The sequence below is a fragment of the Pseudomonas monteilii genome, from assembly GCA_001534745.1.
GTDB lineage: Bacteria > Pseudomonadota > Gammaproteobacteria > Pseudomonadales > Pseudomonadaceae > Aquipseudomonas > Aquipseudomonas alabamensis.
The window spans coordinates 4,088,814-4,319,499 of record CP013997.1; the positions used below are offsets into that span (position 1 = coordinate 4,088,814).

Sequence of the window (230,686 nt, forward strand, 5' to 3'; positions counted from 1 at the left end):
CTGGCGGAAAACGCCGACTTCGCCGAGCAGGTCGAGAAATCCGGCTTCGCCTTCATCGGCCCGAAAGCGGACACCATCCGCCTGATGGGCGACAAGGTGTCGGCCAAGGACGCCATGATCAAGTCGGGCGTCCCGACCGTGCCAGGTTCCGACGGCCCGCTGCCGGAAGACGAAGACGCTGCGCTGGCCATCGCCCGCGAAGTCGGCTATCCGGTGATCATCAAGGCCGCCGGTGGCGGTGGTGGTCGCGGCATGCGTGTGGTGCACAAGGAAGAGGACCTGATTTCCTCGGCCAAGCTGACCCGCAACGAAGCCGGCGCCGCCTTCGGCAACCCGATGGTCTACCTGGAGAAGTTCCTGACCAACCCACGTCACGTGGAAGTGCAGGTCCTGTCCGATGGCCAGGGCAACGCCATTCACCTGGGCGACCGTGACTGCTCGTTGCAGCGTCGCCACCAGAAGGTCCTCGAAGAAGCGCCGGCCCCCGGCATCGACGAGAAGGCCCGCCAGGAAGTCTTCGCCCGCTGCGTGCAGGCCTGCGTCGAGATCGGCTACCGCGGTGCGGGGACCTTCGAGTTCCTGTACGAAGACGGCAACTTCTACTTCATCGAGATGAACACCCGCGTACAGGTGGAGCATCCGGTGTCGGAGATGGTCACCGGGATCGACATCGTCAAGGAGATGCTGAGCATCGCCGCTGGCAACAAGCTGTCGTTCACCCAGGACGACGTGGTCATCCGCGGTCACTCGCTGGAGTGCCGGATCAACGCCGAAGACCCGCGCAAGTTCGTCCCGAGCCCTGGCACCGTCAAGCACTTCCACGCGCCAGGCGGCAACGGCGTGCGGGTCGATTCGCACCTGTACAGCGGCTACACGGTTCCGCCGAACTACGACTCGCTGATCGGCAAGCTGATCACCTACGGCAAGGACCGCGACGAAGCCATGGCGCGCATGCGCAATGCCCTGGACGAGATCATCGTCGACGGCATCAAGACCAACGTCCCGCTGCACCGGGACCTGGTGCGCGACGAAGCCTTCTGCAAGGGCGGCGTCAACATCCACTACCTCGAACACAAACTGGCTGACCAGGCGTGATCGACGGGTAGGCGTCAGGGCACCTCGCCCCTGGGCCGTGAGGCTGTTCACCTGAGCAGCGCGCGTCCAGGCGAGGCGTTTCGAAAAAATCCGGTACCAGGCTCTGGTGCCGGATTTTTTTATGGCTGTCCAGACGTGACGACTGGCAATGCCAAGGTTACCGCTATCGCCACAGATTGAGGTGATCACCTGCAGGAGCGATTGCACGCTCCCGTCCCGAGCCATGCCTGAACGTGCTGACGATGTGCACCTGGTATCGGAGACTGCGAGAGATTCTACGGTTTCTGCCAAGTGCTGATGTATGGGCTTACCCGCGACGCAGGCGGCGCCTGACAGGGCCCTATCGCTGGCAAGCCAGCTCCCACCCAGATCTCTGCAGCGTGTCGGTGTAGGCATGGCTGCGCAAACAGCTTGTGGGAGCGGGCTTGCCCGCGATAGCGTCCGGCCCGTCGCCGCCTGCATCGCGGGCAAGCCCGCTCCCACAAAGGGGCATCAGGCCTGGGTATCTGCTGAAAAAAGACCAAGACCGCGACAGCCTGCGCTGCCTTACCCTTCTGCACAAACCCCCTGCACTCAAGTAGACTGCACGCCTCTGGCAGCCTGGCGCTGCCCTTCTCGAATCTGTCACAGGTACCCGCCATGCCCTGGCTGCAAGTACGCCTGGCCATCAGCCCGGAACAAGCCGAAACCTACGAAGATGCGCTGCTGGAAGTCGGCGCCGTCTCGGTCACCTTCATGGACGCCGAGGACCAGCCGATCTTCGAGCCAGACCTCAACACCACGCCGCTGTGGAGCAACACCCACCTGCTGGCGCTGTTCGAAGCCGATACCCCGCCCGACAGTGTGTTCGCGCACCTGCGCCTGCTGACCGATGCCGAGCTGCCCGAGCACCAGGCCGAGGTGATCGAAGACCAGGACTGGGAACGCAGCTGGATGGACAACTTCCAGCCCATGCGTTTTGGTCAGCGTCTGTGGATCGTGCCGAGCTGGCACGAGGCGCCGGATGCCCAGGCGGTGAACCTGCTGCTCGACCCCGGCCTGGCCTTCGGCACCGGCACGCACCCGACCACGGCGCTGTGCCTGGAGTGGCTCGACGCCCAGGCGCTGGACGGCGTCCAGGTCCTGGATTTCGGCTGTGGCTCGGGGATCCTGGCGATTGCCGCCCTGCTGCTCGGCGCCCGTGAAGCGATCGGCACCGACATCGACGTGCAGGCACTGGAGGCCTCGCGCGACAACGCCGGGCGCAACGGCATCGCCGACGCGCGCCTGAGCCTGTTCCTGCCCGAGCAACTGCCGGCGCTGCAAGCCGACGTGCTGGTGGCTAACATCCTGGCCGGCCCGCTGGTGTCGCTCGCGCCTCAGCTGTCCGGCCTGATCCGTCCGGGTGGCCTGCTGGCCCTCTCCGGCATCCTGGCCGAACAGGGCCAGGAAGTCGCCGACGCCTACGCCGAGGCCTTCGACCTGGACCCGATCGTCGTGCGCGACGGCTGGGTCCGGATCAGCGGCCGTCGTCGCTGACCGCCTCGCCTTGCACTCCCGCAGACTCAGGACCGGCGTATGAGCGACAGCTTCGTCACCCAGTGCCCGCATTGCCAGACACGCTTTCGCGTCACGCATCACCAGCTCGGCGTCGCCCGAGGGGTGGTGCGCTGTGGCGCCTGCATGCAGATGTTCAATGCGGCCAAGCAGCTGCTCGAAGCGCATCGTGCGCAGAGCGAGGCCGCCGAGCAGCCCGTTCAGGCACCTGCCCTGGATGCGCCTGTCTCGGTAACGCCCGCTCCTGCCCAGGCGGTGGCGCCGGCCCATGACTGGACCCACAGCACGCTGGACGAGGTCGACCTCGACGAGGAACTGGCACGTCTGGAACAGCGTGATCAGCCCGCCGAGACCCGTGCGCCACGGCAGGCGGCAAGCCTGCATGCACGACGCGATGACCCTCGCGCCGAGCCCCAGGACGAGCGCCCGTTCGGCACGGCATCGGACGACGACCACGAGCCGGTCCCTGCCACGCTCGAGCACGACGACACCTTGCCCCACGAGGTGCCGGCCCTGCTCGAGCGTGACGAGCCGACCCTGAGCCTCGACGCCACCGTGGACACGCCGGTCGAGGCCGACCAGCCCCGGCTCGGCGACCTGCGCGACACCGCGGAGCCCTCCGTGCCCCTGGGGTCGCTGTCAGCGGCGGACACCCCGGAGGCCGACGACCGGCTCAGCGCCCACACCCTGACCCCGGACGATGCGGACCGTATCGAGCCAGGCCTGGGCCAGCCCCTGCTGGAGACGCGACGCAAGGAACCGTTGATCCACGTGATCGACGACCCCTTGCGCCTGGATTGGCAGAAACCCAAGCCCAACTGGCGCAAGCGCATCCTCTGGGGCGTGCTGATCCTGCTGGCCCTGGCCGGGCTGGCGCTGCAATACGTCATCTATCACTTCGACGCGCTCGCCCGCCAGGACCAGTACCGCCCCCTGTTCCAGAGCCTCTGCCCGGCCTTTGGCTGCCAGGTGCCGACCCGGGTCGACATCGATCGGATCAAGAGCAGCAACCTGGTGGTGCGCAGCCACCCGGACTTCAAGGGCGCGCTCATCGTCGACGCGATCATCTACAACCGTGCGCCCTTCGCCCAGCCGTTTCCCCTGCTCGAGCTGCGCTTCGCCGACCTCAATGGCCAACTGATCGCCAGCCGCCGCTTCAAGCCCACCGAGTACCTCAGCGGCGAACTGGCCGGACGCGGCGACATGCCCAGCCAGACCCCCATCCACATCGCCCTCGACATCCTCGACCCCGGGCCCAATGCGGTGAACTACAGCCTCAGCTTCCGTTCGCCCCAGTGAGCCGGGAGCGGCCATCTCTGAGCAACAAGCTCCAAGCGGCAAGCTGCAAGTAAAAGCAGATCGCGGCGTTTCGCAGATCTGCTCTTGCTTGCAGCTTGCCGCTTACCGCTCGCCACTCAAACCCCGAAGCTCGTCGCCTGCCCCTCCAATTGCTCAGATTTTATCCAATTCCATCTTTATCCAGTCACCGAGAGCGGGTATCATGCGATCCCTTTTTCGAACTCCCATGATCCGGCCCCACAACAGGGAACACCTATGTCGGCGGTACGCATCGGCCCTTACACATTACGGAACAACCTGATCCTTGCGCCCATGGCCGGGGTCACGGACCAGCCTTTCCGTACGCTCTGCCAACGGCTGGGCGCTGGCATGGTGGTGTCGGAGATGGTCACCAGCGACCTGCGTCTCTGGAACAGCCGCAAGTCGCGCCTGCGTCGCATCCACGAGGGCGATCCCGAGCCTCGCTCGGTCCAGATCGCCGGTGGCGATGCCCAGATGCTGGCGGCTGCCGCGCGGGCCAATGTGGAGTCGGGGGCGCAGATCATCGACATCAACATGGGCTGCCCGGCGAAAAAAGTCTGCAACAAGGCGGCAGGCTCTGCTTTATTGAGAGATGAAGCGCTGGTCACCGAGATCCTGCACGCCGTGGTCGGCGCCGTGGACGTCCCGGTGACCCTGAAGATCCGCACCGGTTGGGACCGGGACAACAAGAACGGCCTGAACGTGGCGAAAATCGCCGAGCAGGCCGGTATCCAGGCCCTGGCGGTGCACGGCCGTACCCGTGCCGACCTGTACACCGGCGAAGCCGAGTACGACACCATCGCGCAGATCAAGCAGGCGGTGTCGATCCCGGTCTTCGCCAATGGCGACATCACCTCGCCGGTCAAGGCTCGCGCCGTGCTCGAGGCGACCGGGGTCGACGGTCTGCTGATCGGCCGTGCGGCGCAAGGTCGGCCGTGGATCTTCCGCGAGATCGAGCATTACCTGCGCACCGGCGAGACGCTGCCGGCGCCGGGGCTGGACGAGGTGGAATACATCCTGCTGGGGCACCTGGCCGCATTGCATGCTTTCTATGGGGATGTGATGGGTGTGCGCATCGCGCGCAAGCACGTGAGCTGGTACCTGGCGACACAACCGGGCGGAAAGGAGTTTCGCCAGCGATTCAATGCCTTGGAAGAGACACAAGCGCAGTGCGCCAACGTTCGCGAATTCTTCGAGGAACGTCGACAGAGCCTTGAGACAACGGAAGGACCAGGGGTGGCCGCATGACGATGATGACCGAGACTTTAGTGAGTGGAACAACGCCCGTGAGCGACAACGTCAACCTCAAACAGCACCTGAACACGCCGAGCGAAGAGGGCCGGACCCTGCGCGGCAGCGTGGAAAAGGCGCTGCACAACTACTTCGCCCACCTCGAAGGCGCGACCGTCACGGACGTGTACAACCTGGTGCTCTCCGAAGTGGAGGCGCCGCTGCTCGAAAGCGTGATGAACTACGTCAAGGGCAATCAGACCAAGGCCAGCGAGATGCTCGGACTCAACCGGGGCACCTTGCGCAAGAAGCTCAAGCAGTACGATCTGCTGTAACCCAATCCCAACCAGAAAAGGCGACTCCCATTCGATGAGGTCGCCTTTTTTGCTGACTCCACCGCGTTATGGAATCCGAAATGACCGACCAGACTACCCGCCTGCCGATCCGCCGCGCCTTGATCAGCGTCTCCGACAAGACCGGTATCCTCGAATTCGCTCGTGAACTGCAACAGCTGGGCGTCGAGATCCTGTCGACCGGCGGCACCTACAAGCTGCTCAAGGACAATGGCGTCGACGCGGTGGAAGTGGCCGATTACACCGGCTTCGCCGAAATGATGGACGGCCGGGTCAAGACCCTGCACCCGAAGATCCACGGTGGCATCCTCGGCCGCCGCGGCACCGACGATGCCATCATGGCCGAGCACGGCATCCAGCCGATCGACCTGGTGGCCGTCAACCTCTACCCTTTCGAAGCGACCATCGCCAAGCCAGGCTGTGACCTGCCGACGGCGGTCGAGAACATCGACATCGGCGGCCCGACCATGGTCCGCTCGGCGGCCAAGAACCACAAGGACGTGGCCATCGTGGTCAACGCCAGCGACTACGCCAGCGTGATCGACGGCCTCAAGGCCGGTGGCCTGACCTACGCCCAGCGCTTCGACCTGATGCTCAAGGCATTCGAGCACACCGCCGCCTACGACGGCATGATCGCCAACTACATGGGCACCATCGACCAGTCCCGCGAGACCCTGGCCACCGACGCGCGCAGCGAGTTCCCGCGCACCTTCAACAGCCAGTTCGTCAAGGCGCAGGAAATGCGCTACGGCGAGAACCCGCACCAGAGCGCGGCGTTCTACGTCGAGGCCAAGAAGGGCGAAGCCAGCATCTCCACCGCCGTGCAGCTGCAAGGCAAGGAACTGTCGTTCAACAACGTGGCCGACACCGACGCCGCGCTGGAATGCGTGAAGAGCTTCACCAAGCCGGCCTGCGTGATCGTCAAGCACGCCAACCCCTGCGGCGTGGCCGTTGCCCTGGACGCCGAAGGCGGCATTCGCCAGGCCTACGAGCTGGCCTACGCCACCGACAGCGAGTCGGCGTTCGGCGGTATCATCGCCTTCAACCGCGAGTTGGACGGCGCCACCGCCCAGGCCATCGTCGAGCGTCAGTTCGTCGAAGTGATCATCGCCCCGAGCATCTCCCAGGCCGCCCGCGACGTGGTCGCCACCAAGCAGAACGTGCGCCTGCTCGAGTGCGGCCAGTGGCCGGCCGAGCGTGCCGCCGGCTGGGACTTCAAGCGGGTCAACGGTGGCCTGCTGGTGCAGAGCCGCGACAACGGCATGATCACCGCCGACGACCTGAAGATCGTCACCCGTCGTGCCCCGACCGAGCAGGAGATCCACGACCTGGTGTTCGCCTGGAAAGTGGCCAAGTTCGTCAAGTCCAATGCCATCGTCTACGCCAAGAACCGCCAGACCATCGGTGTCGGCGCCGGTCAGATGAGCCGCGTCAACTCCGCCCGTATCGCCGCCATCAAGGCCGAGCACGCCGGGCTGCAGGTGCAGGGTGCGGTCATGGCCTCGGACGCGTTCTTCCCGTTCCGCGACGGCATCGACAATGCGGCCAAGGTCGGCATCAGCGCCGTGATCCAGCCAGGCGGCTCGATGCGTGACGCCGAAGTGATCGCCGCGGCCGACGAAGCGGGTATCGCCATGGTATTTACCGGCATGCGCCACTTCCGCCACTGACTCAACGCAATCGGCCGCACTGAAGCAGGCATCTGCTGCGTTGGGGCCGGTTCCGCCGATGCTCATTGCCATCAGGCAACTGCGCTCAGCGAAACCGGCCCCGCCTGGCATCTACCTACTTCATTGCGACCTCGTACCGCGCGAAGCAACGCTTCCCGTTCGACAGATTTCGAGGTTTTGACATGAAAGTTTTGATCATCGGCAATGGCGGTCGCGAACACGCGCTGGCGTGGAAAGTCGCTCAGGACCCCCGCGTCGAAAAAGTCTTCGTCGCGCCAGGCAACGCCGGCACCGCCACCGAAGCCAAGTGCGAGAACGTCGACATTGCCGTCACGGCCCTCGAGCAGCTCGCCGACTTCGCCGAGCAGAACGTCGACCTGACCATCGTCGGCCCTGAAGCCCCGCTGGTCATCGGCGTGGTCGACCTGTTCCGCAGCCGTGGCCTGGACTGCTTCGGCCCGACCAAGGGCGCGGCGCAGCTGGAAGGCTCCAAGGCCTTCACCAAGGACTTCCTGGCCCGTCACAAGATCCCGACCGCCGACTACCAGAACTTCACCGAGATCGAGCCGGCGCTGGCCTACCTGCGCGAGAAAGGCGCGCCGATCGTGATCAAGGCCGATGGCCTGGCCGCAGGCAAGGGCGTCATCGTCGCCATGACCCTGGAAGAAGCCGAAGCCGCCGTGCGCGACATGCTGGCCGGCAACGCCTTCGGTGACGCCGGTTCGCGGGTGGTGATCGAGGAGTTCCTCGACGGCGAGGAAGCCAGCTTCATCGTCATGGTCGACGGCCACAACGTGCTGCCGATGGCCACCAGCCAGGACCACAAGCGCGTCGGCGACGGCGACAGCGGCCCGAACACCGGCGGCATGGGCGCCTACTCCCCCGCCCCCGTGGTGACGGCCGAGGTGCACCAGCGCGTCATGGACCAGGTGATCTGGCCGACGGTGCGCGGCATGGCCGAGGAAGGCAACGTCTACACCGGCTTCCTCTACGCAGGCCTGATGATCGACAAGGCCGGCAACCCCAAGGTCATCGAGTTCAACTGCCGCTTCGGCGACCCGGAAACCCAACCGGTCATGCTGCGCCTGGAGTCGAGCCTGGTGCTGCTGATCGAAGCGGCGTTCGCCAAGGCACTGGACAAGGTCGAAGCCCAGTGGGACCCACGGCCGAGCCTGGGCGTGGTCCTGGCTGCCGGCGGTTACCCCGGCGATTATGCCAAGGGCACCCCGATCAGCGGCCTGGACGCTGCTGCGGCGCTCGAAGGCAAGGTCTTCCATGCCGGTACGGCACTGAAAGACGGCCAGGTCGTCACCAGTGGCGGGCGCGTACTGTGTGCCACGGCCATGGGCGAGACGGTCGAGGCGGCCCAGCAACAGGCCTACCGCCTGGCCAAGCAGATCCGTTGGGACGGCGGTTTCTACCGCAGTGACATCGGTTACCGTGCCATTGCCCGTGAGCGTGGCGAGCAGCACTGATCGCCTGCGGACCGGACAACGCAAGACCCGTCACGCGCTGTCCCCGGTTCGTCGCAAGGCCCTCCCCGGGCCTTGCCTTCGCCTTGGTATGCCACGCATAGTGGCGACCCCGGCACCTAGCAAAGAAGGGAACTCGTCGTGCGTCGGCTTCGGATTGCCATTGTCCTGATCTTCAGTGCGCTGACCTTGCTCTGCCTGCCGCCGGCCACCGCCAACCAAGGCGACGGCTGGGCCGTGCTGCTCGACGAGCAGGCCAACCTGCAATTGAGCGACGTGCGTTCCGATCGCTACCGCCACCAGTTCAGCCCCCTGCGCCTGAACGAGCTGGATGCCGCCCTGCCGGACCAAGCCCTGTGGCTGCATTACCGACTCGAACCCGGCCAGCAGGAACGCCTGCTGCGGATCTTCGCCCCCGATCTCTCGCGCCTGGACCTGTACGCCCTGGACGGCCAGGCCGTGGTGCGCCAGCTGCACCATGGGCGCGACACGACCGGCAGCAGCCCGACCTTGCGCAGCAGCGACCATGTGCTGGCGCTGCCCAACGCCGACCGTCCCCTGGACATCTACCTGCGGCTGGTCTCCGAACACCAGCTGCGCCCGGCGATCACCCTGGAGACCGCTGCGGTCGCTGCGGCCCATCAATTCCAGCCGCTGTTGTTCGGGATGCTGTTCGGCGGGCTGGTGATGCTGATCCTGCACAACCTGATCCGCTTCTTCCATTCGCGCTCCAGCACCTGCCTGGTGCTGGCGCTGTACCACGGGCTGATGCTGCTCAGCGCCCTGATCCTGCTGAACCTCAGCGGCCCCTGGTGGCACCTCTGGCACACCGCGCAGACGCCGGCGGCCTACCTGACGCTGGTGCTGGCAGGCATGTCCGGGCTGTATTTCACCCAGCACTTCTTCGCTCCCTGCCAATCGGCACGCTTGAATCGGCTGCTGCAGGTCGAGATTCTGGTCGCCGGTATCAGCGGCCTGGTCCTGCTGTTCGTCGACACCTTGCCGCTGAACCTGATGACCTATGGCCTGCTGGCCCTCGGCAGCCTGAGCATGCTGGCGGTGGCGATCTACCATGGCCACCGCGGCTATGCCCCTGCCCGCCTGTTCATCGCCGCCATGCTGGTGTTTACCCTGGGCGGCCTGGTGCTGCTGCCGGCCCTGCTGGCGTTCACCCGTACGCCCATGCCCTGGTTGCTGTGCACACTGATGGGCATGACGGTGATCAGCGGCGTGCTGTTCAACATGGCCGTGGGCGAGCGCCTGCGCAAGATCAGCCTGGCGCGCATCAGCGCCAGCCGGGCCCTGGCCGCCAGCGATGCCGAAACCAATGCCAAGGCCGAGTTCCTGTCCAAGATCAGCCATGAGATCCGCACGCCGATGAACGGGGTGCTGGGCATGACCGAACTGCTGCTGGGCACACCGCTGTCGGTCAAGCAGCGCGACTACGTGCAGACCATCCACAGCGCCGGTAACGAGCTGCTGACGCTGATCAACGAGATCCTCGACATCTCCAAGCTCGAATCGCGGCAGATCGAACTCGACGACGTGCAGTTCGACCTCAACGCGCTGCTCGAGGACTGCCTGGACATCTTCCGCGCCAAGGCCGAACAGCAGGACATCGAGCTGATCAGCTTCACCCATCCCTTGGTGCCCAAGGTGATCAGCGGCGACCCGACGCGCCTGCGCCAGGCGCTGTCGAGCCTGTTGGACAACGCCCTCAAGAACACCGAGCAAGGCGAGATCCTGCTGGCGGTGGCACTCGAGCAGCGCGGCGAGTCACCACGGCTGCGTATCGCGGTGCAGGACAACGGCGCGCCGATGCCCGAGGTCGAGCGCGAGGCGCTGTTGCAGTCCGAACTGCACAGCCGGCACTTCCTGTCCGACCACGAACTGGGCGGGCATCTGGGGCTGGTCATCGCCAAGCAGCTGGTGGGGCTGATGCAGGGTGAGTTCAACATCAAGAGCACCCGTGGACTGGGCAATACCCTCTGGCTGACCCTGCCGCTCGACCCGAAGCGCCTGCAACAATCGCCGACCGACCTGGACGAGTCGCTGCGCGATGCACGGGTGCTGGTGGTGGACGACAACGAGACCTGTCGCAAGGTGCTGGTCCAGCAGTGCAGCGCCTGGGGCATGAACGTCAGTGCGGTGGCCTCGGGCAAGGAGGCCCTGGCGATGCTGCGCACCAAGGCGCACCTGCGCGACTACTTCGACGTGGTGCTGCTCGACCAGAACATGCCGGGCATGACCGGCATGCACCTGGCGGCCCGGATAAAGGAAGACCCGAGCCTGAACCATGACATCCTGGTGATCATGCTCACCGGCATCAGCAATGCCCCAAGCCGGGTGGTCGCGCGCAACGCCGGCATCAAGCGCATCCTGGCCAAGCCGGTGGCCGGCTACACACTCAAGACCACCCTGGCCGAGGAGCTGGCGCAGCGTGGCCGGGAAGCCGCCCTGCCCCTCGGCGTCGAGGGCGCCTCGGCACCGGAGCTGCCCCGCGACTTCCACATCCTGGTGGCCGAAGACAACAGCATCTCCACCAAGGTGATCCGCGGCATGCTCGGCAAGCTCAACCTGGAGCCCGACACCGCCAGCAACGGCGAGGAAGCCTTGCAGGCCATGCAGCGCAAACGTTACGACCTGGTGTTGATGGACTGCGAGATGCCCGTGCTCGACGGCTTTTCGGCCACCGAACGGCTGCGCGCCTGGGAAGCCGAGCAGCAGCGCCCCCGCACCCCGATCGTGGCCCTGACCGCGCACATCCTGTCCGAACACAAGGACCGCGCCTTGCAGGCCGGCATGGACGGGCACATGGCCAAACCGGTGGAGCTGTCGCAACTGCGCGAACTGGTGCAGCACTGGGTCAGCCAGCGGGCGTATCAGGCGGGAAAGCGCACGTCGTGAGGCACCTGCCAAACGCTCAAGCGCCCTGGGGGCTCATCGCGGGCAAGCCCGCTCCCACAGGACCGGTTCACGAGCAAATAACCGCTGGGATGCAGGCTTGAAATGCAGCCCCCTCTGGGAGCAACTGTCTTTTTCTACTCGGTACATGCCCGACCGCATTGGCTGATGTGTGGGCTTACCTGCGAAGCAGGCGGCGCCTGGCAGGGCCCTATCGCTGGCAAGCCAGCTCCCACCCAGACCTCTGCAGCCGTCATGTAAGCATGGCTGCGCAAGCAGCTCGTGGGAGCAACTGTCTTTTTCTACTGGGTACATGCCCGACCGCATTGGCCGATGTGTGGGCTTACCTGCGACGCATGCGGCGCCTGGCAGGGCCCTATCGCTGGCAAGCCAGTTCCCACCCAGACTTCTGTAGCCGTCGGTGTAGGCATGGCTGCGCAAGCAGCTTGTGGGAGCGGGCTTGCCCGCGATAGGGCCAGGCCAGTCACTGCCAGCCCTCACAAGCCAGCCCCTCTCCCACAGTCCCCATCACCAACCGATGTCAGACCGCCCGACACTCACGGCTTGCTGCCATACCAGCGTGGCGTATACACCCACACCCCACCCTCGGCGCGTGCGAAGGTGCAGGTCGTCGATGACCCCACCAGCACCATGGTGCGCATGTCCACCATGTCCGGCACCAGCTCGCCCAGGGTCACCACCCGCAATGCCTGGGCCGGGCGGCCGACGTCGCGGCCGAGCACGACCGGCGTCGCCGGGTCGCGGTGACGGCGCACCACGTCCAGGGCCTTGCCCAACTGCCAGGGGCGGGCGCGGGAAATGGGGTTGTAGAACGCCAGGGCCAGGTCGGCCTGGGCCGCCAGGTCCAGCCGGGTCTCGATGATCGACCAGGGCTTGAGGTTGTCGGACAGCGACATCACGCAGAAGTCATGCCCCAAGGGCGCGCCCGACAGGGCCGCGGTGGCCAGCGAGGCAGACACGCCCGGCAGCACCTCCAGCTCGACCCTGGCCCAGGCCGGATCGCTCGACGCGTGCAGGGCCTCCATCACCGCCGCCGCCATGGCGAACACCCCCGGATCGCCCGACGACACCACCACCACCGAACGGCCTTGGGCGGCCAGTTCGAAAGCGTGCCGCGCGCGCTGCATCTCTTCACGGTTGTCGGTGCAGTGCAGCACCTGGTCCGGACGGAACGGGCCGGCCATGCGCACGTAGGTCTCATAGCCCAGCACATCGTTGGCGCGGGCCAGCTCGGCCTTGACCGCGGGCACCATCAGGTCGGCGGCGCCCGGCCCGAGGCCGATGACCGCCAGACGTCCGCGGGCACGCCCTACCGTCTCGGGCGCCACCGGCTGCGCGGCCACGGCCAGCGCGACACCGGCGACGTCGGTGGTGATGCGGCGTGCCTCCGGCAAAGCCTGGGCTAGCAAGACCTCGGCCGGGACATCACCGGACACGAAGCGCAGCGGCACACCCAAGGCGCGTGCAGCCTCGTGCAGGCTCGGCTCGGCCATGTGCTGCGCGCCAGCCACCAGGCAGGCCACGGCCGGCTCGGCCAAGGCGGCCTGGGACAGCGCCTGGCGAACCTCCGCGACCAGCGTCGGCCCAGGGCCTTCGAGGGCCACCACCACCTGACGCGCATGGATCAGCAATTCGTCGCGGTTCGCCGGGCGCGCCTCGCAGCCGACATACAGGGTGCGGCGTGCCTGCGCGTCGGTCGGCAGCCGTGCAGGCGCCAGCCAGGGAGCCTGCCCTTCGATGCGCAGTGATTCACCCCCGAGCAGGTCGGACACGAACCGCTTGCCCTGCTCGAGGTCCGCCAGCACATAGCCGCTCGGCGGATTGAGCAGGCAGGTGCCGAACCGCAGTTCGCCACTGGTGGTGATCGCCGCGGGCACCGCCAGCGCCGCGCCGATCTCGCGCGCCATGACGTTCACCCCGCCCAACCCGCCGAGCAGCGGCACCACTGCACTGCCGTCTTCGGCCACCGCCAGTACCGGCGGCTCGTGGTCCTTTTCACTCAACAGGCTGGCCAGCGCCCGGATGACGATCCCCGCCGCGCACAAGGCGATGATCGGCGTGTCCTGTCGATACAGGGCGCGCAGCGTGTCGCCGAAGGCCGTGTAACCGACATCGGCCTGCTCCACGCGCCCGACCAGGCCATGCACCTGGGACTGCGGGTACAGCGCCTGGATCTGCCGGGCGGCGGCCAGGCCACCTTGGCCGAGCACGACGATGGCCGGTGCCTTGCGCGTGGTTAGCCCTGCCATTTTTCCCCCGGCACGATGATCAGCGAGAAGTAAGGCGAAGACTGCGGATCGACCGCTTCGAGCGGCACGATCTTCTGGTTGCCCATGGTCGCGCGCTCGACGTACAGCGCACGCCCGTCCAGGCCCAGCTCCACCAGCACCTGGCGGACCTTGATGAAGTTGCGGCCCAGTTTCATGATCACCGCCGCATCGGCATCGGCCAAGCGGCGCTTGAGTTCGTCATGGGGCAGCACGCCCGAGAGCACCGACAGGCTCTGGTTGCGGTAGACCAGGGGCGCCCCGAGCACCGAGGCACCGCCGAGCATGGAGCACACGCCCGGGACCACCTCGGTCTCGTACTGCTGCGCCAGCCGATCGTGCACGTACATGTACGAGCCGTAGAAGAAGGGGTCGCCCTCGCAGATCACCGCGACGTCGCGCCCGGCGTCCAGGTGCGCCGCGACCTGTCGACTGGCCTCGTCGTAGAAGTCGCTGATCACCTGCTCGTAGGACAGGGGCGCCGGCAGCGCCTCGGTGGTCACCGGGTACACCAGCGGCAGCAAGGTCTGCTCGGCCGTCAGGTGCGCCTCGATGATGCCGAAGGCATTGCCCCGCTTGCCCTTGGCGACGAAGTACGCCACCACCGCGACCTCGCGCAGCAGACGGTGCGCCTTGACCGTGATCAGTTCCGGATCGCCGGGCCCTACCCCCAGCCCGAACAGTCGTCCGCGTGCGCCCATCACTCCACCTCCGTGGCCAGGGCGTTGACCGCGGCGGCGGCCATGGCGCTGCCGCCCAGGCGCCCTTGCATGATCACGAACGGCACGCCGCGACTGTCGGCCGCCAGCATGGCCTTGGACTCGGCCGCGCCGACGAAGCCGACCGGGAAGCCCAGGATCAGGGCCGGTTTCGGGGCGCCTGCATCGAGCATTTCCAGCAGGTAGAACAAGGCCGTCGGGGCATTGCCGATCACCACCACGCTGCCTTCCAGATGAGGACGCCACAATTCCAGGGCCACCGCTGAGCGAGTGTTGCCGACATCCTTGGCCAGGCCGGGCACGCTGGGGTCGCGCAGGGTGCAGATCACCGGGTTGTTGGCCGGCAGGCGGGCGCGGGTGACCCCTTCGGCCACCATGTGCGCGTCGCAGAGGATCGGCGCGCCCTTGGCCAGGGCGTCACGCCCAGCCTGGCCCGCGCCTGGCGAGAATTGCAGCCCGTCGATGGCGTCGACCATGCCGCAGGCGTGGATCACCCGGACCGCAAGTTTTTCCAGGTCGGCCGGAATACGGTCCAGGCGCGCCTCCTCGCGGATGATGCGGAAGGAATTGCGATAGATCTCCTGACCGTCGCGAATGTAGTCAATCATCGGGGTGCTCCGTCGGCAGGTCGAGCATGGCGCCTGCTTCGTTCAAGGTGAGGTCGCGTGCGCGCAGGGCACCGAAGCCCGGCAGGCGCGCATCGCGCAGATACAGGTCATAGCGGCCCGGGGCGCGGGCCAGCAAGGTGGCGGGGGCGACATGGGCCGCGGCGCACGAGCGGGCGCAGCCGCTGAGGTGCACGCGGCCCGGCGCGCCCGGGGGCAACAGGTCGGCTAGAATCGTGGCATCGCCCTTGGTGTCGGCCAGCCCTTTGGCGCAGCCCACCGAGCCGGTGCAGGCGATCAGTTGCGCCAGAGGCTGGTCCGGCCCGGTCAACAGACCGAGCTGGCGCGCCTGCGCCTGCGCATCGATCAGCGACGCGGCCTTGGCATTGGCATTGGGCACGACCAGGCTTTGCCAAGGGGTCACCCGCAGACTGCCATCGCCATGGACGCGCGCCAGCTGCGCCGCGCCGCGCAGCATGGCCGGGGTCAACCGCCCCAGCGGCGGCGCAAGGCCCAGGGCCTGACCATGGCGCTGGGGCAGTACCCCGAGCCAGCACGCGGCCTGGGCCGGCCGGCGCCACGCACGGACGGGTTCGTCGCAGCGTATGGGCAACCCGAGCCCTGCAAGAAAGTGCGCGGCAGGACACGTCTCGAGCAACTGGCGCATGCGCGTCTGCTCCAGGCTGGCCAGGTCAAGGAACCGCGCCAGTACCGCCCTCACCAGGTTCAGGCCTTCGTTCAACGGCACCGCGCCCAGTGGCGCATCGGTCGCCGGGCAGCCCGCCAGGCCGAAGGCCAGCCAGGGCTGCCCGTCGAGTTCGAGGCCCGACAGCCAAAGGTCATGGGGGTGGGCGAGCATCGCCAGGGTTTCACCCGCGTCCAGCTGCACGGCGAACTTGGCCGACAGCTGGTGGAAACGCGGCGTGCCTTCCAGCAAGGCAAGAATCTGTTCAGCCAGGGGTCGCGCATCGAACAGCGCGGCCGGGTCCAGCCCTGCCAGCGGGCTGAGCATGAGGTTGCGCACATCGTCGCTGCCCGCCTCGCGCGGGCCCAGGCCGGCGGCCAGCAAGGGCTCGATCAAGCCCTGGTGGTCGGTACCGACCCCGCGAATCTGCAGGTTGCCGCGGTTGGTCGCCTCGATCACGCCCCCGGCGAACCGCTGGGCCGCCTCGGCCACGGCATCGGCCTGCGCGGCCGACAGCACGCCGCCGGGCAACTTGATGCGGCAGATGCCGCCGTCACGCGCGCCGACGATACGCCACAACCCCGGACAGGCCGAGGGGCGGGGTGAGACGACGGGAGGCAGGACCGGCTTCAAGAGGGCATCCGACAATCGTGAAAGTGCGCTGGTGGGTAGAAAGGCGCGGTATTATGCCTGCTTTGTCCATCGGCATGAAAAGCCAGTGGTCGAAGAGGCGAATGAATCGGGGCACGCGCCCTTCTGATGGACGAGGTAATGCAATGACGCCCTGGCTGACGGTGGTGGGGATCGGAGAAGACGGCTTCAGTGGCCTGGGCAAACAGGCACGGCGTGCGCTGCTGGCGGCCTCGCGCATCGTGGGTGGCGCGCGCCAGCTGGCCTTGCTGCCGCGCTGCGTGATCGGCGAACGACTGGAATGGCCGCGTCCGTTTTCCCTGGCCCCGGTCCTGGCCTGCCGCGGTGAACCGGTCTGCGTGCTGGCCAGCGGCGACCCGATGTTCTACGGCGTCGGCGCCAGCCTGGCGCGCGAGGTCCAGGCCAGCGAGATGCAGGTCATCGCCATGCCGTCCTCATGCAGCCTGGCGGCAGCGCGATTGGGCTGGCCCTTGCAGGAGGTGCAGGTGCTGTCACTGGTCGCCCGGCCTCTGGCGGCGCTCAACGCCCAGTTGTACAGCGGCGTACGCCTGCTGGTGCTGAGCAACGATGGTCAGACGCCCGCGCAGGTTGCGGCTCTGCTGCGCGAACGCGGTTTCGGCCCGAGCCGCGTGCAAGTGTTCGAGCACCTGGGCGGCGCCGAGGAGCGGCACCTGAGCGACACTGCCGCGGCGTGGCCTCATGCACAGGTTGCGGCGCTCAACGTGATGGCCATCGAATGCCTGGCCGATCCCTCGGCGCTCCCGTTGTCACCCGTGGTGGGCCTGCCGGACAGCGCCTTTCGTCATGACGGCCAGTTGACCAAGCGCGACGTGCGGGCCGTTACCCTGGCCCGTCTGGCACCGCGCCCTGGCGAACTGCTCTGGGACGTAGGCGCCGGCTGCGGCTCGATCGGTATCGAGTGGATGCGTGCCCACCCCAGCTGCCGGGCCATCGCCGTCGAAGCCGACGAGGGTCGTCAAGCGCACATCGAGCACAACCGCGATGCCTTGGGCGTCCCCGGGCTGCGTCTGGTCAGGGGCCAGGCACCCGGTGCTCTGGAGGGCCTGCCACGTCCGGACGCCGTGTTCATCGGCGGCGGCGTGACGGTCGACGGCCTGCTGGCGCAGTGCTGGGCACAGTTGAAGCCCGGTGGGCGCCTGATCGCCAATGCCGTCACCCTGCAGAGCGAGCTGACCCTGGCGCAATGGCGCGCCATTCATGGCGGCGAACTGACCCGCCTGCACGTGGCCCATGCCCAGCCGCTGGGCAGCTTCGACACCTGGCGCCAGGCGTTGCCGATCACCCTGCTCGACCTGGTCAAGCCTCTCGATGCGTGAAGAGACCCGCGAACAGGCCGCGCCGCTGCGCAGCGGCCTGACCACCGGCAGTTGCGCCACGGCCACTGCCCTGGCGGCGGCGCGCCTGCTGCTGACGGGTGAATGTGACGACGCGGTGCGCATCACCTTGCCCAAGGGTCGCGAGGTGCAGATGCGCCTGGAATTCTGCCGTCTCACGCCATTGGGCGCCGAAGCCGGTACCCTCAAGGATGCCGGGGACGACCCGGACGTCACCCATGGCGCGCTGCTGTACAGCGAGGTGCGGCTGAGCGCCGAGCCGGGGGTGCGCTTCTTCGCAGGGGTCGGGGTCGGCACGGTCACTCGCCCCGGCCTGGTGCTGGCGGTGGGCGAACCGGCGATCAACCCGGTACCGCGGCGCATGATCGGCGAGCACCTGCAGCGCCTGGCCGAGGCCTGCGGCCATGCCGGCGGCTTCGAGGTCATCGTCAACGTGCGAGACGGCGACGTCCTGGCGCTCAAGACCATGAACCCGCGCCTGGGGATCCTGGGCGGGCTGTCGATCCTCGGCACCAGCGGCGTCGTCCGGCCGTTCTCCTGCGCGGCCTACATCGCCTCGATCCACCAGGGCATCGACGTCGCCCACACCAATGGCTACACCCACCTGGCCGCCTGCACCGGCAACGCCAGCGAAGACACCATGCGCCGGGTCTACGGCCTGCCCGAGATCGCCCTGATCGAAATGGGCGACTTCGTCGGCGCGGTGCTCAAGCACGTGCGCAAGGTCCCCGTGGCACGCCTGAGCCTGTGCGGCGGCTTCGGCAAGATCAGCAAGCTCGCCGCCGGCCACATGGACCTGCACAGCCGTCATTCGAGCATCGACCTGCCGCAACTGGCCGGGTGGGCGGCGCAGCTGGGCGCCGATGCCACACTGCAGGCCGAGATCGTCGGCGCCAACACCAGCCAGCAGGCCTTGGCGCTGGCGCGGGCGGCAGGCATCGAACTGGGCGATGCGGTCTGCGCTCACGCGCTGGCCTTCGCGCGTAGCGTGGTGCCGCCCAGTGTGCAGGTGGAGGTGTTCGCCATCGACCGTCAAGGTGGCCTGGTCGGCCAGGCGGGGGTGGCATGACGCCGCGCCTGCTGCTGCTCGGTGGCGTCACCGAGGCCCTGGCCCTGGCCCGCCGCCTGGGACCCGAGCACATTTACAGCCTGGCCGGGGTCGGCCGGGTGCCGGAGGACCTGCCGTGCCAGGTACGTGTGGGCGGCTATGGCGGCGCCGAGGGGCTGGCCGCCTACCTGCGCGAGGCGCGTATCGACCTGCTGATCGACGCCACGCACCCCTACGCCGCGCAGATCAGTGGCAACGCGGCACGCGCGGCGGCGGCCGTCGGTATCCCGTGCTGGGCGCTGCGTCGCCCGGCCTGGCAGGCAGGGCCCGAGGACGATTGGCGCGAGGTGGCCGACTGGCCGGCGCTGATCGACGCGCTGACGCCGTTCCGGCGACCGCTGTTCACCTTGGGGCGGGAGCCGTTGCGCCACCTGGACGAGATTCCGACGCACCAGTTCTGGACCCTGCGCGCGCTGGAGGCCTGCCCCGGCAATGCACGCTGCGAAGTGATCGGTGCCCGTGGGCCGTTTTACCTGGAAGACGAGCGCGCCTTGTTCGCGCGGGGGCAGTTCGACGTGCTGGTCAGCAAGAACAGCGGCAGCGGTGCCACCGAGCCCAAGCTCGAGGTGGCACGCGAGCGCGGGGTGCCGGTGCTGGTACTGGCCCGGCCCTGCCTGCCGGCGGTGGACCGGGCGTTCTTCGACGTCGAGACGTTGGCCGAGGCGCTGGGCATCGCCTAGGGCGGCGCCTGGGCGGACGTCATCGCGGGCAAGCCCGCTCCCACAGGCGGCTTTGCCAGCGTGCGATTGCTTGCTTGAAATGGGCACCTGTGGGAGCTGGCTTGCCAGCGATAGGGCCTGTTCACCCACCTCAGAGCTGCCAGGCCAGCGCTCGACCTCTCACAGGCGGCTTTGCCATCGTGCGATTGCCTGCTTGAAATGGGCACCTGTGGGAGTCCGCCCGCCGCCTTGGCGCCGCGCTGTCGCGCAGAGAACATGACGATAGCTCAGGATCCGAAGCTTCATTGCTAATCGATTTTAGGGCCGCTTTGCGGCCCATCGCGGCCGGTCCGGCGCCCCAGCAGGGGCCGCTCCTACACCCGTAGCCCCACCGCAGGGTTGCAGGCTATCGCGGTCACCTGTGGGAGCGGCCCCAGTGCCGCGATTGGGCCCGCAGGGCCCATACACCAGCCCATGTGGTCGGACATGTATCGAGCATTAAAGAGGCAGTTGCTCCCATATCTATAGGCTCATCGGTATGCTCGCAGACGGCCCCCAGACTGTCCGCCTGCTGGCGCCTGCGTCGACGACCGGGCTCAAAGCAGGGAAATCTCCTACCCGGTTTTCGTCCCCTTCTCGTGGCCGGCTTTCCACCCTGTGCCGTACACTTCGCCCCCTCTCTTCAAGGAACCCACCCCATGGACATGCACTGGTGGATCTGGCTGGTCTTCGGCATCGCGCTGATCCTGCTGGAGCTGGCCCTCCCGACCTTCTTCATCCTCTGGTTCGGCATCGGCGCCGTGCTGGTCGCCCTGATCGCGCTGGCCATGCCGACGCTGCAGCTGCCGGTGCAGATCCTGCTGTGGGTGCTGTTCTCGAGCCTTACCACCGCGCTGTGGTTCTGGCTGTTCCGCAAGGCCCCGGACACGCGCTGGACCGCCGACAGCGTGCTGGGCGAGGTGGGGTTGCTGACCGCTCCCGTCTCCCAGTTCCAGAAGGGCCGGGTCCGTTTCCAGAAGCCGATCCTTGGCAACGAGGAATGGGTCTGCGTGGCCGACACCGACCTGTCCGCGGGCGAGCGCGTGCGCCTGACCGCCATCGAAGGCAACACCGCCCGCATCACGCGGGCCTGACCCTCGCTACAAGGAGTTCGCCCCCATGACCAGTCTCATCGTCGTCTGCACCGTCGCCCTCTTCGTGCTCGTGTCCGTGTTCAAGGGGGTGCGCATCGTGCCCCAGGGCGAGGAATGGATCGTCGAGCGCCTCGGCCGTTACCACAGCACCCTCAAGCCCGGCCTGAACATCGTCATCCCGTACATGGACGTGGTCGCCTATCGGCTGCCGACCAAGGACATCATCCTCGACGTCGAGCAGCAGGAAATCATCACCCGCGACAACGCGGTCATCGTCGCCAACGCCCTGTGCTTCGCCAAGGTGGTCGATCCGCAGAAAGCCTCCTACGGCGTGCAGGACTTCGCCTTCGCCGTGACCAGCCTGACCATGACCTCGCTGCGTGCCATCGTCGGCGCCATGGACCTCGACGAAGCACTGTCGAGCCGCGAGCAGATCAAGGCACGCCTGCGCGACGCCATGTCCGAGCAGACCGAGGACTGGGGCGTCACGGTCCGTTCGGTGGAGATCCAGGACATCAAGCCTTCGCCGAACATGCAGATCGCCATGGAGCGCCAGGCCGCTGCCGAGCGTGAGCGAAAGGCCGACGTCACCCGCGCCGAAGGCGCCAAGCAGGCGGCCATCCTCGAGGCCGAGGCGCGGTTGCAGGCGGCGCGGCTGGACGCCGAAGCGCAGATCAACCTCGCCGAGGCCTCGGCGCGGGCCATCACACTGGTGCGCGAAGCGGTCGGCAGCGAGACCACGCCGGCCATGTACCTGCTGGGCGAGCGCTACATCGGCGCCATGGAGCACCTGGCCGGCAGCGACAATGCCAAGGTCGTGGTGCTGCCGGCGGACCTGCAGGAAACCGTTCGCGGCCTGCTGGGCCGTGGCAAGACGGCGTAAGGCACACGTCCCTTTCATACGACCGGGGTGCGGCACGTCACCGCACCCCGGACTCTTTTGCGTATACTCGGCGTTACAATCCCACCCTGATTCCTGACCGGATCTCTCCATGCCCCCACGTCGGCACATCGCCTGGATAGCCTGCTTCGCGGTGCTGTTCAACCTGCTGGCCATGCCGCTGTCCTCCGCCGCGTCCCGACACGCGGCGCAGCAGCTGGTGTGGGGGGCGTTCTGTTCGAGCCTGTCGGGCGCGGCCAAGGCCAACCGCCAGACCCTGGCCATGCTCGACAAGGCCGTGCTCGACCTGACACCGCACGACCTGGGCAAGGTCGAGCTGCACCACAGTTGCTGCCTGGGCGGGGCGCCGCTGCTGAGCCTGCCCAGTCATGCCCCGCAACTGCGCCATCCACCGCTGCGCTGGCTGGCCTATGCCACACCGTCGCTCGGCGAGCGCCCCACGCCTCGCCAGCTATGGCCGGCGCTCAACCCACGTGCCTCTCCCATGGCGTGAGCCTGCTGTGACACCCGTCCTGCACCTCACTCACTGGAGAACCTTTCATGCTCAAGCACGCCCTGTTCCTGGCCGCCCTGCTGCTGCCCGGTGCCTTCGCCAACGCCCACGAATACACCCAGGGCGACCTGCACATCGCCCACCCCTGGTCGATGCAACTGCCGCCCAATGCGCCCAGCGTGGCGGCCTACTTCGTCGTGCACAACAACGCCACGACGGACGACCGCCTGCTGGGCGTGGACAGCCCGATCACCGACGACGCGCAGCTGCATGCGCATGTCCAGACCGACGATGGCCTGATGCGCATGCAACCGGTGCCGAGCGTCGTGGTGCCAGCCGGCAAGGACCTGACCTTCGCGCCGGGTGCCTACCACGTCATGCTCATGCAGCCGAAGGATCGTGCCCTGCTGAGCGACGGCCAGCGCTTCCCGCTGACCCTGCACTTCGAAAAGGCCGGTGACGTCACCGTCCAGGTGCTGGTGCAACGCGAGCCGCCCAAGGCCGCCACTGGACAGCCGCACGCCCACTGACCGCGCCTGACCCTTCGTGATGCGCCTGCCCCTCGGCCGACCTGCTCGCCGCCGCTCCGATCACCCCCGCGTGAACGGCAGCTGGCTGAGCCTGTTCGCCATGTGGATGATCTTCATCGGCCCTCTGATCGCTCAGTCGATGCCGATGAATCACCACGCCGGCATGAGTCTGGGCGCGGGCATAGAGGGGCACGCACACGCGGCCCCAGCATCTGATCCGCAGGCCCACGGTGCGATGCACCATGGGCGCCAGCACGATCCTCAGGTGCATGTACTTTGGGAACAGTGCGGCTACTGCAGCCTGCTGTTCAACTGCCCCGCCCTGCCCGGCACCCTGAGCCCACTGGGCAGCCACAGCCTGCCGCCTGCCATCGCCTCGGCGCTGCCGCCGTTGCCCGGCCATGCCTCCCGCACCGTCTTCCCTGGCGCCAGAAGCCGCGCGCCACCGTCTCCGATCGACGTCTGAACCTTCGACCTGCGTGTGCGCCTGCGGCGCACGCCCGTTTCCGACTGATCGACTGGAATCCCCATGACCGGTTGCACGTACCTTTCTGCGCGCCCGTTGCGCGCACCCCTGACGCTGCTCTGCGGCTCGCTGCTCACCCCCTTCGCCCTGGCGGCAGGCCCGGAGCCCGTTGCCACCCTGCGTGGCAGTGACGAACTCAGCCCCACGGTCATCACCGCCGTCGCGCCCAGCTCGCCCCTGACCGTGGTCACCGACCCCAGGGCGCCACGCCAGCCCGTGCCGGCCAGCGACGGTGCCGACTACCTCAAGACCATCCCGGGGTTCTCGGCCATCCGCTCGGGTGGCACCAATGGCGATCCGGTGCTGCGCGGCCTGTTCGGCTCGCGCCTGAACATCCTCACCAATGGCGGCCTGATGCTCGGCGCCTGCCCCAATCGCATGGATGCGCCCACCTCATACATTTCGCCGCAGACCTACGACCGGCTGACGGTCATCAAAGGCCCGCAAAGCGTCATCTGGGGCCCAGGCGGCTCGGCGGGCACCGTGCTGTTCGAGCGCGACCCGGAGCGCTTCGGCGAACTGGGCAGCCGGGTCGACGCAAGTCTTCTGGTCGGCTCCAACGGCCGCCTCGACAGACGTCTCGATGCCGCCGCGGGCAACCAGCAGGCCTACGCGCGCTTCGTCGGCAACCGGTCGCGGGCCGGCGACTACGAGGACGGCCATGGCGACGACGTACCGTCGCGCTGGGACAAATGGAACGGCGATGCGACCCTGGGCTGGACCCCGGACGCCGACACCCTGCTGGAGCTGACCGCAGGCCGGGGCGACGGCGAAGCCCGCTACGCCGGGCGCGGCATGGACGGCTCACAGTTCAAGCGCGAAAGCCTGGGCCTGCGCTTCGAACGTTCCAACCTGGGCGAGGTGCTCGACTCGGTCGAGGCGCAGGTCTGGTACAACTACGCCGACCACGTCATGGACAACTACAGCCTGCGGCGCCCGTCGGGCAGCGGCATGATGGGCCGGCCGATGGTCAGCAACGTCGACCGCCGTTCCCTGGGCGCACGGCTCAAGGCCACCTGGCACTGGGACGACCTGCAATTGATCGGCGGACTCGATGCCCAGCGCAACGAACACCGCAAACGGGGCGGGATGGGCGTGGATGCCCACCGTGGCCAGGCCTGGACCCAGGACGCCGACTTCCACAACTATGGCGCTTTCGCCGAGTTGACCTGGCACGCCACCGACACCGATCGCCTGGTCAGCGGCGCCCGCCTGGATCGGGCCAGCGCCCGCGACTTCCGCCAGGCGGACGCCAGCAGCACCCGCGAACGCGCCGAGACCTTGCCCAGCGGGTTCGTGCGCCTGGAACACGACCTCGCCGCGCTGCCCGCTACCGCCTATATCGGCCTGGGCCATGCCCAGCGCTTCCCCGATTACTGGGAGCTGTTCTCGCCAGGCGTCGGCCCGGTAGGTTCGCGGGACGCCTTCGAGGGTATCGCCCCGGAGAAGACCACCCAGCTCGACCTGGGCCTGAGCTACAAGGACGAGCGCCTGGAAGCCTGGGCGTCGGCCTATGCCGGGCAGATCCGCGACTACATCCTGTTCGACTACCGGGCCGGCATGACCGGTGCGGCCCGCTCGCGCGCCAGCAACGTCGATGCGCGGGTGATGGGCGGTGAGCTGGGCGTGGCCTACACGCTGCTCGAGCACTGGAAGGCCGACGCCACGCTGGCCTATGCCTGGGGCAAGAACAGCAGCGACGGTCGCGCCCTGCCGCAGATGCCGCCGCTGGACAGCCGGTTCGGCCTGACCTATGCCCGCGATGACTGGAGTGCCGGTGCCCTGCTGCGCCTAGTGGCGCCTCAGCGTCGCATCGCCGAGGGCCAGGGCAACGTGGTGGGCAAGGACTACCGCGACAGCGCCGGATTTGGCGTGTTTTCGCTCAATGGTGCTTATCGGGTGAGCAAGCAGGTCAAGCTCAGCGCAGGGGTCGACAACCTGTTCGACAAGGCCTACGCCGAGCATCTGAACTTGGCGGGCAACGCCGGGTTCGGATATCCGGCCAGTGACCCGACACCCGTCAACGAGCCGGGCCGCACGTTGTGGACCCAGGTCGACCTGAGTTTCTGAACCCGTGGGCGCGGTCCTGTCACCGCGCCCCGTTTGATCCAGATGGGAGCGCTCCATGAGCGAGTCACGCATTTCATTCTACAACCTGGCCTGGCGCTGGCATTTCTATGCCGGTCTGTTCGTCGCGCCGTTCATGATCCTGCTGGCGATCACCGGCCTGATCTACCTGTTCAAGCCACAGCTGGACCCGCTGCTCTACCGGGACCTGATGGTGGTCGAGACCGGGCATCATCGGCAGAGCGCCGATGCCCTGCTGGCATCGGTGCAGCACACCTACCCCCAGGGCCACGTGGCGCAGTACCTGCCACCGCTGAACCCGCAACGCAGCGCGCAGTTCGTGGTGCACGATGCCGGCCGTGAGCTGAACGTCTTCGTCGACCCCTACCAGGGCACGGTGCTGGGCGCGCAGGACAGCAAGTACAACCTGCAGGCCATCGCCCGCGGCCTGCATGCCGAGCTGATGATCGGCACGACGGGCGATCGCCTGATCGAGCTGGCGGCCGGCTGGGGTATCGTGCTGGTGGTGTCCGGCCTCTACCTGTGGTGGCCACGCGGTCGGCGCACCGGTGGCGTGCTGTGGCCTCGTGCTGCCGCGCGTGGGCGGGTGCTGTGGCGCGACCTGCACGCCGTCAGCGGCTTCTGGGGTGCGGGTTTCCTGTTGCTCCTGCTGCTGAGCGGGATGACCTGGACCGGCTTCTGGGGCAAGCAGTACGCGGACCTGTGGAACCGCTTTCCGGCGGCCATGTGGAACGCCATGCCCACCTCGGACCAGCAGGCCCGCGACCTGAACAGCGCCCATCGTCAGACCGTGCCCTGGGCCATGGAAAACACCCCGATGCCGCAGTCCGGCGCGCACGCCGAGCATGCCGGCCATCACGGCATGTCCAGCGGCCCTGCCGCACCGCAGGTCAGCCTGCAACAGATCCAGGACATCGCCACGGCGCGCGAGGTCGAGCCGGGCTACAGCATCACACTGCCCACCACTGCCGAAGGCGTCTTCACCATTGCGGTGTTCGCCGACGACCCGCGCCACGACGCCACGCTCCACGTCGACCAGTACACTGGCAAGGTGCTGGCCGACGTGCGCTGGCGCGACTATGGGCTGGCGGCCCGCGCCACGGAAATGGGGGTGATGCTGCACCAGGGCAAGCTGTACGGCCCGCTGCACCAGGCGGTGGTGTGCCTGATCTGCCTGATGGTGCTGCTGGGGTCGGTCAGCGGTCTGGTGATGTGGTGGAAACGGCGGCCGGCCGGTGGCCTGGGGGTCCCGCCCCTGCGCCACGACCTGCCGCGCTGGAAGGTGGCCACCGGGGTGATGCTGGTGCTGGGCGTGGCCTTCCCGCTGGTGGGGGTGTCGATGCTGGCGATGTGGTTGGTGGACAAGCTGCTGGTACGCCGTCGGGTGCTGGCCAGCGCCTGAGTCGTCGTCGCGGGCCTGCCAGGCCTCGACCCCGGTCGAGGCAATCCGTCGCGCACACTTGTCGGGGAGCCGTGGTAGCCTGTGCGGCTTTCCCTGACAAAAAGACTGAGCCTCGATGGAATGCAGCCAATGAACCGGACCCCTTCCCGTCCTGCTGACGACCAGCACCTGCAACGCAACCTGACCAACCGCCACATCCAGTTGATCGCCATCGGCGGTGCCATCGGCACCGGCCTGTTCATGGGCTCGGGCAAGACCATCAGCCTGGCCGGTCCGTCGATCATCTTCGTCTACATGATCATCGGCTTCATGCTGTTCTTCGTCATGCGTGCCATGGGCGAACTGCTGCTGTCGAACCTGAACTACAAGTCGTTCATCGACTTCTCCGCCGATCTGCTCGGTCCCTGGGCCGGCTTCTTCACGGGCTGGACCTACTGGTTCTGCTGGGTGATCACCGGCATCGCCGACGTCATCGCCATCGCTGCCTACTCGCAGTTCTGGTTCCCCGACCTGCCTCAGTGGATACCGGCGCTGACCTGCGTCGCGGTGCTGCTGTCGCTGAACCTAGTCACCGTGAAGCTGTTCGGCGAAATGGAGTTCTGGTTCGCCCTGATCAAGATCGTCGCCATCCTCGGGCTGGTCGCCACCGGCCTGTACATGGTGGTCACCGGGTTCGAATCGCCGAGCGGCAGCACTGCGCAGCTGGCCAACCTGTGGAACGACGAAGGCATGTTCCCTCATGGGCTGATGGGCTTCTTCGCCGGTTTCCAGATCGCCGTGTTCGCCTTCGTCGGCATCGAGCTGGTCGGCACTACCGCCGCCGAGGCGAAGAACCCCGAGCGCACGTTGCCGCGGGCGATCAACTCGATCCCGATCCGCATCATCGTGTTCTACGTGCTGGCGCTGATCGCGATCATGGCCGTGACGCCCTGGCGCGACGTGGTGCCGGGCAAGAGCCCGTTCGTCGAGCTGTTCGTGCTGGCGGGCCTGCCGGCGGCGGCGAGCATCATCAATTTCGTGGTGCTGACCTCGGCCGCCTCGTCGGCCAACAGCGGTGTGTTCTCCACCAGCCGCATGCTGTTCGGCCTGGCTCAGGAAGGCGCCGCCCCTGGCGCGTTCGGGCGCCTGTCGCGGCGCGCGGTGCCTGCCAACGGCTTGTATTTCTCTTGCCTGTGCCTGCTGTTCGGCGCGGTGCTGATCTACCTGATCCCGGACGTGGTCGAGGCCTTCACCTTGGTCACCACCGTGTCGGCGGTGCTGTTCATGTTCGTCTGGACGCTGATCCTGCTGTCCTACCTGAGCTACCGCAAGCACCGCGCCGCGCTGCACCAGGCCTCGACCTACAAGATGCCCGGCGGGCGCGTGATGTGCTACGTGTGCCTGGCGTTCTTCGCCTTCATCCTGGTGCTGTTGAGCCTGGAAAGCGACACCCGCGCCGCGCTGGTGGTCACACCGATCTGGTTCCTGGTGCTCGCGGTGAGCTATCAGGTCGTGCGGCGCAAGCGGCCACTCAACCGCTGATCGAGACGCGCTGATCGGTGCGCCCCCTCACCCGGGGGGCGCACGCCTGGCTAGTTGGCTTCGATGCCGTGCAACACGGCTTCGGTCAACGCCAGGCCTTTCTCCAACGAATTCTCCGTCGCCATCAACAGGCTACGCAGCGGTTCGTCCGCTTTCTCCAGAGCCGTAGCATTGGTCTCGTACGCGGCCTTCAAGGCGGCGACGGCACACACCAGCGCATCTTCGCTGTCGATACCCGCACGTACCATGAAGGTGGGTTCGTGGGCGTGGTTGCAGGTGCCGAAGGTCGCACACGCCGTGACGGGGCGCGGGGTACCAGGGTCGGGACGCATAAAGGATGGTGGGTTCATGAACGCACCTCTCGGCAGCAAGAGAGGGGCTTGAACGACAGGCAGGGTGGGTCTGGGAGGGCTTTCTCGAGCATGGTGCGACTCCTTGCAACTCTTCCGAAATGTCACTCCGTGCCCATACGCCAATATGGGTGGACGGAGCCGTGCGGGTTGGCGTTGCCGGTCGGAAGCCCGGTGAGCCCGGAGGCTCCCACACACGGCTCCGCCCATAAAGGGTGCAACCATGCGAGACACGACGCACGTATGCGCTGTGTCCGATTTCCGATAACGGGACGCCAATCCCGTGCCGCAGAATCTACTGCGGTGGCGCACGGTACTCAAGTCACAAGGGTGTGTCAAAATGTTCGGCGAGCGGTCAAGACGTGATCAGCCGAGTGTCCAGACCAAACCGTTCTTGGCTCACCAGTCGATATTGACCCTCGGCGAGCTCGCAGTTGATCAGCAGATTCCATGAGTGTCGGGTTACTGCCGAGGGAATCAGGACGAACGGATGCTCAGCGAGCAACGTATCGGCGAACTTCTGTTGGTTGGGCGAAGCCGCAGCGCTCGTCAGCCATACAGGATTGGGAACGTCCTCGGGTTGCACGACCTTGATCAGGCGGTGATCCAGTACTTCGAAGCACGTGAGCACATGGGCAACGGTATCAAGCGTGTCGAAACCGGCATGCACGGCGACCTCAAGGATGGCAGTGGCCGGGTCGGCTGAGGCGTACACGACAGTACGACCTGGTGGATTCCACCGTCCGCCGAACGTTCGGGCTCCGATGCCACTGTCCCAGGACGCTTTGTAGATCTCACGATCAAGGCGCCAGGCACGCCAGGATGACGCCCAGGGCAATCCATTCATTGATAGACGCCCAGGGCAATTCGCTCCAGATAATCCTCGACTGCCTGAAAGCCGACCGGGTTGTCGATGACATCTAGCGGCACATCGCCATCCAGGTACTTGCATGGACGTCCCAGCCACTCCTCGGCAAGCGCCTGGGTTCCAAAGACAGTGATGGCGTGCTCGAGCACCTTGGCGTACTGGAATGCGATAGCGCTCTGCTGAGCGTTGAGCTGCGCGGGTTGCTCGGTGCTGCCCCGTCGCTGGAGCGTCCTCACGGACCTGCCAACGATACGGCTCAGGACTTTCTGAGTCGAATACAGAAGCGAAATGGAAAGCATGTCTTGTACGTCTTTGAGCGCGAACCCCTTGAGGGTCTGCTTGTAGATCATGACGTTGCTCAACTGGTCGGAATTGCCGCTGAGCAGGTATTCCGTGGGCCTGCGTGCAGCACCGGCCTTGGCGGTTTCGATGGACATCATGGCGCATCCTCCTCGCACGACATTTGGCGCAATTATAGCGCCAAATGTCGTATACCGTACGCTTACGTTGCCAGCAGTATGTTGCAAGGATGTTCAGATTTGCCCCTCTGCCCTTACGTGCCCTGATCCAGGTACGCCAAGGCGTGTAGCACGGGATGTGTTTCTGCAAAACGACGTTCTTGCGCGTAGGCCCTGATTATCCCATCAGAGTAAAGGGTCTGGTGGCTAAACCTTCTGCTGGTCAGGTGGGGTGAGTCGAGCTAGTGTGCAAACCTGCCACATGCCCATCCCTGGCAGCACCACCCCAGGCTGCTTGGCCTACTGTTCCCAGATCCTTCGTGAAGCATACCCATGACCTACCATCTGCGTGACGCCCTGCCAGACGATCTCCCCGACCTCCTCGCCATCTACAACGATGCGGTACTCAACACCACGGCGATCTGGAACGAGACGCCCGTGGATCTGGCCAACCGCCAGGCATGGTTCGAGCTGCGTGCCGCACAAAGGTATCCGATCCTGGTGGCCGTCGATAACAGTGGCGTGCTGGGGTACGCTTCGTTCGGTGACTGGCGGCCGTTCGAGGGGTTCAGGTACACGGTCGAGCATTCGGTCTATGTGCGCGGTGATCAGCGGGGCAAGGGCCTGGGGCCGGTGCTGATGGAGGCGTTGATCGAGCGGGCGCGTGCTGGCGGCAAGCATGTGATGGTGGCCGCCATCGAAAGTGGCAATGCGGCGTCCATCCGGTTGCATGAGCGGTTGGGTTTCGTGGTGACCGGGCAGATGGCGCAGGTGGGGGTGAAGTTTGGGCGGTGGTTGGATCTGACGTTTATGCAGAGGGTTGTGGGAGGGGATTGAAGCCCAAGGGCGGTGATGGGGACACGTCGTGGACCTTTGTATTGGTCATGCAAAGGTGTTGGCTGACTGGTGGGCCCTTCGGGCCCAATCGCGGCACTGGGGCCGCTCCTACAGGGGAACGCGGCGGTCTGATAGATCAGCAGCGCGGTTCAAACTGTAAGAGCGGCCCCTGCCGGAGCGCCGGACCGACCGCGATCGGGCCCGCAGGGGCCGTAGAGTCAGCCACACCGGACATGCGGCTCACTCAACAGGCTTAGCCAAGCTCGCCCCTCACAGCCCTTCGAGAATGTCCGACATGTCGTCGGCGTGCTCTTCTTCCTGGGCCAGGATGTCTTCGTAGATGCGGCGGGTGGTTGGGTCCTTGTCGCCGATGTACTTGATGATCTCGCGGTAGCTGTCGATGGCGATCCGCTCGGCCACCAGGTCTTCCAGGACCATTTCGCGCAGGGTGGTGCCTGCGACGTACTGGGCGTGGGAGTTGCGGCTCAGGTTGTCGGGGTTGAAGTCCGGCTCGCCGCCCAGTTGCACGATACGCTCGGCCAGACGGTCGGCGTGCTCGGATTCCTGGTTGGCGTGCTCGAGGAATTCCTCGGCCGCGATGCTGGCCTTGATGCCGCTGGCCATGAAGTAGTGGCGCTTGTAGCGCAGGGTGCAGACCAGTTCGGTGGCCAGCGACTCGTTCAGCAGACGCAGGATCTCTTCACGGTCCGCCGAGTAACCCTCGGTGACGGCGCCGTTTTCCACGTGCTGGCGGGCACGGTCACGCAGGACTTGGATGTCGGTCAGTTCAGCGTTGCTCATCGTTATCTCCAGGAAATCAGGTCAGGGTGCTCGCGGCGACTTGCAGGCTCAGGCGCCTGGGGTCGCTCTGCGGTCTTGCTCGCGTTCCTTGCAGGTCTTGAAGCCCTTGGCATCCACGTGGCCGGTGGCGTCGAAGCGCACGTAGTACGGCTGCTGCTGGCCTTCATGGTTCAGGATGTAGTCGTTGCAGGTGCCGCCATTGGGCAGGTCGCTGACGAAGGACGGGCTGCCACCGATGGCGATGACGCGCTGCATGGTCATGCCGTTTTCCACCTGCTTGACCAAGGGCTGGTCGCGGTAAGTGACGTAGTCCACCGGGTTTTCAGGGCGGCTGCTGCAGGCGGCCAGGGTCATGCCGGCCAGAAGGATTGCCAGGGTCTGCTTGTACATGGTCCGGTCCTTGTTCAGGTCTGTTTGGTTTGGAACCGCAGCGCGTCTCAAGAGTTCGATCGCGATGGCCAGCATTGGGCCTGCAGTTTGAAAAACCCTGAAACACCTTGAGGCAGACGCTATGCCTGGTGGGTGAAGGCTGGCAGACTGCTGCCTTTGCGCCGCACAGCGAGGCTGTATGACCTTTACCCCACGCCAGATCACCCAGGCCAGTTGGCTCATCGTGGGGGCCGGCCTGTTGCTGGCGCTGCCGTTGAAGCTGCTGCCGAGCCTGTTGGCGGGCCTGCTGGTCTTCGAACTGGTCAACATGCTCACGCCCCGGCTCCAGCCCTTGATCGCCGGTCAACGGGCGCGCTGGCTGGCAGTGGCGCTGCTGGGCACGCTGGTGGTCACCAGCCTGGCGTTGCTGTTCGCCGGGGCGATCAGCTTCGTGCTGCACGAGGCCGAGAACCCGGGCGCTTCGCTGGACCGTTTCATGGTGGTAGTCGACCGCGCACGCGCGCAGTTGCCGCCGTTCATCGACAGCTACCTGCCCGCCAGCGCGGCGGAGTTCCGGGTAGCCATCGGCGAATGGTTCAAGAGCCACATGGGCGAGTTGCAACTGCTGGGCAAGGGCGCGGCGCACATGTTCGTCACCTTGCTGATCGGCATGATCCTGGGCGCCATCGTCGCCCTGCAGCGTCTGCCGGACGTGTCACGGCGCAAGCCCCTGGCGGCGGCGCTGTTCGAACGGCTCAACCTGCTGGTCCAGGCGTTTCGCAACATCGTCTTCGCGCAGATCAAGATTTCCCTGCTCAACACCGCGTTCACCGGGATCTTCCTGGCGCTGGTGCTGCCGTTGTTCGGCGTGCACCTGCCCCTGACCAAGACCCTGATCGTGCTGACCTTCCTGCTCGGCCTGCTGCCGGTGATCGGCAACCTGATGTCGAACACCCTGATCACCATCGTCGGCCTGTCGTTGTCGATCTGGGTAGCGGTCGCCGCGCTCGGCTACCTGATCGTTATCCACAAGGTCGAATACTTCCTCAACGCCCGCATCGTCGGCGGCCAGATCCGCGCCAAGTCCTGGGAGCTGTTGCTGGCGATGCTGGTCTTCGAGGCCGCTTTCGGTCTGCCCGGCGTGGTGGCCGGGCCCATCTACTACGCCTACCTCAAGAGCGAGTTGCGGCGGATCGAGCTGGTCTGAGGGGGGTTAAGCCGCCGCCCTCAGCCGTACCGCTTGCGCGCCTCGATGGCCAGGCCGCTGCCGATGCTGCCGAAGCGGTTGCCTTCTACATGACGGGCGTTGGGCAGCATGGCGGCAACGCTCTGGCGCAGGGCCGGGATGCCGCTGGAGCCGCCGGTGAAGAACACGGTGTCGACCTGACCGACGCTCACGCCTGCCTTGCTCAGCAGATCGGTCACGCTGCCACGCACCCGCTCGAGCAAGCCGTCGATGGCCTGCTCGAACAGCGGACGGGTCAGGTCGGCGACCAGACCCGGCTCGACGCGACCGAGGTCGATGCGGCGGCTCGGCTCATCGGTCAGGGCGATCTTGCTGGCTTCCACTTCCATGGCCAGCCAGTGACCGGCGCGCTGCTCGATCAACTTGAACAGCCGGTCGATGCCCAGGGCATCCTCGATGTCGTAACGCATGCTGCCCAGCGCCAGCTGGGACTTCTGCGCGTACAAGGCGTTGATGGTGTGCCAGGTGGCCAGGTTCAGGTGGTAGCTGGTGGGCATCAGGGCCTGGCTCTTCATGCGACTGCCGTAGCCGAACAGCGGCATCACCCCTTGCAGGCTGAGCTGCTTGTCGAAGTCGGTGCCGCCGATGTGCACGCCGCCGGTGGCCAGGATGTCGCCCTGGCGGTCGTCGAGCTGATGGCGCTCGGGCGCGAGGCGCACCAGGGAGAAGTCCGAGGTACCGCCGCCGATGTCGACGATCAGCACCAGCTCCTCGCGGTCGATGCCCGACTCGTAGTCGAACGCCGCGGCGATCGGCTCGAACTGGAACGACACGTCCTTGAAGCCGAGCGTGCGGGCGACTTCGGCCAGGGTATCTTCGGCTTCCTGGTCGGCCGCCGGGTCGTCGTCGACGAAGAATACCGGGCGGCCCAGCACCACCTGGTCGAAGCTGCGTTCGGCTGAGGCTTCGGCGCGGCGCTTGAGTTCACCGATGAACAGGCCCAGCAGGTCCTTGAACGGCAGGGCCGTGCCCAGCACGCTGGTGTCGTGCTTGATCAGCTTGGAGCCGAGCAGGCTCTTGAGCGAACGCATCAGCCGGCCTTCGTAGCCTTCCAGGTATTCGTGCAGGGCCATGCGGCCATAGGCCGGGCGCCGCTCCTCGAGGTTGAAGAACACCACCGATGGCAGCGTGATCTTGCCGTCCTCCAGCGCGAGCAGGGTGTCGCCGCCCGGTCGATGCCAGCCGACCGTGGAGTTCGAGGTGCCGAAGTCGATGCCGCAGGCGCGGGCCGGGGTGTGATCTGACATGCTTGCTGGTGTCCGGAGGCAAAACGGCCGCGCAGTGTATGCGAGTGAACGCGAGAATCAAGACCGATCGTCTGCGCCAGATCCACCCACGAGGCACCTTGAAAGGCTATGCTTGGCCCTTATCTTCAGCAGCAACGCCTATTTTCTCGAGGGTGAGCCCTTAGATGGACTTCAAAGACTATTACAAGATACTCGGTGTGGAGCCGACGGCGGACGACAAGGCGATCAAGGCCGCCTATCGCAAGCTGGCGCGCAAGTACCACCCCGATGTCAGCAAGGAACGGGACGCCGAGGACAAGTTCAAGGAGGCCAACGAGGCCTACGAAGTGCTTGGCAGCCCGGAAAAACGTGCCGAATTCGACGAGATCCGCAAATACGGTGGCCAGCATGGTCGGCCGTTCCAGGCGCCTCCCGGCTGGCAAGGCCGCGGTGGAGCCGACAGCGGGTTCGAGCAGGGTGATTTCTCGGACTTCTTCAGTTCGATCTTCGGCGCGCGCGGTGGTAACCCCTTCGGTCGTGGCCCACAACAGAGCGCGGGCAGACGAGGGCAGGACGTGGAACTGGAACTGGCGGTGTTTCTCGAGGAGACTCTGAGCAAGGAGTCCAAGCAGGTCAGCTTCCAGGTGCCTCAGGTCAATGGCCAGGGCCAGCGGACCGGCTTCACCACCAAGACCCTGAACATCAAGATCCCGGCCGGGGTGACCGATGGCGAGCGCATCCGCCTCAAGGGCCAGGGCGCGCCGGGCATCGGTGGCGGGGCCAATGGCGACCTGTACCTGACGCTGCGCATGGCGCCGCACCCGCTGTTCGATGTCGAGGGCCATGACCTGATCATCACCGTGCCCCTGGCGCCGTGGGAAGCGGCCTTGGGCACCAAGGTGGCGGTCCCGACCCTGACCGGCAAGATCAACCTGACCATTCGCCCTGACAGCCAGACCGGGCAACGCCTGCGCGTCAAGGGCATGGGCCTGACCACCAAGCAGGGCGAGCGTGGCGATCTGTACGCTCAGCTCAAGGTGGTGATGCCCAGCCAGTCCAACGCCGACACCCGCGAACTGTGGAGCAAGCTGGCCGACAAGGCCGCGTTCAACCCGAGGACTCAATGGAGTAGCTGATCATGAGCAGCACCCTGATCGTTCAACTGGACATGCGTACCCTTTGCCAGGAAGCCGACCTGACGGCGGACTGTGTGATCGAAATCATCGAACACGGCATCGTTGAACCGTCGGGGCGCACGCCCGACGACTGGCGCTTCGATGACCAGGCGCCGCACCTGGCCCGGCGGGCCGCTCGATTGCGTGATGAGCTGCAGCTGGAATGGGAAGGTGTGGCGCTGGCGTTGGAGCTGTTGCAGGAGGTGCGCGTGTTGCGCAGTGAGAACGATCGGCTGCGACAGCGATTGGGGCGGTTCACGCAGGTGTGAGGCCTATACGGGGCCTTGATCAGATGTCGGCTCCATCAAGGCTTGTTTGGCGTGAGGCGCTGGGGCTGTACCGACGCTATCGCTGGCAAGCCAGCTCCCACAGTACTGTGATCGCCTGTAACACTGCGGTGTAGCTACGGGTGTAGCGGCCCCAGCCGAGGTGCCGGCTCGGCCGCGGTTGGGCCCGCAGGGCCCACGCATCAGCCCATGCGGTCGGGCATCTACCGGGTAGGAAAGGACAGTTGCCCCCACGCTGTCATCCGTAGCTAGCGATCGAAGACAGCCCAGTGCGTGAGTGGATCATGGACTCTTCAATTCTTCGGGCTTTCGCGCAGCCTGTGTGGGGCATGGGCCCCTCAGATCCTTCAGATGTTCACACGACCCGTGTGGGAGCTGGCTTGCCAGCGATGAGGCCGGGGCAGGCGCAAGCGCCCTCCCCTTTTCTCCAGCACGCTCATGCCCCCTCTGTCTCATTTCTTGCCCGCTTTCACCTTCTCCAGCAGCGGTCGGCACTGATCCGGCACGTCGTCCCCTGGGGCGATCAGGGCCAGCAGCCCGGCGGCCGGGCCGACGGTGGCACCCAGGGCCAGCATGCCGGCGCCGCGCAGTGCCAGCGGTACGGCCTTCACGCCTGCATTGGGCTTGGCGAAGGTCCCGCGTACGTACAGCGGTGAACGCAGGGAGAACAGCCGGAAGCCTTTCGATTCGGGCGAGACCTCCAGGTCCATCCGCTCGCTGGCCAGGTTGACGTTGCCATCGACGTAGATGATCGCGTTCTCGGTGTCGAAGACGAACACACGCGTGCTCGCCAGACCGTCCTTGATCCCGACGTCGGCCGCCGCGCAGTTGATCTTTACCTCTTCGTCGCCGAACAGCTTGTCGACCAGGTAGTTGCCGACGTTCAGGCCCGCGATTTCCATCAGGCTACGGCTGATCGCCCCATCGTTGATCAGCAACCGCAGATCGCCATTGGAGCTGCCCAGCAAGGCCGCCACCGAGTTGCCACGGCCGCGCAGGTCGGCGTCGCCGTTGAGCTCGCCGAAGCTGGTCTGCATCGGCGCGAAGCTCGGGAACAGCTGCTTGAGCTTGAAACCACGGGCGCTGAGCTTGGCATGGCCCTGAAGCGGCACGTTGCGCCCGTCCAGGCGGATGCGCGATTCCAGATTGCCGCCGGCGACACCAAAGCGCAGCGGGTTCAGGCGCAGCAGGCCATCTTCGAGCAGCACATGGGCCGACAGGTCATTGAACGGCAGCTCCTTGCTGTGCACGATGCGCTTGCCGGTGAACTTCACGTCGGCGTCCATGGCGCGCCAGCGTTCGGTGCGGAACTCCTCCACGGGCAAGACCTTGTCCGCTGGTTGCTTGCTGGCGCCACCCCGGGCCTTCTGTTCGGTGTTGGAGTCGGCACCGATCAACGGCGCCAAGTCCTCGAACAGCAACTGGTTAGACACCAGCTCGCCGCTGAGCTTGGGCCGGGGCTTGCTGGCGGCGAAGGCCAGGGTGCCGTGGATGTCGCTGTTGCCGATCTTGCCGTTGAACCCTTCGTAGCGGAAACGCATGCCCTGCTTGTCCTGCAGGTTGGCCGTCAGGTGGCCGTCGGTGGAATACGGCGGGGTATCGGGCAAGGTCACGCCGGTCAACGGGTACAGGTTGCCCAGGCTCTTGCCCGACAGCCGCAGACGCAGATCGAGCGCCCCCAGGTTGAGCGGGTCGGTCACGGTACCGGCCAGGACCACCCGCGTGTCGGCGGCACGGACGTCGGCCTGGACAGGGAACGGCTGGTCGCTGTCGCGCAGGGCCAGCAATCCACCGATCTTGCCGGTGCCGGAGACCGGCTCACCTTTGTAACGCCCCTCGGCCTTCAGGCCGAACGCGTAGTCCTGGGCATTGCCGGTCTTTTCCGCACGTTCCTTGCCAACGATCTCGCTGAACGGGATCGGTTTGCCCAGCGGATCGATCTGCACCTTCACGTTCGCCTTGAGCATCTGGTCGTCGTAGCGCACGTTGCCCTGGTCGAAGCGGATCGAACCGATGTCCAGCTCCCAGCTCGACGGTTCGGCCTTCTCGTCCTTGGGCCCCAGGTCGAAGGTCCAGTTGGCCCGGCCATCGGCCAGGCGGGTCAGCTGCGCATCGGGCTTGGTCAGATCGATGCGCGGGATGGTGATGCGCTGCGCCAGCAGGGGCAGCGGCGACAGCCGAAATTCCACGCGCTCCAGGCCGACCATGCGCGGCTCCTTGGCCCAGTCCGGGTTGCCCAGGGTCAGGTCTTCGGCGATGAACCGCGGCCACGGCACCCAGGCGCGCCAGCCGCCTTCTTCAGGCTCGCGCTGCCAGCGCACGGCCAGGTTGCCATTGATGGCGAACGGCCGATGAAGCGCTTCGGACACCTTCTCGTTGAGCATCGGCTTGACCCGATTCCAGTCGAAGGTGGCGATGATCACCACCAGCACCGCCAGCAACGCGACGAGGCTGGCGAGGGTCCAGGCGATGATTCGGGCAGGGCGCGTCATTGCGAAGTTCTCCTGATGGCGGGCCGAAGCCGAAGATGACGAAAGCGGTGGTATTACGTCGGACTGACGAAATCCCGTCAGGTTTTATTCGAGGCGCGATATCACGGTTTTTTTGCGCTTGCCCCCTACAGCCTAGACCACCGTACCCGTCCCTTGACCACGCGCTTGCTCCCGGAGCGCTGCAAACCCCCATGCCAGAGCGCCTCTGCCGACCATCATCAGCGTCGATGATCACCATCACCCGGATGCACTTCTCGTTACGCACGTGCGGCGTAGCATGGGCATCGTCCCCCTTTCACTTGCCCATTACAGGAGCATATCCCATGAAATCTCTCTTGCTGCTCAGCCTGAGCCTGTCCCTGCTGTCGACCCAGGCCCTCGCCCTGCCCGCACCGGATCAGCCCACCCTCGGCGAGGTGCGCGCGACGCACAGTGCCCAGGTCTTTCTCACCGAAGGCGGTGCCGACCGTCTGCTCGAACGCGCCGGACAGCTTGCCGAAGGCGGGGCCGACCGCCTGCTGGAACGCGATACGGCCGTGGCCGAAGGCGGCGCCGATCGCCTGCTCGAACGGGCCGAAGCGGTCGCCGAAGGCGGCGCCGAGCGTGTGCGCAAGGCCGGTCATCTGGGTTGAGCGCAGCGCATCGCAGGACCAGGACACTCGATTCAGCCTGCATTGACCCGGCTCGGTGCTTTTCTCTAGAGTGCGGTTCCACACCAGCCACAGATTGCCCGCCATGCTGCCGCGCGCCGAACAGAAGCTTCAGACTCGACAGGCCCTGCTCGATGCCGCCTGCCAGTTGATGGAGAGCGGGCGTGGTTTCGGCAGCCTGAGCCTGCGCGAGGTCGCACGTCTGGCCGGCATCGTCCCCACGGGCTTCTACCGCCACTTCCCGGACATGGACGCCCTGGGCCTGGCCCTGGTCGGCGCCATAGACGCCACGTTCCGCCAGACCATTCGCCTGGTGCGACAGAACGAACTGGAAATGGGCGGCATTACCGATGCGTCGGTACGGATCTTCCTCGACGTGGTCGCGGCCCACCGGGCACAGTTCCTGTTCCTGGCCCGCGAGCAATACGGCGGGTCCCAGGTGGTGCGTCAGGCCATTGCCCGTCTGCGTCATGGCATCAGCTCGGACCTGGCCACCGACCTGGCGCTCATGCCGCGCTGGCAGCATCTGGATGCGCCTGCGCTGGCGGTGATGGCCGACCTGGTGGTCAAGACCGTGTTCGCCACCCTGCCGGAGCTGATCGACACCCCGGACGTCGAATGGCCGGAGTCCTTGAGCGCTCAGGAAAAAATCATCCAGCAGCTGCGCTTCATCTTCGTCGGCGCCCGTCACTGGCAGGGGCTGGGCAACCCAGGCTGAGGCCGCGCGGCGGCCGATTCTGCTACCATGGCGCACCGCCCGACCGTCCTGAGCGCCTTCATGTCCACGCCCTCACCTGCCCCGTCCGACTTCGATGCCCGCCTGCACCGCTTCAGGCAGCACCTTGCCGATACCCTCGTGCCGTTGTGGCAAGGCCCGGGGTGGAATGCGGACATGGCCTTGCCCTATGAAGCCCTGGACGCCGAGCATCGTCCCTTGCCCGTGGTACGCTACCGCGCCATGGCATGCGCGCGCCAGCTGTACCTGTTCAGCAGCCGCCTGGAGCAGCCCGGTGCCGCTGAACGGGCGGCCACGCTGTTCCGCTCGTTGCGCACGCATTTTCACGATGCCGAGCACGGTGGCTGGTTCTACAGCATCGATGCGCACGGTCAGCCGCTGGATCGGCGCAAGGACCTCTACACCCACGCGTTCATCGTGTTCGCCTGCGCCCATTATTGGGGCCAGGTAGGCGAGCGTCTGGTCGCGTCCACCCTCGAGGGTGCGCTGAGCGTTGTCGCCGAGCGTTTCGCCCGTGACGACGGCTTGTATGAAGCCAGCCTGGGCGAGGACTGGTCGGACCTGGGCAGCGGCCCGCTGCAGAACCCGCAGATGCACCTGGCCGAGGCCTTTCTGCAAACCCTGGCGGTCAGGGCGGACGAGGCCGTGCAGGAGGCGCTGATCGGGCTGTGCGAGGCCTTGCAGCGTGACTTCGTCGACCCCGATACCGGCGTGATGCTGGAGCGTCCCAGGGGGGCAGCGGACAACTGGTTCGAGCCGGGGCATCAGTTCGAGTGGTTCTTCCTGCTCGACACCTCCCCCTTGCTGCGCGAGACCGCGCTGCATGCCTCGATCACGCGCGGTTTCGCCCATGCCGAGCGCGTCGGCGTGCAGGACGGTGCGGTGCTGGCGATGCTTGGTGTCGACGGGCAGGTGATCGACGCGACCCAGCGCATCTGGGCCCAGGCCGAGTACGTGCGCGCCCTGGCCCTGCGGCCCGCCTGGCGCGAGACGTTGGCGCGGCAGCTGCAGGTGCTGGAGACACGCTTTCTCACCGCCGAGGGGTGGCATGAGTGCCGCGATGGCGCAGGGCGGGTCAGTCGGCATGACATGCCTTCGACCACGCCTTATCACCTGGCGACCTGTCTGGCGGGGTTGCAGGGGCAGCCGTAAGCGGCAAGCGGCAAGCGGCAAGCGGATCTGGCGGGGCGTGAAGAAGATGCAAGCCTTTAGACGCCGTCGGCCTGCTACTCCGAGGTGCCGGGCTCTGCGGCTCCTGCGGAGCCGATCGCGGCACTGGGGCCGCTCCCACAGGTGACCGCGATAGCCTGCAATCCCGCGGTGGGACTACGGGTGTAGGAGCGGCCCCTGCCGGGGCGCCGGACCGGCCGCGATGGGCCGCAAAGCGGCCCTAAAATCGATTAGCAATGAAGCTTCGGATCCTGCCAGCTATCCCCATGTTCTCTACGCGACAGGACGACGGAGATGGCAGCGATCGCTACTCCCCGCAGCCCCCTCACCCTACCTCACTTCTCCCCGCGCGACCGGTCGATCGCGAACCCGGCCCAATCCTGGCTCACCGGCATCAGTTCCAGGCTGTTGATGTTGACGTGGGCAGGCTGGTTCAGCACCCAGAAGATGGTCTCGGCGATGTCTTGCGGCTGGATCGGCTCTGCGCCAGCGTAAGTGGCATCGTAGCGCGCCTGATCACCCCCGAAGCGCACCAGCGAGAACTCGCTTTCGCACAAGCCCGGCTCGAGGTTGGTGACGCGCACCCCCGTTCCGCGCAGGTCGCAGCGCAGGCTCAGGGAAAACTGGCCGACGAAGGCCTTGGTGCCGCCGTACACGTTGCTGCCCGGATAGGGATAGTTGCCGGCAACCGAGCCGACGTTGAGGATGCTAGCGCCGCGCCCGTGGGCGATCAGGCGAGGCAGCAACAGGCGGGTGGTATAGATCAGGCCCTTGATGTTGGTGTCGACCATGGTCTCCCACTCGTCCAGGCTGCACGCCTGGGCAGGTTCGACCCCCAAGGCCAGGCCGGCGTTGTTGACCAGGGCGCGCAGGGTCGCGAACGCCGGCGGCAGATTGGCAATCGCCTCTTCCATCGCCTGGCGGTCGCGGACATCGACGACCAGCCCGTGTACCTGGGTCTTGGCCGACAGTTCGGCGCACAACGCGTCCAGTCGCTCCTTGCGGCGTCCCGTCAGGACCAGCGACCAGCCGGCCTCGGCGAATCGCCGGGCAGTGGCTTCGCCGAAGCCAGAAGTGGCACCGGTAATGAATACGGTGGACGTCATGCTGTTCTCCTTGATCGATAGGACGTGGGGACAAGGATCGAAGCATGCCTGCGCCACGGTGATCTCGGCAAGGCACGCATGCCTGATCAAAAAATGATCAAATCTCTACAGGCCACGGCCCATAAGGCCGGCAGCGTATTATGCGCACCTTATCCACAAGCCTTTCCCCACAGGCTGGGGGCAAAACCGCCGCTTGTGATCAACCCTATGTCATGCAGTGGAAAACTCGGAAAACCTGAGGAGTCAGTGGCGCCAGACAGCTGGCGATACCGGTTTTCCTGCCTTTTCCACAGACTTATGCACAGATTGTCCACCCCATGACGTTCATACTGTTCATCCCTGCTGCACGAACGTGCCCTCCACTCGCCGTTTTTGATCAAAATGTGAACAATCCGCTGCAGCCCTTGCCAGACAAGGCCTGCAGCGGATTACGCCCATCTTATCCACAGCCGGTTCCACACGAACCGTGCACAACGCAGCTCAGCCGGTGACGCCTGCACAGCGTCCTGTGGCGCCTGTCAACGCTACCCGGGTGCGACACGTTGTCCACACAGCGGCAACCTCGTCCGGCGCACCTGATGGGGTACCTTTTCCCCAATGCGGTCAGTGCCCGCCCAGGTAAGCGTTGCGCACCTCGTCATTGGCCAGCAGCTCCTGCCCCGTGCCGGTCATGCGGATCTGCCCGTTGACCATCACATAAGCACGGTCCGAGAGCTTGAGCGCGTGGTTGGCGTTCTGCTCCACCAGGAAAATGGTCATGCCTTCCTGGGCCAGCTCGCGCAGCGTCGCGAAGATCTGCTTGACCACGATCGGTGCCAATCCCAGGGACGGTTCGTCGAGCAGCAACAGGCGCGGCCGGCTCATCAGCGCGCGGGCGATGGCGAGCATCTGCTGTTCACCACCGGACATGGTCATCGCCCGTTGGGTACGCCGCTCCTTGAGCCGTGGAAACAGCGTGTACATGCGCTGCATGTCCGCGTCCGCATGCTTGTCGCCGATGGGGATGGTACCCATCATCAGGTTCTCTTCGACCGTCATGTCCGGGAACACCCGCCGCCCCTCCGGGGATTGGGCGATCCCGTTGGAGGCGATGTAGTGCGGTGTCTTGCGCGTGATGTCGGTGCCCTCGTAGAGGATCTGCCCCGAGGCGGCACGCGGCTGGCCGAAGATCGACATGAGCAGCGTCGACTTGCCTGCGCCGTTGGCGCCGATCAGGCTGACGGTCTCGCCCTTGTCGATGTGCATCGACACCTTGCGCAGGGCCTGGATCGGCCCGTAGAACACGTCCAGGTCGCGCAGTTCGAGAATCGCTCCACTCATGCCAGTTCCTCTTCGTCGGCGCCCAGGTAGGCGGCAATCACCGTGGGGTTGTTGCGAATGTCCTGGGGCGCACCCTCGGCGATGACGTTGCCGTGATCGAGCACCACGATGTGGTCGGAAATGCTCATGACCATGCCCATGTCATGCTCGATCAGCACCACGGTGATGTCGTGCTCGTCACGCAGCACCCGGATCATCCGACTGAGGGCTTCGGTTTCCTGGGGGTTGAGGCCGGCGGCGGGCTCGTCCAGGCAGATGATCCCAGGCCGCGTGCACATGGCCCGTGCGATCTCCAGCCGGCGTTGCTGGCCGTAGGACAGCTCGCCGGCCAGGCGGTTGGCGCAGTCGACCAGGTCGACCACCTCCAGCCAGTAGAAGGCATGGTCGAGCGCCTCGCTCTCGGACTGCCGATAGCCCGGCGTATTGAGCACGCCCGCCAGCAGGTTGCGGTTGACCCACATGTGCTGGGCGACCAGCAGGTTCTCCACCACCGACATTTCCCGGAACAGGCGAATGTTCTGGAAGGTGCGCGCCAGGCCGGCGCGGTTGACCAGGTGGGTGCCGCCGAACATCTTGTAGTACACCCGGTTGGCGAAACGCGACGGCGAGAAGAAGTCCGTCGCCTCGAAACGCTCGCCCAGCAGCTGGATGATGTCGGTGCGTGCGCCGCGCAGGTTCAGCTCGATCCGCCCGCCACTGGCCTTGTAGAAGCCCGTCAGGCAGTTGAACACGGTGGTCTTGCCTGCCCCGTTGGGGCCGATCAGGGCGAAGATCTGGTTGCGCTTGACCTTCAGGCTGACGTCGCTGAGCGCCTTGATACCGCCGAACTGCATCATCAGGTTGTCGACCGACAACACGACTTCATCGCTCATGGCGCCACTCCTTTACGCGGGACTACGCCGGCACGGCTGATACGAATCAACCCGCGCGGACGCCAGATCATCATCAACACCATCAGCACGCCGAACAGCAGCACCCGGTATTCCGAGAAGCTGCGCAGCAGCTCGGGCGCCACGGTCAGCACGAAGGCGGCGATCACCACGCCGACCGTCGAGCCCATGCCGCCCAGCACCACGATGGCCAGGATCAGTGCCGACTCGAAGAAGGTGAAAGACGACGGGTTGACGAACCCCTGGTAGGTGGCGAAGAACACCCCGGCCAGGCCGGCCGTGGAAGCGCCCAGGGTGAACGCCGAGAGCTTCACCAGCACATGGTTGAGCCCCATCGAACGGCAGGCGATCTCGTCCTCGCGCAGCGCTTCCCAGGCTCGGCCGATGGGCATGCGCGTCAGCCGGTGCTTGATGTAGAGCACCGCCAGCACGACGATGAACAGCACGGCATAGATGAACAGGAATTTCAGGTTGGGGTTGTAGTCGATGCCGAAGAACTCGTGGAACGGCACGCCCCCGTCCTTGGCCCGCCGTCCGAACTCCAGGCCGAAGAAGGTCGGCGACGGGGCCGGCATGCCGTTCGGCCCGCCGGTGAACGACAGCCAGTTGTTCAGCACCAGGCGGATGATCTCGCCGAACCCGAGCGTGACGATGGCCAGGTAGTCGCCGTGCATGCGCAACACCGGGAATCCCAGTACGCAACCGGCCAGGGCCGCCGCGATGGCCGCCAGCGGCAGCACGCTCCAGAAGCCCAGCCCCAGATACTGGTAACCCAGCGCCAGGCCGTAGGCGCCGATGGCGTAGAAGGCGACGTAGCCCAGGTCGAGCAGACCGGCCAGGCCCACCACGATGTTCAGGCCCAGGCCCAGCAGCACGTAGATCAGCCCGAGGATGACCACGGTCAGCAGGTACTTGTTGGCGAAGACCGGGAAGACGATGGCGATCACGATCAGCGCCGGAATGATCCAGCGCAGCCGCGACTTGTAGTCCGGCGCCAGTACGTGCACGCCCGAACCACCGCGCTCGAACCCGTGCAGCACGCGCTGCCCGGCGGCGGTCTGGAAGTACAGGCTGAGCACGAAGCGCCCGAGCATCACCGCGCCGACCAGCCAGGCGACCCGTGCCGGATGGGCATTGAAGCTGTAGCCATCGAGCACCACGCCGACCACCGGGCCGAACACGATCAGCGCCAGCAGGCCCGCCACCACGGTTTCCAGCAGGCTACGCTTGAGGCTGAAGGCCGGGGCGGCGGGGGCGGAAGCGACAGAAGGAGTAGAAGAGGTCATGTTCATACCTTGGCCACCAGGGGACGACCCAACAGGCCCTGGGGCCGGAAGATGAGGATCAGCACCAGCAACGAGAAGCTGAACACGTCCTTGTAGTCGGAGTTGATCAGGCCCGAGAACAGCGATTCGGAGATCCCCAGGATGATCCCGCCGAGCATGGCGCCGGGCAGCGAACCGATACCTCCGAGCACGGCGGCGGTGAACGCCTTGATGCCGATGATGAAGCCGGCGTAGAAGTCGAAGGTGCCGTAGTTGAGGGTGATCAGCACGCCTGCGAGCGCGGCCATCACGGCGCCGATGACGAACACGTAGGAGATCACCCGGTCGGTGTTGATCCCCAGGATCGAGGCCATCTTGCGGTCCTGCTGGGTGGCGCGGCACATGCGCCCGAGCTTGGTGTACTTGATCACGTAGGTGAGCACGCCCATGCCGACGAAGGCAGCGATCAGGATGAAGATCTTGGTGTAGGTCAGTTGCACGAACCCGCTGCCCACGTCGATGCGCAGGGCCCCTTCGAGCAGCGTCGGCACGCCTTGCTGGCGGGCGCCCTGGCTGATCTGGGCGTAGTTCTGCAGGATCAGGGAAATGCCGATGGCGCTGATCAGCGGCGCCAGGCGCGTGGAGTTGCGCAGGGGTTTGTAGGCGATGCGCTCGATGGTGAAGCCGTAGACGCCGGTCACCACGACGGTGAACAGCAACGTGCCGAGCATCAGCAACGGGAAGGACTCGATACCGAACCAGGCCAGCAATGCCAGGCTGATCGCCGCGAGGTACGCGGAGATCATGTACACCTCGCCGTGCGCGAAGTTGATCATGCCGATGATGCCATAGACCATTGTGTAGCCGATGGCGATCAGGCCATAGACCGACCCGAGGGTCAGGCCGTTGACCAGTTGCTGCAGGAAAATACCATCCATAACGCAATCTCACCTGATCGAGACCGCACCCAGAGGCGCACGCGCGGCTGCATGAAACACGACCTTGCGCTGCACGACCGGATGGGTTCACGAATGTGGAGGGGTACCGCGAAACCGTCCAGGCACCCGCCCGGACGGCTCATCGTTCTTATTGTTGTTGTTCGAGCTGGTGATACTTGCCGTTGGCGTCCCACTGGTAGACCACGTAGTCGGAGACGGTCAGGTCGCCCTTCTTGTCCCAGCGCTTCTCGCCCATCACGGTCTTGACCGGGTTGGCCTTGAGCCATTCGGCGGCGTCCTCGCCCTTGTTCGAACCGGCGCCGTTGAACGCGGCCGCCAGGGCCTGGATCGAGGCGTAGGCGTACAGGGTGTAGCCCTCAGGCTCGGTGCCGCCCTTGCGGAATTGCTCGACCACCGCCTTGCTGTCGGGCAGCAGACGCGGGTCGGCGCCGAAGGTCATGTAGACGCCATTGGTGTACTGCGCACCGCCTGCGGTAGCGACCAGCTCGTCGGTGACGATGCCGTCGTCGGACATGAACGCCACGTCCTTGAGCCCTTGCTCACGCAGTTGGCGCACCAGAGGGCCGGCTTCCGGGTGCAGGCCGCCGAAGTAGACCACGTCGGCACCGGCGGCGCGGATCTTGGTCACCACGGCGCTGAAGTCCTTCTCGCCCCGGGTCAGGCCCTCGTAGAGCACCGGCTTGACCCCGCGCTTCTCCAGCTGCGCCTTGGTGGCGTCGGCCAGGCCCTGGCCATAAGTGTCCTTGTCGTGCAGCACCACGACCTTCTTGCCCTTGAGCACGTCGATGATGTAGTTGCCGGCGACCACCCCTTGCTGATCGTCACGCCCGCACATGCGGAACATGCCCACCATGCCGCGCTCGGTGACCTGGGGGTTGGTGGAGCCTGGCGTGATGGCGATGACGCCGGCCTCGTCGTACACCTCCGAGGCCGGAATGGTCGAGGACGAGCAGAAGTGACCGACCACGCCAGCGACCTTGTCCTGATCAACCAGGCGGTTGGCGATCGACACCGCCTGTTTGGGCTCGCAGGCATCGTCCCCCTTGACCAGCACGATCTTCTCGCCGTTGACCCCACCGGCGGCGTTGATCTGGTCGGCCGCGGCCTGCGCGCCCTTCATGTACTGCTCGCCGAACGCCGCGTTCGCACCGGTCATGGGCCCGGCGACACCGATCTTGAGGTCGGCCTGCGCATAGGATGAAAGGCCCAGCACCGACGCCACGGCAATGGCCAATACGCCTTTTCTGTAGAACGACTGCGACATGAGGTAGTGCTCCTGGAATTGTTATGGTCTAGGCACTGCAACTTCAGCATCGAGCTATGAGCAAGCGGCGTGCCATGCGTCTCCTTTCGCCGGGAGGTGCGGGACGAAGACGCAAGACAGAGGGCCGCGCGAGGTGGTGTTACGGCACGTGCAACCGTCAAGCACGTGCCTGTCGCCACCTTCCGTGCACGGACGGCGCAACCGTGAGGCGCCATCATTGCAACCCTGAGCGCGCTCAGCATCGGCATGGCCGTGTAACAGCCAGCGTCACCGAAGTGCACAACGTCGGTGCGTGACTGCTACTGGGGGCACTGTTGCGAGGCTGGCGGTGCCTGGAGGGAGGGCAGCCTTCACACCGGCTGGACGCTTCATGGATCGCTAAAGCCGACGGCATTGGGCACAATGACCCCTACCCCGCGCGCCTGTTGGTTTCGGCAGGCGCCGCCGACTTGGAGTCCCTACATGAGCGAGAGCGCATTCGCCGAGCGCATCGTGCACAACCTGCTCGACACCGATTTCTACAAGCTGACCATGATGCAGGGCGTCCTGCACAACTACCCGGATGCCGATGTCGAGTGGGAGTTTCGCTGCCGCAACGGCGAGGACCTGCGCCCTTATCTGGACGACATTCGTCAGCAGCTCGAGCGACTGGCCGACCTCACCCTCGATGAAGGCCAGTTGACCTTCCTAGAGCGCATCAGCTTCCTCAAGCCGGATTTCCTGCGTTTTCTGGGCCTGTTCCGCTTCAACCTGCGCTACGTGCGCATCGGCATCGAGCATGACCAGCTGTTCCTGCGCCTGCGCGGCCCCTGGCTGCACGTGATCCTGTTCGAAGTGCCGCTGCTGGCGATCATCAGCGAAGTACGCAACCGGCACCTGCACCCGCAGATGCGCCTGAGCGAGGCCCGCGACCAGCTGTACCGCAAGTTCGACTGGCTGCAGGCGCATGCCAGCGCCGAGGAGCTCGACGCCTTGCAGGTGGCCGACTTCGGCACGCGACGGCGTTTTTCCAGCCAGGTCCAGGCCGAAGTGGTGCGGGTGCTGCGTGATGACTTCCCGGCGCGCTTCGTCGGTACCAGCAACGTCAACCTGGCCTGGAAACTCGGAATCAAGCCTCTCGGGACCATGGCCCACGAGTGGATCATGGCCCATCAGCAGCTCGGTCCGCGCCTGATCGACAGCCAGATCGCCGCGCTGGACTGCTGGGTGCGCGAGTACCGCGGCCTGCTGGGCATCGCCCTGACCGACTGCGTCACCATGGACGCCTTCCTGCGCGACTTCGACCTGTACTTCGCCAAGCTCTTCGATGGTCTGCGCCACGACTCGGGCGATCCGATCGCCTGGGCGGAGAAAGCCATCGCGCACTATCGCCAGCTGGGCATCGACCCGATGACCAAGACCCTGGTGTTCTCCGACGGGCTCGACCTGCCTCGTTCGCTGGCAATCTTCCGGGCCCTGCGCGGTCGGATCAACGTGAGCTTCGGCATCGGCACCAACCTGACCTGTGACATCCCAGGCGTGACGCCCATGAGCATCGTGGTCAAGATGACCGACTGCAATGGCTCGCCGGTGGCCAAGATCTCCGACGAGTCCGCCAAGACGCAGTGCCGCGACGAGAACTTCGTCACCTACCTGCGCCATGTGTTCAAAGTCCCCAACAAGGAGTAACCCATGCAAGCCAGCCAGCAGGAGATCATCCAGCAGCTCAAGGTCCAGCCGCCGTTCGCCGATGACGCGGCGCTGAAGAAAGAGATTGCCCGACGCGTGGCGTTCATCAAGCAGTGCCTGGGCAATGCCGGGCTGAAGTCACTGGTCCTGGGGATCAGTGGCGGCGTCGACTCGCTGACCGGTGCGCTGCTGGCACAGCGGGCGGTGCGTGAGCTGCGCGAGGCGACCGGCGATTCGGCGTACCGGTTCGTCGCCGTGCGGCTGCCGTACCACGTGCAGCAGGACGAGCACGATGCCCAGGCCTGCCTGGACGTGATCAAGCCCGATGAGATACAGACGGTGGACATCGCACCCGCCGTGCGCGCGCTGGTCGGTAACGTGAAGGCCCTGGACGACAGTTCGGCAGCCACCAAGGACTTCGTGGTCGGCAACACCAAGGCGCGCATGCGCATGGTCGCCCAGTACACCATCGCCGGTGCCTGCCAGGGGCTGGTGATCGGTACCGACCACGCCGCCGAGGCGGTCATGGGGTTCTTCACCAAGTTCGGGGACGGTGCATGTGACCTGGCACCGCTCAGCGGCCTGGTGAAGCAGCAGGTGCGGGCCATCGCACGGGCCATGGGTGCGCCGGAGAACCTGGTCGAGAAGGTGCCGACCGCCGACCTCGAGGACCTGGCGCCTGGCAAGCCGGACGAAGCGGCCCACGGGGTGACCTACGTCGAGATCGACGACTTCCTCCACGACAAGCCGGTGGCCGACCGCGTCGCCGAGATCATCGTCTCGGCCTACCGCAAGACGCAGCACAAGCGCGAACTGCCGTTCGCGCCATGATGGCGCCGCGGTGAGCGGGACGATCGTCTCCCGCTTCCCGCTCACCGCGGGCCTGTCTTACTGAACGACGACCTTGCCTTTCATCAGCGCCATGTGGCCTGGGAAGGTGCAGAAGAAGGTGTAGTCACCGCCGACCTCCAGCTTGGACAGGTCGAGGGTGATGGTGTCCTCCTTCTCGGGCGCACCGATCATCTTGGTATAGGCGATGATGCGGGGGTCGTCCGTCTTCAGGTATTCCTTGTCCAGGCCCTGGCTCATGCCTTCGTTGGCGATGGACTGGGCATCGGCCGTCTTGCTGATCACCAGGTTGTGGCCCATCACGTTCTTCGGCAGGTTGCCCGAATGGGTGAGCGTGACCGTGAAGGCCTTGCAGCTCTTGTCGACGGTGAACGATTGGGTGGTGTAGGACATCTGGTCGGTCGATTCGACCGTGACCGCACATTCGGCGGCGAAGGCGCTGGCGCTGGCCAGCGTGAACAGGGATACCGCAACCGCTTTGAGGAACATCGTGAATCTCCTTGGCAGGGGTGGCCGACTCAGCTGATCGACCGATTCGGCTCCGGTGGACACAGAGACGATGGTCGATCGGTTGAAACCTTGTATGAGCGGCATGCAAAAAATCTTGGAGCGCATCTTGCCCCTTTGATAGACGATTGAACAATCGTTCATTTAGGAGTTGTAACAATGTCGCTCACGCATTTCATGAAAGGTTTCCTGGCCGCCTACGCCTGCGGCGCCACCGGTGCGCCGGTCTGCGAATTCGCCCGCCCCGAATGACCGGTCTGGCCGTGAACGGCTGAGGGCCTTACCCTAGGCCCGGTCTTTCACTGGAGATGATCGATGTCCCTACGTTCCGTGTGTGTCTTCTGCGGCGCCAGCGCTGGCGCCAACCCCCTCTACCGTGAAGCGGCGATCGCCCTGGGTCGCACCCTGGCCGAGCGCGGGCTGACCCTGGTCTACGGCGGCGGTGCCGTGGGCTTGATGGGCATCGTCGCCGATGCGGCGCTGGCAGCCGGTGGCGAAGTGATCGGGATCATCCCGCAAAGCCTCAAGGATGCCGAGATCGGTCATGCCGGGCTGACCCGTCTTGAAGTGGTCGATGGCATGCACGCGCGCAAGGCCCGCATGGCCGAGCTGAGCGACGCCTTCATCGCCCTGCCGGGTGGGCTGGGCACGTTGGAGGAACTGTTCGAGGTCTGGACCTGGGGGCAGCTGGGCTATCACGCCAAGCCCCTGGGGTTGCTGGACGTGAACGGGTTCTACGAGAAGCTGGGCAGCTTCCTCGATCACATCGTCGACGAGGGGTTCGTGCGGCCTCAGCATCGGGCGATGTTGCGGCTGGGCAGCGAGGCGGGGGCGTTGCTGGAAGGCATGGCGCAGATGAAGACGCCGGTGGTGCCGAAGTGGGTGGAGAGCAACCCAGGATGAGCCTGGGAACAGGGGCGCTCGAGGTGTAGCGCCACTGGCATTGCAGTCTCTACGGGCCCATCGCTGGCAAGCCAGCTCTCACCCAGACCTCTTCAGCCGTCGGTGTAGACATTACTACGCAAGCAGCTTGTGGGAGTCCGCCCGCCGCCTTGGCGCGGCACTGTCGCGCAGAGAACATGGCGATAGGTGGCAGGATTCGAAGCTTCATTGCTAATCGATTTTAGGGCCGCCCTGCGGCCCATCGCGGCACTGGGGCCGCTCCTACACCCGTAGCCCCACCGCGGGGTTGCAGGCTATCGCGGTCACCTGTGGGAGCGGCCCCAGTGCCGCGATTGGGCCCGCAGAGCCCACAGAGTTCTTAAATTATTTCCTTTGAAATCAACAAGCTATTTTTTGTTCTATAGGAGCGGGCTTGCCCGCGATCGGCCCTGGAAGGGCCGTACGCGTCATGCCCTCAGCGCGGCAACGCCGGCTGACGCGGCTTGCGCCCGGCCTTGCCGCCCTTGGCCGCGTCCTTGCGCTCCTTCGCCGCCTTCTGGTTACGCGCAAAGGCTTCGGCCTTGGCCTGCTCGCGCTTGTCCCAGGGCTTGCTGCCGTCGCTGGCGCGCGGTGGCAAGCCGGTGTGCTGGCTGAGGATCTTCTGTTCCTTGGCCACCTTGTGGCTGCCGGCCGGCGTGGAGTTCTTGCGGCGCGCACTCTGGTAGCTGTCGGACTGCGGCTGGTGCAACGGGATCAGCTGGTGCTTGCCAGGACCGATCAGGTCGGCGCGGCCCATGCGCTCCAAGGCTTCGCGCAGCATCGGCCAGCCCTTCGGGTCGTGGTAGCGCAGGAAGGCCTTGTGCAGACGGCGCTGCTCGTCGCTCTTGACGATCTCCACCCCTTCGCTCTTGTAGGTGACCTTGCGCAACGGGTTCTTGCCCGAGTGGTACATGGCCGTGGCCGACGCCATGGGCGACGGGTAGAAGGCCTGCACCTGGTCGGCCCGGAAGCCGTTGCCCTTGAGCCACAGCGCCAGGTTCATCATGTCTTCGTCGGTGGTGCCGGGGTGGGCCGCGATGAAGTACGGGATCAGGTACTGCTCCTTCCCCGCTTCCTTCGAGAACTTCTCGAACATGCGCTTGAAGCGGTCGTAGGTGCCGATCCCCGGCTTCATCATCTTGTCCAGCGGACCACGCTCGGTATGCTCCGGCGCGATCTTCAGGTAGCCACCGACGTGGTGGGTCACCAGTTCCTTGACGTACTCCGGCGACTCGACCGCCAGGTCGTAGCGCAGGCCCGAAGCGATCAGGATCTTCTTCACCCCCGGCAGCGCGCGGGCCTTGCGGTACAGCGAGATCAGCGAGCTGTGGTCGGTGTTGAGGTTCTCGCAGATGCCCGGGAAGACGCACGACGGCTTGCGGCAGTGCTTCTCGATGTCCGGGCTCTTGCAGGCGATGCGGTACATGTTGGCGGTCGGGCCGCCGAGGTCGGAGACCACGCCGGTGAAGCCCGGCACCTTGTCGCGCATCTCCTCGATCTCGTGCAGGATCGATTCGTGGGAGCGGTTCTGGATGATCCGCCCTTCGTGCTCGGTGATCGAGCAGAACGTGCAGCCACCGAAGCAGCCACGCATGATGTTCACCGAGAAACGGATCATCTCGTAGGCCGGGATGCGCTCCTTGCCGTAGGCAGGGTGCGGCACCCGCGCATACGGCATGCCGAACACGTAGTCCATTTCCTCGGTGGTCATCGGGATGGGCGGCGGGTTGAACCACACGTCCGCCTCGCCATGCTTCTGCACCAACGCCCGCGCGTTGCCGGGGTTGGTTTCCAGGTGCAGCACACGGTTGGCGTGGGCGTACAGGACCGGGTCGTTGCGCACCTTCTCGAACGACGGCAGGCGGATCACCGACTTGTCGCGGGTCATGCCCGGGCTGTCGAGGATCTGCACCACCTTGGCTTCGTTCGGGTCCTCGACCTCGCCCTTGGCTTGCTCGATGGCGCACGCCTGGGTGTCCTGCGTGTTGACGTAGGGGTTGATGATCTTGTCGACCCGGCCAGGCCGGTCGATGCGGGTCGAATCGATCTCGAACCAGCCCTGGGGCGTGTCGCGGCGCACGAAGGCGGTACCGCGCACGTCGGTGATGCTCTCGATGCTTTCCCCGAACGCCAGGCGCTGGGCCACTTCGACCACCGCGCGCTCGGCGTTGCCGAACAGCAGGATGTCGGCGCAGGCGTCGATCAGGATCGAGTGGCGGACCTTGTCCTGCCAGTAGTCGTAGTGCGCGATGCGGCGCAGCGACGCCTCGATGCCGCCGAGCACGATCGGCACGTGCTTGTACGCTTCCTTGCAGCGCTGGCTGTACACCAGGCTGGCACGGTCCGGCCGACTGCCGGCCAGGCCGCCGGGGGTGTAGGCGTCGTCGGAGCGAACCTTCTTGTCGGCGGTGTAGCGGTTGATCATCGAGTCCATGTTGCCGGCCGCGACCCCGAAGAACAGGTTCGGCTCGCCGAGCTTCATGAAGTCGTCCTTCGACTGCCAGTTCGGCTGGGCGATGATGCCCACGCGGAAGCCCTGGGCTTCCAGCAGTCGGCCGATGATCGCCATGCCGAACGACGGATGGTCGACGTAGGCATCGCCGGTCACGATGATGATGTCGCACGAATCCCAGCCGAGCTGATCCATCTCCTCCCTGCTCATGGGCAGGAATGGCGCCGGTCCGAAGCATTCGGCCCAGTATTTGGGATAGTCGTAGAGAGGCTTGGCTGCGTGCATGTCAGTCACCAGTGTCGGTGTGCAGGGAAATCGCGGGCGCGGAATATAGCACAAGAATTGATCACATCCGACGACAGTAGTCGGATTTATCGGAGCGGCTTGCCTCGCTGAGGCAGCCGCTGCCACGGGAGCAAGGAGTCGCTACACCGGCATCAGGGCAGGCGGGACTAGGTCGTTGTCACTCATCGTCATCGAAGTTGTAACTGCCCGGCGCCAGGTTCTCGAACCGGGTGTACTTGCCGATGAACGCCAGCCGCACGAAGCCGATGGGACCGTTACGCTGCTTGCCGATGATGATTTCGGCGATGCCCTTGTGCTCGGTCTCCGGGTGATACACCTCGTCGCGGTAGACGAACATGATCACGTCGGCGTCCTGCTCGATCGCACCGGATTCACGCAGGTCGGAGTTGACCGGGCGCTTGTTCGGGCGCTGCTCGAGGGAGCGGTTGAGCTGCGACAGGGCGATGACCGGGCAGTTGAACTCCTTGGCCAGGGCCTTGAGGGAGCGGGAGATCTCAGAGATCTCGTTGGTCCGGTTGTCGCCGGCCGAGCCGGGGATCTGCATCAGCTGCAGGTAGTCGACCATGATCATGGCGATCTCGCCATGTTCGCGGGCCAGGCGCCGGGTGCGGGCGCGCATTTCCGACGGGCTGATGCCGGCCGTATCGTCGATGAACAGCTTGCGGTCGTTGAGCAGGTTCACCGCCGAGGTCAGGCGCGGCCAATCGTCGTCGTCCAGCTGACCGGAACGCACCTTGGTCTGGTCGATGCGGCCCAGCGACGAGAGCATACGCATGATCAGCGATTCGCCTGGCATCTCCAGCGAGAACACCAGCACGGCCTTGTCGCTGCGCAACACGGCGTTCTCCACCAGGTTCATGGCGAAGGTGGTCTTGCCCATCGACGGTCGGCCGGCGACGATGATCAGGTCGGCCGGCTGCAGGCCGCTGGTCTTTTCGTCCAGGTCGGTGTAGCCGGTGGAAATACCGGTGATGTCGCTGTCGGAGTTGAACAGCGTGTCGATGCGGTCGATGGCCTTGGTCAGCAGTTCGTTGACCCCGACCGGGCCGCCGGTCTTCGGCCGCGCCTCGGCGATCTGGAAGATCTGTCGCTCGGCGTCGTCGAGGATTTCCTCGGCGTTGCGCCCCTGGGGGTTGAAGGCGTTGTCGGCGATGTCGGTGCTGATGCTGATCAACTGGCGCAGCGTGGCACGCTCGCGAATGATCTGCGCGTAGGCCTTGATGTTGGCCACCGACGGGGTGTTCTTGGCCAGCTCGCCCAGGTAGCCCAGGCCACCGATCTGCGAGGACACCCCTTCCTTCTCGAGCTGCTCGTGCAGCGTGACCACGTCGAACGGCTGGTTGAGGTCGACCAGCTTGTGGATCGCGCGGAAGATCAGGCGATGGTCATGTCGATAGAAATCGCCGTCCGAGACCTGGTCCAGCACCCGCTCCCAGGCATTGTTGTCCAGCATCAGGCCGCCGAGCACGGCCTGTTCGGCCTCGACGGAATGCGGAGGTACCTTGAGCGCTGCGGTCTGCAGGTCCAGTTGTTCGGCGTTTGCGATCTCGTTCATGTCCACCGGGAAATCTGGGTGATGAAAAACACAAAGGGCACGACCTGCTGTGCAGGACCGTGCCCGATGTTAACCGGCCAGTCCACGAGGGGCCAGCCGATCGGTACCGCTTAGGCTGCGACGACGACCACGCGAACGGTGGCTTCAACGTCGCTGTGCAGGTGCACGGCAACGTCGTATTCGCCGACGTTACGGATGGTGCCGTTCGGCAGACGCACTTCAGCCTTGGCCACTTCGACGCCGGAGGCGGTCAGGGCGTCAGCGATGTCGTGGGTGCCGATCGAACCGAACAGCTTGCCTTCATCGCCCGCGGTAGCGGTGATGGTGACTTCCAGCTCGGCCAGTTGGGCAGCGCGCGTTTCAGCGGACGTCTTACGGTCAGCAGCGGCTTTTTCCAGCTCGGCGCGACGCTCTTCGAACGCAGCCAGGTTGGCAGCGTTGGCAGCGACGGCTTTGCCGAACGGCAGCAGGAAGTTACGGCCGTAGCCAGCCTTTACTTTCACTTTGTCGCCCAGGTTGCCCAGGTTGGCGACTTTTTCCAGCAGGATCAGTTCCATTTGGTAAAACCTCTTAACTTTTAACCTTCACCGTTCGCGGAATCGTCACCCTTGGGTGACAGGCGACCGCGAAAATCAATCAGGCTATCGACAATGGCTAGAACCACGAGCAACGGATAGGTCAGTTGCATGAACAGCACGAGCGTTACGTACATCCCGGTCAGCCAGAACCTGGCCAGCCGCTTCTGCGCCACCAGCCCGTGCAACAGGGCTGCCCCTGCCAGCATGAGCGGCACGCTGCACAGCGGGGTCAGCATCGCCAGCCCCAGATTGGGACCGAACAGCATGCCGACCACCAGCAGCGAGGCGGGCGCCACGGTGAATCGGACCGCATGGAACTCGCGGCCGAAACCACCCGGGTTGTACAGTGCCGCCTGCCAGTACCGGCCCAACATCAGGGACAGCACGGTCACCAGCTGCAAGGCTGCGGCCACCAGGCCGACGAGCACCGGCACGAGGATCGCCCCGAGGCGTCCCTGCTCTTCTACCGAAAGCTTCTGGTAGAAACCGCCGAGCATCTGCGGCAAGCCCTTTGCCAGGGCCTGCGCCAACGCTTCGATCGGTTCGCGGAACACCGAACCCAGGATGACCCCGTACAACAGGCCCAGCCCGACGCTGTACAACAGCACCCGGTTCCAGGATTGGCCAGCGCGCAAGCACGCCGCCAGCCCCAACGCTCCCAGCAGCACCATCAAGGTGCGGGGTTCGCCGAAGAACCACCAGACCAGGCCCGGCAAGACTGCCCAGGCGATGACCGAGGTGGCATCCTTGAAACCGCGCCGCAACAGCACCAGGCTCGCCGCGGCGGCACTCAACCAGAACAACAGCGGCAACGCCGCACAACCGACCACCACCAGGGTGGCCTGCACACGACCGCGCATGATGAAATCAGCCAACGCTCGCATGCTCTATCCTTGCTACCTGTCGATCACCCGGTCTCAGCGGCCGTGGCTGTCGGTGTAGGCCAGCAGGGCCAGGAAGCGGGCGCGCTTGATAGCGGTAGCCAGCTGACGCTGATAACGAGCCTTGGTACCGGTGATACGGCTTGGAACGATCTTGCCGGTTTCGGATACGTAAGCTTTCAGGGTGTTGAGATCTTTGTAGTCGATCTCTTTCACGTCTTCAGCAGTGAAGCGGCAGAATTTACGACGACGGAAGAAACGTGCCATGTAATGGGCTCCTCAAGAAGGTCCGTGGATTACTCGTCAGCGTTGTCGCTGTTGTCGCTGTCATTGCTGTCGTCGCCATCGGCGGACTCAGAATGCTCAGGACGTTCACGACGCTCACGGCGCTCGCTGCGGTTCTCTTCGGCCTTCAGCATCTCGGACTGACCGGTAACGGCTTCGTCGCGACGGATGATCAGGTTACGGATCACGGCATCGTTGTAGCGGAAGTTGTCTTCCAGCTCGGCCAGGGCCTTGCCGGTGCACTCGACGTTCAGCATCACGTAGTGAGCCTTGTGAACGTTGTTGATCGCGTAGGCCAGTTGACGACGGCCCCAATCTTCCAGACGGTGGATCTTGCCGCCGTCTTCTTCGATCAGCTTGGTGTAGCGCTCAACCATGCCGCCGACTTGCTCGCTCTGGTCCGGGTGGACCAGGAAGATGATTTCGTAATGACGCATGAATGCTCCTTACGGGTTGTAGTCTGCCAGCGAACTGGTCAGACAAGGAGTGAATGACACTGTGTGTCTCGCCAAGAGAAAGGCGCATGCGCACCTGCCTGCGGGCAAGGGGCGCAATTGTAGAGAAGGGTGAACGGGCACGCAAGCGCAGTGGTGATTATTTGAACAGCCGCCGGGCGGCTGCTCACACCGGAGGTATCAGCGCTTGGCCTGGCGCTGGCGCACGGCTTCGAACAGGCAGACGCCGGTGGCCACCGAGACGTTGAGACTGCTGACGCTGCCGGCCATCGGCAGCTTGACCAGAAAGTCGCAGTGTTCGCGGGTCAGTCGGCGCATGCCTCTGCCCTCGGCGCCCATGATCATCACCAGCGGACCGGTGAGGTCCTGCTGGTAGATCTCCTGCTCGGCCTCGCCGGCCGTGCCGACCACCCACAGGCCGCGCTGCTGGAGTTTCTCCAGGGTGCGCGCCAGGTTGGTGACCGCCACCAGCGGGATGACTTCGGCCGCGCCACAGGCGACCTTGCGCACCACGGCGGTCAGGGTCGCGGACTTGTCCTTGGGGATCACCACGGCCGTGGCCCCGGCGGCATCGGCGGTGCGCAGGCAGGCGCCGAGGTTGTGCGGGTCGGTGACGCCGTCGAGCACCAGGATCAGCGGCGGCTGCTCGCTGCGCTCGAGCAGCTCCTCGAGCATGGCCTCGCCCCAGACCTGGCTGGGGCTCACATCGGCGACCACGCCCTGGTGCACGCCTTCGACCCAGGCATCGAGCTCACGGCGCTCGGCCTGACCGACCGGCACACGGTTCTGCGCGGCCAGTTCCAGCAGGCGCTGCAGGCGTGGCTCGCTGCGCCCTTCGGACAGCCAGATCTGCTTGACCCGCTTGGGGTGATGATCGAGCAGCGCCTGGACGGCATGCACCCCGTAGATTTTTTCCAGCTGACTCATGAGGTGCTCTTGCCCTTGCGTGACGAACCCGACGACTTCGATGGCCCTTTGCGATGCTTGGTCGGCTTGCCGCTCGGCTTGTCCGATTTGTCCGACTTGCTCGACTTGCCGCCGGCACTGCCGCTGCGCGCTTCGCTCATCAGGGCCTGCTTCATTTCGCGGCTCTTGCGCACCTCGGCGTTGCGTTGCACGGCCTGCGCCGGGAAGTAAGCCTCGGCAGCCTCCCCCTTGCGGGCACGTGTGGCCTTGGGCTTGGGTTCGGCCGCCTTCTCGGCCTTGGCAGGTGCCTCGGCCTCGCTGCGGGCACGGCCACCGGACTTGCCGGTCGCGGCCTTGTCGCCCTTGCCCTTGCCTTCGCCGGTCGTCGACGCACTGCGCGACTTGCGGCCAATCGGGGCATCGAGCGTCGACTGAGCCACTTCGAAGTCGATCTTGCGCTCGTCGAGATCGACGCGCATGACCTTGACCTCGACGGTGTCGCCCAGGCGGAAGTGGCGGCCCGTGCGCTCGCCGGACAGGCGATGGTGCACGGCATCGAAGTGGTAGTAGTCGCCCGGCAGCGCGCTGACGTGGACTAGGCCTTCGACGTAGATGTCGGTCAGCTCGACGAAGATGCCGAAGCCGGTGACCGCGGTGATCACGCCCGGGAAGGTCTCGCCGACGCGGTCCTTCATGTACTCGCACTTGAGCCAGTTGACCACGTCGCGCGTGGCCTCGTCGGCGCGGCGCTCGGTCAGCGAGCACTGCTCGCCCAGCTGCTCCAGCGCAGGCTCGTCGTACGGGTAGATACGCGCCTTGGGGATGCTTGCCGCGCCGGCACGCTTGACGTGCGGCGTATCGACCTTGGAGCGGATCACGCTGCGGATGGCACGGTGCACCAGCAGGTCCGGGTAGCGGCGGATCGGCGAGGTGAAGTGGGTGTAGGCCTCGTAGTTCAGGCCGAAGTGGCCGTTGTTCTCGACGCTGTACACCGCCTGGCTCAGCGAGCGCAGCATCACGGTCTGGATCAGATGGAAGTCCGGACGCCCGGCGATGCTCGCCAGCAGGGCCTTGTAGTCCTTCGGCGACGGCTCCTTGCCCTTGTGCAGGGACAGGCCCAGCTCACCCAGGAAGGCACGCAGCTTCTCGAGACGCTCCGGCGGCGGGCCGTCGTGCACCCGGTACAGGGCCGGCACGCCATGCTTCTGCAGGAACTCGGCGGTGGCCACGTTGGCCGCCAGCATGCACTCCTCGATCAGCTTGTGGGCATCGTTGCGCACGGTCGGACGGATTTCCGCGATCTTGCGCTCGGACCCGAAGATGATGCGGGTTTCCTGGGTTTCGAAGTCGATCGCACCCCGGGTCTGGCGCGCGGCCAGCAGGACCTTGTACAGCGCGTAGAGCTGCTTGAGGTCCGGCAGCACCTCGCTGTATTCCTCGCGCAGGGCCTTGCCTTCGCGGGTCCGGGCGTGCTCGAGCATGCTGCTGACCTTGTTGTAGGTCAGGCGTGCATGGGAGTGGATGACGGCTTCGTAGAACTGGTAGTCGACCATCTGGCCCGACTTGTTCATGGTCATCTCGCAGACCATCGCCAACCGGTCAACGTGCGGGTTCAGCGAGCACAGGCCGTTGGAGAGTTCTTCGGGCAGCATCGGCACGACGCGCTCGGGGAAGTACACCGAGTTGCCGCGCTGCTGCGCCTCGTCATCCAGGGCCGAACCCAGGCGGACATAGCTGGATACGTCGGCGATGGCGACGTACAGGCGCCAGCCACCGGAGAACAGCCGCAGCTTGCCCAGGGGCTCGCAGTAGACGGCATCGTCGAAGTCGCGGGCGTCTTCGCCGTCGATGGTGACGAACGGCAGGTGACGCAGGTCAATGCGTCGCTCCTTGTCCTTCTCCTCGACTTCGGAGCGGAACTTGCGCGCTTCCTTGACCACGGCCTCGGGCCAGACATGGGGGATGTCGTAGCTGCGCAGCGCGATGTCGATCTCCATGCCCGGCGCCATGTAGTTGCCGATCACTTCGACCACGTCGCCCTGGGGCTGGAAGCGTGGGGTGGGCCAGTGGGTGATCTTGATCTGCACGAACTGCCCGATGCGGGCGCCGCCGTTACGACCCGCCGTGACCAGCACTTCCTGCTGGATCTTGGGGTTGTCCGGCGTGACGTAGCCGATGCCGCCTTCTTCGAAGTAGCGACCGACCACGCTTTCGTGGGCACGGGAGACGACTTCCACCAGCGTGCCTTCGCGGCGACCACGACGGTCGACGCCGGAGACGCGCGCCAACGCGCGGTCGCCATCGAACACCAGGCGCATCTGCGTCGGGCTGAGGAACAGGTCCTCGCTGCCGTCGTCGGGAATGAGGAAGCCGAAGCCGTCACGGTGGCCCGACACGCGGCCGCAGATCAGGTCGAGCTTGTCTACCGGGGCATAGGTGCCACGCCGGGTATAGATCAGCTGACCGTCGCGCTCCATGGCGCGCAGGCGGCGGCGCAGGGCCTCGATGTCGTCTTCTTCGTGCAGGCCGAACTCGGCGGCCAGTTGTTCGCGCGCAGCCGGCTCGCCACGATCGTCGAGGTGCTGCAGGATCAGCTCACGGCTGGGGATGGGATTCTCGTATTTTTCCGCTTCTCGGGCGGCCTCGGGATCGAGGGATTGCCAATCGGCCATCAGGAGGGGTTCACCTTGGTGTATATAGGGAGAGAGTTTGGCATAGACGTATTGAAACCGGAAATGTCGGCGTTGGACAGCCCCGTGGGCAGGCATCGGGCGCTGATACCGGCGAATGAAATCAAGACGTTGAAAAATTTCGCTATTTTTTTCGATCGGGGGCTTTACAGCCTCAGGACCCGCCCGTATAGTGCGCACCACAACGACGGACACCCGACGTTGTAGTCGAGAATGGCAACGATGTAAAGCAGTAAAGCATCCTGTGATTTCGATGATGTGCCCAGGTGGCGGAATTGGTAGACGCGCTGGTTTCAGGTATCAGTGACTTAACGGTCGTGGAAGTTCGAGTCTTCTCCTGGGCACCAAGATTTTCAAGTGATAGACGCTTCGGGTCTGTCACCGCAGCATCAGCTGGAACGCTCGAACGTTGCAGTCTGAAGAAGTAAAGCTTTGCCCAGGTGGCGGAATTGGTAGACGCGCTGGTTTCAGGTATCAGTGACTTAACGGTCGTGGAAGTTCGAGTCTTCTCCTGGGCACCATATAAAAACCCACTAGCTTGCTAGTGGGTTTTTTCTTGCCTGTCGTTTGGCGATTCCGCCACGACGCCCGCCAGCCCTCGCCTCCCCCGCCCGCAGCACTCGATGAATTTTCCTCCATCCGGCCACTTGAGAAACGATTTCGTTTACCATTGTTTCCTAATATGTAGCCGTAAGCGAGGAACCACCCGCATGACGATCCGTCCGCACACGCTGATGCGTACCCTGGCCGCCGCCGCGCTGAGCCTGGTCATCGGCACGCCTGCCGCCCTGGCCGATGCGCCTGTCACGCTGACCATGTACAACGGCCAGCACAAGGAGATCGGCGAGGCCATCGCCAAGGCCTACGAGGCCAAGACCGGCATCCACATCGATATCCGCAAGGGTAGCAGCAATCAGCTGGCCAGCCAGATCATCGAAGAGGGCGACCGCTCTCCGGCCGACATCATCTACACCGAAGAATCGCCGCCGCTGAACAACCTGGGCGAGCTGGGGCTGCTGGCGAAGATCGACGACGCCACGCTGAACATGCTGCCCAAGGAATACGTCGCGGCCAACGGCACCTGGATGGGCGTGACGGCACGTACCCGGGTCGTGGTGTTCAACCCGAAGAAGATCGACGAAAGCGAGCTGCCCAAATCGGTCATGGACTTCGCCAACCCGGAATGGGACGGCCGTGTCGGCTTCGTGCCGACCAGCGGTGCCTTCCAGGAGCAGGCCGTGGCCATCCTGAAGATGCACGGGCGTGAAGCGGCCGAGGAATGGCTGACCGGGCTCAAGGCCTTCGGCAAGACCTACACCAACAACATGGTGGCGCTCAAGGCGGTGGAGAAAGGCGAAGTCGCTGCGGTGCTGGTCAACAACTACTACTGGTATGCCCTGGAGCGCGAGCGCGGCAAGCTGGACTCCAAGCTCTACTACCTGGCCGATGGCGACGCCGGTGGCCTGGTGACCATCTCGGGCGCTGCTGCCGTCAAGGCCAGCAAGCATCCCAAGGAAGCCCAGGCGCTGCTGAACTGGATGGCCAGCGAAGAAGGCCAGCGCGTGATCACCCAGACCACCGCCGAATACCCGCTGCACAAAGGCATGGTGTCCGACCGCGGCCTGAAGCCGTTCGACGAGCTGCGTCCGCCGAAGATCACCCCGGCCGACCTCGGCAATGCCGAAGAAGCCCTGGAACTCGAGCGTGAGGTCGGTCTGCTCTGATGACTGCCGCCCTGCCCGAGCCGGCCCTGGTTCGTTACGTCCCCCGCCGCAAGCGCCCCTCGATCTGGGTGGTGCTGCCGGTGCTGTTCCTGGTAGCGATGAGCCTGCTGCCACTGCTGTACGTCGCCATCAAGGCGTGGGAGGCCGGCTGGCAGGAAGCGTTGCACCTGCTCTGGCGACCCTTCGTCTGGGGCCTGCTGCGCAACACCTTGCTGCTCATGATCGGCGTCACCGCCACCTGCCTGGTGGTAGGCCTGGCATTGGCCTGGCTGCTGGAGCGTAGCGACTTGAAAGGACGTCGCCTGTGGGGCGTGGTGCTGTGCCTGCCGTTCGCGGTGCCGTCGTTCGTCTCCAGCTTCACCTGGGTGTCGCTGAGTTCGAGCTTCGAAGGGCTGGGCGGGGCGATCCTGATCATGGCACTGTCCAAGTACCCGCTGATCTTCCTGCCGGTGGCCGCCACCCTGCGCAACGTCGACACCTCCCTGGAGGAGTCGGCACGCACCCTGGGATGCAGCCGCTGGGGCGTGTTCTTCAAGGTCACCCTGCCCTTGCTGTGGCCGGCCATGATCGGTGGCGCCCTGCTGATCGCCCTGCACATGCTGGTGGAGTTCGGTGCGCTGTCGATTCTCGGCCTGCAGACCTTCACCACCGCAATCTATCAGCAGTTCGAACTGGAGTTCAGCAACGCCAACGCAGCCATGCTCTCGGCGGTGCTGCTGGCGCTGTGCCTGGTCATGCTCTGGCTCGAACTGCGGGTACGTGGCAAGGCCCGCCATGTGCGCATCGGCCAGGGCGTCGCACGCCGCGCCGCGCCGGTCAAGCTGCGCGGCTGGGCCATGCTCGGGCAGCTGTTCTGCCTGGGGCTGGCCATCCTGGGGAGCGGCATCCCGCTGGCGATGCTCGGCTACTGGCTGAGCGTCGGCTCGTCGGCGGCCTTCCCGGTGGCCGCCATCGGCAAGGCCCTGCTGACGTCGCTGTCGGTCTCCCTGGGCGGCGCAGGCTTCTGCGTGCTGCTGGCGTTGCCGATCAGCTTCCTGGTGGTGCGCTACAAGGGCCGTCTGGCCATCTGGGCCGAGCGGCTGCCCTACCTGCTGCATGCCCTGCCCGGCCTGGTCATTGCGCTGACTCTGGTGTTCTTCGCGCTGCACCATGTGCCGGCGCTCTACCAGACCACGGCCCTGCTGATCCTGGCCTACGCCATGCTCTTCCTGCCCCTGGCGCAGGCGCCGGTGCGCACCGCCCTGAACAAGGCCTCGCCCACCCTCGAAGAGGCCGCCCGCACCCTGGGCGCCAGCAGCTTCGCAGCGTTCTGCCGGGTCACCCTGCCGATTATCTTCCCGGCCCTGGCGGCGGCGTTCGCGCTGGTGTTCCTGGACGCGATGAAAGAGCTGACCGCGACCCTGCTGCTCAGCCCGACCGGCATGACCACCCTGGCGACCGAAGTGTGGGCCCACACCGCCAACGTGGAGTTCGCGGCGGCGGCGCCCTATGCGGCACTGTTGATCGTGGTGTCGGGGTTGCCGGTGTACCTGCTGACGACGCGGATGTACCTGAACAAGGCGTGAAGAAAGGTCCAGGCGCGGGTTGGCCTGGACCGCTCACGTACAAGGTGGCTCCCTGCGCGTGGGGCTGGCGTAGTTCCAGGGATAGGCGCCGCGAAAGCCTGAGATCGATCCTCAGTTGTCTACGTTTTCCGTCAGTATCCACACACTGGATCCGCCCCGAAAGGACGGCCAACGCTCTCGCCCGCTCACGCCTTGAACTGCCCCAGACTCGCCCGCAGCTGCCCTGCCAGGTTGTCCAGTACCTTGCTGCTGGCCGTGGTCTGCATGACCACCGCAGCGGAGCGCTCGGCCTGGGCATGGATGGTCTCCACCCGCCCACGCACGGCCTGGGCGCCGCTGGCCTGTTGCTCGGCGGCGCGGGTAGCCAGGCCGATGGCGGCGTGGACCTGCTCCACGGCCAGTTGCACCGACTGCTGGCGCCGTTCGTTGTCGCGCAGCACCAACAAGCCTTCACTGGCCTTGAGGCCGGCCTGACCGATGCTGGCCACTGCTTCCTTGGCGCCTTTCTGCAACGCGGCGATGTGCGCCTGGATGTCCCCCGTGGAACGCTGCGTCTTGCTGGCCAGTGCACGCACTTCGTCGGCCACCACGGCGAAACCGCGTCCGGTCTCCCCTGCGCGGGCCGCTTCGATGGCGGCATTCAGGGCCAGCAGGTTGGTCTGCTCGGCGATGCCGTGGATGACTGTCAGCACCACTTCGATCTGCTGGCTCTGTTGGGCCAGCCGTTCGATCACCTGGGCGCCGGTATCCACCTGGCCGGCCAGGTTCTCGATCAGCCCGGCCAGGTGCGTGGAGCTGCGACTGTTCTCGTCGGTGGCCTGACGGATGTCCACCACCTGCTGCAAGGCCGCCTGCATGGCATGGCTTTCGGCCTGGGCTTCGTCGGCCATGCTCGACAGGTCGCGCAGGCTGGCGGCCACCTCGTCGCGCTGCAGGGCAGCCGCGGTGTCGGCACCGGCATTGCGCTGGGCCATGGCGTCGATCTCGACCCCGGTGCGCTGCGCCACGGCGCCGGCTTCGCGCACGATCGGTTGCAGCTTGTCGATGAAGCGATTGACCGCCGAGGCCATGTCGCCGAGTTCGTCGCGGCTGTCGAGGGGCACCCGCCGGGTCAGGTCACCTTCGCCGGCGGCCAGGTCATCGAGCGCCCTGATCAGCAAACGCACCTTGCTCAATACCCGACGGCCCAGCACCACCGCCACCAGCAACAAGACGGCCAAGCCGATCACCGCCAGCATCAGGCCGATGCGCCAGCGCAGTTCGCTGGCTGCCTCGCGCACGGCCTGCGCGGTATTGGCCTGCATGGCCGCAGCGCTGGCCTGGGCCTTTTCCAGACGTTGGCGCAGCACGTTGCCGCTGTCGGCAGCGGCCCCCACCAGGCTGTCCTGGACCAACTGCCCCGCACTGCCGATCAGCGCGGTGAACCGCTGGTCGAGGGCCTTGAGCTGCTGGTCGATGTCAGCGGTGGATACCCCCATCAGCACCTTGCCGATCTCGGCGCCATTCGGGCTGATCGAGGCCTCGACGACGTACACGGCCGGGTCGCGGCGGGCGGCATCGATCACCTTGTCCAGCGCCCGCTCGCCCTGGCCCTTGGCCAACAAGGCCTGATTGATCGGGTTCTGGCGATTGAGGTAACGGGTCAGGTGCTGGCCCTGGGCGTCATCGTAGATCACGAACAGCACGTTGGGATTGCGCTGGGCGCGCCGGGCGAAATCCGACAGCACGGGTACATCGTTGTCCCAGATGGCGCGTGGCGCCACGGAGGCCAGCAACTGCGCCATGTCGTTGGCCGAGTCCTTGAGGTTGTTCTCCAAGGTGGTGCGCAGTTGCTGCTGCTCGCCCTGCAAACGGGCAGACAGGCCTGCACTCAAGCGCTGCCGGGTGCTGTCGGACAGGCTGTCCAGACCCGAGCGCACTTCCTGACCCGCCTGTTGCAGTTCATGGCTCAGCTCACGGCTGTCGTCACCGAAGCGCTGCTCCAGATCAGACTGCAACTGGGTGACGGTGCCACGGGTCAGCAGGACCGCGACCAGCACCTGAATCAGCAAAGCGATACCCAAGGCCACGAACACCGGCCGCAGGAGTCGGCTTCGTAACAATGAAAGGATGGCAGACACGGCGTAACCCTCGTGTTTCTGGAGCCACTATTTTGATGGCACTGACAGAAACGCCTTGCAGCAAGGGTTATGCCGATAACGGCTGCGTGACACGACGGCCTTGAGCTTGTCTGAAAAGCCCTCGGCTCTTACCCCTGGGCAACAGCCCCCGGATACGAAAACGCCGCGCCCCTTTCGGAAGCGCGGCGCTTGATCGATCAGCCGAAGCGGATCAGGCGAACGGATGACGCAGCACGATGGTCTCGTTGCGGTCCGGGCCGGTCGAGATGATATCGATCGGCGCGCCGACCAGCTCCTCGATGCGCTTGATGTAGTCGCGCGCCGCCGCTGGCAGGCCGTCGAGGGTCTTCACGCCCAAGGTCGACTCTGTCCAGCCTGGCAGGGTTTCGTACACGGGCTGCAGGCCGATGTAGCTGTCGGCGTCGGTCGGCGCTTCGATCACATCGCCATCGGCGTTCTTGTAGCCGACGCAGATGTTGATGGTTTCCAGGCCGTCCAGCACGTCCAGCTTGGTCAGGCAGATGCCCGAGATGCTGTTGACGTCGATGGCGCGACGCAGGATCACGGCATCGAACCAGCCGCAGCGACGGGCACGACCGGTGGTGGAACCGAACTCGTGACCGCGCTTGGCCAGGGTGGCACCGGTGTCATCGAACAGCTCGGTCGGGAACGGACCGGAGCCGACACGGGTGGTGTAGGCCTTGGTGATGCCGAGGATGTAATCCAGGTACATCGGGCCTACGCCGGAACCGGTGGAAATACCGCCCGCGGTGGTGTTGGAGCTGGTCACGAACGGGTAGGTGCCGTGGTCGATGTCCAGCAGCGAGCCTTGGGCGCCTTCGAACATGATGTCCTTGCCGGCGCGGCGCAGGTTATGCAGTTCGGCGGTGACGTCGAGCATCATCGGCTTGAGCTGCTCGGCGTACTCCATGCACTCGTCCAGGGTCTGCTGGAAGTCGATGGCCGGCTCTTTGTAGTAATTGACCAGCTGGAAGTTGTGGTAGTCCAGCAGCTCGCCCAGCTTGGCGGCGAAACGCTCGCGGTGGAACAGGTCGCCCACGCGCAGGCCGCGACGCGCGACCTTGTCTTCGTAGGCCGGGCCGATGCCACGACCGGTGGTGCCGATCTTGGCCTCGCCACGGGCCTTCTCGCGGGCCTGGTCCAAGGCCACGTGGTAGGACAGGATCAGCGGCGCGGCCGGACTGATGCGCAGGCGCTCGCGAACCGGTACGCCCTTCTCCTCGAGCTTGGTGATTTCACGCATCAAGGCATCCGGCGCGACCACCACGCCGTTGCCGATCAGGCACTGCACGCCTTCGCGCAGGATGCCCGAGGGGATCAGGTGCAGGACGGTCTTCTCGCCATTGATCACCAGCGTGTGGCCTGCGTTGTGGCCACCCTGGTAGCGCACCACGGCGGCGGCGTGCTCGGTCAGCAGGTCGACGATCTTGCCTTTGCCCTCATCACCCCACTGGGTGCCCAGGACGACGACGTTCTTACCCATGATTACTTGTCCTCATTCGCGCAACTTGGTTGCCGGCCGGCGGCCGGCGAAGAAATTCAGCGGGTCAGCGGCAGAACCTGCCAGCGCCCATCCTGCAGGATCAACTGGCGGTCGCAGTCCGCCTCAAACGCCGCGCTCAGCGGCTGCCCTGGCAGGGCCTGGACCACGCGCTGGCCGTCCTGGCGCAGCTGGCAGACCGTCTGCCACAGTGCGGAGTCGCCATGGTCGGGCGTCCAGATGCCACCGCTGGGCAGCACCACCTCGGCACGGCCCAGGGTGACCAGGGTCTTCAGATCGGTGGAAAAGCCCGTGGCCGGACGCGCACGGCCGAAGTCGGCGCCGATGTCGTCGTAACGACCGCCCTGGGCGATGGACTGCCCCACGCCAGGGACGAAGACCGCGAAGACCACGCCGGTGTGGTAGTGGTAGCCGCGCAACTCGCCCAGGTCGAAGTACAGTGGCAGGTCGGGGAACCGGGCCGCCAGGCGATCGGCGATCGACAGCAGATCGTCCAGGGCCGCCAGGACGGTAGCGGGCGCACGGCCCAGGCGGCTGCGCGCCTCGGTCAGCACTTCACGGCCTCCGCACAGCTCGGTCAGGGCGCGCAGCATGTTCGCCAGGTCCTGGGGCAGGTCGGCGGTCAGTGCATGCACCTCGTCGCTAGCCTTGCGCTGCAGGGCATCGAACAACTGCTGTTCGGCCGCGCCCGACAGACCGGCGGCGCGCGCCAGGCCCCGGTAGATCCCGACATGGCCCAGGTCCATGTGCACGTCCGGCACATCGGCCAGCTGCAACATGGCCAGCATCAGGCTGATGACTTCGACGTCACTGGTCGGGCTGGCGTCGCCGTACAGTTCGGCGCCCAGTTGAATCGGGCTGCGCGAGTTGGACAGCGCACGCGGCTGAGCATGCAGGACACTGCCGGCGTAGCACAGGCGGCTCGGGCCTTCACGACGCAGGGTATGGGCATCGATGCGCGCGACCTGCGGCGTGAAGTCGGCCCGGAAGCCCATCAGGCGGCCGGACTGCGGATCGACGACCTTGAAGGTACGCAGGTCCAGGTCCTGGCCCGCGCCGGTCAGCAGCGACTCGAGGTACTCGATGTGCGGCGTGACGACCAGCTCGTAGCCCCAACTCTGGAACAGGTCCAACACCTGCCGACGCGCGATCTCGATACGCGCGGCCTCAGGCGGCAGTACTTCCTCGATGCCATCTGGCAGCAGCCAGCGGTCTACCGTTGCCATTACGCCATTTCCCCTTTGGTTCGGGCGGCCTGCCTGCCGGCGAGCCATGAGTGAAACGAAGGTCCGCGCCCAACGGCGGGCAGCACTGATCCCAGCGCAACCGCCGTGCGGACATCCTTGAATACGTTGCATCCGGGTCGATCCTCAGACCAACGAACCTTGCAGACGCAAAAAAGCCGGGAATTTCCCGGCTGACTGATCATACACCCGTTTTCCGTCGGTATGCACCCCGCCTGGCATTTTAGCTGCCAGGCGGGGCACATCGCCCGCCCCAGTGTCAGGGTTTGCTTTTTTCCAGGAAGCGGAAGAACTCGTTCTTCGGATCCAGGACCAGCACATCGCTCTTGCTGGAGAAGCTTTCGCGGTACGCCTGCAGGCTCCGGTAGAACGCGTAGAAATCGGCGTCCTGGTTGAAGGCACCGGCGTAGATCGACGCCGCCTGCGCATCGCCGTCACCGCGGGTTTCCTCGGCTTCGCGATAGGCTTCGGCCAGTAGGACGCGGCGTTGACGATCGGCGTCGGCACGGATGCCTTCGGCCAGCTCGTTACCCTTGGCACGGTGTTCGCGCGCCTCGCGCTCACGCTCGGTGCTCATGCGGTCGAACACGCTGCGGTTGACTTCCTTCGGCAGGTCGATGGCCTTGACCCGCACGTCGATCACCTCGATGCCCAGCTCCTTGCTGGCCATGCGGTTGAGCGACGCGGTGATGTCCGCCATCAGCGCATCACGCTCACCGGAAACCACCTCGTGCAAGGTACGCTTGCCGAACTGGTCACGCAGGCCGCTCTCCAGACGACGCGACAGACGTTCGTCGGCGATCTGCTTGAGACCGGACGTGGCGGTGTAGAAACGCTCGGCGTCCTTGACCTTCCACTTGGCGTAGGCATCGACCATCACGGCCTTCTTCTCCAGCGTCAGGAAACGCTGGGTCGGGGCGTCGAGGGTCATCAGCCGCGCATCGAACTTGCGCACCTGGTTCACGTACGGCACCTTCACGTGCAGACCCGGCTGCACGTCAGGTTGCACCACGCGACCGAACTGCAGCAGGACCGCGCGTTCGGTCTGCGCCACGATGTAGAAACTGTTCCACGCCACGATGGCCAGCACCACGGCGGCAATCAGGGCGATCAGCGATTTATTGCTCATCAGCGACTCTCCCTGGTACGGACCGACTGCTGTTGCTGCTGCTGGGCGTCGGTGTTCGCCCGGTTGGCCGCCTCACTGTTCGACAGCGAAGTCGAGGCGCTCTGCGCAGGCGCGTTGCGGCTCCCTTCGACCATCTTGTCCAGCGGCAGGTAGAGGAGGTTGTTCTGCCCTTCCTTGGTGGTGACCAGGACCTTGCTCGAGTTGCTGTACACCTCTTGCATGGTTTCCAGGTACAGACGCTGACGGGTCACGTCGGGCGCCTTGCGGTACTCGGTGACCAGCTTGGTGAAGCGGTCGGCCTCACCCTTGGCACGTGCGATCACCTCGTCACGGTAACCATTGGCGTCTTCGAGAATCCGCTGCGCCTGACCGCGCGCTTCGGGGATCACGCCGTTGGCATAGGATTCGGCCTGGTTGCGTGCGCGTTGCTCGTCTTCGCGGGCACGGATCACGTCGTCGAAGGCTTCCTGCACTTCACGCGGGGCTGCCGCGCTCTGCACGTTCACCTGGGTGACGGTGATACCGGTCCGGTAGGTGTCGAGGAAGCGCTGCAGACGCTCGCGGATGTCCACGGCCATCTGCTCACGGCCTTCGGTCAGCACCTGGTCCATCGAGGTGGAGCCCACCACGTGGCGCAGAGCGCTGTCGGTCGCATGCTGGAGGCTGATCTCCGGTTGGTCGACGTTGAGCACGAAGTCCTTGAGGCTGCTGATCTTGTACTGCACGGTCAGCGGCACCTCGACGATGTTCTCGTCTTCGGTGAGCATCTGCCCCTGCTTGGTGTAGGCCCGTTCGCGCGTCACGTTTTCCATGTACTTGCGATCGATCGGCGGGAAGTAGATGTTCAGGCCTGGGCCGACGGTTTCATGGTACTTGCCCAGGCGCAGCACGACGGCCTGCTCCTGTTCGTCCACGACGTACACGGCACTGTACAGCCAGATGGCCGCCAGCACCGCCAGGCCGATGCCCAGCAGGCCGAAGCCGCCGCCCTTGCCGACACGCCGGTCTCCACCACCGCGTTTCTTGTTACCGCCGAACATGCCGTTCAGGCTGTCCTGCAGCTTGCGGAAGGCCTCGTCGAGATCCGGTGGCCCCTTCTTGTCGCCACCGCCGCCGCCACGGCGACCGCCCCAGGGATCCTGATTGTTCGAGTTGCCACCCGGCTCGTTCCAAGCCATAGCGCTCTCCATCTGATAAAGCAAAGACGCGCCCACGGCGCGCCGTCCAATGCTACAGAATGCCTGTCACGGCTGCCCGGCGACGTGGTCGGGCATTTATTGCAAAGTGTGTTGCTCGAGAAACGCTTCCGGCTCCAAGCCGGCACGGCTGACCAGACGGTTGAGCTCGACCCGCGGCAAACGCACCGCCAACAGGCTGCTGCCTTCTTCATCATGCTCTTCGCTCTGCACGGCGCCCAGTTCGAAGAACTGCGCACGCAGGCGCGACAACTGCTGCTCCAGACGCAGGGTGCCGACGAACAGATCGTCCCCCAGCAACTCCGCGATCGCCTGGCCCACCAGCTCCAGGCCACGACCATCGCGTGCCGAGACCCACACCCGCTCCGGCTTGCCATCCGGGTCGCGCTGGATCTGCGGCTCGACGTCTTCGAGCAGGTCGAGTTTGTTATACACCTCGAGGATCGGCAAGCCTTCGGCGCCAATCTCGCCCAGCACCGCGAGCACCTGTTCGATCTGCTCCATGCGCTCGGGCTCATGGGCATCGATCACGTGCAGCAGCAGGTCGGAGTTGCTCGACTCTTCGAGCGTAGCCCGAAACGCCTCGACCAGCTTGTGCGGCAGGTGGCGAATGAAGCCCACGGTGTCGGCGAGCACGATCGGACCCAGGTCGTCCAGCTGCAGACGGCGCAGGGTCGGGTCGAGCGTGGCGAACAGCTGGTCGGCGGCGTAGACCTCGGACTGGGTCAGGGCATTGAACAGGGTCGACTTGCCGGCGTTGGTGTAGCCGACCAGCGACACCGAAGGGATGTCGGCACGGCGACGCCCGCGGCGAGCCTGCTCGCGCTGGCTGCGGACCTTTTCCAGACGCGCCTTGATCTGCCTCAGGCGAACCCGCAGCAGGCGACGGTCGGTTTCCAGCTGGGTCTCGCCCGGACCGCGCAGGCCGATACCGCCCTTTTGCCGCTCCAGGTGGGTCCAGCCGCGCACCAGACGCGTGCTCATGTGCTCGAGCTGGGCCAGTTCGACCTGCAGCTTGCCTTCATGGGTACGCGCCCGCTGGGCGAAGATATCGAGAATCAGGCCCGTACGGTCGAGTACGCGGCACTCGAACACACGTTCGAGGTTGCGTTCCTGACTGGGCGTGAGGGTGTGATTGAAGATGACCAGGTCGGCTTCCTGGGTCTTGACCAGGTCGCGCAGTTCCTCGACCTTGCCGCTGCCGATCAGGTACTTGGCCGTGGGCTGATGGCGCGCCACGTTGGCGAGCGCGACGATGTCGGCGCCTGCCGACAGCGCCAGCTCCTGGAACTCCTGCGGGTCTTCGCGCGCCTCAGGGTTCTGACCTTCCAAGTGAACGAGCAGCGCCCGTTCACCACCACCGTGGCGCTCAAAGAACAAGGGAGACTCCTATCAAACGTTACCTGGCTCGGCGTCGCCGCCCTCGGAATCGGTAGGGCTAGGCAGGCGGACAGGGCGGGCGGGCACGACCGTGGAGATGGCGTGCTTGTAGACCATCTGGCTGACGGTGTTCTTCAGCAGAACGACGAACTGGTCGAACGACTCGATCGAGCCTTGCAGCTTGATGCCGTTGACCAGGTAGATCGAGACCGGGACTTTTTCTTTTCTCAAGGTGTTCAAGTAAGGGTCTTGTAGCGAATGCCCTTTTGACATATGCCGCACTCCTGTAAGGATCAATAGTGAAAAACGGTGAAAAACAATGGATTCATGCCGGTCACCGTAAGGATAGCCGGTATGTGCAAGGACTCAGCCCAATATGGAGATGGTCCTGAGGTATTTCAAGGTGCGCGACAGGTTGTCATCGGCCAGGCTGTCCAGCCAATGCAGGTCAGGCCAGCTCCGCAGCCAGGTGAATTGCCGCTTGGCCAGCTGCCGGGTCGCGATCACGCCACGCTCCTGCATCTGCGCCGCGGTCAGCGCGCCATCGAGATGGTCCCAGACCTGCCGATAGCCCACTGCTCGTATAGACGGCAATCCGGCGTGCAAGTCACGTCTGTTTCGAAGTGCTTGCACTTCCTCGACGAAGCCCTGCTCCAGCATTTGGGCAAATCGTAACGCAATTCGTTCATGCAGGACGTGACGATTCGCCGGCGCGATCGCCAGACTGGCGACGGTGTAGGGCAACGCCGCGTCATCGCCGGCCTGCGCCGCCTGCTGCTGACGGGTCCGGTGGACGGTCATGCTCTGCCCGCTGACGCGGTAGACCTCCAGGGCACGCACCAGTCGCTGCGGGTCGTTGGGGTGGATGCGCGCGGCCGACTCAGGGTCGACCTCGGCCAGTTGCCGGTGCAGCTCGGCCAGGCCGAGGGCAGCCATTTCGGCCTCGAGGTCGGCGCGGACCTGGGCGTCGGCCGGCGGCATGTCCGCCAGGCCTTCGACCAGGGCCTTGTAATAGAGCATGGTGCCGCCCACCAGCAGCGGGATGCGCCCACGGGCGCTGATCTCGGCCATCGCCGCCAGGGCGTCGTGGCGGAATTCGGCAGCCGAATAGCTTTGCGCCGGGTCGCGGATGTCGATCAGGCGGTGCGGATGGGCCGCGAGCACGTCCTTGGACGGCTTGGCGGTACCGATGTCCATGTCACGGTAGATCAGCGCCGAGTCGACGCTGATCAGCTCGCAGGGCAGGACCTGGGTCAGCGCGATGGCAAGGTCGGTCTTGCCGGCCGCCGTCGGGCCCATGAGAAAGATTGCAGGGGGCTTGCCGCTCATGTCACCGACCGCGCAGGAAAAGTTTGTCGAGATCGTCCAGACCCATCTGGGTCCAGGTCGGGCGGCCATGGTTGCACTGGCCGCTGCGTTCGGTGGTTTCCATGTCCCGCAGCAGGGCGTTCATTTCCGGAATCGCCAGCCGACGGTTGGCCCGCACCGCGCCATGGCAGGCCATGGTGCCGAGCAGTTCGTTGAGGTGCGCCTGGATCCGGTCGCTGGTGCCGTACTCCATGAGATCGGCCAGCACGTCCTGCACCAGGCGGTTGGCCTCGGCCTGCTTGAGCAGTGCCGGGATCTGCCGGATCGCCAGGCTTTCCGGGCCGAGCCGCTGCAGCTCGAAGCCCAGGCGGCGGAACCAGTCGGCGTGCTCCTCAGCGCAGTCGGCCTCGCGCTGGCTCAGCGCCAGGGACTCGGGCACCAGCAGGGGCTGGCCACTCAGGCCTTCGCTGGCCATGGCGACCTTCAGCCGTTCGTACATGATGCGCTCGTGGGCCGCGTGCATGTCCACCAGCACCAGGCCGGTGGCATTCTCGGCCAGGATGTAGATGCCCTTGAGCTGGGCCAGGGCATACCCCAGAGGCGGAATGTCCCCCTGCGCTTCGGGCAGGGCGGCCGGTGCCGCACCGGGCAGTGGCGAGAAGAACTCGCGGTAGACGGCCTGAGCTTCGGCCGCTGGCACCGGGGGCGCCGGACGCGGTGTGTAGGCATAGCCTTGGCCGGCGCCGCCTCCACCGCTGTAGCTGCTGCCGGTCGATGCCGGCAGGGTCGACGTTGCACCCGCCGGTTCCAGGGTCGAGGCGGCCAGGCGCATTTCGCCTTGCGGGCCGAATACCCCCGCCTGCAATCCCATGGGCTGCGCGGTCTCTTCGACCGGTGCGACGGCGGGCGCGTGGTCCTGCGGACGCACATCGGCCAGGGCACGGTGCAACGTGCCGTACAGGAAATCGTGGACCGTGCGCCCCTCGCGGAAACGCACCTCGTGCTTGGTCGGGTGCACGTTGACGTCGACCCCGGTCGGATCGAGTTCCAGGAACAGCACGAAGGTCGGATGCCGCCCATTGAACAGCACGTCGCGATAGGCCTGGCGCACGGCGTGGGCGACCAGCTTGTCGCGCACCGCGCGGCCATTGACGAAGAAATACTGCAGATCGGCCTGGCTACGCGAGAACGTCGGCAGCCCGACCCAGCCCCACAGGCGCAGGCCGTTGCGCTCGATCTCGATCGGCAGGGCCTGCTCGAGGAAGCCCGGGCCACAGATGGCCCCGACTCGCCGGGCGCGCGCGACCTCGTCAGGGGCTTCGTGCAGGCCGAGTACCACCTTGCCGTTGTGACGCAGGTGGAAGCCCACGTCGAAGCGCGCCAGCGCCAGGCGCCGGATGACCTCCTGAAGGTGGTCGAACTCGGTCTTCTCGCTCTTGAGGAACTTGCGCCGCGCCGGTGTATTGAAGAACAGGTCGCGCACCTCGACCGAGGTGCCGACGGGGTGGGCGGCCGGCTGGACGCGAGGCGTCATGTCACGGCCTTCGGTCTCCACCTGCCAGGCTTCGCCGGCATCGGCGGTGCGCGAGGTGAGGGTCAGGCGCGCCACCGAACTGATCGAAGCCAGCGCCTCACCGCGAAAGCCCAGGCTCAACACGCCTTCGAGGTCTTCCAGTTCACGGATCTTGCTGGTGGCATGGCGCGCCAGGGCCATGGGCAGGTCTTCTGCCGCGATACCTTGGCCATCGTCGTGCACGCGCAACAGCTTGACCCCGCCCTGCTCCACCTCGACGTCGATACGCCGGGCGCCGGAGTCCAGGCTGTTCTCCAGCAATTCCTTGATCACCGAGGCGGGCCGTTCCACCACCTCGCCGGCCGCGATCTGGTTCGCCAGTCGCGGGCTCAGCAACTGGATGCGTGCATCACCCGTCATCATTGCGACGCCAGCGTGGTGTTGGGGATGTTCAGTTGTTGGCCGACCTTGAGCGCGTCGGTCTTCAGGCCATTGGCGCTGCGCAGCCCGGCCTCGCTGACCTGGTAGCGCACGGCGAGCATCGCCAGCGTCTCGCCAGGTCGCACGGTGTGCTCGCGCGGCCCTTGGGCGATCTTGCCGCTGTCACGCAGCCAGGCGATGTAGGTGCCCGGTGGCGGGTTCTGCTGGAAGAACTGCTTCACGCCACTGGTGATCGAGCGCGCCAGGGCCTGCTGATGGCTCTGAGTGGCCAGCTTGGCGGCTTCGTTGGCATTGGAGATGAACCCGGTTTCGACCAGGATCGACGGGATGTCCGGCGACTTGAGCACCATGAACCCGGCCTGCTCGACACGGCGCTTGTGCAGCGACGTGATGCGGCCCATGTTGCCGAGCACCTTCTGCCCCACGTTCAGGCTGGAGCTGAGGGTAGCGGTCATCGACAGGTCGAGCAGCACCCCGGCGAGCATGCGGTCCTTGTCGTCGAGGCTGACGTTGCCGGCACCGCCGATCAGGTCGGAACGGTTTTCGCTGTCGGCCAGCCAGCGCGCCGTCTCGGACGTGGCGCCGCGGTCGGACAGGGCGAACACCGAAGCCCCGAAGGCCGCCGTGGACGGCGCCGCGTCGGCGTGGATGGAGATGAACAGGTCGGCGCCTTTCTTGCGTGCGATCTCGGTGCGCTTGCGCAGCGGGATGAAGTAGTCGCCGGTCCGGGTCAGCTCGGCCCGGTAGCCTTTTTCGGCACCGATCTGGCGCTGCAGCTCCTTGGCGATCTGCAGCACGATGTCTTTCTCATGCTGGCCGCGCGAGCCGGAAGCCCCCGGGTCTTCGCCGCCGTGACCGGCGTCGATGGCGACCACGATGTCGCGCTTGCCGCTCGGCGCGGGCGGCAACTTGAGCGTGGACTGCGTCGGCGCGGACGGCACGGGCACCGGTGCACGGGTGACAGTCGGCACCGGCACCGTGGCTGGGGCGATGGCAGGCGCGGGCGCAGGCGTACTGGCCGCGATCGCGTCGGCTTCGCTGTCGTACAGATCGACCACCAGGCGGTTGCCGTACTGGGCGTTCGGCGCCAGGGTGAAGCTCTTGGGCGTCACGGCCTGCTTGAGGTCGATCACCACGCGCAGGTCGGTGGGCGTGCGCTGGGCCGAACGCAGGCTGGTGATCGGCGTATTGGATGTCGCGACGTTGAGCGGCCCGCCCAGGGTCGCGCCGTTGATGTCGATGACCAGACGGTTCGGTGCGCTCAAGGTGAAGACGTTGTGCTGTACCGGGCCGGTCAGGTCGAACACCAGGCGTGTGTTGTCCGGCGCGCGCCACAGGCGCACGCTCTTGACCTGTGTAGCGGCCAGCGCATCGATGGTCACTGCCGTCAACAGCAGCCCAACCAGAGTGACCAGTGCGCGTAGGCGCATACCTTTCCCCATTTACTGTGTGAATTCGGCCGCCAGCGCCGTGCACCAGCCATCGGCGCGTGCGCTGTGTGGCGTCAGGTGCAGCGATCGGCCGCTGTCTTGCGGGCGTATGGTAATGGTCAGGTCAGGCTTTGGCAAAATGCCCTCACCCTTGCCCGGCCACTCGAACAGGCACAGCGGGTCACCCTCGAAATAGTCGCGAATGCCCATGAATTCCAGCTCCTCCGGATCGGCCAGCCGATACAGATCGAAATGATAAGCACGGACCTCACCGATCTCATAAGGTTCGACCACGGTGAAGGTCGGGCTCTTGACCGCACCTGCGTGACCCAGGCCACGGATCAGGCCGCGGGAGAGCGTGGTCTTGCCCGCACCGAGGTCGCCCTCGAGAAACAGGATGCCATGCCCGGCGGTCAACCCGGCCAGGCGCGCGCCGAAGGCGACGGTTGCCGCTTCATCGGCCAGATACACGGTTATGCCAGACACGCTGAATGCTCCTCCAACAAAGTTCTGATGACCGGAATCAGGTCGCTGGCCGCCAGCCCGCGCCCCTGTTGACCCAGTCGTTCGCCGGCGCGGGCGTGCAGCCAGACGCCGAGACACGCTGCCGCCCAGGCCTCCAGCCCCTGCGCCATCAAGGCCGCAAGCACGCCGGTCAGCACATCGCCGAGCCCGGCACCGGCCATGGCCGGATGCCCATGATCGCAGCGCGCCAGCCGTCCGGCCGGATCGGCCACCAGTGTCCCGGCGCCCTTGAGCACGCAGACCACCCCGTACCGCTGTGCCAGAGCACGCGCCGCACCCGGTCGATCGGCCTGCACGTCCTGGATGGACAGGCCCAGCAGACGCGCGGCTTCGCCGGGATGGGGCGTGATCAGGCTGCCGTCGGGCAAGGTCATGGGGGTGCTGGCCAGCAGGTTGAGCGCATCGGCGTCCCAGACCTGCGGGACACGTGCGGTGACCACCGCCGACAGCAGGCCGCGCCCCCAGGCCGCCTGCCCGAGCCCCGGGCCGACCACCACCACCGAGGCGCGCTCGAGCACCGGCATGAGCTGGTTGGCCGAGGCGACGCCCAGGCACATGGTTTCGGGCAGCCGGGTCAGGCCGGCACCGACGTGCTCGGGCCGCGTGGCGACGCTGACCAGGCCGGCGCCGCAGCGCAGCGCCGCTTCGCCACTGAGCAGGACCGAACCGCCGGTGCCCAGGTCGCCACCGACGATCAGGACATGCCCGAAGTCGCCCTTGTGTGCGTCGGGCGAGCGAGGCGCCAGGCCCGCGAGGTCCTCGCCGTGGATCGGTCGAGGTGTGCTTTGGCTGTGTTTGGTCTGAGGCATAAGGTCAACGGCTCCGATGTCTGGCAGAATTATACGCACCTGAGCCTGTAATGCCTTGCCCATCCATGTCTGTCCACTCTCTCGATCTTGCCGCGCTGGCCCTGTCCGTCAAGGATTGGGGGCAGGCGCTAGGCTTTTCTCACGTTGGCATCGCCGGTATCGACCTGGGCGAGCATGAACATCACTTGCGTCGCTGGCTGGACGCCGGCCACCACGGCGACATGGAGTACATGGGTGCGCATGGCAACAAGCGGTCGTACCCGGCCGAGCTGGTGCCCGGCACGGTGCGGGTGATTTCCCTGCGCATGGACTATTTGCCCGGCGATACCGCCATGGCCCAGCGCCTGGCGCAGCCCGAGAAAGCCTACATCTCACGTTATGCCCTGGGGCGCGACTACCACAAGCTGGTGCGCAAGCGCGTGCAGCACCTGGCCGAGCGCATCCAGGCCGAGATCGGCCCCTTCGGCTTTCGTGCCTTCGTCGACAGTGCACCGGTGCTGGAAAAAGCCCTGGCCCAGCAGGCCGGCCTGGGCTGGATCGGCAAGAACACCCTGCTGCTCAACCGCAAGGCCGGCAGCTACTTCTTCCTCGCCGAGCTGTTCGTCGACCTGCCCCTGCCGGTAGACGAGGCCCAGGCCACCGAGCACTGCGGCCGCTGCCAGGCCTGCCTGGACATCTGCCCGACCCAGGCCTTCGTCGGCCCTTACCAGCTCGACGCACGGCGCTGCATTTCCTACCTGACCATCGAATTGAAGACCGCCATTCCGGTCGAGCTGCGCCCGCTCATCGGCAACCGCGTCTTCGGCTGCGACGACTGCCAGATCACCTGCCCGTGGAACCGCTTCGCCCGACCGACCGCCGAAAGCGACTTCATGCCCCGTCATGGCCTGGAGAATGCCGACCTGGCGGCGCTGTTCCTGTGGGACGAAGCGACCTTCCTGAGCAGGACCGAAGGCTCGCCCCTGCGCCGCGCCGGGTATGAGCGCTGGCTGCGCAACCTGGCGGTGGGCCTGGGCAACGCGCCGTCCACGATCCCGGTGCTGGAGGCCCTGCAGGCGCGACGCGATCACCCGTCCGAGCTGGTGCGCGAGCATGTCGCCTGGGCCCTCGAACGGCATGGGGTGTAGCCGCACAGGGCAAGCGACGAACGTCCAGCGCCTCGCTCAGGGCTGATCGTTGTAATGGAACTTGGGCATTTCCCAATGAAAGCGGATGGCCAGCAGACGGATCAGCAGCCCGCCGAACAACGTCAACAGCATGGACTGCTCCGGTGACACCTCGAAATGCACACAGCCCAGGTAGAACCAGGCCGCCGCGAAGGACACGCTGGCGTACAGCTCGCGGCGGAACACCAGGGGAATATCGTTGCAGAAGATGTCGCGCAGAATGCCACCGAACACCCCGGTGATGACGCCGCTGATCGAGGCGACCAGCAGGCCCTGCCCCATTTCCAGGGCGGTCATGCAGCCGATCAGGGTGAAGGCCACCAGGCCCAGGGCGTCGAGCACCAGGAACAGCGAGCGCAAGTGGCGCATCAGCGGCGCGATGAAGACGGTCAGCAGCGCCGCGAAACTGGTCAGCACCAGGTACTCGGGGTGTTTCACCCAGGTCAGGGGATAATGCCCGAGCAGCACATCGCGCACCGAGCCACCGCCTAGCGCGGTGATGCAGGCGATCAGCACCACCCCGAACCAATCCATGCCCCGTCGTCCTGCGGACAGTGCGCCGGTCATGGCCTCGGCGGTGATCGCGATCAGGTACAGCATCAGCAACATGGCAGGCCTCCGACAAAAAGGCGCGCAGTCTACCTGATGGGCAGCGACAAGCGGCACAGCATTACCTGCACGCCGCGTGCACTCGGGGGCAGGCGCCTCCGTGCCAACGTGGTTTGACGTCTGCGGGCGGCGTCAGACCTTGATGAAGTGCTCACGGTAGTGACGTAATTCGGCGATCGATTCGCGGATGTCGTCCAGGGCCAGGTGGGTATTGCCCTTGCGGAAACCATCACGCACCGTCGGCGCCCAGCGCGCGGCCAGCTCCTTGAGGGTGGAGACGTCCAGGTTGCGGTAATGGAAGTAGTTTTCCAGCCCGCGCATGTGCCGGTACAGGAAGCGGCGGTCCTGGCAGATGCTGTTGCCGCAGATCGGCGATTTGCCCTTGGGCACCCATTGCTCCAGGAAGGCCAGGGTCTGCGCTTCGGCCTCGGCCATGTCGATGCGGCTGTCGCGCACCCGCTGGGTCAGGCCCGAGGCGCCGTGGGTCCGGGTGTTCCACTCGTCCATCCGTGCCAGCACGTCGTCGCTGTGGTGGATGGCGATCACCGGGCCTTCGGCCAGGGTGTTGAGGTCGCTGTCGGTGACGATGGTGGCCATCTCGATGATGACGTCGCTGTCCGGGTCCAGCCCGGTCATCTCCAGGTCGATCCAGATCAGGTTCTGTGGGTTCTGCATGCTTGAGGCTCCTCGACTAGGTCGTCATGGTAGCCCAGTTGCGTGGTGCATGCGCCGCCGACGCGTGCGCAATCGCAGGGGGTGGGCATGCTAGACTGCCAGCCGTTCATTTCTGCTCGCCAACACGGAACATTCATGGCCAAACGCCAGCTCAACCGCCGCCAGAATTGGCGCATCGAAAAAATCCAGGGCGAGCGCGCTGCACGTGCCGCCAAACGCGAACAGCAGGTGCTGCAAGAACTCGAAGGCGGCGACCTGGGCCCGGAGCGACTGGGGCTGGTGATCGCGCATTTCGGCGTGCAAGTCGATGTCGAAGCCCAGGACGGCGAAGCGGTCGGCGAGATCTTCCGGTGCCACCTGCGTGCCAATCTGCCTGCCCTGGTAACGGGCGATCGGGTGGTCTGGCGTGCCGGCAACCAGGGGATCGGCGTGATCGTCGCGCAGATGCCGCGCAGCACCGAGCTGTGCCGCCCCAACAACCATGGCCAGCTCAAGCCGGTGGCGGCGAACGTCGACCGGATCGTCATCGTCTTCGCCCCGGCGCCCGAGCCCCAGGCCAACCTGATCGACCGCTACCTGGTGGCGGCCGAGCATGCGGGGATCCAACCGTTGCTGCTGCTCAACAAGGCCGATCTGATCGACGATCACAACCGGGCGTCGCTGGAAGCCCTGCTGGCCGTGTATCGCAGCCTGGACTACCCGCTGCTGGAAGTCTCCGCGCACGGCGGCGATGGCATGCAACGCCTGCAAGAAGCGCTGGACGGTTTCACCAGTGTGTTCGTCGGGCAGTCCGGCGTCGGCAAGTCCTCGCTGGTCAACAGCCTGCTGCCGGCGGCGCGTACCCGAGTGGGCGACTTGTCCGACTGGTCCGGGCAAGGGACGCATACCACGACCACGGCACGGCTTTACCACTTCCCCAATGGCGGCGACCTGATCGACTCGCCCGGCATCCGTGAATTCGGCCTGATGCACGTGAGCCGCGACGATGTCGAGGCGGGCTTCATCGAATTCCGCGATTTGCTGGGGCGGTGCCGCTTCCGCGATTGCAAGCATGACCGTGAGCCGGGGTGCGCGTTGCTGGGCGCCTTGGAAGAAGGGCGGATCCAGCCGCAGCGGATGCACAGCTACCGGTCGATCATTGCCAGTTTGCCGGAAGATGAGTACTGAAGGTTGAAGATGCTTTGGAAAGCGCCAGAAGGCGGATGTGGGCGATTCTAGGGTTTCTGCCAAGCGCTGATGTGGGCCAATCGCTGCCGCGCTGTCGCGCAAAGAACATGACGGTAGCCGACAGGATCCGAAGCTTCATTGCTAATCGATTTTAGGGCCGCTTTGCGGCCCATCGCGGCACAGGGGCCGCTCCCACACCCGTAGTCCCACCGCGGGGTTGCAGGCTATCGCGGTCACCTGTGGGAGATTCTATGGTAATTGCCAAGCGCTTAAGCGGCTTTGGGACGATATTCCTCTCCGCTTCTGATCAGGGCAAAGACCACTCGAGCCAGCTTGCGGGCCAGCATGACCAGGACTTGAGTCTTTTTAAAACCGCGGCTCTGCTTGTCTTCGTAAAACGTTTTCCAAGCAGCTGTCCTACCTGCTGACATCGCCGCGTTGTGCAGCAAACGACGGACCTCTGGATCGCCTCGTTTGGTCAACGTCGAGCGTTCTTTTTTCTTGCCCGACTGAGCCACTCGCAGGTCCATTCCTAGAAAGGCGATAAAGGCATCGGCACTCTTGAACTCGCCTCGCTGGTAGGTGGCGACCAAACGCGCAGCGGTAAGAAAACCAATACCTTCAACTTTCATACACTGCTTTACTAACGGCATCAGTCCTGCCTGGTCGAGCAGCTTCTTGATCATGTTTTCAATGAGGTCTTCAAGGCGCTTCATCGAGGTGAGCTGGGACTTCAAAAGGTTCTTGAGCAGCGGCTCACCCTCCCAGCTCAGTCTCAGCGCTGTACGCGTCTGGACGAGCATCGCGCGCCTGCGAAACAGGCTGACAAGGTCGCGATAGAGTGTCGAAGGGGGGACCCAGGGGGTAAGATTAGCGCCTTCGTTCTTGAGGTACCGGGCCAGTACCCTTGCATCGATCGGGTCAGTCTTGGCGCGTGAACCAATACCTTTTCGGTAGTGACTCAGGGCATAACCATCCATCAAGTAAAGGGTATGTCCTGCTTCATGGACCATATCGGTAAACAGCAGGTGATAGACATTGGTGGCCTCGATTGCAATCGAGACCTTGCCGTGCAATGCCTTGATCCATTGCTTGATGGCCGTCTTGTTGTTGGCAATAGTGCTCAACTGTCCGGAGCTGTCTTCGTAAATGACGAGCTCAGCCTTAGCAACGTCGACGCCTATGATCGTGCTGTGTTCGGATGATGGCATTGCCATGAGCGCGTCTCCGCAGGTAAGGTCTAAGGGCTTGAAGGGCCACCCAGAGGCGCAGGCTTGTACTTTCGTCGGTCAAAACCGGAAGCATTCCTTATCGGCGCTTAGGTGAAGGGAGGAGGGGCGAAATCTCCCACGGTCTGTACTGCGCGAACAGTCAGAAGCGGATCTAGTCCCTCCTCCTCCCTTCAAGTCCTACCATACAAGCGGCCCCTGTGCCGCGATTGGGCCCGCAGGGCCCACAAAGTCCTTCAAGTATTTGCTTTAAGATCAAAAAGATATTTGTGTTCTATGAGAGCGGCCCCTGCCGGGGCGCCGGACCGGCCGCGATCACGGCTTTTCACCCTTCCCTGGCTTCGTCCAGCTTCAACGTGCCGTTGTCGAAGATGTTCAACTTCTGCCGCAGCTCGCGCGGCTGCATCGGCGCCACGCTGCTCTGGTCTGGCGCGGCGGCGCCAGGGGCCGCCGGTGCAGGGGCGGCGGCCGGGGCAGGCGTCGATGCATTCGGCGCGGGTGAAGGCGCCGGGCTCGGTGCGGCTTCGGGTGCGGCCGGCGTGCCCTGCTCGCCCTCGATGTCGCGCTGGGCCTTCTTGGTCAGGACGATGATGTCGATGCGTCGGTTGACCGGGTTGTACGGATCCTGGCGATCGAACAGCGACGAGGAGGCATAGCCCACCACCCGCGCCACCTGATCGTCCGGGTAGCCGCCCACCACCAGCGCGCGGCGCGCGGCATTGGCACGGTTGGCCGACAGCTCCCAGTTGCCGAACTCACCATTGCCGGCATAGGCCTTGGCGTCGGTGTGGCCGCTGACGCTGATCTTGTTCGGCACGGCCTTGATGGTGTCGGCCATGGCCAGCAGGATGTCTTCGAAATACGGCTGCAAGCGTGCGCTGCCCAGCGCGAACATGGGCCGGTTCTCGGCGTCCATGATCTGGATGCGCAAGCCGTCCTGGGTGATCTCGAACAGGATCTGGTCCTTGAACTTCTGCAGTTCGGGATTCTGGTCGACCTTGTTCTGCAACTCCTGCAGCAGCAACTCCAAGCGCTGGTGCTCGAGCTGCTCGGCCATGGTCTGCACCTGGTCCTGGTCCATGTCGAGGTTGTCGCGCTTGAGCGGCTCGGTCTGCTGCTCGGGGTTGATGGTCTTGTCCGGCGCCAGCTCCGGCGAGCCGCCCAGGTCGATGACGTAGGGCGTGCCGCTTTCGGTGAACCCGATCGGGTCCTTGAAGTAGCCGGCGATGGACAGTTTCTGTTCGGGCGTGGCGGTCGACAGCAGCCACAGCACCAGGAAGAACGCCATCATCGCCGTGGCGAAGTCGGCGAAGGCGATCTTCCAGGCGCCGCCATGGTGCCCGCCGCCGAAGCGCTTGACGCGCTTGATGATGATCGGCTGATTGTTCTCCATGACTCAGCGACCGCGAACGGCTTGTTCCAGCTCGGCGAAGCTCGGGCGGTGCTTGGGGTACAGCACCTTGCGCCCGAACTCGACGGCCAGCGACGGCGGCATGCCGGAGGCGGAGGCCACCAGTGACGCCTTGATCGCTTCGTACAGGTTCACTTCTTCCTTGGCATCATGGGCCAGGCAGGTGGCCAGCGGGCCGAAGAAGCCATACGCCGCCAGAATACCGAAGAAGGTCCCCACCAGCGCCGCACCCACGTGCATGCCGATGGCCGCCTGGTCGCCATCGCCCAGCGAGGCCATGGTCACCACGATGCCCAGCACCGCCGCGACGATGCCGAAGCCTGGCATGCCGTCAGCGACCCCGGTCACCGCATGGGAGGGGTGCTCGAGTTCTTCCTTGAGGCTCAGCAGCTCCATGTCGAACAGGCCTTCGAGCTCATGGGGCGCCATGTTGCCGGTCGACATGATGCGCAGGTAGTCGCAGATGTAGGCCGTCATGCGCTCATCGGCCAGCACCCCGGGGTACTTGGCGAAGATTGGGCTGGCGGCCGGGTCTTCGATATCGGCCTCGACCGCCATCATGCCTTCGCGACGGCTCTTGTTGAGGATCTCGTAGACCAGCCCGAGCACGTCGAGGTAGAACGCATGCGTGAAGCGCGAACCGAACATCTTCAGCGACTTCTTGATCACGTGCATGGTCATGTAGCCAGGGTTGGCCTGGAGGAACGCGCCGAAGGCGGCCCCGCCGATGATCATCACCTCGAAAGGCTGGATCAATGCCGCGATCTTGCCGTGGGAAAGCACGTATCCGCCGAGCACACTCGCGAATACGACGATGATGCCGATAATTTTAGCCATGGTTCAAAGCACTTGCTGTCGTGGTCAGGGGGTGGGGCGGGCGCTTGAAAACGCTTCTTCTCTTTATCGGCAGAACTGCGCCAGACTATAGTCAGTCCAATCGAAAAGCCAGTTGAAGGCCGATGTCAGAATGCCAGATGACGCCAAGGTGACCGCCCCCAAGCCCCCCGCCACGCTCGATGCCTGGGTCAAGCTGCTGGACGGCGTGCGCCTGCCGGTCCCCAAGGCCAGCCATGACCGCGTGCTGTCGGCCATCAACGACAGTCGGCGCTCGCTGCGTGACATCGCCGACCTGATGCAGGGCAGCCCGGCGCTGGTCTTGAGCGTGATGCGCGAGGCCAACCACTCGGCCAATGCCAGCCAGGCCGAGCCTGCGGAAAGCCTGGAGATCGCGCTCAACCGGCTGGGCCTGGAGCGTACGGCGCGCCTGCTGGCACGCCTGCCGGCGATGGATGGCGAAACCATCCCGCCGGTGCTGCGTCAGTTCCAGATGATCAGCCAGCACGCCAGCCAGCAGGCCAGCGGCCTGTTCGCCAGTCGCCTGGCCCGGCTGTGGCAGGAAATCCACTGGGGCAGCCTGCTGTTCCTGTCGCCCTTGTGGCCCCTGGCCGCGACCTATCCGGCACTGCTCGATGCCTGGGAGCTGCGGGTGATCCACAAGGGGGAAGAGGCCACGGCGGTCGAGCACGAGCTGTTCGGCGTGCGCATCATGGAACTGTGCCAGGCCGTGGCCACCCACTGGCGCCTGCCGGAGTGGGTGACCCAGGGCTATCGCCTGCTGCTCGAAGAGCGCGAACAACTGGTGCAGGTCCTGAACATCGCTCGCGAGCCCGAACCGCTGGTGCAGCAACAGCGGCTGGACGAAGAACCCGGCCTGCGCCGCTGGTTCAACCAGCCGGCCAATACCGTGTTGCTGGCCAACGGCCTGGCGCTGGCAGCCCAGGTCGGCTGGGACAACCCGCACCTGCTGCGCTGGCAGTTGCTGACCGGCCTGTACTTGCAGACCTCGCTGGACGACGTGCAGCAGCAGGTCCACCAACAGGCCGCCGCCAGTGCCCGCCGCCATGCGCGCAAGGCCTTGTTCCACCCGGCCGAGGCCCTGATCTGGCCCTGGGACCAGCGCCGCCCCCATCCAGACATGCTGACACCCCCGCCGCCCAGCGCCCAGGACATGCAGCAGTGGCGTCGGCTGTGCGGCGAGCTGCTGGCCCAGCCCAGCCCTTTCACCAACCTCGTGCACCTGGCCACCCAGGCGCGTGAAGCCCTGCTGGTCAGCGGCATGCAACGGGTGCTGCTGCTGGCACTGGACCGGGTCAACCAGCGGCTGCGCGTGGTGCAGAACGTCGGCCTGCCCGCTGAAGCCACACGCCTGGAACTGGCCCTCGACCAGAGTGCCGTCCTGCAGAAGCTCGCCAGCCAACCCGGTCAGCTGCGCCTCACGCCCGACAACCGCACGCGCCTGTCGAGTCTGTTGCCGCCGCCCCTGTGGGCCCTGTGGCGCAGTGAACACCTGCTGATGCGCTCGCTGGCCGTCAATGGCCAGGTGGCGATGCTGATGATCGTCGACCAGCACGGCCGTCCGCTGAGCGACGTCAGCGTGCAGGCCTTCGGCAAGACCGCCCAGTGCATCGAGCGTGCGCTGGCCACCTTCGGTAGCCGCAACGCCTGAGCCTTGCGCTACAATCGCCCCTTCAACTTCCCCGTGGAGACTGCGGATGACCGACTTTTCCGGCCTGCCCCTGGTAATCGAACCGGCCGATCTGCTACCTCGGCTCGACAGCCCCGCGCTGATCCTGGTGGACCTGACCAGCGCGGCCCGGTACGCCAGCGGTCATATCCCCGGCGCACGTTTCGTCGACCCCAAGCGCACCCAGTTGGGTCAGTTGCCGGCCCCTGGCCTGCTGCCCACCCAGGCCGAGCTGGAAAAGCTGTTCGGTGAACTGGGGCACCGCGCGGATGCCGTCTACGTGGTGTACGACGACGAGGGCGGCGGCTGGGCCGGGCGCTTCATCTGGCTGCTGGACGTCATCGGTCATACGCAGTACCACTACCTCAACGGCGGCGTGCTCGCCTGGCCGAGCGACCGGCTCAGCACCGAGGTTCCGGCACCGGCGACCGCCCCCGTGCACCTGCACTTGGACCCGGCCCCGACCGCCACGCGCGAGTACTTGCAAAGCCGGCTGGGGCAGCCGGACCTGGCGGTCTGGGATGCACGCGCCCCGGCCGAGTACCGGGGCGAAAAAGTGCTCGCGGCCAAGGGCGGGCATGTCCCCGGTGCGATCAATTTTGAATGGACCGCCGGCATGCAGCACGATGACCACCTGCGCATCCGTACCGACCTGGCGTCGGTACTCGCCGGACTGGGCATCACGCCGGACAAGGAAATCATCACCCACTGCCAGTCTCACCATCGTTCGGGCTTCACCTACCTGGTGGCCAAGCACCTGGGTTACCCACGGGTCAAGGCCTATGCCGGCTCCTGGGGCGAATGGGGCAACCACCCGGACACGCCTGTCGACGTTTAAAGGAAACCTATGAAATCCCGATTGTTCATCCTCAGTCAGTACCTGCTCCCGCACCACCTGCTGTCGCGCCTGGCCGGCTGCGTCGCCGAATGCCGCGTGCGCTGGTTCAAGAATGCCTTCACCGCCTGGTTCGCCAAGCGCTACCAGGTGGACATGTCCCAGGCGCTGGTCGAAGACCTGACCGCCTACGAGCACTTCAACGCCTTCTTCACCCGTGCGCTGAAAGCCGATGCGCGCCCGCTGGACCCGACGCCCGGCGGCATCCTGTGCCCGGCCGATGGCGCGGTCAGCCAGTTGGGCCCCATCGAACACGGGCGCATCTTCCAGGCCAAGGGCCATAGCTACAGTGCCCAGGAGCTGCTGGGCGGCGACCCGGCGATGGCAGCACCGTTCATGGGCGGGGAATTCGCCACCATCTACTTGTCGCCGAAGGACTACCACCGCGTGCACATGCCGTTGGCCGGTACGCTGCGCGAGATGGTCTACGTGCCCGGTCGCCTGTTCTCGGTCAACCAGACCACGGCGGAGAACGTGCCCGAGCTGTTCGCCCGCAACGAGCGGGTGGTGTGCCTGTTCGACACCGAGCGCGGCCCCATGGCCGTGGTGCTGGTGGGCGCGATGATCGTCGCCTCGGTCGAGACGGTCTGGGCCGGGCTGGTAACGCCGCCCAAGCGTGAGCTGAAGACCTTCCGCTACGACGAGGCCAGCCGCACGCCGATTCACCTGGAGAAAGGTGCGGAGCTGGGTCGCTTCAAGCTCGGCTCGACCGCCATCGTGCTGTTCGGTCCGCAGCAGGTGAAGTGGCAGGACCTGCTGGGCGCCGGCTCGGTGGTGAACATGGGCCAGTTGCTGGCCGTGCCTGCCCAGGCCTGAGGCCTGATCGAACGCGTGGCCTGATACCTTCAGGCCACCTGCCCTCTCGAGGCCGGATCCACCGGCCGCGATGGCCGCGAAGCGGCCCTGAAAGCCGATCAGCAGCCAAGCCTCGGTCCTGCCAGCCGACGTTTACCGCGCCTTGCCGCCCGCCTCGCGATCACGCAACCCCAGCAGGTACAGCACCCCGTCCAGCCCCAAGGTCGAGATGGCCTGGCGTGCCGACTGTCGCACCAGGGGCTTGGCGCGGAAGGCCACGCCCAGACCGGCCAACGCCAGCATCGGCAGATCGTTGGCGCCGTCGCCGACCGCGATGGTCTGCTCCAGGCTGAGCCCTTCTTTGTGCGCCAGCTCGGTCAGCAGGTCAGCCTTGCGTTGTGCGTCGACGATAGGCTCCACGGCCACGCCGGTCACTTTGCCGTCCACCACTTCCAGTTCGTTGGCGAACACGTAGTCGATGCCCAGGCGCGCCTGGACCTGCCTGGCGAAGTACGAGAACCCGCCCGAGAGGATGGCGGTCTTGTAGCCCAGGCGCTTGAGTTCGGCGAACAACGTCTCGGCCCCTTCGGTCAGGCGCAGCGACGCCCCGATCTCATCGAGCACGCCCACGTCCAGCCCCTTGAGCAACGCCATGCGCTCCTTGAAGCTGGCGCGAAAATCCAGCTCACCGCGCATGGCCCGCTCGGTGATGGCCGCGACCTGCTCGCCCACGCCGGCCGCCTTGGCCAGTTCGTCGATCACTTCGGCCTCGATCAGCGTCGAGTCCATGTCGAAGACTGCCAGCCGACGGTGGCGCCGAAACAGGTCGTCGTTCTGGAACGCCAGGTCGATGTCCAACGCATCGGACAAGCCCAGGAAGTCCGCACGCAGCGCCTGTGCATCGGCCGGCGTACCGCGCACGGTGATCTCGAGACAGGCCTTGCCCGTGTCCACCGGGGCGTCCAGCGCCACACGCGACGACAGCCGCTCGATGCGCTCGATGGTCAGGCCATGTCGGGAGATTGCCGCGCTCACCTGCTGCAACTGCTCGGGGCTGACCTTGCGGCTGAGCAGGGTCACGACATGGCGCGCCTCGCGCTGCCCTTCCACCCAACGCTGGTAGTCCGTCTCGGACACGGGGGTGTAGCGCGCCTGCAGGTCCAGCTCGTGCGTCTTGGACTGCACGGCCTGCAACAGCGCCGAGGCCGCCTCGTTGTCGGGAATGGTCACCAGGATGCCGAACGACAAGGTGCCGTGCATCACCGCCAGACCGATGTCGAGGATGCTCACGCCGCCCTGGAGCAGGACGCCGGTGATGGCCGCGGTAAGACCGGGACGGTCCTCACCGGTGATGTTGATCAGGACGATTTCGCGCAAGACCGGGCTCCAAAATGATGAAAAAGGCGCATTCTACCGATTTTCCGTGACAATCGGGCATGGTGGACGCTTTGCCGACAAAACTCCGCTCGCTATACTGCGCACCACTTTTCCGCCATAAAGAGCCGAGCTCTGTGAACCGGCCCACGCCCGTCAAGCCAGACAACTTCTTCGTGATGCTCTTCCGTGCCCTGCGCCAGCGTCGTCTCCCGCTGGTGCTGCGGATAGCCTTCAACAACCTTTTCCTGGTGGCCTTGGCCCTGGTGATCTACGCCTGCGTCATGGGGCTGCAGTTCAAGCAGGCCATGCACGAGCAGGCGGACGCGCTCGGACAGAGCCTCATCACCCAGACCGCCACGTCGGCCACCGAGCTGCTGGTGGCCAACGACATCCTCAGCCTCAACGTACTGCTCGGCAATCTGGCGAAGAACCCGCTGGTGGCCCACGCCGCCATCTACAGCGTGGACAACCGGATCCTCGCCGAAGCCGGGCAACGCCCTCGCAACGGTCTGCTTGGTGAGGCCAAGGGCGTGTACCAGACGCGTATCACCTTCCAGGACGTGACGGCCGGGCAACTGCGCATCAGCCTGGACATGGAGCGCTTCCATCAGCCGATGCTGATCAGCCTGCAAAGCATGGGTGTGCTCGCGGCCATCCTGGCCGTGTTGTGCCTGGTGCTCAGCCTGCGCACGGGGCGCTCGATCACTACGCCGCTGCTGCAGTTGCGGGTCTGGTTGCGCGAGCCGCACCCCTACACGCCGGCCACCGACCGCCAGGACGAGATCGGCGATATTGCGCGTCAGCTGCATGCGCGCCTGGCCCCTCCACCACCGCCCGAGCCGGACGTCGACGAACACGACGAGGTGTACGACGAAGCGCATGACGATGAGGCATTCGTCGAAACACCACCGGCGACCAGCCCGGCAGCACGGGCTGCGCGTCCGGCGATCGCCCCGCTGACCGCCAGCGATGACGAGCATGACGATGAAGCCTTCGCCGACCTGGTGGTCGACCAGCCTGCTCCGGCCAGCGCGCCGCAGCCTGCCGCGGTCGTCAAGGCCGAACCGCAGACCAGCGCGGTGCTCGCCGTGCAGCTGGGTTCCCAGGATCAGCTGCGACGCTTGCCACGCACCCGCCTGAACGAGCTTCAGGAACGTTATCGCGATTGCCTGGAGCAGGCGGCCTCGCTGTACGAAGGCACCATGTACACCTTGAACGATGGCAGCACCTTGCTGCTGTTCAACAGTGGCGACAGCGGCGAAGACTACCTGACCAACGCCATCTGCTGTGGCGAGCTGTTGCGCGCCTTGGGCCATGCCTTGCAGATCGAAGTCGCGGACAGCGGCATCACCCTGCAGATGCAGTTGGGCCTGATGCTGGGCCAGGACCTGCACGGCCTGAGCCAGGTCGACCTGTTGCTGACCGAAAAGGCTCAGGGTGCCCTGGCGCTGTCGCAGCACAGCCGCAACCTGCTGCTGGTCGAACGTAGCGTGGGTGAAGATGCCCTGGTCCGCCAGCGCGCACGCATCCGCCCGATCGCCAGCCCGGAAGGCGCCAGCTGCGTCGAGCGCCTGATGGAGCCCTACCCCTCCATGCTCGAGCGCCAACTGGCGCGGATGCACGAGCGACGCGGGCAGTGAAAGCAAAGGTGGTCGAATGACCACCTTTTTTCGTTGAGCGCCGAGCCTCGACGGCCCTATCGCTGGCAAGCCAGCTTCTATATAACAAAAAATAGGTTGTTGATTTCAAAGGAAATAACTTCAGAGCTTTGTGGGCCCTGCGGGCCCAATCGCGGCACAGGGGCCGCTCCCACAGGAGGCAGTGATGGTCTGCAACGCCGCGGTGGGGCTACGGGTGTAGGAGCGGCCCCTGCCGGGGCGCCGGACCGACCGCGATGGGCCGCAAAGCGGCCCTAAAATCGATTAGCAATGAAGCTTCGGATCCTGTCAGCTATCCCCATGTTCTCTGCGCGACAGCGCGGCGAGGCGGCGGACGGACTCTCACAAATACTCACTTCAGGCAGGCATTAGCACGATAGCGACGCTGCCTATGGGAGCGGGCTTGCCCGCGATAGCGGTGGTAGATTCGGCACATGACCAACAGGATCAATGCTGGCCTGCCAGCCTTGAGGTGAATGAACTGGCCTTATCGCTGGCAAGCCAGCTCCCACAGATACTCACTTCAGGCAGGCATAAGCACGATAGCGACGCTGCCTATGGGAGCGGGCTTGCCCGCGATAGCGGTGGTAGATTCAGCACATGGCCAACAGGATCAATGCTGGCCTGTCAGTCTTGAGGTGAATGAACTGGCCCTATCGCTGGCAAGCCAGCTCCCACAGGTACTCACTTCAAGCAAGCATCCGCACGATGGCGATGCTGCCTGTAGGAGCGGGCTTGCCCGCGATAGCGGTGGTAGATTCGGCACATGGCCAACAGGATCAATGCTGGCCTGCCAGCCTTGAGGTGAATGAACTGGCCTTATCGCTGGCAAGCCAGCTCCCACAGGTACTCACTTCAAGCAAGCATCAGCACGATAGCGACGCTGCCTGTGGGAGCGGGCTTGCCCGCGATAGCGGTGGTAGATTCGGCACATGGCCAACAGAATCAATGCTGGCCTGTCAGTCTTGAGGTGAATGAACTGGCCTTATCGCTGGAAAGCCAGCTCCCACAGGTACTCACTTCAAGCAAGCATCAGCACGATAGCGACGCTGCCTGTGGGAGCGGGCTTGCCCGCGATAGCGTTGGTAGATTCGACACATGGCCAACAGGATCAATGCTGGCCTGCCAGTCTTGAGGTGAATGAACTGGCCCTATCGCTGGCAAGCCAGCTCCCGCAAAGGGCCAGGCCTGACTTGAAGAGGTGGCGAGGCGGCTGGCCTCCCACCCTGGTGCTGGCAACCTGGGTTCTCAGAACCGATAGACTTCCAGATCAGTACGGATCGGCGTGGCCATCGGGATCTTCGGCTTCTGTGCATCCTTGCGCACCTGGGTGGGTGCGGCAGGTTTCTTCGTCGACTCTTCGGCGATCGCGGGCTGATTGGCCAGCGGCTTGACCGCCGTGCTCAACTGTTCGGCCAGTTTCTGCAACAGCTGCCCCTGCGCCTGCACCTGAGACGCTTCGCTGCCTTCATGGGGCTGCTCAAGGTGGACGATGCGGTTGTCACGCACCTTGCCCCGACGATCGAGCAGGCGCCACTGGGCGTCCAGAATCGCGGGCTGATCGACGCCCGAATCGAGTCGGGTGATCGAGAGCAGTACCTGCACGTCCGGGCTGAACCCGGCGGTGGCCGGCGCCAGCACCACGCGCTGGCTGTCCAGGCGCCAGGCCAGCTGGCGTACCAGCAACTGATCGATGTCCGACGACAGGCTACCTGCCCAGCGCCCGGCGGTCGCGCCGGTCAGGCTGCCGTCGGCCTGGCGTTGCAGCAGGGTTTCACGTTGCAGGTAGTCAGCGACCGACACGGGGCCGAGCACGACGGCCAGACCCGCATGCTGTGACGGCTGACCCGGGTTTCCGCTGTCGAGCTGATAGAGAGCCGTGGGCTGGTGGACGCTGCATCCGGCCAGGCCCAATACGCCAGTCATCAACCACACAAATGGAAGGCGCAGAACGTTCATTCATCCCATCCAGGCGGCCGCCATGGTCGGCGGACCGCAGTGATACGTGTCAAGTTCGGTAGGGGCACACAGCGACGCTGGCGCCAAGAGGCGCCTATCATCCGCGAAATGCCCGGGCAACTCCAGCCTTTCCGCCGGGACGCCCCTCGAACGAACGTCCCGGCCGGCCTGGGTTCAGTCGACCGTCAGCGCGTCGACACGCTGGAAACCACGTGGCAGTTTGTTGCCTCGCCGTCCCCGCTCGCCTTTGTAGTGATCGAGGTCCGCGCCCTTGAGCGACAGCGTGCGCTTGCCCGCACTGAGCACCAGGGTGGCGCCCTCGGCCAGCACGGCCAAGTCGGTCACGTACTCTTCGCGATTGGCCACGCGCTCCCCAGGGATGCCGATGATCTTGTTGCCCTTGCCCTTGCCCAGTTGTGGCAGGTCGGCGATCTTGAACACCAGCAGGCGGCCTTCGGTGGTCACGGCGGCCAGCCAGTCCTGCTCGCGGTTGGGCACGGGGCGCGGGCTGATCACCTTGGCTCCTGCCGGCAGGCTGAGCAGCCCCTTGCCGGCCTTGTTCTTGGTCTGCAGGTCCTCGCCCTTGACCACGAAGCCGTAGCCCGCGTCCGAAGCCACCACGTACAGCGCGTCGTCCTCCGGCAGCAGCAGGCATTCGAAGCTCGCCCCCGGCGGCGGCGTGAGGCGCCCGGTCAGCGGCTCGCCCTGGCCACGGGCCGACGGCAGCGTATGCGCCGCCACCGAGTAGCTGCGCCCGGTCGAGTCGATGAACACCGCCGACTGGTTCGAGCGCCCTGGCGCAGCGGCCTTGAAGCCGTCCCCGGCCTTGTACGACAGGCCGGTGGCGTCGATGTCGTGGCCCTTGGCGCAGCGCACCCAGCCCTTCTCCGAAAGCACCACGGTCACCGGCTCGGTGGGCATCAGCTCGTTTTCCGACAAGGCCTTGGCCTCGGCGCGTTCGATGATCGGCGAACGGCGATCGTCGCCGTAGGTCTGGGCATCCTTGATCAGCTCGCTGCGCACCAGCTTCTTGAGCTTGGCTTCGCTGCCCAGCAGGCCCTGGAGCTTGGCCTGCTCCTTGAGCAATGCGTCCTGCTCGCTGCGGATCTTCATCTCTTCCAGGCGCGCCAGCTGGCGCAGACGCGTCTCGAGGATGTAGTCGGCCTGGGTCTCGCTCAGGCCGAAGCGGGCGATCAAGGCCTGCTTGGGGTGATCCTCGGTCCGGATGATGTGGATCACCTCGTCCAGATTGAGGAAGGCGGTGAGCAACCCGTCGAGCAAATGCAGACGCTTTTCGACCTTGTCCAGGCGGAACTGCAAGCGGCGACGCACGGTGTCGACGCGATACTGCAGCCACTCCTGCAGCAGCGCGCGCAGGTTCTTCAACTGCGGGCGACCGTCCAGGCCAATGATGTTGATGTTGACCCGGTAGGTGCTCTCCAGGTCGGTGGTGGCGAACAGGTGCTGCATCAGCTCCTGGGCATCGACCCGGTTGGAGCGCGGAATGATGACGATACGGCACGGGTGCTCGTGGTCCGACTCGTCGCGCAGGTCGGCGACCATCGGCAGCTTCTTGGCCTGCATCTGCGCGGCGATCTGCTCGAGCACCTTGGCGCCGGAGACCTGGTGCGGCAGGGCCGTGACGACGATGTCGCCCTCCTCGACCCGGTACACGGCGCGCATGCGAATCGAGCCGCGACCGTTTTCGTAGAGCTTGAGCATCTCGGCCCGTGGCGTGATGATCTCCGCCTCGGTCGGGTAGTCCGGCCCCTGGATGTGCTCGCACAGCTGCTCGACCGTCGCCTTGGGTTCGTCCAGCAGGCGTACGCAGGCGGCGGCCACTTCGCGCAGGTTGTGGGGCGGGACGTCGGTGGCCATGCCGACTGCGATCCCGGTGGTGCCGTTGAGCAGGATGTTGGGCAGGCGCGCAGGCAGCACCGCAGGTTCCTGCAAGGTGCCGTCGAAGTTCGGCACCCAGTCCACCGTGCCCTGACCGACTTCTTCGAGCAACACTTCGGCGTAGCGCGACAGCCGGGCTTCGGTGTAGCGCATGGCGGCGAACGACTTGGGATCGTCCGGCGCCCCCCAGTTGCCTTGACCGTCGACCAGGGTGTAGCGGTAGCTGAAGGGCTGGGCCATCAGCACCATGGCTTCGTAGCAGGCCGAATCACCGTGCGGGTGAAACTTGCCGAGCACGTCACCGACGGTGCGCGCGGACTTCTTGTGCTTGGCGTCGGCGTCTAGGCCCAGCTCGCTCATGGCGTAGATGATGCGTCGTTGCACGGGCTTCAAGCCGTCGCCGATGTGCGGCAGAGCACGGTCCTTGATCACGTACATGGAGTAGGTGAGGTAGGCCTGTTCGGTGAAGGCAGCCAGAGAGCGGCGCTCGACACCGTCGAGACTGAGTTCCAGGGAGTCGCTCATGCGTGCCTCGTCATTTCAGGTTCTGGCGCAGCAGCAAGGTACCGCTGCGCTGGGTGAATTCAAGTTGTTTCAGGGCGCTCATGCCGAGCAGGATCTGATCGCCGTCCAGGCCCGGCACGACCATCGCGCGCACGTCGCGCAGGCGGATGTCGCCCAGTTGCACGCTGTTCAGGCGCGTGCGATAGCCTTCGGTGCGGCCATTGGCGGTGCTGACCTGCACCGGGGCGCCGCGCGCGAGGTCGAGCTGCCGGGCCACGCGCTCGGGGATCGCCACGTCGGTGGCCCCGGTGTCGAGCATGAAGTGCACCGGCTGCTCGTTGATCGCGCCGTCGACGACGAAGTGGCCCTGGTGATTGCCCACCAGACGCACTTCGACGAAGCCGGGGCCATGGGCGGAGCGCACCTCGGTATTGGGGTTGTGCTGCCGCTGCTCCCAGGCACCGAAGAACCGGGTAGCCAGGAACAGCGCCGCCGCCCAGGCCAGGATCATCAGCACCTTGCCCGCGCGCTTGCCAGGTGGGGCGCTCAAGGCGCGACGCTCCAGCCGCCCTTGGGCGCGGCAAAGCGCCAGACGATGGGCCGGGTTTCCCCGTCGGCACGCTGGGCATTGTTGTTGTCCAGGCCGATCCAGGCCCCCTGGCGGTCGATCACCAGCGCCTCGGCCAGCCCGTAGGGTTCGTCGTAGCGTCGGCCCTCGGCCAGCCCTCCGTCGGCGAACGACCAGCAGCGCTCCACATCGCCGCTGTCGGGTGCGCGGCGGCAGATCTGGTAGGCATTGCGCTCGAGGGTGAACAGCTTGCCCTCGAACCAGGCCAGGTCGGAGAAATCCCGTGGGATGGGACGGGTCCGGCCGGTCTGGGCCGGCGGCGGCGCCTTGCCCGCTTCGCTGAACAGCACGCAGCCTTCCACGCAGGTCCACACCGCCTGCTGTCGCTGCAAGGCCACCAGTCCACGCCGCTCGCGCTCGGCGGCCAGCCACAGGCGGTCGCCCGCCGGGTTCACTGCCAGCCCCTCGAACAAGGCATTGAAGTGCAGCAGCATCCCGCTGGCCCGCGCCTGACGTACCATGGCCGGATCGATCCGGAGCCATTCGACGTCACCGCTGGGCGGCACCCGCAGCACGCCGGCCTGGGCTTCGCTGACCACGTAGGCGGTGCCTTGCTGGTCGCAGCTGATGCCTTCGAAGTCCAGGGCCCCGCCGCGCAGGTAGGCGGCCGCCCAGGTGCTCGAGCGCATCCCCCAGGGCAAGCCGCTGTCCGGCGCGGGCGGCGCCTGGAACGTCCGGGCCTCGGCCTGCCAAGTGCTCGCCCGTGAGTCGAGCCGGTAGATCTGGTCGTCGTCACGGTCCGACACGGCCCACAGGTGGCCCTGGCACAGCGCCAGTCCGGACAGGTTGCCGCCGCGCATGCCCTCGACGGGATGTTCGGCGACGAATTCCAGCTCGGGCCACGACGTCGCGTGCGCGGGCATCACGACCGATGCCAGACACGCCAGGCCCAGGCTCAGGACCGTCCGGATCACTCCAGCACCTCGGCCAGGTTGCCCTTGGTCTCGAGCCAGCTCTTGCGATCGCTGGCGCGCTTCTTGGCCAGCAGCATGTCCATCACTTCACGGGTGCCCTGCACGTCGTCCAGGGTCAGTTGCACGAGACGGCGGGTGTTCGGGTCCATGGTGGTCTCGCGCAGCTGCGGCGGGTTCATCTCGCCCAGCCCCTTGAAGCGGGTCACCTGGGGCTTGCCGCGCTTCTTCTCGGCCACCAGCCGATCGAGGATGCCGTCGCGCTCGGCCTCGTCCAGGGCGTAGTAGATCTCCTTGCCCAGGTCGATGCGGTACAGCGGCGGCATGGCCACGTAGACGTGACCGGCGTCGATCAAGGGCCGGAAGTGCTGGACGAACAGCGCGCACAGCAAGGTGGCGATGTGCAGGCCGTCGGAGTCGGCGTCGGCGAGGATGCAGACCTTGCCATAGCGCAGCTGGGTCAGGTCGGTGGCCCCTGGGTCAACGCCGATGGCCACGGCGATGTTGTGCACTTCCTGGCTGGCCAGGACCTCGCCCCCGTCGACCTCCCAGGTGTTGAGGATCTTGCCGCGCAGCGGCAGGATGGCCTGGAACTCCTTGTCCCGCGCCTGCTTGGCCGAGCCGCCGGCCGAGTCGCCCTCGACCAGGAACAGCTCGGCGCGCATCGGGTCCTGCCCGGCGCAGTCGGCCAGCTTGCCCGGCAGCGCCGGCCCCTGGGTCACGCGCTTGCGCTCGACCTTCTTGCTGGCCTTGAGCCGTCGGCCGGCATTACTGATGGCCAGCTCGGCCAGTTGCAGGCCTAGCTCGGGGTGGGCGTTGAGCCACAGGCTGAACGCATCCTTGACCACGCCCGAGACGAAGGCCGCGGCTTCACGCGACGACAGGCGCTCCTTGGTCTGGCCGGAGAACTGCGCGTCCTGCATCTTCATCGACAGAACGAAGGCGATACGCTCCCAGACATCCTCGGGCGCCAGCTTGACGCCCCGTGGCAGCAGGTTGCGGAACTCGCAGAACTCGCGCATGGCGTCGAGCAGGCCCTGGCGCAGGCCGTTGACGTGCGTGCCGCCCTGGGCGGTGGGAATCAGGTTGACGTAGCTTTCCTGCAGGCTGTCGCCGCCTTCGGGCAGCCATAGCAAGGCCCAGTCCACGGCTTCCTTGTTGCCGGCCAGGCTGCCGCAGAACGGCTCGTCGGGCAGGCGCTGGAACTCGCTGACCGCATCGATCAGGTAGGAGCGCAGGCCGTCTTCGTAATGCCACTCGACCTTCTCGCCGGTGCCCTTGTCCTCGAAGCTGATCGACAGCCCCGGGCACAGCACCGCCTTGGCCTTGAGCACGTGCTTCAGACGGCTCACGGAGAACTTGGGCGAGTCGAAGTACTTGGCATCCGGCGCGAAGTACACGCTGGTGCCGGTGTTGCGCTTGCCGACCGTGCCGACCACCTGCAGCTCGCTGGCCTTGAAGCCGTCGGCGAAGCTCATCTGGTATTCGTTGCCGTCACGCTTGACCCGGACCCGGACCTGGCTGGACAAGGCGTTGACCACCGAAATACCGACCCCGTGCAGACCGCCGGAGAACTGGTAGTTCTTGTTGGAGAACTTGCCGCCGGCGTGCAGCTTGGTGAGGATCAGCTCGACCCCGGACACCCCTTCTTCGGGGTGGATGTCCACGGGCATGCCGCGGCCGTCGTCGGACACTTCCAGGGAATGGTCGGCATGCAGGATCACCTGGATCGAGCGGGCGTGACCGGCCAGGGCTTCGTCGACGCTGTTGTCGATGACTTCCTGGGCCAGGTGGTTCGGCCGACTGGTATCGGTGTACATGCCCGGTCGCTTGCGGACCGGATCGAGGCCGGAGAGGACCTCGATGGCGTCTGCGTTGTAGGCGCTAGCGCTGGGATTGGCCATGGATTCTCGTCGTCAGTCTGGTGAATGCAAAAAATCAGGAACTCGAAACATCGAGCGCCGCGTCGCGCTCCGGCGCGATGCCCGCGAAGGCCAGGACCTGGTCCAGACGCTGGGCGAAGCCTTGGAAACCGTGGTCGCCGCCGACTTCGATGCGCAGGTCGCAGGCCTGGTAGTAGCGTTGCGCATGGCGGTAGTCGAGGGTTTCGTCGCCGGTCTGCAGCCAGACCTGGATGCGCTCGCCGGCAGACGGCGCGGGCACTTCCAGGTCGGCCAGGGCCTGCACATGGTCCAGGGTCAGCTCCCAGGCCTCGTCGGTATAGAGGTTGCGCTGGGTGCCGAGGTAGCCGTCGAACAGCCGATGCGGCGCGACTGCCGGGTTGATCAGCAGGGCCTTGAGGCCATGGCGCTCGGCCAGATGGGTGGCATAGTAGCCGCCCAGCGAACTGCCCACCAGCAGTGGCTGACCGAGGGCGACGATGGCCGCCTCGAGCTGGGCGACGGCCTGGCGCGGATGGTGATGCAAGGCCGGAATGCGCAACTGTTCGGCCAGGCCGCGCTGGCGCATCGCCGTTTCGAGCTGGTGCGCCTTGCGCGACAGCGGCGAGCTGTTGAAACCATGGATGTAGAGGATCGAAGCCGACATGCTGCTCCTGGGGTCTGCGGCGACAGGCCCATCGAGAGACGGGCGCGGGGACGCGCAGTGTAGCCTGTTCACCCCAGGTTGGCGTAGCGCGAGGGTGTTACAGCATGCTCAATAGCCGGGGCCTTCGAGGTCCAGCGTCACCTGGAAGTCCCGCGCGCGCTCGACCCCGGTGTCCAACCGACCGTCCGGGTGCAAGTGCAACCAGCGGTAACCGGGGTGCTCCTCGCTCACCACGAAGTCCTCGCTGGCCGGCGCGAACTGGATGCAGGTGGACGGCGAGGCCAGCAGCCGCAGGCCGTTCACTGTCTGGTCACAGGCTTGATGCACGTGCCCCCAGAGCAGCGCCTTCACCTGGGCCCGTCCCTGCAGACAGGCGAACAGCGCTTCGGCATTGCGCAGGCCGATGGGGGCCATCCAGGCACAACCGATGTCCACCGGCTGGTGGTGCAGGCAGACCAGGCAATGCCGCTCTCCTGCACCCTCCAGGGCCTGCTCCAGCACCGCCAGCTGCGTGTCGTCGAGCCAGCCATGGGTCGCGCCCGGTACCGTGGACACCAGGGTGACGATGCGCCAGCTGCCCACATCCGTCACCGCCTGCAGGCGGTCGCTGCCCTCGGTCACGGCGGCCATGGTCTCGAGGCGATCGTGGTTGCCAGGCAGCCAGCGCGTCCGGGCCGCCAAGGTGGCGGTGGCGTCCTCGAAGGCCTGGTAGGACGCCACGCTGCCATCCTGGGACAGGTCCCCGGTGCACAGCAGCACGTCGAGCGCGGGGTGTTCGCGCCGCACCTGCTCGGCCACATGGCGCAGGCTGTCCCGGGTATTGACCCCCAGCAAGGTCTTGTCCGGACTGGCGAACAGGTGCGGGTCGGTCAGCTGCACCACGCGCACGGGTGCACTGTTTTGCGAAGCATCGGATGGCGACACGGAACCGTCTCCTCACGGCGGGCAGCGAACGAATGATGACAGGTGGCGGGCGCAGGATGCGGCCGGGCAGGCTCAGCGCACCGCTTCGAGCTCGTGGCCGCAGGCCAGGCAGTGGCTCAGCCATTCACCCAGGAACAGGTTGAGCTGGGCCTTTTCATCGGGCTGATGCATGGCATCGTTGGGGTAAGGGTAGATGCTGCGCAGGCGTCGTGCATGCTCGGCGCTGATGACTTCGGCCATCTGCGCGTCGTGGTAGACCTGCACCTCGAGCTGCGGCACCGGCAGCCAGGGCAGGCTGTGCTCCTGGCGCACCCGCAGCGTGGTGGTGTAGGGGCAGGCGAGCACCACGTCGAGCACCAGCACGCCGAGCATCTGGTCGCCCTGGGTCATGCCGATGCGCCGCGAGCCCATGCCCTCGCGCATGGTCGGCAGCAGTTGCATCAGCCGCGCGTAGTTGGCCTCGCACGCCGCCTGCAGGCCGACCAGATCGACGCGGTAGCGTTCGCGCAGCGGGCTCACGACCACATGCCCCTGACTTCGTCACGGTTGAGCGCCAGCCATTGGATCGCGATGATGCTGGCGGCGTTGCCAATGCGCCCGTCACGCACGGCCTGCAGGGCGTCCTCGAACGACCAGACCTTGACACGGATGTCCTCGCCCTCTGTTTCCAGCCCATGCAGGCCGCCGGCGCCTTCGCTGTGGCAGCGCCCCAGGAACAGGTGCACGAACTCGTCGCTACCGCCCGGAGACGGGAAATAGCGCGTCATCGGCCACAGCGCGGAGAACGTCAGGCCGGCTTCTTCCTCGGCTTCCCGATGGGCAACCTCCTCGGGTTGCTCGTCCTTGTCGATCAGGCCGGCCACCAGCTCGATCAGCCAGGGGTTCTGCGCCTTGTCCAGGGCGCCGACGCGGAACTGCTCGATCAGCACCACTTCGTCGCGCTGAGGATCGTAAGGCAGCACGCACACGGCGTCATGGCGCACGAACAGCTCGCGGCTGATTTCGCGACCCAGGCCGCCGGCGAACAGCTCGTGGCGCAGGTGCACCTTGTCCAGCCGATAGAAGCCCTTGTAGCACGTGTCCCGCTTGACGATCTCGACCGCCCGGGGCACCGAATTCAACGATTCTGACATGTATGACCTCGTTTACCTCAGTTACTGCATCGCGCCATCCTACTCTGCGCCTCGACGGGTTTCACCCCCTTCCGCCAATCGCGCCGGCGCACGACAGCCCGCTGCCGCTCTGTTAGCTTAGTGCCGAACCGAAGGCCGTGCAGACGGTCGAAGGCCGATCTACCTTTGTCTTGCAAGGATCAACATGACGCTGGTCAAACTGACTTCCGTAGCCGTGCTGGCCCTGGCGCTGGGCGCTTGCCAGAGCCTGTTCGAGCCCAACTACCGGGCACCGCTGGAGACCAAGCGCGAGGCGTGGGAGCACGTCAAGCCGGGGTGCAACGAGCGTGACTGCCCGCTGGTGAACATCGACGTGGTGCATTTCCCGACACTGCCCAAGCTCGATGCCATCGTCGAGCGTCGCCTGCTGCAACTGACCGAAGACAACCAGAACGGCACCGCGCCGACCTCCCTCAAGGCCTACGAGGCGGCCTACCTGGCCAGCGCCGAGAAGCGCAACAGCAGCTACCTGCAGGCCAAGGTACGCGAGCAGCATGACGGGCTGGTGATCATCGAGCTGTCCAGCTACCTGGACAGCGGCGGCGCCCACGGCATGCCGGGGCGTGGGTTCATCAACTACTCGCGCAAGCTGGACAAGGTCCTGACCCTGCAGGACATGCTGGTACCGGGCCAGGAAGCGACCTTCTGGAAGACCGCCGAGGAATCCCACCGCGCCTGGCTGATCAGCACCGGCATGGACAAGGACCCCGAGTTCGTCAAGACCTGGCCCTTCCGCCAGACCCCGCACATCGCCCTGACCTACGGCGCGGTGATCCTCAAGTACGAAGTCTATGCCATCGCGCCCTACGCCATGGGCCACATCGAACTGAAACTGCCCTACCCGCGCCTGAACGGCGTGCTCAAGCCGGAGCTGTTCCCCGGCCGCGGCTAAGACTCGCCAGCCCATGCAGCGCCCCTGCCACCAGCACGGCTGGCAGGGTGGCGCCCACGTCCGGCGCCAGCTGGGCAAGCAGGTGATAGACCACCACGCCCACCCCCCAGGCCACCAGCGCCTGACCGTGCAGCGCACCGACCGCTGCCGGCAGCCGCCTGCGCCGCACCAGGAAGTGATCGGTCAGCACCACGCCGAACAACGGTGCGAAGACCGAGCCGATCAACAACAGGAAGTGCTCGTACTGCGCCAAGGGCGCCAGGCAGGCGATCAGGGTGCACAGTGCACCGATGGCCAGCGCCAGGTGCTCGACCTTCAAGCCCAGCAGCAGGCCGCTGGATACTGCCGCCGAATGGATGTCGGCAAAGGCGTTTTCCGACTCGTCGAGCAGGATCAGCAGCAGCGGGATGCCCAGACCGGCACCGGCCAGCGCCAGCAGCAGCGCATTGGCCTCGCCCGAGGTGGCGAATGCCAAGGTGTACGCCACGCCCAGGCTCATCAGCCAGCCATTGCCGAGCAGGTAGCCCAGCGCCGTCCCGGCGAAGACCCGGCCGGCCCGCTGGCCGAAGCGTGAGTAGTCGGCGATCAGCGGCAACCAGGACAGTGGCATGGCGATGGCGATGTCGATGCCCACGGCCAGGGGCATCGAGCCATCGCCGGCGCGTGCCCAGATCGCGGCCAGGTCGGCGCGGGCGAACAGGTTCCAGGTCAGCCACAGACAGGCGCCCAGCAGCAGCCAGATGCCCCAGGTGCGCAGGATCTTGCGCACGAAGGCCAGCGGGCCGCAGACGGCCAGCAGCGTGGCCAGCGCGCCGAAGCACACCGTCCAGAGCACGGGGCTGCTCCAGAGGCTGGCCTCGCCAAAGGCGCGCGTGCCCAGCAGGCTTGCCGCATCGCGCATGACGATGAGTTCGAACGCGCCCCAGCCGATGAGCTGCAACAGGTTCAACAGCGCGGGCAGCCTGACGCCCTGGCGGCCCAGGCTCAGGCGCAGCGAGGCCATCGCCGACAGGCCGGTGTCGGTACCGACCACACCCGCGGCGGCCAGCAACAGCACACCGATGGCCGTGCCGACAACGATGGCCAGCAAGGCGCCGGCCAAGCCCAGGCCCGGCGCCAGCAGCGCGCCGGCCTGCAACACCATCAGGCCGGTGCCGAGGGAAAACCACAGGGCGAACAGGTCGCGGGCACCGAAGGGACGGCGGTCCGACGGAACGGGATGATCAGGGGAAAACGGGCTGGGCGTGGTCACGGTGCAGGCTCGCTTGGAGAGATGAGCGGGGCCCTTCGAGGCCCCGCGATAAAGGGTGACGCGCCCGCTCCATAAAGCGCGACGGGCGCGGGCGACGGCGATCAGACCTTCTGGTACAGCTGGCTACCGGTCTGGCGGAAGCGCTCGGCCTGTTCGCGCAGGCCTTCCTCGACCGCCACGTCGACGGTCTCGATGCGCTGGTTGGCCGCGTACTCGCGCACCTCCTGGGTGATCTTCATCGAGCAGAACTTCGGCCCGCACATCGAGCAGAAGTGCGCGACCTTGGCCGACTCCTTGGGCAGGGTTTCGTCGTGGAAGGCTCGGGCAGTGTCCGGGTCCAGGCCGAGGTTGAACTGGTCTTCCCAGCGGAACTCGAAACGCGCCTTCGACAGGGCGTTGTCGCGGATCTGCGCGCCCGGGTGCCCCTTGGCCAGGTCGGCGGCGTGGGCAGCGATCTTGTAGGTGATGATGCCGGTCTTGACGTCGTCCTTGTTCGGCAGGCCCAGGTGTTCCTTGGGCGTGACGTAGCAGAGCATGGCGCAGCCGAACCAGCCGATCATCGCCGCACCGATGCCCGAGGTGATGTGGTCGTAGCCCGGCGCGATGTCGGTGGTCAGCGGCCCGAGGGTGTAGAACGGCGCCTCGTCGCAGCACTCGAGCTGCTTGTCCATGTTCTCCTTGATCAGCTGCATCGGCACGTGGCCGGGGCCTTCGATCATGCACTGTACGTCATGCTTCCAGGCGATCTTGGTCAGCTCGCCCAACGTTTCCAGTTCGCCGAACTGGGCTTCGTCGTTGGCATCGGCGATCGAGCCGGGACGCAGGCCGTCGCCCAGCGAGAAGCTGACGTCGTAGGCCTTCATGATCTCGCAGATGTCCTCGAAGTGGGTGTAGAGGAAGTTCTCCTGGTGATGGGCCAGGCACCACTTGGCCATGATCGAGCCACCGCGGCTGACGATGCCGGTGACGCGCTTGGCGGTCAGCGGCACGTAGCGCAGCAGCACGCCCGCGTGGATGGTGAAGTAGTCCACGCCCTGCTCGGCCTGCTCGATCAGCGTGTCGCGGAACAGCTCCCAGGTCAGGTCCTCGGCCACGCCATTGACCTTTTCCAGGGCCTGGTAGATCGGCACGGTACCGATCGGCACCGGCGAGTTGCGGATGATCCACTCGCGGGTTTCGTGGATGTGCTTGCCGGTGGACAGGTCCATCACCGTGTCCGACCCCCAGCGGATGCCCCAGGTGAGCTTGGCCACTTCTTCCTCGATGGACGAGCCCAGGGCGCTGTTGCCGATGTTGCCGTTGATCTTCACCAGGAAGTTGCGGCCGATGATCATCGGCTCCAGCTCGGTGTGGTTGATGTTGGCCGGGATGATCGCCCGCCCACGGGCGATCTCTTCGCGCACGAACTCGGCGGTGATGGCCTTGGGAATGCTGGCGCCGAAGCTGTGCCCGGCGTGCTGCTGCGTGAGCAGCCCGGCGGCATGGGCCTCTTGCAGCTTCATGTTTTCGCGCAGGGCGACGTATTCCATCTCAGCGGTGATGATGCCCTGGCGGGCGTAGTGCATCTGGCTGACGTTCGCGCCTGCCTTGGCCCGGCGCGGATGGCGCACATGGGCAAAGCGCAGCCGGGCCAGGTCATCGTCCGCCAGGCGCTGCTGGCCGAAGTCGGAACTCAGCCCGGACAGACGTTCGGTGTCGCCCCGCGCGTCGATCCAGGGCGAGCGCACATCGGTCAGGCCGCGACGCACGTCGATGGTCACGTCAGGGTCGGTGTAGGGGCCGGAGGTGTCGTAGACCAGCACCGGTGCGTTGGCCTCGCCGCCGAAGTCGGTCGGCGTGTCGTCCAGGCTGATCTCGCGCATGGGCACGCGGATGTCCGGGCGCGAGCCCTGGACGTAGACCTTGCGCGAACGGGTGAAGGGTTGCACGGACTGCTGGTCGACGCGCGCCGATTCGCTGAGGTTGATCGTTTTTTCTTGTCTGCTCATCAAAGGCTCCCGGACATGTTCCTGGCGGATGGATGTCGGGGGAAGAACCTGAACGGACGCGGACGCACCCAGGGTGGGCGCTGTGCCGATACGTGACGTGCCGAGGCTCGAACGAGCCGCTGGAACATCCCGGACCTGGCACAAGAGATTCGCCGGGATGGCGAGAAATCTTGTTCCCTACGCAGGCGCTAACCTGATCAGGTTCAACGGGATCCGGAACTCTCCGATCTCAGCCTCCGATTCGAGGCACCCCGACAAGAACACGCGCAGTCTAGACTGCACAGGCCGACAACGCCAGGCGCATGCCGTGGGGAATGATCGGCGGCGCGCATGGTCGATTGTTGCCGGGTGCGCGCCCCACTACACTGGCGCTCACGCCCGGATCGCCCACCCCAGAAACCGTCACCGTTCAAGGACTGCCCTATGCTGCGCAAACTTTCACTGGCCATTGCCGTGTCCTGTGCATCCCCTGCAATGGCCTGGGCAGCACCGGCGTCCATGACGGTGAAGACCGACCTGGTCAGCGTGTACCAGGAGGCCGTGCTCAACAACGCCGACCTGGCCGCTGCCCGGGCCGACTATGGCGCGCGGCGCGAGGTGGTGCCCCAGGCCCGTGCCGGACTGCTGCCGAACCTGTCCGGTGGCGCCGAGGTGCTGAACACCCGGACCAAGGTGGACCAGCCGGCCTACATCGCCAACCGCAGCGGCAACACCTGGAGCGCGACCCTCTCGCAGCCGATCTTCCGCGCCGACCGCTGGTTCCAGCTGCAGGCCGCCGAAGCGGTCAACGAGCAGGCGGCGCTGGAGCTGTCGGCCACCGAACAGAACCTGATCCTGCAAACCGCCGAGCGCTACTTCGCGGTGCTGCGTGCCCAGGACAACCTGGCCTCGACCAAGGCCGAGGAAGCGGCCTTCAAGCGCCAGCTGGACCAGTCCAACGGCCGCTTCGACGTGGGCCTGACGGACAAGACCGACGTGCTGCAGGCCCAGGCCAGCTACGACACGGCGCGCGCCAACCGGATCCTGGCCGAGCGCCAGGTGCAGGACGCCTTCCAGGCCCTGGTGACCCTGACCAACCGGGACTACCTGGCGTTGCAGGGGGTGGTGCACAGCCTGCCGGTGAGCGTGCCGACCCCCAACGATGCGCAGGCCTGGGTCGACACCGCCGCCCGCCAGAACCTGACCCTGCTGGCCACCAACCACGCCGTGGACGCCGCCGAAGAGACCGTGCGCCAGCGCAAGGCCGGGCATGCCCCGACCGTGGACGCCGTGGCGCGCTACCAGAAGGGCGACAACGACAACCTGGGCTTCAGCAACCCCTCGCCCCTGCCTGGCGTGACCTACGGCGGTGATGTGGAACAGACCAGCATCGGGCTGCAAGTGAACATCCCGATCTACAGCGGCGGCCTGACCAGCTCCCAGGTGCGCGAGGCCTACCAGCGCCTGGTACAGGCCGAGCAGCAGCGCGAAGGCCAGCGCCGCCAGGTGGTGGAGAACACCCGTAACCTGCACCGGGCGGTCAACACCGACGTCGAACAGGTCAAGGCCCGCAAGCAGTCGATCATCTCCAACCAGAGCGCCGTGGAAGCGACCGAAATCGGCTATCAGGTCGGCACCCGCAACATCGTCGACGTGCTCGACGCCCAGCGCCAGCTCTACGCCTCGGTACGCGACTACAACAACAGCCGCTACGACTACATCCTCGACAACCTGCGCCTGAAGCAGGCGGCGGGCACCTTGAGCCCACGGGACCTGCAAGAGCTGAGCGGATTCCTCAAGCCCGACTACAACCCCGACCGCGACTTCCTGCCTCCGGACCTGGCCGCTGCGGCGGCCGAGAACTTCAAGCGCAAGCCGTGAGGGGTTGCGACAGCGTTCGCGCGGGCGGGGCGTGGGGTTTTGTCGAGGTCTGAGGCTTGCCCCAGGGCGGGTACGCCAGCGTTCCGCCAAGAGGCGTATGGCGTGGGGGCGGAATGTCGTGGTTTCCTGTGCAGGCGCCTGCTTTCTACTCAATTTACCTACTGCATTGGCTGATTTTGTGGGCCTTTCAGGCCCAATCGCGGCACAGGGGCCGCTCCTACACCCGTAGCCCCACCGCCAGCGTTGCAGGTCATCGCGGTTCCTGTGGCGGCCCCTGCCGGGGCGCCGGACCGGCCGCGATTGGGCCCGCAGAGCCCACCTTTCACTCGACAAAACCACAGCCCCTAAGAAGCTGCGACAACCTGCTCCCTCACGGGGTGCCTATAGGTGGAAACTGGCTTGCCAGCGATGCAGGCGCCTAGGTCACCCACCCCACCGCTACCCACCTCACGGCTTGCGCAGCATGTCCACGGCAAACCCACCCAGCACCCCACCACTGACCCAACGCTGGGCCCGCAAGGCACGGGGCCGACCGCGCAGGAACCGGCTGACGCGAGCCGCCGCCAGCACAATCAGGCCATTGACCGTCACCGCGATAGCGATCTGCACCAGCCCCAACTGCAGGAACTGTTGCAAGGTAGCGCCCGCCGCAGGGTCGATGAACTGCGGGATCAACGCCGAGTACATGAGCGCGATCTTTGGGTTGAGCAGGTTGGTCAGCAACCCCATGGAGAACAACCGGCGTGGCGAATGCGGCGGCAGATCACGGGTCTCGAACGGCGACACGCCACCGGGCTTGAGCAGGTTCCAGGCCAGGTAGCCCAGGTAGAGCGCACCCGCGATCCGGACTATGTCATAGGCCATTGGCACGGCCTTGAACAAGGCGGCCAGGCCCAGGGCCGAGGCCAGCAGGTAGACGACGAAGCCCAGGGCGACACCGGCCAGGGAGATCATTCCGGCGATACGGCCTTGGGACAGGGTGCGTGAAACAAGATAGGCCATGTTCGGGCCGGGGGTGAGGACCATGCCCAGGGCGATGAGGGTTAGGCCTACGAGCGCCTCGATACTGATCATGCAATCTCCTCTAAAAGGGTTGCCGCTACATTTGCGCTCACTATCTTCCGACGTGGGTAAACGCGCCGTGGTGTCTGGACTGTCGGTTGCATGGCTATCGTCAGTACGACTACGAGCGTAGTGCGTTTTTGCAGATGTCGTGGCAAGGCTACCCGTTATCGTTCAATCAACGTGCCAACCCCCTCCAGCAACCGCCCCAACGCCCCCTGATTCGCCCGCATCACCGCCCTGCCCGCCTCGCCACTACGACGTGCCTCCTGCGGCAGCTCGATCAGTTGCCGCACCGCCTCGCCCAATCCTTGGGCATCGTCCACTTGGCGCAGGGCACCGGCATCGCGCAGCAGGGCGCTGATGTCGAGGAAGTTGAACACGTGCGGCCCCATGATCACCGGCAGCGACAGCGCCGCCGGCTCCAGAGGGTTGTGTCCGCCGGTGGCGACCAGGCTGCCGCCGACGAAGGCGATGTCGGCCAGGGCGTAGAGGAACAGCAGTTCGCCCATGGTATCGCCGAGCATCACCTGGGTCTGTGCCTGCACGGCTTCACCGGACGCGCGACGCACGGTGGTGAAGCGCTCGGCGCACAGCGCGTGCACCGCCGCGAACCGTTCGGGGTGGCGTGGCACCAGGATCAGCAGCGCGTCGCGGTGCAGCGCCAGCACCTGGCGATGGGCCTCGAGGATCAGTGCGTCTTCGCCTTCATGGGTGCTGGCGGCGATCCACACGGGGCGTGCGGTGGCGCCCCACTGTGCGCGCAGCGCCTGGGCGCGGGGGACGAGCTGGGGGTCGACGCTGAGGTCGAACTTGATCGAACCGGTGACCTGGACGCAGTCCGGGCGAGCGCCCAGCTGACGAAAGCGCTCGGCTTCGGTCTCGGTCTGCACCGCGATCAGGCTAATCTGCGCGAGCATGGGCCGGGTCAGGCGGGCGAAGCGCCCGTAACCACGGGCGGAGCGCTCGGACAGGCGGGCGTTGGCCAGGGCCACGGGGATCCCGCGCCGGTGGCACTGGTCGATCAGGTTGGGCCACAGCTCGGTTTCCATGACGATGCCCAAGCGCGGCTTGAGGTGGTCGAGAAAGCGACCCATGGCCCAGGGCAGGTCGTAGGGCAGGTAGCAGTGCTGCACCCGGGGTTCGTCGGCGAACAGGGCGCGGATGCGCTCCGAGCCGGTCGGGGTCATGCAGGTCACGGTCACCGGCAGTTCCGGGTAGGCCTTGAGCAAGGCACGGACCATGGGCGCGGCGGCGATGCTCTCGCCGACCGACACGGCATGCACCCACAGGCCACCCTGACGCAGCGGCGGCAGGCCGCAGGCGAAGCGCTCGCCCAGGCGCTGGCGGTAGGCCGGCGCCTTGCGCCCGCGCAGGAACAGGCGCAGCGCGATCAGCGGCAAGCCCAGGTGGAAGAGCACGGTGTAGAGGGTTCTGTTCATGGCGCGAGAGTGTACTAGGCTCTTCTGCCCTCGCCCATAGGGGCCAAGACGGGTGCAAGGCACGCTCATGCCGTGTCTGGTCGTCGCGCAGTCCAGACCTAGCCGATGGCGCGCAGGTGTACGGCAAAGCGTTCGGCCAGCCAGTGCGCCGCCGGGCCCAGGGGTTCGTCGCGGCGCCAGGCCAGCTCGACCACCAGGGCCGGCGGGCGCCAGTCGCTGGCCAGTTCGACCATGTGCGCCTGGTAGGTCGGGTACTGCACCACGTGCCGTGGCAGCCAGGCCCAGCCCAGGCCGCGCATCAGCAGTTCGGCCAGGGCGTAGAAGCTGTCGGCGCGCCAGATGTGCGGGCTGATCGCCTCGCCACCGGGAATGTCGCTTTGCTGGGCCGTGATCAGCAGTTGTCGGTGACGGGCGAGCGACTGCCGGGTGACGCGCGACTCGCTGGCCAAGGGATGGCCGGCTGCGCACACGGTGACCATGTCCACGCTGCCCAGCGAGCGCCGCTCCAGCGCCTCGGGGATGCGCGCGTGCTGGAAGAACAGCCCCAGGTCGGCGCGCCGCTCCAGCAGCTTGCCGGCGACGTCGCCGTGGGCGCCACTGGCCAGTTGCACCTCGAGAAACGGGTAGCGGCTGGCCAGCTCGTCGAGGCTGTCGATGACCGGCTGGTAAGGCATTGCCTCGTCGTGCGCCACGCGCAGCAAGGCTTCCTGACCGCGCATCAGGGCCCGGGCGCGACCGTCGAGGCGTTCCCCCTGGCGCAGCAGTTCACGGGCGTCGTTCAGCAGCGCTGCGCCCGCCTCGGTCAGGTGTGGCTGGCGCCCGCTGCTGCGCTCGAACAGAGTCACGCCCAGGTCGGTCTCCAGCGCGGCGATGGCCGTGCTGACCGCCGACTGGGCCTTGCGCAGCTCACGGGCCACGGCAGAAAACGAGCGTGCATCGGCCACGTGGACGAACAGGCGCAGGTGATCGAGGTTCCAGCGTAGGGTCATCGACCTATCTCGTTTATAGATGGGCAATGACTTTATCCCATCTGGGCAGGCCGTAGAATGCCGCCATCCGAGGAGAACCGTCATGAATGCCTATATCTGCCTGGCCATTGCCATCTGCGCCGAAGTCGTCGCCACCGCGTCCATGAAAGCCGTCAAGGGGCTGAGCACCCCGCTGCCCCTGGCGTTGATGATCGGCGGCTATGCCATCGCCTTCTGGATGCTGACCCTGGTGGTGCGCAGCATCCCGGTGGGCATCGCCTATGCCCTCTGGTCCGGGCTGGGCATCGTGCTGATCAGCGTGGCCGCCTGGCTGATCTATGGGCAAAAGCTCGACCTGCCGGCGATGCTCGGCATGGCCATGATCGTCGGCGGCGTAGTGGTGATCCAGGTGTTCTCGCACAGCAGCGGCCACTGACCGGCCGCCAACCCGGCAGGCCGCACGACGGCACAGCCTGTATACTGCGGGCCTGTCCCAGTTCTCGAGGTACCCGCATGCCATCTGCCATGTCCACTGACGTCCTGATCGTCGGTGCCGGAGTCGCCGGGCTCTGGCTCACTGCGCGCCTGCGCCAGCAGGGCTATTCGACGGTGCTGGTGGAGCGGGCCAGCCTGGGCGGCGGGCAGACCCTGAAGTCCCAGGGGATCATCCACGGCGGGGCCAAGTACGCCCTGCATGGCGCGCTGACCGGCGCGTCCGAGGCGATCGCCGACATGCCGCGGCGCTGGCGCGAGGCCCTGGCCGGCGAGGGCGAGCTGGACCTGCGCGACACGCGCCTGCTGTCCGAGGCGCACTACCTGTGGTCGCCCGGCACCCTGGCCGGCAACCTGACCAGTTTCTTCGCCAGCAAGGCGGTGCGCGGCCGGGTCGATCAGGTCAAGGGCGAGCAACTGCCCCCGGCGTTGCAGGACCCCCGGTTCAAGGGCAAGGTCTATCGCCTCGCCGAGCTGGTGGTCGATGTGCCCAGCCTGCTGGCGAACCTGATGCGCCTGGCCGGTGACAGCCTGCTGGCAGGCGAGCGGATCACGCCGCTGCACGAGGACGGCCAGCTGGTCGGGCTGAATGTCGATGACCGCCAGATCCGTGCGCAGCGCATCATCCTCAGCGCCGGCGCGGGCACCGAGCAATTGCTGCGCGACCTGGGCATCGAGCAGCCGGCCATGCAGCGGCGTCCGCTGCACATGGTGCTGGTCAAGGGGCCGACGCTGAAGCCGCTGTACGCCCACTGCCTGGGCGGCGGGCCCAAGCCACGGGTCACGGTCACCAGCCACCCGGCCGCCGATGGCCAGTGGGTCTGGTACCTGGGCGGCGACCTGGCCGAGGCCGACGGGGTCGCACGCGACCCTGCCGCGCAGATCGCCGCCGCGCAAAAGGAGCTGGGCCAGTTGCTGCCGTGGATCGACCAGACGCCCTTGCAGTGGGCAACGCTGCGGGTCGACCGCGCCGAGCCTGCGCAGTCCGGGCTGGTGCGTCCGGACAACGCGTTTCTCGCCGAACAGCAGCGTCTGCTGGTGGGCTGGCCGACCAAGCTGGCCCTGGCGCCCGACTTCGCCGACCGCGTCCTGGCGGCGCTCGCCCGCGACGGCATCCGCCCCCAGGCCACGCCGGACCTGCATGACCTGCCACGTCCGACGCTGGGCGTACCGGTCTGGGAGCAACTGCTGCCATGAGCCTGCCGACGCTGCACGCCCACCACCGCCCCTTGGGCAGCACCGGCCTGACGGTCTCGCCCTTGGGGCTGGGCACGGTCAAGCTGGGCCGTGACCAGGGCGTCAAATACCCGTCCGGCTTCACCATCCCGGACGATGACGCTGCCCGCCTGCTGCTCGGCCAGGCACGCGACCTGGGGCTGAACCTGCTCGACACGGCGCCGGCCTACGGCGTCAGCGAAACGCGCCTGGGGCCCCTGTTGCGGGGCCAGCGTGATCACTGGGTCATCGTCAGCAAGGTCGGCGAAGAGTTCGAGCAGGGCCAGTCACGCTTCGACTTCAGCGCCGCACACACCCGTCGCTCGGTCGAGCGCAGCCTGCAGCGCCTGGAGACCGATCGCCTCGAACTGGTGCTGGTGCATTCCGACGGCAACGACCTGGACATCCTGGCCCACGAAGAGGTGTACGCCACCCTGGCCGCGCTCAAGCGCGAGGGCAAGATCCTGGGTTACGGGTTCTCCGGCAAGACCGTCGAGGGCGGGCTCAAGGCGCTCGAAACGGGCGACTGCGCCATGGTCACCTTCAACCTCAACGAGCAAGCGGAGCGTCCGGTGCTGGACTACGCTGCCGAACATGGCAAGGCGATCCTGGTGAAGAAGGCGCTGGCCAGCGGTCACGTCTGCCTGGCGCCCGGCGTCGACCCGGTGCGTGCCAGTTTCGAGCTGTTGTTCGCCCATCCCGGCGTGAGCAGTGCTATCGTCGGCACCATCAACCCGGTGCACCTGGCCCACAACGTGGCCACCGTGGCCCGCCTGCTGGACCAGCCCTAAGCCGCCTGCGCGGCCGTCGATACGAGGAGCCGCCCTGTGGCACGCACGCTGATCCGCAGCAACCCGCACACCTTCAAGACCCTGCCGGTGCAGGTCGAGGCCACGGCCCAGGGGCTGACCTACCAGGCCGTCGGCCGGCCGCAGAACTTCGCGCAGATGCAGCAGCGACGCAAGCCTGTCCAGCTGCCCGACACGGAACGCTTCGCGGTGGAGCTGGCGAACCTGGGGGTGTCGGTGCGCCTCACCCTCAACTGGCAGCACCAGGACTACTGGGTGCTGGTGCGCCAGCGCCGCCAGGACCGCGGCGACGTGGTGCTCAAGCTGATCTCCGGCTACGTGCCCGCCCACGAGTTGAGCCTGCCCTTGCATACCGCCGTGCAGGAGGTTGCCGAAGAATGCCTGTTCGAGACACCGGAAGGTTGGTTGAGCGGTCGCTTTAACGAGACCTGGCTGCCCGCGCCCTATGCCGCCGCCCTGCACTACCGCGAATCTCCCACGTTCCTGCTGACCCCGGCCTCGGGCGCGGCGCGTCCCGTGCACTGTGCCAGCCAGGTCCTTCAGGAGCGCCCGAGGGCCTACGTGCACCTGCCGACCGCCTCGCTGCAACTGGTGTACGACATGCGCCTGGAAGTGCCGCGTGAAGCCAAGTCGCTCAGCCTGTTCCACGTCGACGAGCGCTTGGAAGACGGGCACCTGGTCACCCGGCTCAATCGCAAGCGTCCGGATTTCTACCTCATGCCCCTGGAGGACGGTCGTCCGCGCCCGGAGCTGTACACGTTGCGCAAGGACCAACTGGTGCGCACCAGCACCCGACGGGTCTACCTGGCCGAAAGCTTCGCGCCGCAAGACGGCTGGGTGGTGCGTGACGAGCGGATTCGCTGGAAGGACTGGCTGCGCCAGCAAGGCCTGGAGCCGTCCCGTGACACGGGCGGCCTGGGCACGCTCACGCGCAAGGCCCGCGGGCTGGTGAGCCGGGTCCGCAGCGCTTTGCGGCCCTGAGGGCAGCGATTTTCAGCGTTTTTGTAAACCCGCTCCACGCCTATAGTCACACCGCTGTGGTACAGGCGATCGCAGTACCGTAGGAGCGGGCTTGCCCGCGATAGCGTCCGGTCCATCACCGCCTGCATCGCGGGCAAGCCCGCTCCCACAAGGTCCTGCGATAATGTGCAACGCCGCGGTACGGCTACGGGTGTGAGAGCGGCCCCTGTGCCGCGATTGGGCCCGCCAGGGCCCACATTAGCACTTGGCAAAACCATAAAATCTCCCACAAGCTGCTTGCGCAACCATGACTACAGTGATGGCTGCAGAGGTCTGGGGGGGAGCTGGCTTGCCAGCGATAGGGCCCTGCCAGGCGCCGCACGCGGTCAGGCATGTACCGAGTAGAAAAGACCGTTGCACCCACAGGGCCCGTGACGGTCGGTCAGGTCAGCGATGCAGTCCACATCGTGTTGGATAACGATGTTGAAAGGCATTGACCCTGAAGGCCTAGCGCTGGCGCTTGTCCCACCAGGTGCGCATGCGCGCGAACAGGTGAAAGTAGCGGTTCTCGCGCTTGCCCATGCCGCGCTTGGGCGAGAAGGACTCGTCGACGAACTCGCCATGGATCCGGACCCGAGAAGCCGTGGTGGGCAGCGTGCAGACCCGCGCACCGGCCTCCAGCAGCGCGAACTTCAGCAGCCGCTCCGAGTGCAGCTTGCGCCCGGTCGCTTCGCAGAAGCGGAAGATCGCCTCGACCCGGTTGCCATACGCCGTGTAGATGTCCCGCCCGCAGACCGCGAAGCGATCGTTGAGACCGCCCCACCACTGCCAGTCCGGAACGTAGGCGTTCAGCCGCCTCGCCTCGGGGTGGGCGAAGAGGTAGCTGGGCAAGGGCGAGTGGTAGAAGTTGTCCGGGCGCACGAACACCACGAAGTCCGGCGCGAACTCCGCCATCATCTGCGTCACGCAGCGCAGCGAATGCAGCTGGAACACCAGGTTGCGCAGCGAGGCATGGTTGTCGCCCCAGGTGTCGCCCTGGGCCTTGATGCGCTCGAAGTCCCATTGCTCCAGCACGCCCTCGGTCGAGTCCAGCCGGCCGGTCATGGTCGCGAAGGGGGCATAGTTGTCCTGCAGCAGCGCACCGCTTTCGCCGGAGCGGGCGTTGTGCACCGCATCGAGCTGGTACAGGTGGTAGAACGTCCTGACGGTGCAGCCCGCCGGGATCTGCGCCAGGACGTTCTGCTCGATGGACGGGAAGCAGATGGCCGAGTTGCGAGGGATGCCAAAGAAGGCGACGGCGACTTTCAACACGCGGATACCTCTGTGACAGGTGAAGGAGGAAGGTGACGCCGGCAGCAGACAGGGGTCAACGACGACGCCACAGCTGCCACCACTTGCGCCGCGCCTTCAGCTCCACCACGGTGATGTCGGCCTGCAGCAGCCAGGCACGCTCGTAGGCCCAGGCGTGCCCGCTCCACAGCTTGCCGGCCTCGTTGGAGAACCCGAGCGTGAGCATCGCGTAGTCGAACCCCGGCTGATGGCGCAGCGTGTCGAGCACGACCAGCGCATTGAAGCCCGTGGACGGCCCGACGAAGCGTTTGCCGTCGGGTCGCGTCGTCGGGTAGTTCCACAGCGGCGGCAAGGGGATGCGCTCGTAGAACAGGCTGACGCCGGGCAAGGGGCACAGCGGCGTGGTACAGCCGACCAGCACGGTGAAGTGACGTGCGCGGTCGTCACGCAGCCAGTTCGGCAGGTCGGCGCGCATCGGCAGGCCGAAGAAATAGTGATCCGGCGCGTTGTAGCCGTGCACCAGCACCTGGTGGGTACGCGCATCCAGCAGCGTGCCCTTCAGGCAGGTGTTGAAGCTGACCACCACGTCGCGCTCACCCAACTGCAGCGCCTGCAGGTCGGCGGCGGTGATGGCGGGATTGTTGGCCAGCAGCAGCACCCGCTCGGCCTGGCGCAGACACGCCTTGAGTTCATCGGACAGGCACCCGAACACATCCTGATCGCCGCCAGGTCGTGCATCCAGCTGCATGTCCGTCTGCTCGAGCGTCATCCGTTCATTCCGCCACATCCATGCCGAAGCGCCATTTCACCCAGGTCCGGACCCACACCGAAGGCCGCGACCAGGGGCGCATGGGTTTTTCGATCTGTTCGGCCAGGTCTTGCCCGACGCGGCTGAAGCCGTAGTACTGACGCACGAACGCCTGCCCGTTGGCGGCGATGCGGGCCGCCTGCGCCGGATGCTGCTGGAGCCACGCCAGCTTCTCGATCGCCTCGTCCAGCGAGCGGTAGAACACCACGTTGTGACCATCCTCGAAGCCCAGCAACTGGTCTTCCTCGCCCTGGCTCCAGGCCAGCAGCACGCAGCCACAGGCCATGGCCTCGAAGTTCTTGATCATGAACTCGCCCATGCCGATGTCGGCGCTGACGAAGACCTGGATGCGGTTGAGCATCTGCAGGTACTCCTCGCCCGACCCGGTGCGCGTCACCAGCAGGCCGGTGCGCTCGGCCAGGGTCTCGAGCATGGCCTTGCGCTGGCCGTATTCGCGGCTTTTCAGACTCCCCAGAAAGCCCGCCGGAATGTCGCGCGTCAGGCCCAGGTTGTCGAGCATCTGGTCGTCGTACCCTTTGGAGACGAACACGGCGTCCAGGCCCTCGGCCTGCATGCGCCGGGCGACCACCGCACCCGAGACCAGCGCGCGCGACCAGGGCAGGCGCTTGTACAGCCGCGAGTAGACGTGCCGGTACTTACTGGAGGGCATGTAGTTCTGGTAGGCGTCATGTTCCAGGAACACCAGCCCCGGAATGCAGCGCAGCACCGCCCACTGGGGCGCCAGGCGCTTGACCCGGGAGAAGATCACGATGCGGTCGAAGCGCTGGTAGTCCACCGACGCGAGGAACGGGCCGAGGTTCATCTGCTGCTGCTTGCTCAGCCGATGAATGACGCAGTCCTGACAGGCCTGCTGGACGATCTCGTAGAGGCGGTCGAGGATGACACGCTGCTCATCCATGACCAGTAACATGACTTTCATACGTTCTTCTATCGCTGTTCGTGAAGCGCCCGTGAGCACCCGGTGCGTGCAATCACCGGCTGCGGATCTTTTCCACGATGGAGGTGGTCGAGCTGTTCTCCACCAGGCCCAGCACCTTCACCGTACCGCCGTAGGCGCGCACGATATCGGCACCGACCACTTGCTCGACGCCGTAGTCGCCGCCCTTGACCAGCACGTCCGGGCGCACCTCGGTCAGCAGGCTTTCAGGGGTCGATTCGGAGAAGCTGATCACCCAGTCGACCGCGCCCAGCCCGGCCAGCACCGCCATGCGTCGGTCGACGCTGTTGATCGGCCGGCCAGGGCCCTTGAGACGGCTGACCGAGGCGTCGTCGTTGACCGCCACGATCAGACGATCGCCCAGGGCGCGTGCCTGCTCGAGGTAGGTCACATGCCCGGCGTGCAGGATGTCGAAGCAACCATTGGTGAAGACGATGCGCTCGTTGTGGGCCCGCGCGTCGTCGATGGCCAGCAGCAACTGCTCCAGGCTCAGCACGCCACGCTCCGAGCCTTCCTCGCGCTGGATGGCGCGGCGCAGTTCCGGGGCGCTGATGGCGGCGGTACCGAGCTTGCCGACCACGATGCCGGCCGCCAGGTTGGCCAGGCCGACGGCGCAGGGCAGGTCTTCCTCGGCGGCGATGGCGGCGGCCAGGGTGGAGATCACGGTGTCGCCTGCGCCGGTCACGTCGAAGACCTCGCGTGCGCGGGCCGGCAGGTGCAGGGCCGCATGGTCGGGGCGCAGCAGGGTCATGCCGTGCTCGCCACGGGTGACCAGCAGCGCGCCCAGCTCAAGCTCGCTCATCAGCGCGGCGCCCTTGGCCACCAGGTCGGCCTCGTCCACGCAATGGCCGACGATGGCCTCGAACTCGGCCAGGTTGGGGGTGATCAGGCTGGCGCCCCGGTAGATCGAGAAGTCCTTGCCCTTGGGGTCGGCCAGCACCGGAATGCCGCGCGCCACCGCCGCCTGGATCAGCGCCTGGTGGTTCTTCAGGGCGCCTTTGCCGTAGTCGGAGATCACCAGCACCTTGACCTGGTCGAGCAGTGCTTCGACGCTCTGCTGCAGGGCCTGGGTGTCAGTGTCGAAGGCTTCTTCGAAGTCGATGCGCAGCAGTTGCTGGTGACGGCTCATGACCCGCAGCTTGACGATGGTCGGCTGGTGCTCGATGCGCTGCAGCGCGGCCTGCACGCCTGCGGCTTCCAGGCTGTTGGCCAGGCTCTCGGCGGCCTCGTCCTCGCCGGTGACGCCGACCAGCAGGGCCGGTGCACCGAGCGCCGCGATGTTCAGGGCGACGTTGGCCGCACCGCCCGGGCGGTCCTCGATCTGGTCGACCTTGACCACGGGTACCGGGGCTTCTGGAGAAATGCGTGAAGTACCGCCATGCCAGTAACGGTCGAGCATCACATCGCCGACCACGAGTACGGGAGCCGATTCGAAACGCGGCATGGTTAACTTCATGGAGAACCCACAGACAGAAAGGAACAGGGCGGCGATAGTAGCACAGGCTGGCTTTACGGCCTCAATGCCCCACCGACGAAGGCACTGCCAGGCGGCCGGACGGATGGCCTGGCAGGCCGCCCGCTCACTTGTCCAGGCGACGCACCCAGAGCAGTTCGTGACGGCGCACCGCCTTGCGGAAGAACTCGTCCTCGCCGGTCACCGGCCAGCGGCGACCGGCCAGCAGCCACTGGATCGCACGGCGCAGGCGCTTCTTCAGCGGTGGGCGCCCTTGCAGGTCGTGCTGCATGCGCAGGGCCATGGCCTTGTCGAGCTGGGTCTGGGCATCCAGCACCGGGCTCCAGGGCGCATCGCTCACCGGCGTCTCGATCACCGGTGGCAGCGCCACCCCGGTACCGGCCTCGCCCATGGGCCAGCGGTCGTTGTCGTGCAGGTGATTGGCGTAGAGCAAGGCGACGTCAGGGGCCCAGTCGCCTTCGTCGATCGCCTGCTGGAGCGCACGGGTGGTGGCCTGGTGGTCGGCGTGCGGATCGAGCTCGGGGTGCGGCATCACCACCACCTCGGGCTGGAAGTGCTGCAGCAGGGCTTTCAGGTCGGCGACCAGGTTGTCCCAGGTGGGCAGGCCGTCGGCGTCGCCTGGCAGCGCCAGGGCGTTGGCCTGGCGTGCCGAGCGGATGTCGGACTCGCCGGACTCGAGCGAACCGAACGGGCTGCCCGGCGCCTCGGCCATGGCCGACAGGCGCAGGCAGTAATAGCCCAGCTGGACGCAGCGCTCGACCGGCACCCCGCCCCAGAGCGGGATCGCCAGGCTGTCCCAGGTGCGCAGGCGGCCCTTGAGCCGCGCGGCGCCTGCCGCGTCCAGGCCCAGCGCACGGTACGCGTCGGCCTCGATTTCCCCTTGCGTGAGGGTCACGATGCAGGCGTCGCGCGCTCGGCTGTACAGCCCGAAGGCAGCCAGTTCGGCATCGTCGGCATGGGGCGCGAGCACCATCACCCGGCGCTGCGCGTAGTCGGGGTTGCGCTGCACGTGCAGCACGCCCTCGGCCGAGACGCGGCAGAAGCGCGGGCGCACGGTGAGCGTTCCGGCTTCGAGCGCCGCGCGCTGACCGGACAGGTTCAGGTAGCGTCGGCCCGCCACGCCGCGTTCGAAGGTCTGGCGGTCATCGCCGACCCGCACGCTGGGATCGATCAGGCGGCCCAGCCAACCGGCCTTGAGCGTGACTTCCAGCACCAGCGTCTCGCCCTCGGCCAAGGGCTGTTCGAGCCTCACCTGGGGCGTCGTGCGCACCGGCTGACGCGCGCTGCCCGGCGCGTCCAGGGCATAGTGGTAGTCATCGCTCGGCCGATAGAACAAGTGGTCGGCGAACCAGGCTTCGTGGGCGATCCACACCAGCACCGCGAGCACGGGGACCGTCCACAGACCCAGCACGGCGCCGGCCACGACCAGCAGCACGGCGACAACCAGCAGCGTCAGTCGCTTGGCCCGGCGGTGCGCCTTGAGCAAGGCCTGCTTTCGGTTACTCACCCGTCACGTCCTCTGGTAGACCTGAGCGGTATGGCACCACCGCTCCTTGTATTCGCGATCGGCGCGGCCGAACGAGTAGCGCAGCGACTTGCCCAGCGCACGGGCGGCATCCCACTCGGCCTGGGTGTTCACGTAGCTGAGCACGCTGCCCGGGCTGAAGTCCCGGCTCTGCGGATCGACGCCGCCGTTGACGTACTCCACCGACACCCATGCCGGCGCCTGCACCTTGTAGAGCACCTGGATGGCCACCGGGGCGCCCTCGAGCTCCACCACCGAGCCGGTCATGAACTCGCGCAGGCGCGTGAACACCTCTTCCAGGTGCGCCAGGCCCGGTGCCGGGAAGTTCCAGCGACGCTGGAACAGGTCGGCGTAGTGGCCCGCCAGCTCGGCAGGCGAGAACGCCTGGACCGGTTTCAGCGTGCCGCCGGCCTCCTCCAGCAGGCGCTGTTCGCGGCGCTGGTTGTAGCGAAACTTCTTGGAGTAGTCCTCGGGCGCGCGGGCCAGCGCCAGGGCTTCGCGTTGCAGCGTGAGCGTCGGGAAGCTGGCCTGGTTGAGCGCCGACACGTAGCGCGCCTGCTGGCGCAACGGTACCTTCACCTCAGGGCTGGCGGGCAGGATGATCTCGGCATTGCCGAGGTCGAACAGCCCCTTCAGGCCACGGCGCTTGAGCACGTCCTTGGACAGCGCCAGGTGGCGCCCCCAACAGGGCACGGCGGCAACGATCTCGCCCCCGATGTCCCACCCCAGGTAGCGCACCGGGATACCGGCCAGGTCGGCCAGCCGTTCCACCACTTGGGGATGGGTCGCTACGCTGCCGCCCCAGCGGTCCCAGGCCTGTGCATAAGTGTCGGCATCGATGCTCGACCAGCCGCGTTCACGCCAGGCGCGTACCCGACTCAGCACGGCTCGACGCTCGGCGTCGGCGCAGCGTCCGGACCGTCCTCGAACTGCTTGGCGTGCAGGCGGGCATAGTGACCATTGCGCGCCAGCAGTTCGGCGTGGCTGCCGCGCTCGACGATACGGCCTTCGTCCATCACCAGGATCAGGTCGGCCTTCTCGATGGTGCTCAGGCGGTGGGCGATCACCAGGGTGGTGCGGTTCTTCATGACCTCGTCCAGCGCGCTCTGGATATGACGCTCCGACTCGGTGTCCAGGGCCGAGGTGGCCTCGTCCAGGATCAACAGCGGCGCATCCTTGAGCAACGCCCGCGCGATCGCCAGGCGCTGGCGCTGGCCACCGGAAAGCAGCACGCCGTTTTCGCCCACCAGGGTCTGGTAGCCCTCGGGCATGCGCTCGATGAACTCGTCGGCGTAGGCGGCGGCGGCCGCGCGCTTGACCTGCTCGAGCGGCGCACCGGCCAGGGCACCATAGGCGATGTTGTTGGCCACCGTGTCGTTGAACAGCGTCACCGCCTGGGTCACCAGGGCCGTGTGCCGGCGCAGGTTGTGCAGCCGGTAGTGCTGGATCTCTTCGCCATCGAGCAGGATCTGCCCCTGGCTGTGCTGGTAGAAGCGTGGCACCAGGTTGGCCAGGGTGGACTTGCCGCTGCCCGACCGGCCGACCAGGGCGACCATCTGCCCGGCCTCGGCGACGAAGCTGATGTCGTCGAGCACCTGCTTTTCGGTGCCAGGGTAGGTGAAGCTCAGGCCGCGCACTTCCAGCCGGCCGCTCACGCGCTCGGGGGCCAGTTGGCCTTCGTCGCGCTCAGCCGGTTCGTCGACCTGCTCGAAGATGCTTTCCGCGCCGGCCACGCCCTTCTGGATCGTCGAGCTGACTTCCGACAGCTGACGGATCGGCTTGGGCAGCAGGCCGGCCATGGTGATATAGGCGACCAGGTCGCCCGGCGAGGAATCGCCACGCAGGTACAGCACCAGGAACATGACCACGGCCATGGCCGAGTAGGTGACCAGCTGCAGGGTCGGCGTGTAGACCGCGCCGGTCTTGGTCATCTTCAACTGCTTGTCGGTGTTGTTCTGGCTGGCCTTGGCGAAGCGCTGCTCCTCGTACTGTTCGCCACCGAAGCTGCGCACCACACGGAACCCGTGGATAGTCTCGGACGCCACATGGGTCACGTCGCCCATGGCCACCTGGATCTTCTTGCTCTGCTTGCGGAACTTGCGGCTGGTGCTGTTCACCATCAGGCCGATCAGCGGCAGGATGGCCAGCATCACCAGGGTCAGCTTCCAGTTCATCCACAGCAGCGAGACGAACAGGAAGATGACCGTCATGCCTTCGCGGATCACCACCTTGATGGCGTCGGTCGCCGCGCCCGTCACCATGGTGACGTTGAAGGTGATGCGCGAGATCAGGTGACCGGAGTTGTGGTTGTCCAGGTACGACGTGGGCAGCTTCAGCAGCTTGTTGAACAGCAGCACGCGCAGGTCATGGATCAGCCCGAGCGACACGCGGGCCAGGAAGAAATTGCCCAGGTAGGAGCCGATGCCCTGCAACAGGGCGATCAACACGATCATCAGCGGCACGGCCTGCAGCAGCTGCAGCTCGGGCAGCCAGGCATGACCGGCGAACAGCCGGGCCTCGGGGTTGCCCAGGCCATCGACGAAGTACTTGAGAATGTAGGCCAGCATCGGCTGCGTCGAGGCGAAGATCAGGAAGCCGAAGATGCTCAACAGGAACAGCCCGATATAGGGCCGGACATAGCTCAGAAGGCGCAGGTAGATCGTGAGCGTCGATTGCGCGTGAGGGTCGGGTCGACTCATGGGTTTCCAGTACATGACGGCGTGAAACGGCAATGGTAACACAGCCAAAACGGGGCCCGAATGAAGGTCATCGGCCTCCCCTGCCCCGGCAACTGCGGTACCATGGCGGGCTCATTTGCCGAGGAAACGCCATGCAGCCACTGGACCACACCGCCTACCTGACCCTGCGTGAAGGCGCGCGCGTGATCGAGGCCGATGGCTCGGGCGACAAGGTGCTGCAGATGCCGGACGGACGCTTTCTCAAGCTGTTCCGGCGCAAGCGCTGGCTGACCTCGGCAGCCCTGTTCCCCTATGCCCAGCGCTTTGCCGACAACGCACGGCGGCTGCGTGCGCTAGGTATCGAGACGCCCGAAGTGCTGGCGGTGTACCGGATCAAGAGCATCGAGCGCGATGGCGTCTACTACGCGCCGCTGGCAGGCTCGACCCTGCGCCAGCTGATCCAGCAGGGCACGGCCACCGACACGCTGCGCGAGCGCTATGGCGCGTTCGTCGCCCGGCTGCATGACCAAGGCGTGTACTTTCGCTCGCTGCACCTGGGCAATGTGGTGCTGACCCCGGCCCAGGTCCTGGGCCTGATCGACATCGCCGACCTCAGTCAGCGGGGTCGGGCGCTCGGTCCGAACAAGCGGCTGCGCAACTTCCAGCACATGCTGCGCTACCGCGAAGACCGTGCCTGGCTGCGCGGCGACGATGCGGGGCAGGCCTTCCTGCGCGGCTACGCGGCGTCCTTGCCGCACAAGCCTGGCTACGAGCGTCTGGTGGCGCAGGTGTCGACGCTGCTCGCCGACGCTCCGCCCAACCCCTAGGCACCACCCCCTAAGGGCCGACCACCAGCACGGTGTCACCCTTGCGATTGGCGAAGCTGGCCAGCACGCGCAGCGGATGCTGCTTCAGCCAGTCCTGGAGCCAGGGCTCGTCGGGCTCGGCCTCGATGACGAAATAGCGATAGCTGTCCGCCAGTTCCGGCCCCATGGCGGCCTCACGGGTCAGGTCGCTGAGTTCATAGCCGCGCCCGGCGTAATAGCCGATGCGGCCGTCTTCGTAGAAGATCGAAGCCTGCGCCGGGGTATGGGCCGCGACCCAATGGCCCGCCTCGACGTAATGCGTCTTGCGGGCACCCAGGGAGATCACGTTCGCCAGCATCACCAGCAGGCCGACCAGCGCCAGGGCCTTGCCCAGACGTGGATGCGCCTGATGGAACAGGTGCAGCCCCATCGCCAGCAACGGCACCAGCAGCAGCACCAGCAGGCTCAGGTAGCGACTGTTCATGAACTGCGCGCGGATGAAGAACAGCATCAGCACGACCAGGTAGACCAGCGCCGTGAGCGCCAGGACCCGGTACTCGCGCCAGTAGCGTGCCCAGGCCGCCCAGGCGCGCCGATCGAGAAAGGCCAGGGCGCCCGGCCCCATGAGGCTGACGCACTTGATCAGCAGCGCGCCGCTCAGGCCGATGAAGATGATCCGCCCGGCTTCGTTGGCCGAGTACTTGTTGACCAGCGAATCGGCGAATTGATGGCTCAGTTGATTGAAGGCGCCGAACAGGCCGGCAGGCCGGATCAGCTCCAGGTAGTAGTCGAGCCGACGCGCATCCAGTACGCCCCACCCCGTCAGCGCCAGCACACCCGCAATGCCCACCAAGACCGGCAGCCAGGCGACCTGTACGAATCGCTGCCGCTGCCCGGCCGTCCACAGCGCAGCCACCTGCCAGAGCAGCACGCAGCCGCCGACCAGAACGGCCTCCAGACGGAACAGGCTGCCCAGGCCGACCGCCAGGGAAATGGCCGCCGCCAGCCCCCAGCCGCCTCGCGCCTGCCAACGCATCGCCAGCCAGAGCGCCAGGGTGCAGAAGAACCAGAAGCCGGACTCGCGAATGATGTCGCCGCGGAACTGGTTCACCGCCGGCATCGCCAGCACGATCCAGCAGGCCCAATAGGCGGCCTGGGGCGCACGCTGCCGGACCAGGTCGACCATCAAGGCGCAGGTGCCGGCCGCGAACAGCACCGACCACAAGTAGGCGCAATACTCCAGCGGCAGCCGCAACACGGCATGGGTGCCAGCCAGCAGTAGCGGATACCAGGGCCAGTCGAAACGTGCCTGCACCCCAGCCAGGTCGTGCTCGCCGGCCTGGCGCGCCAGGTCCAGGTAGAACGCGCCATCGCGCCCGACCGTCACGACCCCCGCGATGGCGATGATCGACAGCACCAGGCTGCCGAAGAAGGCCAGCCAGGCAGGGTCGAAACGCTCGAGCGCACGCGACGTGGCAGGACTCGGACGGACAGAAGAGCGTTCGGAGCGCATGGATCAGACCTTGGGAAATGAATGCCGCGGGGTGGGGCACTGCGGTCGACGGTAAGTGCCGCACGACGATGAAAACGCCTGCACGCTCGTTCCTTGAGCGCAGACCGTCACTTGAACAGGCACCGCAGGGCTTTGCGCGTGTAGGACCAGCGCCTGACCGAGCAGGGGTCGTAGCGCAGGGCCTGCAGGTAGAGCCGCTTGGCCCGCGCATAGTCACCGGCGCCATAGCAGTCGCGAAACAGCGAGAGGCAGCGCTGGGTCAGGAAGGCCTGGCGCAGGCCATGCAACGCGGCAGGCAGACGAGCGGGCGAAAAGACCTCGTCGACCATTTCGATGCCGGCCGCCAGGCTTTGCTTGAGATCGTGTCGCATGCTGTCGTGGTGCTTGTAGATCACGGCCAGGGGGCGATCGATGATGGTGCACTCGAAGCGCGCCAGCACCTGGGCGAAGACCGGGATGTCCTCGACGTTGCGCAGGTGTTCCGGGTAGGTGCCCGGCCCGAACACGTCCCGGTGCATGGCGCAGGCGCCGTTGGACAGCGAAACGCTCTTGTCTATCAGGTAGCCGCGGACGCGGGCATAAGGCGAGGCTGGCAAGGGTCGGGCCGTGTGCAGCGCACGCGCGCCATTCTCGAAGACCGACCAGTGCCCGCCGATGACCATGCGCGTGGTCGGGTGGGCCTCGATGTGCAGGCGCAGCGCGTCCAGCGCACCAGGCGCCATCTCGTCGTCGGCATCGAGAAAGATCAGGTACTGCCCACGTGACTCGGCGATGCCCAGGTTACGCACCGAGGACAAGCCGCCATTGGCCTTGCGCACGGCGCGAAAGCGCCCGGGATGCTGCTGCGACAGCTGGTGCAGCACCTCGGGCGTATCGTCCGTGGAGCCGTCGTCGATGACCATCAGGTCACAGTCGACGTCCAGTTGCGCCAGGACGGAGGTGACCGCCCTGGGCAAGACCTTGGCGTAGTTGTACGCAGGAATAACGACGCTGATCAGCACGTCAGTCGTCTGCATATCCGTTCGCGCCCTCTTTGACCACCAGGATGTCTTCCATGATCAAGTATTGCAGGTCCGAACCGAAGAACATGTTCAAGGCATCGGTCGGCGAGCAGATCATCGGCTCGCCACGCCGGTTGAGCGAGGTGTTCAGCGAGACGCCGTTGCCGGTCAGCGCTTCCAGGGCCTTCATCATGTCGTAGTAGCGCGGGTTGTACTCGCGCTTGAGCACCTGCGCCCGCGACGTGCCGTCCTCGTGGACGACTTCCGGCACGCGGGTCTTCCACTCTTCGGCGACTTCGAAGGTGAAGGTCATGAACGGTGCCGGGTGATCGATCTTGATCATCTGCGGCGCCACGGTGTCGAGCATCGACGGGCAGAACGGTCTCCAGCGCTCGCGGAACTTGATCTGCTCGTTGATCCGGTCGGCCACGCCGGTGGCGCTCGGGCAGCCGATGATCGAACGGCCACCGAGTGCACGCGGCCCGAACTCCATGCGCCCCTGGAACCAGGCGACCGGGTTGCCGTCGACCATGATTCTGGCGATGCGCTCGGGCATGTCGTCGATCCGGCGCCATACCGGTTTGCTCGGGTGACGGGCACACGCGGCGATGACGTCCTCGTTGGAGTAGGCCGGGCCGAGGTAGACGTGTTCCATCTTCTCCACCGGCACGCCGCGGGCATGGGACACGTAGGCCGCGGCGCCCACGGCGGTGCCGGCATCGCCGGACGCCGGCTGGACGAACAGTTCCTTGACGTCGGCGCGGTCGATGATCTTCTGGTTGAGCTTGACGTTCAGCGCACAGCCGCCGGCGAAGGCCAGCTTGCCGGTTTCCTTGAGGGTGTCGCTCAGGTAGTGATCGATCATCTGCAAGGCCAGCTTCTCGAACAGCGCCTGCATGCTGGCCGCGTAGTGGATGTACGGCTCGTCGGCCACATCGCCTTCACGCTTGGGGCCCAGCCATTCGATCAGCTTGGGCGTGAAGTAGAAGCCCTTGCCCTTCTCTTTGTAGCGGCGCAGGCCGATGACGTTGGCGTACTCGGTGTTGATCACCAGTTCGCCGTTCTCGAAGCTGGCCAGACGCGAGAAGTCGTACTTGCTGGCGTCGCCGTAGGGCGCCATGCCCATGACCTTGAACTCGCCATCGAGCATCTCGAAGCCCAGGAATTCGGTGATCGCGCCGTACAGGCCGCCCAGCGAATCCGGGTCGAAGAATTCCTTGATCTTGTGGATGCGGCCGTTTTCGCCGTAGCCGAAGAAGGTGGTGGCGTACTCGCCCTTGCCGTCGATGCCGAGGATCGCGGTCTTTTCCTTGAAGCCCGAGCAGTGGTAGGCGCTGGAGGCGTGGGCCAGGTGGTGCTCGACCGGCTCGATCTTGATCTTCTTCGGATCGAAGCCCAGCTGCTCCAGGCACCAGACGATCTTCTTGCGGTAGCGCTTGTAGCGGCGGTTGCCCATCAACAGGGCGTCCAGCGCACGGTCCGGGGCGTACCAGTAGCGCTTGGCGTAGTGCCAGCGTGCCTTGCCGAACAGGCTGATGGGTGCGAAGGGAATGGCGACCACGTCGACATCCGACGGCTTGATGCCGGCCTGTTCCAGGCAGAACTTCGCCGATTCGTAGGGCATGCGGTTCTTCGCATGCTTGTCACGCACGAAGCGTTCCTCTTCGGCAGCGGCAATCAGCTTGCCGTCGATGTACAGGGCCGCGGAAGGGTCATGGCTGAGGGCGCCGGACAGGCCAAGAATCGTCAATGCCAAGGGTCTAGCCTCTTCATTCGGTAAAGATGCGCCTCGGCCTCATGGGGCGGATGGCGACTAAAGGGGCGGGATTATAACGCAAAGCGGCGGTGGGGTAATGCGTGGCAGGCTGTGGCCATTGACGACACGGGCCAGAGGCGCACGCTGCAAGTCAGGGCTGCAGCGCCGCCTCGACGTCCTGTCGACACCCGACGCTCCGCACTACCGTCCGCTTGCAGCTTGTGGCGTGTGGCTTCAAACCGCCAGGGGGTGGCTCACTCGGCGATGAGCCAATCCATCCGCCAGCTGCCGTGGCTCTGCGCCAGCTCCCCGGCCAGCCACGGCAGCAGTTCGCGCAGCTCTTCCTCCAGGCCCCAGGGCGGGTTGGTGATCGCCAGACCCGACCCATTGAGGCCCTGCGGGCTGTCCTGGGGATGGACGTACAGCTCGACCCGCAGCAGTTTCGGTGCGCCGGTGCTGGTCAGGTCCTGGTAGAAGCGCGTCAACTGTCGCTGGTCCTTGATCGGATACCAGAGGGCGACCACGGTCTGACGCATGCGGCCGATGGCCTCTTTCACCGACTGGGTGCAGCGCTTGAGCTCGTCGGCCTGCTCGAAAGGCGGATCGATCAGCATGATGGCGCGCTTTTCCTGCACCGGCAGCAAGGCCCGCGGTACATGCCAGCCTTCACCGAGATGGACCACCACGCGCGGGTCCTTCTTCATGTTCTCGCGCAGCAGCGGACCGTCTTCGGGGTGCTTCTCGTTGAGCAGCGCACGGTCCTGCTGGCGCATCGTGCGGCGCGCCAGCTCCGGCGAGCCGGGGTAGTAGCGCAACTGGCCGTCGGGGTTCAGCCGGCGGATCACCTTGAGGTAGTCGTCGGTCGACGCCGGCAGGTCATCGCGCCCCCACAGGCGGGCGATGCCTTCGAGATATTCGCCGGTGCGGCTGGCCTGGTCGCCTTGCAGATCGTACAGCCCCAGCCCGGCGTGGGTGTCGAGGTAGGCGAACGGCTGCTCCTTGCGCGACATCAAGGCAATGAGACGGGTCAGGACGATGTGTTTCAGGACGTCGGCGTGGTTGCCGGCGTGGAAGGCGTGACGATAGTTCATGGCGGCTCCTGCTGGGTCGCCAAGTCTAACGGTTGAGGCGCAGGCTGCAAGCGGGGGAGTGGCGAGCGGCAAGCGAGAGCATGGCCGAACGTGAGATCAGTGAATGAGCCTGCCCCTTTCGGAACAGGCCCATCCAACACGACGTGCAACTCACCGCGACTGCTTACTTCTCGCTGTGATACGCCGCGTCGGCCTTCTCGAAGCGATCGATCATGCTGGCGGTCGGACGACCCAGCTTGCTGACCAGGACGATGGCGATGCTGGCGAACAGGAAGCCTGGGATGATCTCGTACAGGCTGGAGATGGCCAGGTTCTTCCACAGGATGACGGTCAGCGCGCCGACCACGATGCCGGCCAGGGCGCCGTTGCGGGTCATGCCCTTCCACAGGACCGAGATCAGCACCACCGGACCGAAGGCGGCACCGAAGCCGGCCCAGGCGTAGGCGACCAGGCCCAGTACGCGGTTTTCCGGGTTGGCGGCCAGGGCGATGGAGACCAGCGCCACGGCCAGGACCATCAGGCGACCGACCCAGACCAGCTCACGCTGCGATGCACCTTTGCGCAGGAAGGCTTTGTAGAAGTCCTCGGTCAAAGCACTGGAGCAGACCAGCAGCTGGCAGCTCAGGGTACTCATGACGGCGGCCAGGATGGCCGACAGCAGGATGCCCGCGATCCAGGGGTTGAACAGGATCTTGGCCAGCTCGATGAACACACGCTCGTGGTTCTCGGTGACCGGGCCAGCCAGGCCCGGGTGCGCCGAGAAGTAGGCGATGCCGAAGAAGCCCACCGCGCAGGTACCGGCCAGGCACAGGATCATCCAGGTCATGGAGATGCGGCGCGCCTTGGCGATCGACTTGACCGAATCGGCGGCCATGAAGCGCGCCAGGATGTGCGGCTGACCGAAATAGCCCAGACCCCAGCCCAGCAGGGAGATGATGCCGACGAAGGTCGCGCCCTTGAACATGTCGAAATGCGCAGGATCCTGCAGCTCGATGGCTGCGAACGTGGTGTCGAACCCGCCCGTGGAGATCAGCACGATCACCGGCGTCAGGATCAGCGCGAAGATCATCAGCGAGGCTTGCACGGTATCGGTCCAGCTCACCGCCAGAAAGCCACCGATGAAGGTGTAGGCGATGGTCGCGGCGGCACCGGCCCACAGGGCGGTTTCGTACGGCATGCCGAAGGTGCTTTCGAACAGGCGCGCACCGGCAACGATGCCCGAAGCGCAGTAGATGGTGAAGAACACCAGAATCACGATGGCCGAGATGATCCGCAGCAGACCGCTCTGGTCTTCGAAGCGGCTGGCGAAGAAGTCCGGCAGCGTCAGGGCGTCGCCATTGTGCTCGGTCTGCACGCGCAGACGACCGGCGACGAACAGCCAGTTGAGGTAGGCGCCGAGGGTCAGGCCGATGGCGATCCAGGCTTCGGAAAGGCCGGACAGGTAGATGGCGCCCGGCAGGCCCATCAGCAACCAGCCACTCATGTCGGAAGCACCGGCGGACAAGGCGGTGACCACGCTGCCGAGGCTGCGACCGCCGAGAATGTAGTCGGAGAGGTTTTGCGTGGAGCGATAGGCGGCAAAGCCGATCAGCACCATTGCTGCGATGTAGATCACGAAGGTGATCGTGAGCGGATTGAATGCACCCATGTTTGTGCCCTGGCAATTTGTTGTTATCTCAGCGACCGGTAAAAAAGCCGGTTGCACCCAGGCGACGAATCCTATGCAACAACGGGAATCAGGTGCAACCATTTTTCACTTGCCAGTTGCACCTGCCCGTGCCTTTCAGATTACAGCTACGTTTTTGCTCCCTTTTGGAGCAAGAAGCATTTGATTCAGAACATTTCGCACCAAACTTGGGAATTTTCCACTTGCCTGACCCGCTATCGGACGAGTTGCACCTGTGCGTTGAACTTTTTGGGTTGCACCCGGTTGCACCTGAAATTTCCTACAGCTAATCTTGGCGCCAGCTTAAGCCACGCCTGTGGCAATAATGAGGACAAGAAAATGGCGACGACCACCCTTGGGGTCAAACTCGACGACCCGACCCGTGAACGACTCAAGAGCGCAGCGCAGTCCATCGACCGCACGCCGCATTGGTTGATCAAGCAGGCAATCTTCAATTACCTCGAGAAACTCGAGGGTGGCGCCACCTTGACCGAACTGACCGCCCAGACTTCGGCCAACGCCGACGACGCGGGTGAAGTACAGGCCGACCACGAGCATCAGTGCTTCCTCGAGTTCGCCGAAAGCATCCTGCCGCAATCGGTGCTGCGCGCCGCCATCACCGGTGCCTACCGTCGCCCCGAGCAAGAAATGGTGCCGATGCTGCTGGAGCAGGCGCGCCTCACGACCGAGCAGGCCGAGGCCACCAACAAGCTCGCCGTGCGCATCGCCGACAAGCTGCGTCATCAGAAGAGCGCAGGCGGCCGGGCCGGTATCGTGCAAGGCCTGCTGCAGGAATTCTCTTTGTCCTCCCAGGAAGGCGTGGCCCTGATGTGCCTGGCCGAAGCCCTGCTGCGTATCCCCGACAAAGGTACCCGTGACGCCCTGATCCGCGACAAGATCAGCACCGGCAACTGGCAGCCGCACCTGGGCAACAGCCCATCGCTGTTCGTCAACGCCGCGACCTGGGGCCTGCTGCTGACCGGCAAGCTGGTCTCCACGCACAACGAGTCGGGCCTGTCGTCCTCGCTCAGCCGCATCATCGGCAAGAGCGGCGAACCGATGATCCGCAAGGGCGTCGACATGGCCATGCGCCTGATGGGCGAGCAGTTCGTCACCGGCGAAACCATCGCCGAAGCCCTGGCCAACGCCAGCCGCTTCGAGTCCAAGGGCTTCCGCTACTCCTACGACATGCTCGGCGAAGCTGCACTGACCGAGCACGACGCACAGAAATACCTGGCGTCCTACGAGCAGGCCATCCACTCGATCGGCAAGGCCTCCCACGGCCGTGGCATCTATGAAGGCCCCGGCATCTCGATCAAGCTCTCGGCGCTGCACCCGCGCTACAGCCGTGCCCAGTACGAGCGTGTGATGGAAGAGCTGTACCCGCGCCTGCTGTCGCTGACCCTGATGGCCAAGCAGTACGACATCGGCCTGAACATCGACGCCGAGGAAGCCGACCGCCTGGAGCTGTCCCTGGACCTGCTCGAGCGCCTGTGCTTCGAGCCGCAACTGGCGGGCTGGAACGGTATCGGCTTCGTCATCCAGGCCTACCAGAAACGCTGCCCGCACGTGATCGACTACGTCATCGACCTGGCCAAGCGCAGCCGTCATCGCCTGATGATCCGTCTGGTCAAGGGCGCCTACTGGGACAGCGAGATCAAGCGCGCCCAGGTCGAAGGCCTCGAGGGCTACCCGGTCTACACCCGCAAGGTCTACACCGACGTGTCCTACGTCGCCTGTGCCCGCAAGCTGCTGGCGGTGCCGGAAGCCATCTACCCGCAGTTCGCCACCCACAACGCCCACACGCTGTCGGCCATCTACCACATCGCCGGCCAGAACTACTACCCCGGCCAGTACGAGTTCCAGTGCCTGCACGGCATGGGCGAGCCGCTCTACGAGCAGGTCGTGGGCAAGGTGTCCGACGGCAAGCTGAACCGTCCGTGCCGCGTGTACGCGCCGGTCGGCACCCACGAGACCCTGCTGGCCTACCTGGTCCGCCGTCTGCTGGAAAACGGCGCCAACACCTCGTTCGTCAACCGCGTGGCCGACCATACCCTGTCGATCCAGGAACTGGTCGCCGACCCGGTCGTCAGCATCGAGCGCATGGGCACCCAGGAAGGCCGCATCGGCCTGCCGCACCCACGCATCCCGCTGCCGCGCGACCTCTATGGCACCGAGCGCGCCAACTCGGCGGGCATCGACATGTCCAACGAACACCGTCTGGCCTCGCTGTCCTGCGCCCTGCTGGCCACCGCGCACACCGACTGGAAGGCCGCGCCGCTGCTGGGCTGCGCCGCCAGTGAAGAAGCCGCTGCCCAGGTCCTGAACCCGTCGGATCATCGTGACGTGGTCGGTCATGTGCAGGAAGCCACCGTCGCCGACGCCGACAACGCCATCCAGTGCGCCGTCAACGCCGCGCCGATCTGGCAGGCCACCCCGCCTGCGGAACGCGCCGCCATCCTGGAACGCGCCGCCGACCTGATGGAAGCCGAGATCCAGCCACTGATGGGCCTGCTGGTACGCGAGGCGGGCAAGACCTACCTCAACGCCATCGCCGAAGTGCGCGAAGCCGTGGACTTCCTGCGCTACTACGCGGTGCAGGCACGCAACGACTTCAGCAACGACGCCCATCGCCCGCTCGGCCCGGTGGTCTGCATCAGCCCGTGGAACTTCCCCCTGGCGATCTTCTCCGGCCAGGTGGCCGCCGCGCTCGCCGCCGGCAACCCGGTACTGGCCAAACCGGCCGAGCAGACCCCGCTGATCGCCGCCCAGGCCGTGCGCCTGCTGCTGGAAGCCGGCATTCCGGAAGGCGTGCTGCAACTGCTGCCAGGCCGTGGCGAGACCGTCGGTGCGCGCCTGGTCGGTGACGATCGCGTCAAGGGCGTGATGTTCACCGGCTCCACCGAGGTTGCCCGTCTGCTGCAACGCAACGTCGCCGGTCGCCTGGACGCCCAGGGCCGTCCGATCCCGCTGATCGCCGAAACCGGTGGCCAGAACGCGATGATCGTCGACTCCTCCGCGCTGACCGAACAGGTGGTGGTGGACGTGGTGTCCTCGGCCTTCGACAGTGCCGGCCAGCGCTGCTCGGCGCTGCGTGTCCTGTGCGTGCAGGAAGACGCCGCCGACCGCGTGATCGAAATGCTCAAGGGCGCCATGGCGCAGAGCCGTCTCGGCAACCCCGAGCGCCTGTCCGTGGACATCGGCCCGGTGATCGACGCCGAAGCCAAGCAGGGCATCGAGAAGCACATCCAGGGCATGCGCGCCAAAGGCCGCTCCATCTACCAGATGGCCCTGGCCGATGCCGAGGAATGCAAGCGTGGCACCTTCGTCATGCCGACCCTGATCGAGCTGGAAAGCTTCGACGAGCTGCAGCGTGAGATCTTCGGCCCGGTCCTGCACGTGGTGCGCTACAACCGCCGCAACCTCGACCAACTGATCGAACAGATCAACGCCTCCGGCTATGGCCTGACCCTGGGCGTGCACACCCGGATCGACGAAACCATCGCCAAGGTGGTGGAGAACGTCAACGCCGGCAACATGTACGTCAACCGCAACATCGTCGGTGCCGTGGTCGGCGTCCAGCCGTTCGGTGGTGAAGGCCTGTCGGGCACCGGCCCGAAAGCCGGCGGCCCGCTGTACCTGTTCCGCCTGTTGTCGACCCGTCCGGCCGATGCCATCTCGCGTCACTTCGAACGCGTCGACGGCGACACACCGCTGGACAACCCGGCCCGTGCCCAGCTGCTTCAGCCGCTGCAGGGCTACAAGGCCTGGGCCAACAGCAACCAGCTGAACGACCTGGCAGCCCTGTGCGACAGCTTCGTCCAGCAGTCGCAGACCGGCATCAACCGCCTGCTGCCCGGCCCGACCGGCGAGCGCAACAGCTACACCATCCTGCCGCGCGAGCACGTGCTGTGCCTGGCCGACAGCGAGGCGGACCTGCAGGCGCAACTGGCGGCGGTCCTGGCCGTCGGCAGCTCGGCACTGTTCGAGGACAACGAACCGGGCCGCTCGCTGCGAGCGCGCCTGCCACGGGACGTACAGGCCAAGGTCAAGCTGGTCGCCGACTGGCACAAGGACGACGTCGCCTTCGACGCCGTGCTGCACCATGGCGATTCCGACCAGCTGCGCGCGATCTGCGAGCAGGTGGCCAAGCGTGCCGGTGCGATCGTCGGCGTCCAGGGCCTGTCCAGTGGCGACCACCAGATCGCCCTGGAGCGCCTGGTGATCGAGCGCGCAGTCAGCGTCAACACGGCAGCGGCAGGCGGTAACGCCAGCCTGATGACCATCGGCTGACACTGACGGCAACACGAAAAAGCCGAGGCGGCCCATGGCTGCCTCGGCTTTTTTTTGCCCACTGCGCGGCTCGAGTCCCCGTCCGGGCAGTCTCAGAAACCAGCACTACCGAGCGTCATGGGTGCCCCCAGTTGCGACAGGGCCACCAGATGAGCGGCCCAGAACATCAGGCCCACCGCGATCCACACCCAATTACCCCACGACAAGGTCTCATTGGTCTTGCCCTCGGGATCACCGACACAGAAGTTAATCGCATGCTGGGCCAGCACGATCCACCGTACGCAAAACGCGATCGACACCAACGAGGTGAACAACGCTCGCACAGGCATCGGATCGATCGCTTCCACATAGAACATTACGTATTGCACCACGCAATATATCCAGAAGACGCAGGTCATGAGCAAGGGCGACCAGGCATAGGTTCTGCCGCTCAACTTGATCTGCTGGTCGATGCGCTTGAACAAGCCATAGAGGAAGAACGGCAGGAGTACCGTGCGCATCACCGGCCATGCGTGCTCGCCATGCTTGCGCTTGTACATCACCCAGTTCCGGGCGAACCAGTACAGCATGTAGAAGTTGGCGGTCAGGATGCTCATGATGACCAGCTTGCGTGGCGAGACCACGAAGAACATGGGTTCATCGACCGAGGTAACGGGTAGGTGCTTGACGGCATCGGTGGTGCTGACTGTGGACATGAAACGGCCCCCTCTGGAAATGAAGCCCCATTCAACGCCGCGTCCCAGGGGTTAATCTGCCCTACGCTTCCGAAACGGAGGCAGGAAGTTTCCGAAAACGCCACTAGCCCACCCGTATTCGCGCCACCCTCGCAGCCGGTTGGGTCATACTCCCGGACCTGCCACCGTGTCGCGCTCGCTGCGCGTCCTTGCCAAGGAGGTCTGCATGTTCGAGTCCAGCGCCCAATTGCGCCAACGTTTCGCCGCGTTGCGCAGCACGGCCGAGGTGTTTTCCCTGCGCCACGTGCGCCAGTCCCAGCAAAGCCTGTCGGTGCGCCGCAACGTCGTGGAGCCGCCGTTCTTCAGCCGTGACGAAGGCGCCATGCTCACCGTGCGCGTCCAGGGTGTGGAAGCCTATGCCGCCACCGCCGACCTGTCCCAGTCAGGGCTGCAGGCCGCGCTCGAGCGTGCCGAACGGCTGGCGCGGCAGATCGCGCGCTACAGCCTGCTCGACCTCAGCGGCCAGCCGGCGCCCACGGCCCGCCATGACCACGTTTCGCCCAACCTGGAGCAACCGCTGCCCACGCTGAGCCACTGGCTGGAGCTGCTGGCGACGGAGTCGGCCAGGGTGCCGAAGGACGAGCGTCTGGTGGACTGGCAGGCGAGCCTGGGCATCACCGAGGTGGAGCAGATCTACCTGAACAGCGCCGGTGCCGAACTGCGTCAGGCCCAGCGCTTCCTGTTCCCTGGCATGAGCGTCACCGCCAGCGACGGGCGCGACAGCCAGAGCCGCAGCCTGGGCCGGGAGAACTTCGGCCAGCAGGGCGGGGCCGAGGTGGTCGAGCAGTGCGGCCTGATCGGTGCCGGCGCCCAGGTGGCCGATGAAGCCTTGCAGCTGCTGTTGGCGCCCAACACGCCCAGCGGCGCCCGCGACCTGCTGCTGATGCCCGATCAGATGAGCCTGCAGATCCACGAATCCATCGGTCACCCGCTGGAGATGGACCGTATCCTCGGCGATGAGCGCAACTATGCCGGCACCAGCTTCGTCACGCCGGCGGACTTCGGCCACCTGCGCTACGGCTCGCCCCTGCTCGACGTGACGTTCGATCCGACGCTGCCCGAAGAGCTGGCCAGCTACAGCCACGACGATGAGGGGACGCCGGCCAGCAAGCAGTTCCTGATCCGCGAGGGCATGCTGCTGCGTCCATTGGGCGGCGCCCTGTCCCAGGCACGTTCGGGCCTCGACGGCGTGGCCAACAGCCGCGCCAGCAGCTGGAACCGCGCGCCGATCGATCGCATGGCCAACCTCAACATCGAACCCGGGACGCAGAGCCTGCACCAACTGATCGGTAGCGTGGAACGTGGCATCCTGATGCGCACCAACCGGTCGTGGTCCATCGACGATGCCCGCAACAAGTTCCAGTTCGGCTGTGAATGGGGCCAGTTGATCGAGGACGGCGAACTCAAGGGCGTGGTGAAGAACCCCAACTACCGGGGCATTTCCGCCCGCTTCTGGCGCAGCCTGATCGGCGTGGGCGACGCCTCGACCCGGCAGGTGCTCGGCACGCCCAATTGCGGCAAGGGCGAACCCAACCAGGTGATCCGCGTCGGCCATGCCTCGCCGGCGTGCCTGTTCAGCCAGATCGATGTCTTCGGAGGCCAGGCCTGATGCAACGCACCCCACGCGATCGTTTCGACATCCTGGTCCAGGACCTGCACCAGGCGCTGCAACCCGACGAGCACTTCACGCTCGGCTATGAGGCCGAGTGTTCACAGTTCATCCGCTTCAACCACGGCAAGGTCCGCCAGGCCGGCCAGGTCGAACAGGCCATGGCGAGCCTGCGCCTGCTGCAGGCAGGCCGCCAGGCGCACCTGACCTTCACCCTGTGCGGGGAGGCGGCGCTCGACCGTGCCCGCCTGCACGAGGCCCTGGCCCAACTGCGCCAGACCTTGCCGCTGCTGCCGGAGGATCCCTGGCTGAGCCTGGATGACCGTGCCTGGCAGAGCCTCAGCGAACAGCTGCACCCCCTGCCCGACGGCGAGACGGTCCTGGACCAGCTGCAGCACGCGGCCGACGGGCTGGACCTGGTCGGCATCTACGCCGCCGGGCCGATCAGCCGAGGCTTCGCCAGCTCGGCCGGTGCGCGCGGCTGGCACGAGGCGAGCAGCTTCAACCTGGACTGGAGCGTATTCCACGCCAACGGTCAGGCCGTTAAGGCCAACTATGCCGGGCAGGTCTGGTGTCCAGACGCCTTCGCGGCGCGCCTGGATCACTGCCGTACGCAGCTCGACGCCCTCGGGCGCCCGACCCTGACCCTCGCCCCAGGTCGCTACCGCGCCTACCTGGCCCCGGCGGCGCTGGACGAAATCGCCGGCCTGCTGGCCTGGGGTGGCTTCTCGGCGCAGGCGCTGGCCAGCGGGAACAGCGCGTTGCAACGGCTGTACGCCGGCGAGGCGCACCTGGCCCCGATGGTGTCGCTGCACGAACAGGTCAGCGGCTCGCTGAGCCCGGCCTTCTCCGACGAGGGCTCGCCGCGCCAGGACGTCCGCCTGGTCGACCGCGGCCGCGCCGACGGACGCCTGGTCAGCGCCCGCAGCGCCGTCGAGCTTGCCCTGGGCGCGAACGGTGCCGACAGTGGCGAGTCGCCCTGTGCGCTCAGCCTTGCCTCCGGCACCCTGGCCCAGGCGGACATCCTCGCGCATCTGGGGACCGGCCTCTACATCAGCAACCTCTGGTACCTCAACTACTCCGACCTGCCCGCCGCGCAGATGACCGGCCTGACGCGCTTCGCCACCTTCTGGGTGGAAGACGGAAAGCTTCAGGCACCGGTGTCGACCATGCGTTTCGACGACAGCCTGTACGACCTGCTTGGCGACCAGCTGGAGGCCCTGACCTGCGAGCGCGAGCTGATCCTCTCGACCAGCACCTACGGTCAGCGACAGACCGGATCGAGTCATCTGCCAGGCGCGCTGGTCAAAGCCCTGACCCTGACCTTGTGACCCCCTGACGACGAGGCCACTATGCCCGAACGCATCGCGCTGGACCCGGTCACCGCCCGCTGGATCCCGTGGGTGGTGGCCATCGCTTTCTTCATGCAGTCGCTCGACGGCACCATCCTCAATACCGCACTGCCGGCCATGGCCACTTCGCTGAACGAAAACCCGCTGCGCATGCAGGGGGTGATCATCGCTTACATGCTCACGGTGGCCTTGCTGATTCCGGCTTCGGGCTGGATCGCCGACCGCTTCGGTACCAAGCGCATCTTCTTTAGCGCCATCCTGCTGTTCAGCTTCGGCTCGCTGCTCTGCGCCGCGGCCAACAGCCTGGGCTTTCTGGTGTTCGCCCGGGTGGTCCAGGGCCTGGGCGGTGCCCTGATGCTGCCGGTCGGGCGGCTGGTGGTGCTGCGTGCCTACCCACGTTCGGAGCTGGTGCGGATCCTGAGCTTCATCACCATCCCCGGGCTGCTCGGCCCGTTGCTCGGCCCGACGGTCGGCGGCTGGCTGGTGGAAGTGCTGAGCTGGCACTGGATCTTCCTGCTCAACCTGCCGGTCGGTCTCCTGGGGTGCTACGCGGTGTGGAAACTGATCCCCGACCTGCGCGGTGCCGAGCGCACACCGTTCGACGGGCCAGGCTTCCTGCTGTTCGGCGCGGCGATGGTGCTGATCACCATCGCCATGGAAGGGCTGGGCGAACTGCACCTGCCGCACCTGCGCGTGATGCTGCTGCTGTTCGCCGGCATGGCCTGCCTGGCCGCCTACTGGCTGCGTGCCGGGCGTGACCCGGATCCGTTGTTCTCGCCTCGGCTGTTCCGCGTGCGGACCTTCGCCATCGGCATCCTCGGCAACCTGTTCGCCCGCCTGGGCAGCGGCGCCCTGCCCTTCCTCGTACCCCTGCTGCTGCAGGTGGCGCTGGGCTACTCGCCGGTCGAGGCCGGCATGAGCATGATCCCGCTGGCCGCCGCTGCGATGCTGGCCAAGTCGGTGGCGCGGCCTATCATCGAGCGCCTGGGCTACCGCATCGTGCTGACCGGCAACACCTTGCTGCTCGGCCTGATGCTGGCAAGCCTGGCCCTGGTGGACGAGCAAACGCCCTATGGGTTGCTGCTGGTCCAGCTGGGCATCCTCGGGGCGATCAACTCGATGCAGTTCACCGCCATGAACACCGTGACCCTGATCGACCTGGACGACGCCAACGCCAGCAGCGGCAACAGCCTGCTGTCGGTGGTGGCGCAACTGGCGCTGAGCCTGGGCGTGGCCTGCGCCGGTGCGCTGCTCGGCGGCTTCACCGCCGCCGGCGGCGTCGATGCGGCCGAAACCACCCTGGGCGCCTTCCAGCTGACCTTCCTGACCATCGGCCTGATGTCGATGCTGGCCGCGGCGATCTTCCTACAACTGGCGCCGACGGACGGAAGGCGTGCCCCTCGTCCGGAACCGGAGATCGACGCTTAGGAACAGAGGTCGCGAGACTGGTAGACTGTGCGGCATTTTCGCTCTCAGGCCTGTCTCGTGACCACTGAATCCACCGCCTTCGCCACCCTGCCGCTGTCCGCCGCCATGCTGGCCAACCTGGACGCCCTGGGGTATGCGTCGATGACGCCCATCCAGGCGCGCAGCCTGCCTGTCATTCTCAAGGGCCAGGACCTGATCGCCCAAGCCAAGACCGGCAGCGGCAAGACCGCTGCCTTCGGCATCGGCCTGCTCAACCCGCTCAACCCTCGTTACTTCGGCTGCCAGGCGCTGGTGCTGTGCCCGACCCGCGAACTGGCCGACCAGGTGGCCAAGGAATTGCGCCGCCTGGCCCGTGCCGAAGACAACATCAAGATCCTGACCCTCTGTGGCGGCGTCTCGCTCGGCCCGCAGATCGCGTCGCTCGAGCATGGCGCGCACATCATCGTCGGCACGCCAGGGCGGATCCAGCAGCACCTGGACAAGGGCACCCTGGTGCTCGGCGGCCTCAACACCCTGGTGCTCGACGAAGCCGACCGCATGCTCGACATGGGCTTCTACGACGCCATCGCCAGCATCCTCGAGCGCACGCCCGCGCGTCGCCAGACCCTGCTGTTCTCGGCCACCTACCCGGCCGGCATCGAGCAACTGGCCGCGGCGTTCATGCGCCAGCCCCAGCAGGTCAAGGTCGAAAGCCTGCACGCCGACAACCAGATCGAGCAGCGTTTCATCGAGATCGACGCCGCGCAGCGGCTCGAGGCGGTCACCCGCGTGCTCGGGCATTTCCGTCCGCAGTCCTGCGTGGCGTTCTGCTTCACCAAGCAGCAATGCGAGGACGTGGTCGCTCACCTGCAGGCCAAGGGCATCGTCGCCCAGGCCCTGCACGGCGACCTGGAACAGCGGGACCGCGACCAGGTGCTGGCGCTGTTCGCCAACCGCAGCACCTCGGTGCTGGTGGCCACCGATGTCGCGGCGCGCGGCCTGGACATCGACGGGCTGGACATGGTGATCAACGTCGAACTGGCGCGTGATGCCGAGATCCACGTGCACCGTGTCGGCCGTACGGGCCGCGCCGGCGAAAAGGGCCTGGCCGTGAGCCTGGTGGCGCCGGCCGAGGCGCATCGCGCCCAGGCGGTCGAGCAGCTGCAACGCCAGCCATTGCGCTGGGAACAGCTCGACAGCTTGAAGAACAAGGGCGGCGAGCCGCTGCTGCCGGCGATGAGCACGCTGGCGATCGCCGCCGGGCGCAAGGACAAGCTGCGTCCGGGCGACATTCTGGGTGCGCTGACTGGCGATGCCGGGATTCCTGGCAGCCAGGTGGGCAAGATCGCCATCTTCGACTTCCAGGCCTACGTGGCGGTGGAGCGTGGCGTGGCCAAACAGGCGTTGCAGCGGCTCAACAGCGGGAAGATCAAGGGCCGGGCGCTGAAAGTGCGGATCGTGTAAGGGGCTAGCGCGAGACATTGGCTTTACGGCCCCTGCGGGGCCGATCGCGGCCGGTCCGGCGCCCCGGCAGGGGCCGCTCCTACACCCGTAGCCACATCGCAGCGCGGTTCTGTAGGAGCGGCCCCTGTGCCGCGATCAGGCCCGCAGGGGCCGTGAACCCATCACCCTAGTTTCTTGCTCCTCTGCCGAATCGAAAGACACGCCCGCCCCCACCTCCACCCTTTTCCTCACCAAGGACCCCCCGTGCAAACCACCGATGTCATCATCCTCGGTGCCGGCGCCGCCGGCCTGATGTGCGCCCACCTCGCCGCCTACCGTGGCCGGCGGGTGCTGGTGCTCGACCATGCCAACAAGCCCGGCAAAAAGATCCTCATGTCCGGCGGCGGCCGCTGCAACTTCACCAACCTGTACACCGAGCCGGCCAATTTCCTGTCGCAGAACCCGCACTTCTGCAAGTCGGCCCTGGCGCGCTACACCCAGTGGGACTTCATCGAGCTGGTGGCGCGCCATGGCGTGCCGTATCACGAGAAGAAACTGGGCCAGCTGTTCTGCGACAACAAGTCCAGCGACATCCTCGAGCTGCTGCTGAACGAGTGCGACCAGGCAGGCGCCGAGTTGCGCATGAACACCCGGATCGACCAGATCGAGCGTCTGGAAGACGGTTACCGCCTGGAAACCAGCGCTGGGCCCTTCGCCTGCCAGTCGCTGGTGATCGCCACCGGCGGGCTGTCGATCCCGACCTTGGGCGCGACCGGCTTCGGCTATCAGGTCGCGCGCCAGTTCGGGCACACCGTGCTGCCGACCTGCGCCGCGTTGGTGCCGTTCATCATCACCGAGCCCCAGCTCAAGGCACTGTGCAGCGACCTGTCCGGCACGTCCCTGGATTGCACGGCCAGCTGCAACGGCATGAGCTTCCGGGAGAACCTGCTGTTCACCCATCGCGGCCTCAGTGGCCCGGCCATCCTGCAGATTTCGTCGTTCTGGAAGGCCGGTGACACCGTCGAGATCGACCTGCTGCCCGATCGCGACGCGCTGGCGTGGCTGCGCGAACAGCAGGCCGAACGGCCCAACACCGAACTCAAGACCGTGCTGGCCGAGGCCTTCACGCGCAAGCTCGCCCACCTGCTGGCCGAGCAGTGGTTCGTGTCCAAGCCGCTGAAACAGTACACACCCACCGAGCTGGCGCAGGTCGCCGAGCGGTTGTCGGCCTGGCAACTGGTGCCGGCAGGCACCGAGGGCTACCGCACCGCCGAAGTGACCCTGGGCGGGGTCGACACCCGCGAAGTCTCGTCGAAAAGCATGGAGTCGCTGAAAAGCCCCGGGCTGTATTTCATCGGCGAAGTGCTGGATGTCAGCGGTCACCTGGGAGGGTTCAACTTCCAATGGGCCTGGGCCTCGGCCTACGCGGCCGCGCAGGTGGTCTAGGCTTCGCGCTAGAATCGCGCGGACACGGAACGCTTCTTGCTGGCCCGTGACCAAGGAGGTGTAGCACCTCCTGACCCGCGATCATCGACCTTTGCTTGGCAGGCCACCATGCCCTCTTCTTCGTTCCGCCATACCCTGCGCCGCCTGTGGGCGCAGGACAAGTTCAGCTACAGCATCCGGGTCACCCTCGCGCTCACCGGCAGCATGGCGCTGTGCTGGTACCAGGATGAGATGAGCCTGTTGATCCCGCTGTTTCTCGGCATCATCGCCAGCGCCCTGGCCGAGACCGACGACAGCTGGCAGGGCCGCCTGAGCGCCCTGGCGGTCACGCTGGTGTGCTTCGCCATCGCCGCGCTGGCGGTGGAACTGCTGTTCCCCTATCCCTGGGTGTTCGTCGGTGCGCTGGCGTTGTCGGCCTTCGCCTTGACCATGCTCGGCGCACTGGGCGAGCGCTATGGCGCCATTGCCTCGGCCACGCTGATCCTGGCGGTGTACACCATGATCGGGGTCGATCAGCGCGGGGGAGAGGTCAGCGACTTCTGGCACGAGCCGGCGTTGCTGGTTGCCGGGGCGGCCTGGTACGGGCTGCTCTCGGTGCTGTGGCAGGCATTGTTCTCCAACCAGCCGGTGCAGCAGAGCCTGGCCAAGCTGTTCTGGGAGCTGGGCCGCTACATCAAGCTCAAGGCCAGCCTGTTCGAGCCGGTGCGCAACCTCGACGTCGAAGGCCGTCGCCTGGAACTGGCGCGGCAGAACGGCAAGGTGGTGGCCGCGCTGAATGCCGCCAAGGAAATCATCCTGCACCGGGTCGGCAACAGCCAGCCCAATTCCAAGGTCAGCCGCTACCTGAAGCTGTACTTCCTGGCCCAAGACATCCACGAGCGCGTCAGCGCCTCGCACTACCCTTACAACGCGCTGGCCGAGACCTTCTTCCACAGCGACGTGATGTTCCGCTGCCAGCGGCTGCTGCGCCAGCAGGGCAGCCTCTGCCAGCAACTGGCCGAGTCGATCCGGCTGCGCCAGCCCTTCGGCAACGATACGGGCTTTGCCGAGGCACTGGACGACCTGCATGCCTCGCTCGACTACCTGCGCCAGCAGAACAACCCCGCCTGGCGCGGGCTGCTGCGTTCATTGCGCGCACTGGCGCACAACCTGGCCACCCTTCATCGTCTGCTCAACGCCGCGAGCAATCCCGAGACGCTGGCCGAAGCCACCGACAACAGCCTGCTCGACCGCTCGCCACGGGGTCTGCGGGAAATCTGGAAGCGCCTGCGCACCCAGCTCACGCCGACTTCCCTGGTGTTTCGCCATGCCCTGCGCCTGCCGCTGGCGTTGTCCATCGGCTACGGCATGGTGCACCTGATCCACCCGACCCAGGGTTACTGGATCATCCTCACCACCCTGTTCGTCTGCCAGCCCAACTATGGGGCGACCCGACGTAAGCTGGTGCAGCGCATCATCGGCACCGCCATCGGCCTGACCGTGGGCTGGGCGCTGTTCGACCTGTTCCCCAACCCGATCGTACAGTCGATGTTCGCGGTGATCGCCGGCGTGGTGTTCTTCGTCAACCGCACCACCCGCTACACCCTGGCGACCGCAGCGATCACGCTGATGGTGCTGTTCTGCTTCAACCAGGTGGGCGACGGCTATGGCCTGTTCCTGCCGCGCCTGGTCGATACCTTGGTGGGCAGCCTGATCGCAATCCTGGCGGTGTTCCTGTTCCTGCCCGACTGGCAGGGGCGCAAGCTGAACAAGGTGCTGGCCAACACCCTGGCCTGCGCCAGCGAATACCTGCGCCAGATCATGCAGCAGTACGCCCACGGCAAGCGCGACGACCTGGCCTACCGCCTGGCCCGGCGCAACGCGCACAACGCTGACGCGGCGTTGTCGACGACCCTGGCGAACATGCTCATGGAGCCCGGGCACTTCCGCAAGGAGGCCGATCTGGGCTTTCGCTTCCTGGTGCTGTCGCACACCTTGCTCAGCTACCTCTCGGGATTGGGCGCACACCGCGATACCAGCCTGCCGGCAGAGGTCCACGAGCACCTGATCGATGGCGCCGGGGCCAGCCTGGCTACCAGCCTGGACGAGATCGCCAGCGCCCTAGCGGCGCGCCAGCCCGTGGCGATCCACAGCGAAGAAGAACAGGCCCTGGCCAGCAGCCTCGAACAGATGCCCGACGACCTCGACGAGCATCAACGCCTGATCCAGAGTCAACTGGCCCTGATCGGCCAGCAACTCGCGCCCCTGCGGACCCTGGCAGCGCACCTGGGCAAGGCGACGTCGACCTGACCGCCGCGCGGGGTCGCCTTCGTCGCGCGCATTTGCGATGATCGACGCCCCGCCACTGGAGCCTCCCCATGTCCCTCGAATGGATCTGCACCCACCACACCGACCTCGACAAGGACCAGCTGTACGCCATCCTGCGCCTGCGGGTCGAGGTGTTCGTGGTCGAGCAGCAGTGCGCCTACCAGGAGGTGGATGGCCAGGACCTGAGTGGCGACACGTGCCACCTGATGGCCTGGGAAGAAGGCCGGCTGATCGCCTACCTGCGCCTGCTCGACCCCCAGTCCCAGGGCGGCGACGTGGTGATCGGCCGGGTCCTGACGGCGGCCTGTGCCCGCGGCCGTGGCCTGGGCGAGCAACTGCTGCTCAAGGGGCTGGAGTGCGCCTCCCACTGCTGGCCGCAGACGCCGATCTACCTGTCAGCGCAGGCGCACCTGCAAGGCTTCTACGGCCGCCAGGGGTTCGAAGCGGTAGGCGACGAGTACGTCGAGGACGGCATCCCGCACATCGGCATGCGCAAGGCCTGACACCCCGGCGCTCACGGGTAACCCAGCACGCCGCGAATCTGCGCCAGGTGCGCGCCGACCCACTGTCGGTCGATCGCCCCCCAGTCGCTGATGCGGTAATGGCCGGCGTGATGACGGGCTCCTTCCTGCTGCTCGAACGTGCAGACGATGTCCAGCTCGGCCAGCGCGGCGATGGTGTCCTGGGCCGTGCGCCGGGGCATGCCGGTCGCCTCCATGAGGGCCGGGACGCTGCTCGCCTGCTGGCTGTCGATCAGCCAGGCGACGTACAGGCGTCGGTAGAAACTGCTGCGGGTCTTGCTCGTCACGTCGTTCACAGGGGTCTCCTCAGGCAGAGCCGGGCAATTCCTGGTAGGTCAGGTAGACCCTCAGGTCGAATTCCAGTTGATGGTACGCCGGCTCCATGTGCTGGCACAGCTGGTAGAACGCCTTGCTGTGATCGCGCTCCTTCAGGTGCGCCAGCTCGTGCACGACGATCATGCGCAGGAACTCCGGCGCTGCGTCCTTGAACAGCGACGCGATGCGGATCTCCTTCTTGGCCTTGAGCTTGCCGCCCTGCACCCGCGAGACCGCCGTGTTCAGCCCGAGGGCACGGTGGGTCAGGTCGAGCCGACTGTCGAACAGCACCTTGTCAGGGCTCGGCGCGTTGCGCAGGTAGGCCTGTTTGAGGTCCTGGGCGTAGCCGTACAGTGCCTTGTCGCTCTGCACGGCATGCCGGTCGGGATAACGCTGGCGCAGGTAGTCGCCGAGCCGATCGGTGGCGATGAGCTGGCGGACCTGCTCCTGCAGGTGCGGGGGGTAGGCTTGCAAGTAGCGCAGTACGGTCATGACGGACGATCGGGCAGAAAGAGGCGTCAGTCTACCAAGCACAGGCCCGGCCAGGAAAACCGCTCCGGGAAATCGTGTGCGTCGTCCGCGGTCAGGGGGCGCGCCACCAGGAAGCCTTGCACGTACTGGCACCCATGGGCCTTGAGCCACTGCGCCTGGGCCTGCGTCTCGACCCCTTCGGCGATCACGGTGATGCCGTACTCCAGGCACAGGGCGATGACGCTGCTCACCAGCGCTGCGTCGGCCACCGAGTCGGGCAGCCGGGCCACCAGGTGCCGGTCGAGCTTGAGGGTGTCGATGGGCAGGTCACGCAGCATGCGCAACGAGCAGTCGCCTGCGCCGAAGTCGTCCAGGGCGATGCGCACCCCCAGGCTGCGCAACCGCTGCAGCTGTTTGATGGCGGCATCGATGTTGCACATCAGCGAGGTCTCGGCCACTTCCAGCTCCAACTGCTGGGGATCGAGCCCCTGGTCGTCGATGACGCGCTGCAGCTCGTCGGCCAGCCCCGGCATGGCGAACTGCGCGCGGCCCAGGCTGATGGCCAGGATCAGGTCACGCGGAAAGCGCGTGCTCCAGGCCGTTCGCTGCGCCACACCTTGCCGGTAGATCCAGCTGGCCAATCGGTTGATCAGCCGCGCCTCCTCGAGCAAGGGAATGAACAGCCCCGGCGGGACGTCGCCGACGCTGGGGTGGCGCCAGCGCAGCAAGGCTTCGAAGCCGCGCAGTCGCCCGTCGGCGAAGGCCACCTGGGGCTGGTAGACCAGGCTGAAGTCGCGCTGCTCGATGGCGGTGCGCACGCTGTCTTCAAGCATCAGCCGTGAACGGGCGCGACCATTGAGTTCTTCGTCGTAGAAGCGGTACTGCTGCCGCCCGGCCTGCTTGGCCGCATACATCGCGGTATCGGCTGCGCGGATCAGGCTGTGCACGCTGTCGCCGCATTCCGGGTAGGTGGCGATGCCGATGCTCACACCCAGACAGACGTCCACCCCGTCGATCTGCTGGCAGGCCGACAAGCGTTCGAGCACGTTCTCGGCCAACCGACCGGCCTGCTCCAGATAGGGCAATTCGTCGAACAGGGCGGTGAACTCGTCGCCGCCCATGCGCGCCAGCAGGGCCTGGCTGCCCAGGCAGTCCTTCAGCTGTTCGGCGACCCAGCACAGCACACGGTCACCGGCTTCATGGCCGAGCGAGTCGTTGACCCGCTTGAACCCGTCCAGGTCCATGTACATCAGCGCCTGGGCGCGTTCGGAACGCTCATGGCGGATCAGCGCGCTCTCGGCGGCCTGGTGGAACCCCCGTCGGTTGAGCAGCCCGGTCAGCGGGTCGGTGATGGCCTGGTTTTCCAGCTGCACGTGCAGATTGCGCACCACCGACATGTCCAGCACGGTCACGACCATGGCCTGCTGCTCCTCGGGCAACGGGGCGCAGGACAGCGCCACCGGCACGGGCTGGCCGCTGGCCGTGCGCAGTTGCGCGTCGTGCAGGCGCAGGACGTCGCGTCGCTGGTAGGCCTTGAACAGCTCGGAGTCTTCCCATGCCAAGGCGCCCGGCAGTTGCAGCAGGTCCAGCAGGTGCATGCCCTGCAAACGATCGACCGGTGTATCGAGCAGCCTGCAGATTTCCGGGTTGGCGAAACTCACTACCCCGCTGGCCTGGATGACCAGAATGCCCTCGGCGGCATGCTCCAGGATCGAGGCGCTGAACGCCCGGGCCGATTCCAGATCGCGGCTCAGCCGCTGCAGCATGCGCTGGTTGCACTGTTGCTCGAGCAGCGCCTGGATCTTGGGCTTGAGTACGTCCGGGTCGAAAGGCTTGAACAGGTAGTCGACCGCGCCGTTGGCATAGCCACGCGCTATCGCGGTTTGCGAGTGCTCGGTGGCGGTGAGGAAGATGATCGGCGTCAGGCGCGTGCGTTGGCTGCCGCGCATCAGGCGTGCGACCTCGAAGCCGTCCATCTCCGGCATCTGCACATCGAGCAGCACCAGGTCGACCTCGTGCTCGAGCAAGGCATCCAGGGCCTCCACGCCGGAACTGGCCGTCAGCACCTGCCAGTCGTGACGACCCAGCAACGCGCGCATGCTCACGAGGTTCTCGGGGTAATCGTCGACCACCAGAAGGACGGAGCCCCGGTCCGACGGGTGAAGGTGAGCGCCATCCATGCTGTCTCGAAACTCCGCAGCCACTGCCAAATCATTGGATCCGATGATTGACTCTAGCTCGCACTTGGCCGAAATGTCCGGTTGTTTCGACAAAATGTTCGGGGGCACCCGACAGTCGGTTGCCGGGCTCAGTCGATACGCTGCAAGCCATAGCGTCAGCGACGCATCAACGTCCTCTCAACACATAGCGAGCCGCACTACCGTCCGCTTGTAGCTTGTAGCTTGCAGCTTACTGCTCGAAACTGCTGCTTCACCTTCCCATCAGGTACCGACCATGACCTCACGCCCTCCTCTGCCCCCCTTCACCCGGCAAACGGCCCTCGAGAAAGTTCGTCTGGCCGAAGACGGCTGGAACAGTCGGGACCCGGCCAAGGTGGCCTTGGCGTACACCCTCGACACGCGCTGGCGCAACCGTGTGGAGTTCATCACCAGCCGCGCCGAAGCGCAGGCGTTCCTGACCCGTAAATGGAACCGAGAGCTCGAATACCGGCTGATCAAGGCGCTCTGGGCCTTTACCGACGATCGCATCGCGGTGCGCTATGCCTACGAATACCATGACGACAGCGGTCAGTGGTTCCGGGCGTACGGCAACGAGAACTGGGCCTTCGATGAGCACGGCCTGATGCACACCCGTCACGCCAGCATCAACGAGCACCCGATCAGTGAAGCCGAGCGCCAGTTCCGCTGGCCGTTGGGCCGGCGTCCGGACGATCACCCAGGGCTCGACGAACTCGGCCTCTGAACAGGGCCGATCGGCTGTCTGCGCCCATGGGTGCTTGAAGCATGGCCACTGACGCGCGGCGGAGGGCGAGCACCACGCCAATGAAAATGCCCGTCTCTTGCGAGACGGGCATTGGTGCTGACGAGGCGAGCCAGGGCCTGAACGCTCAGGCCTTGGCGCACCCAGACGTGGCGTTCGATCAGTTGATCTTGGCCGCCAGCTCGCCCTTGGCGTAACGCTGGAACATGCCTTCCAGGGAGATCGGCTTGATCTTCGAGGCATGGCCGGCGGTGCCGAACGCTTCGTAACGGGCGATGCACACGTCACGCATGGCCTTGACCGTTTCGGCGAAGAACTTGCGTGGGTCGAACTCGCTCGGGTGCTCGGCCATGTAACGGCGGATGGCACCGGTGGACGCCAGGCGCAGGTCGGTGTCGATGTTCACCTTGCGCACGCCGTACTTGATGCCTTCGACGATCTCTTCGACCGGCACGCCGTAGGTTTCCTTGATGTCACCGCCGTACTGGTTGATGATCGCCAGCCATTCCTGCGGCACCGAAGACGAACCGTGCATGACCAGGTGCGTGTTGGGGATGCGCTTGTGGATTTCCTTGATGCGGTCGATCGCCAGGATGTCACCGGTCGGTGGCTTGGTGAACTTGTAGGCGCCGTGGCTGGTGCCGATGGCGATCGCCAGGGCATCGACCTGGGTCTTCTTGACGAAGTCGGCGGCTTCTTCCGGGTCGGTCAGCATCTGGCTGTGGTCGAGGGTACCCTCGGCGCCCACGCCGTCTTCCTCACCGGCCTGGCCGGTTTCCAGGCTGCCCAGGCAGCCCAGCTCACCTTCGACCGACACGCCGCAGGCGTGGGCGAATGCGACGGTCTGCTGGGTGACGCGCACGTTGTAGTCGTAGTCGGACGGGGTCTTGCCGTCTTCCTTGAGCGAGCCGTCCATCATCACCGAGCTGAAGCCCAGCTGGATCGAGCGCTGGCAGACGTCAGGGCTGGTGCCGTGGTCCTGGTGCATGCACACCGGGATGTGCGGGAATTCTTCGATCGCCGCCAGGATCAGGTGACGCAGGAACGGCGCACCGGCGTATTTGCGTGCACCGGCGGAGGCCTGGACGATGACCGGAGAATCGGTCTTGTCGGCGGCTTCCATGATGGCGCGCATCTGCTCGAGGTTGTTGACGTTGAATGCTGGCACGCCGTAACCGAACTCTGCGGCGTGGTCCAACATCTGGCGCATGCTAATGAGTGCCATGGTGTATCTCTCTCCCGACAAGCGTCGTGTATGCGTGCGACCTGCCGCTGCCGGCGGCCGCAGTTCAAGTAATAAAGGGCCGCCAGGGCGGCCCGGCCCGTCACGGTGCCGTGCGGCGCCTGCTCAACGAGCCGTCCGGACGCAGGTCACGGACAGCCCGGCGCAAGGCGCTGGTGGTCTTCGTCGTACTTTTCCAGGGCCGTCGGGCCGAGCCGCTTGTTGATCACCGGCACGGTCTCGGCCTGCCATTCGGACTGGTAGCACCCCCCGTTCGGCACAGCGGGCGCCTCACCGTCCTGCGGGGCGGGCGAGCCCGAGCAGGCGCCCAGCATCGCAGCCATCGCCAGGATGGGCAATCGCTTGATCATCGAGCCGTTCCTCCGCTCAGCCCCTGGCCGTTTCAGGCCTTGGCCCGCTGTTCCAGGATCGCCACGGCCGGCAGCACCTTGCCCTCGACGAACTCGAGGAAGGCACCGCCACCGGTGGAAATATAGGAGATCTGCGAGGCCACGCCGTATTTGTCGATGGCCGCCAGGGTGTCGCCCCCACCGGCGATGGAGAAGGCATCGCTCTGGGCAATGGCCTTGGCCAGCACTTCGGTGCCCTTGCCGAACTGGTCGAATTCGAACACGCCGACCGGACCGTTCCACAGGACGGTCTTCGACGATTTCAGCAGCTCGGCGAAGTGGGCTGCGGTCTGCGGACCGATGTCCAGGATCATGTCGTCGGCCGCCACGTCGGCGATGGCCTTGACGGTGGCCTCGGCGTCTTCGGCGAAGGCCTTGGCGACCACCACGTCGACCGGCAGCGGGACGCTGACCTTGGCCGCGATGGCCTTGGCCGTGTCGACCAGGTCAGGCTCGTACAGCGACTTGCCCACCGGGTGACCGGCGGCCGCCAGGAAGGTGTTGGCGATGCCGCCGCCCACGATCAGCTGGTCGCAGACAGCGCTCAGGCTGTTCAGCACGTCCAGCTTGGTGGACACCTTGGAACCGGCGACGATGGCCGCCATCGGCTTGGCCGGTGCCTTGAGGGCCTTGCCCAGGGCGTCGAGTTCGGCGGCCAGCAGAGGGCCCGCCGCCGCCACTTTGGCGAACTTGGCGACACCGTGGGTCGAGCCCTCGGCGCGGTGCGCGGTGCCGAAGGCATCCATGACGAAGACGTCACACAGCGCAGCGTACTGCTGGGCCAGCTCGTCGGTGCTCTTCTTCTCGCCCTTGTTGAAGCGGACGTTCTCGAACAGCACCACGTCGCCGGCCTTGACCTCGACGCCGTCCAGGTAGTCGGCGATCAGCGGCACCTCGCGGCCCAGCGCCTTGGACAGGTACTCGGCCACGGGCTTGAGGCTGTTCTCCTCCGAGAACTCGCCTTCGGTCGGACGCCCCAGGTGCGAGCAGACCATGACCGCCGCGCCTTTTTCCAGGGCCAGGCGGATCGTCGGCAAGGCGGCCTGGATGCGCGCATCGCTCGCCACCACACCATTCTTCACCGGCACGTTGAGGTCTTCGCGGATCAGTACGCGCTTACCGTGCAGATCGAGATCGGTCATCTTCAAAACGGTCATCAATGCAATCCTTCAGAGCTGTTTGCGAGTGGAGCGGTGTGGTGAACGACCTGCAGGAAATGCCCTGCAACGTCGAGCATGCGGTTGGCGAAGCCCCATTCGTTGTCGAACCAGGCCAGCAGATTGACCAGGCGTGGACCCGAGACACGGGTCTGGCTGGCATCCACGATCGCCGAATGCGGGTCATGGTTGAAATCGCAACTGGCGTGCGGCAACTCGGTATAGGCCAGCAGCCCGCGCAGCGGCCCGTGCAGAGCGGCCTCGCGCAGGACCTGATTGACCTCGGCGGCCGAGGTGTCACGGGCCGTCTGCAAGGTGATGTCCAGGCACGAGACGTTGACGGTGGGCACGCGTACGGCTTTGGCCTGAATTCGTCCGGCGAGTTCCGGAAGCAGGCGCTCGATACCTCGCGCCAGGCCGGTGGACACCGGAATCACCGACTGGAAGGCCGAACGGGTACGACGCAGGTCGTCGTGGTGATAGGCGTCGATGACCGGTTGATCGTTCATCGCCGAGTGAATCGTGGTGATCGACACGTAGTCGATCCCGAAGGCGCGGTCCAGCACCCGCAGCAGCGGCACGCCGCAGTTGGTGGTGCAGGACGCATTGGAGACCAGCCGCTCGCGGCCGGTCAGGTCGTGCTGGTTGATGCCGTAGACCACCGTGGCATCCACGTCCGCCTCGCCGGACATCGGCTGCGAGAACAGCACCCGTGGCGCGCCGGCATCGAGGAACCGCTGGCCATCGGCCCGGGTGTGGTACGCGCCGGAGCACTCCAGCACCAGGTCGACGCCCAGGGCACGCCAATCGACCCCTTCCGGGGTAGCGCTGCGCATGACCTTCACGCAGTCGCCGTTGATGTGCAGGCAGTCGCCGTCGACTCGGACCTCGCCCGGGAAGCGGCCATGGGTCGAGTCGAACCGGGTCAGGTACTCCAGGCTGGCCTGGTCGGCCAGGTCGTTCAGCGCGACGATCTCGACGCCCGTGTCGGCGCCTCGCTCGACCAGGGCGCGCAGGACGCAGCGGCCGATACGGCCGTAACCATTGAGTGCAACCTTGTAGGGGCGCGATGGGTGCATGAGTGACTCACGTGGCGATGACGTTGATACGGCGGTCGCAGATCGGCCCCGGCCCGCGCCCGCCCGTGCACCCAGAAGGTGCCTGACGAACGCGCGCGGGGGCCGTTCACAGGATCAGGAAGGGCCGGATCGGCCCTCCGATCGGCACATCAGTCTTCCAGCAGTTCCTCGGCGGTGCCCAGGATGTTTTCCAGGGTGAAGCCGAACTCTTCGAACAGCGCGGCAGCCGGCGCCGACTCGCCGTAGCTGGTCATGCCGATGACGCGACCTTCCAGACCGACGTACTTGTACCAGAAGTCGGCGTGCGCTGCCTCGATGGCGATGCGCGCGCCCACTTCCAGCGGCAGGACCGACTGCTTGTAGGCGGCGTCCTGGGCGTCGAAGACGCTGGTGCACGGCATGGACACCACACGGACCTTGCGGCCCTGCTCGGTCAGCGTGTCGAAGGCCTGCACGGCCAGACCGACTTCGGAGCCGGTGGCGATCAGGATCAGCTCGGGCTCGCCCGCGCAGTCCTTGAGCACGTAGCCACCGCGGGCAATGTCGGCGATCTGGCCGGCGTCACGCTGCTGGTGCTGCAGGTTCTGACGGGAGAAGATCAGTGCCGACGGGCCATCGTTGCGCTGCAGCGCCTGGGCCCAGCAGACCGCCGACTCGACGGCGTCGGCCGGACGCCAGGTGTCCAGGTTCGGCGTGCTGCGCAGGCTGGTCAGCTGCTCGACCGGCTGGTGGGTCGGGCCGTCTTCGCCCAGACCGATGGAGTCGTGGGTGTAGACATGGACGACGCGCTGCTTCATCAGGGCCGACATGCGGACCGCGTTGCGGGCGTATTCCATGAACATCAGGAAGGTCGCGCCGTAAGGCACCAGACCGCCGTGCAGGGCCAGACCGTTCATGATCGCGGTCATGCCGAACTCGCGCACGCCGTAGAACAGGTAGTTGCCGCTGGCGTCCTTGGCGTCCACGCCCTTGCAGCCTTTCCACAGGGTCAGGTTGGAGCCGGCCAGGTCGGCCGAGCCGCCCAGCAGTTCCGGCAGCAGAGGGCCGAAGGCGTTCAGGGTGTTCTGGCTGGCCTTGCGGCTGGCGATGGTTTCGCCCTTGGCAGCGACCTCGGCGATGTAGGCCTGGGCCTTCTCGGCGAAGTCGGCCGGCAGTTCGCCGCTCACGCGACGCTTGAACTCGGCTGCCAGCTCCGGGTGGGCCTTGGCGTAGGCGTCGAAACGCTGGTTCCAGTCGGCTTCGACCTGCGCACCGACCTGCTTGGCGTCCCATTCGGCGTAGATGTCGGCCGGGATCTCGAACGGACCATGGTTCCAGTTCAAGGCCTGACGGGTCAGGGTGATTTCGTCGGTGCCCAGCGGTGCACCGTGGCAGTCTTCCTTGCCCTGCTTGTTCGGCGAGCCGAAGCCGATGGTGGTCTTGCAGCAGATCAGGGTCGGACGGTCGCTCTTGCGCGCCGTGTCGATGGCGGTCTTGATCTCGTCGGCGTCATGGCCGTCGACATTGCGGATCACCTGCCAGTTGTAGGCCTCGAAGCGCGCCGGGGTGTCGTCGGTGAACCAGCCATGGACTTCGCCGTCGATGGAGATGCCGTTGTCGTCGTAGAAGGCGATCAGCTTGCCCAGGCCCAGGGTACCGGCCAGGGAAGCCACCTCGTGGGAGATGCCCTCCATCAGGCAGCCGTCGCCCATGAACACGTAGGTGTTGTGGTCGACGATGGCATGGCCTTCACGGTTGAACTGGTCGGCCATGATCTTTTCGGCGATGGCGAAGCCCACGGCGTTGGCCAGGCCCTGGCCCAGCGGGCCGGTGGTGGTTTCGACACCGGCGGTGTAGCCGTACTCGGGGTGGCCCGGGGTACGGCTGTGCAGCTGGCGGAAGCCTTTGAGGTCGTCGATCGACAGGTCGTAGCCGGTCAGGTGCAGCAGCGAGTAGATGAGCATCGAGCCGTGCCCGTTCGACAGCACGAAGCGATCGCGGTCGGCGAACTTAGGGTTGCTCGGGTTGTGCTTCAGATAGTCGCGCCACAGAACTTCGGCGATATCGGCCATGCCCATCGGGGCACCGGGGTGGCCGCTGTTGGCTTTTTGCACGGCATCCATGCTGAGTGCACGAATTGCGTTAGCACGCTCACGACGGCTAGGCATCGCTGATCTCCTGGGGCTTTGTAAAAGGTGATGAAACAAAATGACGCCCATTTTCGCCCACGTTGACCCTCGGGGGCAATGACGGATGGTCGCACCACCGCAATTATCCGGTTCGATGCCCGTGCGCACGCTTTCAGGGGCCACGGCGAAACACGCCCCGCCCTCCAATATCAAAACTTTTTGATATTGGCGTTGCAGCCGCGCGCACCTCTGTCTAGACTGCGACCCCATGAGCCTTTCGACCTTAGCCCCGCCTGTGCGGCATCGCGATGAACTCACCGCCCTGTGCAAGGCCGGTGGCGATCCCCTGCGGCTGAACGTGCTGCGTGCCCTGGCCAGCGACTCCTTCGGGGTGCTGGAGCTGGCGCAGATCTTCGACATGGGGCAGTCCGGCATGAGCCACCACCTCAAGGTCCTGGCCCAGGCCGACCTGGTGGCGACACGGCGCGAGGGCAACGCCATCTTCTACCGTCGCGCCCTGCCCGACCCTTCGCGCGCCGGTGGCCGCCTGCATGCGGCCCTGCTCGACGAAGTGGACGGCCTTGCCCTGGCCCACGAAGTGCAGGCGCGCATCGCCCAGGTGCAGCAACGTCGTGCGCTGACCAGCCAGGATTTCTTCCTGCGTGTCGAAGAACGCTTTCGCGCCCAGCAGGACCTGATCGCCGGACTGCCGCAGTATCGTGAGAGCCTGCTGGCGCTGCTCGACAAGCTGGCGTTCGACGGCACGGCCAGCGCGCTGGAGATCGGCCCCGGCGACGGCGGCTTCCTGCCGGACCTGGCACGCCGCTTCGCGCACGTCACGGCGCTGGACAACAGCCCGACCATGCTCGACCTGGCGCATCAGGTGTGCCTGCGCGAGCGGCTGGACAATGTCGAGCTGCGCCTGGGCGACGCGCTTACCGTCACCGAGGTGACGGCCGACTGCGTCGTGCTGAACATGGTGCTGCACCATTTCGACGACCCGGCGCGCGCCCTGGCGGCGCTGGCCGGGTGCGTCAAGGCAGGCGGTAGCCTGCTGGTCACCGAGTTGTGCAGCCACGATCAGGCCTGGGCGCGCGAAGCCTGTGGCGATCTGTGGCTGGGCTTTGAACAGAACGAACTGGCCTGTTGGGCCACGGCAGCAGGGCTGACGCCTGGCGACAGCCTCTATGTCGGACTGCGTAACGGTTTCCAGATCCAGGTCCGGCATTTCCAGCGGCCTGCTGGCGACACTCACCATCGGTAAATTTTAGGAACCCGTCGAGATGAGCGAATACTCCCTTTTTACATCCGAGTCCGTGTCTGAAGGCCATCCGGACAAGATCGCCGACCAGATTTCCGATGCGGTGCTCGATGCCATCATCACCCAGGACAAGTTCGCCCGCGTGGCCTGCGAAACCCTGGTCAAGACCGGCGTCGCCATCATCGCCGGCGAAGTCACCACCTCGGCCTGGGTCGACCTCGAGGACATCGTGCGCAAGGTGATCGTCGACATCGGCTACGACAGCTCCGACGTCGGCTTCGACGGTGCCACCTGCGCGGTGATGAACATCATCGGCAAGCAGTCGGTGGACATCGCCCAGGGCGTGGACCGCTCCAAGCCGGAAGACCAGGGCGCGGGCGACCAAGGCCTGATGTTCGGCTACGCCAGCAACGAGACCGATGTGCTGATGCCGGCGCCGATCTGCTTCTCGCACCGCCTGGTCGAGCGCCAGGCCGAGGCCCGCAAGTCCGGCCTGCTGCCATGGCTGCGCCCGGATGCCAAGTCGCAGGTCACCTGCCGCTACGACGGCGGCAAGGTGGTCGGCATCGATGCGGTCGTGCTGTCCACCCAGCACAACCCGGAAGTGTCCCAGAAGGACCTGCAGGAAGCGGTCATGGAGCTGATCGTCAAGCACACCCTGCCGGCCGAGCTGCTGCACAAGGACACGCGCTTCCACATCAACCCGACCGGCCAGTTCATCATCGGTGGCCCGGTGGGCGACTGCGGCCTGACCGGCCGCAAGATCATCGTCGACAGCTACGGCGGCATGGCGCGTCACGGCGGGGGCGCGTTCTCCGGCAAGGACCCGTCCAAGGTCGACCGTTCGGCGGCCTATGCCGGTCGCTACGTGGCCAAGAACATCGTCGCCGCCGGCCTGGCCGAGCGCTGCGAGATCCAGGTGTCCTACGCCATCGGCGTGGCCCAGCCGACCTCCATCTCGCTGAACACCTTCGGCACCGGCAAGGTCTCCGACGAGAAGATCGTCCAACTGGTCCGTGAGTGCTTCGACCTGCGTCCGTATGCGATCACCACCATGCTCGACCTGCTGCACCCGATGTACCAGGAAACCGCGGCCTATGGTCACTTCGGCCGCGTGCCGCAGGAAAAGACCGTGGGCGACGACACCTTCACCACCTTCACCTGGGAACGCACCGACCGCGCCGAACAGCTGCGCGCGGCCGCCGGCCTGTAAGCCGGATCGCCGGCCCCCAAGCCCCCTGCCGAGCGATCAGCCGGGGGCTTTTTCGTGTCATATCGACTGACAACTTTGCGCGGCATGCCGCCAGGCGGGCGTCTAGCCTGGACGGCGTCGATCACAGGGCAAGGATGCCGTGTCATGGGATACACCCGACTGCTGATGTTCTGTACAGCGCTTGCGCTCTTCCCCGCCTGGGCCACGGCCTGTCCGGACTGGCCGAGGCCACGGGCGCAGGCCGAGATCCAACGGCTGCGCGACACCCTCGCGCAGTGGGACGACCAGTACCATCGGCTGGGCCAGACGCCGGTGGCCGACACGCTCTACGACCAGAGCCGCCAGCGCCTGGCGCAGCTGGCACGCTGTTTCGACATCGACGTCCGTGACGCGCCACTGGCCAGCGCACGCGGCCCGATGGCTCACCCGGTGCCGCACACGGGCGTCGACAAGCTGGCTGACGAGGCGGCAGTACGCCAGTGGCTTCAGGGCAAGCAGGAGGTCTGGATCCAGCCCAAGGTCGATGGCGTGGCGGTCACGCTGGTCTACCGCCACGGCAGGCTGACCCGCCTGATCAGCCGCGGCGACGGCCGCCAGGGGCACGACTGGAGCCGGCACCTGCCCCATCTGTCGGCGTTGCCCCAGCACCTGCCCGAACCGCTCGACCTGGTGTTGCAGAGCGAGCTGTACACGTACCTGCCTGACCATGTCCAGGCGCACGCCGGCAGCCTGAACGCCCGTGGTCGTGTCGCCGGGCTGATGGCGCGTCGGCAGATGACCGATGCCGAGGGCAGCCACCTCCGCCTGTTCGTCTGGGAGTGGCCCGAGGGCCCAGAGACGCAGGCCGAGCGCCAAGCCCGCCTGGCCGCGCTGGGCTTCATCGACAGTGCGCGGTACAGCCTGCCGGTCAGCGACCTGGCCCAGGCGGCGCACTGGCGCGACCGGTGGTACCGCTCGCCGCTGCCGTTCGCCACCGATGGCGTCATTCTGCGCCAGGGCGTCCGCCCACCCGCCGCGCGCTGGCAGCCCGGAACGTCCCACTGGGTCGCCGCCTGGAAGCACCCCATCGCCCAGGCACTGGCCGAGGTGCGTGCCGTCGACTTCAGGATCGGTCGCACTGGGCGGATCACACCGGTCCTGCAGGTCGCCCCGGTCACCCTGGACGATCGCCGCGTGACCCAGGTCAGCGTCGGCTCCCTGGCCCGCTGGCAGCGCCTGGACATTCGTCCGGGCGATCAGGTCGCCATCGGCCTGGCCGGGCTGACCATTCCACGCCTGGACGACGTGGTGCATCGCAGTACCGAGCGCATTCCCTTGAGCGTGCCGGACCCGGCGCAGCACCACCCCTTGAGCTGTTGGCAGGCCAGCCCGCCCTGTCGCGAGCAGTTCCTGGCGCGCCTGGTCTGGATGACCGGCAGGCAAGGGCTGGACCTGCCAGGCATGGGCCGTGGCACCTGGTCGACCTTGATCGAGCATGGGCAGGTCACGTCCCTGGCCGACTGGCTGTCGCTGGATCGCGACACGCTGCTGAGCGTACCGGGAATCAGCGCCACACGCGCCGACCGCGTGCTGGCAGCGCTGGCCAAGGCCAAGGCGCAACCCTTCGAACGCTGGCTCCGGGCGCTGGGCGTACCGGCGCCCACGGCACTGCCCCTGGCTTCCGACTGGCAACGCCTGGCGGCGCAGACCCCGGCGCAGTGGCGCGCCAACCCGGGCGTGAGCGAAGCACGCGCCCGCCAGTTGCACGCCTTTTTCAACGATGAGCAGGTCGCGGGGCTGGCGGCGCAGCTCAAGGCGCAGGCGATCGAGGGTTTCTAATTTTGCCGGATCAGGGCAGCATTCGTCTCTTTGCCGTCCCGTTCGACTGGAGCCCGCCATGACATTGCTCTCACGCCTCACCCTGTCCGCCCTGCTGGGGCTGTTCGCCACGAGCGCGCTGGCCGCCGAACCTGAAGCGAACCTGACAGGGTGCGCGGCCAAGCGCCAGGCCATCGAGGCGCGCATCGACCAGGTGCGCGCGAGCGATGACCACACCGCGCTCGACGGCCTGCAGCAGGCGCGCGACCAGGTCGAGGCGTACTGCAACGAGAACGCCTTGCGCAAGGACCGCGAACAGAAAGTGCTCGATGCCCGCCACGAGGTGGCACAACGCAAGAAAGACCTGGACAAGGCCATGAAGAAAGGCGATCCGGAGCGGATCAACAAGCGCAAGGAAAAGCTGTCGGAGGCCAACAAGGCACTGCAGGACGCGCTTCAGGACCTCGAGCGCTGAACCAGGCGCCTCTTCAGGCCATCGCTCGTAGGGCTTTTCTGATTATGCCTCGGGTTTGCCCTCCAAGCCTGGCAGCGTGTCCAGAATCCAGGCAGGATCATGAAAAATCTTGTCAAACTTGTCCGGCCTGGAGGCACCCATGAACCGCTTTTGCTCCCTGTTGCTGACCGCTCTGACGGGCCTGGGCGCAGCATCGCTGCAGGCGGCCGAGCCTGCCCCTGGCTTGAAAGGCTGCGAGGCCAAGCGAGACGCCATCGAAAAGGAAATCCAGTACGCCAAGGAGCGGGGCCTGCCGTTCAAGGTGGCCGGCCTGGAAAAAGCCCTGAAGGAAAGCCAGGCCCATTGCACGGACGCCGGGTTGCGGCAGTCGCGCCAGGCCAAGGTGCGCCAGGCACAGGCCGAGGTCGAGGAACGCGAGGCCGACCTGGCGGCCGCCCAGGCCAAGGGTGATACGAAGAAGATCGAAAAGCGTCGGCAGAAGCTCGACGAGGCACGCGCCGAGCTGGAGGCCGCCAGGCGTCAGCTGGACCGATAGGCCGTTTGGCGCGCAGGTAACGGCTGGATGACCTGTGATGCAGCAGAAGAATGGCCTCGAGGCTTGCGCTGGCCAAGGGGTGCGTTAGGATCGTCGGGCCGGCGGCAGTCACCGCAAACCGCTGGTTTCACGATTATCCTCGACGAACGACGGCGGCAGGCCATGCCCATGCACGCCCAAGGAAGCCTCCATGATTTCTGTTTTGCGTCCATTGGCCTGGGCGCTTCCCGTGCTGGCCCTGTTGGCTGGCTGCAACGGCAACGATAACGCCAAGCCCTCGACCGAACCCCACGCCATCGCCACCTACGTTCCAGCCGACTGGCAGGACTTGCCGGCCGTCAGCGAGGACGACCTGCTGGCGGGCTTCCAGTCCTGGCGCAGCGGTTGCGAAAAGCTCACCCGCAACCCGGTCTGGGCGCCGGTCTGCGAGGCGGCGGCCACGGTACCGAACGACCCCTCTCACGTGCGCGCCTTCCTGCAGCAGCATCTCCAGGTCTATGGCATGCGCTCGGCACAGAACAGCGCCGACGGGCTGATCACCGGTTACTACGAACCCATCTACTACGGCAGCCTGGAACAGGCAGGGGCCGCCAACGTGCCGGTCTACGGCGTACCGCCGGACATGGTCACCGTGGACTTGGCAAGCGTTTACCCCGAACTCAAGGGCAAGCGTCTGCGCGGCCGGCTCGAAGGCAACGTGCTCAAGCCCTACGACACCGCCGACACGATCTACCGCAACGGTGCACAGGCCCCGGTACTGGCCTGGCTGACCGACCCGATGGACTTGCAGTTCCTGCAAATCCAGGGGTCCGGGCGCATCCAACTGGCCGATGGCCGACTGCTGCGCGTCGGTTACGCCGACCAGAACGGTCACCCTTATCGCCCGATCGGGCGCTGGCTGGTCGAGCAGGGTGAGCTGAAGAAGGAAGACGTCACCATGGGCGCCATCCATGCCTGGGCCCAGGCCCATCCCGAGCGCGTGCCGGAGCTGTTGGCGAGCAACCCCAGCTATGTGTTCTTCAGCACGCGCCCGGACAGCAACGAAGGGCCGCGTGGCTCGCTCAACGTTCCGCTGACGGCGGGCTACAGTGTGGCCATCGACCGCAAGGTGATTCCGCTGGGCAGCCTGTTGTGGCTGTCGACCACACGTCCGGATGGCAGCCCGGTGATTCGCCCGGTGGCGGCACAGGACACCGGCGGCGCCATCACCGGCGAAGTCCGCGCGGACCTGTTCTGGGGCACCGGCCCCCTGGCCGGACAACTGGCCGGCGACATGAAGCAGAAAGGCCAGATCTGGCTGCTGTGGCCGAAAGGCGCGCCGCTGCCGGACGTGCCCACGGTGCCTTGACGACGGAGGCTCAGGCCGACACGACGAAGAAGGCCACGACGATGGCCAGCCCGGCGGCCCAGACCAGCGAACGCAGCATGGCCCAGTCGGCCAGGTAGCAGATGATGTAGAGCAGACGGCTGGTGATGTAGAGCACGCCCAGCACATCCTGGGTGACCTGGTCCGCATTGCCGACCAGGTCGGCCACCAGCACGGCAGCGATGAAGGGCGGCAGCGCTTCGTGACTGTTCTGCTGCGCCGCATGGGCGCGGCGCGGCAACCCTTCCAGCGAATCGAGGAAACCACGCGGGTCGTGGTTGTCCTTCATGCCGAAGCGGCCGCTGCTGAGCTTGGCGATCAGCGTACAGACCAGCGGCAGGAAAATCGCGACCAGCACGCACCACAGGGCAACGGTCATGGCAGAGTCCTCGTTGAAACGGGTAGGAAAACGGAGGCAGCCCAGTCTTCGGGACCTGCTTGCAGCTAGGAGTGCTGGCCGACGAAAAAGGTTCTAGCGGCGTACCGGCGCTGAACGTTCTGTGGATTTCTGGTCATAAGCTGTGCCCCGAACCGTGGTAAAGGTCATCCAACGATTGCCTGAGTCATTCGGGCAACGAATTGGAATCCACTGTTACAGGAACCGGGATGCTCGAACTTGTCGCTGCGTTTATCTGCCTGACCACCCTCCTCACCTACGTCAATTACCGGTTCATCGGCCTGCCGCCTGCCATCGGCGTGATGGTCACGGCGCTGCTGTTCTCTCTGTGTCTGCAAGGGCTTAGCCTGATCGGCTACCCAGGACTCGAGGAACGCGTCGAAGGCCTGATGAACCAGATCGACTTCAATGACCTGCTGATGCACTGGATGCTGGCCTTCCTGCTGTTCGCCGGCGCCCTGCACGTGAACCTGACGGACCTGCGCAGCTATCGCTGGCCGATCGGCCTGCTGGCCACGGTCGGCGTGCTGATCGCCACGGTGGTGATCGGTTACCTGGCGCATTGGGTCTTCGCCCTGTTCGGCTGGCACGTCAGCCTGATCTACTGCCTGCTGTTCGGCGCGCTGATCTCGCCCACCGACCCGATCGCCGTGCTCGGCGCCCTGCGGACCGCCAATGCCTCCAAACCGTTGAAGACCACCATCGTCGGCGAGTCGCTGTTCAACGATGGCACGGCGGTGGTGGTGTTCACCGTGCTGCTGGGCATCATCGAACTGGGCGAGACGCCGAGCATGGCCGACACCGCACTGCTGTTCGTCCGCGAGGCGATCGGCGGGATCGCCTTCGGTGGCGTGCTGGGCTATGTCACCTACCGCATGATCAAGAGCGTGGAGCAGTACCAGGTCGAGGTCATGCTCACCCTGGCGCTGGTCATTGGCGGTTCGGCGATGTGCTACGAACTGCACGTGTCGGCACCGATCGCCATGGTGGTAGCGGGGTTGATCATCGGTAACCTGGGCCGCAACCTGGCGATGAACGACATGACCCGGCGCTACATGGATGGCTTCTGGGAACTGATCGACGACATGCTCAATGCGCTGCTGTTCGCGCTGATCGGTCTGGAGCTGCTGCTGCTGCCGTTCAACTGGCTGCACGTGGCGGCGGCGAGTGTCCTGGCCGTGGCCATCCTGCTTTCGCGCATGCTCACCGTGGCACCGGCGATCCTGCTGCTGCGCCGCTGGCGCAGCGTGCCCCAGGGCACCATCCGCGTGCTCACCTGGGGCGGCCTGCGCGGTGGGGTGTCGGTGGCACTGGCGCTGTCGTTGCCGATGGGCGAGGAACGCGACCTGCTGCTGAGCATCACCTACATCGTGGTGCTGTCGTCGATCCTGGTGCAGGGGTTGTCGATCGGTCGCGTGGTGCGTGGAGTGACGCGCCAGCCTGAATGAAGGAAGCGGATGCCTGTTCATGCCCCGACGGGACGCCAGGCATCCACCGCTCGTTCCGTCTGCGCCTGCATCGCGGGCAAGCCCGCTCCCACAAGCTGCTTGCGCAGTGATGCCTATATTGATGCTGCAGAGGTCTGTGTGGGAGCTGGCTTGCCAGCGATAGGGCCCTGCCAGGCGCCGCCTGCGTCGCAGGTAAGCCCGCACATCAGCCCATGCGGTCGGGCATGTGAGCTGGTCTAATGGCCCCGGACACCTCAATAGGTGAAAATACCCCTACTGAGGAGTTTTCATGACCAAGAAATACAGACAATTCGATGCTGCGTTCAAGCTGGAGGTTTGCCGGCTGATCGTCGACCAGGGCCAGAGTGTGAACTCGGTGTGCATGGATCTGAGCCTGAGCGACACGGCCGTGCGCCGCTGGGTTCAGCAGTACAAGGCCGAGCAGCTGGGTGGTCCGGGCATCGGCAAGCCGCTTACCAGTGAGCAGCAGCGGATTCGCCAGCTGGAGCAGCAGGTTCGCGAGTTGAAGATGGACAACGACATCTTAAAAAAAGCTACGGCCTTCTTTGCCCGCGAATTGAAGTGATCCACCAGCTGGTTCACCAATTGCAACGCAAGGCCTACCCGGTGGCACGTGTCTGCCGGGTACTGCGGATCAGTCGCTCGAGGTTCTACGAAGCCCGTCAGCAACAAGCCAGACCGCGTCCGGCCTGTCCGATCACTGCCCGGCTCAAGGCCACCTTCGAATCCACGGAGCGCTGCTACGGAAGCCGCCGCCTGCTCGGCGCACTGCGCAATGAGGGCATGGTCATCGGTCGCTTCAAGGTCCGCAGCCTCATGAAACAACAGGGCTTACGCCCAGTCTGGAAACGCAAGTTTGTTCATACTACCAACAGCAAGCACAGTTACCCGGTCGCCCCAAACCTGCTCAACCGCCAGTTCACGCCAGCAGGGGTCAATCAGTCTTGGGTAGCTGACATCACGTACATCCGTACCCGCAGCGGCTGGCTGTACCTGGCCGTGGTCATGGACTTGTTCTCGCGCAAGATCGTGGGTTGGGCGATGGCGCCGCACATGCGTGCCGACCTGGTATGCAATGCCCTGCAACTGGCGATTGCGCAACGGCAGCCGCCACCGGGCCTGATTGCCCACTCTGACCGCGGCAGCCAGTACGCCGGCGTTGCCTATCAGAGTCTGCTGGCGCGGCACGGCATGCACTGCAGCATGAGTCGCAAGGGGAACTGTTGGGACAACGCCGTGATGGAGCGCTTCTTCCTGAACCTGAAGATGGAGCGCGTCTGGCGCAAGGATTACGCCAATCATGGCGAGGCGATCAAGGACATCACGGACTACATCATGCGCTTCTACAACAGGACACGGTTGCACTCGACACTAGGCTACCTGGCTCCGAATCAATACGAGCTGAAGGCCGCCTGAAAATCACCGATCAAGGTGTCCGGAAAAAGTTGACCACCGCAATGTACCCAGTAGAAAAAGACAGTTGCTCCCACAAGCTGCTTGCGCAGTGATGCCTGTATTGATGCTGCAGAGGTCTGTGTGGGAGCTGGCTTGCCAGCGATAGGGTCCTGCCAGGCGCCGCATGCGTCGCGGGTAAGCCCACACAACATCAGCCCATGCGGTCGGGCATTTACCAAGTAGAAAAGACGTTGCTCCCACAAGCTGCTTGCGCAGCCATGCCTAGACCGGCGGCTGCAGAGATCTGGGTGGGAGCTGGCTTGCCAGCGATAGGGCCCTGCCAGGCGCCGCATGCGGTTGGGCATGTACCGAGTAGATAAGACAGTTGCCCCCACATGGGGCAACGGCGTTCTGGCCAGTCAGCGCCGTGCTATCGCTCCGTCCTGCACCGCAGCAAGACCGCCCGTCCCGAGCCTTGCGGGCTTGCCTGCGATAGCGTCCGGCCCATCACCGCCTCACTCCAAGGCAGTGTCGAATTGATCGTCGATGTACTTGATCTTCGTCCGCCCATGGGGTGCCGGCAGGCCGTCTTCGCCCAGGTTGACGAAGACCATGCGGTCGACGGTCAGGATGCTCTTGCGGGTGATCTTGTTGCGCACTTCGCAGCGCAGGGTGATCGAGGTGCGGCCGAACTCGGTGGCGGTGATGCCCAGCTCGATGATGTCGCCCTGGCGCGAGGCACTGACGAAGTTGATCTCGGACATGTACTTGGTGACCACGCGCTGGTTGCCCAGCTGGACGATGGCGTAGATCGCCGCCTCTTCATCGATCCAGCGCAGCAGGCTGCCACCGAACAGAGTGCCATTGGGGTTGAGGTCTTCAGGTTTCACCCATTTGCGGGTATGGAAATTCATGCGTGCTCCTCGTCGCTGGCCAGTCGTGGAAGCATCATGGCAGAGCCTTCGGCACGACTCCATTGAAGATCGACCATCGTCTCGATAGTCGACGGAAAGCCTTGGGTCGGCGCCCCAAGCAAGGTTATAATCGACGCCGTTTCACGTGGCCGCTCAGCGCGCGCCATGCCCGCCACCCGTCCGAGGGGCGCTGCAGCAGGTTCGACCTGTCAGGCTCGGTCGGGGCGTTGTCCGTCTCGCGGACGCTCAAACGCACAACGGCGCCCATTCGCTATCACGAATGGAGGCTCTCAATGAGCGCTGTAGACATGCCCGCAGGTTTTTCCGATTTCAAGGTCGCCGACATTTCCCTGGCCGGCTGGGGCCGTCGCGAGATCATCATCGCCGAATCGGAAATGCCCGCATTGATGGGCCTGCGCCGCAAGTACCAGGGTGAACAACCGCTCAAGGGCGCGCGCATCCTCGGCTGCATCCACATGACCATCCAGACCGCCGTGCTGATCGAGACCCTGACCGCGCTGGGCGCCGAAGTCCGCTGGTCGTCCTGCAACATCTTCTCGACCCAGGACCAGGCCGCCGCCGCCATCGCTGCCGCCGGTATCCCGGTGTTCGCCTGGAAAGGCGAGACCGAGCAGGAGTACGAGTGGTGCATCGAGCAGACCATCCTCAAGGACGGTCAGCCTTGGGACGCCAACATGGTTCTGGACGACGGCGGTGACCTGACCGAGATCCTGCACCACAAGTACCCGGCCATGCTGGACAAGATCCACGGCGTGACCGAAGAGACCACCACCGGCGTGCACCGCCTGCTGGACATGCTGGCCAAGGGCGAGCTGAAGGTCCCGGCGATCAACGTCAACGACTCGGTCACCAAGAGCAAGAACGACAACAAGTACGGTTGCCGTCACAGCCTCAACGACGCCATCAAGCGCGGCACCGACCACCTGCTGTCGGGCAAGCAGGCCCTGGTGATCGGCTACGGCGACGTGGGCAAGGGCTCGGCCCAGTCCCTGCGTCAGGAAGGCATGATCGTCAAGGTCACCGAAGTCGACCCGATCTGCGCCATGCAGGCGTGCATGGACGGCTACGAAGTGGTCTCGCCGTTCAAGGACGGCATCAACACCGGCACCGAAGAAGGCATCAACCGTGACCTGCTCGGCCGCATCGACCTGATCGTCACCACCACCGGTAACGTCAACGTCTGCGACGCGAACATGCTCAAGGCGCTGAAGAAGCGTGCCGTGGTCTGCAACATCGGCCACTTCGACAACGAGATCGACACCGCCTTCATGCGCAAGCACTGGGCGTGGGAAGAGGTCAAGCCGCAGGTGCACAAGATCCACCGCACCGGCCATGGCGACTTCGATCCACAGAACGACGACTACCTGATCCTGCTGGCCGAAGGCCGCCTGGTGAACCTGGGCAACGCCACGGGCCACCCGAGCCGGATCATGGACGGCTCGTTCGCCAACCAGGTACTGGCCCAGATCTTCCTGTTCGAGCAGAAGTACGCCGACCTGTCGGCCGAGCGCAAGGCCGAGCGCCTGACCGTCGAAGTCCTGCCGAAGAAGCTCGACGAAGAAGTGGCCCTGGAGATGGTGCGCGGCTTCGGCGGCGTGGTCACCCAGCTGACCCCGCAGCAGGCCGAGTACATCGGCGTGACCGTCGAAGGTCCGTTCAAGCCGGAAGCGTACCGCTACTAAGGCGTTGCGGTTGAGGGAGAGGTGAGCTGCAAGCTGCAAGCTTCGATTACAGCGCTTGCTACTTTGCTCACCTCCCTCAGACGCCGCATTCTGCTCCTACTTGTAGCTTGTAGCTTGTAGCTCCCCTACTCGTAGCTTGCAGCTAGAGGAAGACCCATGTCAGAAAAACGCAGTTACAGCTTCGAGTTCTTCCCCACCAAGACCGAAGCCGGCCATGAAAAACTGATGGGCGTCGCCCGCCAGCTGGCCACGCTGAACCCTGAATTCTTCTCCTGCACCTATGGTGCCGGTGGCTCCACCCGTGACCGTACCCTCAACACCGTGTTGCAACTGGAACACGAAGTGAAGATCCCGGCCGCGCCCCACCTGTCCTGCGTGGGCGACAGCAAGGCCGAATTGCGCGCCCTGCTCGAGCAGTACCAGCAGGCCGGCATCCAGCGCATCGTCGCCCTGCGCGGCGACCTGCCATCGGGCATGGGCATGTCGTACGGCGAACTGCGCTACGCCAGCGACCTGGTGGAATTCATTCGCCAGGAAACCGGTGATCACTTCCGTCTGGAAGTGGCGGCCTACCCGGAGATGCACCCGCAGGCCCGCGACTTCGAAAGCGACCTGAACAACTTCGTGCGCAAGGTCAAGGCCGGAGCCGACAGCGCGATCACCCAGTACTTCTTCAACGCCGACAGCTACTTCCATTTCGTCGAGCGCGTGCAGAAGATGGGCGTGGACATTCCACTGATCCCGGGCATCATGCCGATCACCAACTACAGCAAGCTGGCACGCTTCTCCGACGCGTGCGGTGCCGACATCCCGCGCTGGATTCGCAAGCAGCTCGAAGCCTATGGCGACGACGTGCGCAGCATCCAGGCCTTCGGCGAAGAGGTGATCACACGCATGTGCGAACAGCTGCTCGCAGGCGGTGCGCCGGGCTTGCACTTCTATACGCTCAACCAGGCCGAGGCCAGCACGGCCATCTGGAACAACCTGCAGTTGCCGCGTTGAGCCGCTCGTCGCGTTCGCCTCTGGCCGAACGTGACGGGCTGCACGTCTTGACGCCATTGCTCTGGTTCTCGTCGACCATCCGTCGTACTCTGCCGCGATGCCACACTTCGCACGTCTTCTCTGGATTGCCCTGCTCGTTCTGCTGAGTACGGTCGCCCACGCCGAGCGCGTGCGCATCGTCAGCGACGATTGGGCGCCCTATGTCCATTTGCAGGCCGGCCAGCCAGCAGGCGTCCACCAACGTCTCGTGACCGAGGTCTTCCGTCGTCTCGGCATCGAGGTGGACTGGCAGTTCATGCCGTGGCGCCGTTGCCTGGCCATGGTCGAGCAAGGTCAGGCCGATGGCATACTGGACGTGCTCAGGACGCCAGCGCGTGAGCGCTACCTGGTGTATGCGCCCGAGCCGCTTTCACAGGTCGAATTCGTCCTGTTCCAGTCGCGCGAGCGCCCTCATCCGGCGCAGCGCCTGGAAGACCTCGCCGGACTCTCGATCGGAACCTCGCCCGACTATGACTATGGCGAGGCCTTCAACACCTCCACGCTCTTTCGCCGGGAAACGGCGCAGACCCACGAAGCCAATTTTGGCAAATTGTTGCGCGGACGCATCGACATGCTGGTCACGGACCGCCGTGTCGGGCACTATCTGATCCAGCAGATGGGCATCGCCGACTCGGTCGAGATGTTGCCCCTGCTGATCCACCGTCGTCCCCAGTACCTGGCATTGGGGCGTCGGCCCGGCGCTGAACGATTGGCGCAGCGGTTTGCCGAAGCGTTGCAGCGCGTGCGGCAGGAGCCTGGTTTCCAGGCACTCGAACTGCCCGAGTATGCCCATGCGCTTCCTGGTGCCATTGAGCAGCAGGACAGCGGCACACCCTGAATGCTCTGTTATACTCCGACCTTCCCGCCTAGGCTCACGCCCGGACGCTCGGTCTTGCAACAGGCATTCGAACGGCAGTGACACGCCACTCGCGTCGTCGCGCCACCCTTGATTGCATCGAAAGATCCAGCTGTACCGGACGCGATCGCATCCCTCGATGCCCATCGCGCCAGGCACGATCATCCCATAGGGCTCAGCCCCCACTAGAACAGGATTGCCCATGTCCTTCGCCTCCCTCGGTCTCTCCGAGGCTCTAGTCCGCGCTATCGAGGCTGCGGGCTACACCCAGCCGACCCCCGTGCAACAGCGGGCGATTCCCGCCGTGTTGCAAGGCCGTGACCTGATGGTCGCCGCCCAGACAGGGACAGGTAAGACCGGCGGCTTCGCCCTGCCGATTCTCGAGCGCCTGTTCCCGGAGGGTCATCCGGACAAATCGCAACGTCACGGCCCGCGCCAGCCGCGCGTGCTGGTCCTGACACCGACCCGCGAACTCGCGGCGCAGGTGCATGACAGCTTCAAGCTCTACGCCCGCGACCTCAAGTTCGTCAGCGCCTGCATCTTCGGCGGTGTCGGCATGAACCCGCAGGTGCAAGCCATGGCCAAGGGCGTGGACGTGCTGGTCGCCTGTCCGGGCCGCCTGCTCGACCTGGCCGGCCAAGGCAGCGTCGACCTCTCGCGCGTCGAGATCCTGGTGCTCGACGAAGCCGACCGCATGCTCGACATGGGCTTCATCCATGACGTGAAGAAGGTCCTGGCCCGCCTCCCGGCCAAGCGTCAGAACCTGCTGTTCTCGGCGACCTTCTCCAAGGACATCACCGAGCTGGCCGACAAGCTGCTGCACAACCCCGAGCGCATCGAAGTCACCCCGCCGAACACCACGGTCGAGCGCATCGAGCAGCGGGTCTACCGCCTGGCCTCCAGCCACAAGCGCGCTCTGCTGGCGCACCTGATCACCCTGGGTGCCTGGGAACAGGTGCTGGTGTTCACCCGCACCAAGCACGGCGCCAACCGCCTGGCCGAATACCTCGAGAAGCACGGCCTGACCGCCGCGGCGATCCACGGCAACAAGAGCCAGAACGCGCGTACCAAGGCGCTGGCCGACTTCAAGGCCAACAGCGTACGTGTCCTGGTCGCCACCGACATCGCCGCACGCGGCCTGGACATCGACCAGCTGCCCCACGTGGTGAACTTCGAGCTGCCGAACGTCGAGGAAGACTACGTGCACCGTATCGGCCGTACCGGTCGTGCGGGGCGTTCTGGTGAGGCCATCTCGTTGGTGGCACCGGACGAAGAGAAGCTGCTCAAGAGCATCGAGCGCGTCACCCGCCAGCGCATCCCCGATGGCGACTGGATGGGCTTCGATGCCAGCCAGGTCGAAGCCGAGAAGCCGGAAGTCCGTGAACGCCAGCCGCAAGGCCGTGGCGGGCGCAACCAGCCGCGCAGCGACGATGCCGGCGGGCGCAAGGACAAAGGCAAGGACAAGGGCAAGGCGCGCCAGGGCACTGCCAAGACGTCGAGCGAGAAGACCGACAGGACCGAGCGCAGCGACAAGCCTGCGGCCGAGGGTCGTCCAGCCCGCAAGCCGCGTGACAACAAGCCGCGCCAGCCAGCGTCCGGCAAGCCGCAGGACAGCGCCCCTGCCGCCCGGGCCGACCGCGATCCGGAAGTCTTCCTGGACGACGATGTCGACAACTTCGGCAACCGCGCCGATTACGTCAGCCCTTACCAGAACCGCAACCAGGGCCGTAACCGCGGTAAATCCGGTGGCGGTCAGGGCCAGGGGCAAGGCGCACCGCGCACGCCCGCAGGCGGTCAGGGTCGTGGAACGAGCGCCCCTCGCAGCGGCGGTGGTGGTGCGAACAGCGGCGACAAGCGTCCGCGCAACAACGGTGGCGCGCGTCGTGACAACGCCCAGGGGCGCAATCGACCTGCCGGTGGCCGTGACGACCTGAACCGGCAGGAGCCGGCGGTCCGCAGCCCACGTGAGTCGCAGAACCAGCCCGTGATCATCCGCAAGGAATCCAAGCTCGACCGTTACCCGACGCCCGAGCAGCTGGATGACGCCCCAGGGCGTCCACGGGGTGAGCGTCCGGCTCTGCTGACCCGCAAGGGCTGAGCAGACCCTGCCGGCCCTGCTGGGGCCGGCGAACGGACGCGCAACGAAAAGGCCAGGGGGCTCGCGCCCACTGGCCTTTCGTGTGTCTGGCGTCAGGCGCTGGCAGCAGCGCGCCCTTCGTTCAGGTCACTTCTGCTTCACGCCTTCCAGGCTGATGTCCAGGTCGAGCGTCTGGGACGTCGGGCCCAGCTTTGTGACTTCAATGCCGAAATCGCTCAGTTTCAGCGTGGTCGTGGCGTTGAAGCCTGCACGCTCACCACCCCATGGGTCCTTGCCTTCACCGTTGAACACGGCCTTGAAGGTCACCGGCTTGGTCACACCGTGCAGTGTCAGGTCGCCGGTCACGTCGGCGGTCTTGTCACCGGTCGATTTGACGGCGGTCGAGACGAACTTCGCGTCCGGGTACTTCTTCACATCCAGGAAATCGGCACTGGCGATGTGCTTGTCACGCTCGGCATGGTTGGACCACAGGCTGGCCGTCTTCAGGTCGACGCTGATCTTGCTCGCCTCGGGCTTGGCGCTGTCCCAGCTGAACGAGCCGCCGAAGTCCTTGAACGTGCCGTGGATGAAGCTGTAGCCCAGGTGGCTGATCTTCCAGTCGACGAAGGCATGCTGGCCTTCCTTGTCGATCGTGTAATCGGCGGCCATGGCTTGACCGGCGGTGAACAGGGCGGTGCCAAGCGCCAGTGCAGCAAACGTCTTCTTCAACATCCTCAGGTCCTTCCTTTGCAAGTGTGGGTTGAGCATCAAGCCTTGCGGCCGAGCATACGAAGCAAGGTCGCATCCCGGTCGATGAAATGATGTTTGAGTGCAGCCAGCCCATGCAGGCCAGCGAAGATCACCAGGCCCCAGGCCAGGTAAAGGTGAACGGTACCCGCCGTGTCGGCCTGGTCGGGCAGGTTGCTGACCAGTGCCGGCACCTCGAACAGGCCGAACACTGGGATGCCGACGCCATCGGCGGTGGAAATCAGGTAACCGGCCAGCATGACCGCGAACAGCCCCAGGTACAGCGCCAGGTGCCCGGCCTTGGCCGCGACACGGGTAAAGCCGCCGTGGCTGGGCAGTGCCGGCGGGGGCGGGCTGAGAAAGCGCCACACCACTCGCACCAGCATGACGGCCAGCAGGGTCAGGCCAATGCTCTTGTGCAGGTCAGGCCCCGCCTTGCGCCAAGGATCGTAATAGTCCAGATCGACCATCCACAGACCCAGTGCGAACAGGCTGAACACCGTGAGCGCTACGCTCCAGTGCAGCACGATGCTGATCCAACCATACCGAGAAGGTGTATTACGCAGTTGCATGGGGGCGAGTTCCTGTAAGCGCTGTGCACAGACTACCGTTTAATAGATCGAATGAAAGCGGAAAAACCTGCTTCAAATGATCGACATTCACGATGATGAGTCTCGTCACCGGCTGTTAAGGAAACGTTAACGATAGCCTTTGCGTGAGTCGATGCAACAAGGGCGCTGAGGTTTTCAGCGCCTTTGTCCTGGGGAATCAGTTCACCGGAGCGGGTGAACCCTTGCTGGGCGGGGTGTGCTTCGTGGGTTTGGCCGGCGCCTTGTGGGTCGCTGGCGCGGTCGCCTTGTGCGGGGCAGGATGCTTGGCCGGCGCGGTCTTGGCCGGCGTCTTCACATGACTTGGCGCGGCTTTGCCAGAGGCTGCCTTGGGGGCTGCAACGGCAGGCGCGGGCGTCTGGACAGCAGGCGCCGGGGCGCTCGCGGGCGACTCGACCTTGGTCTCGGGCACAACAGGTGCCGGTTCAGGCGTTGGTGCAGGCGCCGGCGCCGGGGTCGTCCCGCCCCAGTGGAACAGACGCTTGAAGAAGCCGGGCTTCTCCGGCTGGGCGTCAGCGGCCTTGCCGGACGCTGCCGGTGCAGGGGTAGGCTGGACCGTTTTCGGTGTCTGGGAAGACGTGCCCCAACCGCCGAACAGTTTGGAGAAGAATCCACCCTCGCCTTGCGCAGCCGATGCCTTGGCCGCGCCAGCAGCGGCAGCCGCGGCGACCGGTGCGGCCTTGACCGGGTCGAAGGACTTGCCCGCCGCCAGGTCCTGTACCTGGCTGGCGGCGCGCTGGCCACTGCGCAGCGCGCCTTCCAGCGTGCCTGGGTACAGCGCATCGGTGTGCTCACCGGCAAAAGCGATACGCTGCACCGGGCGCTCCCACAGTCGCCAGTACTTGCTGATCTGCCCAGGCCCGTAGGCCAGGTAGGCACCGGCGGTGTTGGCGTCGGTACTGTAGCGACGCACTTCGTAGCCGCTGAACGCACCGCGCGCCTGCGGGTAGAAGGCGTGGAAGCGAATCAGCACCTGGTCGACCATCTGCTTGTCGCCGAAGGCCTGCAGCAGGCGTGCGTTGTCGCCCGACAGGTTGATGACCACGTTCGCACCGCCCTTGAGCGCCGGCTCGATCCAGAGCATGCCGAGCCCGGCGTTGCTGTAGATCTCGCCCGACATGCGCGCGCGACTTTCCCACACGGGTTTCTTGAACTTCAGCAGCAACTGGTCGCGCCAGCCGTAGTTGGTCGCCTTGATCGCCGACACGTGCTGGTTGTCCAGCCCGGGGGTGACCTGGATCTTGGCCAGCGCGCGCAGTGGCACGGCCATGACCACGTAGTCCGCCCGGTAGCCGACACCGCCGACCTTGACCGTGACGCCGTCCTTGTCCTGGTTGATCGAACTGACCGGCGAGGTGGTCTTGAGGGTCTTGATCTGCTTGACGAACGCCTGGGCCAGCACCGGGCTGCCGCCAGGCAGGCGCGACGCACGCAGGTCACGGTCATCGACACCGCGATACACCCGCGCCTGCTGGGCGAAGTACAGCAGCGACAGGCGCGAAGGCTCGTCGTAGCGGGTGCGGATCTGCTGGTTGATCAACTGCCGCGCGGTGGCAGGCAGTTGCAGCTTGTCGAGCCAGCTGGACACGGTGATCTGGTCCAGGGCGAACAGGGTGCTGGTGGCCTTGGGGTCCAGGGGGTCGTCGATCGAGCGGGCCAGATCGTCCAGGGTCTTCTCGTAGCGCTTGATGGCCTCGGCCGTGGCCGGCTGCTTGACCGCCAGGTCGGCGCTGCTCACGTACTCGCCATCGATCAGGTAGCCTGGCGTGCGCACGAATTCCGGCGCCGGCAGGGTCTGCAGCTTGAACCGATCCAGGTAGTGGTTGAGCACCGGCTGGACCTTGTCCTTGCCGATCCACTCGCTGGTGGCCAGGCCCGAACGTCCACCCACGCTGGGCTTGGCCTCGAGCACGGTCACCTGCCAGCCCTTGTCCTGCAGTTCGACGGCGGCGGCCAGGCCTGCCAGCCCGCCTCCGACCACGATCGCAGTCTTGTCCTGGGCCAGCGCAACGCTGCCCGACATGCCAATCACTAACAACGCGCACACGCGCAGCCAACCACCAGCCATCTTTGCTGAACTCCGGTTCAAGGGCGAGGAAGTCGAGGGCAGAACACCCTCTAGGGGAAGAGACTGGCGAAGAATACGCGAGGGCCATCATGCCTGCCAGCACGGCACGCATCCGATCGCGCGATGATTGTGGGTTGTTCTGACGCGGCGCATTGCATAGGCTTGCCGCGCATGTCCGCGCCACCCGCCAGGAGAACGACCATGGGCCTCAATCAACAGTGGATGCAACGTGACCTCGAGGTCCTGTGGCATCCCTGCACGCAGATGAAAGACCACGAGCGGCTGCCGCTGATCCCGATCAAGCGCGGCGAGGGGGTGTGGCTGGAAGACTTCGAGGGCAAGCGCTACCTGGACGCGGTGAGCTCCTGGTGGGTCAATGTCTTCGGGCATGCCAACCCGCGCATCAACCAACGCATCAAGGACCAGGTCGACCAGCTCGAACACGTCATCCTGGCCGGCTTCAGCCATCAGCCGGTGATCGAGCTGTCCGAGCGCCTGGTGGCCCTGACGCCCGCGGGCCTGGACCGGGTCTTCTATGCCGACAACGGCTCCTCGTGCATCGAGGTGGCGCTGAAGATGAGCTTTCATTACTGGCTCAACCGTGGCCAGCCGGAGAAGAAGCGTTTCGTCACCTTGAGCAACAGCTACCATGGCGAAACCATCGCCGCCATGTCGGTGGGCGACGTGCCGCTGTTCACCGAAACCTACAAGGCTTTGCTGCTGGACACGATCAAGGTGCCCAGCCCGGACTGCTACCTGCGGCCCGAGGGCATGAGCTGGGAGGCCCATTCGCGCAACCTGTTCGCGGTCATGGAGCAGACCCTGGCCGAGCACCATGCCAGCATCGCCGCCGTGATCGTCGAGCCACTGATCCAGGGGGCCGGTGGCATGCGCATGTACCATCCGGTGTACCTGCGCCTGCTGCGCGAGGCCTGCGACCGCTACGGCGTGCACCTGATCCACGACGAGATCGCCGTCGGCTTCGGCCGTACCGGCACGATGTTCGCCTGCGAACAGGCCGGGATCCGCCCGGACTTCCTCTGCCTGTCCAAGGCCCTGACCGGTGGCTACCTGCCGCTGGCCGCTTGCCTGACCACCGACGACGTCTACCAGGCCTTCTACGACGACTACCCGACGCTGCGCGCCTTCCTGCACTCGCACAGCTATACCGGCAACCCGCTGGCGTGCGCCGCCGCGCTGGCGACCCTGGACATCTTCGAGCAGGACCAGGTGATCGAGGCCAACAAGGCCCTGGCCGCGCGCATGGCCAGCGCCACCGCGCACCTGGTCGATCACCCGCACGTCGCCGAGGTGCGCCAGACCGGCATGGCCTTGGCGATCGAGATGGTCCGTGACAAAGCCGGCAAGGTGGCCTACCCCTGGCAGGAACGGCGCGGCCTGAAGGTCTTCGAACATGCCCTGACCCGTGGCGCCCTGCTGCGGCCGCTGGGCAGCGTGGTCTACTTCCTGCCGCCCTACGTGATCACGCCGGAGCAGATCGACTTCCTGGCCGAGGTGGCCACCGAAGGCATCGATCTGGCCACCCGCGAGCGGATCAGCGTGAGCGTGCCCGAGGGCTTCCACCCTGACTTCCGCGACCCAGGCTGAGGCCCGCCTGCGTGTTCCACCGATGATCCATCGGGCCTTCGGGCCCTTCAACCCTGTGAGCAGAGCCCCTTCATGAGAGTGTCCCGTTTCTTCATCGATGCCGCCTTGAGCCTTGGCGAGCACGACCTGCCCGAGGCCCAGGCCCACTACATCGGACGTGTGCTGCGCCTGACCGCCGGCGACGCCGTGCAGCTGTTCGACGGCAGCGGCCAGGAGTTTCGCGGCCATGTGCTGGAGGTGGGCAAGAAACACGTGCGTGTGACGCTGGACCAGGCCCTGCCGGGCCAGCCCGAGTCGCTGCTGCACATTCACCTCGGCCAGGGGCTGTCGCGGGGCGAGCGCATGGACTGGGCGATCCAGAAAGCCACCGAACTGGGCGCTCAGGAAATCACGCCGATCGTCAGCGAACGCTGCGAAGTGCGCCTCAAGGACGAGCGGGCCGACAAGCGCATGGCCCACTGGCGGCAGGTGGCGATCAGCGCCTGCGAGCAATGCGGCCGCTCGACGCTGCCGGTGATCCACCCACCGACCTCCCTGGCCGACTGGACCGCCAGCGCCGAGGCCGACCTCAAGCTGGTCCTGCACCCGGTCGCCGAGCCGCTGACCACCCATGAGCGCCCTGCCCGCCTGGCCTTTCTGATCGGTCCGGAAGGCGGCCTGAGCGAGGCCGAGGTCGAGCAGGCCAAGGGCAAGGGCTTCCAGGCCGCACGCCTGGGGCCACGGGTCTTGCGCACCGAGACGGCGCCTGTGGTGGCGCTGGCGGTGGCGCAGCAGCTCTGGGGCGACTTCTGAGACAGGCCTGAGCAGTCGCCTTACAGGACGAACCCGAGTATCGCCACGAAGTGCATCAGGCTGCCGACGATGACGAACAGGTGCCAGATGCCGTGCCAGTGGCGAAAGCGCTTGTCGTAGGCGAAGAACAGAATGCCAATGGTGTAGAACGCGCCCCCGCCGGCGAGCCAGGCGAAGCCGGCACCCCCCAGTGTGGCGAGCAGCGGCTTGACCGCCACCAGCACGATCCAGCCCATCAAGGCATAGATGACGATCGACAGCACCCGCGCTTCCGAGCGCGGCTTGATTTCCTGCAGCATGCCGATCACCGCCAGCCCCCAGACCACGCCGAACAGGCTCCAGCCCCACGGCCCGCGCAGGCTGACCAGGCAGAACGGCGTGTAGCTGCCGGCAATCAGCAGATAGATCGACAGGTGATCGAGCTTGCGCAGGATGACCTTGGTGCGGCCCCGCGTGCTGTGGTAGAGCGTCGAGACGCTGTAGAGCAACAGCAGCGTGACGCCATAGATGGAGACGCTGACGACTTTCCAGGGGTCGCCCTGCAAGCCTGCGCTCACGATCAGCCAGACGGCCCCCAGGCACGCCAGCAGGGCACCGACCAGGTGCGTCCAGGCATTGAAACGTTCACCGTAATACATGCCAGAACTGACCCCCGGCCCCTGCACCGGGTTCCCTTTCCCTCGGGCCGACCTGCGCGTCGACGCTCAGAACCCGGCGTCGATCACCCGCCGCTCCAGGGTCGGCAGGTCCGGCACCCGCGCGATCACGTCGCCCACCTGGACGGCCGCCAGTTCGAGCGGCGCCAGGGGCACGTCGACGTAGTTGAGCTGACTGTCCAACCGGCAGGAACGCGGCAGGCCCTGCAGCAGGATTGCCAGGTGGCGCAGCCCGGTATCGCCCAACGCATTGAGCACCACCACCTTGGTCCATGCCCCCACCGGCGTGGTACCACCGCAGGCCGCCTCGAAGCCGATCAGCGGCAGGCGTTGCTGGCGCCAGGTCAGCCAGCCCAGGTGCCACTCGGCCTGACCGTGCTCGAGCAGGTCGCCCCGCTGGCCCAGCAGCTCGGCGACCGCCACGTTGGGCAGCACCAGGTGACGGTCGGCCAGTGGCAACAGCAGGCCCGTGATGCTGCTGCGTTGCCCGGCGGCATGTTCAAGCATGGGGTGCACTCCACTGCGCGATGCTCTGCAGCAGCACCGACTCTTGATAAGGCTTGCCCAGGTACTCGTTGACGCCGATGGCCATGGCTCGCTCGCGGTGCTTCTGTCCGGTGCGCGAGGTGATCATGATGATCGGCAGATCGTGCAGGCGCGGATCGCGGCGGATGCGCGTGGCCACCTCGAAGCCGTCCATGCGTGGCATCTCGATGTCCAGCAGGACCAGATCCGGGCGCCGTTCTTCCAGCACCATCATGGCATCGACACCGTCCTTGGCCGTCAGCACCTGCATGCCATGGCGCTCCAGCAGCCGGGTGGTGACCTTGCGCACGGTCACCGAGTCGTCGACCACCAGAATCAACGGTGGCCGGGCGGCTTCGCCGAACGCAGGCGCCTGGGTATCGGGCAGGCGCGCACGGCGTCGCTGCTGGCCCTGCAACTGCCCCAGCAGGTCGAGAATCAGCACCACACGGCCGTCGCCCAGCAAGGTAGCCCCCGAGAGCCCCGGCACGGCAGCGAACTGCGGGCCCAGGCTCTTGGTGACGATTTCGCGGCTGGGCGAGAGGCTGTCGACCTGGATGGCGAAGGCCTGGTCGGCCGAGTGGACCAGCAGCACCGGCACCGGCACGCTCTGCCCGATCAGGCGCGGCAGCGGATTGCCTTGCAGCACGTCGCCCAGGTAGCGCAGCTGGTACTGCTGACCGGCATAGGCATAGGAAGGCGGCTGGCGCTGGTAGCAGGCCTCGAGTTCGGCCGGCGGCACCCGGACGATCCCTTCCAGGGTATCCAGGGGAATCGCGTACTGCTCGTCGTCCAGGTTGACCATCAGGGCCCGGTTCAGCGACACCGCGAACGGCAGGCGGATGGAGAAGGTCGCGCCCTTGCCGGGGCTGGAGGTGATGCTCATCGAGCCGCCCAGTTGCTTGACCTCCTCGTGCACCACGTCCATGCCCAGCCCGCGCCCGGAAATCTGCGTGATCCGCTCGGCCGTGGAGAACCCCGGGCGCAGGATGAACTGCAGGATCTCGTGATCGCTCAACCGTGCCTGTGGATCGAGCAGGCCGCGCTTGATCGCCTTGCGCCGCACGGCCTCCAGGGGCACGCCGGCACCGTCGTCGCTCATCTCGATGACGATGTCGGCGCCTTCATGCAACAGGTTCAGCCAGATGCTGCCCTGGGCCGGCTTGCCGGCTGCCAGACGGGCTTCACGGCTTTCCAGGCCATGGTCCACGGCGTTGCGCAGCATGTGCTCGAGGGGGGCGACCATGCGCTCCAGAATGCTGCGGTCCAGTTCGCCCTCGGCATTCTCCACCAGCAGCTCGACCTGCTTGCCCAGCTCGCTGGCGACCTGGCGCACCACCCGCTGCAAGCGCGGTACCAGCCGCTCGAAGGGCACCATGCGGGTGCTCATCAGGCCTTCCTGCAGCTGGCTGTTGACCCGTGCCTGCTGGAGCAGCAGCCCCTGGGCCGTCTGGGCTTTCTGGCTCAGGGTTTCCTTGAGGTCGAGCAGGTCCGAAGAGGCCTCGAACAGCGCCCGCGACAGTTGCTGCAGGTGCGAGTGACGGTCCATTTCCAGGGGGTCGAAGTCTTCGTAGGCATCGCCCTCGGTGGCCAGGCGGCCGAGCGGGCCCTGGGTCTCGCCGTCGAGCCTGAGCAACTGGTCGCGCATGCGCTCGAGGGTGGTCTCCATCTCGCTCAAGGCCACCTGGGCATCGTTGATCTGCTGCTCGATGCGCCCCCGCACGATGGCGTGCTCGCTGGCCAGGTTGCCCAGGTCATCGAGCAGCTCGGCCGCCACCTTCACCGTATCGCCCACGGCCCGCTCGGGGGCGGCGGCAGGCACCTCGGCCACGGCCAGGGGCGCAGGCGTACGGCGTGCGGCGTTGTCGTTCAGCGCAGCGCTGCTGAAGTTGCGAATGTGGTCGATCAGCGCCGTGGCCGCGTGCAGGGGCTGGCCGAGGCGCACGGCATCGAGCATGTGCGCCAAGCGGTCGTGGCAGGTCTGAAGCAGGCTGGACAGTGCCGGACTGGGCGGCAGCTGTCCGGCGGCCAACCACTCGTAGAGAAATTCCAGCTCATGGGCCAGGTCGCCGATGGCGCTGATCTGCACCATGCGCGCGCCGCCCTTGAGCGTGTGCAGGTCGCGCAGCAGGTTCTCGACTTCCACCGTGTTGCGCGAATCGGCCTGCCAGCGCGACAGCGAAGCACTGACGCTTTCGACGATGTCGGCGCTCTCCTCGAGAAACACGTCGAGCAGTTCGTTTTCCCCGCGCCAGTGCGGGTCGACACTGGCAGGAGAACGGTTGCCCAGGCCGAGGGGCCGCTCGGTCTGACGGGACGGTTGCCGGTCGTCGTCCAGCGACAGCGTCGCCGGCGCCTGCCCCAGATCGACCACGCCGTGCTCGGCGCTGAGCAGCCCGGTCGAGGCCGGGTCCAGGGCCTTCTCGAGCAAGGCGCGCAAGGTCGCCACGCAGGCCGGTCTGGCCGTGACGTCCTGCCCTGCGGCCAGCTCGTCGAGCATGTCGATCAGCGTCTCATGGGCCTGCTGCGCGTGCTCGAAGAACAGGGCGTCGGCCATCAGGCTGCCTTCTTCGACGGCGCCATACAGGTCGAGCAGGGCCTCGCAGACTTCATCCACCTGCCACAGCTCGGCCTGGTGCGCGGCCTGGCCGAAGGCGGTCAGCTCGTCGAGCAGCGTGTCCAGGGACTGACGCGCGGCAGGTTGTTCCTGCCAGTGCGACAGCACGGACTCGGCATCGAGCAGGGTGTCCATGCCTTGCACGAGGAAACCGGCGATCAACTGCGGGTCGCGACGTGGACGTTGGGCGTGGCCGTCATGCGCCTGCACCGTCAGCAGGCGCGCATCGACGCAGGCACCGAGGCGCTCGATCAGGGCATCGGCGCCCGTCAGCGCCTCCAGGGCACTGGCCGGCAGCGCGTCCACGGCATGCCTCAACAGGCGATGGGCGTCCGCCAGCAGCGCCAGTTCGTCCTGCGTCACCGGCAGTTGATGGGCCTTGTACTCGCGCACCAGGCGGTCGAGCGCGGTGGCCAGTTCGGCGATCGGCAAGACACCGGCCATCGCGGCACTGCCCTTGAGGGTGTGCAACGCCCGCTGCAAGGCGTCGTTAACCGGGGCTCCGGTCGGCTCGGCCGTCGCCAGGAAGTCGTCGAGCACGCTGACGTGCTCGTGCGCCTCCTGGCCGAAGATGGCCAGCAGTCGTGAGTCGAGCGGCTCGGCCGTGTGCGGCGCTTGCACAGGGTCCGATGCCAGGGCGTGCAGGTGCTCGGCCAGATCGGTCCAGGCCACGCGAGGACGCGCGCCCTCGGCATACTCGGCCAGCAGGTCGGGCAAGGTCGCCAGCGCCTGCTGCAAGGCCGTCTGCGCTTCGCCGCTCAGTGCGGCACCCCCTTCCAGGGCACGGTTGAGCACGTGCTCGGCGCTCCCGGCCAGCTCGGCGATGGCCTGGGCCTGCACCATGCGGCCACTGCCCTTGAGGGTGTGCAGCAAGCGACGGACTTCGACCAGCGCCGCATGCGGATGGGCCTCGGCGCGCCAGCGCAACCAGTGCCGCTCCAGAGCCGGCAGCAGGGCCTGGGCTTCCTCGAGAAATACCGCACGCAGCGCGTCATCGACGCTGTCTTCGGCCAGGCCAGTGTCGATGGCTGGCGCACGCGGTCCACTGCCCAGCTCGCCGAGACGCGCCTGGGCGTGCTCGATGAAGGCCCTGATGTCGGCCTGGGGGTCGGCGATGCGCCATTGCACGCAGCACTCGGCGGCGCTCAGGGCTTCGGCGAATGCCGTCATGGCCTCGGCGGACGGGGCAGGGTCGGTCTGGCGCCAGGGGCCGTCGAGGTAGGCGGCACAGCCTTCCACCACCTGGGACAGCTCAGGCAGCATCAACATGCACAACGCGCCCTGGACCTGGCGCAGCAGGGCCGACGGCAGGCGCAGGTGCTCGTCCGTAGACGCGTCAGAGGCACCGTCGGCCAGTGCGTCCCTGACCTGCACCAGATTGACCAGCGCTTCGCTCAGCACCTGTTGGCGAATCTGTGCCAGGTCGGTGCCCGGCAGCGACAGCTGGCCGGTTTCTTCGAGTGTGCCGAGCATGCCATGCAGGCTGGTTTCCACGTACAGCAGCGCGCCGGCGACATCCATCAGCACAGTGCCATCGTCGTCCAGGTCATGCTGGATCAGCCCTTGCAACGCCAGCACCTGATCGATGATCACCCGCCGTGGCTGCTGGAAGCCCAGCACCGCCAAGGTGTCGGCGACCTGACGCAGCGGCGCGAGCAGACCCTCCAGCGCCTGGGCCTGCTGCTCCTCGCGTACCGAGGCATCGAGGCGCTCCTTGATCCGCAGCAGATCGTCACACAGCGCCTCGACCACCGAGCGCAGGGCATCGTGGCCCTGCCCGCCTTGCAGGCGTTCACGCCAGGCACCCAGCGACAGGTCCAGGTTGGCCAGGTCGTCGGCCCCGGCCAGGCGTTGCCCGGCCAGTTCGCCCTCGAACAGGCTGCCAGGCGTCAAGGCCTCGGCACCACGGCAGGCACGCAGCTGGTTGATCAGCGGCACGATGACCAGCGGCAGGTCACGCCGTGCGCTGCGCAGCCGTTCCAGGTAGATGGGCAGGTGATCGAGGGCCTTGAACAGCGCGCCAAGCACGTCCCCGCGCGGACCGACCTGGCCTGCGGCCAAGGCCTCGACCAGCGCCTCGATCTCCCGCGCCAGGTGCGCCGCACCGCGCAGCTCGAGCATGTGCAGGCAGCCCTGCACCTGGTGCACGTCGTCGAGCACATCGTTCAGCACGCCGACTTCATGGGGCGCACTGGCGAACCGTTCGAGCGTCTGGCGAGCCTGGGCCAGACAGGCACCGATGGCCTCGCGCGTCCACACCAGCGCAACGGCGTCATGGGCGTCGCGCGGCATCGGAGTGTCCTGCGGCTGCACGGTCATCGCTCGGACTCGGGGGCAGGCGCAGGTGCCGGCAACGTGAAGCCGGACACCGAGCGGCGCATCTGGCTGGCCATGCGCGCCAGGTGACGGATGCTATCGGCGGTCGCGCCGGAGCCGGCCGAGGTCTGGGCGGTGATCTGCTGGATGATCGCCATGGTGTGGGAGATCTGCCCGGCCGAGGAGGTCTGCAACTGGGCCGCGTCGGAAATGCTGTGGATCAGCTCGGCCAGGGTCTGCGACACGCCTTCGATCTCGGCCAGGGCCACGCCGGCATCCTGGGCCAGGCGCGCCCCACGGACCACTTCGGCGGTGGTCTGCTCCATGGAAATCACGGCCTCGTTGGTGTCGGCCTGGATGGCACGGACCAGCGCCTCGATCTGTCGGGTGGCCGACGACGAACGCTCGGCCAGGCGCTGCACCTCGTCGGCGACCACCGCGAACCCGCGCCCCGCCTCGCCGGCGAGCGAGGCCTGGATCGCTGCGTTGAGGGCCAGGATGTTGGTCTGGTCGGCGATGTCGTCGATCAGGCTGACGATGTCACCGATCTCCTGGGACGACTCGCCCAGGCGTTTGATGCGCCGCGCGGTGTCCTGGATCTGTTCGCGAATGTTGTCCATGCCTTCGATGGTGTTGTGCACCACCTCGTTGCCTTTGTTGGCGATGGCCACCGAGCGTTCCGCCACCTTGGCCGACTCGTAGGCATGGGCCGAGACCCGGTCGATGGACTCGACCATGTCGCCCACCGCCAGGGACGCTTCGCTGATCTGCTCGGCCTGGTGCTCCGAGGCCTTGGCCAGCTGGCGCGCGGTCGTGTGGGTTTCCTGGACGGCGCTGGCGACCTGCTCGGCACTCTGGTTGATGGTCAGGACCAGGTCGCGCAACTGGTCGACCGAATAGTTGATCGAGTCGGCGATCGCTCCGGTGAAGTCTTCGGTCACCGACACGGTCACGGTCAGGTCGCCATCGGCCAGCTCTTCGATCTCGTCCAGCAGGCGCATGATCGCCTGCTGGTTGCGTTCGTTCTTCTGCGCGGTATCGCGCAACTGGCGCCGGGTGGTGCGCACCATGATCGAGGCGATCAGCAGGATCGACGTCAGCGCCAGCAGCCCGAGGGCGTACCCGCCCAGCGTGTCCAGGGTCCGGCTGGCGACCAGGTGCTCGAAGCCGTTGGCCAGGTGCGAGGCCTCGTCGAGCAGCGTCTGCGACAGGCTGAAGATGTTGCCGGCCGCCTCGCGCACGTGGAACAGCCCAGGCGACGTCTCGAGGATCTCGTCGACCGACCCGGCGACGAACTGGAACAGCTCGGCGATCTCGCCCAGCCGCGCGCGGGCGTCGGCGTCCTCGACCCGGGTCACCTGGATCGAGGCGTCGCCGTTGAGCATGCCGTCCAGCACCTGGCCGAAGCGGCTGGCGTCGCGCCCGAAGGCATCGGCGGCCCGGGCGGCGGTGTCGTCGCCGGCCAGCACGGTATTGACCGAACCGAGGATGCGCTCGGCCAGCAGCAGCTGCCGCTGGGCGACCGCCACCTGACTGGCCGGCGCGCCGCTTTGCAGCAGGATCTCGACCACCTTTTCGTACTCGACCTGCAGCTGCGGGACAGTTTCGGCCAGGGTCGCCGCGACCTGGTGCAGCGACAGCACGGTCTGTTCGCTGGCCAGAATGGTGTCGGTGTAGCCGCGCAGGGTTTCCCAGTCGCGCTGCACGGCCCGCATCTCGTCGTGCACTTCACGCGGTGCGGCCGGCAGGCCGGTGGTCTTGTCGCCGACCTTCAGGTAGCTCCAGCGGCGCTCGAAGTCGTTGCGTGCATCGCTCAGCAGCTTGAAGGCCAGGGCTTTGCCAGCGGCCGCCTCGGTGGCGTTCTTGGCGATGCGCTGGGACAGCACGCGCAGCTCGCCGGCATGGCCGATGTACTGCTTGTCGTAGGCCGACTGGGTGTTGAGGTGCGTGAAGTTGACGAACAGCAGGACGATCGACAGGATCAGCACCCCGAACAGAACGGTGATCTGCAGGCTGCTGCGCGGGCGCGGGGAGATGACGGGAGTGGCAGGTGTGCTCACGGTGAAAAGGTCCTCTACAACGCCACGTCGAGAAAGCCAGGCGCCTGCGCCAGGGCATGCGGGCTGAACACGGCCCAGGTGCGCTGGGCCACGAAATGGCCGCGCACATACGGCACGGCCGCACGCAACAACGGCTGGGGTACAGCCTGTTGCAGCGACTGCTGGGGAAAATGCTGAAGCCCCAGCACCTCGTCGACCAGCAGGCCGGCGAACACCGTCTCGTGGTCCAGGACCAGCACCCGGCGCTGCTTGCCGGGCGTCACGTGCCCCAGGCCGAGAAAGCGGTTCAGGTCCATCACCGGCAACAAGCGGCCTCGCAGGTTGGCGATCCCACGTACCCAGGGTTGCACGCCCGGGACGCGGCTGCTGCGCGGCTCGTCGAGCACCTCGGCGATCTCGCCCATGGGCGCGACGAACCACTGCCCGGCGATGCGAAAGCCGATCCCGCTCCACTGGGCGGCACGGCTGGCCTGGAACGGCTGTTCGGCGGCCACCAGGCGGCAGCGCCGGTCGATCTCCAGCAACAGCTCGAACGCCGTGGGCGCTGCATGGGGCTGGCGCGAGATCAACGTGGCAGCACGCCTTCGAGCACCTGGAGCAGGTCATGCTCCTCGATCGGCTTGACCAGGTAGCTGCGCGCGCCCTGTCGCTGGCTCCAGACCTTGTCGGTGTCCTGGTCCTTGGTGGTGACCATGATCACCGGGATGGCCTTGGTCTCGGCATCCTTGCTCAACTGCCGGGTCGCCTGGAAGCCGTTCATGCCGGGCATGACGATGTCCATCAGCACGGCATCGGGCTTTTCCTGGCGCGCCAGGGCCACGCCGTCGGCGCCGTTGTCGGCCTTGAGCACCTGGTGCCCGTGACGCTCGAGCATCGCGGTCAGCTTGTACATTTCCGTCGGTGAATCGTCGACGATCAGAACTCGAGCCATGCTGTGTCCCCTGGGAGAAATCGATACCGCCATCTTATGCGACATCAGCAGGCGTGTCGTTCCTGACCGGCAACGAAACCGGGTACGTGGGCCTTGATGGCATCGAGCAGTTCGTCGCGGCTGAAGGGCTTGGTCAGGAACCGATCGGCGCCGACCACCTTGCCCCGTGCCTTGTCGAACAGCCCGTCGCGGGAAGACAGCAGGATCACCGGGGTGTCCTTGAAGGTGCTGTTGTGCTTGATCACCGCGCACGTCTGGTAGCCATCCAGGCGCGGCATCAGCACGTCGACGAAGATGACGTCGGGCGCCTGCTCGACGATCTTGGCCAAGGCCTCGAACCCGTCGCTTGCGGTGACCACGTCACAGCCGGCTTCGCCCAGCAGGATCTGGGCGGTGCGGCGGATGGTGCTGGAGTCGTCGATCACCATCACCTTCAGTGGATGTTCCATGGTGCGGGCCTCGGGTGTCGCGGGGTTGAGCGGGGGTGCAAGCTGCAAGTAGGGAGCGTGCGCGGTTGGGGCGGGGGAGTCAACGAAAATGGCAGCGCTGAGCGGACTCGTCCCAACGGGCACACCCTCCCTGGGCACGATTCCCCTCAGCCCTGCACGGTGGCACTCACGACGCCGACCTGCTTGCGGCTTGCCGCTGACTACTTGCCGCTCTCCCCTTGACCCGCCGTGCACTCGGCGCCACCCTGAGCGACTTTCAATCGAATCACCGCGGCCTCGCCGCCAAGAGGAATTCCCCATGAGCGTTCGCCTCGGGATTGTCATGGACCCCATTGCGGGCATCTCGTACAAGAAGGACAGCTCGCTGGCCATGCTGCTGGCTGCCCAGGAGCGCGGCTGGTCGCTGTTCTACATGGAGCAGCGCGACCTGTACCTGGGCGCTGGCCAGGCGCGGGCGCAGATGCGTCCGCTTACGGTCTTCGCCGATCCGGCACGCTGGTTCGAACTGGGCGAGGAGCAGGACAGCCCACTGGCCGAGCTGGACGTGATCCTGATGCGCAAGGACCCGCCCTTCGACATGGAGTTCGTCTACAGCACCTACCTGCTCGAGCAGGCCGAAGCCGAAGGCGTGCTGGTGGTCAACCGCCCGCAAAGCCTGCGCGACTGCAACGAGAAACTCTTCGCCACCCGCTTCCCCCAGTGCATGGCACCCACCGTGGTCAGCCGCCGCGCCGACATCCTGCGTGAATTCGCCAGCACCCACGGCGATGTCATCCTCAAGCCCCTGGACGGCATGGGCGGCGCCTCGGTGTTCCGTCATCGCCCGGGCGACCCGAACCTGTCGGTGATCCTCGAGACCCTGACCCAGCACGGCCAGCAGCAGATCATGGCCCAGGCCTACCTGCCGCAGATCGTCGACGGCGACAAGCGCATCCTGATGATCGATGGCGAGCCGGTGCCCTACTGCCTGGCGCGCATCCCGGCCAAGGGCGAGACCCGCGGCAACCTGGCGGCCGGTGGCCGGGGCGAGGTGCGCGAGCTGAGCGAGCGCGACCGCTGGATCGCCGCCCAGGTCGGCCCGACGCTGCGCGAGAAGGGCCTGTGGTTCGTCGGCCTGGACGTGATCGGCGACTACCTCACCGAGATCAACGTCACCAGCCCGACCTGTATCCGCGAGATCGACGCCGCGCAGAACACCCAGATCGGCGCGCGTCTGATGGACACCATCGAGCGCCAGCTCAAGGCGCGTTGATCACCGACGCCAGGTGTGCCGACAGAGTGCGGTATCATGCCGGTCTTCTTTCCTGACCGGCGTGCCCGCCCTGGCGCCGCCGCCGGCTTTCGCGGTCCGCTGGATGCCCGATGACGTTGCCTGCCGACATTCCCGATACCCTGCGCTCAGCCCGCCGACGCCCCAGCGGGCGGCTGGGCCTCACCGTGGCCCTGGCGGCCCTGGTGCACCTGGGCCTGATCCTGGGCCTGGGCTTTTCCTACGACGTGCCCAAGGAAGTCCGGCGCTCCATGGACATCACGCTCGCCACCTTCAAGAGCGAGAAAGCCCCGGAGAAGGCCGACTACCAGGCGCAGGACAATCAGCAGGGCAGCGGCACCCTGGACAAGAAGGCCGTGCCGACCACCACCGAGGTCGCGCCGTTCCAGGACAGCAAGGTCAACAAGGTGGCCCCGCCGCCGGCCGCCAAGCCCCCGGTCCCGACGCCCCCCAAACCTGACAAGAGCGCCGTGACCACGCGCACGCCCAAGCCGGAGAAAGTGGTCAGCCAGCCCAAGGCCACCCCACCCAAGCCCGCGCCCGAACCTGCCGCGCCCGAATTCGACAGCTCGCAGCTGTCCAGCCAGATCGCCAGCCTGGAGGCGGAGCTGTCCCACGAGCAGCAGCTGTACGCCAAGCGGCCGCGCATCCACCGCCTCAACGCCGCCTCGACCATGCGCGACAAAGGCGCCTGGTACAAGGAGGAGTGGCGCAAGAAGGTCGAGCGCATCGGCAACCTGAACTACCCCGACGAGGCGCGCCGCCAGCAGATCTACGGCAGCCTGCGGATGATGGTGTCGATCAACCGGGACGGCTCGCTGTACGAGGTGCTGGTGCTTGAGTCGTCCGGCCAGCCCCTGCTGGACCAGGCCGCCCAGCGCATCGTCAGGCTGGCGGCACCGTTCGCGCCGTTCACCGGCGACCTGGCCGAGTTCGACCGGCTGGAGATCATCCGCACCTGGCGTTTTGCGCGGGGGGATCGGTTGTCCAGCAATTAAGTGGCAAGTGGCAAGTGGCAAGTGGCAAGTGGCAAGTGGCAAGTGGCAAGTGGCAAGTGGCAAGTGGCAAGTGGCGTTGGGTAGGAGTTCGTCAAAACGTTCAAAATCCAGTATCGAATGTGCGAATTTGCGGCCCCTGCGGGGCCGATCGCGGCACAGGGGCCGCTCCTACAGGAACCGCGATGGCCTGCAACGCTGGCGGTGGGTCTACGGGTGTAGGAGCGGCCCCTGTGCCGCGATCGGTCCCGCAGGGGCCGTACATCCCGCCATGCCTGCCCCGCAGTCAAGCGCCCCAGTATCAGCCATGACCTAGCTTGTAGCTTGTAGCTTGTAGCTTGTAGCTTGTAGCTTGTAGCTTGTAGCTTGCAGCTCGCAACTTGCAGCTCACAGCTCGCCATTCACCCCTTGTAACGCCCCGCCCCACCGCCCACCTTGCGGCCTGCCCCGCCTGGCGCCACACTATCCAACATGAAAAACCATACCCCCAGCTACCTCAAGCATCAGTTCCTGATCGCCATGCCCCACATGAGCGACCCGAACTTCGCCCATACGCTGACCTACATCGTCGAGCACAATGCCAACGGTGCGATGGGGTTGGTGGTCAATCGTCCGCAGGAACTGAGCCTGGCCGACATCCTCGAGCAGCTGCGCCCCGACGAAGAACCTTCGCCGGGTTGCCTGCACGTGCCCATCTACCAGGGCGGGCCGGTACAGACCGAACGGGGTTTCGTGCTGCACAGCCAGGACGCCGGCTACGAGGGAACCGTCGAGCTGCAGGGCGTCTCGCTGTCGACCTCCCAGGACGTGCTGTTCGCCATCGCCGAGGGCACCGGGCCCCGTCAGAGCCTGATCACCCTGGGCTATGCCGGCTGGGAGGCCGGGCAGCTGGAGGCCGAGCTGGCCGACAACGCCTGGCTGAACTGCCCGTTCGACCCGCGCATCCTCTTCGACACCCGCAGCGACGAGCGTCTGGCCGCGGCGGCCCACAGCCTGGGGATCGACCTGAACCTGCTGACCAGCCAGGCGGGGCACGCCTGATGGCTGGGTTGCGTCTCTTGCTGGGTTTCGACTACGGCACCAAGCAGATCGGCGTGGCGGTCGGCCAGGTGGTGACCGGGCAGGCCCGCGAACTCTGTACCCTGAAGGCCCAGAACGGTGTCCCGGACTGGGCCCAGGTCGAGCGTCTGGTCGCCGAGTGGAAACCCGACGCGATCGTGGTCGGATTGCCCCTGAACATGGACGGTACGCCCAGCGACATGAGCGCGCGCGCCGAGAAGTTCGCCCGCCGCCTGAACGGCCGCTTCAACCTGCCGGTGCATACCCATGACGAGCGGCTGACCACCTTCGAGGCCAAGGGCGAGCGCCTGGCCCGTGGCGGCCAGCGCGGCAGCTACCGCGACAATCCCGTGGACGCCATCGCCGCCGCCCTGCTGCTGCAAGGCTGGCTGGACGCCAACGCCGGACAATGATTCGACATCGGTTTCAGGCCGGGCCCGCCCGGCTTCTTGAGGAGCAAGCATGAGCCTACCCAATCCCGCCGACCTGATTCGGCAGATGGCCGTGGACCTGCGCGCGTACCTGACGCGCCGCGCCATCGACACGCCCCGCTTCATCGGCATCCGCACCGGAGGCGTCTGGGTCGCCCAGGCCCTGCAGGCCGAGCTGGGTGATGACAGCCCCCTGGGCACGCTCGACGTGTCGTTCTACCGCGACGACTTCAGCCAGAACGGCCTCCACCCTCAGGTGCGCCCCTCGGAGCTGCCGTTCGAGATCGAAGGCCAGCACCTGGTCCTGGTGGACGACGTGCTGATGAGCGGGCGTACCATCCGCGCCGCGCTCAACGAACTGTTCGACTATGGGCGCCCTGCCAGCGTCACCCTGGTCTGCCTGCTCGACCTCGATGCCGGCGAGCTGCCGATCCGTCCCAACGTGCTCGGCGCTACGCTGTCGCTGCACGCCCACGAACGGGTAAAATTGTCCGGCCCCACGCCGCTCGCCCTCGAGCGCCAGGACCTCGCCCCTGCCACCGCCCCTTGAGAACCCTCGCGATGACGCCACTCGACGCCAAGCGCCCGCTGCAGCTCACCGATCAGGGCCAGCTGCGCCACTTCCTTTCGCTCGACGGCCTGCCCCGTGAGCTGCTGACCGAAATCCTCGACACCGCCGACTCCTTCCTCGAGGTCGGCGCGCGTGCCGTCAAGAAGGTCCCGCTGCTGCGCGGCAAGACGGTGTGCAACGTGTTCTTCGAGAACTCCACGCGCACCCGCACTACCTTCGAGCTGGCCGCTCAGCGGTTGTCGGCCGACGTGATCAGCCTGAACGTCTCGACGTCCTCGACCAGCAAGGGCGAGACGCTGTTCGACACACTGCGCAACCTCGAGGCCATGGCCGCCGACATGTTCGTGGTGCGGCACTCCGATTCGGGCGCCGCGCACTTCATCGCCGAGCATGTCTGCCCGGACGTGGCGGTGATCAACGGCGGCGACGGCCGTCACGCGCACCCGACCCAGGGCATGCTCGACATGCTCACGATCCGCCGTCACAAGGGCAGCTTCGAGAACCTCTCGGTGGCCATCGTCGGCGACATCCTGCATTCGCGCGTCGCCCGCTCCAACATGCTGGCGCTCAAGGCCCTGGGCTGCCCGGACATCCGCGTGATCGGTCCGAAGACCTTGCTGCCGATCGGCATCGAGCAATACGGCGTGAAGGTCTACACCGACCTGTCCGAAGGGCTGAAGGACGTCGACGTGGTGATCATGCTGCGTCTGCAGCGCGAGCGCATGGCCGGCGGCCTGCTGCCCAGCGAAGGCGAGTTCTATCGCCTGTTCGGCCTGACCACCGCACGCCTGGCCGCGGCCAAGCCGGATGCCATCGTCATGCACCCGGGGCCGATCAACCGTGGCGTGGAGATCGAGTCGGCGGTGGCCGACGGGGCCCACTCGGTCATTCTCAACCAGGTCACCTACGGCATCGCCGTGCGCATGGCGGTGCTGTCCATGGCCATGAGCGGGCAGACCGCGCAACGTCAATTCGCTCAGGAGAACGCCCTGTGAGCATCAGCATTCTTGGCGCGCGGGTCATCGACCCCCACAGCGGGCTGGACGACATCACCGACCTGCACCTGGACCAGGGCAAGGTGCTGGCGATCGGTCAGGCGCCTGCCGGGTTCGAGGCGCAACGGCTCATCCAGGCCCAGGGCCTGGTGGCCGCGCCCGGCCTGGTCGACCTCGACGTGGCCCTGCGCGAGCCGGGCTACAGCCGCAAGGGCAGCATCGCCAGCGAGACCCGCGCGGCCGTCGCCGGCGGCGTCACCAGCCTGTGCTGCCCGCCGCAGACCAAGCCGGTGCTGGACACCTCGGCAGTGACCGAGCTGATCCTCGACCGTGCCCGGGACGCCGGCCACAGCAAGGTCTTCCCGATCGGTGCGCTGACCAAGGGCCTGGAAGGCGAGCAACTGGCCGAACTGGTCGCCCTGCGCGATGCCGGCTGCGTGGCCTTCGGCAATGGCCTGACCAGCATCGGCAACAACCGGACCCTGGCACGCGCGCTGGAGTACGCCGCGACCTTCGACCTGACGGTGATCTTCCATTCCCAGGACCGCGACCTGGCCCAGGGTGGGCTGGCCCACGAGGGGCCGATGGCCAGTTTCCTCGGTTTGCCGGGCATTCCCGAAACGGCCGAGACCGTGGCCCTGGCGCGCAACCTGCTGCTGGTCGAACAGACCGGTGTGCGGGCGCACTTCACGCAGATCACCAGCGCCCGTGGCGCACGCCTGATCGCCCAGGCCCAGGCCCTCGGCCTGCCAGTGACCGCCGACGTGGCGCTGTACCAGCTGATCCTGACCGACGAGGCGCTGCGCGACTTCTCCAGCCTCTACCACGTCCAGCCGCCGCTGCGCACCGCCGCGGACCGCGACGGCCTGCGCGAGGCCGTGAAGTCGGGGGTGATCCAGGCGATCTCCAGCCACCACCAGCCCCACGAGCGCGATGCCAAGCTGGCCCCGTTCGGCGCCACCGAACCCGGTATCAGCAGCGTCGACATCCTGCTGCCCTTGGCTATGACCCTGGTCGAAGACGGCCTGCTGGACCTGCCGACGTTGCTGGCCCGCCTGACCCACGGCCCGGCCGAGGCCCTGCGCCTGCCGGCGGGTGCGTTGAACGTGGGCGCGGCGGCCGATCTGGTGCTGTTCGATCCCACGGCGTCGACCGTTGCAGGCGAGCAGTGGCATTCGAAAGGGCAGAACTGCCCGTTCATCGGGCATTGCCTGCCGGGGGCGGTGCGTTACACGGTGGTCGATGGGCGGGTTTGTCACGAGGGGTAAAGCGGTAGGGAAGTTGAGCTGGGCTTTGGTGAAAGGCTCGGAGGCAGTGCCGATTTCACGAACCTGGGGCCGCTTTGCGGCCCATCGCGGCCGGTCCGGCGCCCCGGCAGGGGCCGCTCCCACAGGTGACCGCGGTAGCCTGCAACCCTGCGGTGGGGCTACGGGTGTGGGAGCACCAGCCGGGGCGCCGGCCCGGCCGCGACAGGGCCTGCAAAGACCCTTATCCAGCCCTGCCTTCATTGACAAGCAAGCACAGGGCGCCAGCCACGCCTAGCGTGTAGCTTGCAACTCACCACCCACCACTCGTCACCTCCCTCCCACTCCCTCGGGTTGAAATCCCTCCCCCCTTCCCCCATATGAGTCTGCAACAGGCATTTTCGCCCCGCTGCGTGGAGACTCTCCCTTGACTACCATCGTTTCAGTCCGCCGCCACGGCAAAGTCGTCATGGCTGGCGACGGCCAGGTTTCCCTCGGCAATACCGTCATGAAGGGCAACGCGAAGAAAGTCCGCCGTCTCTACCACGGCCAGGTCATCGCCGGTTTCGCGGGCGCGACCGCCGATGCCTTCACCCTGTTCGAACGCTTCGAAGGGCAGCTGGAAAAGCACCAGGGCCATCTGGTGCGTGCGGCCGTCGAGCTGGCCAAGGAATGGCGTACCGACCGTTCCCTGAGCCGCCTGGAAGCCATGCTGGCCGTGGCCAACAAGGACGCCTCGCTGATCATCACCGGCAACGGTGACGTGGTCGAGCCGGAAGACGGCCTGATCGCCATGGGCTCCGGTGGCGCCTTCGCCCAGGCCGCGGCACGTGCCCTGCTGAACAAGACCGAGCTGTCGGCGCGCGAGATCGCCGAGACGGCCCTGAACATCGCCGGCGACATCTGCGTGTTCACCAACCACAACCTGACCATCGAGGAGCAGGACCTGGCCGAGTGATCAGCTGTTCTGGCGCCCGGCCCCGGTGGCCGGGCTTTTCCACGCTGAATCACGTCGCCCGAGGACCCACATCATCATGTCCATGACCCCCCGCGAGATCGTCCACGAACTCAACCGTCACATCATCGGCCAGGACGACGCCAAGCGCGCCGTGGCCATCGCGCTGCGCAACCGCTGGCGGCGCATGCAGCTGCCGGCCGAGCTGCGTGCCGAGGTGACCCCGAAGAACATCCTGATGATCGGCCCGACCGGCGTCGGCAAGACCGAAATCGCCCGTCGCCTGGCCAAGCTGGCCAATGCACCGTTCATCAAGGTCGAAGCGACCAAGTTTACCGAAGTCGGCTATGTCGGCCGTGACGTCGAGTCGATCATCCGCGACCTGGCCGATGCCGCGCTGAAGCTGCTGCGCGAGCAGGAGATCATCCGCGTGCGCCACCGCGCCGAAGATGCCGCCGAAGAGCGCATCCTTGATGCCCTGCTGCCCCAGGCACGTACCGCCAGCAGCTTCGCCGAAGAAGCCGCGCCGAGCAGCAGCAGCGATTCCAACACCCGCCAGCTGTTCCGCAAGCGCCTGCGCGAGGGCCAGCTGGACGACAAGGAAATCGAGATCGAGGTCGCCGAGAACGCTGGCGTCGAAATCGCCGCGCCGCCCGGCATGGAAGAGATGACCAACCAGTTGCAGAGCCTGTTCGCCAACATGGGCAAGGGCAAGCGCAAATCGCGCAAGCTCAAGGTCAAGGAAGCGCTGAAGATGGTACGCGACGAAGAGGCCGGCCGCCTGGTCAACGAGGAAGAGCTCAAGGCCAACGCCCTGGAAGCGGTCGAGCAGCACGGCATCGTGTTCATCGACGAGATCGATAAGGTTGCCAAGCGCGGCAACGTCGGCGGCGCCGATGTCTCCCGCGAGGGTGTACAGCGCGACCTGCTGCCCCTGATCGAAGGCTGCACCGTCAACACCAAGCTGGGCATGGTCAAGACCGACCACATCCTGTTCATCGCCTCCGGTGCGTTCCACCTGAGCAAGCCGAGCGACCTGGTACCAGAGCTGCAGGGCCGTCTGCCGATCCGCGTCGAGCTCAAGGCACTGACCCCCGAGGACTTCGAGCGCATCCTGCAAGAACCGCACGCGTCGCTGACCGAACAGTACCGTGAGCTGCTCAAGACCGAAGGCCTGAACATCGAGTTCGCGCCCGAAGGCATCAAGCGCCTGGCCGAAATCGCCTATCAGGTCAACGAGAAGACCGAGAACATCGGTGCCCGCCGCCTGCACACCCTGCTCGAACGCCTGCTGGAAGAAGTCTCCTTCAGCGCCGGCGACATGGCCAGCGGTCACGACGAGGCCCCGCTGCGCATCGACGCCGACTACGTGAATGGCCACCTTGGTGAACTGGCGCAGAACGAAGACCTGTCTCGCTACATTCTCTGAGGCTTCCAAGCGCAAGCCCCAAGCTCCAAGCTGATCACGTCGGCTTGGAGCTTTTTTGTTCACCCATGCCCCCAGCGGCCTCAAGCTGCCGTCCCGCCGAGACAAACCCTCGCCTGTCGTCACCACGAACCACTTGCAGCTTGCCGCGTGTGACTTGTAGCGTTGTGCCCCCACTGCCATCGAGACTGCCGCCATGCCCAGATTGCCCAGCGCGATCAACCTGAACAAGGCCGCCAAGACCCTGACCCTGACCTACGGGCCTGACGAGGTGTATCACCTGCCGGCCGAGTTCCTGCGGGTGCACTCGCCGTCTGCCGAAGTACAGGGCCATGGCAAGCCGATCCTGCAGGTCGGCAAGCTGGGTGTCGGGCTGACCGGTGTCGAGCCGGCCGGGCGATACGCCCTCAAGCTGACCTTCGACGACGGGCATGACAGCGGCCTGTTCACCTGGGAGTACCTGGAGCAGCTGTGCCTGCGGCAGGAGGCGCTGTGGTCGGACTACCTGGACGCACTGCGCGAGGCCGGGCGCTCGCGCGATCCGTCCGAGTCGGTGGTCAAACTGATGCTGTGAGGTGTGCTTGAATGGGGTGTAGGACCACCCTGTCCCCAGACACCGGTGCAGATCGATGCGCCACGACCCTTCGCTCGAGCACAAGGAAGCCTCACCGATGCGTCGCACCCCTGCCGGCGAGCGGCCACCCCGCAGCGCCGATGGCTTGAACCCCCTCACGGGCCTGCAAGGCAGGGACCTGCTGGCCAGCGCGCGAGCCCTGGCGCAGCATGCCTTGCGTCATCCCCTGCACAGTGCGCGGCATGCCTATCGACTGGGCGAGCGGATCAAGGAGGTGCTGGCAGGCAGTTCCACGCTGGAGCCACCGCGTGGAGACCGACGCTTCGCCGACCCCACCTGGACCCAGAACCCGCTCTACCGCCGCAGCTTGCAGGCCTACCTGGCCTGGCGTGACGAACTGCACGACTGGGTCGAGCACAGCGGGCTGCCGGCTGCGGACATCCATCGCGGCCACTTCCTCGTCCATCAGCTCACCGAAGCCCTGGCGCCGACCAATTCGCCCGCCAACCCGGCCGCGCTCAAGCGCCTGCTGGAAACCGGCGGCCAGAGCGCCGTCGCGGGGCTGGCCAACCTGGCCAGGGACTGGCTGGACAATGGCGGCATGCCACGTCAGGTCGAGCCGAACGCGTTCGTCGTGGGCCGCGACGTGGCCACCAGCGAGGGCGCGGTGGTCTATCGCAACGACGTGCTCGAGCTGATTCAGTACCGCCCCCTCACGGACCAGGTCCGCAGGCGGCCCTTGCTGATCGTGCCGCCGCAGATCAACCGGTTCTATGTCTTCGACCTGACACCGGACAAGAGCCTGGTGCACTTCAGCCTGTCGATCGCTCAGCAGACCTTCATGATGAGCTGGCGCAACCCTACCCCGGACCAGCGCGAATGGGGGTTGTCGACCTACGTCGAAGCACTCAAAGGCGCGATCGACGCCGTGCGCGCCATCACCGGCAGCGTGGATGTGAACGTCCTGGGCGCCTGTTCCGGCGGGATCACCTGCGCCGCGCTGGCCGGCCACTACGCCGCGCTCGGGCAACCTGCGTTGCACAGCCTGACGCTGCTGGTCAGCGTGCTCGACGCCACGCTGGACAGCCCGTTGGTACTGTTCACCGACGACCGTACGCTGGATGAGGCACGTCAGCGCTCTTATCAGGCGGGGGTGCTGGAAGGCAAGGAGCTGGCTCGCCTGTTCGCCTGGATGCGCCCGAATGATCTGGTCTGGCCCTACTGGGTCAACAACTACCTGCTCGGCCTGACACCGCCGCCGTTCGACATCCTGTTCTGGAACAATGACACCACCCGGTTGCCGGCCGCCTTCCACGGCGACCTGATCGACCTGTACCGACACAATCCCCTGACCCGCGCCCGGGCGCTGGAGGTCTGCGGTACGGCGATCGACCTTGCCCAGGTACGCGCAGACGTCTACTGCCTGGGCGCCACCACCGATCACATCACGCCGTGGCAGGCCTGCTACCGCTCGGCGCGCCTGTTCGGTGGCCAGGTCGAGTTCGTGTTGTCCAACAGCGGCCATGTGCAGAGCATTCTCAACCCGCCTGGCAACCCCAAGGCACGCTTTCAGGCCGGCATGGCCGGTGTCGATGATCCGCACGCCTGGGAGGGCGCGGCCACACCCCATGGCGGTTCCTGGTGGACCCACTGGCAGGCCTGGCTGGAGGCACGTTCCGGCCCCTTGAAGACCGCCCCCGAGCAATTGGGCGACAAGGGCCATGCCCCGGACGCCGCCGCACCGGGTACTTATGTCCATGACCGCTGAGCCGACGACCTTCTTGCAGGCCCAGTGCCCATCACCCTCACAGGAAAGCGCCATGTCGCAGCCGTATGTCTTCAAGACCGTGCACGTGGACGGTCAAGCCTTGCGCACCGCCGTGCGGCCTGGGCAGCCGCACCTGACCCCCTTGCTGATCTTCAATGGCATCGGCGCCAACCTCGAACTGGTCTTCCCGTTCATCGAGGCCCTGGACCCCGCGCTGGAAGTCATCGCCTTCGACGCACCCGGGGTCGGTGGCTCGTCAACGCCCCCTCGCCCCTACCGGTTCAGCGGTCTGGCGCGATTGAGCGCGCAGCTGCTCGATGCCCTGGGGTACGCCCAGGTCAACGTGATCGGCGTGTCCTGGGGCGGTGGACTGGCCCAGCAGTTCGCCCGCGACTATCCGCAACGCTGCCGCAAGCTGATCCTGGCCGCGACCGCCGCCGGGGTACCCATGGTGCCGGCCGAGCCTCGCGTGCTCTGGGCGATGGCCAGCCCGCGGCGCTATACGGATCCCGACGAGACGGTGCGCCTGGCTGGACTGATCTATGGCGGCAGCCTGCGCCGTGACCCGGCTTTGGCGCTGGAGCATGCCGCCAAAGTCCGGGCGGGCGACAGGACGGGCTACTACTGGCAGTTGTTCGCGGCCTTGGGCTGGAGCAGCCTGCCGTGGCTGCACAGGCTGCGCCAGCCGACGCTGGTGCTGGCAGGCGACGACGACCCGTTGATTCCGCTGGTCAACATGCGCCTGCTGGCCTGGCGGATTCCCCATGCCAAGCTGCATGTGATCGACGATGGGCACCTGTTCCTCATCACCCGCGCCGAGACCATCGCGCCGGTCGTGATGGGCTTTCTGCAGCAGGAACGGCAGCCTGCGGTGATGCACCCCAGGCCCGTCTAGAGGGCTGACTCATCCGCGACAGAGCACGATCCGCGGCGCCTGCATCGCGGGCAAGCCCGCTCCCACAAGCTGCTTGCGCAGCCATGCCTAGACCGACGGCTGCAGAGGTCTGGGTGGGAGCTGGCTTGCCAGCGATAGGACGTTGTCAGGCCAGCGCTTTGTCCAGCGCCCGCTCGATCTCGCCCTGGATGGTGCCGCTCATCATCGACAGCATCATGCCGAGCTTGAGGTCGATGCGGATGCGGTCGTCGCCGATGAACACGCTGCCGTTGGCGCCGCTACGCGAGATGTCGACGCGATCGCCCTGCCAGTCGGCCTTGAGGTCGTACTTGCCGGACAGCTTGTCGACCAGGGCCTCGGCCTTGGCGCGCGCGGCTTCGCGGCCGAGGTGATGGGGACGTTCCACGCTGATCTGGGTCATTCATTGAATCCTGGGTGTAAGACAGTATCGATATTATGCCCGTGCCCATCGGGCAGCACACCCCGTCAAGACAAATCCGGCCGTTCGCCCTAGAATGGCGGTAATTTTTCTCGGTGAAGCGATATGAACGACCAGCGCAAAGGCGGCCACGCCGAACCCACCACGCATTTCGGCTACAAGAACGTCCCAGAGAGCGAGAAAGCGGCCAAGGTCGCCGAGGTCTTCCACTCGGTCGCGGCCAAGTACGACCTGATGAACGACGTGCTCTCCGGCGGCATGCACCGGCTGTGGAAGCGGTTCACCATCGAGCTGTCGGGTGTGCGCACCGGTAACCGCGTGCTGGACATCGCCGGCGGTACGGGCGACCTGGCCGCCAAGTTCTCGCGTCTGGTCGGGCCGACCGGCCAGGTGGTGCTGGCCGACATCAACGCCTCCATGCTCAAGGTAGGCCGCGATCGCCTGCTCGACCGTGGTGTGGCGGGCAACATCGAGTTCGTCCAGGCCGACGCCGAAAAGCTGCCCTTCCCGGACAATCACTTCGATTGCGTGACCATCGCCTTCGGTCTGCGCAACGTGACCCACAAGGAAGACGCCCTGCGCTCGATGCTGCGCGTGCTCAAGCCCGGTGGTCGCCTGCTGGTGCTGGAGTTCTCCAAGCCGACCAACGCGCTGATGTCCAAGGCCTACGACGCCTATTCCTTCGCCTTCATGCCCCTGGCGGGCAAGCTGATCACCAATGATTCGGAAAGCTACCGCTACCTGGCCGAATCGATCCGCATGCACCCCGACCAGGAAACCCTGAAGTCGATGATGGTCAGCGCAGGCTTCGACCGGGTCACCTACCACAACATGACCAGCGGCATCGTCGCCCTGCACCGCGGGATCAAGCCCTGATGCTCCTGGCCGGCCTCATCGCCAGCGTCGAGCATGGCCTGAACCGGGTCCTGCGCCTGGACAGCACGGCCTTGCCGCGCCTGGCCAGCCTCGAGGGCACGGTGATCGCCATCGACTGCCGTCAGCCGGCCTTCACGCTTTTCCTGCTGCCCGACGAAGAAGGCCTGATGCTGGCCGGCCAGTGGGAAGGTGCGGTGGACTGTACCCTGCGCGCCCCGGCCAGCAGCCTGGCACGCCTGGCCCTGTCCAAGGACAAGACCCGTGTCCTGCACAGCCCCGAGGTCGAGCTGCTGGGCGATACCGGGCCGCTGCTCGAGTTGTTCGGCGTGCTGCAGGACCTGGAGCTGGACTGGGAGCATGAACTGGCCCGCTGGCTGGGGCCGGTGCCGACCGCCCTGCTGGCCGGGCACGTACGCCAGCGCGCGCGCTGGACCCAGGACGGCCTGGCGCGGTTCGGCCAGAACCTCGCCGAGTACCTGGCCGAGGAATCGCGCACGCTGGTCGGCCAACGCGAAGCGGAAGCCGCCTTCCGCGAACTTGATCACCTGAAAGTCGACCTCGAACGCCTCGAGGCGCGCCTGGCGCGCCTTGCCCGATCCCTTGATGCCAGCGATAACGCATGAAGCTGCTTGCCGTCCGCCGCCTGTTCCGCATCCAGCGCGTAGTGATTCGCTACCGTCTCGATGACGTGCTGTTCGATCTGCCGCTGCCATGGTGGCTGCGCTGCCTCCGGCTGTTCATGCCGTGGCGCTGGTGGCCGCGCAAGCCTTCACCGATCAGCCGTGGCGCCCGCCTGCGCATGGCCCTGCAGGACCTCGGGCCGATCTTCATCAAGTTCGGCCAGTTGCTGTCCACCCGGCGCGACCTGCTGCCGGCGGACGTGGCCGATGAGCTGATGCTGCTGCAGGACCGGGTGCCGCCTTTCGATCCGCAGAAGGCCGTGGCGTTGATCGAGGCGCAACTGGGCGCCACGGTCGGCGAGGTGTTCAGCCGTTTCGATGTCGAGCCGCTGGCCTCGGCCTCGGTCGCCCAGGTGCATGCGGCGCGGCTCAAGACCGGCGAAGAGGTGGTGGTCAAGGTGGTGCGTCCGGGCCTGCGCCCGATCATCGCCCAGGACCTGGCCTGGCTGCTGCTGATCGCCAAGGGCGCCGAGCGCGTCTCCGTCGATGCCCGGCGCCTGCACCCGGTGGAAGTGGTGGGCGACTACGAGAAGACCATCTACGACGAGCTCGACCTGCTGCGCGAGGCGGCCAACGCCAGCCAGCTGCGGCGTAACTTCGAAGGCTCGGAGCTGATGTACGTGCCCCAGGTGTACTGGGACTTCTGCCGGCCGAAGGTGCTGGTGATGGAGCGCATCTACGGGGTGCCGGTCACCGACTTGGCGACCTTGGCCGACCAGCGCACCGACATGAAGCTGCTGGCCGAGCGCGGCGTCGAGATCTTCTTCGCCCAGGTGTTCCGCGACAGCTTCTTCCACGCCGACATGCACCCGGGCAACATCTTCGTCAGCACGGTCAAGCCCTGGGCGCCCAAGTACATCGCCATCGACTGCGGGATCGTCGGCAGCCTGACCCCGGAAGACCAGGACTACCTGGCGCGCAACCTGTTCGCCTTCTTCAAGCGCGACTATCGCCGCGTCGCCCAGTTGCACATCGACTCGGGCTGGGTGCCCGCGCAGACCAAGCTCAACGAGTTCGAGGCGGCGATCCGCACCGTCTGCGAACCGATCTTCGAAAAGCCGCTCAAGGACATCTCGTTCGGCCAGGTGCTGATGCGCCTGTTCCAGACGGCGCGCCGCTTCAACATGGAAGTCCAGCCGCAACTGGTGCTGCTGCAGAAGACGCTGCTCAACATCGAGGGTCTGGGGCGCCAGCTGTACCCGGAACTGGACCTGTGGAGCACCGCCAAGCCTTATCTGGAACGCTGGATGCGCGAGCGCTACAGCCCTCGGGCCGTGCTGGGCAACCTGCAGAGCCAGGCCGAGCAGTTGCCGCACCTGGCCGACATGACCCGCGACCTGCTCGAACGCCTGTCGCAGCCCCACCTGAAGGACCCGAAGCTGCCCCGTCAGCGCCGCGACGAAGATCGCTGGCCTCTGCGTCTGCTGGGCGCAGGCCTGCTGGGCGGCGGTGTGACCTTGATGCTGGGTGCGGCCAGCTTCAGTGACCCTGCCACCTGGCCTGCCTGGGTGATGCTCTCCAGCGGGCTCTATCTGATCGTACGCCGATAGCCAGGCCAGGCCCTGGCTGGCACACTAGCGCCAGGGTCCGGTACAGGAGCGGGCCCGATGCTGGAGTGAACGATGAAAGACTGGCTGGACGAGATCAAGTGGAACGACGATGGCCTGGTGCCGGCCATCGCTCAGGACCACCAGACCGGGCGCGTGCTGATGATGGCCTGGATGAACCGCGAAGCGCTGGCGCTGACCGCCGCCGAGCAGCGCGCCATCTACTGGTCACGCTCGCGTGGCAAACTGTGGCGCAAGGGCGAAGACTCCGGGCATGTGCAGAAACTGCACGAGATGCGCCTGGACTGCGATGCCGACGTGATCATCCTTCGGGTCGAACAAGTCGGCCATATCGCCTGTCACACCGGACGCGAAAGCTGCTTTTACCGTGTGTTCGAGAACGGCCAGTGGGTCACCGTCGATCCGGTCCTGAAGGACCCGGATGCCATCTACTCTGCAGGACACTGACATGAGCGACACCCTCACGCGCCTCGCCGAGGTGCTCGAAGCGCGCAAGCATGCCGCGCCCGACAGCTCCTACGTTTCCAGCCTGTACCACAAGGGCTTGAACAAGATTCTGGAAAAGGTCGGCGAAGAGTCGGTCGAGACCATCCTCGCTGCCAAGGACGCTGCCATCAGCCATGACTGCAGCGACGTCATCTATGAAACCGCCGACCTGTGGTTCCACAGCCTGATCATGCTCAGCGCGCTCGGCCAGCATCCCCAGGCCGTGCTCGACGAACTGGAGCGCCGCTTCGGCCTGTCCGGGCATGTCGAAAAAGCGGCCCGTCAGCCTTCTGCCTGAATCACGAACTCGAGGTAAACCGTCATGGGTATTTTCGACTGGAAACACTGGATCGTCCTGCTGATCGTCGTGGTCCTGGTCTTCGGCACCAAGAAGCTGAAGAACTTCGGCGGCGATCTGGGCGAGTCCATCAAGGGCTTTCGCAAGGCCATGAGCGACGAGGAGACCAAGCCGGTCGAGCCAACGCCACCCCCTGTCGCCCCGGCTCAGCCGATGCCCACGCACGAGACCACGCCGGTGACCCCACCGCCGACGACGATCGACGGCCAGGCGCGCCCCGTGCAAACGCCACCGCGGAACGACTGACCGATGTTCGGCATCAGTTTCAGCGAGCTGCTGCTCGTCAGCCTGGTCGCCCTGTTGGTGCTGGGCCCTGAACGCCTGCCGGGCGCCGCTCGCACCGCCGGGCTATGGATCGGCCGGCTCAAGCGCAGCTTCAACAGCATTCGCCAGGAAGTGGAACGGGAAATCGGCGCCGACGAGATCCGTCGTCAGCTGCACAACGAGCACATCGTGTCGCTGGAGCAGGAAGCTCGCCGGATCCTCGACCCGAAAGGGCCGGCGGCTTCCTCCGCTGCCAACGTGCAGCCCCTTGCACAGGACGCACCGCCTGGTGCGCCGACGCCCGCGCCGGTCGTCGAGCAGCCGGTCGAGACCGCTCCCCTGGCCGGTTCGCCCACCGACCCGGCCTCACCGCCCCGGACACCCAAGGCCCCATGAGCGAAACACCGGAACATGACCAGCCGATGCCGCTGGTGTCGCACCTGACCGAACTGCGCACGCGCCTGCTACGCTGCGTCGCCGCCATCTTCCTGATCTTCGCCGGGTTGTTCTCCTTCGCCCAGCAGATCTACACCCTGGTGTCCGCGCCGTTGCGTGAGCACCTGCCGCCCAATGCGACGATGATCGCCACCGATGTGGCCTCGCCGTTCCTGACCCCCTTCAAGCTGACCATGACGGTGTCGCTGTTTCTGGCGATCCCGTTCATTCTCCAGCAGGTCTGGGGGTTCATCGCGCCAGGGCTGTACCGTCACGAAAAACGCGTCGCGATCCCGTTGCTGTTGTCGAGCATCGTGCTGTTCTATGCCGGCATGGCCTTCGCCTACTTCCTGGTGTTCCCGCTGATCTTCGGCTTCTTCGCCGCAGCGACCCCGGAAGGCGTGTCGATGATGACGGACATCGCCAGCTACCTGGACTTCGTCATGACGCTGTTCTTCGCCTTCGGCGTCGCGTTCGAGATCCCGGTGGCCGTGGTGCTGCTGGTGTGGATCGGGGTGGTCGATGTCGGTTACCTGCGCAAGATCCGGCCCTATGTGATCATTGGCTGCTTCGTGGTCGGCATGGTGCTCACGCCGCCCGATATCTTCTCGCAGACCTTGCTGGCAGTGCCGATGTGGCTGCTGTTCGAGATCGGCGTGCTGTTCGGGGGTCTGGTGCGCAAGCGCAGTGCCGAGCGTGAGGCCGCCGAACACCCTGACGATCAACCGCCTGCGGCCCAGCCATGAACCTGTTGTTGCTCGAGGCCGCCGATTTCACCGCGGCCGATCGGGTGGTCCTGGGTGGCCGCCGTCTGACCCACATGCAGGACATCCATCGTGTTGCGGTAGGCGACAGCCTGCGCGTCGGCGTGCTTGGTGGGGCGATGGGCAGCGCGACGGTGACACGTCTGGCGCCTGATGAGGCGGAACTGGTGGTGGACCTTACCCAGCCGCCGCCGCCCAAGCTGCCGCTGACGTTGATCCTGGCCGTGCCGCGCCCGAAGATGCTGCGTCGGATCTTCCAGACGGTCGCGACCCTGGGGGTGCCGCGTCTGGTGCTGGTGAACAGCTATCGGGTCGAGAAAAGCTTCTGGCAAACCCCGTTCCTGGCCCCCGAGGCGATCCGCGAGAACCTGGTGCTGGGCCTGGAGCAGGCGCGGGACACGGTGCTGCCGGAGGTGATCATCGAGAAGCGCTTCAAGCCCTTCGTCGAAGACCGGCTGCCTGCGCTGGTGGAAGGCACCCAGGGCCTGGTGGGCCACCCCGGTCCCTACCCCGCCTGCCCGCGCGGGGTCGAGGGGCCGGTGACGCTGGCCATCGGGCCGGAGGGCGGATGGATCCCCTATGAGGTGGACCTGCTGGCCAAGGCCGGCCTTGCGCCGGTACAGCTGGGCGATCGCATCCTGCGGGTCGAAACGGCGGTGACGGCGTTGGTGTCGCGGCTGTTCTAGGGACAGGACGCTAACTCATCCGGTGCGTCACCGCCCTCATCGCGGGCAAGCCCGCTCCCACAGAGGGAGTGCGCCGGTCTGAGCCACAATGTGGGAGCGGGCTTGCCCGCGATGGCGTCGGTAGCCTCACCGCATGCCAATACCTGCCGACCCTAGCGTCGCTGCACGGACGCTATCGCTGGCAAGCCAGCTCCTATAGAACAAAAAATATTTTGTTGATTTCAAAGGAAATAATTTTTAGGGTTTTGTGGGCCCTGCGGGCCCAATCGCGGCACAGGGGCCGCTCCCACAGGTGACCGCGATAGCCTGCAACCCCGCACGGTGGGGCTACGGGTGTAGGAGCGGCCCCAGTGCCGCGATGGGCCGCAGAGCGGCCCTAAAATCGATTAGCAATGAAGCTTCGGATCCTGCCAGCTATCGCTATGTTCTCTGCGCGACAGCGCGGCGCCAAGGCGGCGAGCGGACTCCCACAGGACCCGTGCAGCCCAAGACGGTATCTCGTCGCCGCAGTCTGCTTGCCGCTCCTCCTTCTCAGAGCACCTGCCGCAAGAACGCCTGGGCCCGCGGGTCCTTTGGCGAAGCGAAGAATTCACGAGGCGCCGAATCCTCCAGCAGTTTGCCATGGTCGAAGAACAGCACACGGTCGGCCACTTCGCGGGCGAAGCCCATCTCGTGGGTCACGCAGACCATGGTCATGCCTTCCTGGGCCAGTGTCTTCATCACATCCAGCACTTCGCCGACCATTTCCGGGTCGAGGGCCGAGGTCGGTTCGTCGAACAGCATCACCTTCGGGTCCATGGCCAGGGCTCGAGCGATGGCCACGCGCTGCTGCTGCCCGCCGGACAGCCTGGAGGGGTATTCGTTGGCCTTGGCACCAATCCCGACCTTCTCCAGCAACGCCTTGGCCTTGGCCTCGCGCTCGGCCTTGCCGCGCTTGCGTACCACCTTCTGTGCCAGGCACAGGTTCTCCAGCACGGTCATGTGCGGGAACAGGTTGAAATGCTGGAAGACCATGCCGACTTCGCGGCGGTAGGCGTTGATGTCGGTCTTGGGGTCGTCCAGGGCAATGCCGGCGATCGCCACGTGCCCGGCGTCGAAATCCTCCAGGCCATTCAGGCAGCGCAGGAAGGTCGACTTGCCTGAGCCCGACGGCCCCAGCACCACCACCACTTCACCCTTGGCGACACGGGTGCTGACCTGATCCACCGCACGCACCACGTGGCCGCGGGCATCGAAGACCTTCAACAGGTTCTGAACGTCAATCACTTTGCGCAAGCCTCCGCTCGAGCCAGCTGGCCAGTCGCGACAGCGGCAGGTTGATCAACAGGTAGAGGCCTGCCACGCAGAACCAGATCTCGAAGGTCGAGAACGACGTGGTAATGACCTCGCGCCCGCTCTTGGTCAGTTCGGTGATGGCGATGACCGACACCAGGGAGCTGTCCTTGACCAGGCTGATGAATTGCCCGGCCAACGGCGGCAGGACGCGCTTGAAGGCCTGGGGCAGGATGACGTGGCGCATCGACTGCCCGGCATTGAGGCCCAGGGAGCGTGCTGCCTCGCTCTGCCCCTTGGCCACCGATTGCACCCCGGCGCGCACGATCTCGGCCACGTAGGCCCCCGTGAACAGCGCCAGCGTGGCCACGCCGGCGAACTCCCGGGACAGGTCCAGCACGGTCCCGATGAAGAAGTAGAAGATGAAGATCTGCACCAGCAGCGGCGTGCCGCGCACCAGCTCGACGTAGATCGAGGACAGGCCATGCAGCGTCGGGTTGCTGGACAACCGGCACAACCCTGCCAGCAGCCCGATCAGCAGCCCCAGTACGCCGGACACCGCCGAGAGCCAGACCGTCGTCCACAGGCCCCAGACCAGCGGGCCGGCGGACCAGCTGCGGGTGACGCCGATGGCATCGCCCTCGGCCACGTCGTCGCCCCGGCTCACCTGCAGGCTGTCGCGGGCCACGTTCAGCACCTGCTGACCGCCGCCCTCTTCCTTGAGCGTCACCTGCGCCGTGTCGCCCTGCTCGACGACAGCCTCCACGGTGCCGTAGTCGGCAGCACGCTGCGCTTCTTCGGCCTGGTAGGCGAAATATTGTGGCACTCGGTTCCAGCGCCACTCGTAGGAGATCATCGAGGTGGCCAGGTACAGGCTCGCGGCCAGGCCCACCAGGATCAGCGCCGTCAGCCCATGCCAGGGCCAGCGGGCTTGCTTGTGTTTGATCACGTTCGGGTCATTCCATAAAAGCGAACGCGCAGGACCGGCCTGCGCGTTGGGGTCAAAGACTGGTCAGCACGCCAGACTCATTCCATGTCCTTCAGCCAGTCCTTGTTCTTGAACCACTTGTCGTGGATACGATCATAGGTCCCATCGTGCTTGATCTGGTGCAGGAAGTTGTTGATGAAGTTGATGCTGTCGTAATCGCCTTTCTTCAGGCCGAACGCCAGGGGTTCGAAGGTGAACGGCTCGTCGAGGTATACCAGCTTGCCACCACCGACCTTGTCCACCGCCACGACGTTGTAGGGTGCGTCGTAGACGAAGGCATCGGCCTTGCCGTTGACCACGTCCATGACCGCTTCGGGCTCGTTGTCGTAGCCATGGTACTTGGCCTTGGCGATCAGCTTCTTGGCGATCAGCTCGCCCGTGGTGCCGAGCTTGGAGGTGATGCGGTACTTCTCGTCGTTCAGGTCCTTGTACGACTTGATCTCGCCTGCCAGCTCCTTGCGGATCAGCAGCGTCTGGCCGACCACGATGAAGGGCTCGCTGAAGTTCAGGCGCAGGTTGCGTTCCTGGGTCAGGGTCATGCCGCTGCCGATCATGTCGAACTTGTTGGTCAACAGGGCCGGGATGATGCCGTCGTAGGCGGTCGAGACCGTTTCGAGCTTGACGCCCATCGACTTGGCCATGGCCTTGAGGATGTCCACTTCGAAGCCGATGATCTCGCCACGCTTGTTGGTCATCTCGAACGGCATGTAGGTCGGATCCATGCCGACGCGCAGCGTACCGCGCTTGACCGCGTCGTCGATGGCGCCCGCTTGCACGGCCGAGACGGCAGCCAGTGCCGTGACGCCCAGCAGAAGCCGCGACAGGTATTTCTTGAACATGACCAGGTCCCCTAGACAGGAAAGACGAACGTTTTTATTGGTCGGCCCACGGGCTGTCGGGTCGATCCGCTTTGTCGGGAAGCGATGCTAACGCATGCGCGGCCCGTCACCTAGAGGCAGGCGAGCCTTTGTGGGCCGAAAGGCGATGACAGGTGAACCGCAGGCATGAAAAAGCCCGGGACCGCTGACGGTTCCGGGCTTGGGTACAGCAGCGCGTGCGTTACGCGTTGGCCAGCGTCGAGGTCGGCTCGCCTTCAGGGTGCAGCGGCAGGCTCGGCGAGTGCGCGTCGGTGGTGATCGACCGCCAGCGCTCGATCCAGGTCGAGGGATAGGCGTTCCACACACCGGCATGCAGACGCGACAGCGCTACCGGGTCACTGAGCAGGGCCAGACGGGTCGTGCCGTCCAAGCGCTCGGGACCGGCTTCCAGCGCTTTGTCCACATGGCGTCGGCGCTGTGCCTCGATCGGCTCGGCCTGACCATGACGGGCGGTGGCCATGGCGCAGGCCAAGGCGTTCTGCACCGGGTCGACCACGGCGCGCACGAAGCCGTCACGCAGGGCATGCCAACGGTTCTCGTGGGTGTACTGGTCGGTCGCCACCAGTTCCTGGGGCGGTGCGTACTCTTCCGGGATCAGGAACAGCTTCTCGTCGCGTGCACGCAGGCCCAGGCCGGTACGGCTGGAAATCACCGACACCGGAATCGACAGCACCAGCGAACCGACGATGGGTGCCAGCCACCACAGGAAGCTCGGGTTGAGCCAGGCCACCAGCGCGGCCCAGGCGAAGCCGAGCAGGGTCTGCGGCCCGTGGCGCTTGATCGCCTCGCTCCAGGGGGTGGAGTCGTCGTCACGCTGTGGCGAGTTCCAGGTCGCGGCCCAGCCCAGGAACGCGGCCAGGACGAAACGGGTGTGGAAGATCATGCGCACCGGCGCCAGCAGCATCGAGAACAGCATCTCGATCAGCATGGACAGGGTGACCTTGATCCGCCCGCCGAACTCGGTGGCGCCCTTGACCCAGATCAGCACCACGCTGAGCAGCTTGGGCAGGAACAGCAGCACGACCGTGGTGGAGAACAGCGCGATGGCTTTCTCCGGGTGCCATTGTGGCCACAGCGGATACAGCTGGAACGGCTCGAGGAAGTACTGCGGTTCCATCAAGGTGTTGGTCGCCAGTAACGCCGTCGACAGCACCAGGAAGAAGAACCACAGCGGCGCCGACAGGTAGGACATCACGCCGGTCAGGAACACCGCACGGTGCACCGGGTGCATACCCTTGACCAGGAACAGCCGGAAGTTCATCAGGTTGCCGTGGCACCAGCGACGGTCGCGCTTGAGTTCGTCGAGCAGGTTCGGCGGCAGCTCTTCGTAGCTGCCCGGCAGGTCGTAGGCGATCCACACACCCCAGCCGGCACGCCGCATCAGCGCCGCTTCGACGAAGTCGTGGGACAGGATGGCCCCGGCGAACGCGCCCTTGCCCGGCAGGGGTGCCAGTGCGCAGTGCTCGATGAAGGGCTTCATGCGAATGATCGCGTTGTGCCCCCAGTAGTGCGATTCACCCAGCTGCCAGAAGTGCAGGCCGGCCGTGAACAGCGGGCCGTAGACCCGCGTGGCGAATTGCTGCAGACGGGCATAGAGGGTGTCCATGCCCGAGGCCTTCGGTGCGGTCTGGATGATGCCTGCGTCCGGGTTTGCCTCCATCAGGCGCACCAGACTGGTCAGGCAGTCGCCGCTCATGACGCTATCGGCGTCGAGCACGACCATGTACTTGTATTCGCCGCCCCAGCGACGGCAGAAGTCGTCGAGGTTACCGCTCTTGCGCTTGACCCGGCGGCGACGGCGACGATAGAAGATGCGCCCGAACCCTTTGGTCTCGCGGCACAGGTCGAGCCAGGCCTGCTGCTCGGCCACGGCGATATCAGGGTCGTTGGTGTCGCTGAGCACGAAGAAGTCGAAGCGATCCAGATCGCCCGTGCGCGCCACTGACTCGAAGGTCGCCCGCAGACCGGCGAATACGCGTGGCACGTCTTCGTTGCAGATCGGCATCACCAGGGCGGTACGCGCCGTCGGAGCGATCGGCTCGGTACCGGCGCTGCTGCCGGAGATGCGGTACTTGTCGCGCCCGGTGAGCAGTTCCAAGAAGCCCATCAAGGCCGTCCAGAAGCCGGCCGACACCCAGCAGAACAGAATCCCGAACAGGATCAGGATGCTGGTCTGCAAGGCATACGGCCAGACCTGGACCACGGTGTCCCAGAGCGGCTGGTTGACCACCTCGTCGAGGTCGACGAACGACCAGCCCTGGTAGGGCAGGATGCCCTTCATGTACCAACCTGCCACCAGCGTCTGGCCGATCATCAGGGCCAGCAGGATGTATCGGCGTACAGAGCCGACCCAGCGCCAGCGCGCGGCCGGCAGCTCCGGGTCGCGCTTGGGCGGCTGCGCGTCCACCGACTTGCCCGTGAGCCGGCGCCAGATGCGCACCAGCACGTTGGTACGCCACTGTTCTGGCAGCACATGGGTGCGCTTGATCGGCGGTGCGACCTTCAGGCTCACACGACCCTGGCTGTCGACGCCCAGCAGCTCGGCGTCCTCCAGTTCGGCCGCAGTGCCCAGGGTCAGGCGGCTCGCCACCGAGCCCTGGGCAGCATCGTCCACCTGGCCCGGCGCGAGGCCTGCCAGGCGCTGGTGCAGCTCGTCGAACGACGTGCAGTCGGCCAGCTCGGCGCGCTGCTCGTCGCTCAGCGGCAGGTGGGCGAGGTATTCGCCCAGGGATTGGGATGTCGCGGTCACGTTACTCATCGGCAGGCAACTGGTAGCTCCAGGTCTCGGTCAGCACCGTTTCGGTGGTGGCCGGTTTCCCGTCGGTGGGCGCCGCTTCGGCGGCCGGTTGCTCGGCAGGCTCGGCAGGCTTGGCCGCCTTGGCATGCTTGGCCGCGGCCTTGTCATGCTTGGCATCCTTGGCCGGCGCAGCGTCCTTGGCGGCCTCGACCGGCACGTCACGCAGCAGCGCCGCGCGCATCTCGGTGGCCTTGGTCGGGTCCTTGATCTTCAGGCGCAGCGTCAAACGCCAGCCTTTGGTCTGCGGGTTGTGACGCAGGTTGTTCTCGACCACCTCGGCGTTGTCGCCGACGCTGACCTGGCTGCGCAGGGCCGCATCTTCCGGCAGAGCCGCCAGGACCGGGCCTTCGAAATCGACCAGGAAAGCGATGCTGCCATCGGGCTGGCGAATCAGGTTGGACTGCTTCACGTCACCGGTCGAGCGCAGGGTCTGCTTGACCCAGGCCAGTTCGGGGGCGTGGAACTGGGCCTCGTTGAGGGTCCAGTGCAGGCGGTAGTCATGCTCGATCGGCTGACCTGGCTCGGGCAGGTCCTGCGGGCTCCAGAACGCCACGATGTTGTCGTTGGTCTCGTCCGCGGTCGGGATCTCGACCAGGTCGACGGTCCCCTTGCCCCAGTCGCCGCGAGGTTCGATCCAGGCGCTCGGACGGGTCTGGTAGTTGTCGTCGAGGTCTTCGAAGTGGCTGAAGTCGCGCTGACGCTGCAGCAGGCCGAACCCACGCGGGTTCTCCACGGTGAAGTTGCTCACGGCCAGGTGCTTGGGGTTGTTCAGCGGGCGCCACAGCCACTCGCCGTTGCCCGCCTGGATCGACAGGCCCTCGGAATCGTGCAGGGCCGGACGGTAGTTCAGCACCTTGGAGGGCTGGTTGCTGCCGAACAGGAACATGCTGGTCAGTGGCGCGACACCCAGGCGCGTGACCTTGTCACGCAGGTAGACGCGCGACTTGATGTCGACGATGGTGTCGTCGCCCGGGCGCAGGATCATCTTGTAGGCACCGGTGGAGCGCGGCGAGTCGAGCAGCGCGTAGATCACCAAGTGCTTGTCGCCCGGATTAGGACGCTCGATCCAGAACTCGCGGAAGCGCGGGAATTCCTCGCCGGAGGGCAAGGCGGTATCGATGGCCAGGCCACGTGCCGACAGGCCGTAGGTCTGGCCCTTGCCGACCACGCGGAAATAGCTGGCGCCGAGCAAGGTCATGATTTCGTCTTGCTTGTCGGCCTTGTTGATCGGGTAGAGCACACGGAAGCCCGCGTAGCCCAGCTGATCGGTGGCCTTGGCGTCGAACTGCAGGTCGCCGAAGTCGAAGCGGCTCGGGTCGTACTTGATTTCCTCGACCTTGCTCGCGGTGACTTCGTTGATCTTCACCGGCGTGTCGAAATGCATGCCCTGGTGATAGAAGGACAGCTTGAACGGGGTCTTGTCGCCTGCCCACTCGGCCTTCTCACGCAGGAAATGGATCTTCTGGTAATCCGCGAACTTCATGTCGCGGAACACGGCGGGCAGATTGCTCTTGGGCGCCTCGAACTTCTGACCAGCCAGATCCTTGGCCTTGGCTGCGACATCATCAAGATTGAACGCCCACAGCGGCGTACTGCCCAACAGACCGGCCAGGGCGATACTCGCCATCAGGGCCTTGCGCAGACGATTGCCGGGGGTTCTTGGTGCGTTACAGGGACTTACAATCACGAGCAACCCTCGCCGAAAACGGATCATGAAACCAACTGCCAGCGATCAATGCCGGGTTGGCGAGCACTGTTCCGACCCCGAAAGGGCTGAATGATTCCCCATACGGTCGCGGACGGTACTCGAGTCAGAATGAAACGGACCTGCGAACGCAGGTCCACGCAGCGCGCGATTATCCAGCAGCCCGAGTGACAACGCATCAGGCGCGACGAACTATTTAACGCCTAAACGGCCGTTTTCCAAGCCTCTGAGACGTCTACCTGCCTCATATTTGTAACAGGAAGGTGACCGGACCGTCGTTGACCAGGTGAACCTGCATGTCGGCCCCGAAACGACCGCTGCCGACCGGGTCGTGCACGGCCTGGGCCTGGGCCAGCAGATACGCGAACAACTCGGCGCCCAAGGCCGGCGGCGCGGCGGTGGAAAAGCTCGGACGCATGCCGCTTCGGGTGTCGGCTGCCAGGGTGAACTGCGAGACCAGCAGCAGGCCACCGGCACAGTCCTTGAGCGACAGATTCATCTTGCCCTGCTCGTCGCTGAACACGCGGTAGTTGAGCAGCTTGTGCAGCAGCTTGTCGGCATGCTCACGGGTATCGCCCGGCTCGACAGCCACCAGAGCCAGCAGCCCCTGATCGATGGCGCCGACCACCTCCCCGGCCACCTCGACCCTGGCCTGGCGGACCCGCTGGATCAGCGCCTTCATGCTTCGTCCAGCGGCAGGTCGAGCAGGCGGCGTGCCATCTGTTCGGCGGCACGTACCAGGGCGTCGGTGATGCCTGGCTCGGACGCGGCATGACCGGCGTCGCGGATGACTTTCAGCTCGCTGTTGGGCCAGGCCTGATGCAGTTCCCAGGCGTTGTCCAACGGGCAGATGACGTCATAGCGTCCGTGCACGATCACCGCCGGCAGATGGGCGATCTTGTGGACATCGCGGATCAGCTGGTTCTCTTCGAGGAAGGCGTCGTGCATGAAATAGTGGCTTTCGATACGGGCGATCGACAGCGCACGCTGGGGTTCGGAGAATCGGTCGACCACCAGCGGGTTGGGCCTCAAGGTGGCGGTCCGCCCTTCCCAGATCGACCAGGCCTTGGCCGCGTGCATCTGGGCGATCTGGTCATTGCCGGTCAGGCGCCGATGGAAGGCAGCGACCAGATTGCCGCGCTCTTCGGGCGGGATGGGGGCGATGTAGTCCTGCCAGTAGTCGGGGAACAGGCGGCTGGCGCCTTCCTGGTAGAACCACTGGATCTCCTGGGGCCGGCACAGGAAGATGCCACGCAGGATCAGGCCATGCACACGGTCCGGATGGGTCTGGGCATACGCCAGTGCCAGGGTCGACCCCCACGAGCCGCCGAACAGTACCCACTTGTCGATGCCCAGGTGCTTGCGAATGCGCTCGAGGTCTTCGACGAGGTGCCAGGTGGTGTTGTTCTCCAGGCTGGCGTGCGGCGTGGAACGCCCGCAGCCTCGCTGGTCGAAGGTGACGATACGGTAGACGTTGGGGTCGAAGTAGCAGCGGCTCTGCGCATCGCAGCCCGCGCCGGGCCCGCCATGGATGAAGACCACCGGCAGACCCTCCGGCGAGCCACTTTCATCGACATACAGCACATGCGGCGCTTCCACGGCCAGGTCATGCCGGGCGTAGGGTTTGATCTGCGGATACAAGGTCTGCATTACGCACTCCGTGTGAGGATTTGAATGGCCATCGCCATCATAAACCCGAATCACGCTTTGAGCATGTGCGCCGTGTGCACGCTGTGCAGTCGAAGTGGCCGGCCCGGTCAGCCAGGCCGATGGACCGAGGCGCTCAGTCGAGCCGAGCGATGTCGCGATCGGCGACGCGCCAGACCAGGCGCGTCGTGTCATAGCCTTGCTGCCGCGCCCTGGCCAGGAGCCGCTCGCGCTCGACCACCGCCAGTACCGGTGTGCGTGAAAGAATCCACAACGACCTGCGGTCAGGGCTGCCGACGATCGCTTGCTGGTAGCGCTCGTCGACATAGAGCACCCAGTACTCGCGCCTGGCCAGACTCGGCATCAGGTGGGCGAGCCCCTTGTCGAACGCGATCCAGAACCTGTCGGGTCGCTCGGGGGCCTGGCGCCAGGCGCTGCCCTGGGTACCGCTCCAGCGATCGTCCAGTGTCCGGCAGCGGTTGAGCACACCCAGCGAGCCATCGGCACGCACGTTGTAGTGGGTTTCGGACTGGGCACAGCCCTGCTCCAGGCGCAGCGGCAGGTGCGCCAGCTCGAACCACTTGCCCTGGTAACGCTTGAGGTCGATGTGACCGGCCGTGCGGGGCGCCAGGCTGTCCACGGAAGGCGAGGCGCAGCCCCCGAGGAGCAGGATCAGGCCTGCGATCGCGCCGGCACGGACAGGACTCACTGGAGCCCCTGCCCTGCGTACATCACCACGCGGTCCGACGCGAACTGGACACTGACGAAGCGGGTCTGGTCACCCCAGGTACAGCTGCTGATGCCCAAGGCACCCGAGCATTCGGTCGGTTTGCCGAGCAGTTGCTCGACCTGGACGCGGGTCATGCCCGTTTCCAGCTTGGCGTAGTTTTCCTGGGTGAGTTTGCTGCAGGCGGCCAGGGCGACACACAGCGACAAGACGATGAGAGAACGCAAGGAAGGCATGCACGCGGCTCCTGGGAAAGACACAGGCGGTCGACCTGCAGGGCCCTTGGATACGAAGAGGACTCATTGGTTCCCGAGGAGGGTGATTTTTGCGAGGGACACGGGGTGACGAAGCGACCCATGGCGCTGCATGGTATGGGCAGTCTGGCACTGCACCGGTGCTTGCCGCGCTCATCGCGGGCAAGCCCGCTCCCACAGGAGGCTGAGCCATCCTGCTTCCCAGCCTCCACAAGAGGGCTGAGCCATCCTGCTTCCCAGCTTCCACAAGAGGGCTGAGCCATCCTGCTTCCCAGCTTCCACAAGGGACTGAGCCATCCTGCTTCCCAGCTTCCACAAGAGGGCTGAGCCATCCTGCTTCCCAGCTTCCACAAGAGGGCTGAGCCATCCTGCTTCCCAGCTTCCACAAGAGGGCTGAGCCATCCTGCTTCCCAGCTTCCACAAGAGGGCTGAGCCATCCTGCTTCCCAGCTTCCACAAGAGGGCTGAGCCATCCTGCTTCCCAGCTTCCACAGGAGGGCTGAGCCAGCCTGCTTTCCAGCTTCCACTAGAAGGCTGAGCCATCCTGCTTCCTGGCAGGCTACAGGGTACCTGTGGGAGCGGGCTTGCCCGCGATGGCGCCAGGACAGGCACCGCCGTGCGTCGGTCAGCGGGCGCTCACCGACGCGCGGGCCGCTAGAACCGAGAACCCGGCTCCAGCAGGAAGTCCATCTCTTCGCTGGTGCTCGGTCGTCCCAGCACCAGGTTGCGGTGCGGGAACCGGCCGAAGCGCTCGATGATGCGCTGATGCTGCTCGGCATAATCGAGGAACCCTTCGAACAGCCGGCGCTGGCTCTCGGGCTGCTCGCCGAGCAGCGCCTGGTGGCGCTCCACGCTCAATTGCTGCCAGTCGAGCACCTCGGAATGCTCCAGCACCAGCAACACGAACGCTCGCTGGATCGGCAGCAGCTGGTAGTCCCAGTTCTGCTGCAGACCCTGCATGGCCACCACCTGGGCGCGACGATCCCCCTCGAACGCACGCGGCGTGTCGCGGTAGATCATGCGCGGCAACTGGTCGAGCAGCAGGATCAGCCCCAGCCAGCCCTGCGGGCTCTGTTGCCATTCGTCCAGGCCACCGTCCAGCGCCTGCTCGACCCATTCGCCGAAGCGCTCGTACGCCTCGACGTCATGGTGCTTGCCGAACCACAGCGTGCTTTTCTCGTCGGCCACGGCCTGGGCACTGGTGCCCCAACCGAACCACCACTCGAGCAACGGCTGCCAAGGTGCGAGCATGGCTTACTCCTTGTGATAGGCCGTGACGCGCTCGACTTCCTGCTTCGAGCCGAGGATCACCGAAACGCGCTGGTGCAGGCTTTCCGGCTGGATGTCGAGGATCCGCTCGAGGCCGGTGGTGGACGCACCGCCCGCCTGCTCGATGATGAACGACATCGGGTTGGCCTCGTACATCAGGCGCAGCTTGCCCGGCTTGGACGGGTCACGGGAATCGCGCGGGTACATGAACAGGCCGCCACGGGTGAGGATGCGGTGCACGTCGGCCACCATCGAGGCGATCCAGCGCATGTTGTAGTTCTTCTTCAACGGGCCGGTCTCGCCTGCCAGCAGCTCGCCCACGTAACGCTGCACCGGCGCTTCCCAGTGACGCTGGTTGGACATGTTGATGGCGAATTCTGCGGTGGTCTCCGGGACCTGGATGTTCTCGTGGGTCAGCACGAAGCTGCCCAGCTCACGGTCCAGGGTGAAGCCGATGACGCCATTGCCCAGGGTCAGCACCAGCATGGTCTGCGGACCATAGATGGCGTAGCCGGCCGCCACTTGCTGGGTGCCCGGCTGCAGGAAGGCCTGCTCGTTCAGGGTTTCGTTCTGGCTCAGGTACTCGTTCGGGCAACGCAGCACGGAGAAGATGGTACCGACCGAGACGTTGACGTCGATGTTCGACGAGCCGTCGAGCGGGTCGAAGACCAGCAGGTAGGCGCCTTTCGGGTAACGACCCGGGATCTGGTAGGCATTGTCCATCTCTTCGGAGGCCATGCCGGCCAGGTGGCCACCCCACTCGTTGGCCTCGAGCAGGATCTCGTTGGAGATCACGTCGAGCTTCTTCTGCACTTCGCCCTGTACGTTTTCGGTGCCCATGCTGCCCAGCACACCGCCCAAGGCGCCCTTGGACACGTTGTGGCTGATTTCCTTGCACGCACGCGCCACCACTTCGATCAGGAAACGCAGATCGGCAGGGGTATTGTTGCTACGGGTCTGCTCAATCAGATAGCGACTCAGGGTAACGCGGGACATGTGTGGCTCCGGAAGGGAATGGGGTCGATAAACCCATGCAGTCTACAGGGAGTGTCGAAGGCTAGCGAGCTGTCGCCGGCGCACTCGCCCGCGTGATCGCCTTGGCGAAGGCACGGGTGAGGGTCGGGACAGGGTCCGGCGCATCTGACGACGCGCCGCTCGGGTAGTTCAGCACCCACGAGGGCAACTGTCCATCGCCCTCTCACCCTTCCTCATGCCAGGCTCAGTCCAGAGCGTTCCAGATCTCGGTGGCGTACTCGCGGATGGTGCGGTCGGACGAGAACCAGCCCATGTGGGCGGTATTGAGCACCGCCTTGCGCCACCACGCCTGAGGCTGGTGCCAGAGCGCTTCGACCTGGCGCTGGGCATCCCAGTAGGCATCGAAGTCGGCGCACACCAGGAACCGGTCGTACGCCACCAGCGAGTCGACCAGCCCGGTGTAGCGCGAAGGATCGTCCGGCGAGAACACGCCGCTGCGGATGGCGTCGAGCACATCGCTGAGCCGACGGGAGGCCGCAATCGCCTGACTGGCGCCGAAATCGCCGCTGCGCCGGCGCGCCTCGACCTGCTGGGCCGTCAGGCCGAAGATGAACAGGTTGTCCATCCCGACCTGCTCGCTCATCTCGACGTTGGCACCGTCCAGCGTGCCGATGGTCAGCGCACCGTTGAGGCCGAACTTCATGTTGCTGGTGCCCGAGGCTTCATAGCCGGCGGTGGAGATCTGCTCGGACAGGTCAGCCGCCGGGATGATGCTTTCGGCCAGGCTGACGTTGTAGTTGGGCAGGAACACCACTTTCAGCAGACCGCGCACGGTCGGGTCATTGTTGACCACCCGGGCGATGTCGTTGGTCAGCTTGATGATCAGCTTGGCCTGGTGGTAGCTGGCCGCCGCCTTGCCGGCGAAGATCTTCACCCGTGGTGCCCAGTGGGTCTCCGGCTCGGCCCGCATGGCCTGGTACAGCGCCACGGTGTGCAACAGGTTGAGCAGTTGCCGCTTGTACTCGTGGATCCGCTTGACCTGAACGTCGAACAGCGCCTCGGGGTTGACGGTGACGCCGACGCGTTCCTGGATGATGCTGGCCAGGGCGCGCTTGCTGTGCAGTCGCTGCTCGGCGAACTGCCGGCGGAAGGCGGTCTTCTCGGCGAACGGCGCCAGGTCGACCAGGCGCCGTTGCGGATGGTCCTTGAAGTCCGGCCCCAGCACCTCGACGAGCATGTCGGTCAGTTGCGGATTGGACTGGTACAGCCAACGGCGGAAGGTCACGCCATTGGTCTTGTTGTTGATGCGCTCCGGGTAGAGCCGGTGCAGGTCGGCGAACACCGTGTTGCGCATCAGCTTGGTGTGCAGTGCCGAGACGCCGTTGACGCTGTGCGAACCCAGGAACGCCAGGTTGCCCATGCGCACCCGGCGCCCATTGTCTTCCTCGATCAGCGAGACGGCGCGCAGCAGCTCGAAATCGTGCAGCCCTTTGGCCCGTACCGCGTCGATGTGGTAGGCGTTGATCAGGTAGATGATCTGCATGTGGCGCGGCAGCATCCGCTCCATCAGCGACACCTGCCAGGTCTCCAGGGCTTCGGGCAGCAGCGTGTGGTTGGTGTAGGCCAGGGTGTTGACGGTCAGGTCCCAGGCGGTGTCCCACGGAATCTCGTGCAGGTCGACCAACTGGCGCATCAGCTCGGCCACGGCGATCGAGGGGTGCGTATCGTTGAGCTGGATGGCGGCCGCGTCGGGCAGGTTCAGCAGCGAATCGTGCATGGTCAGGTGACGCCGCAACAGGTCCTGCAGCGATGCCGAGACGAAGAAGTACTCCTGGCGCAGACGCAACTCCTGACCAGCCTCGGTGCTGTCGGCCGGGTACAGCACGCGGGAGATGCTTTCGGCACGCGCGACCTCGGCCACCGCGCCCAGATGGTCACCGGCGTTGAAGCGCTCCAGGTGCAGCTCTTCCAGCGCACGTGCGCGCCACAGGCGCAGGGTATTGACGCTGGCGCCGCGCCAGCCGACCACCGGCGTATCGTAGGCGACGGCACGGACCGTCTCGCCGGGTGTCCAGATCTGCCGCTGCTGGCCCTCGGCATCGGTGACGGTCTCGACGCTGCCACCGAAGCTGATCGGGTAGATGACCTCGGCGCGCTCGAACTCCCAGGGGTTGCCGAAATCCAGCCAGTTCTCGGTCTGCTCCTGCTGCCAGCCATCGACCACGGCCTGACGGAACAGGCCGTGCTCGTAGCGAATGCCGTAGCCGTGGGCGGCGATGCCCAGCGTCGACATGCTTTCCATGAAGCAGGCCGCCAGACGACCGAGACCACCGTTGCCCAATGCCGCATCCGGCTCGAGCAGGCGGATCCGCTCCAGGTCCACGTCCAGCCCATCCATCGCCTCGCGTGCAATGTCGAGCAGGCCAAGGTTGTTCAGGCTGTCGTAGAGCAGCCGGCCGATGAGAAATTCCAGGGAGAGGTAATAGACACGCTTCTGGCTGCGCCGGTAGGCCTGGCGAGTATGGTCCATCCAGTGATCGACCATGTGATCGCGGGCGGCCAGGGCGACCGCTTCGAACCAGTCATGCTCGAAGGCATGCTCCGGGTCCTTGCCGATCGCATAGGTCAGCTTGTCCAGTACGGCGGCGCGGAATGCGGCCACCTCCGCGTCACGTGTATTGAGATCCTGAGACATACTTCGTCCTCGAGCCAGTCGGTCAACATGCCATGGAAAGAGTGAGCCTAGACGCTTCGACACAGGATGGCAGGCGCGGTTCGAGTTTGTTGCACCTTGGATAACCGGCGAAAGGTTGTTCACTTATTGAGCAATTTCGGTATGATCGCGCGCCCATCCCGCCTGACCTTTTCTGATTCCGATGAAACCGACCCTGATCGCCGCCGCCGAAGTGGACCGCCTGGACACTTGGCAACGTTACGCCAGCCACATGTGTGGCGGCTGCCACTCGACCTGCTGCACGCTGCCCGTGGAGGTGAAGATCCGCGACCTGATCCGCATCGGCGTGGTGGACGAGTTCGAGAAGGACGAACCGCCGAAGAACGTCGCCAAACGCCTGCAGAAGGACGGTATCGTCGAGCGTTTCAACCAGAAGTCGGGCATCTTCACCTTGACGCGCATGAGCAACGACGATTGCCTGTACCTGGACCGCAAGAGCCGGCTGTGCACCATCTATGACAAGCGACCGGACACCTGCCGCAACCATCCGCGGGTAGGGCCGCGGCCGGGCTACTGCGCCTACAAGCCAAAGGCCGCGACCCGCTGACCACCCAGCGCCGATCCTGCATGACGCCCATCGCGATGACACGGCTCTCGCCTGTCAGGGGCCGGACATCTGGCAAACCTCGCAAACGGTAGTCGATTGCCTATACTGTGCCGCCGCCGCACACCCTTCGAGGTGTTCGGGCGCGCAGCGATGATGACCGGAGGTGTCGTCGCTGAGGGTGGCGACTGCGTCACGCACCCGCCTCGCTACCCCAGGGTTTCACATCGTCCAAGGCAGGAAGACGTTTCATGTGGGATGGCAGCGTTACGTTCGGCGATTCATGGGCAGGTTATATCGGGCGGACCGATCAGAACAGTGCCCACTCGCATGTCGCCATCCAGCTGTGCATCGGGCTTGGCCATGACATCACGCTCGAGCTGCCCGATCGCCTGCTGCATGCTCCCGGTGTCGTCATTGGCCCCAACGTCGAACATCGCGCCCTACCAGGCCCCCATTCGGTCGCCTTCATCTACGTCAGCCCCGACATGGCCCTGGGCCGCGCCTTGAACGCGCTGCTCGACGACGACGGCATCGCCTTGGCCAGCGACGCGCTCATCGAATGCTTTCGTGCAGCAGACGCTCTCCCAAGCGCCATCGAATCACTCGAGCGCCTGCTCGTCATCGACACACCCATGGATCAGCGACTGCGCAAAGCCCTTCACCTGCTGCGTCAGGACCGAAGTGGGCCTGGCTGCGTCACGCGAGTGGCACACGCCGTGGGCCTGTCTGGGCCGCGCTTGCGCTGCGTGGCCACCCGACAACTGGGCGTCTCGCTGTCGCAATGGCTCATCTGGCACAAGCTCGAGCGTGCCTCCAAGTCCCTCGCCAGCGGCGCCACGCTCTCCGAGGCAGCGGTCGATGGCGGCTTTGCCGATCAAGCGCACCTCGCACGCATGATGCGGCGGATGATCGGCATGACGCCCAGCTCAGCGGCCTCGGTATTGAGACATACAAGCGTTTCGTTCAAGACACAGTGATGTCATCGCGCCAATATGCGCCGTGTGTGTCCAGCACCTGATGGGCCGAGCCGTTCCGGCGACCTGCGCTCATGAACCCCATGCTCAGCTCGCCGCCAGCCTCTGATCGCCTCGTGACGCTCGACGTCGCGACACCTTCCAAGCGGGATGGAGTACGCAAGACATGACCCAGGGTAAGCTCATCAAGCTGACGCTCTGTGCAGGCGTGATCGGCGGCCTGCTATTTCTAGGCTGGCAACGGTGGGCTTATGCCACGGCCTATGTCAGCACCGACAACGCAGAGCTCGACGGTGTGATCATCCCGGTCCGCGCCAAGCTGTCCGGTGTGGTGACGCAGGTGCCGGTCATCGACAACATGCCCGTGGCCAGTGGCGACCTGCTGTTTCAAGTCCGCGACAGCGAGTATCGCCAACAGCTCGCTCAGCGCCAGGCCCATTGGCAAGCGTTGCGCGTGGCAGCCGGTCAAGACGGCAGCCCTGGGCAGCTGGACAGCCAGATCCTCGGCGCCGTGGCACGACGTCAAGCGGCCGAGGCGGCTCTGGCACAGTCGCACGCGACCCTTGAACAGGCACGCAACGATTATCAACGTGCGCGACGACTTCACGCCCAGGGCGCGACCAGCACCCAGGACCTGGAGGCGATCAAGGCACGGTTCGATGCGTTGAATCATGCTCAGGAGGTGGCGCGGGGCAATTCCCGTGCCGCCGCTCAGAACACGCTGGCCAACCAAGCCGAGCTCAAGGCCCAGGACTATCGCATCGCCGCGGCGCAGGCCGAACTCGAGCTCGCACGGATCCGGCTCGAAGACACCCGGCAGACCGCGCCGCTGTCCAGCGTCGTGTCCAAGAAAGAGGTGGAGCCTGGTCAGTACGTGGTGGCAGGACAAAAGCTGATGAGCCTCATTGGCACCGAACCGCTGTGGATTACCGCCAACTTCAAGGAAACCCAGGTCGGGCGTGTGCGTGTCGGACAGAAAGCTCGAATCACGGTGGATGCGTTTCCTGACGCGACCTTCGCTGGCACGGTGCAAAGCCTGGCGCCTGCCACCGGTGCGCGGTTCTCGTTGCTGCCCCAGGAGAACGCGACCGGCAACTTCACCAAGGTGGTTCAGCGCGTTCAAGTGCGAATCGCGCTGGACGACGTGCCGGCCTCGTACAGTGGCTTGCTGAGCCCCGGCATGAGTGCCTTCGTCGAAGTCGAGGCGCATGCGCCAGGCAGCGCAGTGCCATGAAATCACCCTACCTGATCGCCCTCACCGTCACGCTGGTGTCGATGATGGAGCTGTTGGACGTCACCATCGTCAACGTGGCCATCCCGAGCCTGATGGGCACCTACGGTGCCTCGGTCGACGAGATCTCCTGGGTATCGACCGGCTACGTGGTAGCCAACGTGGTGATTCTACCGACCAGCGGCTGGCTCTCGGCCTGGTTCGGTCGACGTCGCTACTACCTGGTCTCGACCGCCACCTTCGTGGCGGCGTCACTGGGGTGCGCGATGTCCAACGAGCTCTGGCAACTGGTGGGCTTTCGGGTCCTTCAAGGACTGGCCGGCGGTGGATTGCTGGGGATCTCGCAAGCCATCATCTACGATGTGTTTCCCAAGGAAAAAGTCAGTACGGGCATGGCGCTGTACGGTGTTGGCGTGATGATGGGGCCGACCCTGGGTCCGAGCGTCGGTGGCTACCTGATCGACGCCTTGTCCTGGCACTGGATCTTCCTCATCAACCTGCCGATCGGCGCGGTCGCTCTGCTGCTGTGCTGGCTGTGCATCAGCGACTCGATCAACGAACGCAAACCTAGCCAGATCGACTACAGCGGCTTCTGCCTGCTGGCCATCGGCGTTGGCAGCTTGCAGATCCTGCTGGAACGTGGCGAACACTGGGACTGGTTCGAATCGAACTGGACAGTGGCGTGCCTGTTGCTGAGCGCCTTCGGCCTGCTGGGGTTTTTCTGGTGGGAGCGACGCGCTGCTCAGCCGATCGTGAACGTTGCGCTGTGCCAGGACCGCGAATTCCTGATGGGCTGCATGTGCGCCTTCTGCGTCGGCTTCGGCCTGTACAGCACGCTGTTCATGGTGCCGCTGTTCCTGCAGACGCTGCTCCAGCAAAGCGCCTACCAGAGCGGCCTGGTCATCTTCCCGGGGGCCGTGGCCAGTGCCGTCAGCACCTTGGTCATCGGCAAGCTCTCGCAAGAGAACAAGATCGACGAACGCGTGTTCGTGACCTTGGGCATCGCCTTGTACTGCTATGCAATGTACCTGCACACGCAGTTCACCCTGGCCAGCAACCCCGACACGCTCTACTGGCCCTTGATCATCCGTGGGCTGGGGCTGGGCATGATTTTCGTGCCCTTGACCAACCTGGCCATGCGCCGACTGCCTGTGCACCTGGTCTCGGGGGGCTCGGGTGTACTCAACCTGATGCGTCAGCTGGGCGGCAGCGTCGGTATCGCCATCGCCGCCACCTTGCTGACGCGCTATGCCTGGGAGCGCTATCGCCTGCTGTCCGAACATGTGACCGAATCGGCGCTGGTCGCTGGAGGCTGGGGCGGTATCGCCAAGGACCCGCTGTTCCTGACACTGGGTACGACAGGGCAGCAGGCGACCGTCCTGATGCCTTATCTGGAGGCGCGTGAACAAGCGCAGATGCTGGCCTTCAGCATGCTGTTCGGCACGTTGGGAGCCGTCATGGCGATCGGTCTGCCCATGGTGTTGCTCATGCGTCGCAGCACCCTCGCCCGCTAGTCATTCGATGGAGCCATTCCGTGCGTATTCCCAGGTTGTACCCTGATCTCCCCTCAATCGGCCTGCTCGGTGGCCTGACACTGTTCCTGGTCTCGCCCTCGGCATCAGGCAGTGACCTGTATGCGCTCTATCAACGCGCGCTCACGCATGACATGACCTTCGCCGCCGTACAGGCCCAGGCTGCTGCAGTCGCCGAGCGACAGGTGCAACGTCGCGCCGACCTGCTGCCCAGCCTCTCGGCCACTGGCGGCGCTGCCTGGGTCGATGCCCAGGAGAGTGATCACTATCGGCGTAACCGGGATCACTCCAACGCCTATGCGGTCGTCCTGACTCAACCGCTGCTGCGCTGGCAGAACGTGATTGCCCATGACCAGAGCAAGCTGCAGGTGAGTGCCAGCGAGGTAGCGATCGAGCAGGCGCGTCAGAACCTGATGCTGCGGGTAGCGCGCGCCTACTTCGACGTATTGCTGGCCCAGGAAGTGTTGGAGACACGCACGCACCAGCTCCGCACGCTGGTCCGGCAACGAGCACGCACCCAACGGTTGCTGGGCGAAGGGGCCGCCACTGCGAACGCACTGGCACAGATCCAGGCTCGCCATGACGACGCCGAGGCCGACCGGATCGCTGCCTATGGTCAGTTGGACCTGGCCATCGAAACGCTGGCGCAATTGACCGCCAGTCGACGCACGTCGTCGGCCAGCCTTGGTCATGACATTCACTTCCAGACGCCAGAACCGGCCTCGGCGGATGCGTGGGCAAGCCAGGCTCAGACCAGCAGCCTGAGCGTCCAGGCTGCCGAACTGGTCCAGCGGACGGCGCACATGGGTATCGAGCGCGAGCGCGCCGGACATCTCCCGACGGTCGACCTGATTGCCGCCCATGGGCGTTTCTCTGCCGTAGGCGGCGATCTCTACGACGTGACCTTGCCAGAGGCGCGTTACCGCCAGACGGTGGTCGGTCTCAAGCTGGACATCCCCCTGTATGCCGGTGGGCGCACCACAAGTCAGGTCCGCGAGGCACAAGCACTGGAGTACGAAGCCAACGACAGACTGGAGGAGGCACGCCGCACCGCCGCCTTGACCGCACGTCAGGCCTACCTGCGCGTGACCAGCGGCCTGAGCCGCTACCAGGCGCTCAGGCAGGCATTGGTCTCGAGCGAGACCAACCTGAGCGCGGTGACCCATGGTTTCGAGGCAGGTGCGCATATCGACACCGAGGTACTCGATGCACAACAGCGCGTCAGCGATACCCGTCAGCGGCTGGCCGAGCAGCGTCATGCCGTGCTCATGGCCCAGCTCGAGTTGTTGGCATCCAGTGCAAGCCTGGATGACGCCAGCCTGCGCCGGGTGAGCGACTGGGTCCGATGAGGCGCGCGAAGGGCCGCTGCCAGGCTCAGCGTGCGTCGGCTGGGAAGCTCTTGCAGGCGCCATCCTGCTGGGCAGGCGGATGCGCGGGATAGACCTGCGGCAAGACGCTGACCGGACTGGTCGCGATGAACCCATCGGCGAAGCGTGCTTCGACGAACTGTGCCTGCCAACCGGTCTCAGGCGGCGTGTGCGGCAGCGAAAAACGCTGTCGGGGCGTGAGGGTGACGGACGTGTAACGGACTCCGCAGGCATAACGGAAGTCACGGTCCCGGCTATTGTTCGCAGTCCATACCTTGACCGCCACCGGCAGCTCGGAAAACTCGACGGTACTCGACCCGTCCTGCCGATTGACGGACAGCTGCACGCTCGGCAAGGCGACGTCGTCGCGCAGGCGCCTGAGTGCCGGCACCAGGGTGCTCACTACCGCGTTACGCACGCCACCATGGTCAGAGTTCGGCAGCACGCGCAGGCTGGTCTGCCCGGGCAGACGCTGCTGGAAGTCGGTCACCTGATCCGGCGCGAAGAAATCGTCACCACTGGCTGACACCAGATACTTGGGGATCGCCAGGCGCTGCCCGGGCTCGTCGAGGTATCGCATCGGGTCCATCAGCCCCATCAGTTGCTCGAAGCGCGGCGTGCCCAGGCGCTGCAGCGCGCCGGCCTTCTGGTAGGGCCAGAGCGCAGCAGGCCAATGGCCGCCGTACCGTTGGCGCAGCCCCTTGAGCATGGTGGAGGTGTCCGCCACGTCGATCACGCTGGGCACGATCGCGCTGATGCGAGGGTCACCCAGGGCGGTCAGCCAGGCGCTCCAGCCGCGCTTGGAAGCGCCGGTGATGATGAAGCGGTCCACTGCGACCCCGGCTTTCTTCAGCTCCACCTCGGCCAGGTCCATGGCACGGCTGGCTGCCGCAGCCATGGGCACATGCAGGGGCAGCTCGGCCGCGGCGTCGGGGTTGCGCATCCAATGGGTCCAGGTATGGGCCACCGCATCGTCCTCGCGCAGGGGCTGTTCAGCGTCGCTGAACGTCAGGTACTGGTTGGGCACATCGCTGATCATGACCACGGCGACCCGGGCCTTCAGCGCCACCTCGCGCAAGGCCTCGCGTGAATAGTCGAAATGCTGCGAGTCGCTGTGGCGCAGGCCGTTGTTC

General features: G+C 65.9%; 200 protein-coding genes, 2 tRNA genes and 2 other annotated features (2 of these 204 only partly in view). Of the genes, 98 read left to right on the forward strand and 104 right to left on the reverse strand.

All coding sequences use genetic code 11. The annotated features are described in order from the left end of the window. The 8 genes from APT63_17500 to APT63_17535 all read left to right on the forward strand — a co-directional run. A protein-coding gene (locus tag APT63_17500) for an acetyl-CoA carboxylase biotin carboxylase subunit (protein ID AMA47262.1) crosses the window boundary here: on the forward strand, positions 1-1,095 show its 3' portion. The gene continues 252 nt to the left of window position 1, outside the view; 1,095 of the gene's 1,347 nt are visible here — the last part of the coding sequence; the start codon falls outside the window, past its left edge; the stop codon is at positions 1,093-1,095. A gap of 639 nt (positions 1,096-1,734) precedes the next feature. Continuing rightward, a complete protein-coding gene (gene prmA, locus APT63_17505; protein AMA47263.1) occupies positions 1,735-2,613 on the forward strand; it encodes a ribosomal protein L11 methyltransferase in 879 nt (292 codons plus the stop codon). Positions 2,614-2,652: 39 nt separating this feature from the next. Continuing rightward, a complete protein-coding gene (locus tag APT63_17510; protein ID AMA47264.1) occupies positions 2,653-3,930 on the forward strand; it encodes a hypothetical protein in 1,278 nt (425 codons plus the stop codon). Positions 3,931-4,185: 255 nt separating this feature from the next. Next, positions 4,186-5,199 (forward strand): tRNA dihydrouridine synthase DusB, encoded by a 1,014-nt coding sequence (locus APT63_17515; protein AMA47265.1) that lies wholly within the window; start codon positions 4,186-4,188, stop codon positions 5,197-5,199. Further along, the gene (locus tag APT63_17520; protein AMA47266.1) at positions 5,196-5,516 is read left to right on the forward strand and encodes a Fis family transcriptional regulator; all 321 of its coding nucleotides are present in this window, start codon (positions 5,196-5,198) and stop codon (positions 5,514-5,516) included. The genes APT63_17515 and APT63_17520 overlap by 4 nt, the downstream gene beginning before the upstream one ends. 80 nt (positions 5,517-5,596) lie before the next feature. Further along, complete coding sequence (purH, locus tag APT63_17525) at positions 5,597-7,204, forward strand: bifunctional phosphoribosylaminoimidazolecarboxamide formyltransferase/inosine monophosphate cyclohydrolase (protein ID AMA47267.1); 1,608 nt, start codon at positions 5,597-5,599, stop codon at positions 7,202-7,204. Positions 7,205-7,386: 182 nt separating this feature from the next. Further along, positions 7,387-8,679, forward strand: coding sequence for a phosphoribosylamine--glycine ligase (locus APT63_17530; GenBank protein AMA47268.1), 1,293 nt, complete (start codon positions 7,387-7,389; stop codon positions 8,677-8,679). A 138-nt stretch (positions 8,680-8,817) separates the two neighbouring features. After that, a complete protein-coding gene (locus APT63_17535; GenBank protein ID AMA47269.1) occupies positions 8,818-11,583 on the forward strand; it encodes a hybrid sensor histidine kinase/response regulator in 2,766 nt (921 codons plus the stop codon). Between the two features lie 554 nt (positions 11,584-12,137). Here APT63_17535 and APT63_17540 read toward each other — a convergent pair. Genes APT63_17540 through APT63_17555 form a run of 4 tightly spaced genes read right to left on the reverse strand, consistent with a single transcriptional unit; the run spans position 12,138 to position 16,510 of the window. Then, positions 12,138-13,850 carry a precorrin-3B C(17)-methyltransferase gene (locus APT63_17540; protein ID AMA47270.1) on the reverse strand — a complete coding sequence of 571 codons (1,713 nt, stop codon included), beginning with the start codon at positions 13,848-13,850 and terminating at the stop codon, positions 12,138-12,140. Then, positions 13,838-14,572, reverse strand: a complete 735-nt coding sequence (locus APT63_17545) for a precorrin-2 C(20)-methyltransferase (GenBank protein AMA47271.1) — start codon at positions 14,570-14,572, stop codon at positions 13,838-13,840. Before APT63_17545 ends, APT63_17540 begins: the two co-directional genes overlap by 13 nt. Continuing rightward, the gene (locus tag APT63_17550; GenBank protein AMA47272.1) at positions 14,569-15,195 is read right to left on the reverse strand and encodes a precorrin-8X methylmutase; all 627 of its coding nucleotides are present in this window, start codon (positions 15,193-15,195) and stop codon (positions 14,569-14,571) included. The genes APT63_17545 and APT63_17550 overlap by 4 nt, the downstream gene beginning before the upstream one ends. Then, positions 15,188-16,510: a precorrin-3B synthase gene (locus APT63_17555; GenBank protein AMA47273.1), complete on the reverse strand. Its 1,323-nt coding sequence runs from the start codon at positions 16,508-16,510 to the stop codon at positions 15,188-15,190. The genes APT63_17550 and APT63_17555 overlap by 8 nt, the downstream gene beginning before the upstream one ends. A 143-nt stretch (positions 16,511-16,653) precedes the next feature. On the opposite strand from APT63_17555, the gene APT63_17560 reads away from it, so the two are divergent. From APT63_17560 to APT63_17610, 11 genes are all read left to right on the forward strand, one after another. Beyond that, positions 16,654-17,865 carry a precorrin-6Y C5,15-methyltransferase gene (locus APT63_17560; protein AMA47274.1) on the forward strand — a complete coding sequence of 404 codons (1,212 nt, stop codon included), beginning with the start codon at positions 16,654-16,656 and terminating at the stop codon, positions 17,863-17,865. Further along, a complete protein-coding gene (locus APT63_17565; GenBank protein ID AMA47275.1) occupies positions 17,858-18,952 on the forward strand; it encodes a cobalt-precorrin-5B (C(1))-methyltransferase in 1,095 nt (364 codons plus the stop codon). Before APT63_17560 ends, APT63_17565 begins: the two co-directional genes overlap by 8 nt. Further along, positions 18,949-19,671 carry a cobalt-precorrin-6A reductase gene (locus APT63_17570; protein ID AMA47276.1) on the forward strand — a complete coding sequence of 241 codons (723 nt, stop codon included), beginning with the start codon at positions 18,949-18,951 and terminating at the stop codon, positions 19,669-19,671. Before APT63_17565 ends, APT63_17570 begins: the two co-directional genes overlap by 4 nt. Before the next feature lie 677 nt (positions 19,672-20,348). Further along, positions 20,349-20,783: a hypothetical protein gene (locus tag APT63_17575; protein AMA47277.1), complete on the forward strand. Its 435-nt coding sequence runs from the start codon at positions 20,349-20,351 to the stop codon at positions 20,781-20,783. A 25-nt stretch (positions 20,784-20,808) separates the two neighbouring features. After that, positions 20,809-21,666 (forward strand): hypothetical protein, encoded by an 858-nt coding sequence (locus APT63_17580; GenBank protein ID AMA47278.1) that lies wholly within the window; start codon positions 20,809-20,811, stop codon positions 21,664-21,666. 109 nt (positions 21,667-21,775) lie between these two features. Continuing rightward, positions 21,776-22,177 (forward strand): hypothetical protein, encoded by a 402-nt coding sequence (locus APT63_17585; GenBank protein AMA47279.1) that lies wholly within the window; start codon positions 21,776-21,778, stop codon positions 22,175-22,177. Positions 22,178-22,224: 47 nt separating this feature from the next. Continuing rightward, positions 22,225-22,707, forward strand: coding sequence for a copper resistance protein CopZ (locus tag APT63_17590; protein AMA47280.1), 483 nt, complete (start codon positions 22,225-22,227; stop codon positions 22,705-22,707). A gap of 19 nt (positions 22,708-22,726) precedes the next feature. Continuing rightward, positions 22,727-23,173 (forward strand): hypothetical protein, encoded by a 447-nt coding sequence (locus tag APT63_17595; GenBank protein ID AMA47281.1) that lies wholly within the window; start codon positions 22,727-22,729, stop codon positions 23,171-23,173. Between the two features lie 63 nt (positions 23,174-23,236). Continuing rightward, positions 23,237-25,303 (forward strand): TonB-dependent receptor, encoded by a 2,067-nt coding sequence (locus APT63_17600; protein ID AMA47282.1) that lies wholly within the window; start codon positions 23,237-23,239, stop codon positions 25,301-25,303. Positions 25,304-25,358: 55 nt separating this feature from the next. Further along, positions 25,359-26,723 carry a peptidase gene (locus APT63_17605; GenBank protein ID AMA47283.1) on the forward strand — a complete coding sequence of 455 codons (1,365 nt, stop codon included), beginning with the start codon at positions 25,359-25,361 and terminating at the stop codon, positions 26,721-26,723. Positions 26,724-26,852: 129 nt separating this feature from the next. After that, a complete protein-coding gene (locus APT63_17610) occupies positions 26,853-28,244 on the forward strand; it encodes an amino acid permease (protein AMA47284.1) in 1,392 nt (463 codons plus the stop codon). Positions 28,245-28,294: 50 nt separating this feature from the next. On the opposite strand, the gene APT63_17615 is transcribed toward APT63_17610, so the two are convergent. After that, positions 28,295-28,594, reverse strand: coding sequence for a hypothetical protein (locus tag APT63_17615; GenBank protein AMA47285.1), 300 nt, complete (start codon positions 28,592-28,594; stop codon positions 28,295-28,297). A 490-nt stretch (positions 28,595-29,084) separates the two neighbouring features. Between APT63_17615 and APT63_17620 the strand changes: the two genes are divergently transcribed. Then, complete coding sequence (locus APT63_17620; GenBank protein ID AMA47286.1) at positions 29,085-29,300, forward strand: hypothetical protein; 216 nt, start codon at positions 29,085-29,087, stop codon at positions 29,298-29,300. Between the two features lie 137 nt (positions 29,301-29,437). Here APT63_17620 and APT63_17625 read toward each other — a convergent pair whose 3' ends face one another. Then, on the reverse strand, positions 29,438-29,902 hold the full coding sequence (locus tag APT63_17625; GenBank protein AMA47287.1) for a hypothetical protein: 465 nt from the start codon (positions 29,900-29,902) through the stop codon (positions 29,438-29,440). 351 nt (positions 29,903-30,253) lie between these two features. Between APT63_17625 and APT63_17630 the strand changes: the two genes are divergently transcribed. Further along, on the forward strand, positions 30,254-30,757 hold the full coding sequence (locus APT63_17630; protein AMA47288.1) for an acetyltransferase: 504 nt from the start codon (positions 30,254-30,256) through the stop codon (positions 30,755-30,757). Between the two features lie 270 nt (positions 30,758-31,027). Here APT63_17630 and APT63_17635 read toward each other — a convergent pair whose 3' ends face one another. Both APT63_17635 and APT63_17640 read right to left on the reverse strand, forming a co-directional pair. Further along, complete coding sequence (locus APT63_17635; GenBank protein AMA47289.1) at positions 31,028-31,558, reverse strand: bacterioferritin; 531 nt, start codon at positions 31,556-31,558, stop codon at positions 31,028-31,030. A 48-nt stretch (positions 31,559-31,606) separates the two neighbouring features. Next, complete coding sequence (locus APT63_17640) at positions 31,607-31,948, reverse strand: transcriptional regulator (protein AMA47290.1); 342 nt, start codon at positions 31,946-31,948, stop codon at positions 31,607-31,609. Positions 31,949-32,126: 178 nt separating this feature from the next. Here APT63_17640 and APT63_17645 point away from each other — a divergent pair, with 178 nt between their 5' ends. Then, the gene (locus tag APT63_17645) at positions 32,127-33,134 is read left to right on the forward strand and encodes a hypothetical protein (GenBank protein AMA47291.1); all 1,008 of its coding nucleotides are present in this window, start codon (positions 32,127-32,129) and stop codon (positions 33,132-33,134) included. A gap of 20 nt (positions 33,135-33,154) precedes the next feature. Here the strand turns inward: APT63_17645 and APT63_17650 are convergent, their stop codons facing one another. Then, positions 33,155-34,420 (reverse strand): heat-shock protein, encoded by a 1,266-nt coding sequence (locus APT63_17650; protein ID AMA47292.1) that lies wholly within the window; start codon positions 34,418-34,420, stop codon positions 33,155-33,157. Between the two features lie 164 nt (positions 34,421-34,584). On the opposite strand from APT63_17650, the gene APT63_17655 reads away from it, so the two are divergent. Both APT63_17655 and APT63_17660 read left to right on the forward strand, forming a co-directional pair. Then, a complete protein-coding gene (locus APT63_17655; GenBank protein AMA47293.1) occupies positions 34,585-35,535 on the forward strand; it encodes a DNA-binding protein in 951 nt (316 codons plus the stop codon). 2 nt (positions 35,536-35,537) lie between these two features. Then, positions 35,538-35,843: a chaperone modulatory protein CbpM gene (locus APT63_17660; GenBank protein ID AMA47294.1), complete on the forward strand. Its 306-nt coding sequence runs from the start codon at positions 35,538-35,540 to the stop codon at positions 35,841-35,843. 470 nt (positions 35,844-36,313) lie between these two features. Here APT63_17660 and APT63_17665 read toward each other — a convergent pair whose 3' ends face one another. Next, positions 36,314-38,353 carry a hypothetical protein gene (locus APT63_17665; protein ID AMA47295.1) on the reverse strand — a complete coding sequence of 680 codons (2,040 nt, stop codon included), beginning with the start codon at positions 38,351-38,353 and terminating at the stop codon, positions 36,314-36,316. A gap of 323 nt (positions 38,354-38,676) precedes the next feature. On the opposite strand from APT63_17665, the gene APT63_17670 reads away from it, so the two are divergent. The 3 genes from APT63_17670 (at position 38,677) to APT63_17680 (ending at position 40,891) form a co-directional block, all read left to right on the forward strand. Continuing rightward, on the forward strand, positions 38,677-38,985 hold the full coding sequence (locus APT63_17670) for a hypothetical protein (protein ID AMA47296.1): 309 nt from the start codon (positions 38,677-38,679) through the stop codon (positions 38,983-38,985). Positions 38,986-39,088: 103 nt separating this feature from the next. Then, on the forward strand, positions 39,089-39,721 hold the full coding sequence (locus tag APT63_17675; protein ID AMA47297.1) for a TetR family transcriptional regulator: 633 nt from the start codon (positions 39,089-39,091) through the stop codon (positions 39,719-39,721). A gap of 60 nt (positions 39,722-39,781) precedes the next feature. Next, positions 39,782-40,891: an N-acylglucosamine 2-epimerase gene (locus APT63_17680; protein ID AMA47940.1), complete on the forward strand. Its 1,110-nt coding sequence runs from the start codon at positions 39,782-39,784 to the stop codon at positions 40,889-40,891. Positions 40,892-41,244: 353 nt separating this feature from the next. Here the strand turns inward: APT63_17680 and APT63_17685 are convergent, their stop codons facing one another. From APT63_17685 to APT63_17710, 6 genes are all read right to left on the reverse strand, one after another. Then, positions 41,245-42,015: an NAD(P)-dependent oxidoreductase gene (locus APT63_17685; GenBank protein AMA47298.1), complete on the reverse strand. Its 771-nt coding sequence runs from the start codon at positions 42,013-42,015 to the stop codon at positions 41,245-41,247. Positions 42,016-42,618: 603 nt separating this feature from the next. Next, on the reverse strand, positions 42,619-43,335 hold the full coding sequence (locus APT63_17690; GenBank protein ID AMA47299.1) for an ABC transporter ATP-binding protein: 717 nt from the start codon (positions 43,333-43,335) through the stop codon (positions 42,619-42,621). Beyond that, a complete protein-coding gene (locus APT63_17695) occupies positions 43,332-44,207 on the reverse strand; it encodes an ABC transporter ATP-binding protein (GenBank protein ID AMA47300.1) in 876 nt (291 codons plus the stop codon). Before APT63_17695 ends, APT63_17690 begins: the two co-directional genes overlap by 4 nt. After that, on the reverse strand, positions 44,204-45,511 hold the full coding sequence (locus APT63_17700) for a branched-chain amino acid ABC transporter permease (GenBank protein AMA47301.1): 1,308 nt from the start codon (positions 45,509-45,511) through the stop codon (positions 44,204-44,206). The genes APT63_17695 and APT63_17700 overlap by 4 nt, the downstream gene beginning before the upstream one ends. A gap of 2 nt (positions 45,512-45,513) precedes the next feature. Next, on the reverse strand, positions 45,514-46,428 hold the full coding sequence (locus tag APT63_17705) for a branched-chain amino acid transporter permease subunit LivH (protein ID AMA47302.1): 915 nt from the start codon (positions 46,426-46,428) through the stop codon (positions 45,514-45,516). A 148-nt stretch (positions 46,429-46,576) separates the two neighbouring features. Further along, positions 46,577-47,713: a branched chain amino acid ABC transporter substrate-binding protein gene (locus tag APT63_17710; GenBank protein AMA47303.1), complete on the reverse strand. Its 1,137-nt coding sequence runs from the start codon at positions 47,711-47,713 to the stop codon at positions 46,577-46,579. 462 nt (positions 47,714-48,175) lie between these two features. On the opposite strand from APT63_17710, the gene APT63_17715 reads away from it, so the two are divergent. Both APT63_17715 and nadE read left to right on the forward strand, forming a co-directional pair. Further along, entirely contained in the window at positions 48,176-49,381 is a 1,206-nt protein-coding gene (locus APT63_17715) for a nicotinate phosphoribosyltransferase (GenBank protein AMA47304.1), read from the forward strand. Positions 49,382-49,384: 3 nt separating this feature from the next. Continuing rightward, positions 49,385-50,212, forward strand: a complete 828-nt coding sequence (gene nadE, locus APT63_17720; GenBank protein ID AMA47305.1) for an NAD(+) synthase — start codon at positions 49,385-49,387, stop codon at positions 50,210-50,212. Positions 50,213-50,269: 57 nt separating this feature from the next. On the opposite strand, the gene APT63_17725 is transcribed toward nadE, so the two are convergent. After that, positions 50,270-50,719, reverse strand: coding sequence for an azurin (locus APT63_17725; GenBank protein ID AMA47306.1), 450 nt, complete (start codon positions 50,717-50,719; stop codon positions 50,270-50,272). A 333-nt stretch (positions 50,720-51,052) separates the two neighbouring features. Between APT63_17725 and APT63_17730 the strand changes: the two genes are divergently transcribed. Then, complete coding sequence (locus APT63_17730; protein ID AMA47307.1) at positions 51,053-51,640, forward strand: LOG family protein; 588 nt, start codon at positions 51,053-51,055, stop codon at positions 51,638-51,640. Positions 51,641-52,094: 454 nt separating this feature from the next. Here APT63_17730 and APT63_17735 read toward each other — a convergent pair whose 3' ends face one another. The 8 genes from APT63_17735 to APT63_17770 form a co-directional block, all read right to left on the reverse strand. Further along, on the reverse strand, positions 52,095-54,395 hold the full coding sequence (locus APT63_17735; protein AMA47308.1) for a YgiQ family radical SAM protein: 2,301 nt from the start codon (positions 54,393-54,395) through the stop codon (positions 52,095-52,097). Positions 54,396-54,573: 178 nt separating this feature from the next. After that, the gene (locus APT63_17740) at positions 54,574-55,971 is read right to left on the reverse strand and encodes a replicative DNA helicase (GenBank protein AMA47309.1); all 1,398 of its coding nucleotides are present in this window, start codon (positions 55,969-55,971) and stop codon (positions 54,574-54,576) included. 110 nt (positions 55,972-56,081) lie between these two features. Next, positions 56,082-56,528 (reverse strand): 50S ribosomal protein L9, encoded by a 447-nt coding sequence (gene rplI, locus APT63_17745; protein AMA47310.1) that lies wholly within the window; start codon positions 56,526-56,528, stop codon positions 56,082-56,084. A gap of 20 nt (positions 56,529-56,548) precedes the next feature. Continuing rightward, on the reverse strand, positions 56,549-57,433 hold the full coding sequence (locus APT63_17750; protein AMA47311.1) for a hypothetical protein: 885 nt from the start codon (positions 57,431-57,433) through the stop codon (positions 56,549-56,551). Between the two features lie 33 nt (positions 57,434-57,466). After that, positions 57,467-57,697, reverse strand: a complete 231-nt coding sequence (rpsR, locus tag APT63_17755; protein ID AMA47312.1) for a 30S ribosomal protein S18 — start codon at positions 57,695-57,697, stop codon at positions 57,467-57,469. Positions 57,698-57,726: 29 nt separating this feature from the next. Next, positions 57,727-58,152 (reverse strand): 30S ribosomal protein S6, encoded by a 426-nt coding sequence (locus APT63_17760; GenBank protein AMA47313.1) that lies wholly within the window; start codon positions 58,150-58,152, stop codon positions 57,727-57,729. A gap of 198 nt (positions 58,153-58,350) precedes the next feature. Then, entirely contained in the window at positions 58,351-59,097 is a 747-nt protein-coding gene (locus tag APT63_17765; GenBank protein ID AMA47314.1) for a 23S rRNA methyltransferase, read from the reverse strand. After that, positions 59,094-61,748 carry an exoribonuclease R gene (locus APT63_17770; GenBank protein AMA47315.1) on the reverse strand — a complete coding sequence of 885 codons (2,655 nt, stop codon included), beginning with the start codon at positions 61,746-61,748 and terminating at the stop codon, positions 59,094-59,096. The genes APT63_17765 and APT63_17770 overlap by 4 nt, the downstream gene beginning before the upstream one ends. A 15-nt stretch (positions 61,749-61,763) precedes the next feature. On the opposite strand from APT63_17770, the gene APT63_17775 reads away from it, so the two are divergent. From APT63_17775 to APT63_17795, 5 genes are all read left to right on the forward strand, one after another. Continuing rightward, positions 61,764-61,973, forward strand: a complete 210-nt coding sequence (locus APT63_17775; protein ID AMA47316.1) for a hypothetical protein — start codon at positions 61,764-61,766, stop codon at positions 61,971-61,973. A gap of 53 nt (positions 61,974-62,026) precedes the next feature. Beyond that, positions 62,027-62,113 (forward strand) — tRNA-Leu (locus APT63_17780). 87 nt (positions 62,114-62,200) lie between these two features. After that, positions 62,201-62,287, forward strand: a tRNA-Leu gene (locus tag APT63_17785). A 189-nt stretch (positions 62,288-62,476) separates the two neighbouring features. Next, the gene (locus APT63_17790; protein ID AMA47317.1) at positions 62,477-63,490 is read left to right on the forward strand and encodes an iron ABC transporter substrate-binding protein; all 1,014 of its coding nucleotides are present in this window, start codon (positions 62,477-62,479) and stop codon (positions 63,488-63,490) included. Next, complete coding sequence (locus APT63_17795) at positions 63,490-65,055, forward strand: iron ABC transporter permease (protein AMA47318.1); 1,566 nt, start codon at positions 63,490-63,492, stop codon at positions 65,053-65,055. The genes APT63_17790 and APT63_17795 overlap by 1 nt, the downstream gene beginning before the upstream one ends. Before the next feature lie 185 nt (positions 65,056-65,240). Here APT63_17795 and APT63_17800 read toward each other — a convergent pair whose 3' ends face one another. The 12 genes from APT63_17800 to APT63_17855 form a co-directional block, all read right to left on the reverse strand. Further along, positions 65,241-67,175 carry a chemotaxis protein gene (locus APT63_17800; GenBank protein ID AMA47319.1) on the reverse strand — a complete coding sequence of 645 codons (1,935 nt, stop codon included), beginning with the start codon at positions 67,173-67,175 and terminating at the stop codon, positions 65,241-65,243. 211 nt (positions 67,176-67,386) lie between these two features. Beyond that, positions 67,387-68,679: an adenylosuccinate synthetase gene (locus APT63_17805; GenBank protein AMA47320.1), complete on the reverse strand. Its 1,293-nt coding sequence runs from the start codon at positions 68,677-68,679 to the stop codon at positions 67,387-67,389. Between the two features lie 56 nt (positions 68,680-68,735). Beyond that, positions 68,736-69,923, reverse strand: coding sequence for an ATP phosphoribosyltransferase regulatory subunit (hisZ, locus tag APT63_17810; GenBank protein ID AMA47321.1), 1,188 nt, complete (start codon positions 69,921-69,923; stop codon positions 68,736-68,738). Positions 69,924-70,200: 277 nt separating this feature from the next. Continuing rightward, entirely contained in the window at positions 70,201-71,070 is an 870-nt protein-coding gene (locus APT63_17815; GenBank protein ID AMA47322.1) for a protease modulator HflC, read from the reverse strand. After that, positions 71,070-72,248: an HflK protein gene (locus APT63_17820; protein ID AMA47323.1), complete on the reverse strand. Its 1,179-nt coding sequence runs from the start codon at positions 72,246-72,248 to the stop codon at positions 71,070-71,072. Before APT63_17820 ends, APT63_17815 begins: the two co-directional genes overlap by 1 nt. 96 nt (positions 72,249-72,344) lie before the next feature. Beyond that, on the reverse strand, positions 72,345-73,646 hold the full coding sequence (locus APT63_17825) for a GTPase HflX (GenBank protein AMA47324.1): 1,302 nt from the start codon (positions 73,644-73,646) through the stop codon (positions 72,345-72,347). Between the two features lie 12 nt (positions 73,647-73,658). Next, a complete protein-coding gene (locus tag APT63_17830; protein ID AMA47325.1) occupies positions 73,659-73,919 on the reverse strand; it encodes an RNA chaperone Hfq in 261 nt (86 codons plus the stop codon). Positions 73,920-74,012: 93 nt separating this feature from the next. Beyond that, on the reverse strand, positions 74,013-74,975 hold the full coding sequence (gene miaA / locus APT63_17835; GenBank protein ID AMA47326.1) for a tRNA (adenosine(37)-N6)-dimethylallyltransferase MiaA: 963 nt from the start codon (positions 74,973-74,975) through the stop codon (positions 74,013-74,015). Between the two features lies 1 nt (position 74,976). After that, a complete protein-coding gene (mutL, locus tag APT63_17840) occupies positions 74,977-76,887 on the reverse strand; it encodes a DNA mismatch repair protein MutL (protein ID AMA47327.1) in 1,911 nt (636 codons plus the stop codon). Next, positions 76,887-78,338, reverse strand: coding sequence for an N-acetylmuramoyl-L-alanine amidase (locus APT63_17845; protein AMA47328.1), 1,452 nt, complete (start codon positions 78,336-78,338; stop codon positions 76,887-76,889). The genes mutL and APT63_17845 overlap by 1 nt, the downstream gene beginning before the upstream one ends. 12 nt (positions 78,339-78,350) lie before the next feature. Then, positions 78,351-78,824: a tRNA threonylcarbamoyladenosine biosynthesis protein TsaE gene (locus APT63_17850; protein AMA47329.1), complete on the reverse strand. Its 474-nt coding sequence runs from the start codon at positions 78,822-78,824 to the stop codon at positions 78,351-78,353. Beyond that, positions 78,812-79,672 carry a carbohydrate kinase gene (locus tag APT63_17855; protein ID AMA47330.1) on the reverse strand — a complete coding sequence of 287 codons (861 nt, stop codon included), beginning with the start codon at positions 79,670-79,672 and terminating at the stop codon, positions 78,812-78,814. The genes APT63_17850 and APT63_17855 overlap by 13 nt, the downstream gene beginning before the upstream one ends. A 65-nt stretch (positions 79,673-79,737) precedes the next feature. Here APT63_17855 and APT63_17860 point away from each other — a divergent pair, with 65 nt between their 5' ends. Beyond that, a complete protein-coding gene (locus tag APT63_17860; protein ID AMA47331.1) occupies positions 79,738-80,799 on the forward strand; it encodes an epoxyqueuosine reductase in 1,062 nt (353 codons plus the stop codon). A 36-nt stretch (positions 80,800-80,835) separates the two neighbouring features. Here the strand turns inward: APT63_17860 and APT63_17865 are convergent, their stop codons facing one another. Together APT63_17865 and APT63_17870 are read right to left on the reverse strand one after the other, a co-directional pair. After that, positions 80,836-81,447, reverse strand: coding sequence for a hypothetical protein (locus APT63_17865; protein ID AMA47332.1), 612 nt, complete (start codon positions 81,445-81,447; stop codon positions 80,836-80,838). Between the two features lie 132 nt (positions 81,448-81,579). Then, positions 81,580-82,122 (reverse strand): oligoribonuclease, encoded by a 543-nt coding sequence (locus tag APT63_17870; protein AMA47333.1) that lies wholly within the window; start codon positions 82,120-82,122, stop codon positions 81,580-81,582. Positions 82,123-82,257: 135 nt separating this feature from the next. Here APT63_17870 and APT63_17875 point away from each other — a divergent pair, with 135 nt between their 5' ends. Beyond that, positions 82,258-83,289, forward strand: a complete 1,032-nt coding sequence (locus APT63_17875; protein AMA47334.1) for a ribosome biogenesis GTPase RsgA — start codon at positions 82,258-82,260, stop codon at positions 83,287-83,289. Positions 83,290-83,558: 269 nt separating this feature from the next. Here APT63_17875 and APT63_17880 read toward each other — a convergent pair whose 3' ends face one another. The 3 genes from APT63_17880 to APT63_17890 form a co-directional block, all read right to left on the reverse strand. Continuing rightward, on the reverse strand, positions 83,559-84,506 hold the full coding sequence (locus tag APT63_17880) for a transposase (protein ID AMA47335.1): 948 nt from the start codon (positions 84,504-84,506) through the stop codon (positions 83,559-83,561). Positions 84,507-84,843: 337 nt separating this feature from the next. Continuing rightward, positions 84,844-85,911 carry a flagellar motor protein MotB gene (locus APT63_17885; GenBank protein AMA47336.1) on the reverse strand — a complete coding sequence of 356 codons (1,068 nt, stop codon included), beginning with the start codon at positions 85,909-85,911 and terminating at the stop codon, positions 84,844-84,846. A 3-nt stretch (positions 85,912-85,914) separates the two neighbouring features. Further along, entirely contained in the window at positions 85,915-86,766 is an 852-nt protein-coding gene (locus APT63_17890) for a flagellar motor stator protein MotA (protein AMA47337.1), read from the reverse strand. A 130-nt stretch (positions 86,767-86,896) separates the two neighbouring features. Here APT63_17890 and APT63_17895 point away from each other — a divergent pair, with 130 nt between their 5' ends. Genes APT63_17895 through APT63_17905 form a run of 3 tightly spaced genes read left to right on the forward strand, consistent with a single transcriptional unit; the run spans position 86,897 to position 90,164 of the window. After that, positions 86,897-88,435, forward strand: coding sequence for a histidine kinase (locus tag APT63_17895; protein AMA47338.1), 1,539 nt, complete (start codon positions 86,897-86,899; stop codon positions 88,433-88,435). 46 nt (positions 88,436-88,481) lie between these two features. Continuing rightward, complete coding sequence (locus APT63_17900) at positions 88,482-89,291, forward strand: thiosulfate sulfurtransferase (GenBank protein AMA47339.1); 810 nt, start codon at positions 88,482-88,484, stop codon at positions 89,289-89,291. Positions 89,292-89,300: 9 nt separating this feature from the next. Continuing rightward, on the forward strand, positions 89,301-90,164 hold the full coding sequence (locus APT63_17905; protein AMA47340.1) for a phosphatidylserine decarboxylase: 864 nt from the start codon (positions 89,301-89,303) through the stop codon (positions 90,162-90,164). A gap of 132 nt (positions 90,165-90,296) precedes the next feature. On the opposite strand, the gene APT63_17910 is transcribed toward APT63_17905, so the two are convergent. Beyond that, a complete protein-coding gene (locus APT63_17910) occupies positions 90,297-91,520 on the reverse strand; it encodes a phosphoserine phosphatase (GenBank protein AMA47341.1) in 1,224 nt (407 codons plus the stop codon). A gap of 134 nt (positions 91,521-91,654) precedes the next feature. Here APT63_17910 and APT63_17915 point away from each other — a divergent pair, with 134 nt between their 5' ends. Further along, the gene (locus APT63_17915) at positions 91,655-93,160 is read left to right on the forward strand and encodes a histidine kinase (protein AMA47342.1); all 1,506 of its coding nucleotides are present in this window, start codon (positions 91,655-91,657) and stop codon (positions 93,158-93,160) included. A gap of 1,266 nt (positions 93,161-94,426) precedes the next feature. Here the strand turns inward: APT63_17915 and APT63_17920 are convergent. The 9 genes from APT63_17920 to nudF all read right to left on the reverse strand — a co-directional run bounded on the left by APT63_17920 (position 94,427) and on the right by nudF (position 103,683). Beyond that, entirely contained in the window at positions 94,427-95,137 is a 711-nt protein-coding gene (locus APT63_17920; protein ID AMA47343.1) for a hypothetical protein, read from the reverse strand. 174 nt (positions 95,138-95,311) lie between these two features. Then, the gene (locus APT63_17925; protein AMA47344.1) at positions 95,312-97,561 is read right to left on the reverse strand and encodes a DNA topoisomerase IV subunit A; all 2,250 of its coding nucleotides are present in this window, start codon (positions 97,559-97,561) and stop codon (positions 95,312-95,314) included. Positions 97,562-97,571: 10 nt separating this feature from the next. Then, positions 97,572-98,090: an aspartyl protease gene (locus APT63_17930; GenBank protein AMA47345.1), complete on the reverse strand. Its 519-nt coding sequence runs from the start codon at positions 98,088-98,090 to the stop codon at positions 97,572-97,574. Further along, entirely contained in the window at positions 98,087-99,082 is a 996-nt protein-coding gene (locus APT63_17935; protein ID AMA47346.1) for a DNA topoisomerase IV, read from the reverse strand. Before APT63_17935 ends, APT63_17930 begins: the two co-directional genes overlap by 4 nt. Continuing rightward, the gene (locus APT63_17940; protein ID AMA47347.1) at positions 99,079-100,983 is read right to left on the reverse strand and encodes a DNA topoisomerase IV subunit B; all 1,905 of its coding nucleotides are present in this window, start codon (positions 100,981-100,983) and stop codon (positions 99,079-99,081) included. The genes APT63_17935 and APT63_17940 overlap by 4 nt, the downstream gene beginning before the upstream one ends. Before the next feature lie 34 nt (positions 100,984-101,017). Further along, positions 101,018-101,626, reverse strand: a complete 609-nt coding sequence (locus tag APT63_17945) for an esterase (protein AMA47348.1) — start codon at positions 101,624-101,626, stop codon at positions 101,018-101,020. Positions 101,627-101,734: 108 nt separating this feature from the next. Next, the gene (locus APT63_17950; GenBank protein ID AMA47349.1) at positions 101,735-102,550 is read right to left on the reverse strand and encodes a serine/threonine protein phosphatase; all 816 of its coding nucleotides are present in this window, start codon (positions 102,548-102,550) and stop codon (positions 101,735-101,737) included. Between the two features lie 72 nt (positions 102,551-102,622). Beyond that, positions 102,623-103,075 carry a cytoplasmic protein gene (locus tag APT63_17955; protein ID AMA47350.1) on the reverse strand — a complete coding sequence of 151 codons (453 nt, stop codon included), beginning with the start codon at positions 103,073-103,075 and terminating at the stop codon, positions 102,623-102,625. Next, complete coding sequence (gene nudF / locus APT63_17960) at positions 103,066-103,683, reverse strand: ADP-ribose pyrophosphatase (GenBank protein ID AMA47351.1); 618 nt, start codon at positions 103,681-103,683, stop codon at positions 103,066-103,068. The genes APT63_17955 and nudF overlap by 10 nt, the downstream gene beginning before the upstream one ends. A gap of 184 nt (positions 103,684-103,867) precedes the next feature. Here nudF and APT63_17965 point away from each other — a divergent pair, with 184 nt between their 5' ends. After that, a complete protein-coding gene (locus APT63_17965) occupies positions 103,868-104,614 on the forward strand; it encodes a hypothetical protein (GenBank protein ID AMA47352.1) in 747 nt (248 codons plus the stop codon). Here the strand turns inward: APT63_17965 and APT63_17970 are convergent. Together APT63_17970 and APT63_17975 are read right to left on the reverse strand one after the other, a co-directional pair. Further along, complete coding sequence (locus APT63_17970; GenBank protein AMA47353.1) at positions 104,583-105,866, reverse strand: nitrate reductase; 1,284 nt, start codon at positions 105,864-105,866, stop codon at positions 104,583-104,585. The two genes, APT63_17965 and APT63_17970, sit on opposite strands and share 32 nt — an antisense overlap. Positions 105,867-105,967: 101 nt before the next feature. Beyond that, positions 105,968-107,854, reverse strand: coding sequence for a phosphomethylpyrimidine synthase ThiC (locus APT63_17975; protein AMA47354.1), 1,887 nt, complete (start codon positions 107,852-107,854; stop codon positions 105,968-105,970). Between the two features lie 157 nt (positions 107,855-108,011). Continuing rightward, positions 108,012-108,118 (reverse strand) — a binding site (TPP riboswitch). A gap of 159 nt (positions 108,119-108,277) precedes the next feature. Between APT63_17975 and APT63_17980 the strand changes: the two genes are divergently transcribed. After that, the gene (locus APT63_17980) at positions 108,278-109,714 is read left to right on the forward strand and encodes a channel protein TolC (protein AMA47355.1); all 1,437 of its coding nucleotides are present in this window, start codon (positions 108,278-108,280) and stop codon (positions 109,712-109,714) included. 447 nt (positions 109,715-110,161) lie between these two features. On the opposite strand, the gene APT63_17985 is transcribed toward APT63_17980, so the two are convergent. The 3 genes from APT63_17985 to APT63_17995 all read right to left on the reverse strand — a co-directional run bounded on the left by APT63_17985 (position 110,162) and on the right by APT63_17995 (position 113,207). Next, entirely contained in the window at positions 110,162-110,788 is a 627-nt protein-coding gene (locus APT63_17985; GenBank protein AMA47356.1) for a lysine transporter LysE, read from the reverse strand. A 155-nt stretch (positions 110,789-110,943) separates the two neighbouring features. Next, positions 110,944-112,218, reverse strand: a complete 1,275-nt coding sequence (locus APT63_17990) for a 3-deoxy-D-manno-octulosonic acid transferase (GenBank protein AMA47357.1) — start codon at positions 112,216-112,218, stop codon at positions 110,944-110,946. 98 nt (positions 112,219-112,316) lie between these two features. Next, positions 112,317-113,207, reverse strand: a complete 891-nt coding sequence (locus APT63_17995) for a LysR family transcriptional regulator (GenBank protein AMA47358.1) — start codon at positions 113,205-113,207, stop codon at positions 112,317-112,319. An 82-nt stretch (positions 113,208-113,289) separates the two neighbouring features. Here APT63_17995 and APT63_18000 point away from each other — a divergent pair, with 82 nt between their 5' ends. From APT63_18000 to APT63_18015, 4 genes are all read left to right on the forward strand, one after another. Then, positions 113,290-113,622: a multidrug DMT transporter gene (locus APT63_18000; protein ID AMA47359.1), complete on the forward strand. Its 333-nt coding sequence runs from the start codon at positions 113,290-113,292 to the stop codon at positions 113,620-113,622. Between the two features lie 77 nt (positions 113,623-113,699). After that, entirely contained in the window at positions 113,700-114,875 is a 1,176-nt protein-coding gene (locus APT63_18005; GenBank protein AMA47360.1) for an FAD-dependent oxidoreductase, read from the forward strand. Then, positions 114,872-115,684: an aldo/keto reductase gene (locus APT63_18010; GenBank protein AMA47361.1), complete on the forward strand. Its 813-nt coding sequence runs from the start codon at positions 114,872-114,874 to the stop codon at positions 115,682-115,684. Before APT63_18005 ends, APT63_18010 begins: the two co-directional genes overlap by 4 nt. Positions 115,685-115,720: 36 nt before the next feature. Beyond that, entirely contained in the window at positions 115,721-116,683 is a 963-nt protein-coding gene (locus APT63_18015) for a metal ABC transporter ATPase (protein AMA47362.1), read from the forward strand. Between the two features lie 486 nt (positions 116,684-117,169). On the opposite strand, the gene APT63_18020 is transcribed toward APT63_18015, so the two are convergent. The 7 genes from APT63_18020 to APT63_18050 form a co-directional block, all read right to left on the reverse strand. Then, the gene (locus tag APT63_18020) at positions 117,170-117,973 is read right to left on the reverse strand and encodes a hypothetical protein (protein ID AMA47363.1); all 804 of its coding nucleotides are present in this window, start codon (positions 117,971-117,973) and stop codon (positions 117,170-117,172) included. A 55-nt stretch (positions 117,974-118,028) separates the two neighbouring features. Next, positions 118,029-118,739, reverse strand: a complete 711-nt coding sequence (locus APT63_18025) for a hypothetical protein (GenBank protein AMA47364.1) — start codon at positions 118,737-118,739, stop codon at positions 118,029-118,031. Further along, positions 118,726-119,700, reverse strand: a complete 975-nt coding sequence (locus APT63_18030; protein ID AMA47365.1) for a glycosyltransferase — start codon at positions 119,698-119,700, stop codon at positions 118,726-118,728. The genes APT63_18025 and APT63_18030 overlap by 14 nt, the downstream gene beginning before the upstream one ends. 52 nt (positions 119,701-119,752) lie before the next feature. After that, positions 119,753-121,174: a bifunctional heptose 7-phosphate kinase/heptose 1-phosphate adenyltransferase gene (locus APT63_18035; GenBank protein AMA47366.1), complete on the reverse strand. Its 1,422-nt coding sequence runs from the start codon at positions 121,172-121,174 to the stop codon at positions 119,753-119,755. A gap of 124 nt (positions 121,175-121,298) precedes the next feature. After that, positions 121,299-122,699 carry a GlcNAc-PI de-N-acetylase gene (locus tag APT63_18040; GenBank protein AMA47367.1) on the reverse strand — a complete coding sequence of 467 codons (1,401 nt, stop codon included), beginning with the start codon at positions 122,697-122,699 and terminating at the stop codon, positions 121,299-121,301. 3 nt (positions 122,700-122,702) lie between these two features. Further along, the gene (locus APT63_18045; protein AMA47368.1) at positions 122,703-123,602 is read right to left on the reverse strand and encodes an acetyltransferase; all 900 of its coding nucleotides are present in this window, start codon (positions 123,600-123,602) and stop codon (positions 122,703-122,705) included. After that, complete coding sequence (locus APT63_18050; protein AMA47369.1) at positions 123,596-125,416, reverse strand: lipid A export permease/ATP-binding protein MsbA; 1,821 nt, start codon at positions 125,414-125,416, stop codon at positions 123,596-123,598. The genes APT63_18045 and APT63_18050 overlap by 7 nt, the downstream gene beginning before the upstream one ends. A 131-nt stretch (positions 125,417-125,547) precedes the next feature. On the opposite strand from APT63_18050, the gene APT63_18055 reads away from it, so the two are divergent. Beyond that, positions 125,548-126,222 (forward strand): toluene tolerance protein, encoded by a 675-nt coding sequence (locus APT63_18055; protein AMA47370.1) that lies wholly within the window; start codon positions 125,548-125,550, stop codon positions 126,220-126,222. 10 nt (positions 126,223-126,232) lie between these two features. Here the strand turns inward: APT63_18055 and APT63_18060 are convergent, their stop codons facing one another. The 5 genes from APT63_18060 to APT63_18080 all read right to left on the reverse strand — a co-directional run bounded on the left by APT63_18060 (position 126,233) and on the right by APT63_18080 (position 133,210). Next, positions 126,233-127,714 carry a hypothetical protein gene (locus tag APT63_18060; GenBank protein AMA47371.1) on the reverse strand — a complete coding sequence of 494 codons (1,482 nt, stop codon included), beginning with the start codon at positions 127,712-127,714 and terminating at the stop codon, positions 126,233-126,235. Positions 127,715-127,821: 107 nt separating this feature from the next. Continuing rightward, entirely contained in the window at positions 127,822-128,730 is a 909-nt protein-coding gene (locus tag APT63_18065) for a glycosyl transferase (protein ID AMA47372.1), read from the reverse strand. Beyond that, the gene (locus APT63_18070; GenBank protein ID AMA47373.1) at positions 128,717-130,471 is read right to left on the reverse strand and encodes a carbamoyltransferase; all 1,755 of its coding nucleotides are present in this window, start codon (positions 130,469-130,471) and stop codon (positions 128,717-128,719) included. Before APT63_18070 ends, APT63_18065 begins: the two co-directional genes overlap by 14 nt. Positions 130,472-130,725: 254 nt before the next feature. Beyond that, positions 130,726-131,562: a lactate dehydrogenase gene (locus tag APT63_18075; GenBank protein ID AMA47374.1), complete on the reverse strand. Its 837-nt coding sequence runs from the start codon at positions 131,560-131,562 to the stop codon at positions 130,726-130,728. A gap of 163 nt (positions 131,563-131,725) precedes the next feature. Continuing rightward, positions 131,726-133,210 carry a proline:sodium symporter PutP gene (locus APT63_18080; protein ID AMA47375.1) on the reverse strand — a complete coding sequence of 495 codons (1,485 nt, stop codon included), beginning with the start codon at positions 133,208-133,210 and terminating at the stop codon, positions 131,726-131,728. Positions 133,211-133,567: 357 nt separating this feature from the next. Here APT63_18080 and putA point away from each other — a divergent pair, with 357 nt between their 5' ends. Continuing rightward, the gene (gene putA / locus APT63_18085) at positions 133,568-137,521 is read left to right on the forward strand and encodes a trifunctional transcriptional regulator/proline dehydrogenase/L-glutamate gamma-semialdehyde dehydrogenase (GenBank protein AMA47376.1); all 3,954 of its coding nucleotides are present in this window, start codon (positions 133,568-133,570) and stop codon (positions 137,519-137,521) included. 92 nt (positions 137,522-137,613) lie between these two features. Here the strand turns inward: putA and APT63_18090 are convergent, their stop codons facing one another. Then, positions 137,614-138,216, reverse strand: a complete 603-nt coding sequence (locus APT63_18090) for a hypothetical protein (protein AMA47377.1) — start codon at positions 138,214-138,216, stop codon at positions 137,614-137,616. Positions 138,217-138,421: 205 nt separating this feature from the next. On the opposite strand from APT63_18090, the gene APT63_18095 reads away from it, so the two are divergent. From APT63_18095 to APT63_18125, 7 genes are all read left to right on the forward strand, one after another. After that, the gene (locus APT63_18095; GenBank protein AMA47378.1) at positions 138,422-139,864 is read left to right on the forward strand and encodes a peptidase C69; all 1,443 of its coding nucleotides are present in this window, start codon (positions 138,422-138,424) and stop codon (positions 139,862-139,864) included. Continuing rightward, a complete protein-coding gene (locus tag APT63_18100; protein ID AMA47379.1) occupies positions 139,864-141,195 on the forward strand; it encodes a Zn-dependent protease in 1,332 nt (443 codons plus the stop codon). The genes APT63_18095 and APT63_18100 overlap by 1 nt, the downstream gene beginning before the upstream one ends. A gap of 21 nt (positions 141,196-141,216) precedes the next feature. Further along, positions 141,217-142,644 (forward strand): EmrB/QacA subfamily drug resistance transporter, encoded by a 1,428-nt coding sequence (locus tag APT63_18105; GenBank protein AMA47380.1) that lies wholly within the window; start codon positions 141,217-141,219, stop codon positions 142,642-142,644. Between the two features lie 57 nt (positions 142,645-142,701). Then, a complete protein-coding gene (locus APT63_18110) occupies positions 142,702-144,087 on the forward strand; it encodes an ATP-dependent RNA helicase (GenBank protein AMA47381.1) in 1,386 nt (461 codons plus the stop codon). Between the two features lie 243 nt (positions 144,088-144,330). Next, a complete protein-coding gene (locus APT63_18115) occupies positions 144,331-145,512 on the forward strand; it encodes a hypothetical protein (GenBank protein AMA47382.1) in 1,182 nt (393 codons plus the stop codon). A gap of 108 nt (positions 145,513-145,620) precedes the next feature. After that, on the forward strand, positions 145,621-147,801 hold the full coding sequence (locus tag APT63_18120; GenBank protein AMA47383.1) for a hypothetical protein: 2,181 nt from the start codon (positions 145,621-145,623) through the stop codon (positions 147,799-147,801). A 68-nt stretch (positions 147,802-147,869) separates the two neighbouring features. Beyond that, positions 147,870-148,322 carry an acyltransferase gene (locus APT63_18125; GenBank protein AMA47384.1) on the forward strand — a complete coding sequence of 151 codons (453 nt, stop codon included), beginning with the start codon at positions 147,870-147,872 and terminating at the stop codon, positions 148,320-148,322. Positions 148,323-148,333: 11 nt separating this feature from the next. On the opposite strand, the gene APT63_18130 is transcribed toward APT63_18125, so the two are convergent. Genes APT63_18130 through APT63_18140 form a run of 3 tightly spaced genes read right to left on the reverse strand, consistent with a single transcriptional unit; the run spans position 148,334 to position 151,306 of the window. Next, positions 148,334-148,636, reverse strand: a complete 303-nt coding sequence (locus tag APT63_18130; GenBank protein AMA47385.1) for a hypothetical protein — start codon at positions 148,634-148,636, stop codon at positions 148,334-148,336. Positions 148,637-148,646: 10 nt separating this feature from the next. Next, complete coding sequence (locus APT63_18135) at positions 148,647-149,147, reverse strand: metal-dependent hydrolase (protein AMA47386.1); 501 nt, start codon at positions 149,145-149,147, stop codon at positions 148,647-148,649. A 26-nt stretch (positions 149,148-149,173) separates the two neighbouring features. Beyond that, on the reverse strand, positions 149,174-151,306 hold the full coding sequence (locus tag APT63_18140; protein ID AMA47387.1) for a diguanylate cyclase: 2,133 nt from the start codon (positions 151,304-151,306) through the stop codon (positions 149,174-149,176). Between the two features lie 274 nt (positions 151,307-151,580). Here APT63_18140 and APT63_18145 point away from each other — a divergent pair, with 274 nt between their 5' ends. Continuing rightward, the gene (locus APT63_18145; protein AMA47388.1) at positions 151,581-152,048 is read left to right on the forward strand and encodes a hypothetical protein; all 468 of its coding nucleotides are present in this window, start codon (positions 151,581-151,583) and stop codon (positions 152,046-152,048) included. Between the two features lie 178 nt (positions 152,049-152,226). Here the strand turns inward: APT63_18145 and APT63_18150 are convergent, their stop codons facing one another. The 5 genes from APT63_18150 to APT63_18170 form a co-directional block, all read right to left on the reverse strand. Continuing rightward, on the reverse strand, positions 152,227-153,291 hold the full coding sequence (locus APT63_18150) for a fructose-1,6-bisphosphate aldolase (GenBank protein AMA47389.1): 1,065 nt from the start codon (positions 153,289-153,291) through the stop codon (positions 152,227-152,229). A gap of 146 nt (positions 153,292-153,437) precedes the next feature. Beyond that, positions 153,438-153,659 (reverse strand): hypothetical protein, encoded by a 222-nt coding sequence (locus tag APT63_18155; protein AMA47390.1) that lies wholly within the window; start codon positions 153,657-153,659, stop codon positions 153,438-153,440. Positions 153,660-153,691: 32 nt separating this feature from the next. After that, on the reverse strand, positions 153,692-154,855 hold the full coding sequence (locus APT63_18160) for a phosphoglycerate kinase (GenBank protein AMA47391.1): 1,164 nt from the start codon (positions 154,853-154,855) through the stop codon (positions 153,692-153,694). Next, positions 154,855-155,934 (reverse strand): glyceraldehyde-3-phosphate dehydrogenase, encoded by a 1,080-nt coding sequence (gene gapA, locus APT63_18165; protein ID AMA47392.1) that lies wholly within the window; start codon positions 155,932-155,934, stop codon positions 154,855-154,857. The genes APT63_18160 and gapA overlap by 1 nt, the downstream gene beginning before the upstream one ends. A gap of 149 nt (positions 155,935-156,083) precedes the next feature. Then, positions 156,084-158,081: a transketolase gene (locus APT63_18170; GenBank protein ID AMA47393.1), complete on the reverse strand. Its 1,998-nt coding sequence runs from the start codon at positions 158,079-158,081 to the stop codon at positions 156,084-156,086. Between the two features lie 229 nt (positions 158,082-158,310). On the opposite strand from APT63_18170, the gene APT63_18175 reads away from it, so the two are divergent. The 6 genes from APT63_18175 to APT63_18200 all read left to right on the forward strand — a co-directional run bounded on the left by APT63_18175 (position 158,311) and on the right by APT63_18200 (position 164,671). Beyond that, a complete protein-coding gene (locus APT63_18175) occupies positions 158,311-159,306 on the forward strand; it encodes an ArsR family transcriptional regulator (protein ID AMA47394.1) in 996 nt (331 codons plus the stop codon). 19 nt (positions 159,307-159,325) lie between these two features. Then, positions 159,326-160,516 carry an S-adenosylmethionine synthetase gene (locus tag APT63_18180; protein ID AMA47395.1) on the forward strand — a complete coding sequence of 397 codons (1,191 nt, stop codon included), beginning with the start codon at positions 159,326-159,328 and terminating at the stop codon, positions 160,514-160,516. A gap of 144 nt (positions 160,517-160,660) precedes the next feature. After that, on the forward strand, positions 160,661-162,334 hold the full coding sequence (locus APT63_18185) for an aromatic ring-opening dioxygenase LigA (GenBank protein AMA47396.1): 1,674 nt from the start codon (positions 160,661-160,663) through the stop codon (positions 162,332-162,334). Between the two features lie 58 nt (positions 162,335-162,392). Continuing rightward, positions 162,393-162,788 carry a hypothetical protein gene (locus tag APT63_18190; GenBank protein ID AMA47397.1) on the forward strand — a complete coding sequence of 132 codons (396 nt, stop codon included), beginning with the start codon at positions 162,393-162,395 and terminating at the stop codon, positions 162,786-162,788. A 139-nt stretch (positions 162,789-162,927) separates the two neighbouring features. Next, the gene (locus APT63_18195) at positions 162,928-163,323 is read left to right on the forward strand and encodes a hypothetical protein (GenBank protein ID AMA47398.1); all 396 of its coding nucleotides are present in this window, start codon (positions 162,928-162,930) and stop codon (positions 163,321-163,323) included. Between the two features lie 190 nt (positions 163,324-163,513). Continuing rightward, positions 163,514-164,671, forward strand: a complete 1,158-nt coding sequence (locus tag APT63_18200; protein ID AMA47399.1) for a transglycosylase — start codon at positions 163,514-163,516, stop codon at positions 164,669-164,671. A gap of 10 nt (positions 164,672-164,681) precedes the next feature. Here APT63_18200 and APT63_18205 read toward each other — a convergent pair whose 3' ends face one another. Then, positions 164,682-165,068, reverse strand: coding sequence for a hypothetical protein (locus APT63_18205; GenBank protein ID AMA47400.1), 387 nt, complete (start codon positions 165,066-165,068; stop codon positions 164,682-164,684). Positions 165,069-165,295: 227 nt separating this feature from the next. Between APT63_18205 and APT63_18210 the strand changes: the two genes are divergently transcribed. The 3 genes from APT63_18210 (at position 165,296) to APT63_18220 (ending at position 167,971) form a co-directional block, all read left to right on the forward strand. Beyond that, positions 165,296-166,534, forward strand: coding sequence for a sodium:proton antiporter (locus APT63_18210; GenBank protein ID AMA47401.1), 1,239 nt, complete (start codon positions 165,296-165,298; stop codon positions 166,532-166,534). A gap of 289 nt (positions 166,535-166,823) precedes the next feature. After that, positions 166,824-167,120 (forward strand): transposase, encoded by a 297-nt coding sequence (locus APT63_18215; protein ID AMA47402.1) that lies wholly within the window; start codon positions 166,824-166,826, stop codon positions 167,118-167,120. After that, positions 167,117-167,971, forward strand: a complete 855-nt coding sequence (locus APT63_18220) for an integrase (protein ID AMA47403.1) — start codon at positions 167,117-167,119, stop codon at positions 167,969-167,971. The genes APT63_18215 and APT63_18220 overlap by 4 nt, the downstream gene beginning before the upstream one ends. A 494-nt stretch (positions 167,972-168,465) precedes the next feature. Here APT63_18220 and APT63_18225 read toward each other — a convergent pair whose 3' ends face one another. Beyond that, a complete protein-coding gene (locus APT63_18225) occupies positions 168,466-168,864 on the reverse strand; it encodes an acyl-CoA thioesterase (protein ID AMA47404.1) in 399 nt (132 codons plus the stop codon). 176 nt (positions 168,865-169,040) lie between these two features. Then, positions 169,041-169,137, forward strand: a binding site (S-adenosyl-L-homocysteine riboswitch). 20 nt (positions 169,138-169,157) lie between these two features. Between APT63_18225 and APT63_18230 the strand changes: the two genes are divergently transcribed. The 4 genes from APT63_18230 to APT63_18245 all read left to right on the forward strand — a co-directional run bounded on the left by APT63_18230 (position 169,158) and on the right by APT63_18245 (position 174,562). Next, on the forward strand, positions 169,158-170,567 hold the full coding sequence (locus APT63_18230) for an adenosylhomocysteinase (protein ID AMA47405.1): 1,410 nt from the start codon (positions 169,158-169,160) through the stop codon (positions 170,565-170,567). 156 nt (positions 170,568-170,723) lie between these two features. After that, positions 170,724-171,569 carry a 5,10-methylenetetrahydrofolate reductase gene (locus tag APT63_18235; GenBank protein ID AMA47406.1) on the forward strand — a complete coding sequence of 282 codons (846 nt, stop codon included), beginning with the start codon at positions 170,724-170,726 and terminating at the stop codon, positions 171,567-171,569. 97 nt (positions 171,570-171,666) lie between these two features. Further along, on the forward strand, positions 171,667-172,446 hold the full coding sequence (locus tag APT63_18240; GenBank protein AMA47407.1) for an amino acid ABC transporter substrate-binding protein: 780 nt from the start codon (positions 171,667-171,669) through the stop codon (positions 172,444-172,446). Positions 172,447-172,666: 220 nt separating this feature from the next. Beyond that, positions 172,667-174,562, forward strand: coding sequence for a DEAD/DEAH box helicase (locus tag APT63_18245; protein AMA47408.1), 1,896 nt, complete (start codon positions 172,667-172,669; stop codon positions 174,560-174,562). 126 nt (positions 174,563-174,688) lie between these two features. Here the strand turns inward: APT63_18245 and APT63_18250 are convergent, their stop codons facing one another. From APT63_18250 to APT63_18260, 3 genes are all read right to left on the reverse strand, one after another. Beyond that, the gene (locus APT63_18250) at positions 174,689-175,273 is read right to left on the reverse strand and encodes a hypothetical protein (GenBank protein AMA47409.1); all 585 of its coding nucleotides are present in this window, start codon (positions 175,271-175,273) and stop codon (positions 174,689-174,691) included. A gap of 35 nt (positions 175,274-175,308) precedes the next feature. Next, entirely contained in the window at positions 175,309-175,860 is a 552-nt protein-coding gene (locus APT63_18255; GenBank protein ID AMA47410.1) for a cytochrome B, read from the reverse strand. Between the two features lie 196 nt (positions 175,861-176,056). Next, on the reverse strand, positions 176,057-177,964 hold the full coding sequence (locus APT63_18260; protein ID AMA47411.1) for an amine oxidase: 1,908 nt from the start codon (positions 177,962-177,964) through the stop codon (positions 176,057-176,059). A gap of 201 nt (positions 177,965-178,165) precedes the next feature. Between APT63_18260 and APT63_18265 the strand changes: the two genes are divergently transcribed. Together APT63_18265 and APT63_18270 are read left to right on the forward strand one after the other, a co-directional pair. Then, positions 178,166-179,572: an adenosylmethionine-8-amino-7-oxononanoate aminotransferase gene (locus tag APT63_18265; GenBank protein AMA47412.1), complete on the forward strand. Its 1,407-nt coding sequence runs from the start codon at positions 178,166-178,168 to the stop codon at positions 179,570-179,572. 72 nt (positions 179,573-179,644) lie between these two features. Beyond that, positions 179,645-180,364, forward strand: a complete 720-nt coding sequence (locus tag APT63_18270; protein ID AMA47413.1) for a 16S rRNA methyltransferase — start codon at positions 179,645-179,647, stop codon at positions 180,362-180,364. A gap of 20 nt (positions 180,365-180,384) precedes the next feature. Here APT63_18270 and APT63_18275 read toward each other — a convergent pair whose 3' ends face one another. The 7 genes from APT63_18275 to APT63_18305 all read right to left on the reverse strand — a co-directional run bounded on the left by APT63_18275 (position 180,385) and on the right by APT63_18305 (position 189,918). After that, positions 180,385-181,002 (reverse strand): hemolysin III, encoded by a 618-nt coding sequence (locus APT63_18275; protein ID AMA47414.1) that lies wholly within the window; start codon positions 181,000-181,002, stop codon positions 180,385-180,387. Positions 181,003-181,068: 66 nt separating this feature from the next. After that, positions 181,069-181,527, reverse strand: coding sequence for a chemotaxis protein (locus APT63_18280; protein ID AMA47415.1), 459 nt, complete (start codon positions 181,525-181,527; stop codon positions 181,069-181,071). After that, positions 181,520-186,481 (reverse strand): chemotaxis protein CheA, encoded by a 4,962-nt coding sequence (locus APT63_18285; protein ID AMA47416.1) that lies wholly within the window; start codon positions 186,479-186,481, stop codon positions 181,520-181,522. Before APT63_18285 ends, APT63_18280 begins: the two co-directional genes overlap by 8 nt. Beyond that, positions 186,478-188,538: a chemotaxis protein gene (locus APT63_18290; GenBank protein AMA47417.1), complete on the reverse strand. Its 2,061-nt coding sequence runs from the start codon at positions 188,536-188,538 to the stop codon at positions 186,478-186,480. The genes APT63_18285 and APT63_18290 overlap by 4 nt, the downstream gene beginning before the upstream one ends. Positions 188,539-188,552: 14 nt before the next feature. Beyond that, on the reverse strand, positions 188,553-189,107 hold the full coding sequence (locus tag APT63_18295) for a chemotaxis protein CheW (GenBank protein AMA47418.1): 555 nt from the start codon (positions 189,105-189,107) through the stop codon (positions 188,553-188,555). Next, positions 189,104-189,469 carry a two-component system response regulator gene (locus APT63_18300; protein AMA47419.1) on the reverse strand — a complete coding sequence of 122 codons (366 nt, stop codon included), beginning with the start codon at positions 189,467-189,469 and terminating at the stop codon, positions 189,104-189,106. The genes APT63_18295 and APT63_18300 overlap by 4 nt, the downstream gene beginning before the upstream one ends. A gap of 44 nt (positions 189,470-189,513) precedes the next feature. Then, positions 189,514-189,918, reverse strand: coding sequence for a two-component system response regulator (locus APT63_18305; protein AMA47420.1), 405 nt, complete (start codon positions 189,916-189,918; stop codon positions 189,514-189,516). A gap of 298 nt (positions 189,919-190,216) precedes the next feature. On the opposite strand from APT63_18305, the gene APT63_18310 reads away from it, so the two are divergent. The 12 genes from APT63_18310 (at position 190,217) to APT63_18365 (ending at position 202,101) form a co-directional block, all read left to right on the forward strand. Next, on the forward strand, positions 190,217-191,170 hold the full coding sequence (locus APT63_18310; protein ID AMA47421.1) for a glutathione synthetase: 954 nt from the start codon (positions 190,217-190,219) through the stop codon (positions 191,168-191,170). 110 nt (positions 191,171-191,280) lie between these two features. Continuing rightward, positions 191,281-192,186 (forward strand): energy transducer TonB, encoded by a 906-nt coding sequence (locus APT63_18315; protein AMA47422.1) that lies wholly within the window; start codon positions 191,281-191,283, stop codon positions 192,184-192,186. Positions 192,187-192,654: 468 nt separating this feature from the next. Then, positions 192,655-193,224, forward strand: coding sequence for a hypothetical protein (locus APT63_18320; GenBank protein AMA47423.1), 570 nt, complete (start codon positions 192,655-192,657; stop codon positions 193,222-193,224). Continuing rightward, positions 193,224-193,655 carry a crossover junction endodeoxyribonuclease RuvA gene (locus APT63_18325; GenBank protein AMA47424.1) on the forward strand — a complete coding sequence of 144 codons (432 nt, stop codon included), beginning with the start codon at positions 193,224-193,226 and terminating at the stop codon, positions 193,653-193,655. Before APT63_18320 ends, APT63_18325 begins: the two co-directional genes overlap by 1 nt. Before the next feature lie 49 nt (positions 193,656-193,704). After that, complete coding sequence (locus tag APT63_18330; protein AMA47425.1) at positions 193,705-194,223, forward strand: uracil phosphoribosyltransferase; 519 nt, start codon at positions 193,705-193,707, stop codon at positions 194,221-194,223. 11 nt (positions 194,224-194,234) lie between these two features. Beyond that, positions 194,235-195,239: an aspartate carbamoyltransferase catalytic subunit gene (gene pyrB / locus APT63_18335; GenBank protein AMA47426.1), complete on the forward strand. Its 1,005-nt coding sequence runs from the start codon at positions 194,235-194,237 to the stop codon at positions 195,237-195,239. Beyond that, the gene (locus tag APT63_18340; GenBank protein ID AMA47427.1) at positions 195,236-196,507 is read left to right on the forward strand and encodes a dihydroorotase; all 1,272 of its coding nucleotides are present in this window, start codon (positions 195,236-195,238) and stop codon (positions 196,505-196,507) included. Before pyrB ends, APT63_18340 begins: the two co-directional genes overlap by 4 nt. Positions 196,508-196,910: 403 nt before the next feature. Further along, a complete protein-coding gene (locus tag APT63_18345) occupies positions 196,911-197,441 on the forward strand; it encodes an ATP-dependent protease subunit HslV (GenBank protein ID AMA47428.1) in 531 nt (176 codons plus the stop codon). A gap of 76 nt (positions 197,442-197,517) precedes the next feature. Then, the gene (hslU, locus tag APT63_18350) at positions 197,518-198,867 is read left to right on the forward strand and encodes an ATP-dependent protease ATP-binding subunit HslU (protein AMA47429.1); all 1,350 of its coding nucleotides are present in this window, start codon (positions 197,518-197,520) and stop codon (positions 198,865-198,867) included. A gap of 193 nt (positions 198,868-199,060) precedes the next feature. Further along, on the forward strand, positions 199,061-199,438 hold the full coding sequence (locus APT63_18355; protein AMA47430.1) for a 1-(5-phosphoribosyl)-5-((5-phosphoribosylamino)methylideneamino)imidazole-4-carboxamide isomerase: 378 nt from the start codon (positions 199,061-199,063) through the stop codon (positions 199,436-199,438). Between the two features lie 97 nt (positions 199,439-199,535). Further along, entirely contained in the window at positions 199,536-201,206 is a 1,671-nt protein-coding gene (locus APT63_18360; protein ID AMA47431.1) for a poly(R)-hydroxyalkanoic acid synthase, read from the forward strand. Positions 201,207-201,258: 52 nt separating this feature from the next. Next, positions 201,259-202,101 carry a poly(3-hydroxyalkanoate) depolymerase gene (locus APT63_18365; protein ID AMA47432.1) on the forward strand — a complete coding sequence of 281 codons (843 nt, stop codon included), beginning with the start codon at positions 201,259-201,261 and terminating at the stop codon, positions 202,099-202,101. A gap of 145 nt (positions 202,102-202,246) precedes the next feature. On the opposite strand, the gene APT63_18370 is transcribed toward APT63_18365, so the two are convergent. Further along, positions 202,247-202,522 (reverse strand): polyhydroxyalkanoic acid system protein, encoded by a 276-nt coding sequence (locus APT63_18370; protein AMA47433.1) that lies wholly within the window; start codon positions 202,520-202,522, stop codon positions 202,247-202,249. Between the two features lie 123 nt (positions 202,523-202,645). Between APT63_18370 and ubiE the strand changes: the two genes are divergently transcribed. From ubiE to APT63_18415, 9 genes are all read left to right on the forward strand, one after another. Continuing rightward, the gene (ubiE, locus tag APT63_18375; protein AMA47434.1) at positions 202,646-203,416 is read left to right on the forward strand and encodes a ubiquinone biosynthesis methyltransferase UbiE; all 771 of its coding nucleotides are present in this window, start codon (positions 202,646-202,648) and stop codon (positions 203,414-203,416) included. After that, on the forward strand, positions 203,416-204,039 hold the full coding sequence (locus APT63_18380; GenBank protein ID AMA47435.1) for a sterol-binding protein: 624 nt from the start codon (positions 203,416-203,418) through the stop codon (positions 204,037-204,039). The genes ubiE and APT63_18380 overlap by 1 nt, the downstream gene beginning before the upstream one ends. Next, on the forward strand, positions 204,036-205,646 hold the full coding sequence (locus APT63_18385; protein ID AMA47436.1) for a ubiquinone biosynthesis protein UbiB: 1,611 nt from the start codon (positions 204,036-204,038) through the stop codon (positions 205,644-205,646). The genes APT63_18380 and APT63_18385 overlap by 4 nt, the downstream gene beginning before the upstream one ends. Positions 205,647-205,718: 72 nt before the next feature. Next, complete coding sequence (hisI, locus tag APT63_18390; GenBank protein AMA47437.1) at positions 205,719-206,111, forward strand: phosphoribosyl-AMP cyclohydrolase; 393 nt, start codon at positions 205,719-205,721, stop codon at positions 206,109-206,111. A 1-nt stretch (position 206,112) separates the two neighbouring features. Beyond that, positions 206,113-206,448 (forward strand): phosphoribosyl-ATP pyrophosphatase, encoded by a 336-nt coding sequence (locus tag APT63_18395; GenBank protein ID AMA47438.1) that lies wholly within the window; start codon positions 206,113-206,115, stop codon positions 206,446-206,448. A gap of 24 nt (positions 206,449-206,472) precedes the next feature. Beyond that, positions 206,473-206,754 carry a preprotein translocase subunit SecA gene (gene tatA / locus APT63_18400; GenBank protein AMA47439.1) on the forward strand — a complete coding sequence of 94 codons (282 nt, stop codon included), beginning with the start codon at positions 206,473-206,475 and terminating at the stop codon, positions 206,752-206,754. A 3-nt stretch (positions 206,755-206,757) separates the two neighbouring features. After that, positions 206,758-207,168 (forward strand): preprotein translocase subunit TatA, encoded by a 411-nt coding sequence (locus APT63_18405; protein ID AMA47440.1) that lies wholly within the window; start codon positions 206,758-206,760, stop codon positions 207,166-207,168. Next, entirely contained in the window at positions 207,165-207,953 is a 789-nt protein-coding gene (locus APT63_18410) for a twin-arginine protein translocation system subunit TatC (GenBank protein ID AMA47441.1), read from the forward strand. The genes APT63_18405 and APT63_18410 overlap by 4 nt, the downstream gene beginning before the upstream one ends. Then, positions 207,950-208,657 carry a 16S rRNA methyltransferase gene (locus APT63_18415; GenBank protein ID AMA47442.1) on the forward strand — a complete coding sequence of 236 codons (708 nt, stop codon included), beginning with the start codon at positions 207,950-207,952 and terminating at the stop codon, positions 208,655-208,657. The genes APT63_18410 and APT63_18415 overlap by 4 nt, the downstream gene beginning before the upstream one ends. Positions 208,658-209,188: 531 nt before the next feature. On the opposite strand, the gene APT63_18420 is transcribed toward APT63_18415, so the two are convergent. The 12 genes from APT63_18420 to APT63_18475 form a co-directional block, all read right to left on the reverse strand. Next, positions 209,189-209,923, reverse strand: coding sequence for a peptide ABC transporter ATP-binding protein (locus tag APT63_18420; protein AMA47941.1), 735 nt, complete (start codon positions 209,921-209,923; stop codon positions 209,189-209,191). Then, complete coding sequence (locus APT63_18425; protein AMA47443.1) at positions 209,916-210,878, reverse strand: ABC transporter permease; 963 nt, start codon at positions 210,876-210,878, stop codon at positions 209,916-209,918. The genes APT63_18420 and APT63_18425 overlap by 8 nt, the downstream gene beginning before the upstream one ends. Positions 210,879-210,955: 77 nt before the next feature. Next, positions 210,956-211,756 carry an amino acid ABC transporter substrate-binding protein gene (locus APT63_18430; protein AMA47444.1) on the reverse strand — a complete coding sequence of 267 codons (801 nt, stop codon included), beginning with the start codon at positions 211,754-211,756 and terminating at the stop codon, positions 210,956-210,958. A gap of 220 nt (positions 211,757-211,976) precedes the next feature. After that, entirely contained in the window at positions 211,977-214,553 is a 2,577-nt protein-coding gene (locus tag APT63_18435) for a glucosyltransferase MdoH (protein AMA47445.1), read from the reverse strand. Then, positions 214,546-216,219, reverse strand: coding sequence for a glucan biosynthesis protein G (locus APT63_18440; protein ID AMA47446.1), 1,674 nt, complete (start codon positions 216,217-216,219; stop codon positions 214,546-214,548). Before APT63_18440 ends, APT63_18435 begins: the two co-directional genes overlap by 8 nt. 322 nt (positions 216,220-216,541) lie before the next feature. Further along, the gene (locus APT63_18445) at positions 216,542-216,979 is read right to left on the reverse strand and encodes a D-tyrosyl-tRNA(Tyr) deacylase (GenBank protein ID AMA47447.1); all 438 of its coding nucleotides are present in this window, start codon (positions 216,977-216,979) and stop codon (positions 216,542-216,544) included. Next, entirely contained in the window at positions 216,976-217,947 is a 972-nt protein-coding gene (locus tag APT63_18450) for a proline iminopeptidase (GenBank protein AMA47448.1), read from the reverse strand. Before APT63_18450 ends, APT63_18445 begins: the two co-directional genes overlap by 4 nt. A 133-nt stretch (positions 217,948-218,080) precedes the next feature. After that, positions 218,081-218,653 carry a lipocalin gene (locus tag APT63_18455; protein ID AMA47449.1) on the reverse strand — a complete coding sequence of 191 codons (573 nt, stop codon included), beginning with the start codon at positions 218,651-218,653 and terminating at the stop codon, positions 218,081-218,083. Next, the gene (locus APT63_18460; GenBank protein ID AMA47450.1) at positions 218,650-218,907 is read right to left on the reverse strand and encodes a hypothetical protein; all 258 of its coding nucleotides are present in this window, start codon (positions 218,905-218,907) and stop codon (positions 218,650-218,652) included. The genes APT63_18455 and APT63_18460 overlap by 4 nt, the downstream gene beginning before the upstream one ends. 671 nt (positions 218,908-219,578) lie before the next feature. Next, positions 219,579-220,175 carry a hypothetical protein gene (locus APT63_18465; GenBank protein ID AMA47451.1) on the reverse strand — a complete coding sequence of 199 codons (597 nt, stop codon included), beginning with the start codon at positions 220,173-220,175 and terminating at the stop codon, positions 219,579-219,581. A 3-nt stretch (positions 220,176-220,178) separates the two neighbouring features. Then, positions 220,179-221,189: a fructose-bisphosphatase gene (locus APT63_18470; protein ID AMA47452.1), complete on the reverse strand. Its 1,011-nt coding sequence runs from the start codon at positions 221,187-221,189 to the stop codon at positions 220,179-220,181. 223 nt (positions 221,190-221,412) lie between these two features. Next, entirely contained in the window at positions 221,413-223,863 is a 2,451-nt protein-coding gene (locus APT63_18475; GenBank protein ID AMA47453.1) for a glycogen phosphorylase, read from the reverse strand. A gap of 181 nt (positions 223,864-224,044) precedes the next feature. On the opposite strand from APT63_18475, the gene APT63_18480 reads away from it, so the two are divergent. The 5 genes from APT63_18480 to APT63_18500 all read left to right on the forward strand — a co-directional run bounded on the left by APT63_18480 (position 224,045) and on the right by APT63_18500 (position 229,535). Then, positions 224,045-224,449 carry a Fe-S-oxidoreductase gene (locus APT63_18480; GenBank protein ID AMA47454.1) on the forward strand — a complete coding sequence of 135 codons (405 nt, stop codon included), beginning with the start codon at positions 224,045-224,047 and terminating at the stop codon, positions 224,447-224,449. Positions 224,450-224,697: 248 nt separating this feature from the next. Further along, positions 224,698-225,426, forward strand: a complete 729-nt coding sequence (locus tag APT63_18485) for an AraC family transcriptional regulator (GenBank protein AMA47455.1) — start codon at positions 224,698-224,700, stop codon at positions 225,424-225,426. Positions 225,427-225,589: 163 nt separating this feature from the next. Then, on the forward strand, positions 225,590-226,657 hold the full coding sequence (locus APT63_18490) for an MFP transporter (protein ID AMA47456.1): 1,068 nt from the start codon (positions 225,590-225,592) through the stop codon (positions 226,655-226,657). After that, positions 226,654-228,168 (forward strand): multidrug MFS transporter, encoded by a 1,515-nt coding sequence (locus tag APT63_18495; GenBank protein AMA47457.1) that lies wholly within the window; start codon positions 226,654-226,656, stop codon positions 228,166-228,168. Before APT63_18490 ends, APT63_18495 begins: the two co-directional genes overlap by 4 nt. A 20-nt stretch (positions 228,169-228,188) precedes the next feature. Next, entirely contained in the window at positions 228,189-229,535 is a 1,347-nt protein-coding gene (locus tag APT63_18500) for a channel protein TolC (GenBank protein AMA47458.1), read from the forward strand. A gap of 25 nt (positions 229,536-229,560) precedes the next feature. Here the strand turns inward: APT63_18500 and APT63_18505 are convergent, their stop codons facing one another. Further along, a protein-coding gene (locus tag APT63_18505) for a PhoPQ-activated pathogenicity protein (GenBank protein ID AMA47459.1) crosses the window boundary here: on the reverse strand, positions 229,561-230,686 show its 3' portion. The gene runs 305 nt beyond the window's last position; 1,126 of the gene's 1,431 nt are visible here — the last part of the coding sequence; the start codon falls outside the window, past its right edge — the gene reads right to left on this strand; the stop codon is at positions 229,561-229,563.

Excerpts from the sequence above, each read along its gene's own strand:
- prmA (AMA47263.1), top strand. The coding sequence starts at position 1,735 with ATGCCCTGGCTGCAAGTACGCCTGGCCATCAGCCCGGAACAAGCCGAA.
- APT63_17510 (AMA47264.1), top strand. The coding sequence starts at position 2,653 with ATGAGCGACAGCTTCGTCACCCAGTGCCCGCATTGCCAGACACGCTTT.
- APT63_17515 (AMA47265.1), top strand. The coding sequence starts at position 4,186 with ATGTCGGCGGTACGCATCGGCCCTTACACATTACGGAACAACCTGATC.
- APT63_17520 (AMA47266.1), top strand. The coding sequence starts at position 5,196 with ATGACGATGATGACCGAGACTTTAGTGAGTGGAACAACGCCCGTGAGC.
- purH (AMA47267.1), top strand. The coding sequence starts at position 5,597 with ATGACCGACCAGACTACCCGCCTGCCGATCCGCCGCGCCTTGATCAGC.
- APT63_17530 (AMA47268.1), top strand. The coding sequence starts at position 7,387 with ATGAAAGTTTTGATCATCGGCAATGGCGGTCGCGAACACGCGCTGGCG.
- APT63_17540 (AMA47270.1), bottom strand. The coding sequence starts at position 13,850 with ATGGCAGGGCTAACCACGCGCAAGGCACCGGCCATCGTCGTGCTCGGC.
- APT63_17550 (AMA47272.1), bottom strand. The coding sequence starts at position 15,195 with ATGATTGACTACATTCGCGACGGTCAGGAGATCTATCGCAATTCCTTC.
- APT63_17560 (AMA47274.1), top strand. The coding sequence starts at position 16,654 with ATGACGCCCTGGCTGACGGTGGTGGGGATCGGAGAAGACGGCTTCAGT.
- APT63_17565 (AMA47275.1), top strand. The coding sequence starts at position 17,858 with ATGCGTGAAGAGACCCGCGAACAGGCCGCGCCGCTGCGCAGCGGCCTG.
- APT63_17570 (AMA47276.1), top strand. The coding sequence starts at position 18,949 with ATGACGCCGCGCCTGCTGCTGCTCGGTGGCGTCACCGAGGCCCTGGCC.
- APT63_17575 (AMA47277.1), top strand. The coding sequence starts at position 20,349 with ATGGACATGCACTGGTGGATCTGGCTGGTCTTCGGCATCGCGCTGATC.
- APT63_17580 (AMA47278.1), top strand. The coding sequence starts at position 20,809 with ATGACCAGTCTCATCGTCGTCTGCACCGTCGCCCTCTTCGTGCTCGTG.
- APT63_17585 (AMA47279.1), top strand. The coding sequence starts at position 21,776 with ATGCCCCCACGTCGGCACATCGCCTGGATAGCCTGCTTCGCGGTGCTG.
- APT63_17590 (AMA47280.1), top strand. The coding sequence starts at position 22,225 with ATGCTCAAGCACGCCCTGTTCCTGGCCGCCCTGCTGCTGCCCGGTGCC.
- APT63_17595 (AMA47281.1), top strand. The coding sequence starts at position 22,727 with ATGCGCCTGCCCCTCGGCCGACCTGCTCGCCGCCGCTCCGATCACCCC.
- APT63_17600 (AMA47282.1), top strand. The coding sequence starts at position 23,237 with ATGACCGGTTGCACGTACCTTTCTGCGCGCCCGTTGCGCGCACCCCTG.
- APT63_17605 (AMA47283.1), top strand. The coding sequence starts at position 25,359 with ATGAGCGAGTCACGCATTTCATTCTACAACCTGGCCTGGCGCTGGCAT.
- APT63_17610 (AMA47284.1), top strand. The coding sequence starts at position 26,853 with ATGAACCGGACCCCTTCCCGTCCTGCTGACGACCAGCACCTGCAACGC.
- APT63_17615 (AMA47285.1), bottom strand. The coding sequence starts at position 28,594 with ATGAACCCACCATCCTTTATGCGTCCCGACCCTGGTACCCCGCGCCCC.
- APT63_17620 (AMA47286.1), top strand. The coding sequence starts at position 29,085 with ATGCTCAGCGAGCAACGTATCGGCGAACTTCTGTTGGTTGGGCGAAGC.
- APT63_17625 (AMA47287.1), bottom strand. The coding sequence starts at position 29,902 with ATGATGTCCATCGAAACCGCCAAGGCCGGTGCTGCACGCAGGCCCACG.
- APT63_17630 (AMA47288.1), top strand. The coding sequence starts at position 30,254 with ATGACCTACCATCTGCGTGACGCCCTGCCAGACGATCTCCCCGACCTC.
- APT63_17635 (AMA47289.1), bottom strand. The coding sequence starts at position 31,558 with ATGAGCAACGCTGAACTGACCGACATCCAAGTCCTGCGTGACCGTGCC.
- APT63_17640 (AMA47290.1), bottom strand. The coding sequence starts at position 31,948 with ATGTACAAGCAGACCCTGGCAATCCTTCTGGCCGGCATGACCCTGGCC.
- APT63_17645 (AMA47291.1), top strand. The coding sequence starts at position 32,127 with ATGACCTTTACCCCACGCCAGATCACCCAGGCCAGTTGGCTCATCGTG.
- APT63_17650 (AMA47292.1), bottom strand. The coding sequence starts at position 34,420 with ATGTCAGATCACACCCCGGCCCGCGCCTGCGGCATCGACTTCGGCACC.
- APT63_17655 (AMA47293.1), top strand. The coding sequence starts at position 34,585 with ATGGACTTCAAAGACTATTACAAGATACTCGGTGTGGAGCCGACGGCG.
- APT63_17660 (AMA47294.1), top strand. The coding sequence starts at position 35,538 with ATGAGCAGCACCCTGATCGTTCAACTGGACATGCGTACCCTTTGCCAG.
- APT63_17665 (AMA47295.1), bottom strand. The coding sequence starts at position 38,353 with ATGACGCGCCCTGCCCGAATCATCGCCTGGACCCTCGCCAGCCTCGTC.
- APT63_17670 (AMA47296.1), top strand. The coding sequence starts at position 38,677 with ATGAAATCTCTCTTGCTGCTCAGCCTGAGCCTGTCCCTGCTGTCGACC.
- APT63_17675 (AMA47297.1), top strand. The coding sequence starts at position 39,089 with ATGCTGCCGCGCGCCGAACAGAAGCTTCAGACTCGACAGGCCCTGCTC.
- APT63_17680 (AMA47940.1), top strand. The coding sequence starts at position 39,782 with ATGTCCACGCCCTCACCTGCCCCGTCCGACTTCGATGCCCGCCTGCAC.
- APT63_17685 (AMA47298.1), bottom strand. The coding sequence starts at position 42,015 with ATGACGTCCACCGTATTCATTACCGGTGCCACTTCTGGCTTCGGCGAA.
- APT63_17690 (AMA47299.1), bottom strand. The coding sequence starts at position 43,335 with ATGAGTGGAGCGATTCTCGAACTGCGCGACCTGGACGTGTTCTACGGG.
- APT63_17695 (AMA47300.1), bottom strand. The coding sequence starts at position 44,207 with ATGAGCGATGAAGTCGTGTTGTCGGTCGACAACCTGATGATGCAGTTC.
- APT63_17700 (AMA47301.1), bottom strand. The coding sequence starts at position 45,511 with ATGACCTCTTCTACTCCTTCTGTCGCTTCCGCCCCCGCCGCCCCGGCC.
- APT63_17705 (AMA47302.1), bottom strand. The coding sequence starts at position 46,428 with ATGGATGGTATTTTCCTGCAGCAACTGGTCAACGGCCTGACCCTCGGG.
- APT63_17710 (AMA47303.1), bottom strand. The coding sequence starts at position 47,713 with ATGTCGCAGTCGTTCTACAGAAAAGGCGTATTGGCCATTGCCGTGGCG.
- APT63_17715 (AMA47304.1), top strand. The coding sequence starts at position 48,176 with ATGAGCGAGAGCGCATTCGCCGAGCGCATCGTGCACAACCTGCTCGAC.
- nadE (AMA47305.1), top strand. The coding sequence starts at position 49,385 with ATGCAAGCCAGCCAGCAGGAGATCATCCAGCAGCTCAAGGTCCAGCCG.
- APT63_17725 (AMA47306.1), bottom strand. The coding sequence starts at position 50,719 with ATGTTCCTCAAAGCGGTTGCGGTATCCCTGTTCACGCTGGCCAGCGCC.
- APT63_17730 (AMA47307.1), top strand. The coding sequence starts at position 51,053 with ATGTCCCTACGTTCCGTGTGTGTCTTCTGCGGCGCCAGCGCTGGCGCC.
- APT63_17735 (AMA47308.1), bottom strand. The coding sequence starts at position 54,395 with ATGCACGCAGCCAAGCCTCTCTACGACTATCCCAAATACTGGGCCGAA.
- APT63_17740 (AMA47309.1), bottom strand. The coding sequence starts at position 55,971 with ATGAACGAGATCGCAAACGCCGAACAACTGGACCTGCAGACCGCAGCG.
- rplI (AMA47310.1), bottom strand. The coding sequence starts at position 56,528 with ATGGAACTGATCCTGCTGGAAAAAGTCGCCAACCTGGGCAACCTGGGC.
- APT63_17750 (AMA47311.1), bottom strand. The coding sequence starts at position 57,433 with ATGCGAGCGTTGGCTGATTTCATCATGCGCGGTCGTGTGCAGGCCACC.
- rpsR (AMA47312.1), bottom strand. The coding sequence starts at position 57,697 with ATGGCACGTTTCTTCCGTCGTCGTAAATTCTGCCGCTTCACTGCTGAA.
- APT63_17760 (AMA47313.1), bottom strand. The coding sequence starts at position 58,152 with ATGCGTCATTACGAAATCATCTTCCTGGTCCACCCGGACCAGAGCGAG.
- APT63_17765 (AMA47314.1), bottom strand. The coding sequence starts at position 59,097 with ATGAGTCAGCTGGAAAAAATCTACGGGGTGCATGCCGTCCAGGCGCTG.
- APT63_17770 (AMA47315.1), bottom strand. The coding sequence starts at position 61,748 with ATGGCCGATTGGCAATCCCTCGATCCCGAGGCCGCCCGAGAAGCGGAA.
- APT63_17790 (AMA47317.1), top strand. The coding sequence starts at position 62,477 with ATGACGATCCGTCCGCACACGCTGATGCGTACCCTGGCCGCCGCCGCG.
- APT63_17795 (AMA47318.1), top strand. The coding sequence starts at position 63,490 with ATGACTGCCGCCCTGCCCGAGCCGGCCCTGGTTCGTTACGTCCCCCGC.
- APT63_17805 (AMA47320.1), bottom strand. The coding sequence starts at position 68,679 with ATGGGTAAGAACGTCGTCGTCCTGGGCACCCAGTGGGGTGATGAGGGC.
- hisZ (AMA47321.1), bottom strand. The coding sequence starts at position 69,923 with ATGGCAACGGTAGACCGCTGGCTGCTGCCAGATGGCATCGAGGAAGTA.
- APT63_17815 (AMA47322.1), bottom strand. The coding sequence starts at position 71,070 with ATGAGCAATAAATCGCTGATCGCCCTGATTGCCGCCGTGGTGCTGGCC.
- APT63_17820 (AMA47323.1), bottom strand. The coding sequence starts at position 72,248 with ATGGCTTGGAACGAGCCGGGTGGCAACTCGAACAATCAGGATCCCTGG.
- APT63_17830 (AMA47325.1), bottom strand. The coding sequence starts at position 73,919 with ATGTCAAAAGGGCATTCGCTACAAGACCCTTACTTGAACACCTTGAGA.
- miaA (AMA47326.1), bottom strand. The coding sequence starts at position 74,975 with ATGAGCGGCAAGCCCCCTGCAATCTTTCTCATGGGCCCGACGGCGGCC.
- mutL (AMA47327.1), bottom strand. The coding sequence starts at position 76,887 with ATGACGGGTGATGCACGCATCCAGTTGCTGAGCCCGCGACTGGCGAAC.
- APT63_17845 (AMA47328.1), bottom strand. The coding sequence starts at position 78,338 with ATGCGCCTACGCGCACTGGTCACTCTGGTTGGGCTGCTGTTGACGGCA.
- APT63_17855 (AMA47330.1), bottom strand. The coding sequence starts at position 79,672 with ATGCCTCAGACCAAACACAGCCAAAGCACACCTCGACCGATCCACGGC.
- APT63_17860 (AMA47331.1), top strand. The coding sequence starts at position 79,738 with ATGTCTGTCCACTCTCTCGATCTTGCCGCGCTGGCCCTGTCCGTCAAG.
- APT63_17865 (AMA47332.1), bottom strand. The coding sequence starts at position 81,447 with ATGTTGCTGATGCTGTACCTGATCGCGATCACCGCCGAGGCCATGACC.
- APT63_17870 (AMA47333.1), bottom strand. The coding sequence starts at position 82,122 with ATGCAGAACCCACAGAACCTGATCTGGATCGACCTGGAGATGACCGGG.
- APT63_17875 (AMA47334.1), top strand. The coding sequence starts at position 82,258 with ATGGCCAAACGCCAGCTCAACCGCCGCCAGAATTGGCGCATCGAAAAA.
- APT63_17880 (AMA47335.1), bottom strand. The coding sequence starts at position 84,506 with ATGGCAATGCCATCATCCGAACACAGCACGATCATAGGCGTCGACGTT.
- APT63_17885 (AMA47336.1), bottom strand. The coding sequence starts at position 85,911 with ATGGAGAACAATCAGCCGATCATCATCAAGCGCGTCAAGCGCTTCGGC.
- APT63_17890 (AMA47337.1), bottom strand. The coding sequence starts at position 86,766 with ATGGCTAAAATTATCGGCATCATCGTCGTATTCGCGAGTGTGCTCGGC.
- APT63_17895 (AMA47338.1), top strand. The coding sequence starts at position 86,897 with ATGCCAGATGACGCCAAGGTGACCGCCCCCAAGCCCCCCGCCACGCTC.
- APT63_17900 (AMA47339.1), top strand. The coding sequence starts at position 88,482 with ATGACCGACTTTTCCGGCCTGCCCCTGGTAATCGAACCGGCCGATCTG.
- APT63_17905 (AMA47340.1), top strand. The coding sequence starts at position 89,301 with ATGAAATCCCGATTGTTCATCCTCAGTCAGTACCTGCTCCCGCACCAC.
- APT63_17920 (AMA47343.1), bottom strand. The coding sequence starts at position 95,137 with ATGAACGTTCTGCGCCTTCCATTTGTGTGGTTGATGACTGGCGTATTG.
- APT63_17925 (AMA47344.1), bottom strand. The coding sequence starts at position 97,561 with ATGAGCGACTCCCTGGAACTCAGTCTCGACGGTGTCGAGCGCCGCTCT.
- APT63_17940 (AMA47347.1), bottom strand. The coding sequence starts at position 100,983 with ATGGCCAATCCCAGCGCTAGCGCCTACAACGCAGACGCCATCGAGGTC.
- APT63_17945 (AMA47348.1), bottom strand. The coding sequence starts at position 101,626 with ATGTCGGCTTCGATCCTCTACATCCATGGTTTCAACAGCTCGCCGCTG.
- nudF (AMA47351.1), bottom strand. The coding sequence starts at position 103,683 with ATGTCAGAATCGTTGAATTCGGTGCCCCGGGCGGTCGAGATCGTCAAG.
- APT63_17965 (AMA47352.1), top strand. The coding sequence starts at position 103,868 with ATGACGCTGGTCAAACTGACTTCCGTAGCCGTGCTGGCCCTGGCGCTG.
- APT63_17975 (AMA47354.1), bottom strand. The coding sequence starts at position 107,854 with ATGAGCAGACAAGAAAAAACGATCAACCTCAGCGAATCGGCGCGCGTC.
- APT63_17980 (AMA47355.1), top strand. The coding sequence starts at position 108,278 with ATGCTGCGCAAACTTTCACTGGCCATTGCCGTGTCCTGTGCATCCCCT.
- APT63_17985 (AMA47356.1), bottom strand. The coding sequence starts at position 110,788 with ATGATCAGTATCGAGGCGCTCGTAGGCCTAACCCTCATCGCCCTGGGC.
- APT63_17990 (AMA47357.1), bottom strand. The coding sequence starts at position 112,218 with ATGAACAGAACCCTCTACACCGTGCTCTTCCACCTGGGCTTGCCGCTG.
- APT63_17995 (AMA47358.1), bottom strand. The coding sequence starts at position 113,207 with ATGACCCTACGCTGGAACCTCGATCACCTGCGCCTGTTCGTCCACGTG.
- APT63_18000 (AMA47359.1), top strand. The coding sequence starts at position 113,290 with ATGAATGCCTATATCTGCCTGGCCATTGCCATCTGCGCCGAAGTCGTC.
- APT63_18005 (AMA47360.1), top strand. The coding sequence starts at position 113,700 with ATGCCATCTGCCATGTCCACTGACGTCCTGATCGTCGGTGCCGGAGTC.
- APT63_18010 (AMA47361.1), top strand. The coding sequence starts at position 114,872 with ATGAGCCTGCCGACGCTGCACGCCCACCACCGCCCCTTGGGCAGCACC.
- APT63_18025 (AMA47364.1), bottom strand. The coding sequence starts at position 118,739 with ATGTGGCGGAATGAACGGATGACGCTCGAGCAGACGGACATGCAGCTG.
- APT63_18030 (AMA47365.1), bottom strand. The coding sequence starts at position 119,700 with ATGAAAGTCATGTTACTGGTCATGGATGAGCAGCGTGTCATCCTCGAC.
- APT63_18035 (AMA47366.1), bottom strand. The coding sequence starts at position 121,174 with ATGAAGTTAACCATGCCGCGTTTCGAATCGGCTCCCGTACTCGTGGTC.
- APT63_18050 (AMA47369.1), bottom strand. The coding sequence starts at position 125,416 with ATGAGTCGACCCGACCCTCACGCGCAATCGACGCTCACGATCTACCTG.
- APT63_18055 (AMA47370.1), top strand. The coding sequence starts at position 125,548 with ATGCAGCCACTGGACCACACCGCCTACCTGACCCTGCGTGAAGGCGCG.
- APT63_18060 (AMA47371.1), bottom strand. The coding sequence starts at position 127,714 with ATGCGCTCCGAACGCTCTTCTGTCCGTCCGAGTCCTGCCACGTCGCGT.
- APT63_18065 (AMA47372.1), bottom strand. The coding sequence starts at position 128,730 with ATGCAGACGACTGACGTGCTGATCAGCGTCGTTATTCCTGCGTACAAC.
- APT63_18075 (AMA47374.1), bottom strand. The coding sequence starts at position 131,562 with ATGAACTATCGTCACGCCTTCCACGCCGGCAACCACGCCGACGTCCTG.
- APT63_18080 (AMA47375.1), bottom strand. The coding sequence starts at position 133,210 with ATGGGTGCATTCAATCCGCTCACGATCACCTTCGTGATCTACATCGCA.
- putA (AMA47376.1), top strand. The coding sequence starts at position 133,568 with ATGGCGACGACCACCCTTGGGGTCAAACTCGACGACCCGACCCGTGAA.
- APT63_18090 (AMA47377.1), bottom strand. The coding sequence starts at position 138,216 with ATGTCCACAGTCAGCACCACCGATGCCGTCAAGCACCTACCCGTTACC.
- APT63_18095 (AMA47378.1), top strand. The coding sequence starts at position 138,422 with ATGTTCGAGTCCAGCGCCCAATTGCGCCAACGTTTCGCCGCGTTGCGC.
- APT63_18100 (AMA47379.1), top strand. The coding sequence starts at position 139,864 with ATGCAACGCACCCCACGCGATCGTTTCGACATCCTGGTCCAGGACCTG.
- APT63_18105 (AMA47380.1), top strand. The coding sequence starts at position 141,217 with ATGCCCGAACGCATCGCGCTGGACCCGGTCACCGCCCGCTGGATCCCG.
- APT63_18120 (AMA47383.1), top strand. The coding sequence starts at position 145,621 with ATGCCCTCTTCTTCGTTCCGCCATACCCTGCGCCGCCTGTGGGCGCAG.
- APT63_18125 (AMA47384.1), top strand. The coding sequence starts at position 147,870 with ATGTCCCTCGAATGGATCTGCACCCACCACACCGACCTCGACAAGGAC.
- APT63_18135 (AMA47386.1), bottom strand. The coding sequence starts at position 149,147 with ATGACCGTACTGCGCTACTTGCAAGCCTACCCCCCGCACCTGCAGGAG.
- APT63_18140 (AMA47387.1), bottom strand. The coding sequence starts at position 151,306 with ATGGATGGCGCTCACCTTCACCCGTCGGACCGGGGCTCCGTCCTTCTG.
- APT63_18145 (AMA47388.1), top strand. The coding sequence starts at position 151,581 with ATGACCTCACGCCCTCCTCTGCCCCCCTTCACCCGGCAAACGGCCCTC.
- APT63_18150 (AMA47389.1), bottom strand. The coding sequence starts at position 153,291 with ATGGCACTCATTAGCATGCGCCAGATGTTGGACCACGCCGCAGAGTTC.
- APT63_18155 (AMA47390.1), bottom strand. The coding sequence starts at position 153,659 with ATGATCAAGCGATTGCCCATCCTGGCGATGGCTGCGATGCTGGGCGCC.
- APT63_18160 (AMA47391.1), bottom strand. The coding sequence starts at position 154,855 with ATGACCGTTTTGAAGATGACCGATCTCGATCTGCACGGTAAGCGCGTA.
- gapA (AMA47392.1), bottom strand. The coding sequence starts at position 155,934 with ATGCACCCATCGCGCCCCTACAAGGTTGCACTCAATGGTTACGGCCGT.
- APT63_18170 (AMA47393.1), bottom strand. The coding sequence starts at position 158,081 with ATGCCTAGCCGTCGTGAGCGTGCTAACGCAATTCGTGCACTCAGCATG.
- APT63_18175 (AMA47394.1), top strand. The coding sequence starts at position 158,311 with ATGAGCCTTTCGACCTTAGCCCCGCCTGTGCGGCATCGCGATGAACTC.
- APT63_18180 (AMA47395.1), top strand. The coding sequence starts at position 159,326 with ATGAGCGAATACTCCCTTTTTACATCCGAGTCCGTGTCTGAAGGCCAT.
- APT63_18185 (AMA47396.1), top strand. The coding sequence starts at position 160,661 with ATGGGATACACCCGACTGCTGATGTTCTGTACAGCGCTTGCGCTCTTC.
- APT63_18190 (AMA47397.1), top strand. The coding sequence starts at position 162,393 with ATGACATTGCTCTCACGCCTCACCCTGTCCGCCCTGCTGGGGCTGTTC.
- APT63_18195 (AMA47398.1), top strand. The coding sequence starts at position 162,928 with ATGAACCGCTTTTGCTCCCTGTTGCTGACCGCTCTGACGGGCCTGGGC.
- APT63_18200 (AMA47399.1), top strand. The coding sequence starts at position 163,514 with ATGATTTCTGTTTTGCGTCCATTGGCCTGGGCGCTTCCCGTGCTGGCC.
- APT63_18205 (AMA47400.1), bottom strand. The coding sequence starts at position 165,068 with ATGACCGTTGCCCTGTGGTGCGTGCTGGTCGCGATTTTCCTGCCGCTG.
- APT63_18210 (AMA47401.1), top strand. The coding sequence starts at position 165,296 with ATGCTCGAACTTGTCGCTGCGTTTATCTGCCTGACCACCCTCCTCACC.
- APT63_18215 (AMA47402.1), top strand. The coding sequence starts at position 166,824 with ATGACCAAGAAATACAGACAATTCGATGCTGCGTTCAAGCTGGAGGTT.
- APT63_18225 (AMA47404.1), bottom strand. The coding sequence starts at position 168,864 with ATGAATTTCCATACCCGCAAATGGGTGAAACCTGAAGACCTCAACCCC.
- APT63_18230 (AMA47405.1), top strand. The coding sequence starts at position 169,158 with ATGAGCGCTGTAGACATGCCCGCAGGTTTTTCCGATTTCAAGGTCGCC.
- APT63_18235 (AMA47406.1), top strand. The coding sequence starts at position 170,724 with ATGTCAGAAAAACGCAGTTACAGCTTCGAGTTCTTCCCCACCAAGACC.
- APT63_18240 (AMA47407.1), top strand. The coding sequence starts at position 171,667 with ATGCCACACTTCGCACGTCTTCTCTGGATTGCCCTGCTCGTTCTGCTG.
- APT63_18245 (AMA47408.1), top strand. The coding sequence starts at position 172,667 with ATGTCCTTCGCCTCCCTCGGTCTCTCCGAGGCTCTAGTCCGCGCTATC.
- APT63_18250 (AMA47409.1), bottom strand. The coding sequence starts at position 175,273 with ATGTTGAAGAAGACGTTTGCTGCACTGGCGCTTGGCACCGCCCTGTTC.
- APT63_18255 (AMA47410.1), bottom strand. The coding sequence starts at position 175,860 with ATGCAACTGCGTAATACACCTTCTCGGTATGGTTGGATCAGCATCGTG.
- APT63_18260 (AMA47411.1), bottom strand. The coding sequence starts at position 177,964 with ATGGCTGGTGGTTGGCTGCGCGTGTGCGCGTTGTTAGTGATTGGCATG.
- APT63_18265 (AMA47412.1), top strand. The coding sequence starts at position 178,166 with ATGGGCCTCAATCAACAGTGGATGCAACGTGACCTCGAGGTCCTGTGG.
- APT63_18270 (AMA47413.1), top strand. The coding sequence starts at position 179,645 with ATGAGAGTGTCCCGTTTCTTCATCGATGCCGCCTTGAGCCTTGGCGAG.
- APT63_18275 (AMA47414.1), bottom strand. The coding sequence starts at position 181,002 with ATGTATTACGGTGAACGTTTCAATGCCTGGACGCACCTGGTCGGTGCC.
- APT63_18280 (AMA47415.1), bottom strand. The coding sequence starts at position 181,527 with ATGCTTGAACATGCCGCCGGGCAACGCAGCAGCATCACGGGCCTGCTG.
- APT63_18285 (AMA47416.1), bottom strand. The coding sequence starts at position 186,481 with ATGACCGTGCAGCCGCAGGACACTCCGATGCCGCGCGACGCCCATGAC.
- APT63_18300 (AMA47419.1), bottom strand. The coding sequence starts at position 189,469 with ATGGCTCGAGTTCTGATCGTCGACGATTCACCGACGGAAATGTACAAG.
- APT63_18305 (AMA47420.1), bottom strand. The coding sequence starts at position 189,918 with ATGGAACATCCACTGAAGGTGATGGTGATCGACGACTCCAGCACCATC.
- APT63_18310 (AMA47421.1), top strand. The coding sequence starts at position 190,217 with ATGAGCGTTCGCCTCGGGATTGTCATGGACCCCATTGCGGGCATCTCG.
- APT63_18315 (AMA47422.1), top strand. The coding sequence starts at position 191,281 with ATGACGTTGCCTGCCGACATTCCCGATACCCTGCGCTCAGCCCGCCGA.
- APT63_18320 (AMA47423.1), top strand. The coding sequence starts at position 192,655 with ATGAAAAACCATACCCCCAGCTACCTCAAGCATCAGTTCCTGATCGCC.
- APT63_18325 (AMA47424.1), top strand. The coding sequence starts at position 193,224 with ATGGCTGGGTTGCGTCTCTTGCTGGGTTTCGACTACGGCACCAAGCAG.
- APT63_18330 (AMA47425.1), top strand. The coding sequence starts at position 193,705 with ATGAGCCTACCCAATCCCGCCGACCTGATTCGGCAGATGGCCGTGGAC.
- pyrB (AMA47426.1), top strand. The coding sequence starts at position 194,235 with ATGACGCCACTCGACGCCAAGCGCCCGCTGCAGCTCACCGATCAGGGC.
- hslU (AMA47429.1), top strand. The coding sequence starts at position 197,518 with ATGTCCATGACCCCCCGCGAGATCGTCCACGAACTCAACCGTCACATC.
- APT63_18355 (AMA47430.1), top strand. The coding sequence starts at position 199,061 with ATGCCCAGATTGCCCAGCGCGATCAACCTGAACAAGGCCGCCAAGACC.
- APT63_18360 (AMA47431.1), top strand. The coding sequence starts at position 199,536 with ATGCGTCGCACCCCTGCCGGCGAGCGGCCACCCCGCAGCGCCGATGGC.
- APT63_18365 (AMA47432.1), top strand. The coding sequence starts at position 201,259 with ATGTCGCAGCCGTATGTCTTCAAGACCGTGCACGTGGACGGTCAAGCC.
- APT63_18370 (AMA47433.1), bottom strand. The coding sequence starts at position 202,522 with ATGACCCAGATCAGCGTGGAACGTCCCCATCACCTCGGCCGCGAAGCC.
- ubiE (AMA47434.1), top strand. The coding sequence starts at position 202,646 with ATGAACGACCAGCGCAAAGGCGGCCACGCCGAACCCACCACGCATTTC.
- APT63_18380 (AMA47435.1), top strand. The coding sequence starts at position 203,416 with ATGCTCCTGGCCGGCCTCATCGCCAGCGTCGAGCATGGCCTGAACCGG.
- APT63_18385 (AMA47436.1), top strand. The coding sequence starts at position 204,036 with ATGAAGCTGCTTGCCGTCCGCCGCCTGTTCCGCATCCAGCGCGTAGTG.
- hisI (AMA47437.1), top strand. The coding sequence starts at position 205,719 with ATGAAAGACTGGCTGGACGAGATCAAGTGGAACGACGATGGCCTGGTG.
- APT63_18395 (AMA47438.1), top strand. The coding sequence starts at position 206,113 with ATGAGCGACACCCTCACGCGCCTCGCCGAGGTGCTCGAAGCGCGCAAG.
- tatA (AMA47439.1), top strand. The coding sequence starts at position 206,473 with ATGGGTATTTTCGACTGGAAACACTGGATCGTCCTGCTGATCGTCGTG.
- APT63_18405 (AMA47440.1), top strand. The coding sequence starts at position 206,758 with ATGTTCGGCATCAGTTTCAGCGAGCTGCTGCTCGTCAGCCTGGTCGCC.
- APT63_18410 (AMA47441.1), top strand. The coding sequence starts at position 207,165 with ATGAGCGAAACACCGGAACATGACCAGCCGATGCCGCTGGTGTCGCAC.
- APT63_18415 (AMA47442.1), top strand. The coding sequence starts at position 207,950 with ATGAACCTGTTGTTGCTCGAGGCCGCCGATTTCACCGCGGCCGATCGG.
- APT63_18430 (AMA47444.1), bottom strand. The coding sequence starts at position 211,756 with ATGTTCAAGAAATACCTGTCGCGGCTTCTGCTGGGCGTCACGGCACTG.
- APT63_18435 (AMA47445.1), bottom strand. The coding sequence starts at position 214,553 with ATGAGTAACGTGACCGCGACATCCCAATCCCTGGGCGAATACCTCGCC.
- APT63_18440 (AMA47446.1), bottom strand. The coding sequence starts at position 216,219 with ATGGCGAGTATCGCCCTGGCCGGTCTGTTGGGCAGTACGCCGCTGTGG.
- APT63_18445 (AMA47447.1), bottom strand. The coding sequence starts at position 216,979 with ATGAAGGCGCTGATCCAGCGGGTCCGCCAGGCCAGGGTCGAGGTGGCC.
- APT63_18450 (AMA47448.1), bottom strand. The coding sequence starts at position 217,947 with ATGCAGACCTTGTATCCGCAGATCAAACCCTACGCCCGGCATGACCTG.
- APT63_18460 (AMA47450.1), bottom strand. The coding sequence starts at position 218,907 with ATGCCTTCCTTGCGTTCTCTCATCGTCTTGTCGCTGTGTGTCGCCCTG.
- APT63_18465 (AMA47451.1), bottom strand. The coding sequence starts at position 220,175 with ATGCTCGCACCTTGGCAGCCGTTGCTCGAGTGGTGGTTCGGTTGGGGC.
- APT63_18470 (AMA47452.1), bottom strand. The coding sequence starts at position 221,189 with ATGTCCCGCGTTACCCTGAGTCGCTATCTGATTGAGCAGACCCGTAGC.
- APT63_18475 (AMA47453.1), bottom strand. The coding sequence starts at position 223,863 with ATGTCTCAGGATCTCAATACACGTGACGCGGAGGTGGCCGCATTCCGC.
- APT63_18480 (AMA47454.1), top strand. The coding sequence starts at position 224,045 with ATGAAACCGACCCTGATCGCCGCCGCCGAAGTGGACCGCCTGGACACT.
- APT63_18485 (AMA47455.1), top strand. The coding sequence starts at position 224,698 with ATGTGGGATGGCAGCGTTACGTTCGGCGATTCATGGGCAGGTTATATC.
- APT63_18490 (AMA47456.1), top strand. The coding sequence starts at position 225,590 with ATGACCCAGGGTAAGCTCATCAAGCTGACGCTCTGTGCAGGCGTGATC.
- APT63_18495 (AMA47457.1), top strand. The coding sequence starts at position 226,654 with ATGAAATCACCCTACCTGATCGCCCTCACCGTCACGCTGGTGTCGATG.